Raw genomic sequence first — 230,686 nt, forward strand, 5'->3', positions numbered from 1 at the left:
TGCGCCCGCGCTGGAGACGACGGGGGCTTCGGCGCTCTCGGCCTGCAGGGCTGCGGTGATCTCTGCTTCGGCGGTGCAGTGATAGCCCGGTCCCTGGGCCATGATGGCGACCAGGCAGGCGGTGGCGACGACGTCGGGCCTGGCGTCGGCGAGCTCACTCGCGGCCCGCTCGGTCTGCGCGTTCATCCCCCGCAGTTCCTCGGGGGTGACGTGCTTCATCCGCATCCTGCTGCTGTGGAACACGAAGCGGTCGCCGGGCTCGACCGTCTCCCGGGCGTGGAGCATCCGGGGCAGTTCGGTCTCCATCGTCAGGTTGGAACTGGGCACGATGAGACCGATGTGATGGTCCGTCATGGGTTGTCGTCCTCCGGTTGTGGCGGGGCGTTCACCTCCCCGCCCGGAGCACGGCGGACCGGCTATCGGGAGGGAGTCGGGTTCGGCCCCTCGGCCAGTCCCACCCAGTGATCGGCGAGGGACGTGAGCATGTGCAGATAGGTGGTGCGCTCGGTCTCGCTGAACGGCTCGAGGAGGAGCTTGTCCAGGGCCCGGGCGCGGCGTTCGGCCTCGCGGAGAACGTGTCCGCCGTCCTCAGTGAGGTAGAGCAGCTTGCGCCGCCCGTCGTCAGCTGCGGTCTGACGCGTGATCAGCCCACGGTTGTCGAGGCGCTTGGCGACGTCGGCCATCGTCGAGGTGTCAAGGGCTACCGCCGAGGCGAGGGAGCGCTGATCACGCCCGGGGTGTGCCTGGATCGTCTGGAGCACCGCGAACTGTGGTCCTGTGAGCACCGGGTCCACCTCCCTCAACCACACGGCGAGGTAGGCCTGGTAGAGGCGGCGAACCTGGTAGCCGGGGGCGGCGGTCAGCTCGGCGGGGGGCCTGGGGGTGGTCTCGGCAGCTGTGGTCTCATCAGGCATGTCCACACTTAACCACGGCGTCGGAGCCGGGTTCGCGGCCGGTGAGCATCCCGCGAAGGGCCGTGCGCAGTGCGGCAACTGCAGTCGTCGGCGCGTCCCAGAAGATCATGTGCCCGGCGTCGGGAATCCGGTGTACAGAGGCGGCGGGGTTGGCCTCTGCGGCCTCAGCCGCGCCGGCGGACGTCACAACCGGGCTGTCCGCGCCGTGGAGCAGGGCGAGGGGGGCGGGCACCTGCGGCCACCAGGTGAAGAAGTCCTCGTTCTCGAAGCCGTGGTGAGTGCCCGTGACCGCTTCCCGTGTGCAGCTGGACAGCCAGCGCGCCCGCAGTTCCTGTTCGTGACGAGGCCAGGTGGGCCAATGGCCCGCGACCTCGTCGGCGTCGGTGCCGCGGTGGGCCTCGGCGAGCTGTCGGAGGAACGTGCAGAGGCTCGTCGGGTAGGCGTCTCGGCCGGGGCCGCTCATCGGCGGGTCGGCGAGGACGGCACCGCCCAGGGGAACCTTGGCCCGCACGGCGGTGACGGCCGCGATGCGGGCGCCCATGGAGTGGCCGAACAGCAGCGGGTGTTCGAGACCGAGTCCGGTGATCAGGGCTTCGACGTCCTCGGCGTACGCCTCCAGGGTGTGTCCGGGGGCGTCGTCGGACAGACCGCGACCGCGCACGTCGAGGACCACCGGCCGGACCAGGTCGGTCAGTTCACGGGCGATGAAGTCCATGGTGATCGCGGGGCTGGTGATGCCGGGGAGGACGACGAGCGGGGGCAGGTCTCCCCCGTAGTCCAGCGCGTGCAGGCGTACGGAGCCGGACCAGATCCAGCGGCTGGTGGCGGGCACGTCGGCGAGGTCGGCGAGCGCGGATTGCAGGAGCGAGCGCTGTGTCATGGGGTTCGTCCTCAAGAGCTCAGGGATGGTCGCGCCGGAGAGCAGGCAGTCAGGGCGCAGGCAATCGGGATGTAGGCGGGGAGGCGAGGTAGCCGACTGCATCGTCGAGGCCGATGACGTCTCCGTACTTCGCCTGGATGTCGAAGAGCGCCGCCTGCGCGGGGCCGTCGGCCCGGTCGCCGACGCAGTCGCGCGGCACCAGGACCGGGAAGCCGGACTGGACCGCGTCCACCGCAGTGGCCCGAACACAGCCGCTCGTCGTCGCGCCGCACACGAGGACGGTGTCGCAGCCGAGGCCGGTCAAGGTGGCGGCGAGGCCGGTACCGAAGAAGGCGGAGGCGCCCTTCTTGACGACGAGGTGGTCCTGTCCGGGCTGCCAGGGCAATCGCGGGTCAAGGGCCACGGCATCGCTGCCGTCCACCAGGGAGCGCATCCCCGGTGCCTTGCGAAGCCACGTGACCGAGTCGGCGGCTGCTTCTGCCCGGGTGTAGGAGATGGCGGTGAAGACGACCGGGACGTCGGCGGGGCGGCCGGCCTCGATGAGTCGCGTGGTCGACTTGACCACGTCGGTGAGGTCGCTGCCCGTGGCGTACCCGTCCTCGGTGAAGCCGCGGGTGAGGTCGACGACCAGAATCACGGGACGATTGCCGCGTCGGACCGGTGCCCCGAACCCGGCCTGCTCGTAGGTGTCGTCGGTCGTACGGCCGTAGAGCCCGCTGCTCATGCGGGCCTCCGGAGGTCGCGCAGCTGAGCGGACTGGGCCTTCAGCTTGCCTAGGAGCCAACCCTGGACGAGGCCGGCCGCGAAGGCGGCGGCGACCGGTCCGTACTTGTTCAGCAGCGGTCCGGCGACCAGGGACAGGCCGTCGAGTTCCGCGGGGGCGGGCGCAGAAACCGACGGAGTGACAGCAGGCTGCGCGGCGCTGGAGGATGCTGCCTCGCTTACGGCCGCGGGGGCGACCAGCAGGTTTCCCAGGTTCAGCGCGAACTGCTCCAGGATGCGCCCGGACACGGCGGCGATGGCGCCCTTGCCGAACTGGGCGATCTTCCCGCGGATGACCAGGTCGGTGTCGAGGTTGAGCTGTGCGCCACCGGGTGCTGCTGTCACCTCCAGGGCGACCTCGGCCTCGGCGTCGCCGCTGCCGTGGGTGTCGGCGCCAGTGGCGTGGACTCGCAGCCGTCGCCTGTCGCTGTCGACCTCCAGGAAGCGGACGGTCCCGGCGTAGGCGGCGGTGATCGGTCCCACCTTCACCTTGACCGCGCCACGCCACGCGTCGCCGTCCTGGCCTTCCAGGGCGGCACCGGGCATGCACGAGGCGACCCGCTGAACGTCGCTGATGAGGGCGAACACCTCGTCGGGCGCAGCCTTCACCGCAACGGTGTTGGTCAGTTGCATCCTGTCGTCTCCTTGCGGCCCTGGGCGCACGCGGTGCGGCGGGCGGTCGCGCAGGCGTCGATGGCCTCGACAATGGTCTGGTAGCCGGTGCACCGGCAGAGGTTGGCGGCGACCACGTCTCTGATCTCTTCCTTGGTCGCCTCGGGGCGTTCGGTGAGGAACCCTTCGGCGAGCATCAGGAAGCCGGGGGTGCAGAACCCGCACTGCAGGGCGTGGTGGTCCCGGAATGCCTCTTGCAGGTCTGCGAGTTCGCCGCCACTGCCTCCCAGCGACTCCACGGTCCGGATCTCGGCACCTTCCGCCTGGGCCGCGAACATCAGGCAGGCGCGGGCGGGCCGGCCGTCGACCAGGACGGTGCAGGCCCCGCAGATGCCGTGCTCGCAGCCCACGTGCGTGCCGGTGAGGTGCAGGTCGTGGCGGAGTACGTCGACGAGGGTGCGCCGGGACTCGGTGATCACCTCGTGGCGTTCGCCGTTGATGTCGAGGGTGAGCAGTTGCAGGTCCTGCGTGCTGCTGGGGTTGGTCATGCGGGGAGCTCCTGGTGGTTCAGGGCGCGGTGGACGGTCCGGGGTGTGATGGGGGTGTTGTCGAGCTCCACGCCGGTGGGACGCAGGGCGTCGTTGACCGCGTTGAGTACGGCGGCAGGGGCGCCGATGGTGCCGCCTTCGCCTGCCCCCTTGGCCCCGGTCTCGGTGAAGGCGCAGGGCGTTTCGAGGTGGCGGATCAGGACGTCGGGGATCTCGTGGGCGGTGGGCACCTTGTAGTCCATGAAGCCGGTCGCCGACGGTTCGCCCTGGGTGTCGTACGTGATCTGTTCGAAGAGGGCGCCGGCGATGCCCTGGGCGATGCCGCCGCGGCACTGTCCCTCGACGACTTGGGGGTTGATGGCGACGCCGCAGTCCTCGACACACACGTAGCGCAGGATCTCCACCTGTCCGGTGCCCTGGTGGAGTTCGACGACGACGCCGTGGGTGGCGTTGGAGAAGGTTCCGTCGTTGAGGACGTCAAAGGTGGCTGTCGCGCTCAGGCCGGGTTCGATGTCCTTGGGCAGCAGGTGTGCCTTCAGGTAGGCGATGTCGGCGAGTTCCTCGTAGGACAGGAAGTCCGCCTCCGGGCCGCGGCGCCTGGCTCCCCCGCCGGTCAGCTCGACATCGCCGGGATCGGTGTTCCAGCGGGCGGCCGCGATGTGGCGCAGTTTGTCGCCGAGGCGCCCGGCGGCGATCCGCACCGCGCTGCCGCCGATGGCGATGGAGCGGCTGGCGAAGGTGCCCCAGCCGTAGGTGATGCGGTCGGTGTCGCCCTGGTGGAGTTTGACCTTGGCGAGGTCTAGGCCGAGTTCGTCGGCGACGATCTGAGCCATGGTCGTCTCGTGGCTCTGTCCGTGGCTGAGGGTGCCGGTGGTCACGGTGACGGCTCCGGTGGTGTCCATGCGGACCTCGGAGATGTCGAAGCCGGGCACGATCTGCATCTTGCGCTGGGCGAAGGCGGCGGAGCCGTAGCCGGTACGTTCGCTGAAACAGGAGTAGCCGATGCCGATGTGACGGCCGTGCTGTGCCGTCTCGGCCTGCTTCTCGTACCAGCCTTCGTCCCTGAGCTGTTGCTCGCACAGGTTGAGGGATTCCAGGTAGGAGCCCGGGTCGTAGGTGATGTTGTTGACGCCGGTGTACGGGAATTCGGTGATCACGTTGCGGCGCCTCACCTCGACCGGGTCCAGGCCGAGTTCGCGGGCGGCGCGCTCGAAGAGACGCTCGACGACCATGACGTACTGCGGGCGGCTCACTCCGCGGTACGGGCCGGTGGGCGCCTTGTTCGTGGTGATAGCGCGGCCGCGTACCCGGTAGGCGGGGACCCGGTAGACGCCGGGCATCTCGGCGGAGGCCATGAGCGGCTCGATGCCGGCGGTGAACGGGTAGCAGGAGTATGCGCCCATGTCGCACACCACGTCGGCGTCGAGGGCCAGGATGTGGCCTTCGGCATCGAAGGCCGCGCGTGCCCTGTAGTGCTGTTCTCGGGCGAGGAAGGAAGCGGTCAGCGCGTCCTTGCGGTCCTCGATCCACTTCACGGGGCGGCGCAGGCGCAGTGCGGCGGCCGCTGCCGCGATCTCTTCGCGGCCCACCACGCACTTCTGCCCGAAGCCGCCGCCCATGTCGGGGACGATGACCCGCACCGCCCGCTCGTCCAGGCGCAGACTGCGTGCGGCCACCGTCCTTACCTGGTGCGGTACTTGGGTGCAGGTGTGGACGACGAGCTGTTCCTCGCGCTCGTCCCAGTGCGCGACGACGCCGCGGGTCTCCAGAGGGAGGGCGTTCTGCCGGCCGGTGCGGGTCTCGACATCCACGACGCGGTATGCGCCGGCGAAGATGTCGTCGATGCCCTCCGTGGCGAAGAGCGACACATCGACGAGGGTGTTGTGCGCCGCCTCCTCGTGCAGGCGGGGCGCGTCCGGAGCCAGCGCGTCCTCCTCGCAGGTGACGGGCGCGAGTGTGGAGTAGCTGACCTTGGCGGCCTCCAGGCCGTCCTCGGCCGCGTAGGGGTCGCGCGCCACGACCACGGCGACGGGTTCGCCGACGTAACGGACGCGGTCGCGGGCGAGGATCGGCATCGCGGTCGGCACGTACTCGCTCAGTGGGCGCGCCAACTCGGCAACAATGTCGCCCAGTTGCAGGTCATCGGCGGTGAAGGCGGCCACCACGCCGGGAACTTGTCGTACGGCGGACAGATCCACGGACACGATCTCGCCGTGGGCGACGGTGCTGCGCACGAACTGGGCGTGGAGCATGCCGGGCAGTGCGATGTCGTCCACGAAGCGTCCGCGCCCGGTCAGCAGCCGGGGGTCTTCGCGCCGAGGGACTGAACGCCCCACCAACTGACGGGAGTTCGGTGTCGAGCTCATGCGGTGATGGCCTCCTCGCAGGCGCGCTGTACAAGGGTGCGGACAAGGCTCTTGCGGTAGGCGGTGTCTTCGGGCGGGTCGACGGCTGCGGCCGCTGCCGCGGCACAGTCGGCGAACGAGCCGCCCGCGGCCAGGACTTCCTCGGCCTCCGGTACGCGGACGACGGCGGCTGCGACACCACCGAGCCCGACCCGGCCCCCGCGCACCGTCCCGTCGACCATGTCCAGGTCCACGGCAGCGGCGACCAGGGCGAAGTCTCCTCGTCGTTCGGCGAATTCGGTGAGCGCCGCGTGGGGTGCGGGGCGCGGGAAGACGACTTCTACGAGGAGTTCGTCCGGTGCCAGATCGCTGGTGTAGTAGCCGTGGAAGAAGTCCGAGGCGGGGACGGTGCGCTCGCCACGAGGACCTCGGACCACGAACTGGGCGCGCAGCACCACCGCGAGCAGGCACCACTCGGCGGTGGCGTCGGCGTGCGCGAGGCTTCCGCCGACCGTGCCGCGGGTCCTGATGGGCAGGTGTCCCACCCACTCCATGGCCCGGCTCAGCACGGCGAAGTCCCGCCCGAGCACTCCCTGCGGATCACGCTCCACGGTGTGGTGCGTGGTGAGCGCCCCGATACGCAGGGCGCCGGTGGAGTCACGCTCCATCCGGTCGAGTTCCCGCAGGCGCGCGATGTCGACCAGATGGCGCGGGCGCGCCAGTCGGTAGTTCATCATCGCGACGAGACTCTGTCCGCCGGCGACCACCTTGGCGTCGTCACCGAGGTCGGCGAGCAGACGGAGTGCGCCGTCGACATCTCGCGCCCGGTGGTAGGCGAACGGGGCGGGCTTCATCGGATTCCTCCGGTCTGGGTACGTATCGGGGGCCCTGCGGCAGGTCAGGTTGCGGCGGCTTCCGGCACGGCACGGGTCTCCGGCGCCGGTTCGTCGGAGGCGTCCAGGACCGCTCCCTTGGTCTCGGGTGCGGCGATCGCCATCCAGACCACGGCGGCCAGCACCGCCGCCCCGAGCACCGCGAAGGTGACGGGCAGCCCCAGCAGCGGCCACATGACCGAGCCGAAGAGCAGCGGGGCGAATCCGGTCAGCGTGCGGCTGACCGATGAGGCCCAGCCGAAGCCGCTGGCCCGCAGATGGGTGGGGTAGAGCTCGGCGGCGTAGGCGTACAGGGCGGGGATGGCCAGTTGGGCGAGCAGGCCGAAAACGGCGATGGCGACAACGGACGGCGTCGCCATGTGCCGCACCACCGCGAAGGCGACCAGGGCTGCGGCGGCGAGCGGCGCCGAGACACCGATCAGCCACTTGCGGCCGACGATGTCGACGAGGGCAGTGGAGAGCAGGACACCGGCGATACCTACGGCGCTCATGATCGTGGTGCTCATGAAGGCGGCGGTGTCGCCCTGACCTTCCTCCTTGAGGATGGACGGCATCCAGCTGAGGGCCGCGTAGTACACCAGCATGATCGTCGCGAAGAGCAGCCAGGCCACCGACGTGATGCGCGGATCGAACCGCCAGATACCGACGAGCTGTTGCACGGCGGCGGCGACGCCGCGCGGGCCGGTCTCCTGCTGCGGTGCGGGGATGCTGTAGGGCTCGACTGGTGCTCCCGTGCGGGCCACCAGGTCGTCGATGACCTCTCTGGCCTCCGCCTCGCGGCCCTTCTTGGTGAGGTAGACGGGCGACTCCGGGATGCCGCGACGCACCCAGAACAGCAGGAGCGCGGGCAACACCATCGTGGCGAGCATCCACCGCCAGTCCCCCGCCACCCCGACGAAGCCGGTGGCCACCAGACCGCACAGGGTGACGCCGATCGGCCACCACAGGTCGAGCGCGGTGAGGACCCGGCCCCGGTACTTGCGTGGCGAGAACTCGCCCACCAGCGCGTAGTCGACGGGAATGCAGCCGCCGAGTCCGACGCCCGCGAGGAAGCGCAGGAGCAGGAAGACGGAGTAGACCGGAGCGAGGGCGCCGAGGGCCGAGAACAAGGCGAAGATCAGCAGCGTGACGCTGAATGCTTGCTTGCGTCCGATCCGGTCGGCGACTGCTCCCCAGACGACGGCGCCGACGGCCATGCCGACCAGGTTCGCGGTCGCGACCAGACCGCGCTCGGCGAGGGTGAGATCGAAGTGGTCGCCGAGCAGTGGCATGAGGAAGCCGTTGAGGGCGATGTCGTAGGCATCGAAGAGGTAGCCGAGGCCGCCGATGATGAAGATTCTTCCCTGGACCGACCATCTCCAGGGCAGGTCCTGCACGATCTGATCGCCTGTTTTCACGTTCGCTCCATAGGGGGCGTCGGGGACGGTGAGTGGGCGGTGCGGGTGCGGCTCAGCGGTTGTGGTGGGACGGATTCGGTCGGCCGCCGGCGGTCAGCGCGCGAACGGGTAGGTGATCGCCTCCAGGTCAGGGTCGTTGAGGGGTGTCCCGCCCCAGAGCCACTGGTAGGAGACGTCCGACTCGCCGTCGAAGGAACGCCCCAACTCGGCGTCCCTGGACTGCTGCAGAGGGCCGTCGGGGAAGTGGTAGAAGGTCTTGTTCCGCAGCGACGCGTCCTGGACCATCCCGGCGTGCTTGGCGCGGCGGTCGGTGTAGCGGCGCAGGGCTCCCGCAATGTCGTCGGCGTTGACCCTGCCCAGCTCCTCGGCGAGGACGGCGGCGTCCTCCATCGCCTGCGAGGCACCCTGCGCCTGGTAGGGCAGCATGGCGTGGCAGGCGTCGCCGAGCAGCGACAGGTGACCATCGGTCCAGACCGGGTCGCGACGCCTCCGGTAGAGGGCGAAGCAGGAGACGTCCTCCTTCGCCTTGGACAGCATCGCGGCGACGCGGTCGTCCCAGCCGGGGAAGGCGTCCACGAGCGCGTCGGCGTCGGAGGAGACGGTCCACTTCTCGGCGACCTCGTCGGTGCACGGGACGCAGGCCACGATGTTCAGGTACTCGCCGCCTCGGATCATGTAGTGGACGAGGTGGCGGTCGGGGCCGTACCAGATGGTGCTCTGGAAGCGGTCGACGAGGAAGCGGGTGGCCGGGTCTGCGGCGATGAGGTCGCCGGGGATCAACGCCCGGAATGCCATCTCGCCCGAGAACTCAAGGGTGTCGGGCAGCCCCATGAGGTCACGGACCCGTGAACGTATGCCATCGGCGCCGATCACGACGTCACCCTCGAAGCGCCGGTCGTCTTCGGTGATGGCCGCCGGACGGCGCGGGTTGCTCCGGTCCAAGCCGTCCACGCGGCTGTCGGTGTGCAGTTCGACGACGGGTCCGGGGCCGTTCGGGTCCACGCAGGCGTCCAGGATGACGCGGTGCAGATCGGCACGGTGGTAGTGCCAGTACGGGGCGTTGAATTCCCGCTTGCAGCGCTCGCCGAGCTGGGTGAGCCCGACGACGCTGCCGTCCTTCCACCTGCGCCGCACCTGATCCTGAGGCTCGGTGTGGATGGCTTCGAGCTGCTTGCGCAGGCCGAGGCCGAGCAGGACGCGACTGGCGTTGGGGGCCGTCTGGATGCCCGCCCCGATCTCGCCGAACTGTGCCGCCTGTTCCAGAACGGTGACCCTGATGCCTCGGTGCCGCAAGGCCAGTGCTGCGGTGACCCCGCCGAGTCCGCCACCGGCGATGACGACTTCGAACGATTGGGAAGGTGCCATGAGTTCTCCAGACGAGGGATGCGGCGCGTGGTGGCGGGGCGGACCTGGGCGGGGTGTCAGGCTTCGACGAGCCGTCCGGCGGTGACGACGTCCGTGCTGTCGACGGAGACGGTGCAGCCCCGCATGGCGACGTCGATGTGGGCGTACGACTCACGGCCGAGTACCGGGTGAGGGCCGGTGGACCACAGGAAGTTGCCGGCGAAGGCCCGGGCGTCCATGCCCATCAGCTCTTCCTTGCCGTATAGGGCTGTGGCGAACCAGTCGGCGGTCTTCATGAGGCCCCAGCCCATGTGGGAAAGGCTGCGAGCCCACTGGTCGTCGGCGTCCTCGAAGTAGGTGTTGAGCAGCTGTGCCTCGGCGCCGCCGGACACCTTCTCGATGTTGCCACCGGCGATCTCCAGCGTGACCGGCCGGCGCACGTACTCCTTGAACGGCAGGAGGATGTCGCCCTCCGTCAGCACGATCCGGCCGTCGGAAAGCTGCGGCCAGCACAGCACCATGGTGCTCGGCCAGTGGTCCCAGCGGCCCGGGTCGTCGGCAAAGCCCACCTGGAACTCCGGCTTGGAGCCTGGCAGTTCGACGGTGAGATCGGTGCCTGCCTCGGACGTCACCCGCATCAGCGAGGCGGACTTGAGCAGCTCGACGCCCTTGAGCACGCGGACCTTGTCGTCCTCCTTCGGCAGGTTGCGAATGAGGACGTCCGGGGCGTCACAGACGAAGATGATGCGCGTGCCTGCGCGCAGGATCTCCTGCTGGAGGGGCGCGTGGATGAAGCCCTCACGGGTCAGATCGACGACCAGGTCGGCAGCCTTGAGCATCTCCTGGGCGGTGGTGTCGTTCAGCACCGAGGTCAGCCCCGGACCCGCGCCGGTGCGAGTGCTGTCGGCGGGGGCCGGGTTGCCGCCGGGCACGGTGGCGGAGATGACGTGGGCGTCGCAGGCCTTCGCCGCTCCGAAGGCCGCCGCGATGTAGTCGCCGCGACTCGTCGGCTCGGACAGGACGACCACATGCTCCCCCGGCTGGAGCTTGCACAGCCTGAGTTCACGGGTGAACGCGTCGAGCAGGTCTACGGATGCGAGATCGTGCATGTCTCTGCTCCAAAGAAAGAGGGTGGTGGGAGACGTCCGCCGCCTGGAACGGCGATGAAAGAGGGCGCGCATCGGACCACGGCGCGAGGCCGGCGCGTCAGAACCGATGACGCGGAGCCCTGCCGACGGAATTAATCCGAACACGTACTATCTCTGCCTGGCAAGAGGCCGTCATGAAATTATGAGAGGTTTACTTCAAGGAACCACGGTCGAAATCCACACGACTCCGCACCCGACGGAAGCGCGAGCCTGGCGTCGATCAGAGCCTGGCCAACTGCGCCCGCCGACCCAGGGGTTGCAACCGCTGCATGCAGCGACCGTCGGCTGGACGTCTCGGCGAGTGCGATCGAGACCCGTGCGGATGACAGTGCCGGCGTCGAGGACATGGTGCTGACGCCGCGCCATGTGACACACCCGCGCCGCCGCGCCGACCGGGCACGGCTTCGCCCGCTACGTCGAAGCCATCTGCGCCGTGCAGGCCTCCGACCGCGGCTTCGCCGGCTGCCCATCCCGCGCGTCCGGCCGCTGGGTCGCGCGGGACGACATCATCCAGTACCTGGAGAAGTACGCCGACTTCCACGGCATCGAGGTCACGACGGGTGTCGAGGTCACCCGCGTCGAGCGGGGCCCTACCGAGGGCGGCGGCTGGCTGCTGCGGATCGCGGACGGTCGCGAGCCGGCCCTCGCGCGGTCGTCGCGACCCGGTCGCAACCCCACCGCGCGCCTGCCCGGCCGGGAGGGCTTCACCGGTGAGAGCTGCTGCGCGCTGTCGCGCCGACGGCGCACAGCGCGACCAGGGCGCTGTTGCGGAGCACGGCCCTGCGCAAGTGTCTCAGTGCAGGGGTGACCCCTCCCGAGCAATGTGCGAGCTCCTCGGGCCCGCCCCATGACAGCGGGGACGCGGTGGGACGGGCCCGAGGAGTTTCAGTCGGGCGCCGTAGCCTCGTTCACGCAGCGCAGGACAGGTCGGCTCTTGAGCGCCGATGGATCGTCGAGCCGGGCGCCGGTGACCTCGAAGGTCGCCTGCTCGCCGGGCAGAAGGGTGACCAGCGCCCGGTCGGCCTCGGCTGCCGGGTCGAGCCGGTCGGGGAACAGCGCGAGATCCCGTACGAGGGTGTGCGCGTTGACTGTGACGCGGTAGCCGTCGGCCTCGCCCGGACCGAGCGGGTCGACGTGGGCGGTAAGGTCCGCGAAGGGGAAGGCCACCTCGGTGTCTTCGGCGTAGAACTCGACCACGCGCTGCCCTCCGAGCTCGGCGACCAGCAGCTCGCGGGTCTTGTCGTCCGGCTCGGTCAGCTCGACCGGGAGCTCGACGCGTGTCACCGACCGGGGCGCGCAGTCGACCGGCAGCTCCGTCTCGGCGAGCATGATGCCGGAAAGGGCGCGTCGGGCCACGCGCAGGGGGCCCGCCCAGATCTGTGGACCGTCGTTGACCGCGTACACCGCTCCGTCACGCACGACGAGGATCCGGTCGGCGTATGCCTCGCGCAGCGCGTACCAGAGGGGTTTGCGCCGGCCGTCGACGTCGACGGCCGACCAGGAGACGACCGGCCAGCAGTCGTTGAGCTGCCAGACGACCGTGCCCATGCAGTACGGGGCGTGCGAACGGAAGTGGCGGATACCGAAGGCGACGGCGCGGGCCTGGTTCAGCTGGGTGAGCCAGTGCCAGTCGTCGAAGTCACGAGGCTGCGGAAGGTGGTCACCCAGGCCCCGCAGGAGCTTGCCCTGGCCGTCGTCGGCCTTCTGATGTGCCGACAGGAGTGGGGAGTCCAGGGAGAGTTCACCGCTGATGGCCTTGCGCAGGGTGGCGTAAGGGGGCGGTCCTTGGAAGCCGAACTCGGCGACGAACCGGGGCACGTGCTCCGCGTAGGTGCGGTAGTCGACACGGTTCCACACGTCCCACAGGTGGACCGTTCCGCGAGTCGGGTCCTGCGGGGGCCGGCCGGGGGCGCCGGAGTAGGGCGAGCCGGGCCAGTAGGGGCGGGTGGGATCGAGTTCCGCGACAAGGTCCGGGAGGAGGCGGTGGTAGTAGCCGTGACCCCAGGTGCGGCCCTTGAGACGGTCCTGCCAGCCCCAGTCGGCGTGCCCCTCAAGGTTCTCGTTGTTGCCGCACCACAGCACCAGCGAGGGGTGCGGGGCCAGCCGGACGATGTTCTCGCGGGCCTCGGCCGCGACCTCGTCGTACAGCGGCTGCTCTTCGGGATACGCGGCGCAGGCGAAGGGAAAGTCCTGCCAGACCAACAGGCCTTTCTCGTCGGCGAGTTCGTAGAAGTCGTCACTCTCGTACAGGCCGCCGCCCCAGATCCGTACGAGGTTGACTCCGGCCTCGGCGGCCTGGTCGAGGCGGGCGGCGATGCGCTCGCGGGTGAGGCGGGTGGGGAAGCAGTCGTCGGGGATCCAGTTGACGCCGCGTACGAAGACCGGTTCGCCGTTGACGGCGATACGGAAGGCCTCGCGCTCCAGCTCGATGCCCCGGAATCCGGTCCGGGCGCGCCATTCCTGCTCGCCCAGGCGCACGGTGACCTCGTACAGCGGTTGCTTGCCGTAGCCGCGGGGCCACCACAGTTCGGCGTCCGGGACCGGCAGGCTGACCTGGCCGCACGAGCGGCCCTCGGGAACGTTGAGCCGGGCCCGTTCGCCTGCGACCTCCACCTCGGCCGTCAACTCGCCGGTGCCGCCGAGCCGGTCGACATCGAGCGCCACCGTCAGGCGCGGCACGCCGTCGGTGCCCGCGTCAGCGAGCAGGCGTACCTGGGCGATGCGGTCCCCGCTGTACGACTCCAGGGTGACGGGCCGCCAGATTCCTGAGGTGACGAGCGTGGGCCCCCAGTCCCAGCCGAAGTTGCAGGCCATCTTGCGGATGAAGGGGTACGGCTCGGTGTAGGCGCCCGGGCGTTCGCCGAGCCGGTCGCGCAGGTCCTCGGCATAGGTGTAGGGCGCGGTGAAGCGGACTTCGAGGGTGTTGTCGCCCTCGTGCAGCAGGTGGCGGACCGGGAAGCGGTAGCTGCGGTGCTGGTTGGCGGTCTCGGCGAGGACCGTGCCGTTGAGTCGGACGGTGGCGACGGTGTCCAGGCCGGCGAAGAGCAGATCGGTGCGGTCGTGTCCGTCGCGCCGCCAGGTGAAGGTGGTGCGGTACGTCCAGTCGGTGCGGCCGATCCAGGTCAGTCGCGTCTCGTTGTCGTCGAGGTAGGGGTCCTCGATGAGGTCGGCGGAGAGCAGGTCGGTGTGGACGCAGCCGGGGACGGTCGCCGGCAGGCCCTTGGGGGGCAGCGTCACCGGGATGTCGCCGTGTGCGCTCAGCCTCCAGCCGTCGTGGAGGTGGAGGCGTGTGATCACTTCTGGGTCCTTCCGCAGTCCGGGAGTTGAGCGCAGGCGACGTAGTGATCGGGCTCCAGTTCGTACACGTCCCCGGTTGCTTCCGCCGCGTGATAGAGGCAGATCTCGACGGGTTCCGCGTCACTCCAGTCGACGCCCAGGCGGGGTACGGCAGCCAGCAGGTGGCGGGTGTAGGGGTGCTGGGGGTTGCCGAACACCATCTCCGTGGCGCCGCGCTCGACGACGCGGCCGTGACGCAGGACGACCGTCCGTTCGGCGAGGTAGGTGCCCAGGGACAGGTCGTGGGTGATGTAGAGGACCCCGAGACCGCGCTCGCGCAGGTCGCCGAGGAGGTTGAGGACGTCGATGCGGGTCGAGGCGTCGAGCATGCTGGTGATCTCGTCGGCGACGAGGAACTCCAGGTCGAGCAGGAGGGTGCGGGCGATGAGGAGCCGCTGGAGCTGACCGCCGCTGAGCTGGTGCGGGTACTTGCCGAGCACCTGCGCGGGGTCCAGGCGCACATCGCGTACGACTTTCTCCACGCGTGTACGCCAGTCGGCGGCCGGCACGTGGGGATGGTAGGCGTCCTTGATCATCGCGAAGACGCGGTCCGCCTTGAAGACCGGGTTGAAGCAGCTGAACGGGTCCTGGAACACGCCCTGGACGCGGCGGTGGTATTCCTTGCCGGAGCGCACCGGCTCACCGTCGAGGGTCAGCGATCCCGCACTGACCCGGGTGAGACCGAGGATCATGCGGCCGATGGTGGACTTGCCGCTGCCGCTCTCACCGATCAGGGTGACGACCTCACCAGGATCGATACCGAAGGAGACCCGGTCTACGGCGGTGACGCCCTGTCCGGAGAAGGTCCCGGTGCGAAACGTCTTGGTGACGCGGTCGAGTGTCAGCATCAGGCCTTCCAGCACGCTACGTAGTGACGGGGGGCGACCTCCACGACCGGCGGCTGGGCGGCGCACTGGTCGTCGGCCAGCGGGCAGCGGTCGCGGAACCGGCAGCCGGTGGGCGGATTGAGCAGGGAGGGCGGGCTGCCCTCAATTCCCGTGAGGTGGTCCTCGGAGCGGCGCACACCCACCTTGGGCAGCGCGGCGAGCAGTCGGCGGCTGTAGGGGTGCCGGGGTTCGGTGGTGAGGATCTCGGTGGGCGCCTTCTCGGCGAGCAGTCCCGCGTACATGACCATGATGGTGTCCGAGATGTGCGAGGTGAGCGCGAGGTCGTGGGTGATGAACAGCATGCTGGTGACCAGGCCCTTGTCACGCAATCCGACGAGCGCTCCGGCGACCGCCTTCTGGTTGGAGACGTCGAGTGCGGACGTCACCTCGTCGGCGATGAGGAGGGAGGGGTCGAGCAGCGTGGAGATCACCATGACGGTGCGCTGCTTCATGCCACCGGACAACTCGATCGGATAGCGGTCCAGGACGTCGGGTTCCAGGCCGACGAGGGCGAGGCGGCGGTGGAGTTCGGGGGTGTCGACGTCAGCGCCGCGCGCGGCGAGCAGTTCGCGGATCATCCGGCCGATGCGGCGGGTCGGGTTCATCGCGCTCATCGAGTACTGCGGCACGAGTGAGATGCGGCGGAAGCGGAAGGCGTTCATCGCCCGGTCGTCGGCGATGGGTACGTCGTCGCCGTCGAGGGTCATGGAGCCGCCGACGTGGCGCATCCGGCCGTCGAGGCGGATGAGGGACTTGCCCAGCGTGGTCTTGCCGCAGCCGGACTCGCCGACCAGGCCGAGTATCTCGCCGTCGGCGATGTCGAAGCTCACGCCGTCCAGAGCGCGGACCTCACCGCGCAGCGTGCGGTAGTGGACGCGGAGGTCGTTGACGGTCAGGGTCATGCGGTCTACGACTCCCTCAGCTTCGGGTTGAACACCTCGTCCAGACCCACATTGGCGACATACAGCGCACCGACTACGGCGGTGATGCCGATCCCCGGGGGCACGAACCACCACCACATGCCGAGTTGGAGGGCGCTCCACTGCTGGGCGCTCTGCAGCATCAGGCCGAGCGAGACGCCCTCGGTGGGGCCGAGGCCGATGAAGTCGAGCGAGGAGGCGATGAGGATCGAGCCGCCGAACAGCAGGATGAACGTCATGAACAGGTAGGAGCTCATGTTCGGCGCGATCTCGCGGAAGATGATCCGCCAGGTGCGGCTGCCGCTGAGCCGCGCCAGGTCCACGAACTCGCGCGAGCGCAGGCTGAAGGTCTGCGCCCGGATCGCACGCGCCGCCCACGGCCAGGACGTGAGGCCGATGAACAGCCCCTGCACACCGACGCTGCGCACACCCAGGTAGGCGTTGACGATGAGCAGGACGGCCAGGGACGGGATCACCAGGACGATGTTGGTGAGCATGTTGAGGATCTCGTCGACGATGCCGCCGCGATATCCGGCGAGGAAGCCGACCAGCATCGCGACGATCGCGGCGATACCGCCCCCGATCACGCCGACCAGGAAGGTGGAGCGCAGGCCGTACACGAACTGGGTGTAGATGTCCTGCCCGAACGTGGTCGTGCCCAGCCAGTACTTGCCGTCGGGTGCGGCGGCCTGCGGGCCGACGTAGGCGTTGGGGTCCGAGGAGTCGAGGATCAGTGGTCCCAGCACTCCGGCGAACAGGAGGACCAGCACGATCGCGAGCCCGATGAGGAGTTTCGGATTGCGGACCGCGTAGTGCAGGCTCTCGCGGCCGGGGGTGAGCGGCGGCGCGGCGGCCGCGGAGGGACCCGCGGTCTCGGCCACTGCGTCCGGCGCCGGAGTGCCCGAGGGCTGGGGTGGCAGTGTGCTCACGACTGTCCTCCCGCCATGCCGGTTCGGGTGCGAGGGTCGACGACGACGTATGCGAGGTCGATGAGGAAATTGGCGATCAGGACCCCGAGCACGATGAACAGAAACGCGCCCTGCAGCAGGAAGAAGTCCCGGTTCTGAATGGCCGCCAGGATCAGGTTGCCCAGGCCCGGATAGTTGAAGACGATCTCGGTGACCAGCGCGCCGGCGACGAGGACGCCCAACTGGAGTGCCAGCCCGGTGATCTGAGGCAGGACGGCGTTGCGGAAGGCGTATCGGCGGATGAGGCGGTGGGGTGCGCCGAGCGCGGCCAGGTAGGAGGAGTAGTCCGACTCCAGCTCGTAAATGATCATGTTGCGCATGCCGATCGCCCAGCCTCCCAGGGCCACCAGGAAGAGGGAGAGGAAGGGCAGCACCCAGTGGTGCAGGGCGTCGAGGAAGAAGTCGACGCTCATGCTGGGCTGGATGTCGAGGCTGTAGCCGCCCGAGATGGGGAACCATCCGGCCTTGGCGCTGAACAGCCAGGCGAGGATCACGGCGATCCACATGTACGGCATCGCGGTCAGCACGTAGCCGGCGGGCAGCACGGTGTTGTCGAGGATCTTGCGCCGGGCGGCGAGCGCGCCGAGCCAGTTGCCGACGAACCAGCTGAGCAGGATCGCCGGAATCATCAGGGCCAGGGTGTAGGGAAGTGCGTCGAGGATGACCTCGCTGACGGGCTTGGGGAACACCCAGATGGACAGGCCGAAGTCACCGTGCATCAGTGACGCCCAGAAGTGCAGGTACTGCTGCCACATGGGCTGGTCGAAACCGAACAGGTTGTTGTAGTAGGCGCGCATCGCGTCCACGGCCTCGGGCTGCGAGACCCGGGCGCGGGAGATCATCGCGGACACGGGGTCGCCCGGCATGAAGCGCGGGATCATCCAGTTCACGGTGACGGCGACGACGAACGTCAGCGCGTAGACGAGGAGCTTTCGGGCGAAGTAGCGGAGCAAGGGAGATCTCCCGGATCGGCGCGGCGGCAGGAGGTGGGAGGGGAAGCGGGCGGGGTGCGGGCCCGGCCCGCGACCGCTGTCAGGGAGGCGTCGCGAGCCGGGTGCTGCGCGCCCTTTCGGGGTTCCGCCCCGGGGGCCCGGGGCGGAACCCCGGACTCGTCACCCCCACGCGATGACGGGTCCGGGGCTGCTCGTGAGCCGAAAGGGTCAATGGGCAGGCTTGATCTTGGTCAGCATCTCGAAGCCGCCCATTTCCAGCCAGTTGCGCCACAGGGCGGGCGCGTAGTGTGAATCGCCCTTGTCCGAGGGCCAGTTGGTCCACGCACCGGTGGTGGCCTGCGACCACAGGCCGTTGTACCAGAGCGGGATGACGGGCATCTCCTTGAGCTGGATGTCCTGGATCTTGGAGATGGCCGCCTTCATCCCGGCCTCGTCGTCGGTCCTCACGCCGCCGAGCTGCTGGACGAGATTCCAGGCGTCCTTGTTCTCGTAGCGGCCGAAGTTGACCGTGTTCTGCTGCTTCTGGATCGGCAGCTGGAACATGTACTCGTAGTACGTCCAGGGGGTGTTGGACAGCTGGCGCTCGTTGTTGATGACGAGGTCGAAGTTCCCCTTGCCGCGCAGGTTGTTGAGCGCGTTCTGGTCGGGGAAGTCCGTGGTGACCCGGATGCCCGCGGCCTTCGCGCTGGCGGCGATGACCTTCGCGGCCTCCATCCAGTCGGTCCAGCCGGTCGGCACCTGCAACTTCAGCTTGATCGCCGAGCCGTCCTTGTTCTCGACGTAGCCGTCGCCGTCGGTGTCCTTGTAACCGGCATCCGCCAGTGTCTTCTTGGCCGCGGCCGTGTCGAAGGAGAAACCCTCCTTCGACGTCAGGGACTTGTCGATGTACTTGTCCCATTGCGGCAGCAGTCCGGTCGGGTCCGCGGGCTTGACCAGGTTGCCGTAGACCCCCTTGACGATCTTGCCCACGTCCACGGAGTACGCGAGTGCCTTGCGGAAGGCGGCGTCGTTCATCGGCTTCTTCGTGGTGTTGGGCACCAGCCAGGCTGTGTTGGCCGACTGCATGTACGGCGCCTGGTCGTAGTACGAGACGGCCTTGTGGGCCTTGATCATGGAGGCGGCGCCGGGCAGGAAGTTGTTGCTCAGGTCGAGTTGCCCCTGGTTGAGCTGGCCGATGACGATCTCGTTGCTGGGGTTGGAGATGTCGACGATGTACTTGGGAGCGGGCTTCATGTTGAGCGCCTTCACGCCCCACCAGTCGTCGCGCCGCTGCCAGATCACCCGGTCCTGAGAGTGGCTCTTGAGGGTGTACGCGCCGGAGACCACCGGCTTGTCGTTGACGCCGTTGAGTACCTGCTCGTCGGAGCGCTTGCTCCACACGTGCTCGGGCACGATGGGCTGCCCGTAGAGGGTGTAGTCCCACTCCTGGTAACGCGCCTGCTTGAAGGTGAAGCGGACGGTGTGGTCATCGACCGCCTCCGCCTTGGACAGCCAGCCCCACAGCGTGTGGAAGCTCGACGCCTCGATCTTGCCGATCTCGTACGAGTAGACGACGTCCTTGGCGGTCATCGGCTTGCCGTCCGACCACATGATCCCGGAGCGCAGCTTCAACTCGTACGTCTTGTCGCCGGTCCAGGAGCCGGACTCGGCGAGCCACGGTGTCAACTTCCCCGAGTTCGGGTCGAAGTGGAACAGGGTCTCGTAGGCCAGGCCCTTGGTGCCCGTCGCGTGGTCCCAGTTGTGCAGGGGGTTGTAGTTGGCGGGAGGGCCCCACTGAGTGCCCGTCGTGTACAGGGTTTCGTTGCGGGCCATCGCACCACCGCCGGAGGTGCCGCCGCTCTTGTCGCCGTCGGTCGACGAGCCACCGCTCGTGCATGCCGTGGCGATGAGCCCGCCGACGGCCAACAAGGTGAACCACCGCGCCCGGATGCGCATCGGATTACTCCCTCCCCGCTCGTCCCTGAGCGGAGCAACTGAACCGGGTAAGTGCGGGAAGTCTCGATCCGCATCGGGTTCGTGTCAATACATGCGGGAGCGCTCCCACCCCAGTCAATTCCCTGAATCCTGGGGGCTCTTGATCGACGGACGGGGTATCCCCAGGTGAAGCGGTCCGCGCTAGGATGCTGCTCTCGTCACGAAACGGTTAAGTGAGGATGCATGACCAAGCGGCGCCCCACGATCGCCGACATCGCGCGTCGTGCCGGAGTCTCCAAAGGAGCGGTGTCCTACGCGCTCAACGACCGGCCGGGCGTCTCCCCCGTCACCCGGGCCGAGATCAAGAAGATCGCGCATGAGATCGGCTGGCGGCCCAACAGCGCCGCGCGCGCACTGACCCGCGCGCGTGCCGACGCCGTCGGGCTGGTGCTCCCGCGGCCCGCACAAGTCCTTGGTTCCGAACCGTTCTTCATGGAGCTCATCAGTGGCATGGAGGACGAACTGGCCGCTCGGGACAAGGCGCTGACCCTCCAAGTGGTCGCCGATCCCGCCCAGGAGATCGAGATCTACAGCCGCTGGTGGGGCGAGGGACGGGTGGACGGCGTCTTCCTGACCGATCTTCGCGCGCACGACCCGCGGATCGAGCTGACGAAGGAGCTCGGCCTGCCGGCGGTGGTCGTCGGACACCCCAGCGGCGCCGGCGATCTGCCTGCCGTGTGGTCGGACGACGCCGCCGCTCTCGGCGAGACCCTGCGCTACCTCAGCGCGCTCGGGCACCGCGCTATCGCCCGTGTAGCGGGCCTTCCCGAGCTCGACCACACAGGGCGGCGCGACCGGGCTCATCTGCGCATCTGCGCCGAACTCGGTCTGGAAGAACCGTTGTTGGTGCACACCGACTACTCCGGCGAGGCAGGGTCACAGGCGGTTCGCAGGCTTCTGATCGGCTCGCGACGCCCCACGGCGATCGTCTTCGACAACGACATCATGGCGGTGGCCGGGCTCTCGGTCGCCCACGAGCTGGGCCTCGATGTGCCGGGCGAACTCTCCCTCGTCGCCTGGGACGACTCACAGCTGACGCAGGTGGTACGGCCGGCGCTCACCGCGCTCAACCGGGACATCCCCGCGTACGGAACACACGCTGCACGCACGCTGCTCACGCTGATCGAGGAGGGCTGGGCCGAGGGCGTCGAGGACACCCCTGCCCGGCTCATCCCGCGAGGCAGCACGGCACGGGCCCGCGTATCCTCCGCACCGCCTTTCGGGACGGACGGGCCCTGACACGCGCGCCGCGGGCGCCGAGGACACGGGCCCCGTGGGGGCTACGGACTGCCGGAACCTCAGGGACCACAGAGCTCCGAACTGTCCCGCTCGGAACTACGATTCTGGGTCTGGCCTGCAGCTTCCCCGCGCGCGGAAACGGCCTCCGCGGCGCCTGGAATGATCCTTCGATGCTGTTGTCGATCGTCACCACGCTGGTCCGGATCTGATCACCGTGCCCACTGCCGTGCGCCGCAGCCGCGTGGCCGAGGACGCGGAGGTGTTGGCGTGCGACACGAGAACGCCGTGCTGCACCGCCAGATCGCCCGGGTCCGCCGACCGAGTCTGGCGCGCCGTACTCTCGCGGCCGATCCTCGCAACCGCTGGCTCCAGGTCTTCGCGGTCACCCCCACTACGCTGCTGCGCTGGCACCGTGAACTCATCGCTTGGAAATGGACGTTCGCACCGAGAAGCCGCCCCGGCAGACCATCCACCACGCCCACCATCAAACAGCTCATCCTGCGCCTGGACCGGGAGAACAGCAGCTGGGGCCACCGCCGGATACAGGCGGATCGCCCGCCTCGGCCACCCGATCGCCCGGCCCACAGTCTGGGAGATCCTGCACGCCGCCGGCATCAACCCCGCCCCGCAACGCTCCGGCCCGACCTGGCACCAGTTCCTCATCGCCCAGGGACTCGCGGATCCCTACTCCCCATCTCGATGACGTAGGGAAACCGAGCACCTCGCGGGAGTCACCGTCCGGGCAGTCGCACCTGGACCTCTTGCAGCAACCACCCATTGCCGTCCGGATCACTGAACGAGGCGTATGAGGCGTAGCTGCGACGCTCTGGATCGGGGCCGTCCACCGACTCCTGGACGCCGTTGTCGTAGACATTGTGGAAGACATCGCTCACGTCAACGCCCCTGCCAACCAGGTCGGTGCGAGCTCGGTCGATGTCGAAGACCACGAGGTAGAGCCCCTGCGCGGAGCCCGGTGCCACAGGGGTGACCCCGCGGCCGAAGATGACCGAGCCCACGGACCCCGGTGGCGTCACCTGCACGATCCGGAACTCCGGGCCGGCTTCGTAGTCCGCGTCGAGCCGCCATCCCAGGCTCCTGTAGAAGCGCAGGGCACGATCGACATCAGCCACCGGGATGACGATGACCTCGAGGCTCATATTGATGGTCGGATCTTTTACGACGTCCGTTGCGCCGTCCTGATGTGCTTGCAGGGTGCTCACATCGACCTCCCGTGGCGGATGCCGGTTATGACCCCTGATAAGCCGCCAGCGGCGGGAACCCCAGCGCCGACTCCAGGCCATCCATGGACCGGCTGATACCACAATTGTCGCTTACTGGACAAAGTGCGGCGCTGCGAGCTCATCCTCCCCGGCGTGAAGGTCGGTTCAGTGACGGATGGCCCCCGGCAACTCGCCTCGCGTAAGGCCGCCTGAATGCCCGGCGAAGACCCGGGAGATCAGCGCCGGACCAGGCGCGTCATGTCGAGCACAAAGTGCAGGCCCAAAGCCCAGCGTTCGCTGGTGGAAAAGCCGCCCGAGTTACTTCGGGTCGAATACGTCGTGACGGCAGACTCTGACGGCAACGTCAGCAGACTGGATCGGTTTTGGGCGCCTCCCGGGGCACTCACCATGGCCTGTCGCAGGCTCGGTACCCAGGCAGGAGGTTCAGCTGATCGAACTTGAAAAGCGAAGCTCGCCTGTTCGAATCCGATAGGGGCTCCATGGACTACCAGGCACAGCGCCCCCGCGATCATGGACCGTGGGGGGCGTTGACGGCAAGTACCGGATGAGGGAAGGCTCGTCCTCACTTGCGTGGCCCCGTCGCGCGCAGCGAAGGGCGCCGTCAGGTGCACGACGGCGACCAACGCTGACAACTGAATCGCAGGTCACAGCGTTGAGCGCCAACTAGGCTCCAGGCCAAGCAACCACCGTGCCACTTCCAGAAGAACTGATTGCCCACCATGGCGCCCACGCAGTGCCGCCCCAATAGGAGCGGGGCCGTTTGTGGCGCTGAGGCCTGGCTCAGTGCGCGTCGTGGTCGACGCGGCGGGCGTATTTCGCGATCCGGGACACCGCGCGGTGGGCCGCCGCCTGCCGCGCTCACGAAGCGCGCCCGGCACCGTTTCGGCGCTCCGCTGACATTCCTGTCGGTTGCTCTGCCCAAACGGTCTTTCCGTGGGTTTGATAGCGGGTGCCCCACTGTTCCGCGACGCTCGCGATGATGAACAGTCCTCGGCCTGTCTCGTCGATGGTGCGGGCATGTTTCACCTGCGGAGCGCTGGTCGCGGTGTCGCTGACCTCGCAGGTCAGCATCCGCTCGAAGATCAGGCGTAGCTGCAGCGGCGGAGCGCCGTAGCGGACCGCGTTGCCGACGAGCTCGCTGACGATGAGCTCGGTGGTGAACGCCGTTTCCTCGTCCATTCCCCAAGCTTCCAGTTGGCGGCGGGCCGCTGCGCGGGCGATCGGGGCGGCCTCGGGGTCCGCAGGCAGGGTGCGGGTCAGTACCCGATCTTGCGGCAGCGCCTTCGTCCGGGCGAGCAGCATCTGGGCCTCGCCGGTCGGGTGGCCGCCGATGAGCGCTTGCGCGACGTCGTCACGCAGATCCGGCAGGGGCCTTGTGCTGGCGCCGTCCAGGAGCGGGCGAAGCGGACCGGATGGCGCCAGGACCGCGTCCGCGAGCGCGGCCGTGCCCATCGCCAGAGTGCTTCCTTCGGGGAGGTCGACGGTGGTCGCGGGGAATGGGGCGTTGCCTGTTTCGGCGAGTTGGGGGCCTGGGGGAACGGGCAGGCTGGCCGAGGTGTCGTCGGGAAAAACTGCGACCGGCTCGGGGAGGCCAGCGCGGGCGATGGTGCAGGTGAGTTCGACCGGGTCGTAGATCGCGATAATGCAGCCGGCGGTGAGCGGCTCGCGGTTCAGGGGATCCGTGGGAGGCAGCGTTGCGCGGGCGGCCACGAGACGGGCCACGGTGTCGCTGAGGCGGGCCAGCAGCTCGTCGGGCTGCAGGTCCAGGCCGGCGAGTGTATGGACGGCCGTCCGCAGGAGTCCCATCGTGATGGCGGCGGCGATGCCTTGCCCTGCCACGTCGCCGACGATCAGCGCGGTCCGTGCGCCGGGCAGCGCGATCGTGTCGGACCACGCGCCGCCACCCTCCGGAGCAGGAAGGTCCAGTTGGGAGATCTCCACGGTGGCATGTGTCGCCGGTTGGTGCGGGAGAAGTCTGCGCTGGACGGTTCGCGCGATAACCCACTCGCGCATGAACTGACGGGCGTTGTCGATGCAGAGCGCAGCGTGCGCACACACGGCGGACGCCACCGCGACGTCCTCCTCTTCGAAGGGGTCTTCTTGCCGGTGGCGGTAGAAGCTGACCACGCCCAGAGCATGACCGCGCAACGCCAGCGGTGCCACGATCAAGGAGTGGGCATCGGATCGCCTGATGACGTCGGCTCGGGCCGGGTCGACGGCCAGCCACGAGCTGTCCTCCTCGATCGCCACGAGGCGCGGCCGAAGGTCGGACAGGACGTCCGAGAAGGGGGTGCCGGTTGGCAGGGGTCGCACAACTCCGAGCGGGTGACCCGCGATTCGGCCTTGGAAGGCTGCTCGGCGCAGTGGAACGTCCCGGTGGACGGGTACCGGGGGAGGGTCCTCTCCGCGGACGACGTCTTCGATCACCGAGACGTCGGCGATGCCGGCGAAGGCAGGCACTACTGCCTCCACCAGCTCCCGGCAGACATCCATCACGTTCAGCCGGTGCCCGACTCGTGTGCGGACCGTGTCCAGGACGGCCAGGCGGTTCTGTGCGTTCTCTCGCTCGGTGACGTCGACCGTGGATGCCACCAGTCCGATCACATTGCCGACGGAGTCCTCCAAGCGGAAGTAGGAGACGGAGTGGATACGGTGCGTGGGCTGGCCTGGTGCCTTGATGCGCCGGACGAGCCGGTTCACGACCGGTTCTCCGCTCTCCAGGACCCTTTGCGCCACAGCGGCTTCTTCCTCGGGGTCTTCGAGTTCACACGCCTCGGTGAAATGCCTGCCCAGCAGGTGCCTCACTGGTGTGTCATGGGGCCCGCCGGTGGCGGTGCTCATGCGGACCACGCGAAGCTGATTGTCGAGGACGTGCAGTCCCACTGGGGATTGAGTGAACGCAGCCTTCAAGATTGCCACGTCCCGTCCCGACATGGTGTCCCCCGCTGCGAGCATCTGCCACAACACGGAAGTACCTCGAAGTACCGGCTTGACCAGCACCGCGGCCGCATCCGAGAAGCTCTCCCCCCACCGTTCGCCCTCAGCGGCGACCTCACGCATGAGCGCGGTCACGGACTGGCCGACGGCCTCTTCGGCGGACCAACCGAACAGCTCCTCGGCCGGACGCCCCCACTCGATCACCCGGCCGCTCTCATCGATGAGTACGAGCACGTCACCGCTGGGCATTCGAAAACACCTCCACACCCATCGTTACGCCGATCGGCTCAGCCCGCCTCCCACCAGGACTATCCAGGATCTGCCGTCAAAGATCTGAGCATTCCCCGGGACTCAACCGCCCTCCGGAGCCGTTACTCTGCGCGCCGTCTCTCCGCGCGCAGCTCCCCGCCGGCCACGCTCGCGGGGATCCGGCTCGGCCAGAGCTACACAAAGCGGAGCCGCCTCTGGGCCGTCCGAGGGCGCCTAAGGCCAACCAACCACGGCTCCCTGGCCGGTCATCGGCATGCCTGATTACGGACCCCGAGGCAGCAGCTCGGCACATCAGTTGTACGTTATGTCGTGTGCCCTGTGTGGGAGAGAGCTGTGGACTCACCGAAGAACCGCACCAGCCCAGCTGGAGGCACTGTTCCAGCACTGTGTGTGCCGATAATTACGTCCGAGCAGGTCACCGCAGTCATGGCGTCGATCGCACAGCGCGGCAGGATGGTCACTCGTGCTGTTCCGTCTCACATACCTGACCGCTGCTCACCTCTTCGCCTCCCTGCGCCTGCTGCGCACGAGTGACCACGCCAAGGCCGCCGAAATCCTCGCCCTACACCACCAGCTCGCTGTTCTCGAGCGCCAACTCGGCTCGTCAAAAGTGAAGTTCAGTGCCGCAGACCGGATCGCCTCGCCGCGCTCCTGGCCCCGCTGCCCCATGCGGTGCTGCGCCGGCTGCGGCTGCTCGTCCGTCCCGACACCATCTTGCGACGGCATCGCGACCTGCTCCGGCGGCGCCATGCGAGAGCCTCCTGCAACAAGCAGCCCGGGCGCCCGCGCACCGTCCGCTCCATCCGAGCCGGACCACCGTCACCTAGGCCGCCTTCCTCCGCTCCCAGGCCGACGTGCTCCTCGCCGTGGACTTCATCGAGACCATCACCCTGACCGGCCGGCGGCAGTACATCCTCGCCGCCGTCGAACACACCACGCGCCGGATCTGGATCCTCGGCACCACGGCGCACCCCACAGCCGACTGGGTCACCCAGACGATCAGGAACCTCGTGATGACCGCATACGGCTCCAGCATCGCAAGGCCGCGAGTACCAGCACGTACCTCTTCCGGCTCGGGTCAAGGTCACCATCGAGTGGTACATGGACGAGTACGGCAGCGTCGACGGAAACCTTCACCGCAATCCGCGAGACACCAGCAAGGCGTTCCCGCACTGCTACCTCTCGAACCAGTGGAATCTGGGCTCACCGAACCACCCCCCCCCAGGGCATACAGGCAGGTAAGCCACCCCGGTGGTCTCGCTCAGACAATCGACCTGGTCAACGGCCCGAACCGGAGTTTCCACGCTCGACAGGTTCCTCGGCGCCCAATGGCATCCAGAGAACACCGTAGCCAAGGCACCCGCCACCAGGCTGTTCTGCGCACTGATCACCGCGGTTCGCTGACTCGCAGGAGGCACGACTCGACGATAGAGTTGGATGCGGAATTGTCGGACCCGGCCAGCGAAATAACGCCCTCTATACGGCAGCGAAATTTCCTGAGGTGTGGCACAACCAAGTGGCGCGGGTCTCGGAGCGGGTGTGACACATGCACGACGCCATGTTCCACGGCACCCTCGGCGATCTCCCCGAGCCGGGCGACAAGGGATACGCCACGGTCGATGGGCAGGGTGTGCTGACGGGCTGGAGCCCAGGTGCCCAGCGGCTGCTTGATTACACCGCCGAGGAAGTCCGCGGGCGGCGCGGGGCAGACCTGCTGTATTTCCATGCCGACGCCGCCGGTCTCGTGGAGCGCTGCCGAGGGCGGGAGGCCACCGCCCTCGGGGCGATAGCGCTGCGACACCGGGATGGCAGCCGAGTCGAGGTCGGTATGTGGGCCCATTCCCTCGTGTCCACCACCGGTGAGCCGTATTGGCTGGTCCAGGCGGAGAGCGCCGATGCCGTACGCCGAAAGAATCTCGGCCGCGCACTCCTGAAAGGCTTGTTCACCGAATCGCCTTTCCACATCGACGTATTCGACACCCAGTTCCGCTTTGTCGCCCAAAATGCACGGCGCTTGAAAGGTTTCAGGAACCAGGATTCCCTGGGGCGCACCATGCGGGAGGTGGCCCCGGCCGGAGTGATGGACATGACGGCCTTCGAGAGCCGCCAGCGGCAGGTCCTGGCCACCGGTGAAGCGCTGGTCGCCACTGAGGTGCACGCCCGGGCTCCCGATGACCCGGACCGGTACCAAGCCTTTTCGGAGACAATCGTTCCGCTGCGAAGCGACTCCGACGAGGTGATCGGACTGGCACACGTGGTGTTCGAAGTGACCGAGCGAGTCCGGGCACGGGAGCGGCTGGCCCTGGTCAACGACGCGAGCGCGAAGATCGGCAGCACACTTGACGTCCTGCACACCGCGCAGGAACTGACTGACGTGGCCGTCCCCCTCCTGGCCGATCATTCCTATGTCAACCTACTGGACTCGGTGTTCGGGGGCGATGAGCCAGTTGCCGGTCCCGTCTCCGAGGCCATGCCACTGCGCCGTGCGGCAAGTTCGACTGTCCCTGAGGGTCCGCTGGAACCAGTGGTCGCGACGGGGGACGTCGACCCGTTCACCTCCGGGGCCAGGTCCTTGTTCACCCGTGCTTTGGCCAGTGGCGAACCCCTGCTACTGACGAGCGAAGAGGTGATAGCCGCCATCACCGCGGTTGCCCCTCAACGGGCCGCGTTGGTCCGCGAATACGGCGTCCACTCGTGGCTGCTGGTACCGATGTTCGCGCGAGGAGCCGCGCTCGGTGCGGCGGTCTTCCTACGCCACCGGGGGACGCATGCGTTCGAGGCGGACGACGTGCTGCTGGCCGAGGATTTTGTGGCGCGTGCCGCCGTGTGCATCGACAACGCGAGGCGGTACACCCGCGAGCGGACGACGGCATTGGCGCTGCAACGCAGTCTGCTGCCGCAGCAGATACCGATGCTCGGTGCTGTGGAAGTGGCGTCACGCTATCTGCCGGCCTGCGGTCACGCGGTGCTGGGTGGTGCCTGGTTCGACGTGATTCCGCTGTCGGGCGCGCGGGTGGCCTTGGTGGTGGGAGATGTGGTCGGGCATGGCCTGCAGTCGGCGGTGACCATGGGACGGCTGCGTACCGCGGTGCGCACCCTCGCGGATCTCGACCTGTCGCCTGAGGAGTTGCTCACCCATCTGGATGACCAGGTCAACCGGTTCCAGGAGGAACATCGGGAGGGACTCACAGGCGGGGCGGCCGGAACGACATGCGTGTACGCGGTGTTCGATCCCATCGCACGGCGATGCACGGTGGCGCGGGCGGGACATCCGCCACCTGCGCGGGTGACGGCGGACGGGAAGGTCGAGTTCATCGATCTGCCCGGCGATCCTCCGCTCGGTCGCGGCGGAGCCCCGTTCGAGAGCGGCGAGGTGATTCTGGCTGACGGGGAACTGCTCGTGTTGTACACCGACGGCCCGGCGCACGCACCGGAGCAGAGCGCGGAGACTGCTCTCGCACGGCTCCGCGAGGCACTGTCCGACACCCAGCTCACCCCTCCGCCTGGGCTCGACGGTGTCTGCGACGCGATGATCCGCCACTTGATGCCGGCCTGCCCGCAGGACGATGCGGCCCTGCTCGTAGCGCGGGTACACGGGCTTGCCCCGGACCGGCACGTCACCTGGGATCTGGCGGCCGAGCCCGAGGTCGTTGGCGAGGCACGCGCGCTCGCGAACCGGAAACTGGCCGAATGGGGCCTGGAGGAACTGGAGTTCACCACGGAACTCGTGGTCAGCGAACTGGTCACCAATGCCATCCGCTACGGCAGCCCGCCGATCCAGTTGCGGCTGATCCGCGACGGCAACCTGATCTGCGAGGTCACCGACGGCAGCAGCACCTCCCCCCACATCCGGCGCGCACTGGAGACCGACGAGGGAGGACGCGGGCTGTACATGGTCGCCCAGCTCACCCAGCTATGGGGCACCCGCTACCACCCCCGCGGCAAAACCATCTGGGCCGAGCAACCCCTCCCCAACAGCGCTGATGCCGTTGCCAGGTAGCTCCGGACCTCGGGGCCGCTTGCCCGGTGGACGCTCACGGTGGCCTCGGCTCCGGTGATGCGGGTGCTCGTGCTGACTGAGAACATGATCGCCGATCCGACGCCGGGCTGCCGAGACACCCTGGGCGGTATCCGCCACGCGGAAGCCGTACCAGGCTGGGCGAGGATTCTCAGTCGCTGAACCCCAAGTGGGCGAAGGCGACATCCCGTATCGTGGCCCGTCCCGCGAGGTGAAGACCCCATGCCTGCTGGGCCGTTTCGGCGAGCCACCGCGGGACAGTTCCGCCCTGATCCGCGGTGTCGCGCAGCTCCTCACCACCGATCCGTCCACAAGCAAGAGGGCAAGCGCCGCTTCAGCGCTGCTCAGCCACACCGACGATGCGTAGCGCGATGTCGCCGTACTGGTAGGCGAGTTGGTCGACGCTGAACTCGCCCACCTCGTGGAACCAGCTGGACACACCGATACCCATGTCCAGGATCGAGTACGAGGCGATCCTCGCCGACTGAACATGGAAGACGCCCTCGGCGGCGCCCCGCTCGATGAGTTCGCGGAAGCGGCGTTCGTAGGCGCTGCGGCGGCTGAGGACCCTGTCCTGGTCGGGCTGCTCCAGGCTGCCGATCTCACGGTTGCCGACGAACGCCTCCAGGCGATGGCGCGCGTGGTAGCGGATGTGCGCCTCCACGGAGCGGCGCAACTGCTCGTGGGCGTCGTCCACTCCGGCGACGGCCGCCGTGTTGTCGGCGATGAGCTGCTCCATCGTCCCGATCATGATCTCCACCAGCAGCTCGTGCTTGGACGCCACGTGTTTGTAGAGGCTCGGACCGCGGATGCCGACCGCGGCCCCGATGTCGGTCATGGTGGTGGACCGATAGCCCTGCGCGGCGAACAGTTGCAGCGCGGCCTGCCGGATCGCCGACCGGCGGTCGGACGGGGAGGAGCCCCCGGACTGCGCCGGTCGGTGCGGACGTTCGTAGGACCCGTCTTGGGTCGCACCTTGAGCTGCACGCATCCGAACCCCCCGAAGCTATCCATCATTAGCCGCGCCTCCGGCCTCAAGCATCACACTATAGCCGCCGCTTTCGCCCGTGGCCTTGACACAGGACTCGCTTCAGCCCTCTCATGGCTAATGGTTAGTAGCCAAGATCAGAGGTGAAGCATGACCATCGGGTTCGAGATCGACGACAGGGTCGCCGACATCGCGCGGCGCACCACCGACTTCGTTCGAGATGTGGTGATACCTGAGGAACAGGCATGCGACGGGAACGTCCATACGGGGCCGGAACCACTGCGCCGCCGATTGCAGGAGGCCGCCCGGACGGCCGGGGTGTTCGCCCCGCACGTGGGCACCGACTGGGGCGGGCTCGGGCTCGACCTGTGCGGGCAGGCGGTGGTGTTCGAGGCGGCCGGACACTCGCTGCTGGGACCGCTCGCCCTCAACTGCGCGGCGCCCGACGAGGGCAATATGCATCTGCTCGAAGTCGTCGCCACAGCGGAGCAGAAAGAGCGGTATCTGCGGCGTTTGGCCGCCGGTGAGGTGCGGTCCTGCTTCGCGATGACCGAACCGGCGCCGGGCGCGGGTTCCGACCCGCGCGCGCTCGCCACGACCGCGACGAGGATCGACGGCGGCTGGCGGATCGACGGCCGCAAGTGGTTCATCAGCGGTGCGGACGGCGCAGGCTTCGCCATCTGTATGGCCCGCACCAGCGGCGGCCCCGGCGACGCCGGCGGCGCGACGATGTTCCTCGTCGACGCCGACAACCCCGGCATGAAGATCGTCCGGAACATCGACACCCTCGACCAGGGACTGTTCGGCGGACACAGCGAGGTCGTGTTCGAGAACTGCGAAGTGGGCGACGACGCCGTACTGGGCGAGGTGGACCAGGGATTCAAGTACGCGCAGGTGCGCCTGGGCCCCGCCCGGATGACGCACTGCATGCGCTGGCTCGGAGTGGCGCGCCGGGCACAGGACATCGCCCTGGAGCGCGCCGCCGAGCGCTCGGCCTTCGGTAGGCCGCTGGCCGAACTGGGCATGGTGCAACAGCTGTTGGCCGACTCCGAGATCGACATCGAGACCAGCCGTGCGGTCCTGTGGCGGGCCTGCTGGGAGCTGGACCAGGGCCGCTCGGCCGCACAGCACACCTCCATCGCGAAGACGTACGTCTCCGAGGCCGTGAACCGGGTCGTCGACCGTGCGGTGCAGGTGTGCGGCGCACTCGGTATCTCGGGGGACGCCCCGCTGTCGCGGCTGTACCGCGAGGTGCGTCCGTTCCGGATCTACGACGGCCCGTCCGAGACCCACCGCTGGGCGATCGCCAAGCGCGCGGTGCGGACGGCACGGGAGCGGAGGGCCGCGCGGTGACCACCTCCGAGGAGGCCGTGGTCGGCGTCGACGTGCCCGCCCTGCGGCGCTACTTCGAGCGCCATGTACCGGATTTCACGGGTGAGTTGCGGATCGCGCTGTTGCAGGGCGGGCGCTCCAATCTCACGTACGACGTCACCGATGGGACGCACCGGTGGGTGCTGCGCAGGCCGCCGCTGGGCGTGCTGACGCCGACCGCGCACGACATGGACCGCGAGTACCGCGTCGTCGCCGCGCTCGGCGGCACCGGGGTGCCGGTCGCCAGGGCAGTGCTGTCGTGCACGCACTCGGACGTGATCGGGGCGCCGTTCTGCGTCGTCGACTTCGTGGAGGGGCCGGTGCTGCGCGACGGCGACCGGGCCGCCGAGCTGCCGCCCGCCGACGCGCGAAGCGCCGCCGAGGCGCTCGTCGACGCGCTGGCGGCGCTGCACTCAGTCGATGCCGCCGCTGTCGGGCTCGGCGACTTCGGCCGCCCCGACGGCTATCTGGAGCGTCAGGTGCGCCGGTGGAGAGGCCAATGGGACAAGGTCGCCACCCGGACGCTGCCCGACGTCGACGAACTGCACGGCAGGCTCGCCCGCGCCCTGCCCGCGAGCGGCGCGCCGACGATCGTGCACGGCGACTACCGCCTCGACAACACCATCCTGGCCCCGGGCGACTTCGGCCGGATCGCCGCGATCGTCGACTGGGAGATGGCCACACTCGGCGATCCGCTCGCCGACCTCGGAATGCTCCTCATGTACTGGGACGCGACCTGCGAACCGGTCCTCGGGGCACGCCACGTCCCGACGGCCAACCCCGGTTTCCCTTCCGGGCAGGAGCTGGCCGAGCGCTACGCCGCCAAGTCCGGCCGTGATGTCCGATCCCTGCGCTACTACCAGGCGTTGGCCTGCTTCAAGCTCGCCGTCATCGCGGAGGGCATCCACGCCCGCTACGCGGCGGGGCAGACCGTCGGCACCGGTTTCGAGCGGGTCGGCTCCGCGGTGCCCGCGCTGCTGAACTCAGGACTGGAGCTGCTGTCGTGACCGCGACCACACCGTCGTACGAAGGAGACACCGTGCGAGACCGCCTGTCCGGACAGATCGCCCTCGTCACCGGGGCCACCGGCGGCATCGGAGACGCCGTGTCACGGCGGCTGGCGGCGGAAGGCGCCACCGTCGTGGTCACCGACATCGACGCCGGCCGCTGCGAAGAGCTGGCGAAGGAGCTGACGGCCGGCGGGGCACGGGCGCTCGGCCTCGCCCTGGACGTCAGCGACGAGGACGCGTGGCGCGGCGCGGTCGACCGGGTGGTCGCCGAACTCGGCGGCCTGACGGTGCTCGTCAACAACGCGGGCATCGCCGAGATGCGGACCGTGGAGACGGAGACCCAGGAGTCCTGGGACAAGGTCATCGCGGTGACGCAGGGCGGTGTCTGGCTCGGCATGAAACACGGCGGGCCCGCGATCGAGCGCTCCGGTGGCGGCTCGATCGTCAACATCGCCTCGATCTTCGGTACGGTCGGCGGCTTCGGCAGCCAGTTCTCGTACCACGCGGCCAAGGGCGCGGTCCGGCTGATGACCAAGAACGCGGCCCTGCACTGGGCCACCCGCGGAGTCCGTGTCAACTCCCTCCACCCCGGCTTCATCGAGACGCCCCTGTCCCGCGAACTGTGGCGGGGCACACCCCGGCACACCGCGATGGTCGAGGGCACTCCGATGGCGCGGCTCGGCAGGCCCGACGAGGTCGCGGGGGCGGTCGCGTTCCTGGCCTCCGCGGACGCGAGCTTCGTCACCGGCTCCGAGCTGTACGTGGACGGCGGCTGGACAGCGCGCTGACGGACAACGCGGAAGGGGGCGCGGCGGTTGCCGCGCCCCCTTCCGCCCGTACGTGCACTGTCAACGCACCCGCGTGTACTGGTTCACCCCGTCCCGGAACGCCACCGTGGCCCGGCCCCGGAGCACGAGCACGTCCAGGTGCGCCGCCGTCTCGTTGACCGCGAGCATCTGGTTGAACTCGCTGAGCTCGCCGAAGGGCACCTCGCGGCGCGTCCAGCCCAGTTCGCGCGCCACCGCGTGGGCATCGAGCGTGCCGTCGCCCATCGCCACCAGACTCTTGGCCAGCCGGTCGTCGTGGTGCGTGAGCAGCTCGGCGACGCGGGTGTGGGCGCTGTCGGCGACCGGTCCGTGCGCAGGCAGCAGGCGTGTGTCCGCGTACTGGGTCATCAGACGCAGGGAGTCCAGATAGTCGGCGAGCGGCTTGCCTCCGGGCTCGGCCAGTTCGAAGCCGATGGACGGCGTGATGTGCGGCAGGACGTGGTCCCCGGAGAACAGGAGCCCGCGCTGTTCGTCCAGGAAGACCACATGTCCCTTGGTGTGTCCGGGGGTTGGCACGACCCGCAGTGCGTGGTCACCGAAGCTCAGGGTCTCCGCGCCGAGCCAACGGTCGGGGGCCTCCCACACGGTCGGGTCGTAGCCGCCGTGGTCCATGGCCTGGACGCGGTCGGCCAGGTCGCCGGCGCCCGCCCTGCGCAACGTCTCCAGCGAGCCCGCGGGCTCGTCGCTGCGCAGCCGGTCGAGCATCTCCAGGCCCGGACGCTCGCCCGCGCCCAGGTACACGCGCGAGCCGAGGAGCCGGCGCAGCTCGACGGCGTTCGTGTAGTGGTCGCGATGGATGTGCGTGACCAGGATGTGGCTGATGTCGCCGAGGTCGCGGCCTATGGCGGCCAGGGCCTCCTCGAGTGCCTTGCGCGCCTCGGGGATCGCCCAGCCGCCGTCGATCATGACGATGCCGTCATCGTCCGCCAGGTTCTCCAGCAGATAGACGTTGACGGCGTGCAGCCCGTCGTTCGGCAGCGGCAGGGGAACGCGGTGCACCCCGGGCTGCACGGTCTGGATTCCGGCTGCGGCCCATGGGCCCTGGTCGAACCGCGTGGTCATGATGCTCCCTTGCTGGCTGGTGCTGGTGTGTCTGTGTGGATCGTCCCGGCCTCGTGGATCAGGCCGGGCCGGGAGTGTTCGTGCGCAGCCGGTGGGCCAGTTCGCGGGCCCCGGACCGGTCGAGCTTGCCGACCTTGGTCTGCGGCAGCTCCTCGATCCCGTAGACGAACTCGGGCCACTTGGTCCTGGACAGGCCGACGCTGTCGAGGTGGCCGGTCACCTCCGCCAGGTCGATGCCGCCGCCGTCCTCGGTGACGACGAGCAGCGCGATGCGTTCGCCGAGCACCTCGTCCGGGACGGCCGCGACGCAGGCCCGCGCGACCCGCGGATAGCTGGCGACGGCACGCTCGATCTCGGTGATGTCGATGTTCCGGCCACCGCGGATGATGATGTCCTTCTCGCGGCCCATGATGCTGATGGTGCCGTCGTCATGGGTCATCAGCAGGTCGCCGGTGGGGAAGTAGCCGTCCTCGGTCAGCGTCGGCGCCTCGACCTTGCCGTCGCGTGCGTAGCCGAGGAAGAGGGAAGGCCCGCGCACCTGCGCGCGGCCCGACACCCCGGGTCCCGCCGTGTCGCCTTCGGGGGTGAGTGCGCGCAGGTCCGTGCCGGGAAAGGGGCGGCCGTCCCTGCCGAGCCGGATCTCCTCGGGTTCGTCGGGGCGCGGCGAGGTGTGGCCGAGACACTCGGACATGCCGAAGACGCGCAGGATCCGCGTGCCCAGGGACTGTTCGGCGCGCGCGAGGGCGCCGCGGTCCATCGGACCGCCTCCCACGGTGATCGCGCGGACTCCCCCGAGGATGCCGGAGCCGGCCGCCTCGGCTCCCATCTGCAGGGCCATCGTCGGCACGCACATGGTCCAGCGCACCTGTGCCTCTGCCATCCGCTGCAGAGCGACGGCCCGGTCCCACTTCGTCATCAGGACGAGCGGGCCGCCCAGGAGAAGTGCGAGGTAGACGCCGAAGCAGTACGCGGCCGTCGACGACAGCGGGACGATCGCGGCCACTGCGTCTCCGCGCGTCAGGCCGTTGATCTCGATGGTGCTCGTGCCCGCGTAGCGCAGGGCGTCCTCGGACTGGACGACGCCTTTGGGCCGCCCGGTCGAGCCGGAGGTCAGACCGATGAGGGCGCCGCCCGACCAGCGGCTCACGTCCCGCTGCCCGGGCGCGGCGTGACAGGTCCAGCCGTCGAGCACCGGGTCCGAGGTGAAGGCGGCTCCGGCCCCGCCCGTCATCAGCTCGGACACCCCCCATTCGTCCATCGCCGAGGGCTCGGCGACCACGGCGTCGGGGCGGATGTCCTCGAAGGCGGCCGCGAACTCGGCACGTGTGGTGTGCCGGTTGACCACCGCCAGGACCCCGTCGCCGAGTCCCACGGCCAGCGTGCCCGCGACGGTCCGCCATGAGTTGTCGGCCTGGAGCATGACGGTCCCGCCGGACCCGTCGCCTGCGCCGGCGGACATCGCCGAGGCGAGCCGGCCCGCCTCGGCGAGCAGCTCACGCGCCGTGTGGCTGCCCGAGTCGTCGATGACGGCGACGAAGTCCGCCTGCTCGGCCCGTCGTTGGAACTCCTGCACTACCTGTCGCATCCTGCTTCCTCGCTACGCTGTGCCGAACGCCGTGATGAACCCTGCTCTGTGCATGCCGTGCTGGATGTACTGGATGGTGTGGATGTAGTCATGCTGGATCTGTGGTGGCCTCAGCCGGTGAACATCTCCGCCTCGCGGCCCATCACCGCGATCCGGCGGCCCTTCATGTCACCCACCTGGGCCACCGCGTCCGCCCACTCCGGGCTCGCGAGGGCCTTCTTCAGAGCTTCCGGGGAATCGAAGCTGAGCACGGAGATGCCGTCCCAGCCCTCGGAGCGCGGCTCCAGAGCCTGGTCGATCTCGGTGTGCCGCCAGGCGCGCAGCCCGGGCAACCGGTAGGTCAGCTCCGCGTGGTCGCCGCGCCACCAGTCGATGAACCGCTCGTGGGTCCACTCCGGCGGACGGGCGGCCAACAGGACGAGGTTGTACATGAGTTGCCTCCGAAAATGGTCCCTTGTGTGGTCCCGTACGTAGTCCTGTACAGGTCAGTCGAAGCGGATCTCGGACGACCGCCCGATCAGCAGCCGCTGCAGCCGACCGCCATCGTCCACCCGCCCGGCCGCGACGAAGGTCGCCTCTGGAACGCCCGCGCGCCGCACCTCGCCGAGGAACAGCTCGTCCTGGCCCAGGGTGGTCGCGGACAGCCGGTGGTGGGTGCGGGTGCCGCGCTCGCGCTGTTCGAGATAGCCGACCAGAGCGGCCCGGTCACCTGCGAAGTCGCTCGCTTTCCCGTCACCGGTGGAGAACAGGATGGAGAGCGTGAAGTCGTCGCTGATCAGGTCGAGGATCCGGTTCGGCTCATCGGTGTCGAGGATCTCGAACCAGGCGGTGAGGAAAGGCGCGGAGGCCGTGTCGGTGGACGTGGTGGTGTCGCTCATGACTGCTCCGGAAACTCGATGAGGTCGTAGGTCGTGGTGAAGTACGACTGGTAGCGCGCCATCTGTCCGTCCGGTGTGATCACGGCGGCGGAGAGGAAGGATCCGACGGCCTTGCCGGACTCGGTGACCACTCCGTACACGGTCTCCAGGTCGCCGTCGGAGCTGTGCCGGAGGATCTCGTGCGTCCGCTCGACGGCGTTGCGGCCGGAGATGTAGGCCGCGAAGTCGTCCTTGGACCAGCCGGTCTCCTCACGGCCAGGAAGGGCGATGCGAAAGCGGAAGTCCGGTGCGAGGAGTTCGACAGCCGTCTCGGGACGGTCGCTGTCCATCCGTGCCATATAGGCGCGCAACACACTGGCCATGGGGTGGTCCTCTCACTGTTGGTCACTATGGGTCACTGCCGGGACGGGTGCCGGCGGCGGACGGATGTCAGTCGCGGGTCGGCGGGGTGAAGAAGTCGCCCTGCGACTCCCAGCGTCCGTTCCTGACGAGGACCTTCTGTACGTCGCGGGTGCCGAGGTGGTTGTCCGGGGAGAAGTTCAGGACCGGTCCGACCCCGGTGTCGACCGCTTTGGCTTTCTCGTACGCGGCGGTCAGGGCCTCGGAGGTGACCGGACCGTCGATGGTCTTGGCGATCTCAACGAAGGCCTTGGCGGCTTCCCAGCCCCACAAGGTGATGAAGTCGGCCGGCTGCCCCTTCTCGTACTTCGCCATCGCCGTACGGAACTCCTCGACCGCGGGGTCGTCGTCGTTCGGCGACTTGACCAGCTGCACCGCCCTGACCCCTTCGGCCGCCTTGCCCGCCAGCGTGAGCGTGGACTGGGCGGCCACCGGCGCGTATCCGTACACGGGCGTGGACAGGCCCTGCAGCTTCGCCTCCTTGAGGTACGAGGCGGCCTCGGCGGACGCGAGGATCAACACGACCGCGTCGGGCTTCTCGGCCTTCACCTTGCTGATGACCGGGCTGTAGTCGGAGGTCTGGAACTTGACCTTGAGCCGTTTCACACGGACCGACGGGTCGGCCTTGCGGGCGGCGGGGCCGATCTCCTTCGCGACGTTCACAAAGGCGGCCGGGTCGCTGTGCACGACCAGCACCTTCTTCGCTCCGTCACGCGCCACCCAGTCCCCTAGCGCGGCCGCCTGATCCTCGTAGAGGGTCTGCAGACCGAACAGTCCGTCCCTGGCCGGCCGGTACCACGTCGCGTCCCCGCCCAGCGGGTTCAGCACCGGCACCTTCTTCTGGTCCAGGACGAAGGGGAACGTGGCCTGAGACTGGGCCGTGCCGTTGGCCGCGACGATCGCCACGACTCCGTCCTGGTCCACGAGCCGGCGGGCCACCTGCACGGTCTGCTGCGGATCGAAGGCACTGTCCTTGACGACCCAGTCGATCTTGCGGCCGTTGATCCCGCCGCGGGCGTTGACGGACTTGAAATACGCGTCGGCACCCGCCCGTTCAGGGATGCCGAAGGATGCGAGGGCACCGGTGAGCGGGTACCAGGCACCGATCTTGATGACCTTGTCGTCCCCTGCCGCCGAGGGGTTCTTGGTGCCGCAGGCGCTGGCCACCACGGCGAGCATGGCGGCGAGTGCGGCGATGAGCGCGCGTGTCGTGCGGCGTCGCATGACCCCTCCAGGAATCAACCTGAGTTCAGTTCAATTCACACGTCGGATCTTAATCCTGAGGAAACACGCCTGGCAATGGCTGGTTACGTACGCGATCACCGCGTATGCGCGGCGGGGCACCGCCGGGACAGTACTGCGGCCCCCTGACGGACATCCGTCGGGGGGCCGCACGATCGCGGGAGCGCTCAGTGCGTCAGGCGGCGACCATCCGCACGCAGGCGCCCTCGATCAGCTCGCTGATCTCAGAAAGCGGCGTGGCTCCGGACGGCCGGTACCAGCGCCACACGCTGACGATCAGACCGAGCACGCCCGCGCCCAGCAACTGCGCGTCCCGCAGCGGGAACGCGCCCTGGGACATGCCCTTCACCAGCAGGTTCGTCCAGTCCCGCTCGACGACCTGGACGAGCTGGCGCGCCGCGACGCGCTCGGCCTCCTCGCGCTTGGACCTGCGCGAACCCGAGAGCAGATCCATGTGGTTCTGCAGGATGCGCATCTGCAGGACCTCGTGCGGGGAGACGTCGTACGCCGCCCGGACCGCGGCGCGCAGCGCCTCGACGGGGTCCTCGGTGTCCTTGGTGGCCGCCACGAACCGGTCGTGGGAGCGCTCCAGTTCGAGCCGCATGATGGTGAGCAGGCAGTGCGTCTTCGACTCGAAGTAGTGGTAGAGGGCGGTCTGTCCGATGCCGACCCGCTCCGCCACGGTGGACCACTTGGTGGCCTCGAAGCCGGCTTCGCCGAAGCAGTCCACCGCGGCCGTGAGAATGGCCGCGCGCTTGGACCTCGGTCCGGCCTCCGGTTCAACGATCCTTGTCATGCTCCCTCTCCTGGCCGTCACCCACCGTGTCCGTACCCGAGAGTAAACCCAAGTTGAACTCAGTTGCCAACCGGATCCGGTCAGAGACGTTCGAGCACGGTGGCGTTCGCCATGCCGCCGCCTTCGCACATCGTCTGCAGACCGTAGCGTCCGCCGGTCCTGCGCAGCTGGTGGACGAGTGTGGTCATGAGCCGGGCGCCCGTGGCGCCGAGCGGATGACCGAGCGCTATCGCCCCGCCGAACGCGTTGACCTGCTCGTGAGCGGCGCCGATCTCCTTCTGCCAGGCGAGGACGACGGAGGCGAACGCCTCATTGATCTCGACCAGGTCGATGTCGTCGATCGCCAGCCCCGCCCTGTCGAGGGCCTTTTCCGTGGCGGGGATCGGGCCGGTCAGCATATGGATCGGGTCGGAGCCGACCACGGCCGTGGCGTGTACGCGGGCCAGCGGGATCAGGCCGTGGCGGCGTACCGCCTCCTCGGAGGCGATCAGCAGGGCGGCGGCGCCGTCGGAGATCTGGCTGGAGACGGCGGCGGTCAGCCGGCCGTCCTCCGTCAGGGTCTTCAGGCCTGCCATCTTCTCCAGGGTGGTGTCGACGCGTGGGCCCTCGTCGGCGCTCAGTCCGAATGCCGGGGTGATCTCGTCGTCGAAGTCGCCGGCCGCCTGGGAAGCGAGGGCCCGCTGGTGGCTGGCGAGCGCGAACCGTTCCATGTCCTCGCGGGTGACGCCCCACTTCTCGGCGATCAGCTCGGCACCGCGGAACTGCGAGACCTCCTGGTCCCCGAAGTGCTCGCGCCATCCCTCGCCCGCGAACGGGCTGCCCATACCGGCCTGTTCTCCGACGACCATCGGGCTGGCGATGGGCACCAGGCTCATCACCTCCACCCCCCCGGCGACCACCAGGTCGGCGGCGCCGGACCCGACCGCCTGCGCGGCGAAGTGCACGGCCTGCTGGGAGGAGCCGCACTGCCGGTCGATGGTGGTCCCGGGCACATGCTGGGGCAGGCCCGCCGACAGCCAGGCGGTGCGGGCGATGTTCCCGGTCTGGGCGCCGATCTGGCTGACGCACCCGAAGTACACGTCGTCGACCGCGCCCGGGTCGACGCCTGCGCGCTCGAGGAGCGCACGCAGCACATGCGCGCCGAGGTCCGCGGGGTGCACGCCGCTGAGCGTGCCCTTGCGGCGGCCGACCGGGGTGCGGACGGCTCCGACGATGAATGCTTCCGACACTGTGGGCTCCCTCTGATACGGGTACGGGTACGGGTTCAGCGGTTGGGGGTGATGCCGGTGAAGTCCGGCGCCCGCTTGCCGAGGAATGCGGCGACGCCTTCGCGGCCCGCGTCGGACGTGGCCGCGGCGGCGAGCGCGCGGGACTCGCGGTCGAGGTGTGGGTCGAGGTCCGAGGTCAGACCGGCGGCGACGAGCCGCCGGGTGACGCCGAAGGCTGCGGTGGGGCCGTCGCGCAGGGCCTCGGCAGTCCGCGCGGCCTCGGCTGCCAGCTGGTCCGCAGCCACGACCCGGCTCACGAGTCCGAGCGAGGCGGCTTCCGCCGCGGGGAGCCGCCGGTTCGTCAGCAGCAGGTCCAGGGCGCGCTTGGGCCCGATGAGGCGGGGCAGCGTCCAGCTCACTCCGGCGTCCGGTGCGTAGCCGATGCCGGTGTAGGCAGCGGTGAACGTGGCGTTGTCAGCGGCGAGGGTCACGTCGGCGCCCGCGGCCAGGCCGATGCCCGCGCCCGCGACGGCTCCCTGGACGGCGGCCACCATGGGCGCGTCGAGCACGGCGAACACACGCAGCGCATCGTGGAGTGCGCCGGTGACCGCGCCGAGGTGCTCCTCCAGCACCTCGCCGGAGAGCGGGGCGAATTCCCTGAGGTCGCCGCCGACGCAGAAGGACTTTCCCTCTCCGGTGAGCAGTACGACCCGGACGGCGGCGCGTTCGCAGGCGTGAGCCGCGTCGAGCAGGCCGCGGGCCGTGTCCAGGTCGATGGCGTTGCCGGCCTGGGGGCGGCGCAGGGTGACGCGGGCGAGGCCGTCGTCCTGTATCTCTACGCCGACACTCATCGCGCGGTCCATCCGCCGTCGACGGTCAGGACCTGCCCGGTGCAGTACGAGGACGCGTCCGAGGCCAGGAACAGCAGGGCGCCGTCGAGTTCGTGGCCGTCGCCGCCGCGCCGCAGCAGGGTATTGCGATCGACCCAGCGGCTGGAGCGCTCGTCCCCGAAGAGGTCCTCGGTCATCTCCGTACGGAACCAGCCGGGGGCGAGGGCGTTGACCCGTGTTCCGTCACGACCCCACTGGCCGGCCAACTCCCGTGTCAGGCCGATGAGTCCGGCCTTGGACGCCGAGTAGCTCGCGCCGCCGAGGGGCGCGGCGGAGACCAGGCCGAGGATGGAGGAGACGTTGATGATGCTCCTGCCGCCCGTGCCTTCTCCGGCCGGTGCCTCGGCGGTGAGCCGGGCGAGGTGGAAGGGCGCGGTGAGGTTGACACCGAGGACGTCGGCGAAGGCGTCCGGGGTCTCGTCCTGTGCGCGCGTCTCGCCGGAGGTGGCCGCATTGTTGACCAGGACGTCGATGCGGCCGGTGGTGGTCAGCGCCGTGTCCACCAGCCTCGCACGGTCCGCCTCGACGGAGACGTCGCAGGCCACGGGGTGGATGCGCGCGTCGGAGTCGGCGAGTTCCTTCAGCCGGTCGATGCGGCGGGCGGCGGCGAAGACGGTGGCGCCCGCCTGTGCGAGGACGGTCGCGAACCGTGCGCCGAGTCCCGCGGAGGCGCCGGTGACGACGGCCGTCCGGCCCTCCAGGGAGAACAGTTCGGCTGCGGTCGGTGGCGCGTTCACTCGTCCACCCCGATGGGCAGGGCGGTGGCGCCACCGTCGAGGACCAGGGTCTGGCCGGTCATCCAGGAGGAGGCGTCGGACGCGAGGAAGAGAGCCGCGTTCGCCACGTCCTCCACCGTGCCGAGGCGCCGCATCGGCAGCTTGGCGGTGAGGATGGGTTCGCGAACTTCCCATACGGCACGGGCCAGTTCGGTCTTGATGAGGCCGGGTGCGATGGCGTTGACCCGGGCCCGCGGGCCGAGTTCGTAGGCCAGCTGCCGGGTCATGTGGAGCATGGCGGCCTTGGTGGCGTTGTAGTAGCCGATGTGCGGGTCGACGATCAGGCCGCCCACGGAGGCGATGTTGACGACCGCTCCCCCGTGCTCGGCCATCCAAGCGCGCCAGGCACAGCGGGTCCAGGCGATCATTCCGTACTGGTTGACGCGGACGGTCTTCTCCGCGCGCGGCAGGTCCAGGTCGAGGAGGTCGCCGTGGTACGGGTTGGTCGCCGCGTTGTTGACGAGGATGTCGAGCCGGCCGAAGCGGGCCATGGTCTCCTCGACGCAGGCCTCGGCCTGGTCGGGTTCGCCCGCGTTGGCGACCACCGTGTGCAGGTCGCCGTCGCCCTTGACACGCAGCAACTCCTCGCGCGCCTCGGCGAGTCCGGCGGCCTTGCGGGCGGCGATCACCACGTGGGCGCCGGCCGCCCGGTAGGCGGTGGCGATGCCGAGGCCGATGCCACGGGATCCGCCGGTGATGACGGCCACCTTGCCGTCGAGGGTGTTGGCGCTCACGCTGCCCCTGCCTTTGCATCGGTCTTCTCGTTCTTGGCCTGGTACTTGGCCAGCTCCTGGCGTGCGACGGTCCGCAGGTGCACCTCGTCGGGGCCGTCGGCGATCTTCAGCGCGCGGGTGATGGAGAACAGCCGGGCCAGTACGGTGTCGTCGCTGACCCCTGCCGCGCCGTGTGTCTGGACCGCCCGGTCCACGACCTTGTGGGCGACGTCCAGGGCGGCCACCTTGATCGCGGCGACCTCCATCCGCGCGGCGGCGTTGCCGACGGTGTCCATCAGCCAGGCCGACTTGAGGACGAGCAGCCGCAGTTGCTCGATCTCGATGCGGCTGCGGGCGATCCACTCGCGCACCACGCCCCGCTCGGCCAGGGGCCCGCCGAAGGCGACGCGTTCGGTGGCGCGCTCGCACATCAACTGCAGGGCGCGCTCGGCGAATCCGACGGCGCGCATCGCGTAGTGCATGCGCCCCGGGCCGAGCCGCCCCTGGGCGAGCGCGAAGCCCTCACCCTCGCCACCGAGGAGGTTCCCGACGGGTACACGCACGTCCTCGAAGAGCACTTCGCCGTGCCCGCACCGGTCGGTGTAGCCGAACATCGGCAGATCGCGCACGACCGTGACGCCGGGGGTGTCGCGCGGGATGAGCAGCATGCTCTGCTGCCGGTACGTGGGCGCGTCCGGGTCGGTCTTGCCCATCAGGATGATGAGCTTGCAGTCGGGGTCGAGGATCCCGGACGTGTACCACTTGCGGCCGTTGACGACGTAGCTGTCGCCGTCGCGGGTGATGCGGGTACGGATGTTGCGCGCGTCGGAACTCGCGACCTCGGGCTCGGTCATGGCGAAGCAGGATCGGATGTCCGCCTCCAACAGGGGCCGCAGCCAAAGCTGTTGCTGCGCGGGCGTGCCGTACAGCGCGAGGAGTTCCATGTTGCCGGTGTCGGGCGCCGAGCAGTTGAACACCTCGGGGCCGATGATGGAGCGGCCCGCAAGGTCCATGAGCGGCGCGTACTCGAGGTTGGTGAGGCCCGCGCCCCAGTCGCCGTGCGCCATGAAGAGGTTCCACAGGCCTTCGGCCCGCGCCTTCTCCTTGAGCTCGGTCATGACCGGTGGCAGCGCATGCGGGTCGTCCGCCTCGGCCAGCTGTCGGTCGTAGACGGCCTCCGCGGGAAAGACATGCTGCTCCATGAACGACCGCATGCGGTCCTGGAGTTCACTCGCGCGGGGCGAGAATCCGAAATCCACGATTGCTCCTGTACGGGGGTGGGGCGGCCGGTCCGGGTCAGCCGAGGATGTCGAGCGCGGTGCGGATCATCGCGGCGATGGTGGGCGGCAGCCGTTCCTGGTCCGGGTCGTGGTGCTTGCCCTCGCGGTGCCGGCGCAGGTTGTGGCCCATGATCGCGGCCATCTTCATGCGGCCCAGGGCCCGGAACCAGTCCATGTCGGGAAGCCCGGGGCCCCCGTCGCCGTACGCGTCGAGGAGTTCGGCCTCGGCGGGCAGGCCGGGCACGGCGCGCCCCAGCTGCGGGAAGTTGCGGTGGTCGGCGAAGAGCAGGAACCAGCCGAGGTCGATGCGCGGGTCGCCGACGCTCCAGATCTCCCAGTCGACGACCGCCACCGCCCGCTCGCCGACGCACAGCACGTTGCCGAGCCGGAAGTCGCCGTGCAGGAGGACCGGCGGGAGGCCGTCGGGCACGTCGTCGGCGAGGCGCTTCAACAACTCCTGTCCACCTGGGCGCAGTTCTGCGGGGACGGCGTGCAGGGTGCGGCTCCAGCGCTCCAGCTCACCGACTGCGTCAAGTGGTTGGGGCGCGTCGAGACCGGGCGTGCGGATGTCGGTGGCGTGCAGCCGCCGCAGCACGGAGGCGATCTCCAGCATCCGCGCCCGCGCAAGTTCGGCGGACAGCTCCGGCTCGTCGAGTACGGGCTCGACGGCCTCGCCGGCGGCGAAGTCCATGGCGAACCAGGCGGGTCGGCTCTCGTCGACGGCGGCGACACCCGGTACTGGCACGCCAGATCCGGCGAGTGCACCCAACACCCGTGCCTGGCGCAGGACATCGTTGCGCCCGACGGGCCGCTGTCCGGGTGGCACCGCCTTGACGACGTACTTCGTGTCACCTACGGCGACGGAGTACGTCAGCCCGGAGTGGCCGCCCGGCAGCGTCCTCAACTCGCCGATGGATGCCCCCGGATGCCTGCGCGCCAGCTGGTCAGCGACCCGTACGGCCAGCTCCGCCAACTGCGTCGCCGTGCTCATCGGACCGGCTCCTTGGGCAGGCCGAGCACGCGCTCGGCGAGGATGTTGTGCTGGATCTCGTCGGTGCCGCCCGCGATGCTGTAGCCGGGCGCGCCCAGCAGATGCTCGGTCCAGGCGTACGTGCCCCACTCCCCCGTGTCCGCCACGAGGCTCGGCCCGAGCAGCTCCGTCACCAGATCGCTGGTGCGCCGCATCGTCTCGGTCGCGTACAGCTTGCCGACCGAGGCCTCCGCGCCGGGCTCGCGCCCTGCGACGAGGGCGCCGGTGATGCGCAGGCCGATGAGGCGTTGCACGAGGGCACGGACGTAGAGGTCGGTGGCCTGCTGCTGTTCGGCGCCGGTGAGCGGTCGGGGGAGATTTCGGGCCAGTTCAAGTGCACGGTCGGCGTTGTCCAGGCCGAGGTTGCCGGAGTCCAGGCGCTCGGCGGCCAGCACGCTGAGCGTGACCCGCCAGCCCTCGCCGACCGGTCCGAGCCGGTCGGTGTCGGGCACGACGACGCCGTCGAGATAGACCTCGTTGAAGCTGGCTCCGCCGGTCATCTGCTGGATGGGGCGGACCGTCACGCCGGGCGCGTCCATGCGGACCAGGAAGACGGTGATGCCCGCGTGTTTGCGGACGTCCGGGTCGGTGCGGCAGACCGCGACACCCCACGTCGCCACCCGGGCCCCGGAAGTCCACACCTTGTGGCCGTCGAGGACCCAGTGGTCGTCGTCACGCACCGCCTTCGTGCGCACCGCGGCGAGGTCGGAGCCCGCCTCGGTCTCCGAGAAGAGCTGGCAGGCGAGTTCGTCGGTACGCAGCATGGGCCGCAGCCAGCGCGCCTTCTGCTCCTCGGTGCCCCAGATGCCGATCGCGGAGGCGACGAGCTGCTGGGTCACCGGGAAGATCTCGGTGCGGTGCGGCACGTCGAATGCCGCTTCTTCGGAACGGTAGAGCTGCTCGTAGTACGCCGGCAGGTCGCGCCCCCCGTACGCCGCCTGCCAGTTGAGCGCGCCCCACCCCAGGTCGTAGCGGGTTCGTTCCCACTTCTGGGTGCGGGCGGTGTGCTCGCGCTCCTGCTCCTCGGTCCAGTTCTCGAACACGGCGACCGAGTCGGAGCCGCTGCCCCACGCGCCGTCGGCGGCGCGCGGCCTGGCGACCGTGGCGAGCCAGTGCCGGGCCTCGGCGCGGAACTCCTCGGGTTCCGGGATGCCGCTCATCTCTTCCTCCACCTTGAATGTCAGTGGGGCACTCACCGGGTCAGCACCGTGCATGCGCTCACGCCGGGGGCGCCGTACACATGGGTGAAACCGACCCTGGGTGTGCCAGGGACCTGGCGTTCGCCGGCCCGGCCGCGCAGTTGCTGGACGACCTCGTAGACCTGGCGCAGTCCGGAGGCGCCGATGGGTTCGCCGTTGGCGATGCAGCCGCCGTCGGTGTTGACCGGCAGCGAGCCGCCGATCTCCGTTGCGCCGGAGGCGACCAGCCGCTCCTGCTCGCCGTCCTTGCAGAACCCGCACTCGGCCATGTGCATCACCTCGGCGCCGCTCTCCGTGTCCTGCAGCTGGCAGACGTCGACCTCGCCGGGTCCGATGCCCGCCTCCTCGAAGGCGGCGGCCGCGGCATCCCGGCTGACGCTGGTCAGTTCGCCCCCGGGGATCGACGGGCTGAACACCTCGAACGAGCCGAAGCGCCGGGTCCGCAAGGCCGCCGAGCGCAGGGTGACCGAGGGGCCGTCCAGGGTGCGGGCGACCTCGGGCGAGCAGAGCACCAGCGCGGCGGCGCCCGCTCCCGGAGAGCAGAACATGAAGCGGGTGAGTGGATCGCTGACCATGCCGGAGTCCAGGATCTCCGCGGCGGACACCGGCTTGCGGCGCCAGGCCTCGGGGGTGCGGGCTCCGTTGCGGTACGCCTTCTCGGCGACCAGCGCGAGGGTCTGCGGCGTGATGCCGTGCTCGTACATGTAGCGCTGGATCTTCATGCCGAAGAACTGCGTGGTGACCATCAGCCCGTCGCTGCCGTACTCCGCGCCCAGGCCCCAGTCCTCGGGGCGCGGGTCGAAGGCGCCGCGCGGGTGTTTGTCGAAGCCGACGGCGAGGACGACGTCCGCCATGCCCGAGCGGATCGCGTTGACGGCGGAGATCAGCGCGCTGCCGCCGGTCGCGCAGCCGTTCTTGACGTTCACGAACGGCAGTCCGGTCAGGCCGAGTTGGGACACCAGGGTGTCGGCGAGTCCGGCGCTGTCACTGCCGCCGAACGCGGCCCGCACCCGGGACCACTCGATCCCGGCGTCCGCCAGCGCGGCGCCCACCGCGCTGACGGCCAGTTGCCGGCCGCTCGCCTCGGACCGGCCGAACGGGGTACGCCCGGCTCCGCAGATCAGGACGTCGGTGCTCATGCTGCCTCCTGTGCGGGCCTGGCCCGGGGGACGCCGCCGCCCGCGGTCACGGTGAGCGGCATCCCGATCCGGACGGTGTCGAGGTCGTCGACGTCGAGCACGGCGGCCACCCGGACGCCTTCGGCCAGCTCCACGTAGCCGACCGCGAACGGCGCGAACCCGCCGGGCGGTTCCTGGTACGGGGGCGACTTGGGGGCGTAGCGCTGCACCGTCCACGTCCACAGGGTGCCCGCGCCGGACAGGGCCGCCGACTCGGCCGGCCCCCCGCAGCGCGGGCACGTGTCGTCCGCGGGGTAGACGGCCACCGCGCAGCCGGAGCAGCGTGCGCCCTGGAGCCCGGTGGCCGGACTCCGCGGATCCGTGGTCATGGGATCAGCGCCCCTGCCACTTCGGCTCGCGCTTCTCCAGGAACGCCGAGACACCCTCGGCGGCGTCCTCGGAGTTGAGCGCCACACCCACGGCGAGGTGCTCCATGACCATCAGCGACTGTGTGTCGGCGTCCAGGCTGCGGTCGATGGTCATCTTGGTGAGCCACATGGTGAACGGGCTCTTGTCGGTGAGGTCGCCGATGAAGTCCTCGACCGTCGCGTCCAGTTCGTCCGCCGGTGCCGACTTGTTGATCAGGCCGAACTCTGCGGCCTCCGTGCCCGACAGGAGCTTGCCGGTGAGCATCAGCTCCTTGGTCTTGCGGATGCCGATCATGCGGGGCACCCGGTAGATCGGGCCTGCGCCGCCGAACAGCGAGCGGCGGATGTGGAAGTCGCCGATCTTGGCGTCGTCCGCGGCGATCGCGAAGTCGCAGGAGATCATGATCTCGAAGCCACCTGCGGTGACGTAGCCCTCCAGGACCGCGACCGAGGGGGTCTTCATCGAGTAGAGCCGGTCGCACACCTTCGCCGACTTGACCGCGACGTCGATCGCGTTCGACTTGCCGACGAAGTCCGCCTTCAGGCTGTCCAGGTCGAACCCGGAGCAGAAGGTGCCGCCGCGGCCGCGGAACACCAGGACCCGCAGCTCGGGGTCCTCGTCGACCTCGGTGATGATCTCGTCGAGCCGGTCCAGGATCGGCACCGTCACGCAGTTCTTCTTCCAGGGGCGGTTGAGCCAGACGCGGGCGACGTGGCCGTCACGCTCGAACTGGATCTCGTCTTCCACTGCCATCTCTGATCCTCCGAGTCCAAACTGAACTGAATTCATTCCGAGTTTGCGGAGCCGGTGATCCACTGTCAACCCCCGGATCGAAATTGGTTCAGGAGCTGGTCGACGGGATGTCGACGAGGACCTTGACGCACCGCCCGTCCCGGACGTCATGCAGCCCCGCGACGGCGTCGGCGAGCGGGATGTGGTCGAGCCAGCCGTCCGTCGGGTAGCGCCCGGCGGCCATGTGCTCGATGACCCGCTCGAAGACGCCGTCGGGATAGGCCTCGGCACCGAGCAGGGCCAGTTCGGCCAGGCGCACGACGGAGGCGTCGACGGCGACCGGACCCGAATACAGGGCCACCATCACGACAGGCGCCTGGGCGGCCACCGACCGGATCGCGCCATCCAGCGCCTCCGGCCGCCCCGAGCACTCGACGGCCGCGTCCACGCCGCGGCCCCGGGTGTGCCGCATCACCTCCTCGACCACATCGACCGCGGCGGGATCGAACACGCGGGCGCCGTGCCGTTCGGCCGCGGCGCGCCGGGCCGGCGACGGCTCCACCACGGTCACGTCGTGGACGCCGTGCGCCTTCAGCGCGAACAGCACCCCCATGCCGACCGCACCCGCACCAGTCACCAACGCACTGCCGCCCCACGGGACATGGGCCCGCTCGACCGCGTTCAGGCCCACCGCCATGGGCTCCACCAGAGCGCCCTGCTCCAGCGACAGACCGTCGGGCAGCGGGACCGCCGCGTCGGCCAGCACGACCACGTACTGAGCGAGTCCGCCGCCGGGAGCGGTCACCCCGATCGCCGCCAGCGCCGTGCACAGGTGGGACAGGCCCGCCGTGCAGCGCGGGCAGACACCGCAGGTGCGGATCGGTCGGACGCAGACGCGGTCGCCGGGCGCGACCCGGTCGACCCCCGCACCGCGCTCCACGACCGTCCCGGCGAATTCGTGCCCCAAGGTCTGCGGCAGCGTGGCCCCGGTCAGCGGGTTGGGCTCGTGCGTGGCCCGCGGCGTCTCGAAGTACTCGTGCAGATCCGTGCCGCAGATCCCCGCGTGGGCCACGCGGATCTTCACCTCGCCGGGTCCCGGCTCGGGCTCGGGCGTCTCCTCGATCCGCAGATCCTTGGTTCCGTACAGCCTGGCGGCCAGCATCGTTCCTCCTGGGAATCACTCCGGTACGACCCTCTCGACACTGCCACTGAACTGAATTGACTTCAACAGCTATGCTTGACGCCTGCACCTACTTTGATTCAGGTCCAGGAGAGGCTCAGGGAGCTCCATGCAGCGGCCCTCCGCCCCGACGGGCCCCACCCGTATCCGCCCCCTGTCGACGCGGGCAGAGGGCAGTCAGGAGTGCATATGTCCGCCGGTGACGCGGCGGCGCGGTCGTACCGCGCTCAGCATCCCGTCCGCTTCGTGACCGCTTCGAGCCTCTTCGACGGCCATGACGCGTCGATCAACATCATGCGGCGCATCCTGCAGGCCCAGGGCGCGGAGGTGATCCACCTCGGGCACAACCGCTCGGTGAGCGAGGTCGTGGACGCCGCCCTGGAGGAGGACGTCCAGGGGGTGGCCGTCAGCTCCTATCAGGGCGGCCACATCGAGTATTTCGAGTACCTCGTCGAGTCGTTGCGGGAGCACGGCGCCGGGCAGGTGCGCGTGTTCGGCGGGGGCGGTGGCGTGATCGTGCCGCAGGAGATCGAGCGTCTGTCGCGGGCGGGCGTACGGATCTTCTCGCCCGAGGACGGGCAGCGGCTCGGCCTCGTCGGCATGATCCAGGCGATGATCGAGGAGTGCGACACCGCACCGTGGGAGGAGGCGCCCGCCGAGATCGGCCGGGTGCTGGCCGGTGAGCGCCCGGCGCTCGCCCGGCTGCTGTCCGGGGCCGCGGCCGGGACGCTGCCCGCCGCGGATCTGCGGGCGCTGGAGAAGGCAGCCGGGGCGCGGCCGGTCCCGGTGCTCGGCATCACCGGCACCGGCGGATCCGGCAAGTCCTCGCTCACCGACGAGCTCGTCCGCAGGCTCCGCACCGACCAGGGTGACGCGCTGCGGGTGGCGGTCCTCGCCGTGGATCCCACCCGGCGGCGCGGCGGCGGCGCCCTGCTGGGCGACCGCATCCGTATGAACACCCTCGACGGCGACCGGGTCTTCTTCCGCTCGCTGGCAACCCGGGGCAGCGGCGAACTCCCTGAAGGTCTGGGCGAGTCGATCACCGCCTGCAAGGCGGCCGGCTACGACCTGGTCGTCGTCGAGACGCCCGGCATCGGTCAGGGTGACGCGGCGATCGTTCCCTACGCGGATGTGTCGCTGTACGTCATGACGCCCGAGTTCGGCGCGGCCTCGCAGCTCGAGAAGATCGACATGCTCGACTTCGCGGACGTCGTCGCCATCAACAAGTTCGAGCGGCGGGGCGCGGCGGACGCGATGCGTGACGTCGGGCGTCAGCTCGTCCGCAACCGAGAGGCGTTCGGCTCCCGCCCCGACGAGATGCCGGTCTTCGGCACCAGTGCCGCGACCTTCAACGACGACGGCGTCACCGCGCTCTACCAGCACCTGCGCACCCTCCTCGGCGAGCGGGGCATGCCGGTCCGTCCCGGCGCGCTGCCCGCGGTGCCGGTCCGACATTCCAGTGGCGCGGCGCAGATTGTGCCCCCGTCGCGGGCTCGCTATCTGGCCGACATCGCCGAGACGGTGCGTACGTACCATGCGCGCACCGGCGACCAGGCCGATGTGGCCCGCAGGGTGCAGCAACTGACGGCGGTTCGCGACGAGTTGATCGTGGCGCAGGCATCGTCCTCCGACGTCGACCGGTTGCTGGGCGAGGCGCGGGAGCGGCTGGACAAGGACGCACTGGGCGCGCTGGAGCGGTGGCCGGAAACCGTACAGGCCTACAGCGGAGACGAGTTGGTGGTCACCGTGCGCGGCCGGGAGCTGCGGACCGGCCTGGTGCGCGAGTCACTGTCGGGCAGCCGGATACCCCGGGTGGCGCTGCCGCGGTACACCGACCACGGAGAGCTGCTGCGGTTTCTGCGGGAGGAGAACCTGCCGGGCTCGTTCCCGTTCACGGCCGGGGTGTTCCCCTTCAAGCGGGAGGGCGAGGACCCGGCGCGGATGTTCGCCGGCGAAGGCGATCCGTTCCGCACCAACCGCCGCTTCAAGCTGCTCTCCGAGGGCGGCGAGGCGACCCGCCTGTCCACGGCCTTCGACTCCGTCACGCTGTACGGCCGCGATCCCGATCCGCGCCCCGACGTCTACGGCAAGGTGGGCACCTCGGGCGTCTCGGTGGCGACGCTGGACGACATGAAGGCGCTGTACGACGGGTTCGACCTGGTCGCGCCGGCCACCTCCGTCTCAATGACGATCAACGGCCCGGCGCCGACGATCCTCGCGTTCTTCCTCAACACCGCCATCGACCAACGGCTCGACGCGTACGCCGCGGAACATGGCCACACGCCCACTCCGGAACAGGCGCTGGAGATCCGGGCCGAGGTCCTGCGCAGTGTCCGCGGCACCGTACAGGCCGACATCCTCAAGGAGGACCAGGGCCAGAACACCTGCCTGTTCTCAACGGAGTTCAGCCTGCGCATGATGGGCGACATCCAGGAGTGGTTCATCGCTCAGGACGTGCGCAACTTCTACTCGGTCTCCATCTCCGGCTACCACATCGCCGAGGCCGGGGCGAACCCGATCAGCCAGCTCGCCTTCACGCTCGCCAACGGGTTCACATACGTCGAGTCGTACCTGGCCCGCGGCATGGACATCGACGACTTCGCGCCGAACCTGTCGTTCTTCTTCTCCAACGGCATGGACCCGGAGTACTCGGTGCTCGGCCGGGTGGCCCGCCGCATCTGGGCCGTGGCGATGCGCGACCGGTACGGGGCGAACGAGCGCAGCCAGAAGCTCAAGTACCACGTGCAGACCTCCGGCCGCTCCCTGCACGCCCAAGAGATGGACTTCAACGACATCCGCACCACGCTGCAGGCGCTCATCGCGATCTACGACAACTGCAACAGCCTGCACACCAACGCCTTCGACGAGGCCGTCACCACCCCCACCGAGGACTCGGTGCGCCGGGCACTCGCCATCCAGCTGATCATCAACCGTGAGTGGGGCCTTGCGATGAACGAGAACCCGCTGCAGGGCTCGTACATCATCAACGAGCTCACCGACCTCCTGGAGGAGGCGGTGCTCACGGAGTTCGAGCGGATCAGCGAGCGGGGCGGGGTACTCGGCGCCATGGAGACGGGCTACCAACGAGGCCGGATCCAGGACGAGTCGCTGCTCTACGAGGAGCGCAAGCACGACGGCACCCTGCCGATCATCGGCGTCAACACCTTCCGCAACCCCCGGGCCGAGGACGGGCAGGGCGCGCCCGTCGTCGAGCTGGCCCGCGCCACCGAGCAGGAGAAGCAGTCCCAGCTCGCCCGCGTCCATGACTTCCAGGCCCGCCACGAGGACGCGGCCCGGAACGCGCTGGCCGACCTCAGGCGGGCCGCGGCCGGCGGGGAGAACGTCTTCGCCGTGCTGATGGACGCCGCGCGGGTCTGCTCGCTCCAGCAGATCACGGAGGCCTTCTTCGAGGTGGGAGGGGCGTACCGGCGCAACGTCTGATTACGCCCTTCCACATCATCGGCCCCCTTCAACTCCCCTACCAGGGAAGGACTTTCATGACTCCGATCTCTCGCCTCGGCGTCGTCGGCTGCGGCCTCATGGGCTCCGGCATCGCCGAGGTCGCCGCGCTGCGCGGCCTCGACGTGACCGTCGCCGAATCGACCCCCGAGCTGGCCGCCGCCGGCCGCGCCCGCGTCTCCGCGTCCCTCGACCGCGGGCTGCGACGCGGCAAGCTCACCGAGGCCGATCGCGACCAGGCGCTCGCCGGGCTCTCCTTCACGCACGATCTGGGGGACCTGTCCGACCGGCAGTTCGTGGTCGAAGCCGTCGCCGAGAACCGGGAGGTGAAACTCGAGGTCTTCCGTCAGCTGGACAAGGTGGTGGCCGACCCGCAGGCCGTGCTCGCCACGAACACCTCGTCGCTCCCCGTCGTCGACCTCGCCGTCGCCACCGGCCGCGCCTCCCAGGTGGTGGGCCTGCACTTCTTCAACCCCGTGCCGGTACAGAAGCTCGTCGAGGTGATCCCCGCCCTCACCACCGGCGCCGACACCCTGGCCCGTGCCTGTGACTTCGCCGCCGAAGGGCTCGGCAAGGAGGTCGTGCGGGCGCCCGACCGGTCGGGCTTCGTGGTCAATGCCCTACTGGTGCCGTATCTGCTCGCCGCCGTCCGCATGGTCGAGTCCGGCGCGGCCCGTCCCGAGGACATCGACCGCGGGATGGAGCTGGGCTGCGCCCACCCGATGGGTCCGCTGCGACTGCTCGACCTGATCGGCCTGGACACCGCACAGGCCGTGGCCGAGTCGCTGTACGAGGAGTTCAAGGAGCCCCTGTACGCCGCTCCCCCGCTGCTGCAGCGGATGGTGGCCGCGGGGCATCTGGGCCGCAAGAGCGGCCGTGGGTTCTACGTGTACGACGCCTGACGACAACACATCACCACGTGTGCACGAGCCGGCCGCTGTCCAGCGGCCGGCTCGTGCACAGCGGTACCAGGTCGTCCGGCGGTCAGCCGCCCACGCGCAGGTCGTCGGCGATCCGCTCGGCCAGCATCATGGTCGTCGTGTTGGTCGGCAGCGCCGGGATGTCCGGCATGATCGAGGCATCCACGACGTACAGGCCGTCCGTGCCATGTACCTTGCCGTGCTGGTCCACGACCGCGGTGGGCGTCCCCTCGCCGCCCATCGCACACGTACCGACGGCGTGGCAGCAGGTGTTCTTGCCCTGGAGGACGGCGCGGACCAGATCGGCGTCGGTGGTCACCGCGGGGCCCGGCCAGGTCTCGGCCTTGATGTATTTCCGCAGCGGGGACGACTCCATGATCTGCCGCATGTGGCGGATGCCGGACACCATGCGCCGCAGGTCGTCGGGGTGCTCGAACAGGCCGAGGCCGATCCGCGGTGCGGCGTCCGGGTCGCGGGAGACGATCTCCATGCTGCCCAGGGAGTAGGGGCGGTACAGGACGAGCGGCACCAGGAGTTCCCCGGGCTCCATCGTCAGCAGGACGGCGTGCAGGTCGACGGCGCCGCCACTGTCGGCGCCGCCCGCGGCGAAGGTGAGCACGCTCTGCAGGGGCGGGGTGAGTTCACCGACGGCCTCCTCGTCCGCCTGGTAGGTGAGGTAGACCATCGGGTGGTCGCGCAGGTTCCGGCCGACGCCTTCGAGGGCGCGGACCACCGGTATGGACAGCTCGTCGAGGATCCGCTGCGGGCCTACACCGGAGCGCATCAGGATCGACGGGCTGCCGATCGAGCCCGCGGCGAGCACGACCAGGTCGGCCTCCAGCCGGGTTCCGTCGGTGAGGAGCACGGCACGGGCCGTGGCGCCCTCGGTGAACTCCACGCGGTCCACAGTCCGTTCGCCGAGGACGGTGAGATTCGCGCGGCCCCGGGCCGGGCCGAGGTAGGCGAGGGCCGAGCTCTGGCGGATGCCGTTCGCGCGGTTGAGGGGCAGCGGGCCCGCGCCGAGCTGATCGGCGCCGTTCATGTCCTGGTGCACTCGGTGGCCGGCCTGGGCGCAGGCGTCCAGGAACGCGGCCTGGACCGGGCGCAGCCCGCTGCTTTCGGTGAAGCGCTCGATGTGTACAGGGCCGCCGGTGCCGTGCAGTTCACCGCCGGCCGGGTCGTCCTCCAGTTTCTTCAGGTACGGCAGGACCTGGTCCCAGGACCAGCGGTCGTTGCCGAGGCCGGTCCAGCGGGCGAGGTCGTCGGGGGTGGGGCGCAGGGCGTTGGCGCCGTTGACGGACGAGGAGCCGCCGATGACCTTGCCCCGCAGGACGGGGACGGACTCCTTCTCCACCTTGCCGAACATCGGGATGCTGTCGGCCTCGGCGACCTCGTCGGTCGACGTGTAGCCCCAGTCGTGGGTCGTGAACCCGATCCTGTCGGCGTCGAGGATCTCGGGGGCGGTCTCCTCCGGCGTGCGGTAGTCGGGACCCGCCTCGATCAGCGTGACCGAGTTGCCGGGATCCTCGCTGAGCCGGGCGGCCAGGACTCCTCCTGCGGAGCCGCCTCCGCACACCACGATGCGACGTGCCATTGCTACCTCGCTCTTCTTGGGATGGTCGGGAATCAACACGCGGGCGGGCCGCCGATGAGCGGTGCCCCGCCAGGACGTTCGGCTCAGGACATGGCCGGCAGCGGTCCGGCGGCGACCGCCTCCGCGGCCGCGCGCCCCTCGGCGACGGCGTGCGCGATGCGGCGCGGTACGACGCAGTCGCCGACGGCGCGGACACTCTGGCCGTCGGCCGGAGTGAGGTCCGGTCGGCGCGGACGCCGTTCGCCGACGGTCACCAGCAGGTCGGCGGCGAGGTCCGTCTCCTGGCCGTCCAGGACATGGCGCAGCCGCACACCGTCCGCGGTCGTCGACGTCACGCTGCTCATCGCGACGACACGGAGCGGCGCGCCGGTCAGGCGGTTCATCAGCTGGGTGCGGTTCTCCGGCGACAGGCCCGTGGCGAATCCGTTGCCGGGCGTGATCAGCGTGACCTCACGGGCGCCGGCCGCGAGGGCGCTCTCGACGGCGCTGACGCCCTGCCACCAGCCGAAGCCGTCGTCGAGGACGGCGACCCTGGGCGCCTGCGGCACGACGTCGGCGTACCGGCCGAGGAAGTCGGTGCTGGTGAGTGTCCGCAGCTCGCCCGGCATGGGGACCGTTGCCTCCTCGGCGCCGGTGGCGAGCACGATGTGGGCGTACTCCGCGAGTTCGCCGGCCGTCGGGGACGTGCCCAGACGTACGCGTACGCCGAGGTCGGCGAGCCGGTCGCGCTGGTAGTCGACGAGCTTCTGCCACCCCGGGCGGTGTGCGGCGAGCGCGGCGAGGCGGGCCTGGCCGCCGACTTCTCGCGCGCTGTCGAAGGCGACCACTGTGGCGCCGGTGCGGGCGAGCGCCATGGCGCACTCCATGCCGGCGGGCCCCGCGCCCAGGACGGCCACGGACCCGCTCCGGTGGCCGGGACGCCGGGTCAGGAGCAGGGGGACGGCCGGGCGGGCGGCGGCTCCCGGCGGGCCGAGCTCGGGGTTCACCGAGCAGGACCCGGTGGGCTCGAAGGTCCGGCAGCCCTCGTTGCAGCCTGTGCAGGGGCGTATGGAGCGCTCGTCGCCGACGGTCATCTTGCGGGCGAAGTCGGGGTCGGCGATGAACGGCCGGGCCATGCCGACGAGATCGGCGCCCGCGTCCAGCGCCCGCTCGATGTCGTGCGCCGCCCGGAACCCCTGGCTGACCAGCAGTGGCAGGGCGACCGCGGCACGCAGCCGGGCCACGGCGTCGAGGAGCGGCGGACGGGTGGTCGCCATGCCGGGGACGTAGGTGTTGCGGACGCCGGTCGTCACGTTGGCGTACGTGAAGGGCGAGGCGGCGCTCAGCCGCGGGAGCAGCTCGACGAGGTCGTCCAGGCCGAGCCCGGAGTCCTTGCCGGGCTCCACCGATACCCGTACGCCAATGGGGAGTTGACCGATCTCGGTGCGGATCGCGTCGATCACCTGGGCGAGCAGGGCGATGCGGTCGCCGTAGTCGTCGTCGCGGGTGTTGTTGACGCCGGAGAGGAACTGGGCGAGCAGATAGCCGTGCCCCGCGTGCAGCTCGACGCCGTGGAAGCCGGCCTGCACACTGTTCGCCGCCGAGATGCGGAACGCGTCGACGACGCCGCGTACTTCCTCGGTGCTCAGCGCGTGCGGCGCGGACGCCTCGCGGGGCGAGCGGACGGCGCCGGCGGAGACCGGCGCGTAGTAGGTGCCCGCGCCCAGGGTCTCCCGGCCGAGGTGGACGAGTTGTGCGATGGCCACCGCGCCGCCGTCGGTGATGGCCTCGGCCCGGCGGCGTACCGCGTCCTCGATCTCGGGGCGCCATGCCTCGGTCAGATAGCGCTGCGGCAGGGTCGACTCGGGGGCGACGGCGGTGCCGCCGGTGATCACCATGGCGGCGCCGCCTTGGGCGAGGCGTCGCCAGTAGGCCGCGTCGGCCTCGGTGGGCGCCCCGTCGGCGACCGCCGCGGTGGCATGGGCGGTGGCGACAAGGCGGTTGCGGAGGGTGAGGGCGCCGAGCGTGAACGGCGCGGCGAGGGCGAGGTCGGTGGGGTGTGTCATGGGATGCGGCGTCTCCCTGCCCGCTCAGGCGGCGGATCGGGGGGCGAGCCCGACGAGTCCGGCGAGCCTGGCGCGGTTCTGGCCCGCTGTGCCGAACAGCACTTCGCCGCTGCGGGCCCGGCGCACGTACAGGTGTGCCGGGTGCTCCCAGGTGAAGCCGATCCCGCCGTGCAGCTGGACGTACTCGGCCGTCGCCAGGCGGAAGGCCTCGGAGCAGACCGCGGCGGCGGCGCTCGCGGCCACCGGCAGCTGCGACGAGGCCGTCGCCACGCAGGCGGTCGCGTACGCGGATGCCGAGCGGGCCGCCTCAAGGGCGACCAGCACGTCGGCCAGCCGGTGCTTGACCGCCTGGAACGAGCCGATGGGGCGCCCGAACTGCCGGCGCTGCGCGACGAATCCGACGGTGGCGTCCAGCGCGTGGCCGCTGCCGCCGACCTGCTCGGCGGCGAGCGCGGCCCGCCCGGCGTCGAGGGTCGCCGTCACGTCGCCCGACTCGCCCACGGGCGTGGCGGGTGCACCGCGGAACTCCACCCGTGCCTGGCGGCGCGTCTCGTCCAGGACGCGGTGCGGTGTCCGCACGCAGGTGTCCGCGGTCGGCTCACAGGCGAACAGCCGCGCGCCGTCGGGGGTTTGGGCCCGCACCACGATCAGATCCGCCCCGGCCCCGTCGAGCACGAAGTCGGCAGCACCGCGCAACACCCAGCCCGAAGTGCCGTGTTCGGCTCCGATGCCGGGCTCGGTGTCGTCGAATCCGGCCACGGTCCCGGTGAGCGTGCCGTCCGCGATCCTCGGCAGATGGCGCGCGCACGCCTGCCGGTCCCCGCTGCCCAACAGGGCGTGCGCGGCAAGGACCACGGTGGGCAGCAGAGGCGCGCAGTACAGGGCGCGCCCCGACTCCTCCAGCGCCACGGCGAGTTCGGCGAAGGTGAACCCCGATCCGCCGTACTCCTCCGGGATGGCAAGGCCGTGCACGCCGATCTCGCCCGCGAGCCGCGCCCAGAGCGCCTCGTCGTGTCCGCGTGGGGTGGACAGCTGCTTGCGGACGTCCTCGGGGCCGCTCGTCTCGGTGAAGAAGTCCCTTAGGACCGTGCGCAGTTCCCGCTGTTCGTCGGTCTCGGACAGCGACTGGGGGTCGATTTCGGGGTGACGGCTGTGCATGGGAACTCCATCGTGCTCGGGTGGCGGGGTGCAGTGGCGAGGGGGTGAGGGAGCGGTCAGCGCGCCCCGGGGCCGGTTCCGCGGGGAACGTTCCTGGTGACCGACTCCGGAAGCTGTCGGCTCGGGTCGATCGAGATCGTCTTCGTCACCAGGTAATCCTGTACGGCGTCCGGGCCGTGCTCGCGCCCCAGGCCCGACTTCTTGAACCCGCCGAACGGGGAGCCCAGATCGGCCGCGAACGTGTTGACAGAGAAGGTGCCGGTGCGCACGCGCCGGGCGACCGCGAACCCGTGCGCGGTGTCGGCCGTGAACACGGAGCCTGCCAGCCCCAGTTCACTGTCGTTGGCGATGTGTACGGCGTCGTCCTCGCCACGGTGCGGAATGAGTGAGGCGACGGGTCCGAAGATCTCCTCGCGCGACACCCTCATCCCGTTGTGCGCGTCGGTGACGAGCGTCGGCTCGTAGTACCACCCACGGCTCAGGTGCGCAGGCCGGCGGCCGCCATGGGCGATCGTCGCCCCCTCCTTGCGGGCCACGTCCACGTAGTGCTCGACCCGCTCACGCTGGCGTGAGGTGACCAGCGGGCCGACCGCCGTTTCGGAGTCCATGGGGTCGCCGACCTTGAGCGAGGCGAATGCGTCGGCCAGGGCCTCCGCGTAGGCCTTGTACTGCGACTCGGGCACCAGGAGCCGTGTCTGGGCGACGCAGCTCTGGCCGGCGTTGGTGCCGACGCTGGCCCCCACCAGGACTGGAAGGACATCCTCCAGCTTCGCGTCCTCCAGGACGATGGCCGCGGACTTGCCACCGAGTTCAAGGACGCACGGCCGGATGAGTTCTCCGCAGGCCGCCGCGATCGTGGCGCCGACGTCGACCGAGCCGGTGAAGCTGACCATGTCCACGCCGGGGTGGCGCACCAGGTACTCCGACTCCGGTGCCCGCGCGGCGACGATGTTGAGGACGCCGGGCGGCAGACCGATCTCCTCGCAGATCTCGCCGACGACGAAGAGCGCCAGAGGGTTGGGTTCGGTGACCTTGACGACGACGGTGCAGCCCGCGATCAGCGCCGGTCCGGCCTTCTGCCCGATCGCCGGAAGCGCGAAGTTGTAGGCCGGGAAGGCGGCGACCACTCCGACGGGTTCCTTGACCACCAGGCTGGACCCGGCCATGGGGATGATGCCGCCGCCCGCCGACTCGCCCCCGAGCCGCGTCAGATCGCTGACGCGCACCTCGGCCGTCTGCAGGCTCCGGCCGATCTCGGCGGAGTAGTTGAGGCTCATGACGGGCGACACCGTCTGGTAGATCTGCGAGAGAAACAACGTGCAGCCGAGCTCCTCGGTGATCAGCTCGGCGAGTTCGGTCCGGCGCCGCTCGATCCCGTCCGCGAGGCGGGAGAGGTAGTCGGCTCGCTCCGCCGGGGTGAGCCGGGGCCACTCCCCTTCGTCGAACGCGTGCCGGGCCGCGGCCACGGCGGCGTCGATGTCCGCCTTCGAGGCGGCCGGGACGCTGCCGATGTGCTGCTCCGACCTCGGGGAGATCACGTCGAAGCGGTCCGTGCCGTCGGCCGCTCTCCACGACCCGTTGATGAAGAAGGCCTTGTGGTCGATGGTTGTCATGCTGCCTCCTGCGCGTACACGTCTGCGTCCGGTCACGAGTGGTGGGTCGTCCCGCGGGCGGTGTCCGCGGCTGTCAGTCCGAAGACGAGGGCCGAGGCGATGCCGCCCGCGTAGGCGCGGTGCCAGAGACCTCCGGTGTCCGATCCGGCTGCCAGGAGCCCGCCGATGGGACGGCCGTCCTCGCCCAGGACGCGGGCCCGGTCGTCGATGCGCACGCCGTGGAACGGGAACGTGATGGCCGGGACCGTCTCGATGACGTAGTACGGCGGTTCGTCCAGCGGCAGGTGGTCCAGTTCGCGGCCGGGGGCCGGGTCCTTGCCCGCCGCGGTGTGCTCGTTGAACTGCCGGACGGCGGTGCGGACGGTCTCGGCGTCGTAGCCCCATTCCTCGGGCAGGAAGGACAGTTCGTCGAGGTCCTCGGCGAGTCCGACGCGACCGCCCCGCTTGCTGGCCAGGGCGAACTTGTCGACGGCGACGGCGCCCTCGACGTAGGAGCCGACGATCCAGTCGCGGAACACCCGGGCGTCGGCGATGAGCAGGCCGCGGCCTTCGGGCTGCTCCAGGAGCGCCATCGCGGTGAGGTGATCGCCCAGCGTCTCGTCGACGAACCGTTCGCCCCGCAGATTGAGGAGCAGCGCGTGCTCGCTGTAGTAGAGCGACATATCGACGAAGTCGGCCGGGTCGGCGAAGGGGATGCTGCTCGGGATGAGGTGCCCGTAGAAGCCGGCGTCGTCGTGGCCGGTGGCGGCTCCGGCGTGCGTGGCGAGGCGGTAACCGGCGCCGCGGCTATGGAGGTTGGAGCGCAGCTGCATGCGGTCGGCCGCGGGGTGCACATGGGCGGTGCGCAGGGCGAGGTCGCCCTGGAAGCCGCCGGTCGCGAGGAGGGTGTTGCCGGCCCGTACCCGCCGGCGCGTGCCGTCCGCCGTCCGCAGATCAGCTCCGGTCACGACGCCGTCCTCGACCACCAGCCGTTCGGTGTCGGTCCCCAGCAGGAGTTCGCCACCGCCTTCGACGATCAGGCGCCGGCAGGTGTCGACGTAGTGGTTGGTGTCGAACTGGTGCCCGCGGCCGAAGCTGAGGATGGGCTGGGCGTCCTTCGCCTCCACGCCGAGGGTGCGGATCCATGAGATGCCGTCGTCGAAGCGGTCCACCAGGGCGCGCTTGAGCGCGCTGTCCCCGTGCGGATTGTGCTGCTCCATGACGTCGTGGCTCGGAGCGGTCCACGCGTAGCCCGCGAAGCGTGCGGAGCCGCCGACGTCCGCGCCGATCTCCACGAGCGCGACGGTCAGGCCGTCACGCACGGCGCGGGCACCGGCGGTCAGGCCCGCCATCCCCGCCCCGATGATCAGCAGGTCGACGCTTTCTGTGTGCACTTGGCTCTCCTCCGGCCTAGGGGTGGGCTTGTTGGGCACGGTGAGGTGACCGGTCCCTCAGCTACGGCCCGTGGCAGGTACGACGGCGTCGTCCGGCCCGTCGAAGTAGGCCCGTTCGGCGCGGGTGAGGAACACCGGGTCACCGGGCTCGCCGCAGACGGCGATGGCGCCCTCGTGGAGCACGACCACCTCGTGGCAGGCGGACGCGGCGCGGCCGAGCGACTGCTCGAGGAGGACGACCGTCATGCCCTCGTGGGCGAGGCGGCCGATCCGGGCGTACACCTCGTCGACCATGGCCGGGGACAGGCCGAGCGCCGGCTCGTCGACGATCAGCAGGTCGGGGCGCGCCATCAGGGCTCGCGCGATGGCCAGGACCTGCTGTTCACCGCCGGACAGTCCCCCGGCGGGTACGCCCATCCGCTCGCGCAGCCGCGGCGGCAGCCACTCGGCGGTCTCCGCGAGCCGGGCCCGCAGGTCGGCTCCCTTGATGCCCGCGGCGTACGCGGCGACCTCCAGGTTCTCGCGCAGGGAAAGCGTCTTGAACAGGGCGCGGCCCTCGGGCACCAGCGCGGTCCGCAGGCCCTCTTCGGCGGTGCGCCGGCCGCGGGTGGGCGGGAGCGAGCCGTGCAGAATCCGGCCCAGGGTGCTCTTGCCCGCGCCGTTGGCACCGACGACGCCGACCACGCTGCCCCGGCCGATGGTGAGGTCGACTCCGTGCAGGGCGGTCACACCGCTGTAGGCGTGGTCCACCGCGTCGAGCCGCACAGCGGCGCGCTCGGTGCCGTCCCTGGGCGGCAGCTCGTCGTGGGCGCCGCCCTCGCCCAAGTAGGAGGAGCGCACCCGGGGATCGTCGAGGATCTTGCCGGGCTCGCCCTCGCCGATCGGCCGGCCGAAGTCGAAGGCGACCACCCGGTGGGCGACGGCGAACAGGTCGTCGAGGACATGGTCGATGATCACGACGGCGGTGCCGCGCTCCTGCTGCCGCACGATCTGCCGGGCCAGCACGGTGCGTTCGATGGCGTCGAGGCCGCCGAACGGCTCGTCCAGGATGAGCAGTTCGGGGTCCTCGGCCAGCGCCCTGGCAAGGTCGAGGCGCTTGTGCAGACCGAACGGCAACTCGGCAGGGTAGCGGTCGGCGACATGGGCGAGGCCGACGCGGTCCAGCAGCTCGGCGGCTCTGGCCCGGTACCGGGCGGTGACCCGGCGATGGGTGCAGAGAACGTTCTCCAGGACCGTGAGTTCGGGGAACGTCTCGGCGTGCTGGAAGGTGCGCCCGATGCCGAACCGACGGCGGGCGGTGGCACGGGACTTGAGCAGGGGCTTGCCGCCGTACCGCGCGCTGCCCGCCACCCGCCCACCGCCGACGAGCCCCGACAGGACGTTCAGGAGTGTCGTCTTGCCTGCGCCGTTGGGACCGATGATCGCGAGCGTCTCGCCCGCCCGTACCGACATCGAGGCGCCTTCGAGTGCCTTGAGCCCGCCGAAGGAGACGGCCACCTCGTCCAGGCGCAGCAGTTCGGGAGCGGTGGCCGCGGGGGCGGGCACCGGCTGCGGCGGCTCTTCCGGCAGCTCTACGGTGGTCGAGCCGTGCGAGTCCGACTTGCGTACGAGGCGGCGTGCCGTCCGCCCGAGGAAGAGCACCACGCCGCCCGGCAGGAACAGCAGTGCGGCGATGAGCACGACCCCCTGAAGGATCGGCTGCGGAACCCCGGTGCTCTCCGCGGCCGTCGGCGCCCAGGTCAGATAGGCGCCGCCGACGACCGCCCCCAGCAAGGTGCCCGGGCCGCCCAGCACACACGCGGCGATCAGCGAGATCGCCAGGGCCAGCGAGAAGGGGTCCGGGCTGACGAATCCGACGACCAGGGCCAGCAGGACGCCCGCCACCGCGGCGAACACGGCGCTGACGGCGAAGGCCAGCGCCGACTGGGCCTCCGGCGCGATGCCGATCGAACGGGCGGCCATCGGGTGGGACTTGGCGGCGACGAGCCGCATCCGCAGGGCGCTGGGCCGGGCCAGCGCGGCCACGGCGAGCGCGATCCCGGCCACTCCCACGGCGATGTACTGCGCCTGCGAACCTGCGCTGGCGACCGTGCCGAGACCCAGGGCGCTGTCCAGCTTCTCCATGGGGATGCCCTGGTCACCGCCCGTCACACTGGCCCACTGTCCCATCACCTCCAGCGACACCATGGTGAACGCGAGCGTGAGCAGGGCCACGTACAGCATCGAGAACCGCGCGCCCGCGCCGCCCAGGAACGCCCCGAACACCGCGGCGCATCCGGCGGCCCCGAGAACGACGGCCTCCAGCGACCAGCCGTGCGTGCTGCCGTACGCGGCGAAGTAGGCGCCCAGGGCGAAGAACGCGGGATGGGCGATCGACCAGATGCCGGCCCACCCCGCCAGCAGGCCGACCGAGAGGACGAGGACCGTGTACACGGCGGCGAGTCCTACGGAGTACGCCTGGTAGGGCGGGATGAACCCGGCGTTCAGTACGAGGATGAGTACGGCCGCGGCGAGCGGCCCGAGCGCCGCCTTGGCGAGGTTGGTGCGACTGAAGACAGACATGGACCGCTCCCTCAGACCCGCTGGAACGTGCGTACGCCGAACAGCCCCTGAGGGCGGATCAGCAGCACGAGGATGGTGAACGAGAACACAAACGTGTCGCGGTAGCCGGCCGAGACATAGCCCGCGGCGAGGTTGTCGAGCACGCCGACCGTCAACCCGCCGATCACGGCCCCGTACATGCTGGTCAGCCCGCCGAGGAAGATCCCGGCGAAGGCGCGGAAGAGCGGCGCGCTGAGCACCGTCGGCACCAGTCCCGCCCGGGGCGCGTACAGGAACGCGGCGAGCGCGCCGAGGCCGAGCCCGAGTGCCCAGGCGATCCTCGCGATGCGCTGCGAGCCGAGGCCGAGGATCTGCGCGGTGTCGGCGGACTCGGCGACGGCCCGCATGGCGGAGCCGATGGTCGTCCGCCCGAAGAGATACGCCACCAGCGCCATCGCCACGGCCGCCACGCCGATGGTCAGCAGGCTCTGCCTCGGAATCGCCGAGCCGCCGATCGAGACGGACCCCTCCACCAGGCTCGGGAAGAGCCGTGGCTGGTCGTCCCAGATGGCGCTGATGACGCTCTCCGCGATGAGCGAGACGCCCATGGTCATGACCAGGGCCGAGAGCAGCTCCCCCTGCGCCAGTGGCCGGATCACCGTCTCCCGGGCGACCAGGCCGACCCCGGCGGTGACGACGATCGCGACCAAGGCGGTCACGAGAAGTGGCAGACCCTTCTCGTACAGCGTCAGTGCCGCGTAGAGCCCGACGGTCGCGAGGCTGGCGAGCGCGAAGTTCACCACGTCCGTCGCCCGATAGATGATCACCAGCCCGAGGCCCATCAGGCCGTACACCGCACCGCTGGCGAGACCGCTCACCAGGATGAGCAGGAACTGATCCACGTCGACCGTCTCCTCGTGCCCGAGCACCCGTGCTCCGGGATCTTCAGTGTCGCCCGGGTGATTGACAAACTGAACTCAATTCATGAACTTGCCTCCTGAACGGTAAGCACCGAGTCCCGGGTGGGCAAGACCTGTGCGCGGACGGATTCGGCTCACACCGTGAAACGGCCGCCGTTGGCAAGCAGCACCGCGCCGACCAGATTCGCCGCCGCGTCCCCCGCGAGGAACAGGGCGATGTCGGCGATCTCCTCGGGGGTCGCGTACGGGCGCACCCGCGGATCGGCGAAACCACTGCGCAGCGCCGCCGGAGTGCGCGCCGCCATGCCGGTCTCCGTCGGACCGGGCGCGACCACGTTCACCCTGATCCCGGACGCGACTACCTCCTTGGCCACGGCCTGCGTCAGCGCGTGGACCCCTGCCTTGGAGGCCGCGTAGTGGGGGTAGCCGACGGGGGTGTCGAAGGCCGACGAGGAGCCGATGACGACGATCGCACCCGCCTTCCGCGGCCGCATGACACGCACCGCGGCACGCAGCACATGGAAGGTTCCGTCCAGGTTGATCCGCATGACGCGCCCCCAGGCCGTGTCGGTGAGGCGGTCGGTCACCTCGGCCGGACGCCCGTGCACCAGCGCGTCCGCGATCAGCTCCTTGGCCTCAGGGTCATCGACGCCCGCCGCGTGCACCACGACGTCGAGACGCCCGTGTTCCCGCACGATGTCCGCGACGGCCGCGTCGACCGCCGGAGCGTCCGCCACATCGAGGGCGACCGCCCGGCCGACGGACAGCCCCTTGGCGACGGTGCCGGCGTTCTCGCTGTTCACGTCGGCGAGGACCACGGCCCGGGCCCCCTCGGCGACGAGCTGCCGGGCGACGGCCGCGCCCATACCGGAGCCGGCCCCCGTCACCATCGCGACCTTGCCCGCGAACCGGCCCTGTTGTGCGTCGGGGCCCTGCCGCGGGTCCCGGCTGTGCTGCGCGTCCCGGCCCTGCCGTGCGTCCCGGCTCCGCTGTGCGTCCCGGCCCTGCTGTGCGTCCCGGCTCTGCTGTGTATCGCTGCTCATCCTGATGCTCCCTCTGCCTCTGCGGGCATCTCGATACTGAACTGACTTCGTCTCTGTTACCGTCACCGCTGTCGATCTGACAAGAGCCGGGACGGTGACCATGAAGGCAGTACGGCTGACGGGCTGGGGACGGGAACCGGCGTTCGTGGACGTCGAGCGCCCGGTCCCCCGCGCCACCGAAGTGCTGGTGCGGGTGGAGGCCGCGGGGCTCTGCCAGTCCGATGTGCACGTCGTCGACGCGGCGGCCGGCGCGCTTCCCTACAAGCCGCCGTTCACCCTCGGCCACGAGGTCGCCGGACACGTCGAGGCCCTCGGCCCCGACACCGACGGCCCGACGCCGGGCGAACGCGTCGTGGTCTACGGCCCGTGGGGCTGCGGTCGATGTGCCCGCTGCGCCGCGGGCCGGGACAACTACTGCGACCGGCGCGGCGACCTCGACTGGCACGGGGTCGGGCTCGGCCGGAACGGCGGCATGGCCGAGTACGTACTCGTCCCATCCGCCCACCACTTGGTGCCGATCGGCGACCTGGCTGCCGACCAGGCGGCGCCGCTCTCCGACGCGGGTCTGACCTCGTACCACGCCATCGCCGGAGTGCGGCACGCGCTCGGCGAGGGCTCGACTGCCCTGGTCATCGGCGTCGGCGGGCTCGGCCACCTGGCCATCCAGATCCTGCGCGCCACCACGCCGAGTCGTGTTCTCGCGGTCGACATCCGCGAGGCCGCGCTCGCGCTCGCCCACCGGTCCGGTGCACATGCCTCGACGCTGATGCGGGCGGACACCAGTCGAGCACTTCGGACCGGCACCGGAGGCGTGGGAGCGGACGCCGTGCTCGATTTCGTCGGCAACAAGGCGACTCTTGCCCTCGCCACCGAGATCCTGCGCCCGGGCGGAGAGCTCGTGGCCGTCGGCAGCGGCGGCGGTCAACTGACCGTACGCAAGCCCGGATTCCTCCCCCCTGGCTTCCGGCTCTCCCTACCGTTCTGGGGCACTCGGCCCGAACTGGCCGAGGTGGTCGCACTGGCACGCGCCGGGACGCTCCACGTCGAGACGGAGCAGTTCCCGCTGTCCGCCGCACAGACTGCCTTCCATCGGCTGAGGCAAGGCACGATGCGGGGGCGAGCCGTGTTGGTGCCCGAGCCTTAGCGGACCACGGAGCTATTCGCCGAGCCGTTGGCTAGGGTCCGCAGCCGTCTGGCCACGGACTTCCATCCCCGCAGCACCTACGAGGTCACGGAGGCGTCCGCGACCCTCGCCTCGATTGCCACCGGCCTCGGCAACGCCGCCCCCCTCCCGGACTCCGTCCGCTCCGCGCCACGCGAGAACGTGGTCTGCCAGGAGATCGAGGACGCGTTCCGCCGGCCCTGGCCTGGCGCACGGACGACGACTCGCCGCTGCTGAAAACACCGAGCAGACGTTCTCACAAGAAACTGGACATCCCTGACGTCCGTCGAGCGGAAAGGCAATGAATGCACAGGAGGAGCGCCGTGAAAATCACCGGAGTGGAAGCCATTCTCTTCGAGATCCCCTATCGGAATCCGCTGAAGCGGCACCTGCGCCTCCTCGTCGACGAGTACGCCGGTCACCACAATGAGCACCGGCCTCACCGATCACTCGGACAGCGATGTCCCGATGGTGCCCGCGCGCCGGAACCGCCCGCCGCCGATGGTCCGTCGCATGTCATCCGGCACGACCGCCTCGGCGGCCTCATCTATAAATAGGCGCAGGACGAGTGAATTGGTGGGGCGCTCAAGGCTTCAAGATCATCCCTTTGTCCCTTTGACGCGGCGCATCTCGGTCACACCCCTACCTGGGCGCCCCACAGCAGGGCAGAAAACAGTGCTAGAAAGTGAATATGAAGGGATTTTCTAGCCCAAAACGGCATGAGTCGCACCGTCTCTTCGCCAGCCCCGCGTCTGGTCATGGTGAGTCCGCGGGCTCGGGGCTGCGCTCTCTGCTGAATCTGCGCAGCGTCGCCGGGCAGGTGTTCGTTATGCAGGTCGTGATCGTGGTGCTGCTGGTTGCGGCCGCGGTAACGGCCCTGGTGCTCCAGGCGGGGCGTGACAGTACGCGGGAGGCCGCGCGCCAGTCGCTGACCGCAGCAGAGACGTTCGCGAACGCCCCGGGCACGGTCCAGGCCTTGAACAGCAAGGATCCGACGGCCGTGCTGCAGCCGCGTGCCGAAGCGGCCCGGAAGCGGGCTGGGGTGACCTTCATCGTTGTCATGGACACCAACGGAATTCGCTATACGCACCCCGACCCCCGACAGATCGGGAAGAAGTTCATCGGCACCATCAAACCCTCGCTGGAAGGCGGCACCACCATCGAGAGCGCCCTCGGACTGCCCCTGGCCGAGGGCAGCGGGCCGGTCATCCAGGCGGTGGTGCCGGTGACCGATGACCGCGGCTCGGTCGTCGGCCTGGTTTCCGCCGGGATCAAGGTCCAAAAGGTGACCGCGCTTTCGGCACGGCACATGCCGATCATTTTCGGTGCCGGGGCGGCCGCGCTCGCCTTGTCCACCCTCGGGACGGCATTGGTGGCCAGGAGGTTGCGTGGGCAGACGCACGGTCTGGGCCCGGCGGAGATGACGCGGATGTACGAGCACCATGACGCGGTGCTGCACGCGGTCCGGGAAGGGGTACTGATCATCGGTGCCGACGGGCGGCTGATGCTGGCCAACGACGAGGCGCGGCGGCTGCTGGAACTACCGGCGGATGCTGAACAGCGGCCGGTGGCAGAGCTGAAGTTGGATGCGGATACGGCGCGGCTGCTGACGTCGGGCGAGCCGACCACAGATGAGGTGCACCGCGCGGGGGACCGATTGCTGGCGGTCAACATGCGACCCACTGCCCCCTACGGCGGTCAAGCAGGCTGGGTGGTGACATTGCGGGACACCACGGAGCTGGCGGTGGTCACCGGACGGGCGGAGGTGGCGCGGGAGCGGTTGACCCTCTTGTACGACGCGGGGGTACGGATCGGTACCACGCTGGACGTGGTGCGCACCGCGCAGGAGCTGGCGGATGTGGCGACCCCGCGGTTTGCCGACATCGTCACCGTCGATCTGCTGGAGTCGGTGGAGCGGGGCGAGGAGCCGACCAGGACGGCGGGTATGCGCCGTACCGCAATCAGCGAGGGGTATGAGAAACGGGAGGGGATCTACCCGGTCGGAGAGCTGATCACCTACTCGCCGACGGCTCCGCAGGCGCGGGCCCTGGAGACAGGGCGGGCGGTGCTGGAGGACGACCTGCGACAGGCCCGGGGGTGGCGGGAACAGGACCCTGACGCGGCCAGTAGGGCCCTGGAGCGCGGGGTGCATTCGCTGGTGACCGTGCCGCTCCAGGCGCGTGGCGTGGTGCTGGGGACGACGAACTTCTGGCGCACGGGGGATTCGCCCCCGTTCAAAGAAGAAGACCTCTCCTTCGCAGAGGAGCTGGCGGCGAGGGCGGCGGTGGCCATCGACAACGCCCGCCGCTTCACCCGTGAGCACACGATGGCAGTGACACTGCAGCGAAGTCTGCTGCCGCAAGAGGTACCGGAACAGGACGCATTGGATGTGGCCTGGCGGTATCTGCCGGCCGAAGCCGGCGTGGGCGGGGACTGGTTCGACGTCATCCCGCTGCCGGGCGCCCGGGTGGCACTGGTGGTCGGTGACGTGGTCGGCCACGGACTGCACGCGGCCGCGACGATGGGGCGCCTGCGCACTGCGGTACACAACTTCTCCGCCCTGGACCTGCCGCCGGACGAACTGCTCGGGCACCTGGACGAACTGGTCACCCGCATCGACAGCGACGAGAGCACCGGCGACGGCCCGCAGGGCCGGCAAAGCGAAGCGGTCACCGGGGCGACCTGCCTGTACGCGATCTACGACCCGGTCACGGGAGTGTGCACGACGGCGCGAGCAGGGCACCCGGGCCCGGCGGTGGTGCATCCGGACGGGACCGTCACCTCTCCGGAAGTGCCCGCTTCGCCTCCTCTCGGCCTGGGCGGCCACCCCTTCGAAACCACCGAGCTGCGCCTGCCCGAGGGCTCACGACTTGTGCTGTACACCGACGGGCTGATCGTGAACCGCGACCGGGACGTCGACACCGGACTGGCCCTGCTGCACCAGGCGCTGGAGGGGGCGGGGCGGACTCCGGAGGAGACGTGTCAGGCAGCGATCGACGCGATGCTGCCGGCGCACCCGTCCGATGACATCGCGCTGCTGGTGGCGCGCACTCGGTTGCTCGAGCCGTCGAGGGTGGCGCAGTGGGAGGTGTCGCCGGATCCGGCGGCGGTGGCCCCGGTCCGTGCGGAGTGCGGGGCGCAACTGCAGGCATGGGGGCTGGGAGACATCGGGTTCACCACGGAACTCATCCTCAGCGAGCTGATCACCAACGCCATCCGGTACGGCTCGCCGCCCATCAAAGTGCGGCTGCTGCACTGCCGCAGCCTGATCTGCGAGGTGTCGGACGGCTCCAGCACCTCGCCACATGTGCGGAGGGCAGCGACCACGGATGAGGGCGGCCGAGGGCTGTTCTTGGTGGCGCAGTTCGCCCAGCGGTGGGGCACGCGGTACACGCCGGGCGGCAAGGTCATCTGGGCCGAACAATCGCTGCACGTCGGTGCCGCAGTCCCAATGAGCGACACACTCACCGAAGCACTCCTCGACCAGTTCGACGATCCCAACCTCTGAACGCAGGGGAACGCAGCGACACTTGAGCGGGGCCCGATGCCGGCGCAGAAGCGTGTCGGGGGCGTACCAGCAGCCGGACGCCCCGCGACTTCTCCCCTGGGAGGGGGTGGAGCAGTGCGCCTGCCGGAAACTTCGTCCGTGCAGGTCACCCCGCTCGGGGATCGCCCGGCCCGCGCCGCGGCAAGCGCCTCCTGGGCAGGCGCTGCGAGTCGCCCCAGTTACTCGCCGACCTGCCGACGGAGAGGCGCACCATCCGTGCACCTCACGGTTGGCATGTAAAAGCCGCGTCTCAAGGGATCTTGAGACGCGGCTGTCTACGAGGAGGGCCAGGGATCAGGAGCAGTGCCCCGTCGCCCCCGCACCGCTCACCTCGGCCGACGCGCGTTCCGTGGATACGGTCCGGTCGCCCGTTCCGCGCGCATCACAGCGCCCGAACCACCGCGCCCATGTTGATGCCGTCCGCGCTGTTGTCGAGCTCCAGGTGACGGGCCCCTGTCCACCGGCATTCGGCGCGGGAAGCCTTGTCCCAGAAGGCGTCCCAGTCGGCGAGCTTGGACGTGTCGCGGGCGTAGCCGCGGGCCCGCACCCGTGCGCGGGCGGTCTCCTTGTCCACGGTCACCCGTACCACCACGCACTCGGTGCCTGGCGGCCACCCGTGACGGTCGGCGACCGTCACAAGGTAGTCCGGGTCGTCGAAGTACCGGCCGAACGGAGCGTCGAGGACGACCGGGCGGCCGAGACGCAGGTTGTCCCCGGCCAGGTCCAGAAGCGTCGCGTACTCCAGGTCCATGACGACGGACCGGTAGTACGGGTTGTGGTCGCGCTCGGCCGGGTCCGTGCCGGCCGCCGCCAGGAGTGCCTCGGTCAGCCGCGTGCAGGCGGTGTCCTTGTCGAGGTACGCGGCGCCGGACCGCTCTGCGATCAGCCGGGCCACGCTGGACTTGCCTGATCCGGCGGGGCCGATCACTAGGTGGACGCGGGGGGCGCGGGGGTTGCTCATTGCGCTGGCTCCGGGTGGGGTGGGTCAGGCGGCGACGGCCTGGCGGCGGTCCTTGACGAAGAGCAGGTACGACAGGCCGCCCACGATCAGCAGCGCGCCGCCGATCAGGAAGACCAGGCTGTAGTTGTTCCCGGTGGCGTCGAGGATCGCTCCGGAGACGACGGGCGCGGCCGCGGCGCCGAGGAAGCCGCCGAAGTTCTGGATCGCGCCGAGCGAGGCGACCTGGTGCTTCTCGGCGATGTCACCGGCCAGCGTCCACAGGCAGCCCATCGGCGCCTGTGCGGCGAAGTAGCCGACGGAGAGCAGGGCGATGGCGAGCGGCGTGCTGTCCACGTACGCCACGGGGATGACCGCGAGGGCGGCCAGGGCGGCGCCGCCGACGATGGGCACCTTGCGCGAGGTGACCGCGGAGTGACCCTTGCGGATGAGCCGGCCCGACAGCCAGCCGCCGGCCAGGACGCCCGCGATGCCGCAGAGGTACGGGAGCGAGGACAGCCAGCCGGTGTCGGCGAGGCTGAAGCCGCGGGAGGTCTGCAGGTAGCTGGGCAGCCAGGTCAGGTAGACCCAGACGGTGTAGAAGATGCCGAAGGCGCCGAGCACCATGAACCAGGTGTTCTTCTGGCGGAACATCTGGCCCCAGCTCGCCTGCGGCTGGTCGGACGCCTTGGCGGCGGCGGCCGCCTCGGCAGCCTCGGCGCCCTTGATCAGGGCCTCCTCGCGCAGGGTGGGGTCGCGGTAGATACGCAGCCAGACCAGCACGATCACGAGGCCCAGGGCGCCGACGGCGAGGAACATGCCGCGCCAGCCGAAGGTGATCAGGAGGCCGGTGAGCAGCGGCGGGGCGAGCGCATTGGCGATCTGCGAGCCGGTGTTGACGATCGAGATCGGCAGTGCGCGCTCTTCCTTGTTGAACCAGCGCTCGTTGACCTTGAGCCCCGCGGTGAAGAACGGTGACTCGGCGACGCCGAGCGCGACCCGGGCCGCGTACAGCGTGCCGAAGGAGGTGGCCGCCGCGCCGATCATGGACACCAGCGACCAGAGTCCGGCCGCCCAGGCGTACATCTTCTTCGGGCCGAAGCGGTCGACGAGGTAGCCGGCCGGGAGGTTGGCGATCGCGTACGGCCAGGAGAAGGCGGCGAGCAGCAGACCCATCTCCGTGGAGCTCAGGCCGAACTCGTCCGCGACGGTGGTGTTCGCGATGCTCAGGGTCGCGCGGTCGAGATAGTTGACGACACCGCCGATCACCAGCAGGGCGACGAGGACCCAGCGGATACGGATCGACTTGCGCAGCGCGGACTCATCCCGGTCGAGGGACTCGGGTGTGAGGCTCTCGGGGGTGAGGGTCTGCTCGGCCATGGATGAGCTCCTTTGCTCCATGAACGGCGGGGCGGGGACAGTACAGGAAGTTCTGGTGTGCGGGAGGTGGCGTCTCAGGCCCGGGCTTCGCCGATGGCCGCGAGCATGGTGGCGGCTGCCCGGGTGACCTGGCCGTAGTCGCCGTCGGCGCGGGCGGCCTTGGTGACGGAGGAGCCGACGCCCACGGCGGTGACGCCGGCGTCGAACCACTGCTTCACGTTGTCCGGGGTGACCCCGCCCGCGGGCATGAGGGGCGCCTGGGGAAGAGGGGCCTTCACGGTGCGCACGTAGTCGGGGCCAAGGAACTCGGCAGGGAAGACCTTCACGATGTCGGCGCCTGCCTGCATGGTGTCGACGATCTCGGAGGGCGTGAAGGCGCCGCTGACCGAGACCGCCTGGTAGCGGTTGGCGGTCGCCAGCATCGCCGGGTTGAGGTTGGGGCTGACCAGGAGGTTGGCGCCGGCCGAGATGCAGCGGTGGGCGGCCTGCTCGTCCAGGACCGTGCCGGCGCCGATGACGATGCCGTCCTTGCGGTGGCGGTCGGCGAGACTGGTGATGACGTCCAGGGCACCCGGCACGGAGAGGGTGATCTCGAGGGCTCGGATGCCGCCTTCGATGGCGGCTTCGGAGACAGCGAGTGCCTCTTCGGCGGTGTCGAGGCGGACGATCAGGAGGGCCCCGGAACGGGTGATGGCGTCCAAGGCGTTAAACTTTGTTCCCATAGCGCAACACCGTAGAACATCGATTCACAAAGTGTCACGCGAGTGAGAGTGGAGTCACAGTGAGCGGCAATGGACCGCTGATCCCGGAACAGCGCCACCAGGAGCTCCTGCGCCTGCTGCGAGGCAGCGGCGTGCTGAGCATCCGGGAACTGACCGCCCGCCTGAACGTCTCCCACATGACGGTGCGCCGCGACATCGCGGCCCTGGAGGAGAGCGGCCAGGTCGTCTCGGTGCAGGGCGGCGTCCGCCTGGCCGACTGGACGGGCAACGCGCCGCCCCGGGAGCGGGCCACTCGCGCCGCACTGGAGGTGCCTCGCAAGCAGGTCATCGCGCAGGCCGCCGCCGGGCTGGTCGAGGACGGCACGGTCGTGTATCTGGACGCCGGCACGACCTGCCAGGAGGTCGTCCCGCTCCTCGCCGCCCGGACGAACCTGACGGTGGTCACCAATGACTTCCACGCCGCTCTCGCGCTGATGGCCCTGCCCTCGGTGCACACGATCCACACCGGCGGGGAGGCGGACGCGGACAGTGGCTCGAGCAGCGGCCCGCTCGCGGCCAGGACGATCGAGGACCTCAATATCGACCTGGCCTTCCTCAGCACCGGCACCTGGGACCTGTCCCATGGCGTGACCAGCCACTCCTCGGAGAAGGTGCTGCTGAAGCGGGCGGTCATGGCATCGGCCGCGTCGGTCGCCCTGCTCGCCGACAGTACGAAGTGGGGCGGCGTCGAGCGGTTCACGGTGACCCGCCTCGACGCACTCGACACGGTCGTCACGGACTCCGGCCTGCCGGCCGAGATCATCGACAGCATCGCCGAGCAGGGACCGAAGGTCCTTCGCACGGAGTGAGGGGCCCGGCGCCCTGCGCACGGACGCCTGGCGGAATCCCTCAACTCCCCTTCGCACCGGGCCACTTGGCGCCGTGGGCACCGCACTCCGGAACTCAGCAGGCCAGGTCGGCGACCAGCTTCTCGATCTCCGCGGCCGTCCGCTCGTCCGGATGACCGACCGTCATGCGCGCCGTACCCGCAGGCAGGCCGCGTGCGACCAGGGCGCGCTTGATGCGTCCGACGCTCGGGCCGAGCAGTGCGACGACGCGGTCCACACGCCCCTGGAGACGGGCGAGTTCACCGGCGCCGGCACCCGCGCGATGCGCCGCGGCGAGCTCCAGGAAGGGCTCCGGCAGCGCGCCGGAGCAGCCGGAGATCACGCCCGCGCCTCCCTCGTCGAGGACGGTGGTCAGCAGTGCGTCGTTCCCGGAGTAGACGGTGGAGTCGGCAGGCAGGGCGGCACGGTACGCGGCGACTTGGGTGGACGGCGATCCGCTGAGCTTGACGCCGGCGAACCCGCAGTCGGCCGCGAGCCGCCCGAACGGCTCGGGCCCGACCGTGATGCCGCTGCGCTCGGGGAACAGGTACGCATACAGATCCGTGTCGCCCGCGGCCTCGCGTACCCGGCGGAAGTGGTCCAGCAACTCGCCTTCATCGGCGGTGAAGTAGTACGGGGTGAGCGCGGCGATCCGGGTGGCACCGGCGGCGACGGCATCCCGCGTCAGGGCAACCGCGGTGTGCGTGTCGGCGGCGCCGGTGTGCGCCATCACCCCTTGGGACCCGGCCGTCTCGAGGGCCAGCTCGAGGAGCCGCCGCCGTTCGACGCGATCCAGGGCGGGGAACTCCCCGGTGGTGCCCGCGATCATCAGCCGGCCCGTGGTGGCGGCGGTGAAGCGGAACAACTCGCGGGCAGCGGGCATGTCCACCGCGCCGGTGGCGGTGAACGGGGTGGTGAGAGGGGTGATGACCGTGGACTGTACGGATGCAGAAGTGGACATACGAGGTGAATTCCTCCGGCACGACGCGGAAATTCTCAGGAAAGTCGTCAACGGTTAACCGTTGACGGTTGCCGATCGTACGCCCGAGGATGACCGGAGTCACGAGCCGCAGGGGTCACTGCCGACCCCGCTTCGCACCGGAGCGCACCATGCCCGTTCAGCCCGAACACCTCGTCAGCCTCTATCACTTGAACGACCTCGGCCCCGCGGAACTGCGCCGGCTCCTTCCCGGCCACCCGGATCTCCGCATCTCCGAGATCGGCCCCGACGAGGACCCGCTCGACCACCTCGAGACGCTCTCCACGGCCACGATCGTGCTCGCCCCGCTGGAGAAGGAACGTCGCGTCACCGCGGAGCTGATGGACGCGATGCCGCACTGCCGACTGATCCAGTCGGTGGCGGTGGGCTTCGACGGGGTCGACCACGTGGCGGCCGCCGAGCGCGGCATCCCGGTCGCCAACCTGCCCGGTTTCAACACCGACGCCGTCGCCGACTGGACCGTCGGTGCTCTCCTCTACCTGCTGCGCCCGTACGCCTTCGGCCACGCCAAGGTCGAGCGCGGCGAATGGGGCCCTGAGGGCGTCCGCGGCCACGACCTGTCCGCGCGCACGGTCGGCATCGCGGGTTTCGGCAACATCGGCCGCGCCGTCGCCCGTCGGCTCGACGCCTTCGGCGCCGAAGTCCTGGTCCACGACCCGTACCCGAGCGAACCGCACCGCGAGTACGTCGGCCTCGAAGAGCTGGCCGAGCGCTGCGACGTCCTCACCCTCCACATGCCCCTGAACGCAGCGACCCGCGGTGTCGTCGGGACCGACCTGCTGCGGCGCATGCCGCGCGGCTCGTACGTCCTTAACGCCGGCCGCGGTGGTGTGCTCGACGAGGCGGCCGTGGCCCGTGCCCTGGATTCAGGGCAGTTGGCGGGCGCGGCACTCGATGTGTTCGCCGAAGAGCCGCTGCCCGCCGACTCCCCGCTGCGCGGCCGCACGGACGTCCTGCTCAACCCGCACGCCGCAGGCGTGACCTACGAGGCGTACCGCAACCTGCGCGCCGGCGTGATCGAGAGCCTCGACCTGGTGCTCTCGGGCAAGGCCCCGCGTGCCGTCGTCAACGGCGTCGGTCCGGACGAGTCCCGCGGCTGAGTCCCTCGGCCGACCGCTCCGTTCCTGTACCCGCCCGTCCCCACAACCGCTAGGTGTCCAATGACGTCCACCCACCCCGGAACCCGGCACGCCGCCACCGGTCCTGACGCCCCCCAGGAAACCGCTCCCCGGCCCCGCGTCGGCCGCGTCCGCTTCGCCGTCCTCGGTCTGCTCTTCGTCGGCATCACCATCAACTACGTCGACCGGGCCACACTCAGCGTGGCGCTGCCGCACATCAGCGAGGACTTCCACATCTCCTCGACCATGTCCGGCCTGATCATGTCGGCCTTCTTCTGGACCTACGCGTTCGGCCAGATGCCGGGCGGCTGGCTCGCCGACCGCGTCGGGCCCCGCGTCTCCCTCTTCTTCGCGAGCCTGTGGTGGGGTGTGGCGACGGCGCTGATGGGAATCGCCCGCGGCACCGGCTCGCTCGTTGCTCTGCGCATGGTCCTCGGCCTCGGCGAGGCTCCTTCGTTCCCGTCCAGCGCCAAGGTCGTCGCGAAGTGGTTCCCGAAGGGCGAACGCAGCTTCGCCTCGGCAACGTTCAACAACGGCAACGCCGTCGGAGGCGCCCTCTCCATCCCTCTCGTCGCCCTGATCGTCGCCGGTATCGGCTGGCGGGCCGCGTTCTTCGTGGCCGGCGCGCTCGGTGTCCTGTGGGCGCTCGGCTGGTGGCTGTACTACCGCGACCCGGAGCGCCACGGACGGCTGAAGAAGCCGGAGTTCGACTACATCAAGGCCGGCCAGGACGCGGCCGACGCCCCCGAGCAGACCACGATCCGCTGGCGCGACCTGTTCCGCTTCCGCGTGATGTGGGCGATGATGCTCGGCTTCTTCTGCGTCAACTTCGTCGCCTACTTCTTCATCACCTGGTTCCCGTCGTACCTCGTGGAGACGTACCACCTGTCGACGCTCAAGTTCGGTTTCCTCGGCATGGTTCCAGGCCTGTCCTCGATGGTCGGTGGCTGGTGCGGCGGCCTTGTCTCCGACTGGCTGGTGCGGCGCGGCACCCCGGTCACCAAGGCCCGCAAGATCTGCCTCGTGGGCGGTCTGCTCGGCACCTCGGTCATCGCGCTCGCGGTCATCTCGCCGAGCGTCGGCATGGCATTGACCGCACTGTCCGTCTCGTACTTCTGCTCCACCTTCGCCGCGGCCAGCGTGTGGTCACTGCCCGGCGACGTGGCCCCGACCCCCGGCCACGTCGGCTCGATCGCGGGCATCCAGAACACGGCGGGCAACATCGCCGGCATCGTCTCCCCGCTGCTGCTCGGCGTGCTGATGGGTACCAACGGCTCCTTCACCGTGCCCCTCATGACGGCCGGCTGCGTGGCGCTGATCGGCGCGGCGACGTACGCGTTCCTGCTGCCGAAGGTGCAGCCACTGCGGCTGGACACGTCCCGGTCGGACTCGATGGCATAGTGGGTTTCCGTCAACCGTTGACGGTGTGACGGCACATGGGTGGACACCGTGCGCAGGCGCGGGGCAAGGAGGATCAGGCGTGGACCGGCTGGCAGTGGATCAGGTACGGCAGCTGCCGCTGGGCGAACGCGTGGCCGGCCAGTTGCGGGAACGGATCGTCAAAGGCGAACTCGAACCGGGCACACACCTGGTGGAGGGCGCTCTGGCCGACAGCTTCGACGTCAGCCGCGGCCCCATCCGTGACGCGTTGCGCATCCTCGAGTCCGAGGGTCTGGTGGAGTCCCGTCGACGTGGGGTGTTCGTGACCGGGCTCGACGAGGACGACATCGACGAGCTGTTCACGCTCCGCGAGTCCATGGAGCGGCTCGCGCTGACCCGTGCGATGGAGCGTGCCGACGGGCCCAGGGCGGCCGACCTCCTCGAAGCGCAGGTCGCGGTCATGGTGGAGGCGGCGGACAAGAAAGACCCCGCCGCCTTCGCGGAGGCCGACCTGCGGTTCCACACCTTGTTCTACGAACTCGCCCAGCACCGGCGCCTTTCGGCGGCGTGGGAGCAGCACCGGCCGGTGTTCACGGTCCTCCTGGACGTCACCAACACCCAGGACCGCGACCTGCGCCCGTCCGTCGAGTCCCATGCCGACCTGGTCCGCGCGTTCCGCTCAGGCGACGTGGAGCAGGCGGTCTCGCTGCTGAGCGAGCACATCCTGAGCGCCGGCAACCGGCTGAGGAACGCTGCGGGCCGCTCCGTGAGGTGATCGGCAGGACCGCCCCGATTGCCGCGCCCATCAGCAACCGCGCCAGAGCTGCGGGTGCCGACAAATCACCCTGTCGGTGCCCGAAACTCGGCCACCGCTGCTGACCTGGGCCCTGTGGTCGAGACCAGGCAGGGCGAGATCCTGAGGTATGGCTCTGCTACTGCTGTACCTGATCTTCCTAAAGGTCCTGGGGTGGATTGCGTTGCGGCGCGCGATCGGAGGCGTCGACGAACGCGGAGATTCTCGTACTGCGGCACCAACTCGCCGTCCTCCGCCGTCAAATCGCCCGACCACGGCTCTCATGGACGGACCGGGCGCTGAACGCCGGACTGGCGCGACTGCTGCCCAAGGCCCTGCGAGGGCACGTGTGCGTCACCCGGGCACGCGGCTGCGCTAGCACGCCGACCTGGTCAAGCGCCGCCGGACCTACAAGCACCACGGCCCCGGCCGTCCGCCGACCCGGCCCATCGTGCGGGAGCTGGTATTGAGAATGGCCGCAGAGAACCCACCTGGGGCTACCGCAGGATCGCGGGCGAACTGGTCGGCCTGGGCCGCCCGGCCGGAGCCTCCACGGTATGGGCGACCCTGAACAAGGCCGGGATCGACCCGGCACCCCGCCGCTCCAGCCCGACCTGGGCGGAGTTCCTGCGCAACAGGTGCCGCTGCAAGTCAGGCCCGGTGAAACCGTTCTGGAGCGCTTCGGGCGTCCCCGAATCGGGTCCGGGACGGAGACCCGCTGTCGGCCCCACGGGGGCTAACAACTGCTGCGGGATGCATAGTCGGATCTCAACGAACGTCTTCTTTCTCTGACGCTTGGGGTGCTCGTCCCGCCAGGCATCCAGGGCTTTTGCCTCCCATAGTAGGGAACGTCCGATCTTCTTAGGCTTGGGAAAGTCCGGGCTTTGGCGGTGGAGGTTGTAGAGGGTGCGCCAGGCGATTTCCAGCCGCTCGCAGGCTTCACCGCTGGTGGTAGTGCATAGTCAATGACTGGCTGGTGAGGGGGTGTTCAGGGTGAAGAAGTTCCAGCCGCAGCCGGGGTTTGTGGTGCAGGCGTTCCGTTTCGCCCTGGACCCGAATGCGACTCAGGAATCCGCGCTGCGGTCGCACTGCGGGGCTGCTCGGGTCGCGTACAACTGGGCTGTCGGCTGGGTGATGGCCTCGTGGTGGCAGCGGAAGGCGGAAGCCTCGTACTCGGTCGCCGAGGAGGAGCTGACGCCGTGGCGGCCGTGGTCGCTGCCCGCGCTGCGTAAGGAGTTCAACCAGGTCAAGCGCACCGATCCGCGCTATGTCGACTGGTGGCACGAGAACTCCAAGGAGGCGTACAGCACTGGCCTGGCCAACGCGGCTGCCGCGTTCGACAACTATACGAAGTCGAAGAACGGCCGCCGTAAGGGCGCCCGCATGGGTACGCCACGTTTCAAGTCCAAGCGCAAGGCCCGTCTTGCGTGCCGGTTCACCACCGGTAGCATCCGCGTGGCCGACGACCGTCATGTGACGCTGCCGGTGCTGGGAACCATCCGCACCCATGAGTCCACCGTCAAGCTTCTGGCCCGCGTGCAGGCCGGTATGGCACGCATCCTGTCCGCGACGGTGCGGCATGAGCGGGGCCGCTGGTTCGTGTCCTTCCAGATGGAGGTCAAGCGGGAGATCACCCGCGTGGCCCGTCCTGGTGTCGCCGTCGGTATCGACCTCGGGGTGAAGGTGCTCGCGGTGATGGCCGACAGTGCCGGGGAGATCGGTTACGTCGACAACCCCAAGCACTACGAGGGCGAACAAAAGCGGCTGCGGCGTCTGTCCCGTCGTGTGGCGCGCCGCCAGGGGCCGGCCGTGCACGACCCCGCGACCGGCAAGACCATCCGCCGGGAACCGTCGAAACGATGGGTCAAGGCGAACGCCGAACGCAACCGCGTGCACCACCGCGTGGCGAACCTCCGCGAAGACGCCCTGCACAAGCTCACCACCGCCGTGCGTGCCGAGTACGGCACCGTCGTGGTCGAAGACCTCAACGTCGCCGGGATGCTCCGCAACCGCCGTCTGGCACGGAAGATCGCCGATGCCGGATTCGGAGAGATCCGCCGTCAGCTCACCTACAAAGGCCGGCGCAACGCCTGCCCCACGGTCGTCGCCTCGCGCTGGTACCCGTCCTCGAAAACCTGCTCGTCGTGCAAGACAGTGAAAGCCAAACTGCCCCTGCACGTGCGAGTGTTCTCCTGCGACGCGTGCGGCCTGGTCATCGACCGGGACGAGAACGCCGCCCGCAACCTCGCCGACCTCGCATCGGCCGGCACAACCGGTACCGGAGTGGCCGGAGACCGGGGCACGCCCAGCGTGCCGAAACCGCGTGGAGCCGACCAGAAGACCCGCGTCAGCCGGGCCGGCCGCAAAGCTGACCCGGTGCGGGCAGGTGGCGCAAAACCGCCCCACAGGCGGAAGGAACCGCGAGACCTTCAACAGGACACCACCGCCCAGCTCGGGCTGTGGTGACACCGTTAAGGACCATCTGTGCGTAAACGCATGGATTGCTGAGATCTCACTATGACCTCAGCAACGGTCACACGGGCTCAGACCTGCGGCAGGGAGAAGGGGACGTGCCCGGTGGCGCGGCCGGTGACGTCGAGGAGCCGGCCCATGCGTTTACGTGAATGGAGGAACACGGTGCGGTCGCTGACCTTCAAGTTCGGGAAGCGTTCCGCCAGTTGTGCTTCGAAGGGGTCGATGGCGTGCAGGCCGCGGAGCCAGACCATCACGAGCAGGTTGTCGGAGCCGCTGACGGACACGGCCAGGCGGACTTCCTCCATCCGGGCCAGCGCGTTCCCCGTGCCTTCGATGTGGGTGTGAGGGACCGATGTGCGGTAGAGCACGACAGTGGATAGCCCGGCGAGGGGGTGGGCCAGGTCGCAGCGAAAGTTGATGTCTCTGTCGCGGATCATGCGCTGAAGCCGACGCCGGGCGGTGTGTTCGCTGATGCCTGCCGCGGCTCCGAGGTCGGTGTAGCCGAGGCGTCCGTCGCGGCCGAGGGCTTCCAGTATGGCGCGGTTGCCGGGCTGCGGCCGGTGGTGCATGTGGGCGCTGTACACGGTCCGGCGAGAGGTGCGCGGAGTGGAGAGTTCCGCGTGGCCGGCGGGCTCCATGGCCCGCATCCGCCAGTCGCCGCCCTCGCTGTACAGCGTGATCCCGAGGCGGGTTCGGGTGGACCGTACGCCGTCCAGACCACCGATCAGGCCGTGGACCGAGCGGCCGAGGGCGGGCAGGTCGGCGGCGGCTACGGACGCCAGGAGATCGAAGTCGCCCGTAGCCTCGTCGACGCTGAAGACCCAGGGCATGCCGGCCAGGGCGATGCTGACCGTTTCGAGCGCCCGCGGCCGGCACCGCACCTCGACGTAGGCGACGGTGGCCGACTTTGCCGCGTCGTACGCGGTGACCCAGGCCATGCCGTTCGCGCGCAGTCGCTCCCAGCGGCGAGCCGCTGTGGTCGCGTCGACGCCTAGTGCTCGGCCTATCCGGGACCACGGCGCCCTGGGAGCGGCCTGCAAAGCGTCGACGAGAGCCAGGTCCAGTTCGGAGAAGCGCACGTCCGCGCCCGCGTCGCGGAAATCGGGTGCTGCCGCTCTTCTCAGGATGCTTTCCTGCAATTCTCCAGGGACTTCGGTCACAGACCGGATCGTAGGGGCACTTCCGGCCGATGCCCAGCGTCGGCCTCGGCGATGAGGAGTGCCGCGTGTCTGCTGCGTCCCCGCAGTCCGCCCGGAGAACCGTCCGGATCACGATCGTCCTGCTGTTCACGGCCTGGCTGGTCGACTACGCCGACCGGCTCGTCATCAACCTGATCCTGCCTTCCGTCGGTGCCGAGTTCGACCTGAGCCGCGGGCAACAGGGCCTGATCGTCTCCGTGTTCTTCCTCGCCTATGCCCTGTGCCAGATACCCGGCGGGATGCTCACCGACCGCTACGGCGCGCAGCGGATCACGCTCTGGGCCCTGCTGGCGTGGTCCGTGTTCACCGCGCTGACCGGCTTCGCCTGGTCGTTCGCTGTTCTGCTCGTCATGCGGTTCGCGTTCGGCGCCGCCGAAGGCATCTTCCCGCCGGCCTCGATGAAGGTCCTCGTCGAGCGGACCACGCCGGAGGAACGGATGGGCGCCAACGGCCTGATCATGAGCTCCAACGCCCTGGCCGGTGTGCTCGTCCCGATCGTCGTCGCTCCCCTGGTCGCGGCCTTCGGCTGGCGCTCGGCGTTCTTCTCGACGGCGGCGCTCGGTGTCTTCGTTCTGGTCGCGATACGGATGTGGCTCCCTGCCCCGTTGGCGCGTACCGAGCCGGAGGCCAGCACCGCGGGGCGGCGCGCGGGCGGCGTTCTGCGGATGGGCGTGATCTGGCGCTTCAGCGCCATGATGTTCGGCTATAGCGTGATCGTCTGGGGCCTCAACACCTGGGTCCCGTCGTATGTCAGTGAGGAGTACGGGGTCCCGCTGGCCTCGGTCGGAGCCCTCGTGGCGATTCCGGCCCTCGCCGCGGCCGGCGCGATCGTCGTCGGCGGCCGGCTCTCGGACCGGTTCGGTGGCCATCACCGGAAGGTGATCGTGCCCGGCATGACGGTGACGGCCGCCGCGTTGCTCCTCATGACCCTCGCGACCTCGCTCACCGGCTTCGTCGTCTTCGCCACGCTCGCCTCGGTCGCCGCCTCCCTCTGCTACATGCCGATCTTCGCCGTCCCGCTGGGCGGACTGGCGGCCGAGGACGTCGGCGTGGGCAGCGCGGTGATCATCCTCGGCGGCCAGGTCGCCGGCATGGCCGCCCCGCCCGTCATCGGCGCGCTCGCCGACGCCTTCTCGTTCCGGGTCGCCTTCGCCTTCCTGATACTCGGCGCCGCCATCGCCACCGTGATGGCTCTCCTGACCCCGCAGGACGCCGCCTCCTTCCGGACCGCCGCCGGCGCGTCCGAACTGCCCGCGCCCGCAAAGGAGCACTCATGACCGCCACCTCTGTCGCAAGCCTGCTGTCCGGCTTCCCGGACGAGCTGCCGGGCCTGCTGGCCCTCTACGAGGACCTGCATGCCCACCCTGAGTTGTCCTTCCAGGAGTTCCGTACGGCCGGCGTCGTCGCCGACCGGCTGCGAGAGCAGGGCTGGAAGGTCACCGAGAGCGTCGGCGGCACGGGCGTCGTCGGGGTGCTGGTCAACGGCGAGGGACCGGTGGTCCTGCTGCGCGCAGACATGGACGGGCTCCCGGTCAAGGAGCGGACGGGACTGCCGTACGCCTCCCATGAGACCGCCGTCGACGGCGAGGGCAACGAAGTGCCCGTGATGCACGCCTGCGGCCACGACATGCACGTCACCTGTCTCCTCGGTGCGACCGGCCAACTCGCCGCCGCCCGTGCGCAGTGGCGCGGCACGGTCGTCGCCGTGTTCCAGCCCGCCGAGGAGATCGGCGGGGCACCGGCCATGATCGAGGACGGTTTCCTGGAACGCTTTCCCCGCGCCGACGTCTGCCTCGGCCAGCATGTCTCCCCGGCCCCCGTCGGCTTCGTCGGCACCCGCCCCGGGCCGGTGATGGCCGCCTCCGACAGCCTGCGTGTCCGCCTCTTCGGGCGCGGAGGACACGGGTCCGCGCCCGAGACCACCATCGACCCGATCGTCATGGCTGCCGCGGTCGTCATGCGGTTGCAGACGGTCGTCTCCCGGGAGGTGGGCGCGGCGCAGACCGCTGTCGTGACCGTCGGCTCGCTCCATGCGGGCACCAAGGAGAACATCATCCCGGACACTGCCGACCTGCGGATCAACGTGCGCTCCACGACTCCCTTGGTACGCAACCGGGTTCTGGCGGCCGTCGAACGGATCGTCCGCGCCGAGGCCGCAGCGTCCGGCGCCCCCAAGGACCCCGAGATCACCGGACTCAACTCCTTCCCCGTCACCGTCAACGACGACCGGGCCACCGGCACCGTGCTCGGCGCGATCGCCGAAGTCCTCGGCGGGGAACGGGTCCTCACCCTGCCCCAACCCCTCACGGGCAGCGAGGACTTCGGTGTCTTCGGTACGGCCCTCGGTGTCCCCTCGGTCTTCTGGCACTTCGGCGGCGCCGACCCCGCCCTCTTCCAGGACATCGACCCCGAAGCCCTGCTGACGGACGGTCTGCCGGACGCGATTCCCGCCAACCACTCCCCGCACTTCGCCCCTGTACCCGAGCCCACGATCCGGACCGGCGTGACGACCCTGCTCGCTGCGGCCGCCCCGTGGCTGGGCACCGAGGCCGACCACGCCGGGGACCACCAGGAGATGTGACGTGCCCCTTGGCCCGGACATCGCCGCTTTCCTGCGAAGTCCCGCCGCCGAGGCGACGGTCTGGATCAACACAGCCCTCAAACGGCTGATCGGCTGACGCCTCGCGGCACCGCCACGAGAGCGCCCCCTCCTCACTTCTCCTCATCCGAAAAGGACTTCCGAATGAACTCGGACACCCCCAGCACCGATCTCGCCTATCTCAGTGCCACCGAGGCGCGACGACTCTTCGACGCCCGAGACCTGTCCCCCGTGGAGCTGATGCGCGCGGTCATCCACCGCGCGGAGCAGACCGAGCCGGTCATCAACGCCTTCACCGAGCAGCTCTTCGACGAGGCACTGGAAGGGGCCCGGCACGCCGAGGGCCGCTTCCTCGGCAAGGGCGGACTGACGCCGCGCCCGCTGGAAGGCATCCCGGTCGCCACCAAGGAGAAGCACGCCATCGCCGGGCGTTCCCTCACGGAGGGCTCGCTCGTCAATGTCGGTAACACCGCGACCGAGAACGCCCCGGTGATCGACCGCATCCTGGACGCCGGCGGCATCATCCACGCCCGTACCGCCACTCCCGAGTTCTCCATCGCCACCTTCACCCACAGCCGCCTGTGGGGCGTCACGCGCAACCCGTGGAACCCCGAGCTGACCCCCGGCGGCTCGTCCGGCGGCGCGGGCGCCTCCCTCGCTGCCGGCACCGCGCTGCTCGCCTCCGCCTCCGACATCGGCGGCTCCACCCGCATCCCCGCCGCCTTCACGGGCACCGTCGGCTACAAGGCTCCCTACGGCCGGATTCCCGGCGTCGCACCGCTGTCCGCCGACCACTACCGCGGCGACGGCCCCATGGCTCGGACCGTGGACGACTGCGTCACCTTCACCAACGTCCTGACCGGCCCCGACCCGCGCGACCACGTGTCACTGCGCCCGAAGCTCGTTCTGCCGACCCAGTACGACGCGGTTGCGGGGATGCGCATCGCGCTGTGCGTCCGCCTGGGAGCGTACGACGTCCACCCGGAGGTCGAGGCCAACACCCGGGCGGTCGCCCGGGCCCTCACCGACGCGGGCGCAGTCGTCGAGGAGATCGAACTCCCGTGGACCAAGGACGACATCCTCATCAGCCTCGGGGCACACTTCTCCACCATCTTCGGCGCCCTCGTCTGCGAGATCGAAGCGAAGCACCGCGACCGGATGTCCGCGTACGCGGCAGCCTTCGCGGACACCATGGCCGTCGCCCGTGAGCGCGTCACCTACCTCGACGGCCTGCGCGTCGAGACCCGGCTGCAGCGCGAGCTGGGCGAGGCGATGGCCCCCTTCGACGCCCTGATCTGCCCGACCACCGCCGTCCCGGGCCTGCCCGCCGGAGACGACCTCCTGGGGCGCCTGGTGGTGGACGGCGAGGACCACGGTGAGCCCATGTGGGCACCGATGACCGTCCCCTTCAACATAAACAACCGCTGCCCCGTCCTCAACGTCCCCAGCGGCCACTCCAGTTGGGGCCTTCCCACGGGCCTCCAGATCGTCGGCCACACCTACGACGACCCGACCGTCTTCCGCATCGGCAAGGCCCTGGAACAGCTCCGCCCCTGGTCCTACACCCCGGACCACCGGCCGACCGCTCAGCCGGCAGCCTTCACACGCTGAGGAGCCGGTCCCGGAGAAGCTACGGTCGGCCACTCCGGGACCTGGGCCTTCGCCGTCGATGTCCCCGCCCTGGGTGCCCCGTACAGAACTGCCGTAGTGGCCGCTCAAAGCGGACAGCTTCTGACCTAGATGAGTAAAGCCGCGTCTCAAGGGATCTTGAGACGCGGCTGTCTACGAGGGGGGCCAGGGATCAGGAGCAGTGCCCCCGTCGCCCCCGCACCGCTCCTAGCACGGACTGGACGCCGTCATCGCATCCACCCTGCGAGGGTGCACGCCGGAGTAACACCCGGCATCGGGCCGAGCGGACCGCCCCGGGCAACGGCGAGCGCCACCGCCGGCCCGACCCCGAACGACAGCCCCCTGCACACGCACTCCCTCGCGGGAGGGAGTGCCGACCAAAGGGCGACGGGCCGCAGCACTACACAACAGGACGGGCGACAACGGGTGACGGAGGTCACCGACACGTTCCGGTAGATCTTGGAATGCGCGGGTCCCCCGCACTGCTGAGCCTTGTGGGCTTACCCCTGTCCAACATGCTCCAAGGTGGCGCCGGGCCAGGGCGCTCAGCGCGACAGACCACCTGGTCGGAGACCTTCCCGGTCCCATCCACACCCATCCGCTCATAGACCACTGTCTTCGAAAGGTCTCCTGCACCATGCCGCTGGCCCTGCTGGCCCTTGCTGTTGTCGCATTCGGCATCGGCACGACCGAATTCGCCACGATGGGGCTGCTGCCCCAGATCGCTGACGGCATCGACGTATCCGTGCCGCATGCCGGCAACCTCGTCTCGGCCTACGCGCTCGGTGTCGTCGTCGGCGCCCCCGTGCTGACGGGCATCGGCGCACGCGTTCCCCACAAGCGGCTGCTGCTGCTCCTGTCCGGACTGTTCGTGATCGGCAACATCGCGTCCGCGCTCGCTCCCAGCTTCGGACTGCTCTTCGCCGCGCGGTTTCTGGCAGGTCTGCCGCACGGAGCGCTGTTCGGTGTGGGCGCCGTCGTCGCTTCCCGGCTGGTCGCCCCCGAACGGGCCGCACGTGCCGTGTCGAAGATGTTCCTCGGGCTCACCATTGCGAACATCGTCGGAGTGCCGGCGAGTACGGCCCTCGGGCAGCACCTGGGCTGGCGGTCCGCCTACTGGGCAGTCGCCGTCATCGGCATCGTCGCCCTCGCCTCCCTGGCCCTCTTCGTTCCCCACCAGCCACGTGGCCGGCAGTCCGGTATCCGGCACGAGCTGCGGGCGATGGGCAACAGGCAGGTCGCGATCGGCCTGGCCACGGCTGTCGTCGGGTTCGGCGGGTTCTTCGCCGTCTACAGCTACCTGGTGCCCATGCTCACGAACGTGACGGGCATCTCCGACTCCTCCACCACGCTGGTCCTCGCGCTCTACGGCGTCGGCATGACGCTCGGCACGGTGCTCGCAGGCCCGCTCACGGACCGTGCCCTGAGGCCGACGCTGTACGCGGGGCTCGCTCTGCTGGCCGCGGCGCTGGTGACGTTCTATTTCACCGTCAACAGCACCGTGCCCGCGCTGGTGACGATCGCCTTCATCGGTGCCATGGGTTCTCTCATCACCACGCCCGTCCAGATGCTGCTCATGGCCAAGGCGCAGAACGCTCCGACGATGGCGGCCGCCTCCAACCACTCCGCATTCAACCTCGCCAACGCGGGCGGTGCCTGGCTCGGCGGCCTGGCCATCTCGGCGGGCTGGGGCTGGGCCTCGCCCAACTTGGTCGGGGCGGCTCTCGCCCTGGCCGGCCTGGGCCTCGCCTTCACGGGAGGCCTGATGGACCGGGGTACCCGACGCTCGGAGGTGGTCACCTCGTCCCGCGCGGAACACTCGACGGAAGCCGACGAGGTCACCGCGGCCCCGTGAAGGCATGCAGGCCGGCTGCCGTCGCCTTGGCGGCCGGCCCGAGCTGCGGAGCGGTGACGATTCATATGCTCAGCGCGGGAGGAGTGCACCGATCGGATCCTGCTGTTCGGCCGCGGCCACGCGGAGAAGATCCTCCACGACTACGCCGACCACTTCAACAGCCACCGACCCCACCGAGCCAGCTGAGTATCAGACGAAATACCAGGTCGTAGCCGGTGAAGCCAATGTGAAGCGCTACGGGCTGACGGTCACCGCGGGCGCGGGCCGGGGATGTTCAGGCCGAGACCGGTAGCCGCGTCCCGTCCCGCAGGAACAGCGGTATCCGCTCCAGCGGCGCGTCCACCGTCACCCGGGCCCCGCCCTCGAAGTCGGCGCCGGTCCATGCGCACGTCCAGCGTGCGCCCGCCGGTAGGTACACCTCGCGCGTCGTTGCGCCCGCGGTGGTGACCGGGGCGACCAGCAGGTCGGGCCCGAGCAGGTACGAGTCGGCGACCGTCCAGCAGGCGTCGTCGTCGGGGAATTCCAGGAACAGAGCTCGCATCGGCGGCAGGCCCTCGCGCGACGCGGTGCGCATCTGCTCGTCGATGTAGGGGCGGATGCGTTCGCGTAGGGCGAGGTAGTTACCGAGGATGCGGTAGGCCTGATCGCCGTACGACCAGACCTCGTTGGGGCCGCCGGTCATCTCGCCCCCCAGCGGCAGCCAGGGCAGGCGGAAGCCGTGGAGGCGGAAGATCGGGCAGAGCGCCCCGAACTGGAACCAGCGGATCAGCACTTCGCGGAAGGCCAGGTCGTCGGGGTCGCCGCCATGGAAGCCGCCGATGTCGGTGGTCCACCAGGGGATGCCGGAGATGCCGATGTTGAGGCCGGCGGCGATTTGGTGCCGCAGCGCGGTGAAGTCGGTGCCGATGTCGCCGGACCAGACGGCAGTGCCGTAGCGCTGGCTGCCCGCCCACGCGGAGCGGGAGAATGACATGCCGTCGGTGTTGCCGGAGGCCGCCATGCCCTCGTGGAAGATGCGAGCGTTCTCTCGCGGGTACAGGTTGGCGACCTCGGCGCCGTGGCCCGCATGCAGGCGCAGGTTGGCCGGGTGGCCGGGCTTCATCTCGGGTTCGCAGGCATCCAGCCACCACAGGTTGATGCCGAGGGACTGGTAGTTCTCGCGGACCTTGTCCCAGACGAAGGCGCGGGTGTCGGGGTTGGTCGGGTCGTAGAAGGACACCATCACGCGGTGGTCGGAGCCCTTGTCGACCCAGGTGGCGTGGGCCGCGGTGCCGTACTCGTTGGCGGCGAGCATGCCGCCGCGCTCGAGGGCGTCGTAGTGCTCGGAGGAGCGGTTGACGGAGGGCCAGACGGAGACCATCAGCTTGACGCCCATCTCGTCCAGCTCCTCGACCATGGCGGCCGGGTCGGGCCACTCGGCCGGGTCGAAGCGCCAGTCGCCGAGCCGGGTCCAGTGGAAGAAGTCCGCGACGATCACGGAGAGCGGCAGGCCGCGCCGCCGGTGTTCGCGGGCGACGTTGAGGAGTTCCTCCTGGGTGCGGTAGCGCAGCTTGCACTGCCAGAACCCGCTGGCCCAGGAGGGGAGTTCGGGGGCGTGTCCGGTGGCGTCGGCGTAGGAGCGCAGGATGTCGGCGGGGCGGTCGCCCGCGGTGATCCAGTAGTCGATCTGGCGGGCGCTGTCGGCGACCCAGCGGGTGCCGGTGACGGCCAGTTCGACGCGGCCGACGGCGGGGCTGTTCCACAGCAGGCCGTAGCCGCGGTTGGATAGCGCGAACGGGATGGTGACCTCGGTGTTGCGCTGGACGAGGTCGGTCACCGTGCCCTTCTGGTCAAGGAGGCCGTGCTGGCGCTGGCCGAGGCCGTAGAGGCGTTCGCCTTCGTACGCCTGGAAATTCTGCTCCAGACGCTGGTAGCCATGACCCACTGGGGTGTGCACCCGGCTGCCGGGCCACCAGAAGTGGGCCGGGCGTTCGGCGAGGAGTTCGGTGCCGTCGGCGGTGCGCACGAAGCGGATCAGGCCGTCGAGGGTGAGTTCGGCGGTGATGTTGCCCTGGGTGATGCGGGCCGGGGGCACGGGGTCGGTGGGCGAGCCGAGGCCGTTCTTGAAGACCCGGAGGCCGGTGAGGTCCGGGACCGTGATCGTGGCGGCCGGCCCGGTGGTGTCGTCGCGGTCGAGGAGGGCGCCGGGGATGTCGTCGCGCAGCCGGCCGAGGGCCGCGCGGACGCGTAGAGAGTCGGCTCCCCAGGGTTCGATGCGCAGCACTTCGTGCTCGCCGCGCCATTCGAGGCCGCCGTCGTGTTCCCGGAAGGTGGTCACGTTCATTGCTCCAGTACGGGATGGAAAGGGGGAGACGGGTGGTAAGGCTCAGTCCTTGACCGAGCCGCCCGTGATGCCGACGGCGATATAGCGCTGGGCGACGATCAGGAGGATCGCGGCGGGTACCGACGCGAGGACGGCGGAGGCCATCAGGGCGTTCCAGTCGGTGGCGTTGGCGCCGATGAAGCGGTAGATGCCGACGGTGACGGGCGTGACGGCGTCGCGGGAGGTGAGGCTGATGGCGAAGAGGAAGTCGGCCCAGGAGAACAGGAACGCGAACAGGCCCGCGGTGATGAGCCCGTTGCGGGACAGCGGGACGACGATGCGCAGGAAGGTGCGCCATGTTCCGGCGCCGTCGAGCGCGGCCGCCTCGATGATCTCGGGCGGGATGTCGCACAGTTGGGAGCGGAGCAGTACCGCGGCGAACGGCACGGCGAGGGTGGACTGGGCGAACATGAGGCCGATGGTGTTGTTCAGTAGCCCGAGGTGGCTGTAGAGGGTGAACAGCGAGTTGGCCTTCACGATGCCAGGCAGCATCTGCACGATCAGGAGCACGAACATCAGCGTGGCGGCGTACCGCAGGCGGAACCTGGCGAGCGCCCAGGCCAGGGGCGTCGCCAGGAGCAGCGTCAGCACGACGACGCCGCAGGCGACGAACAGGCTGATCAGCAGGTGCCGGCCCTGGGTGTCGAAGGCGGCGCGGTAGCCGTCGAGGGTGGGGTCGGTCGGGATCCACTTCGGCGGGATGGACAGCAGGGCCTGCGCGGGCTGGACCGAGGCGTTGAGCATCCAGTACAGCGGGAAGAGGAAGACCGCGACGATGACCAGCGCGAGCACGGTGGTGGCCCATCTGCGCACGGCGGGGGCGCCCGAGGAAGGGGCGGGAGCGGACATGGTGGTCGTCTACCTCTCGTTCTCGGACTGCTCGGCGCGCACGGCCCGCAGGTACACGAGGGCGCAGAGGGTGGCGATGACGATGAGGACGTTGCCGACGGCGGCGCCCTGACCGAAGTGCAGCTCGGTGAACGACAGTTGGTACGACCATGTCGACAGCAGTTGCGTGGCGCCCGCGGGCCCACCCTGGGTGAGCACCATGACGACGTCGAACGCCTTGATGGTGTAGATGAGGCCCAGCATCAGCACCACCGAGGTGGTGGGGCGCAGCAGCGGCCAGGTGACGTGCCGGAACTTGTGCCAGGCACCGGCGCCGTCGAGGGACGCGGCCTCGTACAGCTGGGGCGGGATGGACTGCAGTCCGCCGTACAGGATCACCATGTTGAAGGGGATGCCGATCCAGACGTTGGCGAGGACGACGGCCGTCATCGCGTAGTCGGGGCTGACCAGCCAGGGCACCGGGTCGGAGATCAGGTGCAGATTCATCAGGACCTGGTTGACGACGCCGTAGTCCTGGTCGAGCAGCCAGCGGAAGACGGTGCCGGAGACCAGCAGCGGCAGCAGCCACGGCAGCAGGAGCAGGGCGCGCAGGACACCGCTCAGCGGGAAGTGCCTGCGGAAGAACACCGCCAGGCCCAGGCCGATGGCGAACTGGAAGACGAGCGAGGCGACGGTGAAGACGACCGTGTTCCACAGCGTGCCGGAGAACAGGTCGTCGCCGAGGACGTGCGCATAGTTCGCTACGCCGTTGAAGGGCGCCCCGCCCCGGTAGAAGGACGTGACCGTGTAGTCCTGGAAGGACATGACGACGTTGGCGGCGATCGGGTAGCCGAAGAAGACGGCCAGGTAGAGCACGGCGGGGACCCAGAAGCTGAGCCGGACGAGCCGTGCGCGGCGGGCCGCCGGGCGCTGCGCGGGTGGCCGGGACGCGGCCGCGGTGGCGGGCCGGTCGAGGAGTGTGGTCATGGTCGGCGCCCCATCAGTTGTCGTCAGAGGTGGCGGCGGCCCGCTGCGCGGCAGCAAGGGCGTCGGCGGGGGTGCGGCGGCCGGTCGCCGCCTCCTGCAGGGCCGTGTACAGGGCCTGCGAGACCGTGGGGTAGCCGGTGCCGAGCTCGGCGGTGCGTGAGCGGGCGCCGGGCACACTCGCGAGGAACGGAGCGAGGTCGGGCTGCCGCTTCACCAGTTTCGCGGCGACCGCCGGGTCGGCGGGCACGTCGGCACGCAGGCTCGCCCAGCGCAGCATGTTGTCGCGGCCGAGCACGCAGTCGAGCAGCTCAACGGCCTTGTCCTGCTTGTCGCCCTTGGGGACGGCCCAGGTCTCGCCGCCGAGCGGGGTGACGGGAGCCGTGCCGCTCACCTTCCCCGGCAGCGGTACGACGCCGTAGTCCAGGCCCTTGACGGCGTCGAGGGCGGCAAGCTGCCAGGAGCCGTTGACCATCATCGCGGCGTGGTGGCCGATGAACTGCTCGGCGACGTCGGACTGCTGCCAGCTGAGCGCCGACTTGGACACCGACCCGTCGGCGAACAGGGACGTCCAGTAGGACAGCGCCGACACGGACCGCGGCGAGTCCAGGTCGTCGAGGTCGGCGCCCGCGCCCCACAGGAACGGCTCGTACTGCCAGGACCCTTCCTCGGTTCCGACGGCGGAGAGCGCGAGTCCGTAGCGGTGACCCTGCGTCAGTTTCCGTGCGGCTGCCCGAAGTTGCTTCCAGTCGGTGGGCGGCTCGAGTCCGGCCTTACGGAAGGCGTCCTTGTCGTAGAAGAGGGCGAGCCCGTTGACGCCGGGCGCGACGCCGTACAACGTCCCCTTGTAGGTGCCCGCCGCGAGAACGCTGTCGTAGAAGCCGTCGGTGTCGAGCCGCCCGTCGAGCGGCAACAGGGCGCCGGTGGAGGCGAGTTTGGGCAGGTCGGGATTGTCACTGAGGATCAGGTCGGGCAGGGTCCTGGCGGCTCCGTCGCGGAGGAGCTTCGGTACGAGCTGGGCGCGCGGCATGACCTCGCGCACGACGTCGACGCCGGTGTCGGCGCCACACGTGTCCAGGATGCTGGTGAGGGCGGTGTTGCCGGGTTCGGCGGTGTAGTAGTCGGCGACGGTGAGGGTGTTCGCCGGGGTGTCGGCGGTGATCAGTCCGCAGCCGCCGAGCACCGCGCTCAGAGCGAGGGCGGCGCAGGCGGCGACGGCTGCGCGGGGGCGGGGATGCATGGGGTCCTTCGGGGAGACGGGGTGGGGGCGGCTCTTGCGTGCGGGCAGGGGGTACTGCCGATGGGACGGGGGTGGGCAGGGGGCTGCGGGGAAGTTCAGGCGGGGCCCGGTGGCGCGGTGGTCGACGCCCGGACGGACAACCGGGGCTCCAGCAGAACCGGTCGGCGGCCCGGCGCCGTGGCACCGTCGAGCCGGGCGACGAGCAGGTCCACGGCGCGTTCGGTGAGCGCGGCGGCGGGCACGGCGACCGAGGTCAGTGCGGGGGTGCCCGCGGTGGCGACGACGTCCGAACCGAGCGCGACCACGGACAGATCCTCGGGTACGGCGCGGCCCATGCCGCGCAGCAGCGGGGCGAGATGGGGCGTCGCGGCCTCGTTCTGGACGATGAGGGCGGTGGTACACGGCCGTTCGGCCAGGACCCGGGCGAGGGTGCCCGCCACGCTGTCCCAGTCCCCCGCGACGGTCCTGTGGGTGAGCCGCACTCCGCGCGCGGCAGCCCGTTCCGCGGCGCCCGCCACGGTGCGCACCGCGAAACCGGCGTGTCTGGCGTACGCCGCCTCGGGCGCGCCGAGCAGCACCACTTCGCGGTGCCCGAGGTCGGCGAGGTGATCGACGCACAGCGCTCCGGCGGCCCGGAAGTCGAGGTCGACACAGGCCAGGCCCGCGGGTTCGCGGGGCAGCCCGATCAGGACGGTCGGCACGGGCAGTGCGCGGATCACGTCGAGGCGGGGGTCGACGATGCCGATGTCCATGAGGATCAGCCCGTCGAGGAGGGCCGCGTCCAGGACGCCGTGCTCCTCGTGGTCGGTCAGGAGCAGCACGTTGCAGGCGTGCCGGCGGGCGGCCACGCTCGCCGTGAGCATGAACTCGGCGAGCAGCGGCCGGTGCGCCCCGTCGTCAACGCGCACCGCGAGCCCGATGGTGCGCGAGCGCGCGGAGGACGGCGGCCGGTAGCCGAGCCGGTTCATCGCGTCGAGGACCTTGCGGCGGGTGGGCGCCGAGATGGGGCGCTTGCCGCTGATCACGTACGAGACCGTGCTGACGGCGACGCCCGCCTGCCGGGCCACATCCGTGATCGCAACCATGAGGTACTGCCTGACTCTTCGCCGGGGTCCGCCGCTGTCGTGTGGCCGCTCGGGTCGGCTCGTCGAAATCGTTCGACACGGTGCGCGGGGCCGCTCGTCCGTGGGCGGCCTCGGTGAGGTTAGGTTCGGCTCCGGCCGGGTGTCTACGGATTCCTCGGCTCTTCGATGAATTTCGATGACGGGGCGTTTCACGGACGGGGAGCAGCGAGATCACGTCGGCGACCGGTCCGTGCAATTTGAGCCGAACGACCGCGTCGATCCAGCGCGCCTGTCCCGCTCGGAAATGCGATTCTGGTTCTGGTCTGCAGCTTCTCCGCGCAGGGCTCGACCTGCACAGCGCCTGGGACGATCTGACGCCACTGTCGATCGTCACCGCGTTGGCCCGAAACCTGATCAAGGCGCCCGCTGCCGTGCTGGCAGCCACGTGGTCAAGGATGCAGAAGGCTTGGCGTTACGGCGCGAGAACGCGGTGTCAGACCGCCCGCGTCCGCCACGAGCCCACGGGCCGGATCCGGCTCGCCATGCTCGCGGTTCGTCCCGTGCGAGCGCCGGTGCCAGGCCTTCACGGTCACCCCCACCACACTCCTGGCCTGGTGGTACCGCCAACTCATCGCCAGGAAATGGACGTTCACCCGGCACCGCCGCCCCGGCAAACCCTCCACCGCGCCTCCGTGAAACAGCTCAACCTGCGCCAGGTCCGAGAGAACAGCAACTGGGGGCGCCCGATGGCTCGCACCGGCCACCACGACGTCCTCGTCGGCTCAACCAGCGACGGATGGACACTTCGCCGGACGGAACGCCCTGCGCGAGCGTCAGGCAGACCTCTCGAAGATCAATGCCCTTGCATCGATGATCTACGCGACCTCGGTGTCCGTAGGCTGTTCCCGGACGCCGAAAACCGCTTCTGGCCACCACCTTCCGTTGGACTGGACTCTCGTTCCTCACGCAGGTGGGCTGATCAGCTTGCGGTTCACCAGGGCCGGGGCTCGGCTGTGTCAGTCGGGGGACCTCGCCGGCAGCCATGGTTCGTGCCACCGCGGATATCCGGCGACGAGCTTGCTCGCTCCCTCCGGTCCCCAGGTCCCCGGCCGGTAGCGTTCCGGATCGCCGGGCGCTTCCAGCAGTGGCTGGACGATTCGCCACGTCTCCTCCACCGAGTCCTCCCGGGTGAACAGGCTCGCGTTGCCCTGCATCGCATCACTGAGCAGGCGCTCGTACGGTTCGGGTGCCTCACCCAGCTCGGCCGCGAAGAGGAGGTCAAGGTCCACCAGCTGCGTGTCCTGCTTGCCCGGCTGCTTGGCCTGGATGCGGAAGTTCACGCCAGGGCTCGGATCGATCCGCAGGATCCACTGGTCGGGCTCGGGCGCGAACCGCTCCGCGAACGCAAGCCGCGGCGGGCGCTTGAACACGATCCGGATCTCGGTCACACGCTCGGGGAGCGACTTGCCGGCGCGGATGAAGAACGGCACCCCGGACCAGCGCCAGTTCTCGACCTCCAGCCGCAACCCGACGAAGGTCTCGGTGCGCGAACGCGGCCGCACGCCGGGGACCTGCAGGTACCCCTCGTACTGCCCGCGGACGTAGTGGGCCGGGTCGGCGTCGGGGATCGCCCGGAACACGTCAACCCGGCGGTCGCGGAGCGCGTCCGCATCGGCGGCTGATGGCGGCTCGGACGCCATCAGGGCGAGCAGCTGCAGCAGATGGTTCTGCACGACGTCGCGGAGCGCGCCGACCGGGTCGTAGAAGTGGCCGCGGTCCTCGACCCCGAAGTCCTCGGCCATGGTGATCTGCACGCAGGAGACGTGGTCTCGGTTCCACACCGGCTCGAACACGGAGTTGGCGAACCGCAGGAACTGGATGTCCATCGCCGGCTCCTTGCCGAGGAAGTGATCGATCCTCAGCAGCTGATCCTCGTCGAGGAGCTGACGCAGCTCGGCGTTGAGGGCACGCGCCGACGCGAGGTCATGCCCGAATGGTTTCTCCACGACGACCCGGGCGCCCTTGGTCAGCCCGACGCCTGCCAGGCCCTCGACCACCCGGGCAAACAGCGACGGCGGGGTCTCCAGATAGAAGACCGGGTGCCGCTTGCCGTTGACCGCCCGGGCGAGGCGATGGAACGTCTCCGGGTCGGCGTAATCGCCCTGCACATAGCTGAGCCGGGCGGCGAACCGGGCAAAGACGCTGTCGTCCAGCGGCTCGCCCGTTGCCTTGATCGCCGCGCGGGCGTGGTCACGCAGCGCGTCGTCGGACCAGCCGTCGCGCGCCACTCCGACGATGGGGCAGGTCAGCAGCTTGCGCCGCTCAAGCCGATAGAGCGAGCGGAACGTCATTTTCCGCGCGAGGTCTCCACTGATCCCGAAAATGACCAGCACGTCTGCGGGAACGTTCGACGGGTTCGAAGCCACCTCATCCTCCTTACGGAGCCGGCACGGCAATGGGGTCGGGCAGCATGGCCCTGCTGGCGACTGGGCGCCGACGCGAGCAGGACCCCGGCCGGCCGCCGCGTCCGCGAGGACGAGCGACGCCGCCGCCTCGACCCGGCCTGCGGGAATCGACCGGTCTCCCGCAACGAGCCTCGAGAACGGTTCGCGCTTGTCCGCTCCGGCGATGAGCCAGAGCACCTGCTGGGCGCGAGCGCGCAGGATAGGTGAGCGTCATGCGCTGGTGGCCCATGTAGGGCTCCGTCAGAGCCACCGGCCGGTCCGAGACTTCGAGCACCGGGTCCCGTGGCACCATCGAGGCGGTGTGCCCGTCCGGGCCGAGGCCCAGGTGAACGAGGTCGAATCGCTCGGGCAGCGACCGCCCGTAGGCGGCGGCCGCCTCGTCAGGGTCGGCGTCGTTGACGGGCATCGCGATGACCTCGGCGGGGGCCGCACCGAGGCCCTCCCGCGGGTGGGTGAGGTTTCGGTCCGGGTCACCGTCGGGCGCGACCCGCTCGCCGACCTGGAACACCGCCACGCGCTCCCAGGGGACGTCCTCATGTGCGAGCCGCGCGAACATCGCCCATGGCGTGTGCCCCCCGCTGACGGCGAACGTGAACCGGCCGTGCGCTTGCACGCAGGCCCGGGCCGGCCGCACCACGGACGCCGCCGCTGTGCCGGCGACCGCGTCGGGATCGGCGACGCCCTCGAGTTCGTGATGCACAGCCCTCAGCCCTTCTTTTCGGCGTGCCCGCCGAACTCCGAGCGCATCGCCGAGAGGATCTTGTCGGTGAACTCCCCGGCCTCCCTGGACTCGAAGCGCTCGTAGAGCGCGGTGGTGATGACCGGTACCGGGACGCCTTCGTCCACCGCGGCGAGGACGGTCCAGCGGCCTTCCCCGGAGTCGGAGACCCGCCCGGCGAAGCCGTCGAGGGAGGGCGAGCCGGCGAAGGCGTCGGCGATCAGGTCGACCAGCCACGAGCCGACGACCGAGCCGCGCCGCCAGACCTCGGCCACTTCGCCGACGTCGATGTCGTACTGGTAGGCCCACGGATCGCGCAGCGGAGTCGTCTCCGCGTCGACCTCTTGCTGTCTCTTGCCGGCGTCCGCACGCTTGATGATGCTGAGGCCCTCGGCGATCGCGGCCATCATCCCGTACTCGACCCCGTTGTGGACCATCTTCACGAAGTGCCCGGCGCCGTTCGGCCCGCAGTGCAGGTACCCGAGCGGTGCGGTGCCGTCGGTTCGGGTCCGGCTAGGCGTCGGCTCGGCGCAGCCCTCGCCGGGAGCGATCGTCTTGAAGATCGGGTCGAGATGGGCCACGGCCTCATCCTCGCCGCCGATCATCAGGCAGTAGCCGCGCTCCAGCCCCCAGACCCCACCACTGGTCCCGCAGTCGACATAGTGCAGCGACTTGTCGGCAAGACGCTTGGCGCGCGTGATGTCGTCGCGGTAGTAGGAATTGCCGCCGTCGATGAGGATGTCGCCGGGCTCCAGCAACGGCTCGAGCTGGTCGAGGATGGAGTCGACGATCGCAGCCGGAAGCATGAGCCATACGGCCCGTGGCTTGTCCAGTTTCGCGACGAAGTCCTGGAGTGAGTCTGCGCCCGTCGCGCCTTCGCCGGCCAGTTCGGCGACGGCGGCCGCGTTGACGTCGGACACGACGCAATGGTGGCCGTCTCGCATCAGCCGACGCACCAGGTTCGCCCCCATCCGGCCGAGCCCGATCATCCCCAGCTGCATGGGCTTGTCTGTCGCCATGTGGTGCCTCCCAGTCCTTGAGCGTGCGGTGGTGCCGGATCAGCGCGTTCGTGGACGAGTTGTGGCCGAACTCAGGCTCGGTCGCGCTCTCGAGTTCCGAGATGATCGCGACAGCGAGCACCTTGCCGAGCTCGACGCCCCACTGGTCGAAGGAGCCGATCCCCAGATCGTCCCCTGGCTCGGGCGCCCGGCTTCGCGGTACGGCGTGGCCACCCTGGCCAGCAGCACGTTCGTCGGGCCGGTGCCCTCCGTCACCCGGTGCGGCGTCACGTCCTCCGCCGTCCCCCTCGGCGCGCACCTCGTCCGGTGCGGATCGTGTTGACGGAAAGTGTTGCCAGGTCGTTGTTGCTCAACGCCAGCCTCCCTGAAGGTGCTGCCCGGGCCGTCATATCGACTGCGGAGGGCTAGGGTTGCCCTTCCCCGGCCGGGGCGAAGAGCGCCGCGCCGACAATGCCCGCATCGTTGAACAGCTGGGCCGGCACGATCTCGGTCCTGAGCTCGATGTGCGGCAGGAACTTGTCGGCCTTCTTGCTGACGCCGCCGCCGATGATGATCAGGTCGGGCCACAGCAGCCGTTGGACAAGCTCGAGATACCTCTCCAGACGGTGCGCCCATTTCTTCCAGGACAGGTCGTCGTGCTCTCGCACCGACTCCGCGGCCCAGTCCTCGGCATCCCCGTGGTGCAGCGGCAAGTGCCCCAGCTCGCTGTTGGGCACCAGGAACCCGTCGGTGAAGACGGCGCTGCCGATACCGGTGCCGAGCGTCACCATCACGACGACGCCCTTGCGCCCCTTGCCGGCGCCGAAGCGCATCTCGGCGATCCCGGCCGCGTCGGCGTCGTTCACCACCCTCACGTCGCGGCCGGTCACTCGTGCGAAGAGCTGGGCCGCGTCCGTCTCCATCCAGGCCGGGTCGATATTGGACGTCGTCTGGACTCTGCCGCCCCGGATGACGGCTGGGAGTGTCAGCCCGACCGGTCCTGGGACGCCGATCTGGGAGAGCACCGTCACGACCACGTCCGCGACTGCCCCCGGTGTCGCCGGATGCGGGGTCGGGATCCGAACCCGCTCACCGATGAGGCTGCCGAGCTCGAGGTCGACCGCCGCTCCCTTGATACCGGTGCCGCCGATGTCGACTCCCAGCACGTGGGCCGCCTTGTCGTGAATTTCCTGCGCCACTGCCCGCTCCCCTCAGGGGCTGGCCCAAAATGTGTTGTGTGAATCTTGGACGTTAGGCCCCGCACGGGCTTCGCCACGTAATTCCCAATTTTCACACATGCCCCTAATGTTCGCCACATCACCTTTATCAGGTCATATCGGATATTAGGGTGTGTATCCAATGCCTGCGTACTCGCAAGGGCATTAGCTTTCCCCTTCGTTCGAGAGGAACGCGACTGCGACTCACGCCAGCCGCGGCGGTACCCTCCAGCAACTTTCGGAACTCAAGTCGGCCGGGAACCCGTCCCGCAGGTCCCCCGCATCCAGGAGCCGTCGCCTCTCCCCACCCTGTGGGGTTCCAGAACAGGGTCGTCGTGCTGACCTGCAGATCTGGGCTGCCCTTTCGTACTCGTTGATGAGTCCGCCGAGGACTGGACGGCGCTTGATCCTCTCGTGGGTGAGGTCGGCGGTGGGTGGTCGGCCCGCGGCGGGTGCAGCTGTTGTCCGCGGTGCGGTCTTCGCCCGTTGTAGCGCTGGGCGTACTCGTCCAGCACGGTGCGCAGGTGGCGCTGACCGAAGATGAGCATCCGGTCGGTGACCTCCGAGCGGACGGTGTGCACGAACCGCTCCGCGTACGCATTCGCTTGCGGACAACACGGAGGGATCTTCACGACTTGGATGCCCTGGCCGGCGAGGACCGCGTCGAACGACCTGCTGAACTGGCTTCATTGAGGCCGGCGCCGCCCGACATCCGGCCGACGACGTCAACCGGCGGTGAGCGCCACCCGCATCGGTCAGGCGCGGGCCGGCGCCGCGGCGACGATCCAGTTCCTGAACTCGACGGCGTAGTGCCGCAGGTGGTGATCCAGGACGTCCTTCGGGCAGGACGTGGGGAAGTAGACCGTCAGGTTCGCGGTGAACCCGTCGGCGGTGTCGCCGAACTGGATCAGCGCCCGCCCGACGACGGTGCAGTCCTCCTACGCGGCCTTGAGCGCGGCCGACATGGACTTCCACCAGGCTCTCGTCGAGGAGTCCGGCAGTCCGCGCCTGCAGCGGATCGCGCAAACCCTCTTCGTGGAGACCCGGATGTGTCTGTCGGCCCTCACCGAGGACCACCCGGACCCCGACGCCCTGGTCGAAGAGCATGCGGGCCTCATCGAGGCACTCCGCGACCAGGAGGAGTCCCGGCTCCTCGCACTGCTCGACGACCACATGCAGGACGCGGTCCACCGCCTGACGGGCCCGGACCGGGCGCCGGAATCCGCCACCGCGGACGCGGCGGCAGGCTGACACACGAGGATCCCCCGGCACAGCGGTGCCGGGGGATCCTCGTGCCCTGCTCGCTACGGCAGGTTGCGCGCCATGGCCGGCGGCGCAGGTCGCGGCGTGGTCAGGCTCAGGCAGTCATGTCCAGGACGACACGGAAGCGTGCCTTGCCCGAGAGCATCCGCTCGTAGGCGTCCATGGCGTGGGTGAAGGGCATGGTCTCGGTGGAGGGGCGGATGCCGTGGGCGAGGGTGAAGGCGAGGTTGTCCTCGTTCTGGATCGATGATCCGGTCAGGCTGCCGACGATGCGGCGGGTACCGAAGATCAGGTCGGCCGTGGCGACCGTCAGCGGGTCGGGGGCGGCGCCGACCACGACCAGGCTGCCGCCCGGGGCCAGTCCGCGGACCAGTGGGTTCATGGACGTACCGCTGGATGCGGTGGCGACGATGAGCGATGCGCCGCCCAGGTCGGCCAGCGCCGTGCCGGGGTCGGTGCCGGTGCTGTCGATGTACTCGTGGGCGCCCAATTCCCTGGCGAGGGTCTCCTTTTCCTGGCCGCGGGCGATGGCGGCCACCCGGTATCCGAGGCCGCGTGCGTACTGCAGGGCGAGGTGACCCAGCCCGCCGATTCCCTGCACGGCGACCAGGGCGCCCGCGCGGGTGGGGGCCTGCTGGAGCGCGGTGAGGGTGGTCAGTCCGGCACACAGCAGCGGGGCCGCCTCGACGGCCGGCATGCCGTCGGGGATGCGCACCAGGCCGCTCGCGCGGGCGTAGGTCACCTCCGCGTATCCGCCGTCGACGGTCGTGCCGGTCTGTTCCTGCTTCAGGCAGTTGACGAAGTCGCCCCGGCGGCACGGTTCGCACTGCCAGCAGTGCCCGTTCAGGAAGCCGACGCCGACGCGGTCGCCTGGCCGCCAGGCGGTTACACCCACGCCCACGGCATCGATCACACCGACGATCTCGTGGCCGGGAACGACAGGGAGTGACGGGTCGGGGCGCAGCCCCTCCACGGCCAGCACGTCGGAGTGGCAGACACCGCACGTCTCCACCCTGAGCCGGACGTGCCCGGGCTCTGGATCGACCAGCTCGCGCTCGACGAGCCGGAGCTGGTGGACGCCTGTGGCCTCGAATGCTCGGTACGTGGACATGTCGCTTCTCCTCGGATCCGCCTCTGCCGACACGGGGAGGGCCGAGGGCTTGGGTTGGACTTCAATATGACCGGTCACTTTAAACTTAGTCAAGCAGGCCCGAGGGGCGAACCGTGGACGACGCGCCGTTGCAGGCGGGCGCCGCTTCCCCGCTGGCCTGGGGTTTGACCCGAGGCAAGGTGACCGGACATATTGACCCCCGAGGTGGTGGTGAGAATGGCACGCGCGTCCAAGCGCGAGGAGATCGCGCAGGCAGCCCTGGAGCAGTTCCGCACGCGGGGCTTCAATGCCACGGGCATCAGCGACATCACCTCGGCGGCGGGGGCTCCCAAGGGCTCCTTCTACAACCATTTCGCCAGCAAGGAGGAGAGCGCCCTCGAGGCACTGAGCCGCTACGCCGCCGGATTGCGGTTCGACATGCTCGACACCCCGGGAAGCCCTGCGCTGGAACGGCTTCGGGCGCACTTCGAGTTCTTGGGCGCAGACACGGTCGACAGCGGCTTCGCCCGCGGATGTCTGGTGGGCAACCTCGGCGCCGAGGTGGCGGACCACTCCGAGGGGATCCGCTCCGCCGTCCAGGGCGGCTTCCAGCTGTGGGCCACGCACATCCGGCAGGTCCTCACCGAAGCCAAGGAAGCAGGAGAGCTGAATGCCGCTCTCGACGTCGAAGAGGCCGCGCTGTTCATCCTCAGCGCCTGGGAGGGCACGCTGATCGCGGCCCGAGCCGACAAGTCCTCCACCCCCTTGGACGCCTTTTTCCGCATGGTCTTCGACGTCCTCCTGCGCTGATCGCCGCTAGGGCATGCTGAGGACTCGTAGGCGCCTCTACCCACGGCCGACCCGCCGAGGCAGGTGCCCGCAAGCCTGAGGAGGCCAGGGGCTCCGCAGCCGCGACCGGCACCCGGCTGCGGCTCTGCACGAAGCGCCGTACGAGGGAGTCCCGACGACCTCGACCAGCGGACCGTGCCGAACCCCGCGCGTCGACGCCGATGACACAGGGTGAGCGACGGATACTCGCTGTCCACGCCGGTACCACTGGGCTTACCGCGTCCCCAGGATCAGTGCCCCGGTGCGTGACGCCAGCGAACCAGTGAAGAATGAGAGGGGCGCCCGGATGATGAGGGCACCGCGTATCGCCTGGCCGCGGCAGCGTCGTGGATCGGACCGCCGTCACGGACCCTCCCGTGGCGATGGCCCCCGGAGCTGGAGGGCCTCGACTTCACCGCGACGGAGGTGAACACAAAATGCACCCGCGGCATCACCTATCTGCTCGTGGACAGCGATCAGTTCGCCTTCTGGCCATTGCGCTCGCGCGCGCATCGCTTCCCGACCAGGTGGGCGCTCGCCAGACACATGCGGTCGGAGCGCGCCGTCGCCCCGCTTGCCACTGCTGAGCGCACTCGCGTCGGCCCCGCCAGGGCAATCACGCCCACCGATACCGATTACGGAGCGCAATCAGCCTCGCGGGCATTCACCGATCCCGTCGGCGGGCCGTGCCACCCCAGCGACGCCCTTTTGGCCACGTCACCATGTACGACGAGCAGGAGACCAGCATGAACACGTTGCTCACCGAGGTTCTCGACGCCCATGGTGGCCTCGACCGCTGGAACGCACTCACTACGGTCCGCGCCACCGTCGTCAGCGGTGGCGACATGTTCGTCATCAAGGGGATGCCGCAGGACCCCACCCCCCGGGAGATGACCGTCTGGCTGCACGAGCAGCACGCCTCCGTGATGCCGTTCGGCGCCCCCGACCAGAAGACCGACTTCACGGCCGACAGAGTCAGCATCGAAAAAGTCGACGGCCGCGTCGTGGCCGAACGCAACGAACCGCGGAAGTCGTTCACCGGGCACGGCCTCAACACCCCGTGGGACCCGCTGGATCGCGCCTACTTCAACGGATACGCGCTGTGGACCTACCTCACCACGCCCTTCCTGCTGTCGATGCCCGGCTTCACCGTCACCGACATCGAACCGTGGCGGGAAGGAGACGAACTCTGGCGCGGCCTGCGCGCGACCTTCCCGCCCCACATCGCCAGCCACAGCACCCAACAGGACTTCTACTTCGGCCCCGACCATCTCCTGCGCCGGCATGACTATCACGTCGACATCGCGGGCGGGTTCGCCGCGGCACAGTACGTCTACGACACCGTTGAAGCGGACGGGATCCGCCTGCCCAGCAGGCGCCGGGCCTACCGAAGCGATGCGGACAACCGCCCAATCCTGGACCAGACCATGGTATCCATCGACGTCAGCAACGCCCGGTTCACCTGATAATCGTTCGGGCGTCATGGTCTGCCAGCCAGCGCAACGCGCTGAGGCTCGGCAGGAAGAAGTATTCGCCGCCGCGCGTGGTGACGAAGCGTTCGACGCCGTGCAGGCGACGCCGGACGGGGTGATGCGGGATCGTGAAGATGCCCGTGCCGTCGTTGTCGCCCGTGATTGAAGTGCTCTCCTCCCTTCGCAGGCTCAGGAAGGAGATTCCTGCTTACCTTGCGGCAGCGGGCTTGGCGCCACGGGTGCGCCTGACGACTGCCCTCCCGGCAGCCGGGATCGTCACGAGGCCGATCCGGTACAGGTGCAAGACGTTCCGGGCCGCGTTCCAGTCGGCATTCGCCGACCATCCGCAGTCCGGGTTCTTGCATACGAACGTGGCCTGGTCTTCGCGGCTGCCGGGCGTGATGAATCCGCACGCGGAGCAGCGCAGGGAGGTGTTCGGGGCGGGTACCTTGACCAGGGTTCCGCCGTTTCGGGCGGTTTTGTACGTCAGCAGTGTCACGGTGCGGCCCCACGCCTCTTGGCTGATGGAACGGTTCAGGCCGGACTTCTGCGCGACGTTCTTCCCCGGGTTCTCGATGGTTCCCTTGGCGGACTTGACCATGTTCGTGATCTGCAACTGCTCCACCACGACCGTGCCGTACTGCTTGGCGATGGCGGTGGTGGTCTTGTGCTGCCAGTCGATTGCTCGGCGCGTGGCTCTTGCGCGGAGCTGCTTGATCTGGTCGTAGGTGGCGTGCAGCCGGTTGGAGCTGCGCTCTTTCGGCTTGCGGAAGCTCTTGCGGTGCGCGGCGCGCTGTTCCAGGCGAAGCAGTCTGGCTTTCTCGTCCGGGTTCAGCCACTTGTCCCGGTCGGCGGTGCCGTCCGGGAGCCGGGGCGGCCGTCCGTGGTCCTGGTGGCTGCCGTCGGACAGCGCGAGGGGCAGGTTCACCCCGGCGTCGATACCGACCTCCAGTCCGGTGTGCGGTTCGGGCTTGACCTCAAGAGTCTGGACGCGGAAGGCGATGTGCCGGCCGAGCCCGTCTTTGACCAGCCGTGCCCCGGTGATCCGGTTCTCCTTGTTGGCGTGCTTGCCGACCGGGAGGTCCTTGGTCCAGCGGAACCGGACACGGCCCACCTTGGGGATGTTGACCATGCCCCACCGTCGGTGTACTCGCTTGATCTGCAAGTCCCGGCCCTGCGGGATGTCCACCGACAATGCCGTGCGGAAGCGGGCCTTGAAGTTCGGCTCGTCCGCACGCCCGTCCCAGCAGTTCCGCCACGCCTGGAAGTACGTCTTGAGGACCGCCTGCGCGGCCTGCGCGGGCAGCACCGCGTACCAGTCGATCTCCTTGCGGGCCTGCCGCAACGCCTGATCCATGCGCGTCAGAGCGCGCTGACACTTCGGCGTCATCTGCCACAGGTCGTGGAGCTGATTCCACATCGCGCGTGCCGCGTGCGCCTGGTCATCCATGAGCCGGACCTGTGCAGGCGTCAGCGCCAGCCGGGCGCGATGCCCCAACTGCCGCTTCTCCCACACGAGTTCGCCCATGACAATCACCCTACTACAGTTGGCTTATGTCACCACGATGGAACCCGAATCCTGACGTACGCACCGGCCGTCACGTCGTCTATAACCTTCACGTCCACTTGGTATTCGTCACCAAGTATCGGCGTAAGGCACTCACCGACGCCATGCTGACGCGCACCGAGGAGATCATGCGCGACGTCTGCACCGACTTCGAGGCCGAACTCAAGCAGTTCAACGGCGAGCAGGACCATGTGCATCTGCTCGTGCACTATCCGCCCAAGGTCCAGCTCTCCAAACTGGTCAACTCCCTCAAGGGCGTCAGCTCCCGCAGGCTCCGCCAGGAATACGACAGCCACGTCCGCCGCTACCTGTGGGGCGGACACTTCTGGTCCGGCTCCTACTTCGCCGGATCCTGCGGCGGCGCACCGCTGACCGTCGTCAAGCAGTACATCGAAAACCAGCAACGCCCCATCGGCTGAGAACAACACCGCAGACCCGTGCGAACCGCGCGGGTCAGAGCAGCCCTGAGATGGCCTTCACCCCCGCCCTAAACGGCGCAGCACTGGCCAAGATCAAAGCCCGCCTTGATGGCTGGCCCGCGACTTCGCCGAGACCCTGGCTGAGATCCGGGCCCTGGACGGGTTCACCTCCTTCTCCCTCCCACTCACCACACGGGAACTCCTCAGTGAGGCAGAACAAGGCCCCGTCGCCCTGTCCAACATCAGCGACTTCCGCAGCGATGCCCTGCTGCTCACCAGGGAGGGCGTCACCTATCTGGAGCTCCCTCAGCTCACCACCATCGCACTGCTCGACAAGGGTCTCTGTCTCCAGCAGGCGCTGCACACCGCCACCGTGGTCCGGGACAAAACTCACCGGCGCTATGGGCAGGACGTTATGACCGAGGTCCTGCAATGGCTGTGTGCCACCGCGGCCGGCCCGTCCTGGACGCGCTGGGCCTGTGAGTGCCGATTATTACGTCCGGGCAGATCAGGCCGCGTGTGTGTACTCGTAAAGGATGCCGCCGAGTCGGTCACGCCAATAGGCGTACACGGTCGCGGAGTGACGTAAGCGGAATTCCAGTCCTCACTTCTAACCTGATCGCGACTGGACCTCGGTCCACTATGTACTCAGTACATATACCGAGTACATACTGAGTCCATGAGCACCCGCCACGTCCTTCTCGGGCTGCTGGCTGGGGGTCCGAGCCATGGCTACGACCTCAAGCGGCGCTACGACGAACGCTTCCCACAGGCCCGCCCGCTGGCCTACGGGCAGGTCTACACGACCTTGCAACGCCTGGTGCGCGACGGCCTCGTCGAGGTCGAGGGCACCGACTCCGACGGTGGGCCCGAGCGCACGCTGTACCGGTCCACGACCGAAGGAGCGCGTGAACTCGCCCGATGGGCCGGGGAGATCACCCCGCCGGCGCCCTTCGTGACCAACGAGATCTTCGCCAAGGTCGTCGTGTCGATCCTGGTCGACGACACCGTGGACCCGGCCACCGTCCTGCGGGAGCAGCGGGCAGCCCACATGGCCCGGATGCGCGAACTCACGGCGCTCAAGTCCGACCCCGGAGCCGACCTCACCACGGTTCTCTCCGCCGACTACGCACTCGCCCACCTCGACGCCGACCTGCGGTGGATGACCACCACCGCCACCCGGCTCACCACCCTGACCGCGGAGGTCAACGCAGCATGAGCGCGCAAGCCGAGCAGGCGACGCACGGGACACCGATCCTCGCCGCCCGCGGCCTGATCAAGTCGTACGGGAAGAGCGAGGCCCTGCGTGGCGCCTCCATCGACCTGCGTGCCGGCGAGATCCTCGCCGTCACGGGCACCAGCGGCAGCGGTAAGTCGACACTCCTGCACTGCCTCGCCGGAATCGTCCGGCCCGACAAGGGCTCGGTGTCGTACGGCGACGAACAGCTCGACCGGCTCCACGAGGAGCGGCTCAGCGAGCTGCGGCGCACGGACTTCGGCGTCGTCTTCCAGTTCGGGCAGCTCATCCCGGAACTGACGGCGCTCGACAACGTGGCGCTGCCGCTGCTGCTCGCCGGTACGTCGCGCTCCGCCGCGCACGCGCGAGCCGATGAGTGGCTCGAGCGGTTCGGCGTGCGCGGCCAGGCGGCGCTGCGTCCCGGCGAGATGAGCGGCGGCCAGTCCCAACGGGTCGCGCTGGCACGTGCGTTGGTGACGGGGCCGCGCATCGTCTTCGCCGACGAGCCCACCGGCGCACTCGACTCCCTCGCCGGTGAACAGGTCATGACGGCCCTGGCCCGCACGGCCCGCGAGACCGGCGCCACGGTCGTCCTGATCACGCACGACGCCCAGGTCGCGGCCTACGCGGACCGTGAGGTGCAACTGCACGACGGGACGGTCCAGGAGCAGGCCACGGTGTCCGGGGCGGTGCGCCATGACGTCTGAGACGACGACCGCGAGCGCGGCGCCCGGAGGGAAGAAGCGGGTCGACAAGGGCACGTTCCGTGGTGCCCTGCGCCTTGCCATGCTGCTCACCCGGGGTTCGGACCGCCGCGAGTGGTGGCGGATCTCGCTCACGGCGCTCGGCGCGTTCGCGGCGACGGGGTTCGCCCTGCTCGCGGTCGCGCTCGGTTCCCTTCGCGGCTGGGTCCACTTCCCGTACTGGCATGGCCTCCTGAACGGGGAGGGGGAGCGCCGCGGTCTCGTCACGGCGCTCCTCCTGCTGCTCATTCCGGTGCTCGGATTCCTCGGGCAGTGCGCCCGTATTGGCGCCGTGCACCGCGACCGGCGCCTTGCCGCGCTGCGGCTCGCGGGGGCCGGGCCGCGGCAGGTGCGGCGGATCGCGACGCTCGAGTCGGGACTCGCCTGCCTCGCCGGTTCGCTGCTCGCCCTCGCCGCCTTCTGTGTGGCCGTGCTGCTGCTCGGCCGTGTCCCCGACCCGATCGCCTGGGCCGGTTTCGCCGCCGTCGTCGTACTGATCCCCGTTCTGGCCGCCGCGGTCAGCCGGTTCGCGCTGCGCCACGTCGTGGCATCGCCGCTCGGTCATGTGCGTCGGGTACGGCCGCGGCGGGGTCCCGGTGCGCTGCTCGGGCTGTTCGCCCCGGCCGCGCTGGTCGTCGCGGGCGCCGCACTCCTGTCCCTGCGTGGCCTGCAGTCGGGGGTCACCGCGTTCCCGCTGTTCGTGTTCGCCGCGGTGGTCCTCACCGGTGCCGGATCCGTGTGGGTCGCGGGCGCCGCCGCCAAGGTGATCGGCCGCAGGCTCGCGGACCGTACCGGGAACCCGACCGTCCTCATCGCGGCCGAGCGGCTGCGGGACGACCCGTGGGCCGCCGCCCGTACGCACGCGGCGCTGCTCCTGGTCACGGTGGTCGGCGTCGGTTTCGTCGGCGTACGGGAGATCCTCGTCGCCGGCCTGGACCGGCAGCAGCGCGAGGGCACCCTCGGGGACCGGGGGTTCTACACCGCCGGCATCAACCTCGCCGGAGGCGCCGTCCTGATCGCGCTCGTGATCAGCCTCGCCGGGCTCGCGGTGGGCACGGCCGAGTCGCTCTCCACCCGGCGCAGGACTCTCGCCGCGCAGGCCGCCGCGGGCGTGCCGCACCGGGTCCTGGCCCGCACGCTGCTCCTGGAGACGGCGCTGCCGCTGGCCCCTGCGCTCGTCCTTGCGGGCATCGGCGGGACGGCCGTGTACGTGGCGTACGGGAGTTTCGTCGGCGAGGGCATTCCGCTGGTGCTGCCGCTGCTCGTGCCCTTCGCCGTGTACGGCGCGTGCCTGGCGGCCGCCGCCACCTCCCTGCCGCTGCTGCGGCGCTCGCTCCACCCGTCGGAGCTGCGGGTCGCCTGACGCGCAGCCGGTCGGGACGGGGGCGGGGACACAGGAGAGGGGCCCGGAACGTCTGTCGGAACGACTCCACGACTGGACTGCGGAAGTCGCCGGAGGCCGTGACCGCGAGGAACTGCTGCAAAGTCTGGATCCTGCGATGGCCCCAGCGCGGGTTCTCCCCGGTCAGGCGCAGCACCAGCTTCTTGAGCGCGGCCGCGGTCGGCGGGCATCCGGTGCGGCCGCGGCGGGCGGAGCAGTCCCGCTTCCTCGCGATCAGCCGTCGGTGCCAGGAATCACGATTCGGGGCCTGCCCTGGCAATTCCCAGTCCAGAAGACCGGCCCGCACAGCGCTGTCGTCGTGGGCGAGTGTCCGCCTGGGCCAGGGTCAGGTCCCCGGCCCAACCTCCGCCCGGCAGCGCCTGATCCGGCGTACCCCGGAAGGGGAACGCCCGCACCGCCAGGCCGGCGTCATCCTTGAACGGCTGGAAGAGCAGCCCGCCGAACGGATCGGCCGGGAGACGGTCGACGCCCTGCGGACGGCGCTGGAGGCGCAGTGGGGCCAGCCGCCCTCCCCCAGATCAGATTGAGGCCGCTGCCGCGCGGCCGTTCGCGGTCAACGGCGCATTGAGGTCGCCCTCGGACAATGGGCCGGTTGCGCCGACTGGCGGCGTTGCTGATCACTGAAACCGTTCCGGGTTCGATAGGCGAGCCCCACAGGACAAGTGGAAGAGCTGGCCAGACCAGCTCACCCCATGCCTGAATCCGCGACTCGCGCCCGACACGGCCCGCACAACCTCGAAACACACCCGAGATCAGCCGGTGGATCCGGGCTCAGGCGCGGACGAAATCGAGCGGCACGGAACGGGTACCCCACTCGGCCCATATGGCCATTTCGGGAGATCCGGTGAGTTGGAAGCCGGCGCTGCGAGTGAGGGCCTCTTCCAGCGTCGTGATCATCATCATCCGGGCGAGGGGCGCGCCGGGGCAGCTGTGCGTGCCTCGGCCGAAGGAGATGTGCCTGGCGATATTGGGCCGGTGCAGGACAAAGGCGTCTCCGTCGGGGAACACCCGGTGGTCCCGGTTCGCCGAGGTGTAGACGAGGGCCACGGGGTCGTCCTTGCGAATGAGCTGCCCGCCCAGCCTCACGTCCTCACGCGCAGTGCGGGCCATGCCCCGGTAAGGCGAGTAGAGCCGGAGGAACTCCTCCACCGCGGCGGGAATGTCCTCCGGCCGGTCGCGCAGGTGATCCTGTAGTTCCTGGTCTTTGCTCAGGTGCACGAACATGTTGCCGATGAAGACACTGGGCGCCACCATCCCGGTGACGATGAGCTGCCGGACGCAGCCGAGCACCATGTCGGCGGGCAGTGGTGCGCCCTGGTATTCGGCGTCGAGGAGCGCGGCGGTGAGATCCTCCTCGGGATCGTGCAGATGGGCCCGTCGCTCGTCGATGACCGACTGGGCGATCTCGTAGAGCCGCCGGCTGAGCTTCTTCACCGTCTCGTGGTCGAGGACCTGGATGGCGTCGACGTAGGTGCCGCTGACTTGCTTGATCAGGGTCGAGGTCTCGACGGACAGGTTGAAGAAGTGGGCGAAGACGTGGGCGGGGAACTGGTGCGCGTAGTCCTTGCACACGTCCGTCCAGCCCCGGTCGATGAGCGGGGCGAGGAGTTCGACTGCTGCGGAGCGGACCTTGGGGGCAAGGTCACGCATCTTCGGCGGGGTGAAGAACTTGTTGATGACGCGCCGGTACGCCATGTGGTCCGGCGGGTCAAGATGCAGCGGTGGCCGCACCCCGGTGAACGCGAACTTCGGTATTGCGTTCTGTTGTGACGTCGTGAAGTGCTCGATGTCCGTGATCACCGAGAGCACGTCGTCGTAGCCCAGCAGCGCCCAGAATCCGCCGTACTCCTGGCTGCGGGCGATCGGGCAGCGGGCCCGCAGCCCGGCGAACTCCTCGTGGGCGCTGGTGAAGGTCTCCCCTGGCCGCACGGGATCGAAGTCGTGGGCGTCGCGGCGGCTCTCGTCGGCGCTTGAATGGTTGTTGCGGGGGCTGTGGTTCACGGTCCTCCTTGAGGACAGGTTGGTGCGGAATCAGACGGGTCGGGGCAGGGCTCCGACCCGACACGCCGCACGGCAGTCCCGGCTGAGGGGCCGAGCCGTCGGGTGTCCCGGAGTGCGCGGCGCTGACGGACGCACGGCGGTGGATCAGGCCGTACTCCATCGAACGGAATCCGTGGAGCCCGTTCGGGGACTCGCGGGCCAGCAGCGGCTCAGGTCGCCGGTGGTACGGGAAGGGAGACGGGGCGGGTCATTCGGACGCCGCGCGACGACGGAGCAGTGCCGGCACCTCGCCGGCGGCGGATAGCCGTGCCATACCTGCACGTCACGGTGCCAGCAGGCGGAGCAGGTGCTCCCGAGCCTCCTCAGCGGCGGGTTCCTCGGCCACCAGGCGGCCGAGCTTCATGACCGCGACCCGGTCGCACACTCCCAGGGTCGCGTCGATGTTCTGCTCGACGAGCAGGATGCCGGTGCCGCGTTCCTGGCGTTCCCAGCGCAGGGCGCTGACCACGGTGTCCACCATCGACGGCTGCAGGCCCGCGGTGATCTCGTCCAGGACGATGAGCGTGGGGTCGGCAAGCAGGGCGCGGGCAAGAACGAGCATCTTCTGCTCGCCCCCGGACAGGGTGCCGGCGCGCTGACGGAGACGTGTGCCCAGGACGGGGAAGAGTTCGAGGACGGTCGATCGCCGCTTGGGGTCGATGCGCCCGGCCTTGGCGGCGACGATGTTCTCCTCGACGCTCAGCGCCGCGAACACCGGCTCGTCCTGCGGGCCATAGGCCACGCCTCGGCCCACGGTCCGTTCCGGCAGCCGGCCGGTGATGTCCTCCCCGCCGAGATGCACGGTGCCCGCGGTCGGCCGGATGAAGCCGAGGAGCGTCTCGAGCAGCGTTGTCTTGCCCATGCCGTTGCGGCCGACGACTCCGACGGCCTCGCCGTCGCCCACGGTCAGATCCACCCCCCTGAGGACGGTGGCGGATCCGTAACCGGATTCGATGCCCTGTGCCGTCAGCTTCATCACGCCACCGTCCCGAGGTAGGCCTCACGGACCACATCGGAGTTGCTGACCTCGGCGGGAGTGCCGTCCTCGATGATCCGGCCCTCGTGCAGGACGACAACACGGTCGGCGATCCGGTTGACGAAGTCCAGGTCGTGCTCGATGAGGATGATCGTCATGCCTCCCCTTGCAAGGCGTTGCAACACCGTTCCCACGACCGCCCGTTCGTTGTGGGTGAGCCCGGCAGTGGGTTCGTCGAGCAGCAGCACCTGGGGGCGGGAGGCAACCGAGGCGGCGATCTCCAGTCCCTGTTTGAGCCCGTGTGCCAGCGACGTGCTCTTCTCATGGTCCCGCCCCTGTAGGCCCATGGCCTCAAGAACGTCGAGCACCGCTGGAGAGGTGGGGATGCGTCGGCTCCGTCGCCAGAAGGAGGGCAGTCTGCCTGCCTTGCGGGCGAGCAGGACCGTCTCGGCCGCCGAAAGGCTTTCGAACAGCTGCGGCGACTGGAACTTGCGGCTCACTCCCCGGCGCGCGAGGCGGTGCGCCGGGGGACGGCGGTCCACAGTGTGTGCGCCGAGGTCGTAGTGCACGGTGCCCCGGGCGGACAGGTTGCCATCGGCGAGCACGGACACCAGCGTCGACTTGCCGGCTCCGTTCGGGCCGACGACGCAGAGCAGTTCGCCCCGCTGCACTTTCAGGTCCACACCACGCAGCACCTGAAGGCTCCCGTATCCGAACTCGAGGCCGGAAACCGATATGACGGGAGACTTGTCCGGGAGCGGTGCGGGCGCGGTGGTCTCGGGGACGATCTCGCGCTCGTCGGCCCGGGCATCTCGTCTCAGCAGCCGACCGAACGCGCGGGTGAGCGGCGGCAGGATGCCGCTGGGCGTGAACACCACGACGAGCACGAACAGCAGGCCCTGGATCAGCGACCACTGCGTGGGGAAACTCCCCGACAGGCGCGCCCCGAGCAGTTGCAGGCCGATGGCACCGATCACCGGGCCGATGATGGTGGCGCGTCCGCCGACCGCCACCCACACCATCATCTGCGTGGCGAACAGGAAGGTGAACAGGTCGGCGGCCACCAGTCCGGTGGCGAGCGCCATCAGCCCACCCGCGAAGGCGGCCAGGCCCGCGCCGCCCATGAACGTCACGGTCTTGACGTTCTCCACGCTGTAGCCGAGGTAGCGGGTGCGAACCTCGTTGTCCCTGACTGCCCGCAACAGCAGGCCGACATCGCTGCGGACCAGGATGAGCGCACCCGCGGTGACCAGCACGAGCGCCGCCAGGGTGAGGTAGTACCAGGCGCGGGTGGTGATCGTGAGGGGATTGAAGCCGAACAGTCCGTTCTCGCCACCGGTGACGGTGGGAAATTGTGAGTAGAGCGTGGTGGCAGCGGTGGTCAGGGCCAGGGTGACGACCGCGATGTAGAACGGGGATCCCTTGGCCGAGAAGGCGAAGCGCCCCACCACGCCGGCGACCGCGGCGGCGATGGCGATGCCGAGGAGCAGGGAAACGGCGTAGCGCCAGGGCTCGTCCTGTACCGAGATGACTAGACCGGTGCTGTCGGTCGTCGTGGTCATGGCACCCACCGTGAGGGCGCCGATGCCGAACCACAGGCCGTGTCCCAGGTCGGGCGCGCCGACGTAACCCCAGACGAGGTCGAGGCTGACGGCGGATATGCCGTAGATGAAGGCGACGGTGAGCAGGCTGACGTCGTATTCACCGACGACCTGGCCGAGCACCACGAACACGAGCACGGCGACAAGTGCGCCGGCGGCCGAGAGTCGGCCGTTGAAGGTCAGGCGTGACGCCATGTCAACCCCTCGGGTCGGATACGCAGGAGAACGACGGCGACCGCGATGACCGCCGTGGAGCTGTAGACGGGGCTGGCCCAGTGCGCAAAGAGAATCTGCACCACCCCGAGGACGAGGCAGCTGGTCACGACCCCGGACAGCCTTCCGCCGGCAAGCAGCACCGCAAGGAACCCGGTGGCCACCAGGGAGAGCGCGTAGTTGGGGGTGACTGCCTGGGTGGGGCCCAGGGCGGCGCCGGCGAAGCCGGAGAGCGCGCAGCCGACGACGAACGTAACGGCTCGGATGAGCGCGACCCGGATACCGAGCGCACGGGCGAGGTGCTGGTTGGACTGCACCATGCGAATGGTCAGGCCGACCCTGGTGAAACGCATCAGCAGTGCCAGCGCCACGACCAGCGCGGCTGCCAGCAGGATCAGCAGGAGCCGGTAGGTCGGGTACGGCGTTCCGGCGACGGACGTCGCCGTGGCCATTGGCTGGCCGACCGCCTGGTTGTCATGTCCGAATCCCAGCGTCAGGGCCTGAATGACGATCAGGGAGATGCCCCAGGTGGCGAGAATCGTCTCCAGGGGGCGGTCATAGAGGCGCCGGATGACCAGGCCCTCGACGACGAGCCCGGTGACCGCCGCGGCGGCGGCACCGGTCAGGATGCCCGTCCAGAACGGCCAGCCCGCCCGGTGCGTGATCACTGAGGCATAGACGCCGACCGCCATGAAGCCGGTGTGCGCGAGGTTGATGACATCCAGTACGCCCAGCACGATGGCCAGGCCCAGGACGACGATGGTGAGGATCCCGACTGCTGTCAGGACGTCGAGCAAGAGCGTCACTTGACTCTCCTTGAGGTCGTTGCCGAGTCGTCCGTCAGCCCTGGCAGGCAAGCTTCGGGGGGATCGGGTCGGACTTCTTGCGGATGGTGAAGGTGCCGTCGGACCGCGCCTGCGCCAGGTACACCGGCTGGTAGCTGAAGGAGTTCATGGACTTGAGGGCGCCGACCGGGCCGTCAATGTCTGTGTGCCGGAGCGCCTTGATGACGTCCCGCCCATCGGCCCCGGACTGCTTGACCGCGGCGGCGAGTGCCTGCACCTGCATGTACGACACATATGCGTTGACGTCCGGCGCGCCCTTGAGACCGCTTCGCTCGGCCAGTTCCTTGAAGGCGTCGTTGCCGTTTCCCTTGATGGCGGCGAAGTAGATGCTGGACGACCAGATTCCCTCGGCAGCGGCGCCCAAGGCCTTGGCCGTGCCCTCGCCGAGTAGCACGTCCACCCGCGTGATGCCCTTGGTGCGAGGGTCGGCCGCCCACTGCTTCTGAAGGGCGACGTCGTCGTCACCGATCACGTTGAGGAAGGCGACGTCGGGGCGGGCCTTGACGATGTTGGCGATGTCCTGGGAGAAGTCGGCGGTGCCGCTGGGCTCGTAAGCGGTACCGACGACGGTGCCGCCCAGCTTGGTCAGATGCTCCTTGGCCGTCCCGATGGAGGCCTTCGGCGTGGAGTAGTTGGCGCCGAGGAAGTACCACCTCTTCTTGCCCTCGGCGACGAGTTCGTCGATGGCGGGCAGCGTCTGCTGGTTGGGCACCAGCCCGAGGCTCGTGAGGTTCCAGGCGCAGATGTTGCCTGCACCGGACGACAGGCTCAGCAGCGGGATGTCGAGCCGCTTCGCGAGGGCGTTGCAGGCCAGCAGTTGTGGGCCCGGTATGAAGGCGACGATTGCCTGTGCCTTCTGCTGCTGGATGAGCCGGCTGCAGGCGGTGTTGGCGCTGCGTGCGTCCGCACCTGCGTCGGCCACCATGGAGGTGAACCGGACGCCGGCCTTGTTGTGCTTGTTGACATCTTCGAAGCCGGCCTTGCTGCCGGCTTGGGCGTGGTCCGCGTAGACGGAACCCGCTCCGGACAGTTGCAGGATGAAGCCAACCTTGTACGAGTCGGCGGAGCCGCTCGGCGAACCGGCCGACGGGTGCGTTCCGCAGGCGGACAGGGCGAGCGCCATGGCGCTCGACATGGCAAGCACGGCGATCGGTCGCCGTCCGTGTCGGATGAGTCGGGCCATCGGCTGTCTCCTCGGGGGATTGCTGGATGCCGTTGCCATGTCGGCCTCGGCGGACAGGTCGTGCGGTGTGCACGGGAGGCGACCGCGGCAAACAACGGAAGCCCGGGCAGGTAGGGGTGTCCTGGGCCTGACCACAGGAGATGGCGCACTCCGTCGTAGCGCTGGAACGTGACGTGAAACATAGAAAGTACGTTGCCAAGTGTCAATGAATGTGTCTCATATTGCTGCACAACTCTTCGGTCACCGACACGGCGCAGGGGCGTGCATCCAACCTCAAAACGCCCATACATGCGCGGTGTTGGGCGGGATCTGACCTCGACACAAGATACTTGCCTTCCGGATCGTCGCTGCATATGTTGCTGATCGCGGCCGGTCAAATTCTCCGGAAGCAGTACATGAGAGGTGGCGGACGTTGAGATCACTGCAGCATCTCCTCACGGTCTACGAGTCCCGGAACGACCCCTTGCCCGCCGAGGTGCAAAGCCGCCCCGTGGTCGCCTGCGTCGGTGTGGACGTGCCCGCCGAGGTGCTCACCGCCGCGGGATTCGTCCCGTTCCGGCTGGCCGGCCGCCCGGATCGGCACGAGGCAGCCGAGCCGTACTGCGGGCCCGGAATCGACCGGCTTGCGGTGTCGCAACTCGCCCGTCTCCTCGAGGGCGACGCCGCAAGGACCGCCGGTCTGGTGATGTCCGCCGACACCGAAGGGTCTGTGCGGCTCTTTCTGTACCTGCGCGAGATCCAACGTCTTCAGCCCCGCGCCACGGTGCCCCGGTTCACGTTCTTCGACCTCGTCCACCTCCCGCAGCGAACCTCGGCCGCCTACAACCGGACGCGCCTCGACCAGCTGGTCGAGGAGATCAGCAGCTGGGCCGGCCGGCCCGTCACCGACGACCGGCTGCGGACCGCCGCCGAACTCCACGACCGGGTGCGGGAGCTGATCCGGACGGTCGGCACCCGGCTGCGCAGCGGCCCCGGTGGCCCGCGCCTGACCGGAGCCCAGGCCCTGGCGGTGATCGGAGCGGCTTTCCTCACGACGCCCGAGCACTGGTGCGAGGCCGTGGAGCGGCTGCTCGACGACGTCGGCCGACTGCCGGCGCTGCCGGGCACTCGCGTATTCCTGACCGGCTGCGATCACGACCACCCGGATGCCTACGAGGCCATCGAGTCGCTGGGCTGCGTGATCGTCGGCGAGGACCACAGTTGGGGAGCCCTCGCCGGCGAGGCAAGCGTCGGACCCGCGTACGACATCCGCAGTGCTCTCGTCCGGGCCGGGGCCCTGCAAGCGCCCGCCGCCGCGGGTCACAGCGCCGCCGTACGCGCCGCGCAGACGGCGCGCATGGCCGCCGCGTGCGGCGCGGACCTGGTGGTGGCTTGGGCCCGCTGCCATGACGACGCGCCGCCGTGGGACGTCCCGGCCCAGCGCGAGGCCCTGCAAGCCGTCGGGATCCCGATGTTCGCCGTCCCTGCTCAGAGGTACGGCGAAGAAAGGAACGAGAACGTGCGCTCACTGCTGGAACCGGCGCTGCGCCGACCGGCCCGCGCCGCTGGGGTGACCCGGTGACGGCCGATGCCACCGGCCGGCGCAACCGGATGGTGCTGCCCTCCGCAAGCGCGGCCACGGCCTATCAACGGCAGTGGTTCGCCGACCTGAAACAGCGTGCCGCGGACGGCGACCCGGTCGCACTCGTCAACGCCGACGCCCCGCAGGAGATCCTGCGCGCGCTCGACATTCCGTACGTGGTCAACCAGTGGTGGGCGTCGGTCTGCGCGGCCAAGCAGAAATCCGGCCGCTACTTGCGTCTGCTTGCGGACCGCGGATACCCCGCCGACCAGGAGGCGTACAACACCCTGGCGCTGGCGAGCACCTTCGACGACGACCCCCCGTGGGGTGGTCTGCCCCCCATCTCTCTGGTGCTCGCCGAGACGACGGGTGACGCCCTGCGCAAGGTCTTCGAGGTCTGGGAACGCGAACACGGCGCCGTCTTCCTGCCCTTCGAGCGCACCGTCGCGAACCACCAGGACCCCCGTTGGTGGGAGCGGATCGAGGACGACTGGGAGGCGTTGATCGGCACTGCGCGCATCGACCTGATGACCGCAGAACTGACCGGTGCGGTCAAGCATCTGGAGATGGTCACCGGTCGTGTCTTCGACGAGGAGCGCTTCCGTGAGGTGATGGCCCTGGTCAACGAGCAGCAACTGTGGAACCGGGCAGCTCGCGACCTCATCGCCCGCACCAGCCCGGCCCCCATCACGATCAGTGACAGCATCCCCAGCGTCATGATCCCCCAGTGGCACCGCGGGACGGTGTGGGCACGTGACGCGGCCCGTACCTTCTACCACGAGGTACGCGACCGGGTGGATACGGGAGCGGCCCCCTGCCCCGACGAGCGCATCCGACTCATGTGGGTGGGGACCGGCCTCTGGTTCGACATGGGCTTCTACACCTGGTTCCAGGAGGTGTACGGCGCGGTCTTCGTGTGGTCGATGTACCTCGCGATCGCGGCCGACGGCTACATCCGCCACGGCGACGATCCGCTGCGCACCCTGGCCGGCAGGTTCGCAGCGTTCCCCGACATGATCAACGCACCTCCGTGGGCGGCGGAGTGGTACGCCAAGGAGGCGGTACACAACCGCATCGACGGCGCGGTCCACATGGCGGGCACCGATCGCCGGGGGACCTACTTCGTCAACCGCGCCCTGGAAGCGGCCGGCGTGCCGGTGCTGCAGATCGGCGGCGACAGTGGCGACGCCCGGGGCTGGGATGCCCAGGCCGTGCAGGCAGAGGTCTCGGAGTTCATCCAAACCCGGGTGGAACCGGTCGCCGCTCGCCGTCGCGCCCAGGAGAAGGGCACCGGCTGAACGTGCCCAGCCGCACCTCGCCGCAACGGCCTCCCAACGGTGCTCCCGCCCCTGCAGCGACACGCTCCCGCTCTGCGGGCGAACTGCCGCCGCGTGCTCGGCCCGGAGGGCGGCGAGCACGCGCATCGCCACGGCCGGATGTCGGTGCCGCGTGCCGGTCCCGGCGTTCCCTGGCACGGCCCCGCCCGTGATTGCGCAGTCGAACCATCAGTCCGACCATCTGCTGTCCCCGCATACCGTCGAGGTACTCATGTCCGCACAGACCGCCGAACTTCCCCGACCGCTCGAAGGCATCACCGTCATCGACCTGACCATCGCGCTGGCCGGCCCCTATGCAACCCTCCTGCTGTCCGGGCTCGGGGCACGGGTCATCAAGGTCGAGAACCCGCGAGGCGGTGACCGGGTCCGCAACAACGCGCCCTACTTCGGCCGCGACGGGCTCACGATGCAGCGCCGCCACGACGACGACATTTCCCTGGGAACCCTCGAACGCACCCGGGGCAAGGAGAGCGTGACGCTCGATCTGAAGCACCCGGCCGGCCGCGAGGTCTTCGCGGACCTGGTACGGCAGGCGGACGTCGTCGTCGAGAACTACAGCCGCGGCACTGCCGACCGGCTCGGCGTCGGCTACGCGGCCGCCGCCAAGATCAACCCCCGCATCGTGTACTGCTCGATCAGCGGCTTCGGGCAGGCCGGCGAGCCGGGGACCGGCAAGGCGATGGACGCGATCGTGCAGGCGCTGTCCGGAACGATGATGACGTCCGGCAGCCCGGGTGACCCGCCGGTCCGCGTGGGGTTTCCCATCGGCGACCTGTCCGCACCGCTCTACGCGGTCATCGGCGTCCTGGGCGCTCTGCGGCAGGCGGAGGCAACCGGGATCGGCCAGCATGTCGACGTCTCCATGCTCGGCTCGCTCACCGCGCTGGTAGCCGGCGAGCAGTCGCACCTGCTGACCCGGCTCGGCCTGTCCGGCCGCAACGGCAGGTTCATGCCGCGGCTGGCGCCGTTCGGGGTGTTCGAGACCGCCGACGGCTGGGTGGCCATCTGCGCACCGGAGGACAAGTTCGCGCGGGGAGTGCTGACGGCGCTGGGGCGTCCCGAGCTCCTGGCCGACACGCGCTTCACCACCCGTGACGCGAGGGTGGCTCATGCCGACGAGTTCCATGCCCTGATCGAGGAGTGGTCACGTAAGCACCCACAGGACCGGGTGATCGCCGCTCTGGAGGCCCACGGTGTCCCATGCGCCCCGGTCAGGGAACCCGCCGAGGCCGTCAGCGACGCGTCGCTGCTCAGCCGCGGCGACACCGTTGCGCTCCACCATCCCGCCTACGGCACTGCGGACGGACTGATCGGCAGCGGCATGCCCGTTCACATGTCCCGCTCCCGTACCGACTTCGCCGACGGTGTTCCCCACCTCGGTGAGGACAGCCGGCTCGTCTACCGCAAGCTGCTGGGCTACTCCGCGGAGCAGATCGACGGGCTCGTCGCTGATGGAGCCATCTGATGACGTCTGCTGCCCCTGGACCCACCGGCACGGCACAGTCGGGCGACGTGGTTCCGACCGCCGGGGCCCCTGGCCCACATCTGCCCCGTCCCCAGGCGGGCTCGTCGTCTCAGCACCTGTTGACGACCCTGCTGGGCGACTACTGGGCGGGGCGCACTGAGCACCTGCCGTCGGCGGCGCTCGTGGCTCTGCTCGGCGAGTTCGACATCGGTCCCGCCGCCGCCCGCGCGGCGCTGAACCGGCTGGCCCGGCGCGGCGTGCTCGCCTCGACCAGAGTGGGGCGCCACACCTATTACGGCTTCGCGCCGGGCGCCGCGGAAGTACTCATGGCCGGCGCATACGAATTCGTGTCCTTCGGACAGGGCGACCGATCGTGGGACGGGCAGTGGACCCTCGCCCTCTTCTCGCTCAACGAGAGGGAACGGGATCTGCGCCACGCGGTGCGCTCGAAACTGCGCTGGCTGGGTTTCGCCCCGCTCTACGACGGCACGTGGGTGTCGTCCCGCCCGGTGGCCGCCCAGGCCCGGCACGAGCTGGACCGCCTCGGGATCCGGGACGTCACCGTCTTCCGCGCGGCGGAGCAGCCGGGGTCGCCCCGTCGACCGGTCGACGCCTGGGATCTCGACGAGGTCGAGGCGACCTACGCACGTTTCGTGACGGCCTACGGCCCGCTGCGCGACCAGGTCCGTGAGGGAGAAGTGAGCGCTGCCCAGGCGCTGCTCGCCCGCACAAGGATCATGGACAGCTGGCGCACGTTCCCCGGTATCGACCCGGATCTCCCCGCGAACCAGCTGCCACGCGAATGGCCCCGGAAAGACGCCCGCACCATCTATGTCGAGGTCTACGACGCCCTCGGCCCCCTGGCTGCGCTCCGGGTCCGACAGATCGTGGGCCGGTACACGCCGGAACTCGCCGAGTACATCGAGTACCGCTCCACAGATCAGCTGCTCGGGTTGGGCAGCCAGGCGATGCAGCGTCGCCGCTCCCCCCGACTCCTTCCCGGCCGGCCAACCAGCGATCGGACCCACCCATGACTGCCGTGGACCCCCGCCCCGACAGGCCGGACGACTTCGACCCGACGGCCGACAACGCACCGGACCGCGTGCACGCCATGTACCGCCGGCTGAGGGCCGAATGCCCCGTCGCGCACAGCAGTTCCTACGGTGGTTTCTGGGCCTTGACGCGGTACCGGGAGGTTCGTGCGGCGGCGCTCGACGACCGTACCTTCATCTCGTCGGTCAAAGCCGTCGTCCCCAGTGATCCTCGCGGGCTGCGCAGACCTCCGCTGAACTTCGATGCACCCGCGCACACTCCATACCGCCGGGCGCTGGAGAGGACGCTGCAGCGTGACCGGCTGCAGCGGTTGATGCCGCGGCTGCGCCGGCATGCCGGCAAGGAACTCCAGCCGCTGCTCGACCGTGGCCACGGTGACATTGCGCAGGAGTTCGGCACCCGATTTCCTGCGTGGACCACGACCGAGTGGCTCAACCTCACGCCGGACGTGGCTCCGCTGCTCGCCGAGACATCGGCCCGGTGGGTGCAGGCCTGGCGCAGCCAGAACAAGGACGTCGTCAACTCGACGAGTCAGAAGCTGTACGACATGGCGCGCGAGCTGGTTGCCGATCGGCGGTGCAATCCCCGTCCTGTCGACGAGGATCCCGCGAGTTCTCTTCTCTCGGAACGCATTGACGGCGTGCCGCTGGACCCGGAGCACGTGGTCGGGGCGCTCCGTCAGTCACTCGTGGTCGGGATGGTGGCACCACCGATCATCCTCGGGTCGATCGCCGTCCATCTTGCGGACGACCCGGAATTGCAGCAACGGCTGCGTTCACGTCCGGAGCTGATTCCGGACGCCCTGGAGGAGTTTCTGCGGCTCTATGCACCTTACCGGGGGTTCGCACGCACCCCGTCCAAGCCCGTGGAGATTCTGGGTCGCACCATCCGCCCGGAGGAGCCCGTCACGCTCGCGTACGCGTCAGCGAACCGGGACGCCGTGGTCTTCGACGATCCCGACACGTTCCGGATCGAACGGGCGAACATCGCCGAGCATCTCGCTTTCGGCCGGGGACGGCACCGCTGCCCCGGGGCACCCATGGCGCGGACGATGCTGAGGGTCGCGCTTGAGGAACTCCTGTCCCGTACAACGTCGTTCACCGCCGTCGGTGAGCGCGAGGGCGCCAGAATGCCTGAACTGGGCATTGTCTCGGCCGAGTTGCAGCTCACTCCTGCCTAGCAGTGGGTTCTGACCGCCTCCCCGCGTGCCGCTCCGTTCTTATCCGGCTGCCCAGTCGGCGGTAGTGCGGTGGCCGGCTTGTTCGGCCACCGCACCGTCGTGGACGGCGACGAGCTGCCGGAACCGCAGCTCTGCGAGAGGCGCGAGCCCGTCGTATAGGGACACAAACAGCGACCGCGCCGTTGTCCGGGGCCAGTCGGGGGAAAGCAGTTCGTCCGGTAGGTCCGGGTCGATTCCCGGAAAAGTACGCCAGACGTCCAAGACCTGGAGCCGGCCGGCCAGGGCGGCGCTCGGGCTCACTTCTCCCGCCGTCAGCCGTACCGCCAGTTCCTGGTGGTCGGCGACGAAGGTCCGGTAAGCCGCGGCGACGTCGCCCAGGTTCCACGCCGCCAGCGGCAGGGTCTCTCCTGCCTCCTCGGCCCTGAAGATCGTCAGGTTGTCCACTCCTGCGGCCCGGAAGATCGGCTCGAGGGCCGCCGGATCGGCGTGCGCCGAAACCCACAGCCCGTCGAACAGCGGCGCGAACCCGAGCCACCTCAGATAGCTGCGTACCCGGTGACGGACGTGGCGCTGCTGTTCCGGAATGCTGAAGGCAGCCAGCGTCCACAGGCCGTCCCAGTCCGGCTGCAACGAGCCGAAACGCACGATGCTCGCGGTCTTGTGCCGGGTGTCCTCGCTGCCGATCGCGCTCAGCCGCAAGTAGGACTGGCGCCCCGACCGCTCGGTCTCCAGCACTCCTCGCTTGACGAGCCGGTTCGCGGTCGCGCGTGCGCTCGTCTCGCTGATACCGAACTCCGCCAGCAGGGTGATGACCGTACTCATCGACAGAGCCGCCGGGGCGTCCAGCCAGTGCTCGCCCAGCAACGTGGTCAGCAGCCGTTGCGGAGACGCCCCGGCCTGCTGGCGTGGGAGGACGGACCCCTCCTGTGCGCGGCGCAGCACAAGCGCCTCGATCGACGGGTTCTTCTCCGGCATCACTCCAGCTTAGTACCCCGCTCCTCGCGGCCTGGCGACGGTGGAGACAGGCCTGATGGCGGGCCAGCAGACCGGAGGGAGGAGCCCCGGGCTGGTCGTCGTCCCGCCCGCGGCGGGCCCCGCTCGCACTGACCAACGCGGAGATCGACGCCGACCAGGCGTGGCGGATGATCTCCGCGAGACGATCACCGCGGCCGCCGGCCTGAGCGCACCCTCACCAGCTCACGCGAGCCCCGTGACCTGCAACTTCAGGATGGAAACTTCCCATCGAGCCTCAGGGAACCGCGAGTAGGCCTTCGCCGTCGGTGGAGATGTCGCGCAGGAGCCGGTCCAGGTGCACGCGCACAACGCTGACGAGGTCGAACGCCCTCCCGCTCGCCAGCTACTGAAGCCGGATGCCCGCGTCGACCGCGGAACACTCGCGGGCCACAATGGGCGCGTGGGGCCGCCCCCGAAGCGCACTCACTGTGCGCAGGCTGACGTGTGAGGGTGCCTTCACGGATGCGCATGTTCGGCCGAGATTTGGGCGAGCTCCACCCCAAGCAGGTCACCGAGGTGGGTGACGTGGGACGTTCTTGATCGGTCCAACGAGTTGTGGCAGCTGACGTTGCCGCTGCGGACGGAGGAGCAGTACCGCTGCAGCGCGCCCGCGTCCGAACGATCGTTCTGCTCGCCGAGCTCTGCGCCTGTGGATTGCTCGACCTGTCTGCTGCGATGGGGACTCGCCCGGCCCCGGCTGCTACGTCAGCGCCTCGGCCAGGCGGTCGATGCCGAATCCACTGATCAGTAGGCGTTCTTTACGGTTACTGGTGAGCAGTTGGCTCCATTGAACGAAGCCGCCGTCGCCGACTTCCAAATGCCGGCCTCCGACGATGGTGTAGATCTTGAAGCAGATGCCGGTGTAGTAGCCGCGTCCGGAGGTCCGGTCGGGGTCCTCACATACCTCGACTCCTGGCAGCCCTGCGAGTTCGTGGCGCACCCGCTCGAGGGTCGGACCAGTCGCGTCCTCCAGAAAGGTCAGTCTGATCTGTGTGTCCTGTGCCCCGACGTCGGCCATGACCCGGGCGGCGAACCGTAGGTGCTCGGCCAAGTGCCGGTGCTCAAAGAGTCGGTTGCCGGTGTCTCGGCCGGCGGTCACCAGACCGAAGATCTGGAAGTGGGCGAGCATCCCTGGACCGTTGAAGCTCTGGGCGCGAGCCACTCGCTGGCTGGCCGCCAGCCGGACCGGCGCGTTCGAACGCGGATCGGCGGCCAGGGCCAAGGAGCGCCGGTGCGATGCCTCTAGCGCCAGTGCGTTCGTCGGATCGGCAGCCACCTCGCTGCCCCGAACAGTCGCGATCACCTTGCGCGGATCGACGGTCGCCACGGCCGAATGCGCGGCCAGCGGCACGACCGGGGCGAGCACGAGGACCTCGAAGCCGTCGGGCAACGCCGACAGCAACGCGTCCTCGGTGCGGCGCAGTGCGGTGAAGTCGCCTGGCGCTGGAGCCACGAACCGATCGCTGCGATAGCGCCGCATCACCTCGGCCGGCGAGAGCCGGTCTGCCCGGCGCCGGAACACCTCCAGCAGCAGCGTGGTCAGATCCGCACCCGACAAGCTGCTGGCCAGCAGTTCCAACAGTTCCGGGTTGCCGGCCCGTGCCAGAACCCGACGCAAGGCCGGGTTGACCGGGATGTCTCCGGTGAGGTCATCGCGCGTCATGAACATCGAGTATCACGGTTCAAATATCAGCTGGACCAGCGAGTTTCTGACACTGCGACCATCATTCCCGCCGCGGGCTCAGGGCGCTCGACCAGGATGCCTTCGAAGCGCGCCTGCGCAGGCCGGTGGTACGAGGTGGGCGAGCTTGCGACTGACACGCAGATCGCAGACCTGCCTCTCAAGCTCCGATGGGGTTCGCCGGGGTGTGGTGTAGGGGCTGCTGGGCCGGTCGTAGAGGCCGCTTTCGCCCTCGGCTTGCCAGCGGCGGAACCATTTGTAGGCGGTGGGACGGGAGATGCCCATCTCCGCTGCGACGTGCGCGACCGGTCGGCCGGAACAGACGCGTTCGACCAGGATCCGCCTGCCGTGCAGGGTCAGTCGGGCGTTACGGTGGGACGTCAAGGCCTCCGTGTGGTGCGGTCCTAGACAGCTCCACCACATCGGAGGGCTTCGTCATGTTCAAGTCCCACCCGCGGTAACAACGCCCATGCTCAATACATCTGGTGCCGTATCAGGCAACGTTCGCCCTCTAGTGAGGTCCTGCCTGTCGAGTAGTGAGGTCCTGCCTGTCGAGGGCTTCGGACGCTGGCGATAATCGACCGATGAGCGCCCTCGATCGCCCCATGCCGCCCCTGAACGCCGACGAGCGCACGACGCTTGAAAGCTGGCTCGACTTTCATCGCATCACGCTCGCCATGAAGTGCGAGGATCTGGACGATGAGCAGGCCGCCGTCGCGTCCGTGCCGCCGTCTGGCTTCACTCTGATCGGCCTCGTTCAGCATATGGCGGAAGTGGAGCGGAACTGGTTCCGTCGCGTGTTCGCCGGAGAACAGGCCCCGCCCATCTACGACCTGCAGGCCGACCCGGATGGCCCCGACGGCGGCTTCGACGTGGCTGCGGGCGCCGCCCTGAGTGACGCCCTCGCCACCTGGCACACGGAGATCGCCCGCGCCCGCGAGCACTGCGCCGACCGCGCTCTGACCGATACGGGCCGCTTCATGGAGCAGGACGTCAACCTCCGCTGGATCTACGTCCACATGATCGAGGAGTACGCCCGCCACAACGGCCACGCCGACCTGGTCCGGGAACGCATCGACGGCACCACCGGCGCATAGCGCCGGATCAGGCAGCGTTGGCCCTGTCGACGACGGCGCGTAGGCGCTGGTCGTCGGCGTGGCGGTTTCGCCAGATGATGTAGCGGCGGATCATGCTGCCCTGCTCTTTGTGGTCGGCGTGGTCGGTCCGTCGAGGGTGAAGTAGCGCAGGGCGGTGAACTGGGCTTCGATGCGGTTGAGCCAGGAGCTGTTGGTGGGGGTGTACGCGATCTCGACCTTGTTCGCCGCGGCCCAAATGCCGACCCGCTGGCACTTTTTCGTGGTCAGGTGCGGGGAGAAGTTATCGCATCAGCGGACTCCGGTCTGTCTTGTTGTTCCACACCGCCCGCGTTCGATCTGCTCAGGTGACAGCCCTGTCCCGGGACAGGTCCTCTGCGCTGCTCATCGACTCGGGCTGGCTCCGTTCAACAGCGCCGCGATGCGCTCGGCTGTCTTCTGGCCTGCATGCTGCTTGATCAGACCCTCCTTAGCGATCGCCCGCACGTGCAGGGCAGTGGTCCGCTCGCCACTGCGAGTCGCATCGACCGTGACTACCACCGGGTTCATGTTGAGGGCTCCACCTCCGGTGAGCACGCGGAAGGTCACTCGATCCGTTCCTGCTTCTTCCAGCTCCGGGCTCGCACCAGGGGACAGCTCAACAAGCACCGTGCGGACGCGTTCAAGAGCAAGATCAAAACCCAGCTGCAGTTCGCGGTCGAACTCACTGATGTCATTCTTGAGGAGCCGGGAGGCGATCTTCCCGCCGCGGTTGATGCGGCCGAGGGCTTCCGCCAAGAGCTTGTCCTCTGGCTGCTGCATCCGGTATCCCCTTCTGAACTGCACATTCGAAACGGTTCCGCCAAGACTGCGCTACCACACCGGTGTTTTCAACGGCCACGGTCAGTTACCGCGCCTGTCCAACGCTTGCGAAGCGCCGTCGGGTTTCCCCGCACACGAGTTCAAAATCACCTACTTAGAGCCATGAACACGTGCTCGGCGTGTCCATGCAGTGCCGCAACGAGCACCTCGCCCTGGGCTGATGTGCATTCCATGACCAAGAAGCGGCGATTGAGACGTGTGCTCTCCCTTAGCCCCGGTTCCCGTACACGTGCCACTTCCAGATCGGGAGGCAACATCAACGGGTTCTTATGACGCGGACGAGGCTCCCAGGACCAGACCCCGGACTCGATCACGAAGTGCCCGTATGTCCATCTGGGGGCTTGAGGGTCTTTCAGGACACAGACGACCTTGATGCGCCGTCCATCGATGAGGTGACTGGTGATCTTGCGTTGCTGCTTGTTGAGGTGCCAGGCAGCAAGCCCTGCACCACCGGCGAACATTCCGACGATCACCGGAATCTGATCCATGTGCGCATTGAAGCAGGGCCGAGGGCACTGAAGGATCCATTTTGCGCATCCCGTATGCCACCGCCGACCAGCTCGCCGCGTGGACCGGAAACCCCGCACCGGCGGACGCCGACCGGCTGCTCGCTCGCGCGTCCGAGGACATCGACGACGCTCTGTTGACAGCCCTCTACTGCGTCGATGAAGCGGGCATGCCGACTGACCCCGACGTCGTCCAGGCCCTCGCCGACGCCACGTGCGCGCAGGCCGAGTACCACCCCACCGTCACCAAAGCCTGGGCCGACAACGGCCCGGGCCATCTGGGCGTTCATCCCCAGTGCCGCGATTGCCGTCACCCTCGCCCTGGCGCCCGCTTTCAGCACCATCGCCGGGTTCTCCTGGTTCGTCGGCGCGATCACCGGCGCAGTGCTGTACTCGCTGATCAGGGACCGCAATGTCCAGGGCCACGACGTGGACGGCGAGACCATCGCTGTCCGGGCCTCGTGAAGGGCTGAGGTACGTCGACGGACCGGCCGGACGCCCGCACGTGGACGCATCCCCAGCGTCCGAGCGATCTGCGTTGGCCCGCCCGTGGGCGGCGGGGAGCCGCCCACCGCCCGGCGCGTAGGGCTGGTCGGGGTGGGTGTTCGGTGGAGTAGCCGGCGGCTCAGGGACCGGTCTCGAACTTGGGCGGTTCGAGGCTCTTCAGACATGCGGTCTTCGGTGCGGCCGGGGTGTCGAAGAAGGAGACGGTGATCTCCTGGGCGCACTTCGAGGTGGCGAACACCACGTGCGGCTCGTACGGGACCGTGACGACCTTGGCCTTCAACGTACGGGCGACGTACGGTCCGTTGTCCGCCCCGGTCTGGGAGTCGAAGCTGCCCGACAGGGCGAGGGTGGGGATGTCGCCGCGGGTCACGTCCCGGATCGAGTGTGGTGCCGCGGGGACGTTCCAGACGTCGCAGTCCGGGCGGAGGAACGTGAGCTGAGGGGCTTGGGCCTGGACCGAGCGGGGGAAGGACGGGAACGCGTCCTGTCCGGCTCGGAGCGCCTCTTCCTTGCTCTCGTACGGCGTCCACTCGCTGCAGAAGACGCCGTAGACGAGACCGTGCGCAACCCTGTCCATGGCCTGGGGGCTCAGCTTGCCGCCGGCCCACTGCTGAGCGATCCGCTGGGGCTTGCCGTGCGCCAGCTCATCGAGGGCGATGGGTACTTGGGGCGCCACGTGGGTGGCGGAGGTCATCCAGTTCACCAGTGCCCCGCCGTCCAGTACGACCTTCACCGGCTTGTCGCTGCCGGGGAGCTTGACCGTGGTGGTGACCGGCTTGGCTTCGAGGTCGCGGACGAGCTTGTCGAAGGTGGCCGACAGGTGCGGGTAGCGCTTGTTGCACGCGGGCTGGTCCGCGCAGGCCTTGAACAGACCGTCGAAGCCCTGCCGGGCACTGCTCCAGGTCAGGGCCGACCCGCCCTTGGACGGCGGCAGTATGCCGTCGAGGCCCACCGAGCGGAGCCCGTCGGGGTGCAGGCGCATGTAGACGAGTGCCAGGTGGGTCCCGTAGGAGATGGCGTACAGGTTCCAGTGCTTGATGCCGAGCGCGGTGCGCAGGTCGTCGTAGTCGGCGGCGCTCTCGGGGTCGTTGTAGGCACTGAGGTCGATGCCACGGGCCGCCAGTTGGTCGTGGCAGGCCTTCGTGGCCTCGACGTGCAGGCGCTCGGTGGACGGCGCGTCGTAGACGAGGCCGACCGCTTGCGCGTTGAACCTGTCGATGTTGGGGCACAGGAGGTTCGGCTCGGCCGAGTACGTACCGCGCTGGGACATGAGGATCACGTCACGGTCGCGGTTCAGGCCGCCGTCGATCGCCATCTTCGCCTCCCCGACCGCGTCGTCCCCGGGTCCGCCCGCGAGCCACACGATGGGGTCGGGTTTCGGTGTGGCGGACTTGGCGGGCACGATCGCGACACCGAGTTTGATCGTTTTACCGGTCGACTTGGCGCGGTTCTCGGGCACGGTGAGGGATCCGCAGCGGGCCTCCTTGAGCGCCTCGACCGGTTCCGGCGTCTTGGGGCAGGGGCCCGGTTCGTAGCCGGCGTCGCCCACCGCGCGTGCGGCCGTGCCGACAGGCGCCTCGGGGCCGGCGCTGGCGCCGGTGCTGGACTGTGCCTGAGCAGGCGCTGCGAGCAGGCCGGTGACGAGGAGACCGGTTGCTATGCCGACCGACGTGGCCTGAAGTCGTCGTACGGGGCGTCGACGACGCAGCGCGTGGTGGAACGTCATCTGCCCTCCCAGTCATTTCGGGGTGATCGTGAACGGTTCGGGCTCGAGAGCGTCCACGCACGAGGTGTCGGGGGCGGTCGGGCGGGCGAAGAACGACGCCAGCACGCGCTGCGCGCAAGGCGACTGCGGGACCACCCAGTGCCCGATTCCGGGGACTTGTATGGCGGTCGAGCGGGACAGGTTGCGGGCCACGCCCTTCGCCCAACTCGCCCCGGTCTTCACGTCGAACGTGCCGGAGACGACGAGCGCCGGCACCGAGCTGACCGTGGCCACCCGCTGTACCTTCGCGCGGTCCGGAACGTTCCAGATCCCGCACGCCGGGTACTGGAAGGGCAGTTGCGGCACCTGGGCCAGTACCGTGTCCGGCCACCCGGGGAAGGCCTTGCGCCCCGCTTTCAGCACGTCGGATTCCGAGTAGCCCGGAGCCCACTCGCCGCACGCTATCGAGTTCGTCAGGCCGTGCGCGAAGGCGCCGGCCTTCTGGACCGAGCCGGCCGCGCGGGCCTGCGCGAAGCGCTTCGGATTTCCGCGGCTGAGTTCGTCGAGCGCCGCCGGGATGTCCTTGGGCCGGGGGGTTAAGGCGACGATCAGGTTCAGCAGAGCGCCCCCGTCGAGGACGACCTTGACCGGCTTTCCTCCGCTCGGCGGCGTGACGTTCAGAGTCAGGGGGTGAGCCTCCAGTTTGCGCACCTGCTCCGTCAGCAGGCGGGGGAGGTGCGGGTAGCGGTCCTTGCAGGCGGGCTGCGCCGCGCACGCCTTGAAGATGTTGTGGATTCCCTCAGCGGCGCTGCCCCATCCCCACGGCAGGGTCGTGACCTGGGGAGGTGTGATCGAGTCGATCGCCACCGCGCGGATTCCCTCGGGGTGCAGGCGCAGGTAGGTGAGGGCCAGATTGCTGCCGTAGGAGTACCCGTAGACGTTCCATCGGGGGATGTCCAGCGCCTTGCGCAGGTCGGCGAAGTCCGCGGCGTTCTCGGTGGTGTTGTAGGCGTTCAGGTCGACGCCGGCGGCCGTCAGGCGGCCCCGGCAGTCCTTCACCGCCTTCAGCATGAGTTGTTCCGCCCGCTGTGAGTCATATCCCAGGCCTACGGCCTGCGCGTTGAACCGGTCGACCTCAGGGCAGGCGAGGTTCGGCTTGTCGTAGAGGTTGCCGCGCTGGGCCATGACGATCAGCTCGCGGTCCTTGTTCAGGCCAGAGTCCATGAGGAAGGGAATGTCGTCGAACGTGTCGGCGCCGGGGCCGCCCGCCATGAACACGACCGGGTCCTCGGAGGGCTTCTCCGCAGCGGCCGGGATGACCGCCACGGCCAGCTTGATGGTCCGGCCGTCGGAGCGGGAGCGGTTCTCGGGGACCTCCAGGAAACCGCACTGTGCCTTGCTCAGCGCTTCGATGGGCTCGGGCGGCTTCGGACAGGCACCGGGCACGAACCTGGGGGCTGCCGGGCTGGGTTCTGCGGTCTGGGCAGCTGCTTTTGAGGCGCTGATCGGTGTGGTGCCGAATGCTGCCAAGCAGGCCAGAGCGGCCGCGGCAGTCACCGCGTGGATGCTGCGCTTTGGCATGTGATCCCGTTCCTCTGCCGACATCGGCGACGGCCACTGACGGGACCAGGCCGTAACGGTTTGGGCGGAACGCGCGTTTTCGACGGTACCGGGTGGCGCGTTCGGGTGCACGCGGAGCGCTCATAACCCGTAACGCCCGGCTCGTCCGACACGATGGGCCGCGCGCCGCATCACCCGGCCCGACCCGCACGAATCGCCGGACCGGCCCGCGTCGGCGCGAGGTCCGCTCCCGGTATCGGTCGACCGAGTCCGCTCGCCTTCCACCTCGTCACAGTCACCATGGCCCCACCGTCGGATCCTCAGCCGGCGGCCGGGTGGACGTGGAGGCCGTCGTGCGACGCGTCGACGCCACGGCCAACGAGCTGGTACCGCGCGTCTGGGGCACCCCGCGCGGGGCCCCTGGGCGAGGCGGAGGGTCGTGATGTGGGCGCCGGCGGCGTCCGTGCTCCTCGGGGCCTGGTACCTGACCACCCGCACCAAGGGCCTGGTCTGGCCCTCCCCCGCCCCCGGTCGGGCGCATCTTCCCCGATGGAAGCCGCCGCCGGGCCTGACTCGTCGGAGACCTAGGGAAGAGCCTCGCGTCGGCCCCTTCGCTACCGGCGCATCAGGCTGCCACATGCGCCGGGTCGTGCATCCGAGACCCCGTACCGGACACCGCTCCGGGCCGTCTACACTCACTTGGTAGCTACAAGCAATAAAATGTGAGTTGAACAGGGGGCGGGTAATGGACAAGGGGACGGTCCGTGACCGCGCAGCGGGGGAACATAGGACAACCGGGGACACCGGGGTCGCGAGTGCCGAGGAGGCCGGGGCAGGACTAGGGAGCCAGATCGTGCGCTTCACCCGGCTGGTCGCGGCGCGCAGGCACCAGACCAAGCTGGAGCAGGGCGCCGGTGAGCGCGTCCTGCTGGCCCGGCTCGTACGGGACGGGGAGCAGCGGGCCACCGATCTGGCCGCCGAGACCTTCCTCGACCTGTCGACGGTCAGCCGTCAGGTCCGCTCCATGGTGGAGCGCGGCCTGATCGAGCGGCGGCCCGACCCGGAAGACCGGCGCGGCACGCTGCTGCACGCGACCGAGTCCGGCAGGGCGGTGTACGAGAAGAACCGCCGGCAGCGCGACGCGCAGCTGGCAGAGCTCCTCGCCCCCTGGCCCCCCGAGGACCGGTATCAGCTGATCCGGCTGATGACACGCCTCAACGACGACCTGGTAGTGCATCAACAGAAACGCCACGGCGACGGGACTCAGCCCGAAGCCGGGGCGCAGCAGGGAGCAAGCAAGCATGAGTGAGGCCGTGTCGGCGCCGCGCCGAGACACCGCTAAGCACACGGAGGCGACACCCGCTTCCTCCGGCGGTGGCCTGAGCCACCGCCAGATCCTGACCATTCTGAGCGGTCTGATGCTGGGCATGTTCCTGGCCGCGCTCGACCAGACCATCGTCTCCACCTCGATCCGCACCATCGCGGACGACCTGCACGGCCTCAGCCAGCAGGCGTGGGCGACGACGGCGTACCTGATCACCTCGACGATCGCGACGCCGCTCTACGGCAAGCTGTCCGACCTGCACGGCCGCAAGCCCTACTTCCTCGGCGCGATCAGCGTCTTCATCCTCGGCTCGGCGGCGTGCACGTTCTCGACGTCGATGACCGAACTCGCCGCGTTCCGCGCCCTGCAGGGCATCGGTGCCGGCGGCCTGATGTCCCTCGCCCTCGCGATCATCGGCGACATCGTGCCGCCCCGCGAACGGGCCCGCTACCAGGGCTACATGCTCGCCACCTTCGCCACCTCCAGCGTCGCTGGGCCGCTCATCGGCGGCTTCCTCGCCGGTCAGGACAGCATCCTGGGCGTCGTCGGCTGGCGCTGGGTGTTCCTGGTGAACGTGCCGATCGGCATCATCGCGCTCTTCGTCGTCGCCAAGGTCCTCAACATCCCGCACACCCGCCGCGCCCGGCGGATCGACTGGTGGGGCGCATTCACCATCGCGCTCGGCGTCGTGCCGCTGCTCCTGGTGGCCGAGCAGGGCCGCGAGTGGGGCTGGGACTCGTCCAGGTCCCTTTCCTGCTACGGCATCGGCGTCGTCGGCATCATCTCCTGGATCCTCGTCGAGCGCCGGATGGGCGACGACGCGCTGATCCCGATGCGCCTGTTCCGCAACGCGATCTTCAGCAAGACCAGCCTGCTGTCCGTCCTCATCGGCGCGGGCATGTTCGGCGGAATGCTGATGATCCCGCAGTACCTGCAGATCGTGAAGGGCGCGAGCCCCACCAAGTCCGGTCTCGAGATGCTGCCGCTGATGCTCGGCATGATCATCGCGTCCATCGTCTCCGGCCAGATCACCGCGAAGACCGGCCGCTACAAGATCTTCCCGACCATCGGCACCGTCCTCATGGTCACGGCCCTGCTGCTCTTCCACTTCAAGGTCCAGTGGGACACTCCGCTGTGGCAGAGCATGATCTACATGCTCGTCTTCGGCCTCGGCCTCGGCGGCTGCATGCAGACCCTGGTGCTCGCCGTGCAGAACGCCGTGCCGCCACAGGACATGGGCGTGGCGACCGCATCGTCCACGTTCTTCCGACAGATGGGCGCCACCGCCGGTACGGCCATCTTCCTGTCGGTGCTGTTCTCCAACGTCGGCGACAAGATCTCCTCGGCGTTCAAGTCGGCCGCCGGGACGCACCAGTTCCAGTCCGCGCTGCACGACCCGGCGGTCCTGTCCGACCCGGCCAACAAGCCGGTCCTCGACATGCTGCAGCACCCCGGCGCGGGCGGCGGCAGCTCCGACGTACTGAGCGACTCGTCGTTCATCCAGCACCTGGACCCGCGCCTGGCCGAGCCCTTCAAGCAGGGCTTCGCCGACTCCATGCACGTGGTGTTCCTTATCGCGGCGGGCGTGATCGCGGTCGCGTTCCTCATGGTCCTGTGGACCAAGGAGGTCCCGCTGCGCAAGATGTCGGGCCTCGAGGCGAGGGCAGCGGAGGAGGGCGGCACCGCCTCGGATGCCGCCGCCGAGACGCCCGTGACGGCGATGGCTGACACCGCAGAGGCGGTGGAAGCGGCCCCGGTCGCCTCGCTCGCCACCGCCCTCGCGGACGAACCCGCCTCAGGTGTCCGCGGCCACATCCGCGACATCGCCGGATCGCCCGTCGCGGGCGCCGTGGTCACGCTGATCGACCTGCGCGGCAGCCAGCTCGGCCGTACGACGACGCAGGCGGACGGCCGTTACGCGATCGCCGCGCCCGCCGAGGGAACGTACGTCCTGATCGCCTCCGGCGGTGCCCGGCAGCCGCAGGCCACCACCATCACGGTGGCCGACGGCCTGGTCGACTTCGACCTGGTGCTCTCCGGCACGGCCGGCCTGACCGGCACGGTCCTGGCCAGCCCCGACGACCGGCCGCTGCCCGGCGCCCTGGTCACCGCGACCGACGTGCGCGGCGAGGTCGTCGCCTCCGCAGCGGCCGACCACACCGGCGAATTCGGCATCGCCGACCTGTCCCCCGGCAACTACACCCTCGTCGTCAGCGCCCCCGGACACCGTCCGGCGGCCCTGCCGGCCGAGGTCGCGGGCGGCGCCGCCAACCGCTACGAGATCCGCCTCGCCCCTGGCGCCCACGTCCATGGCACCGTCCGCAACCGCGCGGGCCACCCGGTCGACGACGCCCGGGTCACGCTCCTCGACGCGGCGGGCAACACGGTCGCCACGACGGTCACCGACGCGCACGGCGCCTACGCATTCAACGACCTGGACACCGGCCACTACACCGTGATCGCCAGCGGATACGCGCCCCAGGCCGTGCCGCTGCGGGTGAGCGGCGAGGGCGAGAAGGACGCGGACGTGAATCTGGGGCACTGACCGACACAGGTGCCCCTCAAGGCCTTGAAGAGCGTTTTGTCCTGGCAGGGGTGTTTGGTAAGTCCCGGCAGGCCAGAGGGATAGAGGCCGTGCGCGTGAGCGTGTCAGGATCCGCCAGACCCACCGGCTCCAGCGACAACGCCTCCTCGGCGGCCTGATCAACCAGTACCGGAGAACCGCCTGTCCTGAGGCCTCGCCGCAGCTCGCAGCACCGAATCGTATTTTCGAGCGGCACAGGGCATTTTCCGTTTGCCATCAGGGCGTCCCGGGAGGACGCCCTGATGGTTTTGCGTCCGGTGCTACCGCCGGCACCGGATTTGTGGCCATCAAACCTGGTCAGCCTGGGGAGGTCTGCTCAGCCTGCGATAGGCACGGACAACGACCATGTGATGCCCGTGGCGTCAACCTCCGCCGACCGGCTGGGCGGCCCAGAGCATCCGCACAACCGATCACGAAGCGTTGTCGACGGACTGTGCCTCGCCGGCGCTGCGTCAGTTCGGTGAACGGCGGCGCAGCGCGGAGTCGGTGAGCGAGGGCGGGGTGTAACCGCCGTCGCGGGCCGAGAGGTTGGAGCCGGGTGGGACGATCTCGTCGATCCGGTCGAGTACCTCCTGGCTCAGCCGGATCTTGTCCGCGCCCAGCTGGCTCTCCAGCTGTTCGAAGGTTCGCGGCCCGATGATCGCCGAGGTGATCGCGGGGTGTTCCAGGACGAAGGCCAGGGCCAGCTGTACGAGGGTGACGCCGGCTTCCTCGGCAAGCAGGGCGAGGGCCTCGGTGGCCTCCAGCTTGGCGGCGTTCTCCGGTGAGGTGATGTCGAAGCGGGCCACCTGGCGTTCGGCACGGCTGGACGTGGGCTGCCCGGCGCCCTTGCGGTAGCGCCCCGAGAGCCAGCCGCCCGCGAGGGGGCTCCAGGACAGCACGGCGAGACCGTAGCGCTGCGCAACGGGCAGGACCTCGCGTTCGATACCGCGCGCCAGTAGGGAGTACGGGGGCTGCTCGGCCACGACGCGTTCCCGGCCCCGACGCTCAGCGAGCCACTGGCCCTCGACGATGGAGGAGGGTTCGAAGGTGGAGGTGCCGATGTAGCGGACCTTGCCCTGCTGCACCAGGTGGGAGAGCGCGCCCAGCGTCTCGTCGAAGTCGGTGTCGGGCTCGGGGCGGTGCACCTGGTATAGGTCGATCCAGTCGGTGCCCAGCCGCCGCAGGCTGTTCTCCACCTCCTGGATGATCCAACGGCGGCTGTTTCCCTGTTCGTTGGGGTCGCTGCCGAGGCTTCCATGGAACTTGGTGGCGAGCACGACGTTGTCACGCCGCCCGCCGGACAGGGCCTTGCCGACGATGGTCTCGGACTCGCCCGCGGAGTACACGTCTGCGGTGTCGACGAAGTTGATGCCCGAGTCCAGGGCGTGGTGGATGATCCGGACGCTGTCGACATGGTCCGTGTTACCCCGTGCTCCGAACATCATTGTGCCCAGGCACAGCGGGCTCACCTTGACGCCGGTGCGTCCGAGATTGCGGTACTCCGTCATCGTGCGTTCTCCTTGACGAGTTCATTGATCTTCAGGCCTTCCACCGAGGCGGGGTGCCCGCCCTGCTGGAAGGCCTGCCACAGTTGGTGGTACGGGCCCCGCGCGGCGAGGAGTCCGGCATGGGTGCCGTCTTCCACGACGGCTCCCGCGTCGAGGACCACCACCCGGTCGGCGCGGGCGGCGGTGGTCAGGCGGTGGGCGACCACGATGGTCGTACGCCGACGGGCCAGGGCCTCGGTGGCCGCGGCGACCCTGCGTTCCGTGGCCAGGTCGAGCGAGGCGGTGGCCTCGTCGAGCAACAGAACGTCCGGGTCGACGAGTTCGGCCCGGGCGAGCGCCAGGAGCTGGCGTTGCCCGGCGGACAGATTGCGGCCCCGCTCCCCCACGGGCTGCAGGTAGCCCAGCGGCAGCTCCGCGACCATCTCGTGGGCACCGACGGCGCGGGCCGCGGCCTCCACCTCGGCGCGGGTCGCTTCCGGTCGCCCGTAGGCGATGGCGTCCCGGACGGTACCGCTGAACAGGTGCGGCTCCTGCGGCACCACCCCCAGCCTTCGGCGCAGACCGGTCAGGTCGAGGTCGCGCAGATCGTGGCCGTCCACCCGGACCGTGCCCGCTGTCGGGTCGTAGAACCGGGCGAGCAGCTTGACGACGGTCGACTTGCCCGCGCCGGTGGCACCGACCAGGGCAACGGTCTCGCCCGGTGTGATGCGCAGGCAGAGTCCGTGCAGTACTTCCCGGCCACGACCGCCCGGGTAGCCGAAGGACACTCCGTCGAACTCGATCTCCCCGCGCAACTTCTTCACCGGCAGGGGGTGTTCAGCGGGTGGGGTGCCTGCCGGGGTCTGCATCAGCGCCCGTAGCCTGCCGAGGCCGACGACGGCCTGCTGGTAGCCGTCGAACACCTGGGAGAGCTGCTGGATCGGCGAGAAGAACAGCTCGACGTAGAGCAGGAAGGCGATCAGGGTGCCCCCGCTCAGCTCTCCCGAGCGGACGTGACCGGCTCCGACGACCAGCACGGCCGCGGTCGACAGGGTGCCCAGGAACTCCACGAACGGGAAGAACGTGCCCATGTAGCGCTGGGCGCGCAGCCGTGAGTCCCTGAAGGCCCAGGCCAGTCGGGCGAAGTCGCGGGCGTTGCGCTGCTCGCGGCGGAAGGCCTGGGTGACGCGGATGGCGGTGACGTTCTCCTGGAGGCAGGCGTTGACGGCGCTGATTCGTTCCCTGGCCTCCCGGTAGGCGGGCACCGAGTAGTGCTGGAAGAGGGCGGTGGCGCCGGCCAGGAGGGGCAGGACGGCGAGCAGGACCGCGGCGAGGCCCGCGTCGATGATCAGCAGGGTGAGAAGGACACCGAGGATGGTCAGCAGGCTGACGACGGCGGTGATCAGTCCGGTCTGCAGGAAGTTCGACAGGGCGTCCACATCGGTGGTCATCCGGGTCATGATGCGGCCGCCGAGCTCGCGCTCGTAGTAGTCGAGGCCGAGGCGCTGGAGTTGCGCGAAGGTCTTCACGCGCAGGGTGTACAGCAGCCGTTCACCGGTGCGTCCCGTCGTGCGGACTTGGGCCACTCCGGTCAGCCAGTTCCCGGCGACGACGAGACCGGCTGCCGCGGCTGCGGCCAACAGAGTGTCTCCGGCGTGCCGGGCGACGCCGTGGTCCACTCCGTGGCGTACGAGGACGGGCACCGCGATCTGCGCGACCGCGTCCAGGGCGACCAGGAGCAGGCCGAGGAGAAGCGGGAGACGGAACGGCCGTAGCAGGGTGCCGAGGTGGAAGGCCGGGTCGGCGGCCACGGCCTGCTCGGTGGGCACCCTCGGGTCGGCCGCGGGCAGCGGGAGCCGGGCGAGAGCGGCGATCAGCTCGGGGCTGGGTGGCGCGGAGCTGAGCACTCCGCCACCGGGTCCACCTCGTCCGGGGCCCGAGGTGGCCGCCGCCTCGGCCAGGGCCTGGGCGGCCCGGACCGCTGCGCCTTCGTCGGTGTCGCGGCCGAAGTGAGCGGGCCGCTGCCACAGGTGGGAGGTGACTTCGCCGGGCGGTGGTGCGGCGCGTGCCGCTTCCGCCGCCTCGGCCGCATCCGTCGCCGCACCGGTCGAGAGCAGGTTGCGGAACAGGGCCGACCGGTCAAGGAGTTCGTCCAGCGTGCCGGTGTCCGTGATCCTTCCGCCGTCCAGGACGGCGATCCGGTCGGCGAGCTCCAGGGTCGATCTGCGGTGCGCGACGATGAGGGTGGTGCGGCGGCGGGTCGCCTCTCGCAGCCTGGTGTGGATCTCGGCTTCCACTCGGGCGTCGATGGCCGATGTGGCGTCGTCGAGGACGAGCACGGCGGGGTCGCCGATCAGGGCTCGGGCGAGTGCCAGCCGCTGCCGCTGACCGCCGGAGAGCGTGAGGCCCTGTTCGCCGACGACGGTGTCGTACCCGTCGGGCATTTGTTCGATGAACTCGTCGGCCCTGGCGATCGCGGCGGCGGCCCGTATCTGCTCTTCGGTGGCGTTGGGGACGCCGTAGGCGATGTTCGCCCGCACCGTGTCCGAGAGCAGCAGGCTCTCTTCGAAGACGAGGCCGATTCGGGAACGCAGCGAGTCCAGAGTGAGGTCGCGTACGTCGACGCCTCCCACCCGTACCGAACCGGATGGCACGTCGTAGAAGCGGGGCAGCAGAGCCGCGGCGGTCGACTTCCCGGAGCCGGCCGGACCGATCAGGGCGACCGTCTCGCCGGGGCGCACATCGAGGGTGAAGCTGTGCAGAAGCGGTTCGCCATCCCCGTATCCGAAGGTGACGTTCTGCCAGGACAGTGCCGCAGGGCGGTCGGGCAGTTCCTGCGCGCCTGGCGCGTCGGTGATCAGCGGGGCCTCGTCGACGACCTCCAGGACTCGTTCGGCCCCGGCCCGGGCCTGTTGCCAGACGGTGAGCAGGGTCGCCACCTGGCGTACGGGCGTGACGAAGGAGCCGAGATAGGTGGTGAAGGCAAGGAAGGTGCCCAGCGAGATCCGGCCGTGCAGGGCCATCCAGCCGCCGAGGGCCAGTACGGCGACCTGGCCGAGGGCGGGGACCGCTTGGAGGGCCGGGTTGTAGCGGCTGGTGAAGCGGACGACCCGCAGCCGGGAGGTGAACAGCCGGCGGGCGCGTTCCTCAAGGCCGGTCAGTTCCCGCGCCTCCTGGCCGAATCCCTTCACCACGCGGACGCCGGTCACGGTCGCCTCGACCCTCGAGGCGACCTCGGCGGCCTCCATCTGGGCGTGCCAGTTGGCGGGGAAGAGGTCGCGGCGGCTGCGCAGGGCGATCAGCCAGAGCACCGGGCCGACGATCAGCGCCACCACGGTCAGCGGTGGGGACAGCAACGCCATGAAGGCCAGAGAGAAGAGGAACATCAGGGCGTTGCCTGTGAGGTTGGGCAGGAACTGCAGCAGGGTCTGGATCAGTGTGATGTCGGAGATGGACCGGCTCACCACCTGCCCGGTGCGCAGATCGTCCTGCTGTGCGCCGCCGAGGCGCAGCAGAGCCGCGAAGGCGTCGTTGCGGAGGTCGTACTGCACACCGAGGGAGAGCCTGCCGGAGCGGTAGCGGCGGGTGGAAGCCGCCGCGAAGCGGACTGCGCCGAGTCCGGCGAGCAGGATGGTCCAGGGGGCGAGTGAAGCGGTGGTGCCCGCCGCCACCCCGTCCACCACATGGCGCAGGACGAGGGGCAGTGTGGCGGTGGCGACGGCAGCCACGGCGGCGGCGCCGAAGGCGAGCAGGAGGTCGGCGCGGTGGCGCAGGCAGTACCCCAGCAGCCGCCGGGCCCACCGGGCCGACGGCTGCTGGGGCGTACTGGTTTCCTGGGATGGACAGTCCGTCACCGGGCCGCCGCCAGGGCGATGCCGGTGTGCCCCTCGCCGGCGTCGACGGTGTCGAACAGCCGGTTGGCGGGGCGTGGGAGTCCGTAGTGCTCACGCAGTGTGGAGCCGGTGTATTCGGTACGGAACAGGCCCCGTTCCTGGAGGATCGGCACCACCCGGTCCACGAAGACCTCCAGGCCGGACGGGAGCACGGCGGGCATGATGTTGAAGCCGTCCGCCGCACCGCTGTCGTACCAGTGCTCGATGGTGTCCGCGACCTGCTCCGCCGTACCGGCGAAGGTGCGGTGGCCGCGGCCGCCGCCGAGCCGCCCGATGAGCTGACGCACGGTCAGACGCTCGCGCCTTGCGAGCTCCACGATGAGTGTGTAGCGGCTCTTGGCGCCCTCGATCTCCTCCTCGGTGGGAATGTTGTCGGGGAGTTCCGCATCGAGGTCCAGATCGTCGGGGGCGATCTTCAACCGCTGGGCGAGCTGGCGCTTTGCGTACTCGGGGACGATCAGCCGGTCGAGCTCGGCGTCCAGCTCCAGCGCCTGCGCCTCGGTGTCGCCGATGACGGGGACAATGCCGGGGAGGATCTTGATGCTGTCCGGGTTGCGGCCGAGTGTCTGTGCGCGCTGCTTGACGTCCTTGTAGAAGGTGATGCCCTCCTCCAGGGTCTGCTGCGCGGTGAACACTGCTTCGGCGTACCGGGCGGCGAAGTCCTTGCCGTCCTCACTGGAACCTGCCTGGACGAGCAACGGGTAGCCCTGTGGCGGACGTTGTACGTTCAGGGGTCCGTCGACCCGGAAGAACTCGCCGGTGTGGTCGATGCGACGGACCCGCTCGGCCAGGGCATGTACGCCGCTTTCCTTGTCGGCGATCACCGCGTCGTCCGCCCAGCTGTCCCAGAGCTTGGTGGAGACCTCGACGAACTCCCCGGCCCGCCGGTAGCGGTCCGCGTGCAGGGGCGTGTCGTCGAGGCCGAAGTTTCGGGCCGCGTCGGCGCCCGCGGTGGTGACGATGTTCCAGCCGGCCCGGCCGCCCGAGACATGGTCCAGCGAGGCGAACCGGCGGGCCAGGTTGTACGGCTCGTTGTAGCTGGTGGAGGCGGTGGCGATGAGGCCGATGTGCCGGGTGGCCCCCGCCAGCGCGGTGAGCAGGACGGTGGGCTCCAGCTTGGCCGCCGGCCGTCGGCCGGGGTCCCCCATCAGGACGGGGCTGTCGGCCAGGAACAGCGAGTCCAGCTTGCCGCGTTCGGCGATCCGGGCCAGGTTTTTGTAGTGCTCGATGTCCGAGTTCGCCTCTGCCGGACTCTCGGGGAGCCGCCAGGAGGCCTCGTGGTGACCGGTGGACATCAGGAACGCGTTCAGGTGCAGCGGCTTGCGGCCGGACTCGCGTCCGGTGTGCGGCCTGCTCTCGGCTTCCGCCTGCGCTTCCGTCCGGTCTTCTGTTATGCGTGCCATGGGGCGTCGTCTCCTCAAGAGGTGGTGGGCTCGTGCTGTGCCACACCGAGGGCGGCGAGCAGCGTGTCGCGGTATTCCTGGAAGCGGGGTTCGCGCGGGGACCGCGGGGTGGGCAGGTCGACGGCGAGGTCCACGGAGATGCGGCCGTCGTCCAGGACCAGCACCCGGTCGGCGAGTTCCACGGCCTCGTCGACGTCATGGGTGACCAGCAGCACGGCGGGGCGGTGTCGCTCGTACAGCTCGCGCAGCAGTCCGTGCATCTTGATCCGTGTGAGGGCGTCCAGGGCGCCGAACGGCTCGTCGGCCAGGAGCAGTTCGGGATCGCGGACCAGGGCGCGGGCGAGCGCGGCGCGCTGCTGTTCACCACCGGACAGTTCATGCGGCCAGGAGCGCTCGCGGCCCTCAAGGCCGACTTCGGCCAGGGCTGTCAGACCGCGCTCTTGGGACCCGGGACCGCGCAGGCCCAGGACGACGTTGTCCAGGACCCGGAGCCAGGGCAGCAGCCTGGAGTCCTGGAAGGAGAGCGAGACCCGCTCGGGGACGATGAGTTCGCCGGAGCCTTCCACCGTATGGTCGAGGCGGGCGACGGCCCGCAGCAGCGTGGACTTGCCCGAGCCGCTGCGGCCGAGGAGTGCCGTGAACTCGCCCGGTGCCAGGGTGAGATCGAGTTCCTTCAGTACGATCCGGTCTCCGAACTTCCGTACCAGGCCGGTCGTCCGTACCGCGGGCCGGTCTCCGCCGTGGTCCTCGCTCCCCGATCCGGTCGCGGGCCGGATCTCGGTCAGCCCGCCAGAGTGCGTCGCCATGACAGGACCCTCCTCTCGATCGCGCGTACCGCCGCGTCCGAGGCGAAGCCGAAGATCCCGTAGGCCACCAGCCCCACGATGATCACGTCGGACTGGGCGTACTGCTGGGCCTGGAACATCATGTAGCCGATGCCCTGGGTGGCGTTGATCTGCTCGACCACGATCAGGCCGAGCCAGGACGCTGTGACGCCGAGGCGCAGGCCGACGAAGAAGCCCGGCAGCGAGCCCGGGACGACGACCTTGCGGATGAACTGCCATCGGCTCAGGTCGAGTCCCTCGGCAAGTTCCACATACCTGCTGTCGATGCCGGTCAGCGAAGCGTAGGTGTTGATGTACATGTTCACCGCGACGCCGAGCGCGATCACGGTGACCTTCATCTGCTCGCCGATGCCCAGCCAGAGGATGAGCAGCGGGAGCATCGCCAGGGACGGAATGGCCCGCTTGACCTGGAGCGTGCCGTCGAGGAGGTACTCCCCCGTGCGGTTCAGCCCGGCCGCCACGGCCAGGATCACCCCTGCTGCCACACCGAAGAACAGGCCGAGCCCGGCGCGCTGCAGCGAGACGAGCACGTTGTCCTGGAGCCGGCCGGTGGAGACCAGGTCCGCCGCGGTGGACAGCACGGTCCCGGGTCCGGACAGGATGCGGGGGTCGAGATAGCCGAAGGCCGAGGCCGCCCACCACACGGCGATCAGCAGTGCCGGGCCGATCAGCCGGCCGAAGGGCACGGACCGGCCTGGGCCCAGTCGTCTGCGGGTACCACGGGCGGCTTTCGGGACCGTGCCTTTTGCCGGCTTGAGACGACTCGTCGCTTCGGCGGTCGTTGCCACCGGGCTCTCCAGCCGTGCGTTCGACAGCATCTCCGTCATGACGCCACCCGGTACGTGGCCGGTACGGCCTTCGGCGCCAGCCCCTCGAAGCGGCGGTCGAACAGCTCGGAGGCGTCCTGCTTGGGCACGAAACCGCCATCGGCCAGCAGGTCGGCGGTCTCCTGCTCCCACTCGATCGCCTTGTCCCAGCTCACCGGGAACTGCGGCTTGCGGAGGGAGGCGACGATGCGCTTGCCGTCCTCCTTGGAGACGCCCTGGTCCTTCACGTAGTACGTGTCGATCCATTCGTCGGTGTTCTCCCACGCCCACACCAGTCCGCGGGACCACAGCGGGATGAAGTTGCGGACGGCCGCGACCTTCGCCGGGTCGTCGAGCACCTCGGTCGGCGCCCACAGCACGGTCAGCAGGTCCACGACATCGGCCTTCACACCGCGGGCGCCGTCCTTGCCGTACTGGCCGAGGTACTTGGTGAGAGTCGGCTCGCCGAGTGGGGCCACATCGACCTGCTTGGACTGCAGAGCGGTCAGGAACTGGGTGCTGGGCAGTGCGACCAGCTCGACCTCGCTGTTGCGCAGCCCTGCCTTCTTCAGGGCCCGCAGTACGACGACACCCTGCGCCTGGCCCTGGGAGAAGCCGATCTTCTTGCCGCGAAAGTCCTCGACCGTCCTGATGTCGGAACCCGCGGCGGTGGCAAAGACGTAGGAGGGGTTTTTCCGCACCTGTACCGCGACGATCTTCGCATCGACACCGATGGCGTGGGCCTGGATCGGCGGAATTCCGGCGTTGGTCGCCAGATCGATGGAATGCGCACGGAATCCCTGGATGACGTCGGGGCCGGCGCTCAGATTGGGCCACTGCGAGACAGTGAACTTCAATTCCTTGTTCAGCCCGGCAGGTCCCAGCTGAAGTTGTGTGGAATGGACCGCGATCGACAGCTTGGTACCGGGCGGCGGTGACCCCGTAGGCAACCTTCCGGCAGGTTTCGCCTCGGCGGCAGTTCTGGCCTGCGGAGCGCAGGCGGCGAGGCTGAGTATCGTCCCGCCGGCGAGGGCCATGAATGACCTGCGCCCGACGGATGTGTGCGCGAAATTACGTGACATGGCAGATTCCTGATCGATGGGCGGCTGAAGGGAATGCTCAGACGGCGAGGTAGGAACCGTCGTGGAACAGGAGTGGGCTGCGCCCCTCGTCGAGCCAGGAGTCCACGACCCGGGCGATGACGATCCGGTGGTCGCCCGCCGGGACGAGCTGCTCGATGTCAAGCCGCATCCAGCCGGCAACACCGTCGAGGACCGGCTCACCCTGCGGCAGTCGCCGCCAGTTGGTCGGCGCCGCGAACCGGTCGATGCCGCTGGTGGCGAACGTGGTGGCCAGTGCCTGCTGGTCGGCGCCGAGGAAATTGACCACGGCGGTGGCGGACCGCTCGACATGAGGCCAGGAGGAAGTGGTGGTCCCGATGGCGAAGGAGACCAGCGGCGGATCGAGCGACAAAGAGGTGAGTGAGGTGGCGGTGAAGCCGACCGGCCCCAGGCCGGCGTCCGCGGTGACGACGACGACACCGGCGGGATACCTGCGAAATGCCTGTTTGAACCGCCCCGGCGCAATGCCCGTAGCGGTGGATGTCGCGGAATGCGAAGACACGGCGACAGTCAACTTCTCTCCCGAGATGGAATGTCGAAAAAAAGGAATCGGCACGCGAACGGAAAAGCCAGAGCGGGCAGGCCGAGGAGACGAGACGTGCAGGCGCAGAGAGGTACGTAGAGAGGTACGCACTACGATGCGGAGCACCCGTGTAAATCAGTCGCTGTTTATCGGCGGCCCGGACAGAGGCGGCAACAGGAACGCCGGGCGAAGAGGCCGACCGGCACAGCCGCCCAGCAGCGGCATGCCACTGAGGGCAGGCGCTGGGGAATCCGCTGTCGGCCGGTCATGAATCCATCTTCCCGTTCGGTTCAGGAGTCGGTCAATAATGCAACATTCTGAATTAAGTCGAGACCAGAAAATACTGCTCAGGAGACGGCGGGCAGCGCGGGCCACGAGCCCAGCGGGTCCCCGTACAGCGCCCCCAGCGCCACCGCGCCACCGGCGGTGGCCAACACCGATCCGGTGAAACTGCTGGGCACCACGGCTCGTTCGGGGTCGTCGCAGACCCAGGAGCGCTCGGCCACTTCCGCCCGCAGATCGGCGAGACACTGTGGCAGTCGGCCCGCACCAGGCTCGACGACCACCAGGACCTCGGGGTCGAACATGTCCAGGAGCAGTGCCGCTGCTCTGCCGACGAGCCGCGCCCGACGACGGAAGAGCGCCACCGCCCGCGCCTCACCGGCCAGCGCCTGATCCAGCAGCTGCGTGAACGATCCGGCCGGCAGACCCTGTTCGGCCGCACGCCGCACCATGGCGTGCTCCGACACCTCGGACTGCAAGCACCCGGTCTGCCCGCACGGGCAGGGCTCCGCGCCGCCGGAGCCGGCCGACCCGAGCGGCAGGTGAGCCACACTGCCCGCCCCCGAGCGCGGTCCGAGGTGTATGGCCCCTGCAGTGGCGAAAGCCGCGTCCACGACCGCACCGACGAACAGGAGCACCGCGCTGGCCCGGGTGGTGACCTCGCCCAGCATCTGCTCGGCGCGCGCCAACGCCCGTGCATGACTGTCCACTTGGACCTGCAGTCCGGTCGCCGCAGCGAGAACATCACGTACTGGCACATTGCGCCAGCCGAGTTGCGGATGCTCGATGACCAGTCCGGCCTCCGGGTCCACCCGGTGTCCGGTGGCCACCCCCAAACCGAACACCGTCCGTCCAGCCGCATGGGCCGCCAGCAGCCGGGGAAGACGAGCTGCCAGGTCACCGAGAATCCGCTGCGGTTCGGTGCCTCGGTGCGACTGGCGGTCCACAGCCAGGATCCGGCCACGCAGGTCCATGAGGGAGACGGTCGAGTGGGCGACCGCGATATGTGCGCCGGCCACCAGATAGCGGCTGGTGTCGATCTCCAACGGTATGTGAGGCCGCCCCAATCCCTTCGGCCCGGTGACCTGCGCACTCTCGCGGATGAGACCACGGGCCACAAGCCGGCCGGTGTGTCCGGTCACGGATGCGGGCGAAAGACCGGTGAGCCGGGCGACGGTGGAACGGGCGACCGGGCCGTGGTCGAGAACGGCGCTCAGAACGGACCCAGCGCCGGAGACACGACGGGCCGGTGCAACGGCGGGGATGTCCGAGCGACGCAGCGACATGGGACCACGACGGGCAGGCGCAGAGAGACTCTTCACGGATGTCTTCCAGGCTCGGTGGCAGCGGGCGATGCGGGTGCGTGCTCCTCTACGGAGCCTTGAGGACAGAACCTGCCGGACTCACGGTCGGCAGAATGTCGCTTCTCCCGGTGGAAGGGCGCCCCGCGAAGAGCCGAGCAGGAGAGGTCCCTGGTGGCAGGCCCGCGCGGGCACGGCGTTCAGGCCCGGTGACACGCCGCGGAGCACACACGCTTCAGGTCGACATGACCTCGAGTCGTCAGGTGTGCGGATCGCTGCATGGCCCGGAACGTAGCCGGAACGCTATTACCCGGTCAAACCACTGACCGCATCATGGACAGGGATGGAACGGAGATGCCGACTCCGCCCAACTCCGCCTGATCTCATGCTCCGAAGGCGAGGACTCGAACCGCCAACCGCGGCGACGGCCGAGAACTCGCCGGTGACGCCAGTGAGGAAGTAGGTGTTCGTCAAGCGGCGCACGAACGACCTCGAAGACCGGCAGCCATCACGCCGCATGCTCTGGACAGCCGACCGGATTCACAGGACTGCCGTACGCCCGTAACGGAGCGCCGTTGACCGCCAGGGGCGAAATTGCGAGCATCGGCGCATGGCCTCTCCGTTCCCGCTCCCGTGCTGTACGGACTCCCACCGCCGCTGAGCGTGCCTCGCTCCGCGGCTCTCTGCCGTCCTACCGTTGAGCGAGGGAGCCATGACCGCCATCTCCGATCATGCCCGGCCGCCGCTACTCGTTGCTCTGCCCGCGCGACCGGAACCGCTGTCCGTCGAGGGCGGCGGCCCGGGCGCCCTGCTGCGTACGCTGCTGCGCGACGGACCCGCCGCGCGCACGGAACTCGTGACCAGAACCCGGCTCAGCCCGGCCGCGGTGTCGCGCCACACGGCGGAGCTGATCGGGCTCGGGCTGCTGCGCGAACTGCCGCCGCGTGTAAGCCCGCCGCGCGCCGGGCGGCCGCAGGTGCCGGTGGCGATCGACCCCGGCCACCACGTCGCCTGCGGGGTACACATCGCCCTGGAACACATGACCTTCGCCGTGGTGGATCTGCTGGGCCGGGTCACGGCGCAGCGGCGGCTGGCACATCCGGGCGGGCCGCGGCAGGTGCTGGAGCAGATCGGCAGGGTCCTGCCCGGCTTCCTCGGCCGGCACGCGGCGGGGCGCTCGGTGCTCGGCCTCGGCGTCGTGACCGGTGGTTGGGTCGACGCCGAGCAGGGAACGGTGATCGAGCATGCGCCCCTCGGTTGGCGGGATGTGCCGGTTCGGCGCGTGCTTGGCGCCACGACCAGGTTGCCGGTGCATGTGGACGGGCACGCGCGGGCGCTGGCACACGCCGAGTTGCTCTTCGGCGCGGGGGCAGGGCGCTCGGACCTGGTACAGCTCTTCGTCGGCAATGTGGTGGACGCCGCGATCGCGGCCGGTGGCAGCGTGCTGCGCGGGCGCCGGTCCGGGGCGGGCGATGTGGCCCATCTGCCGCTGGGCCACATCGGTCAGGCCTGCGGGTGTGGTCGTACCGGCTGTCTGCAGACCGCCGTGTCGGAACTTGCCGTGGCCGAGCGTGCCTTCGAAACCGGGGCCATCCCCGCGCCGGACTTCGCTCTGCTCCTCGACCGGGCCCGCCAAGGCCACCACGAGGCGCTGCGGGTGCTGCGCGAGAGGCTGCGCACCGTCGGGCGTGCGGCAGCGCTGCTGCTCGATGTCCTCAATCCGGAACTGCTGGTGGTCGTCGAGCGCACGGCGCTGACCTTCCCCGAGCTGCTGCCGGACCTGTACGAGGAGATTGCCGCACACTCGCATCTGTGCGGCGATCCCGAACGGGCCGTCGTCCCCAGCAGTTTCGGGCCTCACGTGCTGGCGGTCGCGGCCGGATCGGTCGTGCTCGACGCGGTGTACCGGAGGCCGATGGAGCTGCGCACAGCGCGCTCCGCGTAGCGCCGGCGAGCTGTGCCGGCGCCCGGTCGCCGCATGCCGCTCGCCCGCGACGGCCCGTGCTTTCACAGTGGCGGGCAGATCCCCGGACCGGCACGGCCCGCCCCACCCGCAGTCCGTTTCTTCCACGGCGTCGCAAATTATTGTCGCCCCGTCAGCCAGCGCGGAGAATCGCCCTATGGATGCGACAGGGAGGGCCACGGCGCGTGACGCCGCCGGACGGGAGACGGTCAACGCCTTCCGCGCCCACCACTTCGCCGGACTGGGCTGTAGTCGGCCCGCCGGCCACGCGCGCTGAGCCGAGCGCCACCGACGCGTCGTCCGTCTCCTGGTTGCTGCTTCCCTTCCCCGCCCCGTAGAGGGCTGCCTTCCTCGTACACCTCGGTACACCTTCACCAGTCAACGCATCTGCGCATGCGCACATTGGAGCTGCCCTGCCATGTCTGCACCCACCCAGACCGTCCTCGACATCGTCAAGGTCGCCGGAAACATCGGCGCCGAGATACACGGCGTCGACCTCGCCTCCGACCTGCCGGACGACACCGTCGCGGCAATTCGCGCCGCCCTCCTGGAGCACAAGGTCGTCTTCTTCCGCGGTCAGGACCTCGACGAGGCGAGCCATGAGCGCTTCGCCCGCGGCTTCGGCACCCCCACCACCGCGCACCCGACCGTCCCCGCCCTGGAGGGTGCCCCGGCCGTTCTCGACCTGGACTACGGAAAGACCACATCCCGGGCCAACCACTGGCACACGGACGTCACATTCGTGCAGCGTCCGCCGCTGGGATCCATCCTGCGCGCGGTGACCATCCCGCCCTATGGCGGCGACACCGTGTGGGCCAACACGGCCACGGCGTACGCAAATCTGCCGGAGGAGCTGCGTGCGCTCGCCGACCAGCTGTGGGTGGTGCACTCAAACCAGTACGACTACGCGGCCTACAAGCCGGCGGACGACACGGAGGCGGCCAAGCGCCACCGTGCCGTCTTCACGTCGGTCGCGTACGAGACCGAGCACCCGGTGGTACGTGTGCACCCCGAGAGCGGTGAACGGGTGCTGGTGCTCGGCGGTTTCGCGCGCCGGTTCGTGGGCTGGTCCGCGGAGGACTCGCGCGAGTTGCTGCGGTTGTTCCAGTCGTACGTGACAGAGCTGGAGAACACCGTACGGTGGCGCTGGGCCCCTGGCGATGTCGCCTTCTGGGACAACCGCGCCACGCAGCACTACGCGGTGGCCGACTACGGCACTCTCCCCCGCCGCGTACAGCGGATCACGCTCGCCGGTGATGTCCCGGTGTCGGTGAACGGCACCCACAGCAGGGCCGTCACCGGTGACGACACCACGTACAACACCGCCCTCGCCCTGCCCGATGACGGAGGCGGTAATGCATAGGCCTAGGAGAGAGCTCGTCGCCCCCTGGCGCTCGGGCTGCACCTGCCGGTCGCCACGGCCGGTGGAGGGGACACCACCGCGGCTACGTCGTCGGACGGCGGCGGCAGTCGGGGCAAGGTGACGCTCCGGTCGGCGACCAAGGGAAGAGTCCGCTGACCGCTCTCGAGGTGTCCGGCGGCGAGCGCGGCAGGTGAAGAACCTGCCGTACAAGGTGCTGTTCCACATCGACAGTGGGCCGGCAACGTTCTCGAGTCCGGGACGGTCGACGCCGCCACGACCTCCGAGGAGACCCGCGCCAAGTACCTGCAGGACATCCCGACGCCGTCCAGGTCATCAACGGCTGTGCGGTGTCGCCGGGTTACAGCTTCCGGCTGGCCACCGACAAGGCGGTGGCCGACCCGGCCAAGCGCGAGGCGCTGCTGGACTTCACCGCACCTCTGGTGAAGGCCAACGCGTAGGTCCTCTCCCAGCCGGACGCGTGGGACGACGCCTCCTACGTCTCGCAAGCAGACGCCCCTGGGCAAGCAGGTCTTCCAGACCACGGGCACGACCGCCTACGTCCCCATCGACGACGGCGTCGTCGCGCCCCAGAAGAAGCACGCCGACCTCTACACCGAGATCGGCCGGATTCCGCAGAAGGCCGACCTCTCCAAGCAGTTCGACCCCTCCGTCACCAACGACTTCAACGCAGAGCTCGCCGCAGCACAGAAGGGCTGACCACCATGACCTCGACCATCTCGTCGAAGCCGACGACCTCCACCGCGACCGCACGCCCCGCCTCCGGCCACACCGGCGCCGACATCTCCGGCGTCGACATCTCCAAGCCCCTCACCGACGGCGACCTGGCCGTCATCAAGGAGGCGCTACACCGCTGGAAGGTCGTCTTCTTCCGCGGCCAGGACCTCGACCACGCCTCGCAGATCGCCTTCGCCCGGCAGTTCGGCGACCTGACCTATGCCCACCCGCACGACGACACCCCGCCGGAGGACCACCCCGAGATCTTCACCATCGACCCGCGCCGCTACGAGGAGCGCTACGGCAAGGGGTTCCGCGAGGCCACGAAGAAGCGCCGCTACAGCTACTTCTCCGGCTGGCACACCGATGTCACCGCTTCCGTCAACCCGCCCGCCGGATCGATCCTGCGCGCCGAAACCGTCCCCGAGTTCGGCGGCGACACCCAGTGGACCAACCTGGTCGCCGCGTACGAAGGCCTGTCCGCCCCGGTACGTGCATTCGTCGACACGCTGCGCGCCGAGCACCGCTACGGCGGCGCCGAGAAGCCCACCGACGACAGCGCCTACGCCCGCCGCGTGAACGACAACCTGCTCGTCGCCGTCCACCCGGTGGTCCGCGTCCACCCCGAGACCGGGGAGCGCGCGCTCTTCGTCAACCCCGGCTTCACCAGCCACATCGTGGACGTGACCCCGAGCGAGAGCCGCACCATCCTCAACCTGCTCTACGAGGAGATCACTCGCCCCGAGTACACCGTCCGCTTCCGCTGGGAGCCGGGCAGTGTCGCCTTCTGGGACAACCGGGCCACCGCCCACCTCGCCCCGCGCGACATCGAGCACCTGAACGTCGAGCGCCGTCTGCACCGCGTCACGTTGATCGGTGAACTCCCGGTCGGCCCCGACGGGCAGGAGTCCGAACTGGTTGCGGGCAAGCCGTTCACCGCCGAACACCGGGTGGTCGTCGCTACCTGAGGCGCTGCCGACCGAGGTCGCCGCGCCGTCCTCCGCAGAGGGCGGCTCGGCACCGCAGCCGCATCCGTCGGAACTGGTCGACGTGGCCGAACTGCAGCCTGCCGAACCGGTTGTTGATGCGGCAGGCCATGTTGTGCCCGGGAGCGGCCTGCCAAGGTAGCGACAGGGCCTCTGTACCTGTCCCACCAACCACTGCCCGATTAGGTTGGAGCATTTCAGCCGCCACGAGAAGCCGCAAAGGCCCCTCAGAGCCCGCGCCATGTACCTCATCCGCGATCGGGCCGCGAGATCCCCTGTTCTCTTCGACCAGATCCTGTGCGACGCCGGCATCCAGACCGTGCTCACCGGCGTCCGGACACCACGTATGAACGCCATCATCGAGCGCTGGGTCCAGACCTGCCGCCACGAACTCCTGGACCGCACCTTGATCTGGAACGAGCACCACCTGCGGCACGCCCTTCGCCAGTTCGAACTGCATCACAACGCTCACCGGCCCCATCAAGCGAGGAACCAGGCGGCGCCACTGCGCACGGTCCCCGAACCGATCACCGATCCCGAACAAATCACCCGTCTCGACATACGCCGACAAGACCAGCTCGGCGGCGTGATCCACGAGTACCGGAACGCCGCCTGACCTGGACGGATGAAATATTCGGCAGCCGCAGCGCTCCGGGGACGACCAGCATTCTCGATAGCGTGACCATCCGCTGCATGGGCTGTTCATGTGTCCGGCTGGTCCGTGCGACGGCTTCCGACGGAGAGTGATGAGGCGGCAATGAGTGAACTGACGAAGCCCGAGGTCGACGTTCCGGAGGGTGACGCTCCTACCGAGCTGACCATCCGGGACCTGGTCGTCGGGGACGGGACTGAGGTGAAGCCGGGCATGGTGGTCAGGGTCCACTATGTCGGGGTGACCTTCGAGTCCGGGAAGGAGTTCGATGCCTCCTGGGACCGGGGCCAGCCGTTCAAGTTCGCCCTGGGCAGTGGCAAGGTCATCAAGGGCTGGGACCGGGGGGTGAGGGGGATGAAGGTCGGCGGTCGGCGCGAGATCATCGTTCCCCCGCGTCTCGGCTACGGCAATCAGTCGCCCTCACCGTTGATCCCGCCGGGCTCGACCCTGGTCTTCGTGGTGGACCTGCTGGACTCGTATTCCAGCACAACCGGGTGGAGCAACGCCTGGTGACCCTGGCCGCTCCTCCCCTACGACGTGCCTCAGTTTGAGGTGTGGTGAAGGACGACGACGGCCTTCACGATGTCGGTGATCCGGTTGGTGCTGCAGCGGAGCTTCCGCAGGAGACGCCAGCCCTTCAGGGTGGCCGTGGCCTGTTCACCGAGGCAGCTGATCTCGGCATGCGCACTGTTATGCCGCCGCTCCGACCGCTTGAGGTGACGGCGTCGAAACGGTACTCGGAACGGTCTGCCAGCGCCCTGGTAGGCCGTGATGCTTCTACCTTTGATCTTGGCCAGTGCTCCGCCGTTTACGGCGGAGCACTGGCCAAGATCAAAGGTAGACATGGCCGAGGCGGGGCTGGCATAACGTCAGCCCCACACCTTGGGTGAACGGACCGCTGGCTACTTCGGGCCGGGCATGAGCTTCTCCGCCTGCTCATGCGACAGAAAGAGGACGGCGCAGGCCCTGGGTCGACCTGAAGGGTGTCTTTATTCCACGCGTGTGTTGACCTGGAGTTTTGGCTGACGCTGTGGGCTGGGCGTGATCGTCGGTTGTGGCTCCGCGACTGCTCTGCATGATCTTCTGTCGGATGCTCGGCTGGCTTGTCCTCTACGGCCGGTCCAACCGGTCAAAGGAGATAGAGATACTCGTCCTCCGGCACGAGGTCACGGTGCTGCGCCGCCACACCCCGCGCGCCCGCCTGTCGTGGGCCGACCGCGCGATCTTGTCCGCCCTGGCCCGAAGCCTGCCTGCCCTGCTCCGCCGCCATCGACTGGTCACCCCCGGCACGATTCTGGCCTGGCACCGCCGCCTGGTACGCCGCAAGTGGCGACAGCAACCGGCCAAGTCGGGCCGACTGCCGCTGGCCGAGGAACTCACCGCACTCATCCTCCGTCTGGCCCACGACAACCCAACCTGGGGTTACGTCCGGGTCCAGGGAGAACTGCGCAGCCTGGGCCACCGCGTCGCCGCCGCGAGCATCCGCCGAGTGCTACGCCGCAACAAGATCCCACCCGCGCGACCGAGCCACCTGGCGTGCGTTCCTGCACACGCAGGCCGACACCTTGCTGACGACCGACTTCTTCCACGTCGACTGCGCGATCACCCTGAAGCGCCTGTACGTCTTCTTCGTGATGGAGGTCGGCACCAGGACCGTCCACGTCCTTGCCGTTACCACGCATCCCACCGGCGACTGGGTCACCCAGGCCCGCAACCTTCTCCTCCAACTCGGGTACCGCGCCCACCCGTTTCGCTTCCTGATCAGGGACCACGACGCCAAGTTCACCCAGGCCTTCGACGCGGTGTTCGCCGACAACGGTGGTCTGCTGGGCAGCGAGAGCACTCGCATGCCATCGACCACCACGCCCACGGCGAGCAGAACGCCGCCATCGGTGCCTACATCCGTTGGCGCGACTCCCGTGCCGAGCCCAAGACCAACTTCGCGCCGGCGCCCCGATCCGCCATGTCCCGATTACCCGGCCAAGGCTGTACGAGAGGCCATTAGCAGGCCGCGAACGAGCTCCGCCGTCGGCGTATTGATCGCTCCCATCTCCTACGGCCCGCGGCCGAAGAAGCCGGACTTCAGGTCACCGATGACGGCGTCGAGTGGATGCCCACTCACGATGAACGGTCCGCTCCAGGGCGCGCTGAGTGCGAAGAGCAGTGCCAGGCTCAGCCCGACCACACTCGCAACGCCCACGACGAGCAGTGACGTTCGCAGGCTGCTGCGGAAGATCAGTGCGCCGGCGTTCACGATCAAGGCCAGTCCGCTGACCACAAGCGTGACGACGTAGAGCGCGGGAACGTCGCGCGAGGCGGCCGCAATCCGGGCGCGACGACTACTGGTGACGCTGTCCAGGGACACCAGCAGCTCCGTGCTAGCCGGGGTTCCCAGCTCTGGCCGGGCCGCCTCGGCGCGCACGCTCCGCTCCAGTCGTGCGATCGCGCGAGCGGTGGCCGGGTCGTCACCGGACGCCGCTGCCGCACCCTCCCATTCTCTGACACGCGCGGTCTGCAGGTAATCCAGCAGTGCCGCATGGATCGGCTCCGACTGGACTCGCGGACTTGTCGCCGCCCACCCCAGGCGGGAGGCTGCGGCCGCCTCGTCGCTCACCAACCCCTCTGCTGCGCGCAGGTAACTGGCCTCGCTGGCCAGTGTGAGTGCCGCAAAGATCGCGAAGGCAGCGCCGAGTGTAGGCATCAGGGGTGTAGCGATCTGCGGCACCCTGGCCTGTTCCCCGACCGGTACGAGCGCCCGGACGCCGACCCGTGCGACGGCCGCGACCAGTAGGGCAAGGAAGAGCCAGCCCACAACCAGCACTGCCGCCGGCAGCGAGGTAAACCAGTTCACCACATCACCTAAGCGTTCCCACGAGCGTCACACGGCGGCGAAACATCGGCCCCGCGACCTGGAGCTCCTCGTCGATCACCTTCAACGAACGCTCCATCATCACAGGTCGAAGGCCTCCCATGCTCGCGACGCCCGGTACAGCACCTCGCTTCGTTGGCCATCAGCCGAATACGGCCCGGTACCAGGACCACCAGGCTATGCGGCCGCCATGCGATGCACCGCACCGCACCGGACGCCGCTCGTTGTCCGCCAAAGGTTGCGAGACGCGCCAGTGGGAGGGGAGCGTCCTGCTGAGGCGATCAGGCCTAGATTCTGGGGAAATCCGTGGCCCAGGCACCCGGAGGGGGCTGCAGTCGTATTGCGGCGCCGACACCTGCTCGCGCCGCCGCGTGCGTCACAGAAGCGCTGACTGCTCCAACGTGGCGTAGTAGTTGGCCACTTCGGTGAGGTAGGCGGGCTCGGTGGTCTGGCTGTCGAGGGTGAAGCGGGGCGCGGCCTTGATCTCGTCCCTGGTGTGAGTGACCGTCACGGTCTGGGCACCCGTGTCGATGGCGACAACGATGTGCTCCTCCACGCACTTCGGGAATGGCTCGAAGCGAACCCGACCAGAACGCCCGCCGCCCCCACGGGCCCTACCGTCGCCTCGGACTGATGGAGGATCTGGCCACGGTGCAGGGGGACCAGCGAGGCCACCGCGAGAAGGGGCGGCGGCCGTAACCGCCCGCGAACGAGTCCCTGCCCGGATGGTCGGGGACTCGTTCGCGCACGACTCGACGTCGTCACCTGGCCCAGGGCCGCCCTGTCGGTTTCACCGGATCCGCAGGCGCCCAGGAAAGAGCTTGTGCGTGCTCGGTGACGCCGGCGCGACGGGGCATGCAGGTCGGTCTGGAACTCTAGGCCTGACGCTGTATGTACAGGCGGTTGCCCTTCGGTCCGGTCCACTCCAGGCGGACGACGCCGGCGACCGCGGCATCGCCGACACGGGACGGGTCGGCCCAGTAGCCGCTGGCCGGGTTACGGAAGAAGGTCGCCCACAGGCCACCGTCGCTGTCCTTGAAGAAATTGTTGTGCCCGGCGCCCACACCCGCGGTCCAACGCTCGGAATACGGACCTTCGAAACGGTCCGCGACGGCGACGACCGCGTCGTACTGGTACTGCGTCCGGCCGGTGCCCGGCGGATCGTAGGCAGCGCGGGTGCTGCCGTCGGCATTGACCGACGTACGGTCCCACGCGGCGTGCACCAGGTAGTACTTGCCGCCGTGCTTGAAGACGTAGGCGCCCTCGAGGTACGGCTCGGGCGTGTACGGCGTCTGTCGGAACGCCGGCAGGTTCGTCGTCGGGACGATGTCCTCCATGTCCTTGCGGAACTTGGCGTAGACGTGGTTGTGCAGCACCAGCCACGCGTCGGCCCCTTCCGTGTAGAGGCTGCCGTCGATGTGGTGGTACGCGCCGGGTTTGATGAACGACGGCCCGCCGATGAACGAGTCACCGAAGGGCTTGTCGAGATTGCCCTCGACGAGGCGGTACGGGCCCGCGACCCCGCCCTCGCTCACCAGCAGGAACGAGCCGACCTTCCGGGAGTGGTCGCCCATGCACGCGACGAGGTACCACTTGCCGTGGAAGTAGTGCAGCTCGGGCGCCCACGCCTCGCCGCGCTTGCCGAACGCGTCGTCGTACCAGTACTCCTGCCACGGGGCGACGACCGTGCGGCCGGGGCGGTTCTCCTCGACGAACTCGGGCGACCACACCTTTCCGCGCTCGGCGCCGGGCCGAATGCCGGTGGTGTCGGCCAGCCGCCACGGCCCGCGCAAGGACGGTGCCGTCCATACGAAGAGGCCGTCGTTCCAGGGAGCGGCGGCCGTGAGGCCGGGCACGCGGGTGGTGCCGGTGGCGACGTAGAGCGGACGGCCGTCGACGACGAAGCAGTTGACGTAGGTGTCGCGCATCCAGACCCGACCCAGCTCCTTGTCGCGGGGACGGAGCTCGAGGGGCAGGACGAAGGAGTTGTCCTCGCGCGGCCACAAGTCCTTGCGGGTGTCGGCGAGTCCGTACGGTTCGAGGGCGGGCCAGTTCGACGGGTGACGCTTCGTCGACGCGGCCTTCGCAGGCAGCGCCTGGGCAGTTGCGGTGCCCATGGGGAGTGCGGCCACACCTAGGGAACCGGCGATCCCGGCCAGCATGGACCGTCGGCCCACGTGCGTTCCGTCCTCGGATCTGGTCATCAGTAGCGTCTCCTTCTTGGTCGAGGGCAACGGTGCTGTCGGGGGATCACTTTTGGCGTTCTGCGCTGTTCACCGTCGGGCATCGCTTCCGGCCTCGGTGTGCGCTGCGAACTCGTCGGTTTCGAATGCGGAGAGAGTGGTGTCGTAGTCCGTCTCCACGTCGTACATCGGCGTCATCCAGTGGTAGAAGTTGTCGCCTCGCTCGCGGAGCAGGTCGTACAGCCGCCGGGTCAGTGCCGTGCGTATGTCCCGCATCTCGGGATGGTCATGGCGGTTGTGCAGTTCGTCGGGGTCGGCGTCGAGGTCGTACAGCTCGTTGCGGGACTCGGGGTTGATCACCAGCTTGTGGCTTCTGGTGCGCAGCATCCGCTGCGGGTACGGGAAGTGGTGGCCGTGGAACTCAGCGAGGTGATGCTCGTCCCACTGAGGGTGTTCGCCGCGTACGAGGGGCAGCAGGCTGCGGCTGTCCACGGCCGGCTCGGTCTTGCTGTTTGCCAGGTCGAGGATGGTGGCGGTGCAGTCGGTGAGAGAGACGAACTCCTCGCGCACCTGGCCGTGTGGGGCGCCGGGTATCTTCATCAGCCCGGGGATGCGGTAGATGTCCTCGTACATCGCCGGCCCCTTGTCGTGCAGGCGGTGGGCGCCGGTGAACTCGCCGTGGTCTGCGGTGAAGAAGACCGCTGTCCTCTCATCCAGGCCCAACTCCCCCATAGCGTCGAGGATGCGGCCGATCTGCTCGTCGATGAGCGTGACGTAGCCCCAGTAGACGGCGATCAGCTTCCTCGACTCCTGCGGCGTCATGGTGTCGAAGGCCCACAGCTTGCTGTAATTGTGTTGGACAGTCGGTTTCGCCTCGAAGGTCTCGCACACCGAGGCGGGTAGTTCGACCAGGCTGGGGTCGTACATGTCGTAGTAGGCGTCCGGGAGGATGTACGGCAGGTGCGGGCCGAAGAAGTGGGTGGCCAGGAAGAACGGCGCGCCGTCACCGTGGCTCTCCTGCGCGGCGAAGCGGTGGAGCATCTCGATGGTGCGCGTGGCCAGGTAGTACTCGAAGGTGGCTTCGACCGGCTGGTGGAGGCGGGCGGCAAGGAGGTTTCCGGGGCTGCCGTTGGGCGTGGTGCCCCGCACCGGGTCCGTGATGCGGTACGGGGGCAGGTCGTTCTCCGCCAGGTAGGCGAGGTAGTCAGGGTGGTCCACTGGGTTGTGCCAGCCGGCCAGGTCGGGGCCCTCGAAGCCGTAGTCGGCGGCGGTGCGCCGCACACCGCCGTGCCACTTGCCGACTAGGCCCAGGTTGTAGCCCTCGGCGCGCAGTTGCTCGGGGAAGGTGAACTGGCCGTCGGAGAGGTCCTCGAGATAGCCGACGTTCCGCTCGTAGTTGGCAAGCAGCTTGTGCCGGAACGGCGCCGCCCCGGTGAGCAGGCTGGCGCGCGCCGGGGTGCAGATCGCGGTGGGGGTGTAGAAGCTGTCGAAGCGGGTGCCCTCAGCCGCGAGCCGGTCGAGGTTCGGGGTGTACGTGTGCGGGTTGCCATACGCGCCCAGGGTGTCCACCCGGTGCTGGTCGGTCATCAGGAAGAGCATGTTGTGGCGCACGGTGGGCCTTTCGATTCGGTCCGGCTCGCGCGACGGCCTGGGCGGGCGGACGCATCGGACGTCGGGGTTTCCGGCACGCGGTCATGACGCCTCGGCGGAAGCCTCTTCGGGATGGCCGGTGCGGCTCACGGTGCGTGCCCGAAGGTGCCGTGTGACGCATGCTCAGGCCCGGCGATGATTTAAGTCAAGGGTGCGGACATAAATCGCGCGGAGACACCCCTGCCGAGGCGCATGACCCCTGCCTGCGCTGCCCGAACGTCGTGCGGCGGGATGCCGGGCGCGCCTGCTCGCGCGTGCCGGCCGCCAAGCGGTGAGCGTGGATCACCTTTGGACGATGGCGACGGCGACGACGTCGGTGCTGTCGGTGATGACGGTGGCGATATCGATGGCGTGAACATTTTGTTTCGACTCATTGACGAAAATACTCGGCGCTCCCATGCTGTCCTGCATGCACGAACACGACGGTCCGCTGACACGGCTCCGACGCGGCCATGAGCAAGCAGTTCTCGAGCTGCTTCGCAAGCACGGTCCGCTGAGCCGCGCCGAGTTGGGCACCCGCAGCGGGCTGTCCCGCACCACGCTCCACGACATCGTCGCCGAGGTGGTGGGCAATGGCTCCGTGGTCGCCAGCACACCGCACGTCGAGGTGCGCAAGCGCGGCCGTCCGGTGGAGAAACTCAGCCTCAACCCAGCCGCCGGCGAGGCAGTCGGCATCGACTTCGCGCGCCGTGCCGTGCACGTCGCGGCGGTCAACTTCGCCCACGAGGTGATTGGTTCGGCGAGCGAGGCGCACGCCGCGGACCTGTCCTGGCCCGAGCGGATCGACATCGCGGGACGTCTTCTCACCTCGTTGGCCACCGGATCGGGATCACCCGTGAGTTCTGGTGCTGGTTCCGGCTCTGGTGCTGCTGGTTCCGGCTCTGGTTCCGCGGACGACGGCCGACGTGGCCGGTCGGGCACCGTCCACCTCGACGCACTCAGCGCGATCGGCGTCGGCGTGGTCGGACCGATCAGCGACCCCGGCAGCGAGAACGCTCGTGCGCAGGGCATCGACGGCCTGCCGGACCTGCTGCGCAAACAGTTCGGCGTGCCGGTCCTCCTGGACAACAACACCCGACTCGCAGCGCTCGCCGAAGCCGTATGGGGTGCGGCGGCGGACGCCAGCGATGTGCTCTATCTGCGGTTGTCGCACGGCGTCGGCGGAGGCCTGGTCGTGGGCGGCGCGCTGCACCGCGGCAGATACGGCCTGTCCGGCGAGTTCGGGCACATCACCGTGGACCCCGTCGGCAGACCCTGCGAGTGCGGCGGGACCGGCTGTCTGGAGACGCGTGCCTCACTCGACGCGGTCCTGTGCCGCTACCGCGAAGCGGGGGGCCGGGCCGACGACCTCGCGGGGTTCCTCGACGACGTCGCTGCCGGCGAACCGTCCGCCCTGGACGTGCTGGAACGCGTCGGCAACGACGTCGGCGGGGTGCTGGCCGCGGTCTGTCATGCCGTCGGCCCGGGCGTCATCGTCGTCGGCGGCGAGCTGGCAGGGGCCGGCCCCGCTCTGCTCGAGCCGGTCGAACGGGCCTTGCGGCAGCAGCTGATGCCGCTGGCCCGCCATCACGTGGACGTACGGCGCGCGACGCTCGGCGAGGCGGGCAGCGCGCTGGGCGGCATCGCCCTCGTTCTCCATGAATCCCCCTTGCTCTCCCACTACCCGCAGCCCGTCTCCGAGGAGAACGCGTGAAGCCACCAGCGAGGAACCCATGGCCGTGATCGCTCCTGTCGAGAAGACCGTCGCCGATGCGCGGCAGCAGCAACCGCGCCGTTCCCGGCACCGGCCCCTGCTCCTCAACGCCGTCGCGGTGGCGGCAGGTATCGCCGTGTGGGGCGTCGTGGCCGCCCTGGGCCTGGTCGACAACCTGCCCACGCCGACGGCGGTCGCGCAGAAGGCCGGCACCATGATCTCCGACGGCACCCTGGCGTCCGATACGTTCGCCAGCCTGCGCCGGGTCTTCCTCGGCTACGCCCTCGGGGTGGCCGTGGCCGTGCCGGTCGGATTCCTCATGGGCTGGTACCCCACCGTGCGCGCCCTGATCGAGCCGTACATCCAGTTCTTCCGCACCATCCCGCCGCTCGCACTGATTCCGCTGGCGGTCGTACTGCTGGGGATCGGCGAGGTGCCGAAGATCGCCGTGATCTTCCTGGCCTCGTTCATGTCCTGCGTCCTCTCCTCCTTCCAGGGCGTCATCGACGTCGACAAGACCCTGATCAACGCGGCCCGGGTGCTCGGCGCCTCGGACCGCACCATCTTCGCCAAGGTCGTCGTCCCGGCCTCCACTCCGTTCATCCTCGTCGGCATGCGGATCGGGCTCGGCGCGTCCTGGGCCACGGTGGTCGCCGCCGAACTTATCGGCGCGCAGGAGGGGTTGGGCTACCGGATGCAGAAGGCGTCCACCTGGTTCGAAATGGACGCGATCTTCGTGTCCCTGATCACGATCGGCCTGCTCGGGCTCGTCATGGACCGGCTACTGCTGCTGGCCGAGCGACGCCTCACCGGCTGGCAGGAGCGGCGATGAACAGCAAGATCGCTTTCCGCGACGTGGTGAAGACCTTCCCGCTGAAGGGCGCGGCCTTCACCGCGCTGGGCGGGGTGAGCCTGGACATCGCGGACCAGGAGTTCGTCACCGTCGTGGGCCCCTCCGGCTGCGGCAAGTCCACCCTGATGAGCATGGCCGCAGGGCTGCAGGAGCCCGACTCGGGCAGCGTCCTGGTCGACGGGACGCCGGTGTCCGGGCCCGGCCCCGACCGCGGGGTGATCTTCCAGCAGTACGCCCTGTTCCCCTGGCTGACCGTGCGGCAGAACGTGGAGTTCGGACTGAAGCTCGCCTCCGTGCCCCCTGCGGAGCGACGCAGGCGCACCGACCAGGCCATCGACCTCGTCGGCCTGAGCGACTTCGCCGACGCCCTGCCCAAGACGCTGTCCGGCGGCATGAAACAGCGCTGCGCCATCGCCCGTGCGTACGCGGTCGACCCACAAGTGCTGCTGATGGACGAGCCGTTCGGCGCGCTCGATGCCCTGACCCGGGTGCAGCTGCAGGACCAGCTGCTTGCGACCTGGAGCCAGGAAAAGCGCACCGTGCTGTTCATCACCCACGACGTGGACGAGGCCGTCTACCTCGCCAGCCGGGTCGTCGTCATGGCCGCCAGGCCCGGTCGCATCCACCGTGTCATCGACGTGGACCTGCCCTACCCCCGCACCGAGGAGATCCGACTCTCGCCCGAGTTCCGGCGTATCCGCAACGAGGTGTGGACCTCCGTGTACCACCAGGAAGTCCCGCCGCAGGCCGCCTGACCCGTCGTCTCCCGCCGCCTCCCCCTGGGCACTTCGCAAAATCACCCGCGCACCACCCCGAGAGGACTTCCCGCATGCCCAGAAGCACGATCAGGCACGCCGCCGTGGCGCTGCCCGTCGCGTTCATGCTCTCGCTCACCGTCAGCGCCTGCTCCGGCAACGCTTCCGAGGACAACAGCACGGTCCGATTCGGTTACATCGGTGACTACAACGGTGCCAGTCTGCTGGCGATCGCCGAGAAGCAGGGGCTGTGGAAGAAGGCGGGCCTGACCGCCCAGGTGAAGTCGTTCAACAACGGTCCGGTACAGATCCAGGCACTCAGCGCCGGCGACCTCGACTACGGCTACATCGGTCCCGGCGCGATGTGGCTGCCCGCCTCCGGCAAGGCCAAGGTCATCGCCATCGACACCCTCACGTACGCCGACCGGGTCATCGGCCAGCCCGGCATGACGTCCATGAAGGACCTCAAAGGCAAGCGAGTCGGTGTACCAGAGGGCACCTCCGGCGACATGGTCCTCAACATCGCCTTGGAGAAGGCCGGGATGACCGCGAAGGACATCGACAAGGTCAACATGGACCCGTCCACCATCGTCTCCGCCTTCTCCTCCGGAAAGATCGACGGTGCCGGCTTCTTCTACCCCGCCATCGACACCATCAAGAAGAAGGTCCCGGGCACCGAGGAGATAGCCAGCACCAAGGACACCGGGGACGCCTTCCCCACCGCGTTCGTCGCCGGCAACAAGGTGCCCGAGGCGAAGAACAGCAAGGTGATCAAGGTGCTGCAGCAAGCCAACGACTGGCGCAAGCAACACCCCGAAGAGACCCTCACGCTCACCGCCAAGATGCTCCAGGTCACCGAGGCCCAGGCCAAGGCCGACGCCTCTCACGTCGAGACCCTCTCCACCAAGGACCTGGCCGCAAAGACCAAGAGCGGCGAGGTGAACCAGTGGCTGAAGAAGCTGGGCGACTTCTTCGTCCGCAACAAGCAGCTCGACGACAACCCCGACCCCGCTGAGTACTACACCGGGGATCTCTACAGGCAGACATACAGCAAGTAGCCCTCGAACACGGGTCGGACCGGCCATGCCCCTCCCGTTCCCGACGCGGGCAGAACCGGCTGCTCGGCCGCGTCTGCCCGGTCGACCCGCTGACACGATGGAGGGGGGCCAGGGACGGCCGGGCCGCTCTCAGGGCCTGAAGGTGACGGCCCGCTTCCGGCGTACGTCGCCGGGATGCGCACGGAGCTCAGCCCTTCGACCTCACGTGCGGTCCGATCGTCCACTGGGTGGTCCGGCCTCGGGCGCGGGATCGTTCGAGGCTGCCACCGGAGGGCGTTTCCTCTCCCCGGCGGCGGTCCTCAGCTCAGCGTGGGCCCGACATGCCGTGCATTGGCGTAATGAGCCGCTCCGGCGGCTTGCCAGGTCATTTTGTGCGGAGGCGTGGCCGGCATGGACGGGCAGGAGTGAGGGGGCGAACCGGGTCATGGACGAGGAGAGCGTGGACCGGTCGGAGGGTTTCGGCGAGCGGCTGCTCGGTCTGCTGCTGGACCGGGCGCGGCTGTTGCCCCCGCAGCTGATCGCCCCACTGATCGCGGAGGAGGTGGCCGGGATCGGCGGCCGTGACGTCTCCATCCTGCTCCAGGACTATGCGCAGGAGCTCCTGGTGCCTCTTCCGGGGAGGAAGCTGCACGTAGGCCAGCCCGAGCCGATGGCAGACTCCCCCGCCGGCCGGGCCTTCCTGAGCGCGGACGTTGTCGAAGTGCCGCGAGTCCATGGCGTCCGGATGTACCTGCCGCTGCTGGACGGCAGCGACCAGGTGGGTGTGATGGCCCTGACCCTGGACGCCGTCGGCGACGACGACCGGCGCCTGCTGCGCCGGCTCGCCGGCCTGGTGGCCGACATGCTGGTGACCAAGAACGCCTACACCGACCAGTTCTTCCTGGCCCGGCGCCGGGAGCCGATGAGCCTGTCCGCGGAGATCCAGTGGGGCCTGCTGCCGCCGCTGACGATGTCCGTGCCGCAGGTCGCGGTCGCCGGCATCCTGGAGCCCGCCTACCGCGTCGCCGGTGACAGCTTCGACTACGCCCTCAACGACAACATCCTGCACGCGGCCGTGATCGACGCGATGGGCCACGGCCTGGACGCGGCCGCGATGGCGACCATCGCCATCGGTGCCTACCGACATGCCCGGCGCGTGTTCATCAGTCTGGCCGAGAAGTACGCGTTCATGGACGACGCCGTTACTCGGCAGTTCGGTCCCGACCACTTCGTCACGGCGCAGCTGATGCACGTGAACATCGCCACCGGTGAGATGGAACTGGTCAACGCGGGCCACCCCGCGCCCCTGCTGATCCGCGACGGCAGGGTCGTGCGGCAACTGGAGAGCGCCACGACGCTGCCCATCGGCTTCGGCGGCGAGGAGCCCCGGATCAGAGAGCACACGCTCCAGCCAGGCGACCGGGTCCTGTGCTACACCGACGGCATCATCGAAGAACACGTCGCCGGCGGGGAGCTGTTCGGAGAGCAACGCCTCATCCGTTGCGTCAACCGCCTGGGCGAAGAACTCTCGCAGGGCATGCGGGCGGACCTGCTCCGGCTCTCCCACACACTGAAGAGAGAACGAGGCGGCCGCACCAGCGACGACGCCACCCTCTTCATGATCGAATGGCACGGAGGCGCCGCCGACCACCTCGCGGTCCTTGACTGAGCGCCTCGACGTCAACCGAGTCCGAACTGGACAGCACCGCCCACTCAGACGGTCGACGGTGGTGCCATCCCAGGCGCGCAGCCGTACGGCCAGCGGGCCTGCGAGAACGTCCTCCAAGAGTGTGGCGAGCCTCTGGGCCGGCGAGATCATTCGGCTGCTCCGTTCTCTGCCGTCCCGGCGGCAGTTTCATGTGCGTGTTCAGAGGTGCGACGAAGCCGACGGAGAATCATCCGGCCGATTTCCCCTGGCAGGCCTGGTCACATATGGGGACAATGCGGTCACGAGGCTTGCGATGAGGAGTTGCATCGGTGTGAGGATCCGCGGTAGCCGTGCCACGTCCGACGCGCCGCTCGCACTCGATTCGGGCGCGGGAAGGAAAGGGCTCAAGGCCGGTGCCCTGGGGATGGTCTCCTCCGTAGCCATCGGCTTGGCCTCCACCGCCCCGGCCTACAGCCTCGCGGCCACGCTCGGCCTCATCGTGGCCGCCGTCGGCCTTCAGGCCCCGGTAGTCACGGTGCTGGCCTTCATCCCCATGCTGCTGATCGCGTACGCCTACAAGGAACTCAACGCGAGCAACGCCGACTGCGGGACGACCTTCACCTGGGCGACCCGCGCCTTCGGCCCGCGCACCGGCTGGATGGGCGGCTGGGGCATCATCGTCGCCGACATCCTCGTCATGACGAACCTCGCCGAGATCGCCGGCATCTACGGCTTCCGGCTCCTGGGTTACCACTCACTCGCGAACAACAGGCTGTGGACCACCGTGGCGGGCATCGTCTGGATCATCGTGATGACCGCGATCTGCTTCGTCGGCATCGAGATCTCGGCCGCCGTCCAGCGCTGGCTGCTGTTCATCGAGATGGCCGTACTGGTCCTGTTCGCCGTCACCGCTCTGGTGAAGGTCTACACGGGCAACCCCAGGACGGCGATCCACGTCTCACCCTCCTGGTTCAACCCACTGCACGTGCCCTCGACCGAAGCACTGACCGCGGGCCTCCTCGCCGCCGTCTTCATCTATTGGGGCTGGGACACCGCCGTCACGGTCAACGAGGAGACCGCCGACAGCACGCGCATCCCCGGGCGAGCCGCGGTCATCTCCACCGTGCTGCTGCTGATCACCTACGCCCTCGTCGCCACCTCGGCGCAGGCATTCGCCGGAGTCGGCAGCGCGGGAATCGGGCTGGGCAACAGGGACAACGCGGGCGATGTGCTCTCCGGACTGGGCAGCGCCGTCTTTGGCAGCCACGGCCCGGGGCTCTTCCTCTCCAAGCTGCTGATCCTCATGGTGCTGACCTCCGCGGCCGCATCCGCCCAGACCACCATCCTGCCCATGGCCCGGACCGTCTTCTCCATGGCCGCGCACAAGGCCCTCCCCTCACGATTCGCCCGCGTGCACCGCCGATTCCTCACCCCGACCTGGTCGACCGTCGGCATGGGCTTGGCTTCCATTGCGCTATTCGTCCTGCTCGCGGCGATCAGTCGCGACGTCCTGGCCGACTCCATCGAGTCAGTCGGCCTCGCGATCGCGTTCTACTACGGCCTCACCGGCTTCGCGTGCGTCTGGTACTACCGCAAGGTGCTCACCCGCAGCTCCGGGGACTTCCTGTTCAAGGGCCTGCTGCCGGGGCTGGGCGGGCTGCTGATGCTCTTCCTCTTCTGCTACGCCGCGTTCGACGTCTACGCAGACCCCCACTACGGCGCGACCTCCATCGACCTGCCGCTCATCGGACGGACGGGCGGGGTGACCGTCGTGGGCCTGGGAGCCCTGATGCTCGGCGTCGTGCTGATGCTGGTCGTCACACGCGAGCACACAGCGGCCCTCAGACTCCAGCGAAGCCTGCTGCCCCACAGGCTGGCGCCGCAGACCGCCGTCGAGCCGGCGAGCCGTTACGTACCAGCGGACAGCCGGTCCGGGGTGGGCGGCGACTGGTTCGACGTCATCCCGCTGTCGGGCACGCGCGTCGGCCTGGTGGTCGGGGAGGTGATCGGCCACGGACTGCTCGCCGCCGCCACCATGGGACGCCTGCGCACCGGCGTACGCGTCCTCGCCCGGCTGGACCTCGCTCCGGACGAGCTCCTCGCACGCCTGGACGACCTGGTCGGACAGACCGCCAAAGAGCGCGCGGCCGCTCACGGCCCGGGCGGCGCGAGGCCCCAAGGGGACGAAGCCCTGGGGGTGGCCTGCCTGTACGCGGTGTACGACCCGGTGTCCGGACAGTGCAGCATGGCGCGCGCCGGCCACTCGCTGGCCGCGGTCCTCGAGCCGGACAGCGGCGTCGCCGACTACCCGGAGCTCCCACCGGGCCCGCCCCTGGGAGTGGGCGGTCTGCCGTACCAGAGCATGGATCTCCAGCTGGCCCCGGACAGCCTCATCGCCCTCTTCACCGACGGCCTCGTCCAGGCCACCGGAGACCTCGACGCCGGGCTCCGTCTGCTGGCCGAAACCCTCGCCCAGTACCGGCGGCGCCCCCTGGAAGAGCTCTGCGACCGCGCCGTCGCGACGCTGCTGCCGGGGCCGGCAAACGACGACGCGGCCCTGCTACTCGTACGCACCCGGATGCTCGGCGAGCACCAGGTGGCCGTGTGGGAGTGGGCCGCGGACCCGGCGCAGGTCGGCGACGCCCGCACCGCGGCCACGGGGCAACTCGGCGCATGGGGACTGGACGACCTGGCGTTCACCACCGAACTCGTCGTCAGTGAACTCGTCACCAACGCCATCCGCCATGCCGGCGGGCCGGTCAAGGTGCGGCTCATCCGCGAGCAAACCCTCATCTGCGAGGTCTCCGACACCGGACACACCTCGCCCCATCTGCGGCACGCCGCCCTCGACGAGGAGGGCGGTCGCGGTCTCTTCATCATCGCTCAGTTGGCCCAGCAGTGGGGAACGCGCTACACGCCCACCGGCAAGACCATCTGGGTCGAGCAGGCCCTGCCGACCGGGGAGGTCTGACGAAGCGTCCGTGGAGACCTTGCGCTTGCCGAGAACCTCATCCGCACAGATCAGAGTGGTTATGAGGTGAATGAGTACCCGGTGACGGAACAAAAGTGATGCCCCTCCGGATCACCACGGCATGATGGTTGATCGTGCTGCTGAGACTGACGTACCTGGGTGTGAAGAACGCGTTCGCGTTGCTACGCCTGATGCCGATGAGCGACCGGGACATGGATGTAGAGATCCTGACCTTGCGTCACCAGATCGGCGTGCTCGAGCGGCCACTGAACGGGCAGCGGGTGCGATTCGACGCAGGCGACCGCGCCCTCCTCGCCGCACTGCTCCAGGGCCTTCCGCGCGAGACGCTCCGGCGGATCCGGCTGCTGGTCCGCCCAGACACGGTACTGCGCCGGCACCGCGATCTGATCGCCCGCCACCGCGCCGCCGCTTCCTGGGCCGAGCGAGGCGGCCGGCCCCGCACCGTGCACTCCATCCGGGCACTGGTGCTTCGCCTGGCCAGGGAGAACCCGAACTGGGGGTACCGCCGGATCCACGGCGAACTACTCGTCCTCGGGGTGAAGGTGGCGGCGTCCACCGTCTGGGAGATCCTCAAGGACGCCGGCATCGACCCTGCACCGGAGCAATCCTCGACCACCTGGGCAGACTTCCTGCGCCCCCAGGCCGACGCGCTGCTGCCGTGCGACTTCTTCGAAACCGTCACCCTTACCGGAACCCGGCTGTACGTGCTCGCGGTCATCGAGCACGCAAGCCGGAGGATACGGATCCTCGGCGCCACCACACACCCGACCGCCACCTGGGTGGCTCAGACAGCGAAAGATCCCGTCATGGACCTCAAGGACGCCAGCTGCCAGGCCCGCTATCTGATCCGAGACCGAGACGGAAAGTTCCCGCAGCTCTTCGATGCCGTCCTCCCAGACGCAGGCATCAGGGTCGTCTCAGCGGCATCCGGATGCCCCGCATGAACGCAATCATGGAGCGGTGGGTACAGACTTGCCGACGAGAACTACTGGACCGGACCCTGATCTGGGACCAGCGCCATCTCCTCAACTCCCTGCGCGCGTTCGAGACCTTCTACAACGAGCACGGACCACATCAAGGCCTCACCAACGCCAGCCCACTTCACCCGCTGCCCGATCCGATCGAGGATCCACAACGGATTGCGCACCTCCACGTCCGACGGCGCGTGCGGTTCGGCGGCACACTGCACGAGTACACACATGCAGCCTGACCGGCCCGGATGAGGTATTCGGCTAGCGCAGTGCCGCCGTCGGTGGAGAACGGCTGACGTCGACGAAGGTGGAGGAGAAGGCCAGGGCCAGCGGTGTCCCTCCGTGCGTCGGAACGCCGGGCCCACCAGACCATGAACACCGCCGCCACGGCGTAACTCTGAGGACACGGCCGAGAAGAACGCCATGGCCTTCTCCCGTGAGGGCGCCGCCTGGCTGTGGGAGTCGGTCAGCATGTGGGACACGTCCGAGCACGACGCTCTGTACGAGCAGTGGGCGACGGCGATGCGCCCTCACTCACTGACGAACCGCTACACCAACCTCACCGACGACCAGGGCTCGCAGTGGCGCCGGACCGTTCACGGCAGTGAGGCCAAGCACCGGCGGTTGGGCGCCGTCAAGGCCGCCTGGGACCCCGAGAACCTGCTCCGCTTCAACAAGAACATCACTCCCGAGTCCGCCGCGCCGGTGCACTGACTCCGCGTTCAGTCCGGCAGTCCCCAGGGGCGCCGCGCCGACAGTGCGGGCACGTCCCGCGGTGCTGGACCGGTGATCCTCTTGTCGGCAGGGGTCACCAACACCACGGCGCCCTTCGGGAGTTGGATCACAGCGCGCCCGACACCCGTCGTGCGGTACGGCAAACGTCGCCCCTGCTCGTCCCGTACGTCGATGTCCCCGCTGATCCCGTGCTCCAGGTCGAGCGGCGCGCCGGCCTCGCTGTGCACCCGTACCCATCGGGTGGCGCCGTCGGCCCGGTCGGCGTCGATGAGGAAGGCGCCCTGGGCGCGCAGGCCCTGGACACTGGCGTCGGGCCAGCTCGCCGACACACCGGGGAAGACCCGCACCGGCCCGGAGTGGCTCTGGATCATCATGTCGAGCACGGACTGGCCTGCGGTGAGCGGGGATTCGACGGCGAGGTTGCCGCCCTCGACGTACATGGTGTTCTCGGTCATCCGGGAGTTGTGGAACACGTTGCCGTCGGTGAAGTACGTCAGCAGGTCGAGGGCCTGCTCGGGACGGCCGATCCGGGCGGCCATCGAGGACGCGGCGGCGAAGCTGTAACCCGCCCACTGCGTACGGTCCTTGACCCAGTGGTCGTAGGTGGTGTCAATCAGGGCACGGTCGGCGGGGCGCGCGTGGTCGTACTCGGCGAGCGGAAAGAGCCAGAGCATGTGCGAGAAGTGCCGGTGCGACTCGGTGAGCGGCTTGTTCGCGCCGACCATCACCCCGGTCGCGTCCTGCGGGTAGGGAGTGAGCCGGTCCAGGATCTCCTGCCAGCGGGCCGCCTTGGGGTGCGTCGTGCGCAGCAGCTTCAGGCACTGCAGGAGGGTGGTGCAGCCCCAGCGCACCAGGGACAGGTCGTAGGTGCAGTCCTCTGCGTCGGCCCACTCCGGTGAGCGGGTCAGCGGCAGATGCAGGGCGCCGTCTGAACCCTCGTACAGGAAGTGGTCGTAGAAGTTCACCGCGCGGGTGAGGATCGGGTAGAGCACGTCGCGGACGACCGCCAGGTCCATGGAGTGGCGGTAGCTGAGCCAGATGTTGTGCAGCGCCCACAGCAGGTTGCCGGTGTTGTCGGTCTTGGAGGCGGTGCCGGGGACGCCGACCGTCTTGCCACCGGTGCGCAGCATCCAGTCCGAGGGGTGCGCGAGGGCGTAGGTATCGCCGTCACGGTACTCCGCGGGGACGGAGGTGGGGAGTTCTGCCTCGAAAACCTTGAACGTCGAGGTGACGGAGTCGAGTTCGGGGTGGTTGGAGCCTTGCAGCAGCCAGCTGGCGATCTGCACGTTCAGGTTCCACCAGACGGCGGTCCAGCTGCCGCCGGTCTCCGGATACCACGGCCCCCACTCGGACAGGGACGGCCCGTTCGCGCGGGTGGCGCTGGCGAGCTTGTACAGCTGAATCCAGTAGAAGTCCTGGATTCGCTTGTCGGGTACGGAGACGAAGCTGCGGCGGTAGTAGCGGTGCCACCAGGATCGGTGTTCGCTCAGCAGGCCCGTGGTGGAGGCGGCGAGGGTGCGGTCGACCGCGGCGAGGGCGAGGCGCGTGGTGCCGCTCAGCTCCTCCGGGTGCCGGTAGACGACATGGGCGGCCAGCACCCGGCGGGTGCCGTCGCGGCGCTCGCGCCAGGCCGTGGTCCAGCCGCCGCCCGTTATCAGCGGCTGCTCGACATAGGAGGTGCCCTCGGCAGTGCCGGTCGCGGGGTCCGGGTTGCCCACGTAGTCGGCGGGCTTGTCCTTTGTGCGCGACGTGGTGGCGGGCATCCAGGTGAAGGACCAGGCCGCGTCCTCTTCCCCCGGGCTCGGCTCGGTGAACGCCACCAGCGCGTCACGGGAGTTGTGCACCAGGATGCTGAATGCGACGCTGCCCCGGGCCGTGGTGATGGTGCCGCGCAGTTCGGCGTCGTACAGGTCGAGGGTCCAGTCGACGGCGGTGATCTCGCCGGAGAGGCTGAGGGTGAGACAGCCGATCGGCAGCCGGGAGTATCCGATGGCCGCACGCCACTGCCCGCGCTGGTCCTGCACCTTGGTGTGGCTGAGCATCACCTGGAGGGTGTTCGCGGCGGCGCCCTTGGAGACGACGGCGCCCAGCAGCCCGTTGCCGAGCAGTGCGCCGTCCTTCCAGTCGGCGGGCAGCGTGCGCCAACGCAACGAGGCGTCGCGCGCGACTCGTTCATGGGGCGAGACATCGGTGGAATGCGCGCTCGTCCCCACGGTGGCGGCAGAAGCGGCCCAGGCGGAGGCGGTCTGCGGGAGAAGCGTGGCTGCGCCCACTCCGGTGGCCAGAGTGAGAGCGGTCCGCCGGGAGGGGCGGGAGGGTGCGGCCGAGATGCGTCTCTCGTTCATATAAGTGACTCCCATACTCGGAGGTGAACCCGCGTCCCGGGAATGATGCAGCCAACACCCCTTAGCCACAAGGGGCCTTGAAGCAAGAGATCCGATCTTTTCGCGCGGCCGCGGACGGGAGGCCGCCGTCCTTGCAGTCCGGCGCGGTCCGATTGACCAGACGTAGCAGCGCCGCCCACTCGAGGGCGCAGGCGTCATGGTTCTCACAGTCGGAGGCCGCGTCCCGCGCGCACGAGGCGGCGGCCTCGGCCTACCGTGAGGTGCCGTCGGCGTTGCGTCGGCACCCGGAACACGTGGGTGCGAGCCCCAGCCACGAGGTCCTGCCGGACACACCGCAGGCCCTGCGTCTCGCACGTCTGGCACTGGCGGGGCTTCGGGCCGTGGCCCGTTTCAGGCTGCCCGCCCCGACCCTCCAGCCAGGCAGGAACCGGCAGCGCGTTGCACACCACCACCCACTCCGCGTCCGTCATGTCCGACGGACACCTGCGCACCCCGTTCGGACAGTCGGCCGCATTCCCGAACCGGTGCGCGAGGCAATCACACGACGGAACAGTCGAGTTGAACTCCAGTACGGCAAAAGCGGGAAGCGCCCGCCCACAGTCGACGATCTCTACGACCCCAGTCTGCTGCCGGAGACGTCATGAACAGTGGCGCTGTCAGCACGGGAGTTGAGACGACGGCGATGAACCCAGCCCCCACTCAACCAGTCATCAAGGTCCAGGACGTCAGCTTCGGCTACGGCGAGAAGACCATCATCAACCGCGTCAGCTTCGAGGCACAGGAAGGAGAATTCCTCTCCCTCATCGGCCCGTTCGGCTGCGTAAAGAGCCCACTGCCGGCGATGATGGACGGCGTTCTCACCCCGGACTCGGGCTCCGTTCTCGTCGAGGGCAACATCCCCCGCACCGGGGCGGTTCCCGCGCCACGGTGTCCAGTGCTTCGCGCTCATGCCGTGGGAGTCCGATCTGCACAACGTGACGCTGGGGCTGCGCTACAAGCGGCCCATCTGAACCGAAAGCAGCGTACGGAAATCGGTCTGGAGTACCTGGAGACGGTCGGGCTCTGCGGGTGCCGATAAATCATCCGCGCAGGTCACGGCCTTGATTACCTATCGGCGAGCCGCGCACACCGACCTTTGATTGTCTTCCCGCGGACCAATGCGGACGGCATCATGATCTCTCGTGCTGCTGCACCTGGCCTGCCTCGCCGCCACCAACGCCTTCGCGTTGCTACGTCTGCTGCCAATGAGCGACCGGGACCAGGACATCGAGATCCTCGCCCTGCGGCACCAGCTGATGGTCCTGCAACGCCAGGTATCCAAGCCGACGTTCACCGACACCGACCGGGTGATCCTGGCCGGTCTGCTCCGCCGCCCAAGAGAGAAGCTGCGGCATCCCCTGCTGCTGGTCCACCCAGAGACGATCTTGCGCTGGCACCGCGACCTGCTCACGCGGAGCCATGCCGCGACCTGCGCGCCGAAGCGTCGCGGGCGCCCGCCGACCGTCCGCTCGATTCGCGCCCTGGTGCTGCGCCTGGCACGGGACAACAGCTCATAGGGGTACCGCCGGATCCACGGTGAACTTGCGGCGCTGGGCATCAAGGTCGCCGCCTCCACCGTCTGGGAGATCCTCAAGGAGCACGGCATCCCGCCCGCGCCCGAACGGCAGAGCGCGACCTGGGCGAACTTCTGCGCAGCCAGGCCGACGCACTGCTCGCCTGCGATCTCTTCGAGGTCCGCACCCTGGCTGGGGCGCGGCTGTACGTCTTCGCCGTCATCGAGCGCCCGACAAGACGCATCCGGGTCCTGGGCGCCACCGCGCACCCGACCGCGCAGTGGATCGTGCAGCTCGGGCGCAACCTCCTCATGGCCCTCGATGACGCCAGCAGCAAGGCCAGATTCCTGATCCGCGACTGCGACTCGAAGTTCACGACCCCCTTCGACGCCCTTATGGCCGACGCCGGCCAGAAGGTGATCACCACAGACATCCAGATACCCCGGATGAACTCGCTCATGGAGCGCTGGATACAGACCTGCCAACGCGAGTTCCTGGACCGCACCTTGATCTGGAACCAGAACCACCTTATGGATGCGCTGCGCGAGTTCGAATCCTTCTACAACTGGCATCGACCGCACCGAACGCTGAAGCAAGTCGCGTCCCTTCGCCCACTACCCGAACCGATCAACGCACCAGCGCAGATCACGCACCTGGAGGTCCGCCGAGGAGACCGACTCGGCGGAACCCTCCACGAGTACCAACATGCCGCCTGAGCAGGCCGGATGATCAATCGGCATCCGCAGTGTCCGCACGCAGCACCAGCGCGGCAAGCACGGCCTGCCGCCGAACCGGCCCCAGATCCACCGGAGTTCCACCACGCCAGGCGCGCAGCGGTCCGAGCAACGCGATCCGAAGCCCCTGAGGATCTCGCTCGTCCACCGCAAAGCCTCCACTCCCGCTCGCGTACATCATCCACATCATCGGAATTTCATCAGCATTGCAGCACCCCCGCCCATGCTGATGGACACGACATCGCACAACTCGCACAACTGAAGGGGGTCCCGGTGACCGAAGTGGACTTGGTGGCCGTCGCGTTGGCCACGGGAGCGGCGGCCGGCCTCACGGAGACGGGACGCGGGGCCTTACATGACCTCTACGCCAGATTGAGCGAGGCGGTCCGGCGACGGTTGACCAGAAGTGGCGGCTACGGCGTACGGGTACTGGACGCCTACGAGGCTGACCCCGACGTGTGGCAGACCCGGCTGCTTCAGGTGCTGCGGGGTCCCGGCGTGGAGACGGACGAGGAGATCCTCGCGGCGGCCCGTGCTGTGATCCGCGCGGAGCGCTGGACGGGGGACCTCGGGCGCCACCGACGAGGCACCGGCGAGGGAACTCGGCATGCCCCTGCGGACGTAGCGTCCCAGGATCCACCGCAGAGGCATCACCCGGTCGCCAGCGGCTGCTGAGGTTGCGGACCTCCGCTCCGTAAGACGGCTTGTCCCGCCCGGAGGGCAAGGCGGTGTGGTTAGACCTGCCGCATCGTCCCGAAGGCGTGCGGTCTCCGGAGGCAGGTGCCGCTACGATCTGCAGCTTCCGAGTAATGGAGGAGAGTCATGAGCGACCGCCCCGTCCACACGGTGGAAGTTCCTCTGGGTGACGGCAGTGACGAGTCCGTGCGCGTACAGATCCGGGAGGTGGACGAGACGCTCGTCCGGGTGGGTCGGGGAGGCCGCTCCATAGCGCGGGCCGAGCGGTCGTTCGGACAGATGCTGGACACGGTACGCCCCGTGGCGGAGAGCTTTGTGGGGCGGTTCAAGGGGCTTGCGAACGCGCCGGACGAGATCACGCTGGAGTTCGGGGTGTCACTGTCGGCCGAAGCGGACGTGGTGATCGCCAGTACGGCGACAGCGGCCAATTTCTCCGTGAGCTTGACCTGGAACAGGAGTGAAGCGAGAGACGTCAACGGAGATACTTAACAAGGGAGTTGAGCCAGCCAGGGCGCAACGGGGGCACGGAGGTCGTGGTGACGGTGGTTCAGGAGCGGGGGGCCGAGGAGGCGGAGTCGGCACTGGCCTCGGCCGTCGTCCGTGTCAAGGGGGCGGACGGTGCGATTGGCGGTGCGGGCTTCCTCATCGCTCCGGATCTGGTGCTGACCTGTGCCCATGTGGTGTCGGATGCGCTGGACCGGCCCCGGGAGGACGAGGTGGGGGCCGGGACCGAGGTCTCGGTCGACTTGCCGCTGGCCGGGAACGTCGACGGTGTCGACGGGGGCGAGCAGAGTGCCGAGGTCCAGCGCTGGATTCCGATCAGGGCCGATCAGAGCGGGGACATCGCGGTCCTGCGATTGCGCAACAGGATCCCCGGAGCCCGCCCGCTTCCCATGGTCGACCCGGTGCGCGACCTGTGGGACCACGATTCGCGTGCCGTGGGCTTCACCGATGACACTCCGGGTGAGATCTGGCAGAGCGGCAGGTTCCGTGGGCCCACTCGCCAGGGCTGGATCCAGCTCTCGCGAACTGACGGCGAGGCCGTGTACGTCAAGCAGGGCTTCAGCGGTACCCCCGTCTGGGACAACGAACTGGGCGCTGCCGTTGGGATGATGGTGGCGGCGCAGCCGGTGCGCGAGGCTCAGCAGGCGTTCGTCCTACGGACGCGAACCCTGCTGAAGGAAGTGCCTGAACTCGCCCCCTTCGTTGGCCCGGCAACGCCCTTCCGTGGCCTGTCCACCTTTCAGGAGGACGACGCGGATGTCTTCTTCGGCCGGGACGACGACATCGACCGAGTGGTCACCGCCCTGCGGGGCGATCAGCCCACCGTCACGGTGTACGGGCCGTCGGGATGCGGCAAGTCGTCACTCGCGCTGGCTGGTGCGGTGCCGAGGATGCGGCGGGACGGCTACCGAATTCTGCGGGTGAACGCCGTGCACTCCGATTCCCCGCGGGTTGCGCTCGCCAACGAACTCTTCGAGATGGTGCGGTCGGGGCAGTACGGCCCTCCGCGTGCGGAGAGCGCTGACCAAGTGGAGTCGTGGCTGGTCAGGTTGGGGCTGACGGACACCGTCCACCGTGCCCTGGGTTCGGCGGCCGACCGGCTTCTCGTCGTACTCGATCAAGCCGAAGCGCTCCTGGACCATCGTCGTAAGGCGAGGGCCAAGGAGGTCGCCGATCTGCTGTTCCCCGAACGACAGCACGACGGATTGCGGGTGCTGGTCACTCTGCGGGCCGACTTCATGGACGCCGCGCTCAACCACGCGTGCCTCGGCCCCGCACTGAAGAAGGGCGTGACCGTCCCGCTCACGCCGATGTCCCGGGACCAGCTTGCGCAGGTGATCAGCGAACCGGTCAAGCGCATCTCGACTGTGGACTATGAACCGGGCCTTGAGCGGCGCATCCTCGACGACGCGGGCGGCGAACCGGGAATCCTGCCCCTGCTGGGATTCGTCCTGTCCCAGCTCTGGAAGCACAAGGCCGCCGGACGGCTGCGAACCGCAACGTACGAAGAGAACGAGGGCGTGTCCGGCGCCCTGAAACTCCACGCCGAGCAAGCATGGCAGGAATGCGTCGAGAAACAGCACAAGGGCAAGGGCGGAGAAGAGGACAAGGACGAGGACGAGCGGAAGAGAGAAGCGCTGCGGCTGCTCACCGGCCTGGTCCGGGTACTGCCGGGCAGTGAGGCTCCGCTGCGCCGCATGCTCACCCAGGAGGAGGCCAATCGAACGCAGTGGCGGATCGCGAAGTCACTCGCCGCGCGACGACTGCTTGTACTGCATGGGGACGAGGGGCAAGCACAGAGTGTCGAGCTCGCCCACGAGGCGCTGATCAGTGCCTGGCCGACGCTCGCGCAGCAGGTGAAGGCCGACGCAGAGTTCCTGGCCGGCCGGGCCGAACTCGGGCACGACCTCGACCGTTGGCAAAAGGCGAACAGGTCTCCCGATCTGCTGCCCAGCTCGCTGCAACTCCTGTCGCTGCACAACCGGTTGCACAGCCGTGAAAAGCAACTCACCCCGGAGGAACGAGACTTCCTCGACCGCGCGCAGCGGCGTCAGCGTGCGAGGCGCAACCGCGTACGTGTCGCGTGGACTGCGATCGCCGTGGTGTTCGCACTGATCGTCGGACTCGGTACCTTCCTCGCCTACCAGTCGCGCGTCAGCACACAACGGGAGGCGGAGGGGCGGTCACGTCTGTTGGCCAACTTCTCGGAAGAGGTGGCTAAGCAGGATCCGGGGCAAGCCGCACTGATTGCCATGGCGGCGTACGAGGTCGCGCCGACGGATGAGGCCCGCAATGCCATGCTGCGCAGGTACGACGAGTTCAAGGGCGCCGCGTGGCTGCTGAGTGGGACCGAGGGGAAGATTCAGGACGCGGTGACGAGTGTGGACGGCACGGTGACACTCGTGACGTCCGACAACGCGCGTGCCACGCTATTCGTACGGCAGGCCGGGGGAAGGATTCTTCGACACCAACTCGGCCTCACCGAGATGGCCCTCCATCCGTTGGTCAGCCGAGATAGGCGGCGGATCGCTTATCTGTCGGCGGCCGGGACACTGGTCTGGCGCGACGTCAATCCCGAGGCCGGCAAGGCGGAGGACATGCTGGGGGCGGCGCACACGGTTCGGGACGCGGAGTTCAAGGACAAGGCCGACTTGGAAGTGCAGAGCGACGAGGACAGCGTCATGGCTTTCTCGCCGGATGCCCGGCACCTGGCCAGCGTGGGGGATGGACGGCTGCGGGTGTGGGACTTGGAGGCGGCACGCTACCGGGAAGTGCCCGGGAGGGTGCCCGCGACCGGAGTGTCTGTGTGGTTCGGGCCGGACGAGGACACGCTCGTGGTCCGTCGGCCCAGCTCGGGCAAACGTGGCTCCTCACTGGCGGCTGTGGATGTCAGTACAGGGAAGGTGCGCGAGCTGGCGGATGGCGTCGACACGAGCGCGTTGTTCGGCCCGGCAACCACCCTGTCGGGAGACGGAAGCGTACTGGTCGTCTGCAGCGCGCAAAAGCAGGGCAGCACGACCGACGCCGTCTACCGGGCCCTGCGCGTAACGGACGGGCGGATGCTGAACAGCTATACCAACAAGGATGACAGCTGCGAAAGCATCGCCGTGGACGAGAAGGGCGAGCGCTTCGCGGTGAACCACCTTGACACGTGGACACTCGTCGGCACCAGGCGCGGCAGCCAAGTGCAGCAGGCCACGGGGCCGTCGCTGGAGAACCACACCGGCCGTCTCCTCGGAGACGCACACGCCCCGGTGGTGCTCGCTCTCGAACAGGACGAGAACGCGCTGACCGCCTTGCCGCTGAACACGGGCGACATCGAAGCCGACGACATCGTCGTCAACGATCCGAAACTGATCGATGGTGGGAAGGCGATGGTGGCCCGCGTCCGGCAGTGGGACGAACCTGACGATGACGAGACCCTGGCGCTCATCGACGTGCCCTCCGAACGAATCATGTCCGAGGTGAAACAGCCGGAAATTCCTGGGACACCAGCCTCTCCGGACCGGGTGAACTCGCTGACAGTCAACGACGCCGGGACGCTCGTGGCGGACGTCGTCGGCCGGAACAAGATCCTGGTCCGGCAGATCCCGTCTCTGCGCAAGGTGGCGGAGATCGCCACGCTCACGCCTCCCGACGACACTGCGTACGCGGAACCGCTGTTGCTCGACTTTGACCGGGGCGACGAACTGCTGACGGTCTCCGGCAGCCGGATCGAGCACTGGAACGCCAGGGAGGGTCGCCTCCTGTCCAAGACCATCGACGTCCGTGCGCTCAAGCTCGGCAAGAAAGTCCCGCCTGTATCCAGCTCGGGGCTGGGAGACGTTGATTCCGGCTTCGCGGTCAACAGCCATTCCGAGGCGGGATATGTGCAGATCATGGTCAAGGGCGATCCGACCCTACACGCCGTCAATCTACGAACGGGCAAGGAGAACAAGACACTACGCGTCAGCCTCAGCCCGGATGTCGAGCGGGCCTTCCTCGACAGCAGCGGACGGTACGCGGCAGCGAAGACACCGGGCGGCATGCTGGAATTGTGGTCGGTAGGGTCCCGACATTCGCCGAAGAGAGGCGTCGGTCCGCTCGGGCCTCTGGGAGCGAACGACGCGTTCACCGGCAAGGGGTTCACCTTCAACTTCACAGGAAGTGAAGGCGAGTTCTACGTAGCCAACGGAAGCTCTGTGCGCTTCCAGCAGGCATCGGACCCCAGCCACTTCGAGTCCTACGACTTCTCGAGGAACCAGCACTTCATGGCGGCCACCAGAGACGGGAAGACCTTGGTGCGGGCCGTATCCGAAAGCGGCCTGGGGGGAAACGACGGCAGAGGACGGCTGGACCTGATGCGCCTCGACCCCGAACTCTGGAGACGCCATCTGTGCGACGCCGTCGGTCGTGACCTCACCCAGGACGAGCGCCGTGGGATGCCCGCCGGACTTCCGGACCGGATCTGCCCGGCCTGACCGCCGCTGAGTACGCCTGCCGGAGGCGGCCTTGTACAGCGGCATGTGGGACTCTCTGCGCGACTTGGGAAACGATCACTTCCTGGCTGGGAAGCGATCTTCCACGGCTCACGTTGTGGCTGCTCCGAGGTACCCGTGAACACCCCGGAAGGTTGTCCTGAGACGACACGGCCAGCCTAGACCTGTGAGGCTCGTAAAGTCATCGCTGCAGGTCGCGACCATCGCGCGGTCTGTACTGGAATCATGCCGGCGTGATCGTCTCATTGCTGTACAAAGTCGCCCGCAAGCTGCCGTCCGTCCCCGGGGTGCTGCTGAGTCGCGACAGCACCAAGGCCGCCGAGTTGCTTGTCCTCCGCCATGAGAATGCGGTGCTACGCCGTCAGATCACCGGACCGGTCTGCTACGAGCCTACGGACCGGTTCTGGCCGGCCGCCCTCTCCCACCTGATACCCCGTCACCGCTGGCGCGAGATCTTCCCGGTCACGCCTGGCACGCCGCTGGCCTGGCATCGCAGGTTCATCGCGGCGAAGTGGGACTACAGCACCCGGCGCACCCTCACAGGACGCCCGCCGACCAGGGCGGCACTCAAGAAGCTGATCCTGCAGCTCGCTCGAGAGAACGCACAATGGGGGCACAGGGCACAGGCGGATCCAGGGCGAGCTGACCTGACTCGGGCACCCGATCACCGCGTCCACGGTCTGGGAGATCCTGCACGCGGCGGGCATCGGCCCGGCCCCGCGCCGTACCGGCCCGACCTGGAGGGAGTTCCTCACCAACCAGACCCAGGACATCACCGCCGCCGACTTCTTCCATCTCGACACTGCCTTCGGACGCAGGCTGTACGCGCTGGCGTCCCTCGAACACCGCACCAGACGCCTGCACATCACCGGCGTCACCACACACCCCAACCGCGAATGGGCAGTGCAGCAGGCCCGGAACCCAGCCGCCGACCTGGGCACACGCATGGAGTTCCTGCGCTTCCTGCTGCGTGACCGCGACAGCAAGTACGCGCAGTCCTTCGACGCCGTCTTCGAGGCCGAGGAGATGGAGATCCTTATGAGCGGGCCCCTCGGATGAACGCCCACTGCGAGCGGGTGATCGGCAGCATCCGGCACGAGGCCCTCGACTATGTCCTCATCATGAACGAGGCCCACGCCCGACAGGTCCTGGCCGCCTACGAACGGCGAAGACCTGCCGCCCCAAGCGCACCGGACGCCCACGCACGTGCGCTGCGTCCGCGTCCTGCCAGGGCCTGGGACGAGGGGTTTTACGACGACCTCGTCATCCGTGCCGATCGAGAAACTGGCAGGTCTCAAGCCCTCTTTCCGGCCGGACGGGACGATCACCGCTGGCAATTCCTCGCCGCTGAGCGACGGGCGCCTGCTGCCTTCCTCAACCGATGGTGACGACGCGCGCCCAGGACGGCGGGATGTCCGGTACGTAGTCGGGGTCGTCCTCGTCCGTGGCGCGGGCGGGGCGCGGGAACAGGCCGACGACGGTGCGGCAGGGCGGCTGTCCGGAGGGCCACGGCGTCTGCCCGTCGGTCAGGGCGACGATCACGTCGGGGCGGGGCTGGGAACGGAGCGCCCGGGCGAAACCGGAGCGCAGATCGGTTCCGCCGCCGCCGAGCAGCTCGAGGCTCTCGGCACGGCAGAGCGGGACGGCGACGCCGGCCGCCGCGTCGCAGGAGATCACCGAGACCAGGTCGCGCCGCCCGCCGACGGCCCGCGAGATCGCCGCGACCTCGAGGAGCGCGCTGCCGAGCTCGGCGTCGCTCACCGAGCCGGAGGTGTCGATGACGACGCAGACGCGGGGCGGCGTACGGCGAAGGCTCGGCAGAACCACTCCAGGGACGCTCGCCGAGCGGCGGGACGGACGCCGGTAGGTATGGTTCTCCCCCACTCCGGGCGCACTCGCCGCCGAGCGGACTGCCGCGCCCAACAACTGCCGCCACGGCTGCGGCGGTTGGAACGCTTCGTCGGCCCACCGCCGCCACCCTTCCGGAGCGTCGCCGGGCCGGCCTTTGATGCCCTCCGCGACCCGGAAGCGAACCGCGTCTCGCTGCTGCCGGGTGAGTCCGTTCGCCCCGCTTGGCCCCAGCTCCCACGACCGGTCGTGCCCGTCGGCACCACTGCCGCAGTCCAGCCAGGCCAGTTCCGCGCCGAGCCCGGACATCGAGGCCGTCCGCAGGTACTCCTCCATCAGCAGACCGTCGGGTAGTCGCAACAGCGACGGCACGACCGCCCCGAAGGGCCGGGGCAGTCCGTCACCGTAGATGTCGTCGTTGATCTCGAAGTCGGCGGCGATGTTCCGACGCAGCCGCTCGCCCGGCCCGGACTCCTCATGCTCCCGCGCATACCGCTCGCCGCGCCCGTGGTGGTCGCGGAGCAGATGGGAGACCTCGTGCACCCAGACACCCGCCAGTTCCTCCAGCGGTGTGCGGGCCACGAATCCGGGCGACACGTAGCAGCGCCAGTGCGCGTCGACCGCCATCGTCGGCATCGCACGGTCCTCCACCACATGCAGCGCGAAGAGCGCGTCGGCCAGGTACGGGCGGACCTTCACCGCGTGCAGCCGTGCGGCGAGCAACTTCTGCCGGTCCAGCGGGAGTCCGGGCCGGTCGGCGGGCCCTCCAAAGCGGTCCGGTCGCTCCGGCGGTGTCGCCCGCACCGGGCGCGGGGGCGCGGGCGGGGACATGGGGCGCGGCAGCGGGCGTGGTCCCGGGCGCTGCGCGGCAGCTGTTGCCGATCGCGGGAGCGGGCGCGGTCCGGGGTGGTTCGCGGCTGCCGTCATCGGCGCGCCCCCGTCATGCGACGGGCGTCGGCTGCTGCCGCGACCCGTTCCACCGACCGGTCCGCAGTCCGGGCGAGTCCGACAACGCCGGCCAGCCGTTCCACCTCCACCGGCACCTCCCAGTCGTCTCGTCGCAGCCCGGCCAGCGCCGTTGCCGGGGCGACCAGGAGGTCCGGGGCTCCGGTCTCCAGGGCCCTGACCAGCACGGCCCAGCCCGCCTCCCACCGGTGCCGCTCTGGCCGTGCCCCGACGGCGGCCACCACCGCCTCCAGCGCTGCCTGCCGCAGATCGCCCCGCTCCGGCAGCTCGGCGGCGGTCGGGTCGGCGAGCAGCGACTCCGGGTCCGGTAGGTCCATTCGGTCGAGGTGGGCGAGGAGTTCGAGCCCCGGCCCGTCCCCCACCGCGCCCCGCACCAGCAGCGCGAGGACGTCCCGGGAGACGGAGGCCGCGGTACCGAAGGCGAGCAGGGTCAGCGCGGCCTCCCAGCTCCGGGGCGACGGCCACGCACCCCCGCGCCGCGCCTCGGAGGTCGGCAACCGGTGGATCAGCGTCGGCCGGGCCTTGAGGAATCCGCAGACCGCGTGCCGGGCGAACGTCACCGCCTCTGCTAGCCGTTCCGGAGCGAGCCGGGGCAGCTCCGCCCGGGGCCAGACCCCGCCGAGGCCGCGTACCACCACGTCCCGGTCGTGCACCCAGTTCAGGTGCACGAAACGGTTGGCGAGGGGCGGGCTCAGCTCCCACCCGTCTGCTGCCGAGGCGCGCGGGTTGGCGGCGGCCACGATCCTTACGTCTGGCGGGAGCTGGAGCGCTCCGACCTGCCGTTCCAGGACGACGCGCAGCAGTGCGGCCTGGACGGCTGGGGTGGCGGTGGAGAGTTCGTCGAGGAAGAGCAGCCCCCGTCCGGCGCGTACGAGTTCGACGGCCCACTGCGGCGGCGCCATCGGCACGCCCTGCACGGTCGGGTTGTCGCCGACGATGGGCAGCCCGGAGAAGTCGGACGGCTCGTGGACGCTGGCGATCACCGTCGTGAGCGGCAGGTCGAGCGAGGTGGCGAGCTGCGTCAGGGCAGCGGTCTTGCCGATGCCCGGCTCACCCCAGAGCAGCACGGGCAGGTCGGCGGCGACGGCCAGGGTGAGCGCTTCGAGCTGTTCATCGGGGCGCGGCTCGGTGGTGGTCGTCCGCAGGAGGGAGAGGAGATGGGCGGCGAGAGCCAGGTCCGTATCGGTCTCGGGGGTCGCGGTGGCGGTGGCGAGGGCAGGGACGGGCAGGACGGTGCTGGAAGTCATGGGGCATCACCTGGAGTGGGAGAGGAGAACGGGGCGTGCCGTTCCTGAGGGCGTGAGGGCCTGCGGCGCGCAACGCGCCGTGCGTGAGGGGGACTTCGGCGAGTCAGCCGATGAGTGAGTGAGGGCGGATCAGATCTGACCGGTACGAGGTCGGCCCCGGCTGCCGCGCTTGCGGCGCGCTGCAAGGGACGTGGCGCGGCCGAGCCGGGGTCGGTGGCCCGCTTCCGTGTGCCGCGCGCCCGAAGCGTGCCCGCCCCGTGGTTCGCCGGGGCCGGCGGGTACGTCGGCCAGCCCCGCGCGGAAGAGCCCGTGATCGATGCGGCGGATCGCGGCCGACTCCAGTTCCTCCCTGAGCGGCCCGTCGCGCAGCACCGCAGCGGGACCGAGCAGCCCCTCGACCACGGAGAGCGCACCGGTGACGTCACCGTGGCGGAGGCGTTCCCGTACGGCGGGAAGCGCCTCAGGGTTGCGGTGCACCGCGTCGATCGCCCGCAGGCAGGGCAGCGCCGGACCCCCGAGCGCCACCAGCAGGTCCTCTCGGCGGAGTTGGTCCGGGTCGTGATCGACCGCGCTCAGCACCCCGTCGCGCAGCGCGATGCGATGGACCTCGCCCCGGCACTCCACCCGGTGCGGGTCGCCGGGCTCGGGGGCGCGGCCGGCCACGGACTTCGGGCCGTCTTCCTGCACCGCCTGGGCCACGAGCGGATGCAGCCGCCCGACCGCGATCAGCCCGGCCCGTAGCAGTTCCAGATCGGGAAGAATTCGGGCCGCCGCCTCAGGTAGCACGGGCAGCACCGCGACTTCCTGCGGGGGCAGTGTCTCTCGCCGCGGCCGGAACGTCGGCGCGTGGTTGTCGTCGGGGGCGACGAGTTCGAGTACGGCACGACTGCGCGCTCCGAGCCGTACGGTGAAGGCCCCACGAGAGCGCCCCTCGGCCTGCAACAGCAACTCCGCCTCGGCGGCCCAGCTGGCCACTGCCCAGGGCGAGTCGTGAAGGGCGGGCCGGCCGGGGGGCGCCACGGACGGCGCACCTCCGCGCCGCGCCAGTTCGCCGCTCCGTCCCGAATCCCAGAGATGCCGGTGCAGATCGAGCCGGAAACGCCGGTCGGGATGCGGATGCGGATGGAGGTACGGACGGTTCGCGGGACGGTCGTTCGCCGACCCCTCCCACACGCCCAGCGACATCCGCTGTCCGGCGTCCGCGTAGGCGGGCGGTGTCCGCACCACGAGGTGCGGCGGTGTTCCGCCGCACCTCCCGTAACGGGCCAAGGAGATGGTGAGGCCGGGCCTCAGGCGCCCGTCGGGGGCGATCCTGGGCATGTGCCAGCGGAGCAGATCGGGCGCGAGCCTGCGCAGATCTGCACGGATACGGGTGGCGATATCGGTGCCGTGGCGGTCGCGCACATAGCGCAGATCGAGGTCTACGTCGATCCGGGCGGCGGCACAGGCCCCCGCCCAGTCACCGGCCGCACGGCGCGCGGTCGCGGTCTCGATCATGGACGGTGGCACGGCGTACTCGCGTACGCGCTGCCACATCAACAGGTGGGCCGGAATCTCCTGCGTGAAGTGATGTGCCATCAGCACTCACCTTGCGCGGACGATTCCTCCGATCCCAATGAGAGGAAGGTGTTCATCGCGGGCATCGTAACCACACCGAAGACCATCTGTCAGTCCCTTTCGAACCGCCCGTCCGCGGTCCGGCCGTCTACACACGTACCGACCGCGCCACACAGGGCGAGGCCCGCGAAGCTGTCAACTCCAGCGATCGCACCCTCACCAGCGCCGAGAAGGATCGTCCCTGGTCGCCTCTATGCGACACCGTTGGTCACTTGTGGATATGCGACCAGGGAGCGCCCGGCCTTCTCGCCGCCGGACGGGGCCTTGGTGGTGCAGCCGTCCACGGAGATCTCGCTCAGCCCGGGGCGGCGCTATTCTGCCCGGTTGCAGGGCATCCTGGGCAGAGTAGCCTCGAATTAACAAGCGCTGACCGATCCTGGAGGTAGGCGATGTTTCTCCGACTGCTGCGGCGTCGTACGCCGCGTGGGCTTGTCCTTTTCGGCAACGGCCGTCTGATCCAGGGCTTCAGCGGCGGCCACTACGACGGTCACGGATACCTTTTTTGATACACCGTCGACAAGTCGAACCGGGCCCGCCGCAGGGTTGCCGCTGCAGGCCGACCTTGGAGGATGTGTGGTGGCAGAGGACCCCGATGCCCTGGCAGCCATGACGCGGGTCCTGTCACCGCATTGCCGCGTCACCAGGATGTCCAGTGGAGCGCTGATTGCGGACTGGAGTCGGACGCGTTTTCTTGGAATGGCGACGGCGGACATCCAGAAGTTCGTGGACGAAAGCTCCACGGAACGCACCGAACTCGTCACCGGTCTCATCCGTGCCGGGTGTGCGACGGCCCGCCGAAAGAAGCATTCGGACGTCGAGATCGGGCTCTGGCTGCGCGGAGTGCACGTGCTGATCCGGACCATCGGATTCGGGCGCGTCCTTCGGCTCCTGTCCTTAGCAGCCCCGGATTATGCACGAGCAGACCCCGCCTCTGCCGAGGACGTCGCACGGCTGAAACGAGCAGTGCAATCACACAGCCGCAGAAGCTGGTTCGTCAACGATGACTGCAAGGCCGAGGCCGTCACGGCTTTTGTCCTGCTGCGGCGGCGCGGCCTGAAGGCCGCGCTTCACGTTGGTGTACGCGAGCACCCTTTCGCTTTGCACGCCTGGACGTCTTCGGCCGGCGTGTGCATCCCTGACGCCGATCCGCGCGGGCACGCGTTCACTCCGGTTCTCACGATCAACGGCGGAGGCCAGTGACGTGGAAGCACTCCGCCTCGACTGGGCCGGGAGCACACCGAAGCTCTCGGCAGCCGGGGCCATGGCCGAGCAGGGGCTCGTGACGACGGTCTCCTCCCAGGCCGGAACCGCGGTGGTCGCCGGCTGGGTCGGCTCGGTCCGGGACCGCATGGCGGGTGCGCGCCGCCTCCTCGACGACTTCGGCCGTCCGGGAGCCGTGTCGCGTCTGCCGACCGGCGACTACGCGGCTGTCCTGGTGTACCGCGACCGCATCCTGCTGATGCGGGACGAGCAGGCACGTATCCCCCTGTTCTTCAGGGAGTCCGGCGGCCGTGTGAGCGCGGTGAGTACCTCGGCGCGCCACCTGGGCGCCGGAGCGGAGCTAGAACGTCGCTACTTCTGCCGGTACCTGACCGGGAACACGGCGCAACCCCACTCGGAACTCACCCCTTTCGCCGGGGTGCACCGGATGCTGGGCGGCGAGGTGGTGGAACTTTCGCTCACAGGGCAGATACGCGGTCGGGTGCCGCGACACGTCCGTCAGGCGGACGACCTGTCAGTACCCGCGGCAGACGCCCCGTCGGTCCCGGCAGCAGACGGGGCCCACCTCAACGGCGCCGCGAAGGACCTGCGCCTCGCCCTGGAGAACGCTGTCGGGCGCCGTATGGGCAGGACGACGGCTTGCCATGTCTCCGGCGGCACCGACTCCACCAGCGTCGCGTTGCTCGCGGCACGTCTGCTGGCCGCGGGACAGGACCGCCCTGGGGACCTGGTCCTGCTTGCCGGACGCTTCGGCAGAGGAGAACTGGCCGAGGAACAGCCGTACCTCGACGAGGCGATGGAAGCGATCCGCCGCCATGTGCCCGCGGCCCACCCGATGATGATCGATGTCGATGACGTGGCCGACTTCGACGACTTTAGGCACCACGCAGGGGACACGGACGAGCCTCATGCGCACGCCTTCCGCGCTCCGTTCTGGAGCAGCCTCCATGCCGCCGCGGCGGAACTGGGCTGTGACACCCTCATGACCGGCTGCGGGGCCGATCCGATTGCCGACGCCAACCCGCTTCACCTGCACAGGCTGGCCCGCACAGGACAGCTCCGGCAGATGACGAAGCAGGCACGTGCCTGGGCCACGGGCGGCGAGCGGGGCTTGCGGGACGTCGTCTCCGCATACGTAGTGCAGCCGACTCTGCCGCTGGCCGCCGAACGGCTCACAGCGCTCGTCCGCCGCCGCGGAACGGTGCTCGGCGGCCTCGGCAACTTCGCCCGCCCCCGATGGCTGCGATCCGGATTCGCGCGGGCTCACGGCTACCGTGAGGCCAGCGTCGCGGAGAGCCGCTTCGTGTTCGGACGCCGGCCGGAACAGTCGCTCTACGACGCGGCCAACTACATCGCCGCTCCGGACCCGCTCTCCTGGCGCCGCGCAGGGCAGGACGGATTCTTCCTCTCGCACCCCTTTCTCGACCTGGAGGTCATCGCCACGATGCGCCGCCTCCCCGCCGAAGCCACGTTCCATCCGGGCCGCCCGAAGGCGGTCCTGCGCGAGGCCATGGCAGATCTGCTCCCGCCCCGGATCCTCGGCCGAACGGTCAAGATCCCCTTCGACGAGCTCTACGCCCGCGGCTTGCGGACACACGGCGACGAACTCATCGACCTCTGCCGCTCCGCGCAGCATCCGCTGATCGCGGAGATGTTCGACGTCGAGACGCTGTGCCGGGCAGTGCGGGAGGCGCAGCTCGGCATCGGGGACTCATACTCCTGGGATCGTATGAACAGCTCTCTCGCCCTGGTGGTGTGGCTGGAGCGATCGGACCAGCGCTCCCGCGCGCTCATGCCGGTCACCGCCGGCCCCTGACATCCCACAGGGTCCGTTCGATCGGGCCCTGCATGGAGTCGACGATGCCGTACCGGCTCTCCAACTCGCGGTCTTCCGATTCCCTGTTGACGCGGTCTTCCTCGCCGTTTCGCCTGATGGCTTGCAGCAGGCCTGCACCATGCACACCGAACTGCCAATAGACGGTGACGTAACGGGTGTCCCTGGTATGCGCGGCGATCGCGTTGTTCTCGTACACCCGGCCGCGGTAGACGACGTTGTCGAAGTCCTTCGCCGCCTTCACCCAGTTGGGCACCTGGCCGTCGCTCCAGGAGTACCCGGTCAGTTGCATCCGCGACAGGCCGAGTCTGTCCTTGCGTGCGAAGCTCCCGTTAGCGTAGAACGCCAACTGGTCGTACGGCGTGTCCATGGGCAGTTGCACGACCGTCCGGGTGACGATCGTGTCACCCGGCTCGATCCAGTTTCCGGCGGGCGCCCATGGCTGCGCCGCCACCAGCTCGCCGGGCTGCTGGATCTCCCGGCGGGAGAGCGGGTGGTTCTCCTGGAATGTCCGCCACTTCTCGGCATCGTCGCGCCACTGCTCGCGCTTCCGGTCCGTCGCGCTGATCTGCACTCGTTCCCCCATGGCGTGGAACTCGGTGCCGAGCACGTAGAAGCCCACATCGCTGCGGTTCTCGGCCCTGATGTCGACCGGCAACGCGAACGCCTTGCGGTCCTGCCTCAGCACAGGCTTTCCCACGGTCATCGTGATGAGGGGTCTGGCGCCGTGCTGGGACGGCTGGTAGAGACGCTCGTAGCCGAAGTTCGCCAGTGCGATGAGCCCGGTGGCGATCACCGCCGCGGCCACCCGCTTCGGAGCGGGGATCTCGACCGATGTCCGCCACACCGCGAAGACAGCCCAGGCGCAACCCACCGTGATCAGGCACCACAGCACCCCGTAGGCCGTGGAATCGACGTCCTTGAGCGTCATGAGCAGAAGCGCGGCGTTGGTCAAGAATGCCGCGACCGTGCCGATCAGCGCGACCGTTCCCGAGTAGGGAATACGGTTTCGGGACCAGTGGTCCCAGACCGCGACGGCACCCACCAGTGTGGTGACCGAGACCAGGATGAGGATGGCACCGGTGATGCGACCCGCGTAGGTCAGGGCGCCGACGAGGTCTTCGAAGCCGAGCCAGCCCAGCGGCAGCCCCGTCAGAAGCAGAACCACCAGGATAAATGCCATGGTCGCCGGTGACCGCCTGTTGCTCGTCGGGACCAGCAACTCCCGCAGACGGGATCCGACGCCGGACCAGAGGGGAACCTTCACGTGGTCAGCTCCCGACGCCACAGGCCGATGCGGGAGTGCCGTCCACTTTGATGGTGACCGCGACCGGAAACACACCCGAGCCGGCTGGTGCACGGTCCCGCCGGTCGGTTCCGGCCTACGCCAACTGAAGCCAAGAGGTGTCTCCTTCGAACGTCACTGCGGCACCGCACGGGTGGAGCGCTGTCCGGCGAGCCCCTGACGGCTTACTTCCTGCGGCACGTACCTCGCGGTGGCGTCTCGGAGCATCCGATCCCCGCAGCGGACCAGGAGACCTGCTGCTGCGCCGGGACTCGAGCACCATCGTCCGTGATGATCATTCGGATCACCATCCGGATGCCGCCGGACGGCCTACACGAATGAGTCCCCTTCGGGCTCCGGACCGGAGGTTCGCTGTCGTCGATCCTGCGGCGAACGAGGAACTCATGCGGATCCTCGTCGGCGGGGATGAGCGCCCAGCCCTGGGTGCAGAAGCCCTTCATGCCGATCACGCAGGCGCTCAGCGCTACTGGGACACTGGCCGACTCAGGCCGTGGGTATGCCGACCGCATCCCACGACTGGAGTACCGCATCGCGCTCCTGCGGCCCGTAGGCTTCGGCGGCGTCCACGGTCCGCCGTGCGAAGGACGTGAAGTCGGCGTCGCTGGCAAGCGTGCCACTGGCGAGCACGTCGTACCAGATACGGCCAGCGCCATCCCAGGCGTGGGCGCCAAGCTGGGTGGCGGCCAGGTAGAAAGCGTGGTTAGGGATGCCCGAGTTGATGTGCACGCCGCCATTGTCGGCGAAGGTCTGCACAAAGTCGTTCATGTGGGCAGGCTGCGGATCCTTGCCGAGCTCATCGTCGTCGTACGCGGTGCCGGGCGCCTTCATCGAGCGCAGCGCGACTCCCTGCACTCCGGGGCGCAGCAGTTCCTCTCCGATCAGCCAGTTTGCTTCCTCGGTTGTCTCGCCCTTGGCGTACTGCTCGACCAGGGACCCGAATACGTCGGACAGGTGCTCGTTCAGAGCTCCGGACTGGCCCACGTATGCCAAGTTGGCGGTGTATTGGGTGACGCCGTGGGTGAGCTCGTGGCCAATGACGTCGGGGGACTGAGTGAAGTCGCCGAAGATGTGCCCATCCCCGTCGCCGAAGACCATCTGCTCGCCGTCCCAGAAGGCATTGTCGTAGTCCCGGCGGTAGTGAACGCTGGCGTCCAGCGGGAGGCCGGCCCCGTCGATGGACGAGCGGGACAGGGTCTGCAGATAGAAGTCGAAGGTGGCTCCAAGGCCGTCGTAGGCTTGATTGACCGAGGTGTCCGGTACGTCGGTCTCGCCCTCTCCGCGTATGCGTCTGCCGGGCAACTCCTGCCGGTGCTCGGCGTCGCGGACGGTGCGATCGGAGTGGCCGGGCCCGCGCGTCGGCAAGGCGGCGGTCGGGCCGATCTCGGCCGTTAGCCTGCGTTGGACGCGTTGTGCCGCGTCGAGCGCAAGGGTGCGGCGGGCAGGCTCGTTCACGGCCGGGTCCTCAGCTCGGGCCAGCCGGTTGAGCAAATGCGGCGGCACGATTGCACAGGGTGTCTTGGCCACGGGCCTGAGCAAGGAGCCTCGGATGTCGTCGGTCATGGGAGGTGCTCCGATCGGTGCGGTAGCGCATCTCATCCGCCTGACGCTCGCGCTTTTCGCGGGTGGTGGTACGCGTGCCGACATTGGACTGAAGTGGTTGACGAACAGCGTCACCGTCTTCTGATCCGAGGCCCTTATGTCCACCCTCGAGGCAGTCCCGTGAACAGTGCTGCCGGTCCGTCAGATGCTGGTACGAGCCGTCGACGCCTGCGACACGCGTAAGGCGCCGCCCCCGCGATACTGGGTGCCGACATACTCAAGGAGGTCGACGGGATTAACAACCTGAAGAGCACGCACGTCCGCCTTGAGATGCCGCGGCGCGAGGACGTCTTCATGTCGAAGGTGGCCGATTGCTGTGCCGAGCATGGAGTTCTCTCCCTGGAGGAGAAGACGCTTCCGGTTTCAACGGGCGATCCATGCGCGCGCGTGCTATGTCATCAGTTTCCGCCCGTTACCAGAGGTCTGCAACTCAGCGTCCAGCAGCTTCGACCGTGGCCCGTCACTACAGCCAGGTCTCACCGAGGGGGCGGCATTGGCCTCGGCGCCGGCACCGAGGCCAATGCCCCGAAACCAAGGCGGGTTGGCGCAACTCGGCGTGTGTTTCAGGCCTAGGCTCGACAGCATGAGACCGCTTCCGGTCGCGTGATCAGGCCATATCTCGGGCATTTTGCTGACATACCCGAGATATGGATGTCGCAGGCCATCAAGAAGGACCTCGGCAATCGCGTGCCGTGTGACCAGGTGTTTCTGCCGAAGGAGATCGCACATATCACGGCGGACCTCAATGCCACCGCGGAAGCCCAGCTGGATCTCGTGCCCTTCGCTCATCTCAAGATCTTCTTCACCAACGATGGACAAGGCCTGGCACCGCATCCGCCGTGTTCCGCTCGGGCCGGGCAAAGGGTCGCCGAAGTGGGCTCGACCGGGAACGCCACCGGACCCCACCTGGACTTCGAAAAGCGCCCGGCTGGTGGTCGTTTCGGGTCCGACGTGACTCCCAGCTGGTCGTGACTTCCAGCAGGACGTCCGGCGTTGTCAGCCGTCCTGCTGGGCGGGCTTGGTCCAGTCGGGGTCGGCCCAGCGGCGTGGCTCGGTCGGATCGGGCAGATCCGTACGGTACTTGGGGTCTCGCTCCAGGCGGAGCCGGACGCTTGTGTGCAGCACGGCGTGCTCGGGTACGCGGCGCGAGCGCCGGCCGGCCAGCATCCAGAACGGGCCGTTGTGGTGGATGGCCGCGTCGGCGAACTCCTCGGTCACCACACACGCCTCGGCGTATGCGCCGGAGCGGAAGACCAGGTCCTGGCAGACTTCATCGGTTATCCACTTGAGGGTGATCGTCGAGAGCAGGGGATCGCCCTTCTTGGACGGGCTGGCGATGTTCGAAGGGGACATCGTGCTCGGTACCGTGGAAGATGGCCGAACAGGCCGACGCGGGGCCCGTGCTCGCGGCTGTCGGGATCGTGCCGTCCGAGCAGGGGCAGCAGCGTCGCTGGCCGAACGCGACTGTGCCGTTCGAGATCGATCCCAGCCTGTCCGACCCGCAGCGCGTCACGGACCCCATCGCCCACTGGGAATCCCGTACCCGCATCCGGTTCCTCGAACGAACCCCTGCCAATGCGGCTCAGTTCCGGGACTTCGTGCGCTTCCTGCCAGGCAGCGGATGTTCTTCGAACGTGGGCCGACGCGGCGGTCTGCAGACAGTCACGCTGGGCCCTAACTGCTCCACCGGCAACGCCATCCACGAGATCGGTCACACGGTGGGCCTGTGGCACGAGCAGAGCCGCGAGGACCGTGATCAGCACGTCACGATCGTGTTCGCGAATTGGGCATGTTGGAGCGGATCACGGCTCCGTCATCCGGGTGAGGAGCCCGCGGCACCTGCCCGTTGACGCTGACGACCCGCGGCCGTACCGTGCGGCGGGCAGATACGTGACCGTCGTTCATAAACGAGGACATGGGGTGGGGTCGTGGGGCAGCGCAGGGTCGTGGTGTCGGGTGGCGGTACCGGGATCGGGCGGGCGGTGGCCGAGGTCTTTGCGGCGGACGGCGACCACGTCGTCCTCATCGGGCGGCGCGAGGGGCCTCTGGAGAAGGCCGCCGGAGAGCTCGACGCCGCGCACGGTGCGGGAACGGCCTCCTGGGTCGCCGCCGATCTGAGCGATCCCGGCCAGGCCCGCAGAGCCGTGGAGTTCTGCACCGCGGGCGGCGCGCAGGTCGACGTGGTCGTCGCCAACGCCGGCGGCAACGTCGCACCGGCCCACGACGGCACCCTCGAAGGCATCGCGGACAGCTTCCGCTGCAACTTCGAGGCCAACGTGCTCACCGCCGTGCTGCTCACCGAAGGGCTGCTGCCGCACCTCACCCAGCCCGGCGGCCGGATCATCCAGATGTCGTCCATCGCCGCGCTGCGCGGCCCCGGTTCGTACGGCGGCTCCAAGGCCACCGTCAACACCTACACCGTCGACCTGGCGCAGAAGCTCGGCCCGCAGGGCATCACCGTGAACGCGGTCGCTCCAGGCTTCGTCGCCGACACCGAGTTCTTCGGCGACCGGGCCACGCCCGAGTTCGTCGCCGCCCGGACCAAGCAGTCGCTGACCGGCCAGGCGGGCCGGCCCTCGGACATCGCCGCCGCGGTGCACTATGTGGCGTCACCTGAAGCGGCGTACATGACGGCGCAGATCGTGCATGTGAACGGGGGAGCAGCGCTGGGACATTGACGGTCCGTTACCGGTTCGCAGCCGCCCGGCGCGCGACCAACCCGACTCCACGCTCGTTGCACCGGCATGGGGATCTCGCCATTGAAGGTCGTTAATCTTGAAGTTGCTGGTCAGGGGGCTGGAATGGGTGGGTGATTGGGTACTCGAGCTGGTCGTGGGCGGGTGTCGATGGTGGATCGTCTGTCAGCGGGCGACTTCGTGGTTCGTGGGTACGAGCAGCGCCCGCAGCAGCGTGGTGGCGTGGCGGGTGTCGAGGCGGAGCTTGGTGAGGATTCGCCAGCTTTTCAGGTGGGAGAAGGCGTGCTCGCAGGCGGCCCTTTCCCGCGCGATCAGCTTGTTGGCTTCCTTCTTCGCGCTGATCACCGGCTTGGTGCGGGCGGCCTTGTAGCCGGTGATGAGCACCGGGTTGTCTGGGTCGTCGTCCAGGCCGATGAAGCCGAGGTCGCCGAGCGCGCCCAGGCGCCCGTGGACGCGCGTTGTCCGACACGACGTCGATGATCTCGGCGAAGGGTTCCGGGGACGTGGACGTCGTCCGCTGCGTCATGGAGTTTGCACTCACAGGCCTCGGCCGTCGCGGGCGAGCGGCCCGTGCCAGCGTTCCTCGGTCTCGTGCAGGAGCCGTGCTACGGGCGGGTCCGGGGCGGCGGAGCAGGACAGCCACAGCACCTCCTCGATGGTGCCGTGCAGGCGACGCGTGGTGGCCAGCGCCGCCTCCAGGACGCCCCGCACGCGGCCCTCGTCCGCCTGCTACGGTGCGCCGATGTCAGCGATCAAGAAGTTCCAAGTCACCTTTGACTGCGCAGAACCAGAGCGTCTCGCTCGATTCTGGTGCCAGGTGTTGGGGTACGTAATACCGCCGCCACCAGAGGGGTTTGTCACTTGGGACGATTTCAAGCGTTCGCAGCCATCTGAGCAGCGGGATTCATGGTTCGCCTGCATAGATCCCACAGGCGTGGGCCCGCGACTGTACTTCCAGCGCGTTCCCGAGGGGAAGGCCGTCAAGAACCGGGTTCATCTTGATGTGCGGGTCGGCACCGGACTCGTGGGTAAGGAGCGCCTCGCCGCACTTGAGGCCGAATGCACGCGACTGGTCCCACTCGGTGCGGTACACGTGCAAACGCTGTATGACGGCAACGACGCGTGCATCCCGATGCTGGACATCGAGGGCAACGAGTTCTGTATCGACTGAGCATTCTCTGAGCCCGGGCGGCGGGGGGCCGCCTCCCTTGGGTCTCTCCGGCCTCGTATGGGGCGGGAGTTACCCCGTGAGGGCGAGGTTCTGCAGATGGGCAATGCCCAGCATGGCGGCGCCGACGTCTCTACGCCTGGCGTGACAGGTCGGCCACCAAGAGGTCGAGGGTGGCTTCCTCGTGGAGCGCGACGCCGAGGGCGGTCATGGCAGGAGCGAGGTCCGGGTCCCAGTCTGCGCTGACCGGCGGGCCATCGAGTGCCAGTTGAGGGATGCCCTCAGTCTGACTGCGCGCGGCCAGGTGCTCGTAGTCCGCGGCGCCCATGCGCCAGGACAGGGCTTCGCAGCGGCGGATGACTCGGTTGGCCAGGGCGATCCCTGGCCAGTCGAAGTCGCCGTGGTACGCGAAGCGGCAGCCTGTGGTGGCAAGGGCGTCGAGAAGCGTGAAGACCACCGTGGCCGCGCTGCCGGACGTGCAGACCACGGGCTGTGCGCAGGCCGCGTCAGCGGCGGCTTCCACCACGCGCGGGTTCTCACAGATGTGGATGAGCGTGCCAGTGGGGAGTTGCAGCCGCAGAGTGTGCAGGTCGCGCGGTGTGAGGTGGGCTTCGGCGTTATGCTCGGCCCGTTCTCGTAGGCCGCGCTCCTGCCAGCCCTCGCCTTCTGGGCGTAGCCCATAGGTCAGCACCGTGCTGGAGACCTCGTCCGGCGTGACGGATACCAGTCGCCACAGGGCGCGTCGGCCGGCCGCGTCGTCGGGGAACTCGGTGTCATGGGCGAGGGCGACGCCGCGTTGGACGAGGCGTGCGAGCCAGGTGCCGTCGTCCAGGCCGTGCGCGGAGCCGGTCGCCATGGCGGCGAGTTCTCCTCGGCCGAGTGCGCCGTTGCGCTCGGGTCCAAGGACAGTGGTGAGGACGTGGACGGCCTGTTGGAGTGTCTGTATCGCCGCTTCGGGCGGCACTCCTTTCGGAACGCCGGCACGGCGCAAGAGGTCGTACCACTGCCGGGGCCATTCCTGGTTGGCGAGCGGGGAGGCGTCCAGCGACGAAGTGAGGGACGTCCACACTTGCTCTCGCCGTGCCGCCAGGTCCGCGCGGGCGGCACGGCGGTCGTTGAGTGGCGGGCCGAGTTCCTCCAGGGTCTGTCTGAGGCCGAGTGCGGCGGCCGAGGCGCGTAGCCGTGCGTCGAGGATGTCGAGCCGCACGGTCACAGTGGTACCGGTGAGGGGTTTGCCCAGTAGGAGAGACAGGTCGTTGCGTTCTTGGGTGTTCACTTCGGTCAGCCGGAGGGAACCGGTGGCCTGTACACCGTTGCTCTCCAGGCGCTTACGTGCCCCCTGCCAGAGCCGGGTGAGTCCAGGTCCCGTCAGCCAGTCGCGTGTTGCGGCGGGTAGCGTGCTCATACGGACACCAGACGCCGGTGCCGGCCGTTCCAGGTGTAGTGCAAGGTGGCCACGCCGCGCACATGGGGATCACGCAGGCACTCGTAGATGTGCAGGGATGGAACTTCGGGCCAGTTGCCCATGAGTCGCTCGCTGGTGAGGACGAAGTCGAGATCGAGGTCGACGAGGATACGGCCCAGTCGTCCATGGGTGGGTTCGTCGACCTTCGCGAAGGCGTCGTCCAGGAGGATCAGTCGCGGGGCGTGCGGGGCTGACTCGGCGAGGCTGCTGAAGTGGGCGGCGGCCGCGGCGAAGAGCACGAGGTAGGAGAGGACCCGTTGTTCGCCTTGGCTGAGACCGGTCCGGCCGGTCAGTTTCCGTCGACGGCCTGGGGCCGCGTCCTCGACCACGAAGGTGTGGAAGCGGAACCAGTCGCAGTAATCCAGCGCGGTCCGCAGATGGGCGGCGTAACCGGCTGACGGGTCGGCACGACGGGCGTCTTCGATCCGGCGTTGCAGTACCTCGCGCAGTTGCTCAGTCTGCTCGCGCGTCCTGAGGCTTGAGGGACTGCGCAGCAGCTCGACGGCCGCGCGCACGTCCGCGTCTACGTCTTCGTCCAGCTTCCACATCAGCTCGACGCCGAGACCGTGGGATGTGCGTACGGTTCGCAGGGTGTCGTTGAGAGCCGCGACCAGGTTGGCCGCGGTGATGACCTGTGCCGAGAGGTGGTCGCCGAGTTCGCCGGTCAGGAACCTCTGGAACACCTCACGTTCGCGCTCGGTGAGCCGTCCCCGGGCCTCTGCAGCCTGGACCGCGATCCGCTCGCCCACGGCCGCGACGTCATGGGACCCGTGGTCGTCGACCAGGCGGCACACCTTGATTGCGTCGCGCTCCTCCAGCTGAGCGTCGAACCCGCCGGCCAGTTGGTCGCGTAGTTCGGTGTGGCGGTTGAGCAGGGTGCTGTCCGATACCTCGCCCTTCGGGCGGCCGAGGGCGTGTTCCACAGCGTCGGCCAGTGCCCGCAGTGCTCGCAGACGGGTGCGGACGTCTGCGCCGGGATCGTCCGACACGAATGGGGGCAGCGAGGATCTGTCGAGCCCGGAGCCGCTCACCACCTCCGGTCGCCCGAGGGCACTGCGAAGAGCGCTGCCGGTGTCGATGACTGACTTCTCCTGGTCCGCCAGGTTCTCGCGCAGACGCTTCTCGTCTTCTTCCGCGCGGACGCGTAGGTCGTGGAGTTGGTCGCGGTCTCGTTGTGCCGCGGGCAGGGCGTGGACGGCGTTCGCGATGTGCTGCTTGGCCTCCTGCTCGCGGGTAAGGATCTCCTCCTCGGACGACCCGATGGCCTCCTCGCGGGTGCGCAGGTCCTGCTCAGCGGTGCGCAGTCCGGTGAAGCGGAGCCGGTAGCTCTCGTCCGCGGCCAGGCGATCCTCTCGGGCGCGTCGATACCGGTCGGCATCGGCCTGGTGAGCGCCGAGCCGCTCGCCGGTGCTACCGACGGCCCTGCGCAGATGCCCGATACCGCTGAGCAGGGCAGCAAGTGCGGTGCGTACGCGGTCCAGGGCGGTTCGGTCGCCGGGCAGGTCGTGGGCGGTTGCGGTGGCATCCGCCTCGGCACGCGCCGATACCGCGAGAGCGCGGGCCTCCTCGGCCAGCCGTGCCGCCCGGGTCGCCTTGGCGGTCAGATCATGCAGCGTCCGCTCTGCTGATTCGGTCCTGCTCCAGGCGTCTGCGAGATTTCGTGCCCTGGGGAAGTCCCGTTCCGTGCGCGTGAGCGCCCGGCGCATGGCATCAGCTACGACGAGCTCCTCGCGGACGGCGGCCAGTTGCTGCTCCGTCTGCGCGATCCGCTCCTCCAGCTCGGCGAGGATGCGCCGCCGGGTCTGTGCGCGTACTGCGGCCCCCACGTACTCGGTGTCGCGTTTGTCGTGACGGCCGCTCAGCACGCCCAGACGCCAACTGCCGTCGTGAAAGACCGCGTTGTGAGCGGAGGTCTGCTGTGCGGGTGCGAGTGAGATGGTGGTCAGTAGACGCTCCACCTGCTCGGCGGTGACCCGCAACCCGGTTCAGGGGCCGGGCGCAGGGCCGAGGCGAGAGTCGGCCCGTGCGACAGCACGGGGCCGGGCCCAAGGACGGTGTCCCAGGTGAGGGGATCGAGAAGGACACCGTCCGCGCCCACCCACGCGTCCAAGATTCCACTGGCCTCCAAGGCTCCTTCCAGGCCGGCCCGGTCGGCCGGAGCCAGGTCGTCCGCGAAGTCCACCAGCCGGTAGAAGGGCGCTCCGCTGCCCGGCGTCCTCGCGGCGACACGATGGTGCGGGGCTGGCGGCTCGGGGTCGGTCCGTTGCTCCCAGCCTCGTTTCTGTTCCGCCAGGCGGTCGAGTTCCTCGCTGAGCTGGCTGACGGCGAGCGCCAGGGCGTCCCGGCGTCCGGTGAGTTCTTCGCCGTACGACTCCAATGCGGCCTGAGCGGTCCGTCGCGCCTGGCTGTCGATGTCGGGCGGCAGAGAGCGGTCCGCGAACGGCGCGTCGACGGAGGTCTCGCAGCCGACCGAGGCGTGGACGGCCTCCAAGGGTGGGCAGTCGGGGCCCAGCGCAGTCTGCGTGTGCGTCGTCCACTCGGCGACTTGGCGGGCGTAGGCGCCGCTCTCCTCAGCGACCTTTTGACGGCTGGCGTCGAGATGAGCGGCGGCCTCTTCCGCCTCGCCCTCCAGCCGTTCCCGTTCGGTATCGGCCTGAGCCGCCCTGGCCCGGACTTCGTCCGCCCGTGCGATGAGGCGGGTCACCTCCTGGACCATCCGGGCCCGGTTTCTCGTGACCGCCTCGCCGTCCTCCAACTGGTTCTGCCAGGAACGCAGCCCTTCCTGCGTCGTGACTGTGTCCACACGGGCCACCGATCGGTGCCCTACCGTGCGCGTCTCCCCGTCCGCAGTCGTCAACTCAGTCTCGGTGGACTGGGCAACAACCGTGCGCGGCAGGGCCACCGCCTCGCCGAGATGGCCGGTGGGAAGCCCGGCCTTCTCCGCCTGCGTGAGCAGCTCTCGGTGTTCGGATCCCAACTCGGCCAGCCGGCTTCCGAGGTGTGCGACCCCTTCGGCCAGCCGCTCTGCCGAGCTCTCCTCCGCCTCGTGTGCGTTGTGCAGGGGTCAGATCAGTAACTCAGATTCCGATTGCACGGCTTGGCCGACCAGTCCCGTTGCCAGGAGAACCCCTTCGGTGTGCCATGCCGCTTTGCGCTCGGCTTCCGACGAAGCGGAGGTGTCCGCTGCCGCTGTCGCCACTTCCCCATACCGTCCAGCACATCGGTGAGTGGCTATGTACGCGAGTTGCGGCTCTGGTCCGCTTCTGAAGTTGAGCCAGAACCCAAACTGGCGAACAAACGCTGCTGCCGATAGTGAACTTTAGCGGACATTAATGCTTCGAGCAGGGTGCTGCCTTTCGCTATAACCGCTGTGGCCCGTATGACACTTCACCCATTCGGGTCAGGTCGCCAGAAGGAGCAGCAGCTGCCTGCTGATCTCAGCCCGGTTCAGCTGGCAACGCAAGGCGTGCCCGTGCTTCACGATCCGCGGCCTCATCCCTTGAGCGGAAGGCCCAACCGTGAAGCACACACACCTGCAGTTTGACCACAGGGCCGTTCCAATTCGCCAGCGGTATGGGAGGATCCGTCGCCATGACCACACAGGCGTCGCACGATGCCCAGGCAGACAGTACGCCGCTCCCGCATCAACGACGTCCCGACCAACCGCCCCACTTGCGGACAGGTTTGATTGACCTCAGCGAAGGACACCTGTGGCACGAGCGGCTCGGAACCGACCTACGCGCCCTTGGTATCCAAGACCCAGTCCCGCTACGCGTACGCGTGGCGCTGCGCCGCCGAGCTCACCTGACCACCTGGACACGCAGGCTCCTCACGGGCGCCTGCTGGGCGATCAGCGCAGTTCTGGTCAGCACCTTCAACAACACTCTGGTCTGGTTTGTTGGAACACGAGACGACGAGCCAGTTGGCGATGACCAAAACCCCCTGCTACATCACCAGCTTCTCCCGCTCGGGCTCCTAAAGCCACCCCAGGTGGTCTTCTTTCGCGAGCTCTCCCCGGCATTTCAATCTCTTTCGCTGACCCTCATCGGCGCCCTGGCCTTCGGCCTCGTCTGGGCGGCAGCCATGTACTTGGTTTCGTTCCTCGCCAAGCACGGTCGGCCATCGGTCCTCACTTGGTTTCTTTGCGCTCGCCGGTACGCCCTCGTTATGCAGTGCGCGGACGCTGTGCACGCCTGCGCCGAGGCCCACGGCGCTGGCGGCGAGCGACAGGCCTCCGCCCTGCGAAGAGTCTCGAGACAGTTGCGCGTCGTACTACGCAACCTTCCTGACGCCCCCTCGGCACGTCGCTCTGTGCCGCGCTTTTCCTCCCGTAAGCGTGCGCTCAAGGCACATGCCCGGCACGTCGTTGGCGCACTCCGAACCATCGAGTTCAAGATTGACAGCGAGCCTGACGTAGCCCTCAGGGAACTGTCGTGCGCCCTGGTGCAGGTCTCAAACCGCTACTGCCACGCCCGACTGGGCGTTCTCCTGGACGAGCACTACCTGAAGGATGTCGAACAGCCGCCCAACCGGGAGCTGCTGCGGTGGGTCCTGGCCCTGCTTGTCGCCGGCGGCTCTGTCACGGGCCTCGCCGTCAGCGGGGTCCTTCCTGAATCCGCCGAACCCATCGTCTACGCCATTGCCATCCTGCTCTCCTTGACTATCGCGTTCGGTCGGAAGATTCAGCGCAGCGTCGAAATCCTCGCTGCGATCACCGGTGGGCCCTGAAACGGGCCTACCCACAGGTCTGCCTGTTCGACAGCCGTGGCGAATGCCTCGGTCTGCGGCTGCCTGGCTTGTGGCAGCGGTCAGCGGTGGCAGGTGCCGCCCGGTTGGCCGGGGTGTTGGAGACCGCGGAGATGTCGTGCCACTCCGGCGCCGACGCCGTACCGCCGGAATTCAGCGCGCTCAGGATCCGCTGGCAGTCCGACTCCAGCACCGTCACCGTCAGGCCGTCGGCATCGTCACCGTGCCGGAAGTGTGCTCCCAGCACCCGCGAGGATGATCCCAAGCGCGCTTCCACCTCCATGCCAAGAAGAGGTGTGCGGCTGTGGCTTGCCTGAGCCGAACAGCAGTCGGCCGCAGACCTCGAAGACACCTGGCTCGTTCGCCTTCGCCACTGCTACATGCCGGGGGCGCAGTGGCCCATGCAGGTCCCCGTCACGAGCCGAGCCGGCGGGGAGGTGCGGCGGGTGCTCCCGGCCGGGCAACCGACCGTGAGCCGGCGGTGCTGCCGCTCGACGGGGACGAGCCCAGGGGCTTCTTCTGGTTCGACCCCAGCGGAGGAAGCCGGCTCTCGTCGGTCGACATCGACGTGGCCGGATGTACGGACCACTTTCCCAGATCACGGCCGGACCGACGGCGGACAGCAACCCCTCACCCGTCCCCCTTCCCGACGGCAAGACCATGTTGCCTTACCGCAGCGACCGCAATGTCCCGTTCGGCCGACTCGATAGCGATCGATTCCGGACGGCGAACGGCGGCGACGAGCTCGCTGCCCCGGAGCGGGTGACCGTACGCAGATGCGCGGGGTCCGTCAGTGCAGTGCCCACCGACGCGGAGCGCAGCCAAGGCCGCGGCCTGTTCGGCGAACTCTGCGACTACACGCCCCCAACGCGCAGATGACGGTGGGCTGTTGCCCGATGAGCGGGACGCCCCGAACGCCATCGGCCTCCACCTCGGCCGAACCGTCGCCAGGAGGTCGCTGACGCATGACGACGCCGACCGGATGCGGCAGCTCCTCGATCGCTTCCTGCCCGTCAATCTACGTGCCACGGTCGTGCCGCTGTCGGGCGAATTCGCGGAGGAGGACTCATGATGTCGCATGGCGGCCCGCAAGAGGCGATCGCAGGAAGGGCGGTCTCCGTCGATGAGGAAGGGCCACCTTCTGCAAGGGAGAAGGGACATCGTGGCTGTGATCTCGACCGACACGTTCGATCCACTCAAGCGCTATGTACGGGTCAGGCTGCAGCAGGGTGTGCCCATCGTGGACGCGGACGTCAACGAGCGGGAGGACATCCAGAAGTTCGAACTGCGGGCCTTCCTCAAATGGTTCGTCGGTGATGGCGTCCCGGAGGGAAACGAAGGGTTCCGGATCAAGGGCGAATCACTGGAGAACGACTTCTGGATCCTCTCCGGGGTGTCGGTGGCGGACGACGTCGACCCGCTGTCTCGTGTCGGGAGGTGCCTGGTCGACGGCCTGGACGTGATGATTGAGCTTCCTGTGAGGTACGCCGCTCAAAAGCTGCACGAGTGCCATGGGGCGGCGGCCGCGGAGCTCGCCGCCAGATGGGGCGTTCCGGTGGTCCCAGCGCTCGATTTCCCCGCCGCGGACACAGTGCTGGTCTACCTTGACGTGTGGGAGCGGATGGTGATGCCGGCCGACGAGGCGGAACTGATCCACAGCGGCCTGGGGATCGAGACCTGCGCCCGGCTCAAGCGGGAGTGGGTGGTCCGCACCCGGGCTGGCGACGCGTTGCCAGCTCCCTCCAACGGTCACGTGTACACCGCGCTGGCCACCATCAGACGCCGCGAGAGCGACAAGTCCGTGCAACCGGACGACATCACGGACCGCCGCCAGCGCCGGTTGCTCGTCCCACCCGCCAGCTTGATCGAGGACGTCCTTGGTGTCGATCCCATGGACTACCGGCGAGGGCTGAAGAGGCCGCCGATCAGTCTGCGAGATGCGATCAACGCCCTGCTGCGCGGGGAACTCCCGACCACCCCCGACGCTCCGGTCGAGGGATCCGGGTCCTCTCAGGCGATCAATCGGGCGTTTGCCGTCGACGGCGACGGACTGGTGGCCGTCTGGTCTGCGCCAGCGGGAGGCTCGGACCAGGTGTTCGCCGCACGGATGGATCTGGCCGACGTCCGGAGCGGTTTCATCGCCCCACCCCACCAGCTCACGTCGGTCGGACGTCACATGCTTCCCCATGCGGTGCCGCTGCCCGGCGGTGACCTCCTCGTCGCGTACCAGTCGGGAACCGGGCCCAACTCCGACGTCTTGATGAAGCGCGGCCCGTTGCCCGCTCTGGCAAGCAAACTGGAGATTCCTGTCGCGGATACACCCAATGTCGCAGAGAGCGCGCCCTTCCTCACGGTGACAGAGGGTCTGGTCACCGTGTTCTTCAGCCTGACGGCGGCGGCGACGAGCTCGTGGCACTACCGTCGCCAACGGCACACGTCCGGTACCTGGGAGGACACGGAGCCGCGCCAGCTGTCCGCGCTCAAGCAGATTAGCAACGACTTCCATGCCGCTGTGGATTCCGAGCACATGGTCTGGGCGGCCTTCCGGGCCGAAGGAACTGGCTCCAACGACATCCGGGTGTTGCGATTTGATCCGACCACGGCTGCCGTCCGCCACGAGGAGAGCTTCGACTCCGGCGCCGCTGACGAACAACCGTTCGTGCTGTGCACCCGTGGGGACACGTGGGTCTTCTGGACGTCCCGCACAACGCTGAACAGCTCGCTGCGAGCACGGCGATTCCACAACAACGCCTGGCAGCCGATCGAGACCATCCCCACGCCCGGAGACACGAACGCGACCAAGCCGTGCGCGGTGGAGGACGCGGACGGTGCGGTATGGCTGATGTGGAGGGCGAGCGACGCAGAGACCGCCGAACTGATGGTGATGCGTCGTGACCCGGAATCCGGCGAATGGCATGGCGCACGGCAGCTGACCAGGTCACTGGGGAACGAGGGGAACGACAACGACTCTCCCTTCGCTCTGGTCGCCCCCGACAAAGCGATCTGGATCTTCTGGGCCAGGGCCCAGAAAAGGAAAATGGATCAGGAATTCGTCACGTACATCTACCACAAGCGACTTGTCACGGTCGTTTAGGAGGAAGGCAGCAATGGCCGTGCCGAGCATCAGCCCGGGTACCACCGGATCACCGGTCTACACCGTCCACCACTCCAAAGGCCTCGTCGCGGACCTCAGTCTCGACGTCGGGATCTCGCCGCCCTTCCCCGCCTTCGAGTTGAGGTTCCCCGACACCGGCGACGTGGTGGTGAGCCTGGTCAGGGCCTTCAAGGCGCTTCCTCTGCTGCCCGGCCCTGTCGATGACACCACCACCTTCGCCAAGCGACGGATTGTGTCCGAAGCTTCACCGGCCGGAACGGACATCGTGCTGACCGTCGAGATCCAGGCCACCTCGGCGGCAACCCCGGGAGAGAAGTGGTCCCTGCGCGTTCAGTCCGGAACGGAGCAACCTCTCTGGCAGTTCAGCCAGGCCGAAAACACGCCCTCGACTCCGACCATCACTCGCATCATGTGCGACCCGGCGGCGGGCTTCACAATCAGCGCTCCTGCGCTTGCCGACGGGACGGTGCGCGAGGGTATTCCCGTCACACTGACCGCCGTGCCGCCCTTCGGAACGGCGGCCGACCCCACGGTCGTCGGAGCGCCCAAGCCCTCTGTGGCGCACAAGTGGAGCACGACCGGTGGCCTAGCAATTCCGGCCTTTCCCGCGTGCTCGCCCAGCCCCCTGCTGGTGTTCACCTCGCCACCCGTGTACGCCGCCAGGAGCGTCGACATCACCGAGGACGTATGGTTCGAGACGGGCTGCCCGGGTCCCGCCGGGATACTGAACAACACGTCCCCCTCCCAACAGTTGACCATCGAGAACAGACCGCAGCACCTCGCCGTCGTACTCGACCGTTCGGGCAGCATGAGCGGTGACCGCTGGACGCAGGCGAAGACCGCCACTCAGGTCCTCGGCAACCTCTTCACGGCGATGCGCGCAGGGGTCAATTCCGCCGACCGGATCGAACTGCTCGTGTTCGAGGACGGGTCCTGCACCTGGCACACGGTCGCCGACCCACTCATCCAGCCCGTGCTGGCGGCCACCGATCTCGGCTCGGCCGACGTCGCGATCTGCTCGGTGAACTTCGGGGACGCTGGCTCCTGCACACCGATCGGAGACGGCCTCATCCGGGCGATCGACGATCTCGGTGCACTGCCCACGCAGGGCGATCCGAAGTACACCATCGTCCTGCTGACGGACGGCTACGAGAACAGCGGATCGGTACGGGTGTCTCCCAACAGTCCTCTGCCCGCGGGCGCTTCCGGTATTCCCCTGTTCGGGGTGGCGCGGCAGTCCGGGGCTGTTCGGCAACGGGTGCACCAGCACCTGTCACTCTTCACCATCGGCTTGGGGGCGACTGTCCAGGAGGACGTGCTGGACACGTTGGCCACCCAGTCACAAGGCGTGTACCGGCATGTCGACGACCCGGCCGACATCGCAGACGCCCTGACTCAGGTCGTGAAGTACGCCCTGGGGGTTGAGCGCGTCAAGCTGGAGCCGCCGGAACAGCTCCCTCCACCGGAACAACTGTGGCGTGAGGTCTGTCTTGAACCCGGCGTCAACCGACTCGCGGTCGCCGTCATGTGGGAGGACCCCAACGACACCCTGGAGTTGTCCTGGCAGCAGGAGCAGGACAGTGGATGGACTACCGTCGCCGCCGCCGTCAAGCAATGTGAAACACATGGCTTCGTCTCCGTCGATGTCGCATCGCTGTTCGGCGGAGACGAGGACTCGGTGCCGGCCACCCGGTGGCGCGTAGCACATTTGGACAGCGCAGGCGTCCCACTCCCCCTGGTGACGAACGAGCCTCTGTTCTTCATCGATCTCTTCGTCCGTGTCGATGTCGTCTTCGACCGCGAGGTGTACAGCACGGGGGATGCGATGACCATGACCGCCCGCATCAGAGCCGGCGACGAACCGGTGACACGGGCGACCGTGAGAGTCGAGCTGGCGCGGCCGGGAATGTCGCTGGGTACATTTCTGTCGACCCATGGTGCCGAGTACCGGCCCCCTCAGCAGGATACGACCGATCCGCATGCGCCTAAGGCCCTCATGCTGGCGTACCTGTTGGGACAGGCCGAGATGCCGGACGGCCTGCCTGTCACCGGGCCGCAGTCGATCTTCGAGGACGGTTCCGACGAATTGTTCGACGACGGCGAGCACGGTGACGGCGAGGCGGGCAACGGCAACTTCACCAACCGGTATACGGATCTGGACAAGGAAGGCACGTACACCTGGCGCTTCGTCATCGAGGGCGAGACACCGGACGGCGCCCCCTTCTCACGGGTGGTGACACTCTCCAAGTGGGTGGGTGTCGCACCCGACCCGGAAAGCTCGTCCGTGACAGTGGAGGAAGGGGACTTCACGCGCATCGTGGTCTGGCCCAGGGATCATAGAGGAGAGTTCCTTGGCCCCTTCCGGCCTCAGGACGTGATCTTTACGTCCAGTCACTGTCCCTTCCTACCGGGCAGCGACGAAGGAGATCCCAACGGAGTCCGCTATCCCTGCAATGACGGCGGAACCATCCTCAGCCGGTACGACGGCGGGTACAGCCGTGACATCGATCGCACCCCTGGGACCCCCAACACGGTGACCATCACGGTTAAGGGCTTCACCTTCCCACCCGTCGTCATGGGAGAGCGGAACGAAGGGACCGAGCCCTGACCCGGCGATCAAGGCTCTCCCTCTTCTGTCCCGGTACGGGCCGTTCGGCGAAGGCGTGGGCGAGCTCACGGTCCAGCCGGCCCGGGTCCGCACCATCCACTCGCCATTGTGGCGGGCGCAGGTCTCGGTGCCGAGCCCGCTGTGGACGAGTGCAGGCTCGTCGGTCGGGGTCACCAGCCGCTCCCACACGTCGAGATCGACGAGGACGGTGTCCTCGCCGGGGAAGTCGAGCGGCGGGACCAACGGTACGTCCCAATGGGCGGCGAGGTCGGCTGCCGGCGCCCCACGGCTCTCGTGCAGTAGATGGTCGGTGTATCTGACGGGCTCGTCGATCATCACGTCCAGGCCCTCGACCAGGCACCGCCCGATGCAGGAGAGCGCGTCGACGGGCTCAGTCCCGGGGAAGCCCGTCAGCACCCAGAAGTCCTTGTCCAGCGACCTTCCCTCGACCCGGAAACCGTTGTTCCCTTCCGAAACGCCGTCGCCGACAAACCACTTGAGGAAGGCGCGCAGTTCGAACTTCTCGATGTCCTCCCGCTCGCTGACGTCGGCGTCGACGATGGGTACCCCCTGCTGCAGCCTGACCCGCACCTAGCGCCGCAGCGGATCGAAGGTGTCGACAGCCACGATGACGCTACTCCCCCATCTCTTTCTCCGGCACGGGGCCACCGTGCAACTCATCATTGTTCGTTCTCGTGAAACTCGCCCGACAGCGGCACGGCCACGACACGCACATTGACGGGCAGAAAGCCCTCCAACAACCGCCGGACCCACTCGGCATCCGCGCGCGTCAGCGCACCGTCCGCGCTACTCCGGTCGAGATGGACCGTGATCGTGTTGGGGGCGTACCGCTCGTGCGGCAGCAGGCGGTCGCCGGCGGGCCTTTGGGGTGTGTAGTCGAGCAGATCCCCGAACTGGCCCCGGTTCTCGTTGCGCGTCCGGTCGCCGAGCGTCGCGCTGACAGACCCGGCGAACCTGCGTACGGTCGCTTGCTCGGAGGCACGACGGGTGCCCGGGCCGCTCTCCGACGGGGAATCAGCGTGGCCAAGTTCGCCGAGCGGGACATTGCGGTCGCTGCGAAACAGCAGCAGCGTCGTCCCGTCGGAGAGCGTGACGGCTGCCGGATGTCCGTCCGCGGCCGGTCCCGTGGTGATCTGGACCGGTAGTCCTGCCGCTCCCACCGACGTGACATCCACCCACCAGAGCTGGCTCCCGCCCGCGCGATCGGAGCGGAAGAACAGCCTGGCCGCGCCGCCACCGAGCGGAAGTACCGACGGCCCCCGGTCGGTAACCCGTCCCGACGGCTCCGCGCCGCTCACAGGCCGGGTCGTAACCGACACCGGTTCACTCCATGCGGCCGTCGGTTGGTCGCAGTGGCGCAGCCGGAGGAGCCAGGTGTCCTCGGGGTCGGCCGTTGCCTGGCGCTCGGCCCAGGCCAGCCACAGCCGTGTCCCCTCCCGTACGACATGGGGGTCGCGGTCGCCCGCGCCTGCGGAAGGGAACCAGAGGGGTGCCGCCCACGGCCCGTGCAGGCCGTGGATCAGGCCGGTGAACGGCGTGGCTGGGTCGGTGACGTGCTGCCAGCGGCCGTCCGGGCCGCGACGGGCCAGGCCACCCGCGGTGCCCACCCAGATTGCGCCGTCCGGGCCGGCGGCCACCGTTCGGCAGTCGTCGCTAGGCAGCCCGTGGGCCACGGTGTGGAGCCGTACGTCCCGAGGCGACCGTACTTCCACCAGGCCGCCCACGGTCGCGAGCCAGAGCGGCCCCGCCGTGGCCGGTTCAGGCACCGCCGTGCTGAGGGCCGGCTCGCCGAGGGCGCACCGGACGTCGGCCACGGCCAGGCCGAGCCCGGCCGCGGCCAAGTCGAGGGGGTGCGCCGTGCCATCGGGAGCGATGCGGCAGGCGCCGCCGCCCGTCGCGATCCAGACCGAGCCGTCGGGCACGGGCGCGATGTGGCGGACGTCCGTGTCCTTCAGTCCGTCGGCGGTCCGCCACGTCCGCCATGTGCCGTCAGTGCCGTGCCGAGTGACGCCGTCAGCGGTGCCGAACCAGACCGCTCCCGTGCCGTCGGCGACGACGTGTCGTACGTCGTTGGAGGGAAGCATGCCGCCGGATTGGTCCACCGTCACCCAGGAGCCGTTCGGGCGGCGCGCGCTGGCTCCGGCGCCGTGGGGGAACCAGACCGTGCCGTCGAGCGCCACGGCCACCGCGCGCAGGTCGTCGTCGGCCGGTCCCCCACCAGGGGCGGCCGCGGTCATCACCGTGACGGTGCCGTTCGGTAGCCGTACGGCGGCCCCGGCGGCGGTGGCGAACCACTCGCGTCCGTCGGCGTCCACGGCGACGCCCCGGACGTCGTCGTCGGGCAGTCCGTCGTCCGTCGACAGCGCCGTCCAGGTGCCGTTCTCGGCCTGCACGGCGACGCCGGCCGTGGTGGACACGAGCAGTCGACCGTCCCAGCGCGTTCTGGCGAGGCGCCACGTGCTGCCCGTCCAGGTGCTCCAGAACAGCCGCACGGCATCGTCGGACTCTGCCACGGCCGTACAGTCCGCATGGCGGCCCACCGGGACGCCGTTGACGCACGAGGCGGGCTCCCAGTCAATCGCCGGGTCCCAACCGCCGCGCCCTGTGCGGTGCCGGTCGCCGAAGCCGAGGGACCGAGCCGCGGTCGAGGCGGCCAGGTCGACCCGGAGCTCGACGTCCGGTCCCGCGTTCTTCGTACTTAGGGTCAGGGATCCGTCCGGGGAGACGGCGGCGACGACGCCGGTGAGCATGGTTTCGACGGCCGCCGCGACCTCTGTCGCCGTGGCGGCTCCTGGATCGGCGTAGTCGGAGGCGTCCACCGTGAACGTCTCGGTTGCCCCGTATCCGGTCACCACCATCCGGGCCCCGACGACCAATGGGAAGGGTCCGCTCGCGGCTCCGCGCAACTGCGCCGGCGTGAGCGGACGGTACGCACCTCGGCGCCAGCGCAGCCGGGCCGCAGCTGTCCCCGGATGTTCGACCCAGGCTAGCCAGGTCCAACCGTCGGCCAGGGCGACGGCCGCCGGATCGGCCTCTGGGGCGACGGGGCGCTCCTCCACGGGCCGACTGTCGTACCAGCGCCTTCCGAGGAGGGGTTTGACGGTCAGGCGGGGCGGGCCGTCAGCGGTGTCGGCGTGCACGACCGAGACCCGGCCCCGCGCGTCCACGACCGTGGCGAGCCTGCCCTGGGGCGCGCCCCGCAGTGAGACCAGGCCCGCCGAGGTGGGGGCTCCGGGGGCTCCGGTCCTCGTCCCGCCGGCCGGCTCGGGGCCGTGGGAGACGAAGCCGGGCACCGGGGCGTCGACGTCGACACCCCACCAGGAGTCGTCCCGCAGTACCGCCGCGAAGAGGTTGCGCTGGGGGGCCGCATTGCTCCGCGCCACGTGCTGGACAGACTCTGATACCAGCGCGGACCGGCCGGTGTGGTGGCCGACGACGGCACACAGCGCCGGGACAGTACCGACGGCTCCGTACAGACGGGTCGCCGACGCGATCTCGTCGCGCTGCCCGGCGATGTTCCCGTGGGCAGTGAGCTCCCAACCGATCCACTGGGCCAGCAGGGGGAGGAACCGGTGGTCAACCGAGGTCACGTCCCTGAGGGCGAGCAGGCCGTGGGCCGAACTCCGCAGGGCGTCGAGTCCCGCACCGAAGAGGTCCGTGAACCGGCGCAACTGCCCGCCGGCCGTGGATGCTTCGGGAAGCAACCCGGTCGCAGCATCGGGTTCGCGGGCCACGGTGTCGTGCCGCCGGTACACCTCGGGGACGAGGTCGTAGAGGTTGCGGTGGAGCCCGTGGAGGTCACCGGGTGTCGCGGTGGCCTGGAGCTCCTGCCGTGTCGCGGCGTCCGCCTCGGGGGCTTCCAGCCGGTAGTAATAAGTGACCCCCGGTACGAGGGCCTTGCCGGTACCGCCCACGTCCAGGAGCTCGACCTCCTGCCGCAGCAGGGAGTGGTCGGGGGCGAGTACCGTGCGCAGGACGCGACGCAGCCTCTCGTCCGGGGCGCCTTTCACCACCTCCAGGTACGTGGTCGTCTCCTCCCTGATCCGCAAGTCGCCTTCGGTGCGCTCGCGGGCGGGAAGTTCGGTGGCCACGAGCGACGGGTGCGTGGAGAGGAACGCGTCGGAGGTGTCGTACACGGTGTACGGATCCTGGGGCTCCAGCGGCGGGAAAGCGAAGTCCCGGCGCTTGCGTCGTACGACGAGGCGGGGCGCGGCCGCCCGGCCGGCCTGGACTTGCGGCAGCAGTGTCCAGTGGAGCCAGACGCGGCGCCCCATCAGATCCGCTCGCGCGGTGAAGGTCTCGATTCTCATGGGGCGCTCGCGCCGACCGTCACGTCCAGGGTGCCGAGGACGGGAATCTCGAACGTGTGGATGGTGAGGCGTTCCTCGGTCTCCCGGTCTGCCGTGACGGCCTCGCGCAGGAACGAGGGGAGTTGGGCGAGTGGAGGTAGGTCGTGCCGGGCGAGTTCAGCGTCGAGATCGAGGACCGGTGAGTCCTGGCGACGCAGCCGTGAGATTGTCGCGGACACGACGCCCGGAACCGATTCGACGGCGGCAAAGAAGTCGCTCTGGTAAAGCGTCTGCCCGAAGTCGACCCGGTCGAAGGCGAGAAGCCGGCCGATCACCGCCTCGACCTCGCCGACCACGCTGTCCGGGGCGAAGCGGCGATCGACGAGGAGCTGGATCGAGATGTCGACAGGGACGGGCTGCGCGTCTTGGACGTGCACCATGGTGCCGGCCAGCCGCTTGGTCTCGAAATAGCCAGTCAGGCGCTGCCGGAGGGCTTCCGAGACGGGGCGCCACTCGTCACCGGCCGGTGCAACGTAGAGGTCGACACGGTTCCATGCGGTGCTGTGCGCACGCGCCTTGGCGACCCAGCCGGTGCCGTGGGCGACGGCGGCGAAGTCCTCGACCGTGACCGCTCGGCCAACCGACCGGAAGGCGAGCGGGGCGTTTTTGATGGCATGGTCCGCCCGCTCGGCGTCACTGCCGCCGGCCGCGGGCCGCGGGTTCGTGACTCGGTGCAGCTCCGCGATCTCGGTCGCGGCTTGCGAGATCGTTCCGGCGACGACGTTTCCCGCCGAGCCCTGGCAGACGCGGTAGGTGGCGCGGACGTTGTCGGTGCCGGTCCTCGGCGGCCGCGCGGAGCCGAAGACGACGTGCACGGTGCCGGAGCCGTCCGTGAGCAGCCGGTAGTGCCGGGCTTCGGGGTCGGAGGGCACGACGGGGACACCTTCCGTCGTGTCGAAGAGCAGGGCGTCCTTGCGCTCCCATGCGACCCAGTTGGCCCCTTCGTTGATCTCGACGACGACCGAGGAGGTCACCACGCGCTCGTGCGGCAACGCGAAGCTCTGGCCGGGCTCGCCTGTGGAGGATCCGATGACGACCGCCGGGTCCGTCAGGCGGCTCTGTTCGACCGGCAGGCCGTCGTAGTGGACGAGCGGGCCGGCGTCAGGGTCGGTCGAAGATCGCATCTGATCGGAGAGGAGGGCCAGTTCCAGTTCGGGACCGAGGTAGGTGAACTCCACGGGGGCGCCGTCCTGGGGCCTGGTGGTGAACCGGTCACCGTAGTGCAGGGTGACGGTGCGCGGAGCCTCGGGGCACCGGAAGGTCAGGGTCAGGTCGGCCATCGCCGGTGCCGCCGGGTACAGCTCGTACCCGATCAGCCGCAGGAGGTCCACGATGCCGTTGCGTTCGGAGGCTGTGCGCGGGAACAGCTCGCTGGCGATCCGGTCCTGGTAGTAGAGGACCACGTCGCCCATGTAGGCGAACAGGTCGACCATCAGCATCCCGAGGTCCGCGGGAGACCGGTCGGTCCACTCCGGCAGGCGCTGCTCCGCGAGGCGGAGCAGCGCGGCCCGGAGGGACCCGAAGTCCTTGTCGGTGTAGTCGATGGCCGGCGGTGCGGTGGAGGTCTGGTTCACGGCGGTGGCTCCCTCAGCTCAGCGGCACGGTGATCCGGCCACCGACCGAGTCTTCGGCGCGGACGTAGTCGAGTTCCAGGTGGAGCTGGCCGTCGGCGCGGGAGACCCTGGCGCGGGTGACCACGATCCGCCGGTCCCAGCGGACAACCGCCTCGTGGGCCTGTTTGCGCAGCAAGTCGGCGGTCACGTCGTCGTCGGGTTCGTGGACCAGCCCGTGCACGCGGGTACCAAAGTCGCGCAGCATCGGCCGCTCACCCAATCTCGTGAGCAGGAGAGCCTTGAGGTCCTCACGGATCTTGACGTCACCGGCCGACCAGGCGACCCCTCCGGTCCGCGGGTCAATACGGAACGGGAACGCCGCTCCTCGTACCTCGGGCATGACGGTCCCTTCTGATCAGTCGAGTGGGCAAGGCGGCGGGGCGGGCAGGGCGGGCAGCGGGGGCAGCGTCGGAGGGGCCGGTAGGCCGGGCAGTGCGGGCTTGGGCACCGGGATCGCCGGGACCGGCGGCGCCGGCAGGCCGGGCAGCTCGGGCACCGACAACCGGGGCAGAGCCGGCGGCACGGGCACGGCCGGCACCCCCGGCAGTGCGGGCTTCGGCACCGGGATCGCCGGGACCGGCGGCGCCGGCAGGCCGGGCAGCTCGGGCACCGACAACCGGGGCAGAGCCGGCGGCACGGGCACGGCCGGCACCCCCGGCAGCGCCGGCTTCGGCACCGGGATCGCCGGGACCGGCGGGAAATGGCAGCGGCTCGTCACTTCACCACCACCGAGCTGGTCAGGTGCACGGCGTCGTCCAGCGGCAGCAGCTTCAGCTCGGCAGATGCGGTGGTAGCCCCGCCCGGAGCGGGGTGGGTGTGGTTGAGCATCTTGTTCCAGAGCGCGGTGAACGCCGTCCCCAGGATCGTCGGCTGCCCGGCACCGGTGCCTACCGCGACATGGGTGGCGTCCAGGACGACGGTGTCCGCGCTGAGGTGCACGGTGTCCCCGGCCAGGTTGAGCGTTGTGCCCTTGGGGTTGACGAACGCGGTTCCGCTCTCTCCCATCACCAGATGGTTGCCGTGCTCCTCGACCAGCGTGGTCGTCCGTTCGGCAGCGTCGAGATGCAGATGCGAGCCCTGCCGGTTGGCGAGCAGCACACTGCCGTCGTGGTCGATCGAGACGAAGGCGTCGGTGGCGTGCCGGATCAGGATGCGCTCCTCGCCCTCGGTGTCGACGATCTCGATCGTGTGGCCGGCTTCGGTCTGGATCACCCGGTGGCGGGGAGGTGAGACTCGGGCCTCCTCGGGCGCGGTGCCGTCCGGGTACCAGACGCCGGCCCACACGGCGCGCGTCGTGTCTCCTGCCTCGAACTCGACCCACACGTCCGTGCCGACGGGCGGGACGAAGAACTGCCCGTACGGCAGGCACGGGACGGCGGGCACGTCGGCCGTGGGCCCGAACACGTCGGGGACGGTCACCTGGAGCGTGCCGCGGTGCAGGTCGTCCCTGTTGTCGACCACCTTGCCGCGGTATTTGCCGTAGTAGCGGCCAACATGACGGCTCAACTCGTCGGACTGCATGGACTCACCTCGTCGCCGTGAACTGTGTGTAGTAGCCGGGCCGCGGGTCGCCAGGCGCGCAATCGCGGCTGAAGACGTGGTTGACCTTGGTGACATACCAGTTGCCCTCCGCCCAGGGGGCCACTCCGCTGATGGTGACGAGCGACTTGGCCCGGAGCAGCACCGTGCCCGTGGCGACGCCACGTCCGTGCAGTCCGAACCTGCGGGTGGGATCGGGAGCGACCCGCAGCGCGCTGTCGGAGGGGGCCGCGGCTGCGCCGCCTGACAGGCGTTCGACGGGACGCCGGAGCCGGCCTGTGGCGGCCGCGGCCACGTCGGCGAGTGCCTCGACCGCTTTGCGCTGGGCGGTCGTGGCGTCGCGGGCCCGTCCGATGGCGGGCGCCGGCAGGGCGGGCCTGGGCGGGTCGGGGGGTGCGGAACGGTTCACCACGGCGCCCGAGGCGGGGTCGACGGTGCTGAGCTCCAGCAGGGGCCGGGCGGCGGCACTGATCCGCTCGTAGTCGAACTGGATGAGGTCGCCGGTCCCCCGGTTGTAGCGCAGCTCGCCCACGGGCTGCGCTTCGGCGAGCGTCGTGAGGGGCAGAAAGTAGAACTTCGAGCGCTCTTTGCCGTCGAACTCGACGAAGGCCAGACAGGCCTGGTGTTCGGCCTGGCCGAGCACGAACTCCCACTCGTTGAGTCCGGCCCGGCGCGTCGGCCGGACGGTGTCCATGGGCGCGTCGTCGGTGGGCTGGATGCGGCCGGTGGCAATGCCGTATTCGGGGCGCCCGACGATGCGTTCCAGCACCTCGCTCAGGCGCTCCCCCGGCCGCCACTCGGCTGGGTCGAGGGCACGGCGGGACATACGGAAGCTGAAGTCGAGCACCGTCAACTCGACCCACTGTCCTCGTGCCCCGGCGACCACGCGGGCGCTCATGATCTCCCCTTCGAACAGCGTCGCGTACTGGGAGCGCCAGCCGAGGGTCAGCCGTACCTGCAGCCCTTCGAAGGCCGCGTCAGCGAGGAGTCCGGTGGCATCGTCCAGGACGACCACCGCCTTGTCGGTGAGCCGGTCGTGATCCTCCACGGCGATGGACCGCACAGGCGCGGAGACGTCCCGCCAGTCCTTGCCGTCAGCGCTGACCAGGAAGACGGCCACCGTCGATTCGTCGCTCGCGTCACCCATCTACAGGACTCGCTCCCGGTCGACCCGGCCGATGCCGGGGGTCGCCGGCACGGCCACGGCGTCGCCGGGCCGCAGATCGAGCGGGAAGGCCAGCGGGTTGGCGTCGGCGATGCACCACCAGGCGTCGCTGTGACCATAGAACCGCCAGGCGAGGTCCTCGATCTGTTCCGTTCCGGTGACGTGGTGCCGGAAGTCGGGCGAGTCCGCGGGCGGCGCCGTGTGACGACGGATCTCCACCGTGGGGTGGACCGTCCCGCAGGCGTCGACGGCGTCGTACACCGCAAGACCGCGGTACCGGGAGGTGATCGACACGGCCATGGCTGCCCTCCTGTCAGTCGAAGAAGCTCTGTACAGCGCCGAGGACCGGCGCGGCCTGGACGAGGTCCTCGCCGTCGATGTGCTTGTACGACTTGACGACCTCGATGACCCGGCCGATGACGTCCATGCTGGTCGAGAACGAGTGGGTCTGCTCGGTCAGCGTGAGGCTCACCTCCGCGCGTTCCGGTGTGAGGTCCGGCTTGAACATCGTGACTTTGATGTTCAGGTCCGTCATCACACAGTCGAGATCGATGCCGCCGAGTTTGAGTGTGCACAACGGCGGTCGGGTCGGCGCGCCGAACTTTTTGGGGTCGGAGATCCAGGACGGCAGATCGCTGACGGGGTCCCAGGAGGGGTTCATGAAGGAACGCAGCACCGCCAGGCTCGGTTCGATGCGTCCGCCGAAGCGCTTGTCCCCGGCGACGACCGGTTCGCGCGCCTGGGCGGCGGGGATGTCCGGCTGCTGCCTGGCGTCCAGGGCGAAGTCCAGCGCGAAGGTGCGGGGCTTGCCGATCACCGCTTGCTGGCCCCTGGTGTTCACCAGCAGGCTGCCGATCTCTTTGACGTCGTCCAGGAAGCCACCGAGCGTGCCGCCGAATGCCTTTCCCTTCTCGGTCCGGTCGAAGTTCCACGCACCGAAGTCGGGGGATTCCCGGTACTCGAAGGTCTTCTTCTCCGAAAGTAGCTCCGGGCTGTACTGGAAGCGGAAGATCAACGGGGGAGCATGCAGGATGTTCGCCAGGTAGCCGGTCCGCCGGTCCATCGGGACTCCTAGGTGGGAAGAGGCAAACGGCCGCTGCCGCCGCGCAGGTCGTAGTCGAACCTCATGCGGGCATAGCGCTCCATGTCGTCACGGTCGGGGGGCGGCGGGAAGTCGCCGGGGTCGAGCCGTCCGGGGGCGGGCTCGTCGGGTGAGGGCGGTCCGGCCGGGCCAGGCGCGCCGCCCACCTCGATGACGACCTCGTCGATGACGATCGTCGCCCGCGCCCGGTCCCCTGGCGGGCCCTCGTCCTTGGGCCGGAAGGCTCCCGGTTCTCCCCGCTCGCTCCCAAGGTGCCGGGTGATCGTCGTCAAGATGGTGGCCAGGCCGCCGCCCGTCAGCCACTTCTCGTACGCGTCGGCGACGGTCTCCAGGCCCGTGCTCGGTTTCCGGGCCGCCTCGACGACCAGGTTCCCGGCCAGGTCGGTGGAGTGCTCGCGCAACGTGGCGAGTTGGCGGCCGAGGGCCTGGTCGGACAGGGTCGACTCCCGCTCGGCCACGGTGTCGAGCTCGTCACCGAGGGCGCGCATGCCGCCCTGTACGGAGTCGTTCAGGAACCGCAGTCCATCTCCGGTCGCTTGCTGCAACCGCTCAAGGGCTCCCATGGCGCGCCCGGCCACCGCAGCGTCGCGCAGGGCCGCGCCGAGGTCCGGAGGCTCGGGCGGCTTCGCGGGCGTGCCCGCGGCGCCGGGGGCCAGCGCCTCGAGGAACTTCAGCTGGGCGGCCTCGTGCAAGTCCTTCACCAGCTGTGCATCCTCGATCGGCTTCCCCGTCTTTAGCTGAACCAGCGCGGGGAGGACGGCCGGAAGGATGCGGATGAGGTGGGTCAGAACCCGGAAGACCCGCAGCTCGGCGAAGTTGCGCAGGATGGTGTCCACCGTAGGAACCAGCCAGTTCAGCAGCTGGTTCACCGCTGTTCCGATCGCCGCGCCGAGGGCGGACCCCAGGTCGAAGACCGCGAGCAGGGCTTCGCGGACCGTGGCGAACACGGCCGACAGGATGCCCTGCAGCGTGCTCGCCAGGACGGCCGCGACTCCGGCCGCCATGCGCGCCACCATCGCCAGGGTGTCGAAGACGGTGAGGGTGACGGCACCGCGCAACAGGAAGGCGATCCGCAGGGCGAAGCGCAGAGTCTCGGCGATGGCGAGGCGCATGTCGGGGAGGTGTGCGAGCAGCCATGAGAGTGAACCGATGGTCATCGGCAGGGCGATGACCAGGCCGTCCACCAGTCGACCGATGCGTTCGAGCGAGATCGAGGCGTCGTCCAGCATCCTCAGCCAGCGGGCACCCTGCGGCGTGGGCTCGGGGCCGGGCGGGCCCCCGGGCCGGCCCGGCGTGGTGGCGGCGAGGAAGAGGCCGGTGAGGGTCTCGACGGCGGCACGGATCTCACCCCATTGGCCGAGGGCGGTCGCGGCCCCGGGTGGACCCGGTGGAGCAGCGGCCGTACCGGGGGCCGCGGCCAATGTCGGCACGGTAACGCCACCGGCGGCGGGTGGGTGGGCGACGGCGGTGCCCACCTTGGGCGCCCCCACACCGATCATCATGAGGATGCGTTCGACGCTGTTCGCGATGTTCAGGATCGTGGGAAGGTGCCAGGCCACGAGCAAGGAGCCGGCCGTGCCCCCCAGGAGACCACCGCCCACATTGCCGATCAGGGCCCCCACTCCGCCGAGCAGGCCTTGGAGGAAGTCGCCGAAGCCACGGCCCGGTTCCAGGTCCGACAGGTTGACCACGTGCACCATCAGGGCGCCGGACTGCAGGGGCGCCGTGCCGAACCGGGGGCCGGCGGTGATCACCGAGGTGAAGGCGAATGTGCCGTACGAAGCGGTGGAGCGCTCGATGTCTTCCAGGGCCCGGCGGGCGAAGCGGGTCTGGGTGAGCAGCAGGCCGAGTTGGTGGACCAGTTCCTCATCGTCCATGGTCAGCCGCTCCCTTCGCCGCCGCGTCCGGCCAGGCGGCCGAGGCCTTCCCGGTACGCCCCGTGCACCGCGTCGGCGAAGTGCCCGGACAGGACGTCGGCCAGGTCGCCGTCGAGCGCCCGGCCCGGCGGCACGCGCAGCGTGAGCCGAGGCACACGGACACGGCTGAGCCGGGCCCGGCGGTGCAGGATGTGGGGCGAGGTGGGCGGTGCGGGCGGGCGCCCGGCCGTGGCGTTCTCGTCCGCCCTCGTCCGCCAGAAGGCGGTCAGTTCCCGGACGTAGAGGGAGAGGGCCTCCCCCATGAGTACGAACCCACCCGTGGCCAACCAGGTGTTGAAGGCCTTGCCGAGGGTGTCCTCGGGCACGCGGTCGACGGCCTCGCGCTGTCGTGCGACCTCGTCGCCGGCCACCACGTCGGACAGGCGTCCGGCTTGTCGTGCGGCCTGGGCCAACCGATCACCCACTGCGATCCGGGACGCCCGTTCGCCCTCCGCCGTGAACGAGGCGGCCAGGCGGTCCAGGCCGTGGCCGGTGTCCCCCGGGGCGCGTGACAGTCCGTCGCGCAGGGCACCTTCGGCGCGGTCGACGGCCTCGGTCAGCCGTCTGCCACGGCCGTCTCCGAAGAGGGCCTCGCCGAGGTTCGGGAACCGCGACTCAAACCGGAGAGCAGGCGCCTCGGCGTAGTGCGACAGCGGATCGCCGACCGGCAGCGGCAGAGTGCGAGCGTCGGGCGTGATCGCCTCGATCAGCTCGGTGACCACGCGCAGCAGGTGGACCCAGGCCGCCAGGCACGCAGTGAGTCGGGCGAGGAAGTCCTTGACAGACGAGGCCACTCCGCTGCCGAGCACGGTCGCGAGCCGGAGGTGGAAGGAGACGTGCACACCGATGATTCCGTACACGGCCGAAGCGAGCGCCGAGGCCTTCCGGGCCATGACGCCGATGCTTGCGAAGACGGTCTCCAGTGCGGTGCGGCGCACGCTCAGCACCATGTGTTCGATGGCCTCGGCGTAGCCGAGCACGGTGAACGCGGCGAACCGGGTCGCCGCCTCACCGAGGACGGTCACCACACGGGGGACCGCCGCCAGGATGACCACACCGGCGAGCACGGCGGTCTCCGCCGCGTCCGACGTTCCCGGGCCGATGCCCGCCGCGGGCTGCGCGGAGCCCGGTGGCATCGCCGCGCCGTGCCCTGTCGTGGACGGTGCGACGTTCGCCGTGGGCGTGCCCGGCCCGCTGGGCACCCCCAGGACGGCGAGGGCGGTGCGGACACGTGCGGCCAGGACGTCGATCTCCCCGTCCTTCCGGGAAGCCTGAGCCAGCGACCGGAAGGCCAGACCCGCCAGCCCGAAGAGATCCACCGCCCGGCGGTGGGCCGGGTCGAAGGCGCCGGGCACCGGGTGCGCGTAGCCGCGTACGGACGCCTCGATATCGGCGAGCACCCCCTCCACGGTGACCAGGGTCCGCGGGATCACGAGGGCCGACGACGTCTCCGCGCTCAGCGGCGCCACGGCGCGTTCGATGTTGTCGATGAGGTCGAGCCCGCCCCGCGCCGACCCCAGGGGCAAGGAGACGACCGGGGCGTGGGCGAGCATCCTCCGCTGGTCAGAGGCCAGTCGTACGCTCACGGCCCCATTGTGGAAGCGGAGGATCGGGAACTGCCTCGATGCCTGCTCCACCATCCGTACGGCGCGGCGGCGCCTATCGAGCACGGGCGCGATCTTCCTGTCCGCCGTCTGGACACCGGTGCACTGGAGCGTCAGGGAGGCCGTGAAGACGGCGGCCACCGCAGCCAGATCGATGGGCATGTCAGCGGCTTCCCGTCCCGGCGGGCTCTGCCTCGTCGGCGCGGTAGGTCCGGTACCGGAGCCGTTCGGTCAGCGCGTCCTGGAAGCGGCGGGCATCGGCCGGGTCGGCTCCCGGCAGCCGCAGCCGCAGCCTCCTCACCACCGGGCGCACCCGGTCCGCCTGGGGCAGGTCCCGTACGGGAAGCCGCGCCCCCTTGGCGGCAGGGGCGGCTGCCGCGCCTGCCCCGCTCTGGGCGTCGAGGGCGTCCAGCAGTGGCGCCAAGGTAGACAGCACGCCGCCACGCATGGCCGGCGGCAGGAGCCGCTCCAGGAGTGGCACAAGCGGCTCGCGGAGCTCGGCGAGGCTCTCTGCCGTGAAGGCCATGAGCCTCTCGGGCTTTCCGAAGCGGGCTTCCAGAGACGAGCGTTCGTCGGCGAGGGCGCTCCGGGGGTGCTCCGCCCGCGTCAGGGCGGCGCGGGCTTTGGGACCGAGTTCAATGGTGGTGACGTCGTGGCAGGTGCGCTCGATCTCCTCTGCGGCGCGGACGATCGCGTCCGCGTCCAGGGCGGGCAGTGAGCCGGAGCCGAGGGCCCGGCGCAGCTGCTTGGGATCGGGCGCCGCCGGCAGGGCCGGGAAGTCCGGCACCGGGGGCAGCAGCACCTTCCACAAGCTCGGGCCGCTCGGCTTCTCAGACGGTCCGTCACCGCCTTTGGCCAGCTCCTTGACGGCGACGTCCATCTGCCGCTTGAGCACGACGAACGTCCGGACGACCGGATGCTCGGTGAAAAGCCGCGTCACGAACTCCCCGACCTCACCCGCATACTTCTCCGACTTGTCGGCGACCGCGGTCCCCGCGAGGCGCGCCGCCTCGACCAGGATGCCCAGTTGGCCGGCGGCGACGTTCCCGACGGTTGTCAGGACCTTTCGGGCGAACGTCAGGAATGCCTGGAGTGCCTCCGTGAAGGACAGGGGGCCGGTCCGCACCTCGTCGAGCCGGTCCAACAAGCCGGTTCCCACGGTCGTCAGGACAGTCACCGTGTCGCGCGCGAGCGTGCCGAGTCCGGCCAGAGTGCGGGCCGACGGCACCAGGGTCGGCCCGACGCGCAGGACGAGGAAGGCGACCGTGCCGAGGAGTTGCGCGAAGAGCGCCGCCAGCCGGTCACCCAAAGCGAGCAGCCTGGCCAACAGGGGGTTGTCCTCGGACGTCCTGGGGCCGGTCAGCCGCTCGAGGAACCGGACGGCCGCGTCGAGGCAGCGAGCAGCCGCGCCAAGCAGGTCGTACGCCTCCCGCACTTCCCGGCGGTCGCTGAGCGTCGCGACCAAGGCGAGCCCCACTCCCCCGCCGACCAGACCACCACCGGCGAGGGCAACCGTAGCCGCCGGGGCCTCCCGGAGTCCGAGCCCGAGCAGGAAGGGCACAGCGACCCACACCAGGGCGGCCACCAGGGTCGCCCAACTGAGACCACCGAACCGGAGCAACATCCCGGCACCCAGGACCGCCCAGAGCGGGCTCATCACCATTCCGGCCACCATGCCGGCCAGTCCGGACAGCGGCTCGGCCAACTGGAGTCCGCCAGGACCGGTCGGTGCGGGACTCCGCGCGGCTGCGAACCGTGCGTCGAGTTCGTCCGTGTTCATGACACGGGCGAGAAGAGCGAGGCCATCGATGGGTGGCGGGGCACCGAACCAGTGGGCCAGGAAGATGCTGCGCACCCGCTCGACGACAGCGGACTCCAGGGTGACGATCTCCGTCCACGGAGCGAGCGACCTGGCGGTGGCGACGAGCGCACCGGTGAATTTTTGCAGCAGCAGCGCCAGAGGCATCGCGGTGAGCACCTCCTCCCTCCGGCCCGGGGTCGACGGGCGTTCTCATGAGGTCCGGGCAGCCTCGATCCGGGCGTTCTCCCGTTCGATCTGCTCCACGAGCAGGGCGACGTAGGCACGCCGCTCGGCGGACTCCATGTCCATCAGCTCCGACCACGGCCAGTGCAGGTGGTATCCAAGGAAGAACACCTCCTGTCGGAGCTGGTCGAGACTTACCGCGGTGTCAAAAAATTTGTCATGTCCAGACTCGAACGCATCTCGTGGCCGCACGACGGACAGTCAAGTTCGCGCATCAGGTCGATCCCGGGCGCGTCGTCGTCGAACGCCCGGTCGATGAGGCGCCGGTCGGTGAGGGTGAGGTCGGCGAGGATCTTGGGCCCGATGGCTTCGAGCCGGTGCGTGGGAAGGTCGCCCAGCGACTTCATGCACCGCGCGAGCAGCGCATTCTTGCCCAGCGAAGCGTTCTTGCGCATCTGAGGCGCCGCCGCCGTCTCGTCCGAGCCCCGAGCCAGACGCAGCGTCAGCGACGTGTGCACGGCCCCGTCCCGGTCGAGATAGCCGTCCTGGAGCTCCACGCTGATGTCCTCCGGTGGCTCGCCGTCAGCCAGCATCCTCGTCGGAAGTGCGTCGAGGTCCTCCAGCTGTTCGAAGCGCTCGCCGCAGGAGGAGCAGCCGTAGACAGCGGCCAGCTCCGGGCCGAAGGTGAGGCTCCGCAGCTTAATCAGGAGGTAGTTGCGGTCGACCGAGTACAGCGCCTCGACGTCGGCGCGCCGTACTGACGTCAAGTCACCGAGCCCGGTCATGCAACTGTGGAGCAATGCAGTGACCAGCCGCCCTCCGTTGCGCTGATTAGCCGGATCCGCGAGCAGCGCCTCCTCTCGGCCGGTCATCTTGCGCAGAGTGACCCGGCGCTGCGCTTCGCCCGCATCGTCGACGTAACCCACTGGAAGGATTACCTCGGTCTCGCGCCCGCTGCGGGCGCCGGGGCTCAGGGCCGCCGTCGGGTCCTGGTCCGCGGGGACACCGCCCGGACGACGTGCGTCGAGTTCTTCCGTTGTCGCGGTCACGGTCATGGGAATCCTCCTGGGGGTCGTGCGGTGGGGGGCGGTGAATCATTCGACGCGTTCGAGGCCCTCGTGCTCGAGCACGATCGTCTGCAGGAACAGGCCCGTGGATCCGGCTTCGAGGTCGGTGAACTTCGAGGACTTCACCCAGGCGTGGTAGAAGGCGAACTTCAGGACCTCATCACCGAAGTGCCGCTTGATGATCATTCCGTTCTTCCGCACGGCGGAGCCCCCCTGCCGGGGCGCGTTGAGTTTGAACGTCTGCCAGAACCAGTCGCGGAACCGCTTGTCCTCCGGGCTGCCGTCCACCCTTCGCTCGATGGTGAGGGGCTCGAACTTCACCTTGGCCGCAGCCAGTTTGTAGACGTGCCCGGTAACACCATCGGGCTGCTCGATGGTCTCCAGTTCACCCTCGCTGAGCCCCGACACCTTGCTGATGCCCGGGCTTTCCGTTCCATCGATGAACAGGACGAACTCGTTGGCGCGGAGACCTTCGTGGAAATCGCCCACCTTGGGCATGGCTACTCCTTGGACTCTGGTGCCGACTCAGGGTTGCGGCGGTTCGGGCTTCCGTGCCAGCGGGTGCCCTCACGCCTCGGTGACGGTGCCACCGCTGGGCTGCTGGCCGATACTGATCACGATCGTCTCGGCGGGGCGCGACGGGTAGAAGAGGACGTCGATGGCGAGCCGGCCCTGCTCGACCTGGTCAGGCGGGTTGTTCGTTGCGTCGACGACCACAGTGAACGTCTCCTCGGGGCCACCAGTGCCGAACGCGCCCTGGCGCCAAAGCCCAGTCAGAAACGGGTTGACGGTGCCGAACTTGACCGCGCTCCACAGCGCATCCCTATTGGGCTCCTGGCGCACCCAACGCAAGCCGTCACGCAGGCTGCTCTTGACGTAGTTGAAGAGGAGCCGGACGTTCACATACAGCCAGCGAGGGTCGCTGCTCAGCGTGCGCGACGCATCGATCACGATGCCGGCGCGCGGTACCGGGCGCACGCCGTTGACAGCGGCGTCCTTCACCAGCGCTGTGTGATCGGCGTCAGACAGGCGGGTCTCGACGTCGAGCACGCCCCGCAGGTTCGCCTCATCGCCCGCGGGTGCCTTCCAGATGCCCCGGGTGGCCTCGACGCGGGCGTACACCCCCAGCACATGGCCGACGGGCGGGATACTCCTGCGCGGCGCGTCACCGACACCGAGGGGGTCCGGCACGGTGATCCAGGGACCGTACAGGGCGCCGTACACCTTCAATCCCCTGAGCAAGGCCGTGTACTCAGCCGCCTTGCCGCCGGCAATCACCCCCTTGGGCACCGCCCCGACATACATGGCGTCGCCCCGTCTCGCGCAGTAGCCAAGGGCCTCGAGCGCCACGTTTTGGCTCGTGCTCTCGCAGCACAGCAGTTGGATGTCGAAGGGATCGAAGACCGGGAACCCGGATGCCCCGTCAGAACCTCCGATGAAGTGCGCGGCCTTCACCGTGCCGTCGGCGCCATTCTCCAGCGGGAGGTATCCCGTCTTGTCGCTCGGCCGGTCCGCGGCGCCCGGAGCGTGCTTGTCCGTGAGCCGGATGACGTTCGAACCGGACAACGGGTCGTTCACCACGACGGGCGCGTAATTCGTACGGCTCTCCACCATCGTCAGGCCTGTGTGCCGTTCGAGGACGTGGTCCTCGAACGGTTCCCCTCGAGACACGATCAGGTCGAACTCCGATGCGCTCCTACGGACCGTGACCGTGGTGACGTCGAAGAGGTCCGGACCCACGAGGTCGGGGCTCCAGGCCACGGCGCCGGTGGCCTCGTTCACGGTCTTCAGCGTGACCTGTTCACTCCTGGTGCTGTCCGTGATCAGGACCGAGTCACCGACGCCGAAGTCGAGGACCCGGGCCAGCCGGGTTCCGCCGGCTTCCAGCTCGTGGGGCGTGCCCCACACCACGGCCGCGGGCTGAGGGAAGCCGAGCTTCGGGTTGGCCGCCGTCACACTCAGAGCGGTCCGGCCACCGGTCGCCGCCGGACGGTTGCTAGTGGACGTCAGCACCAGTTTGTCGCCGTCGAGCGACGCGATCAGGTCCGTGGTCCTCTTGTTGATCGCAGTCGTGATCTCCCCCCGCGTGGCAGCTGCCGGATTCGCGAAGTCCAGCGCATCGAACCTGAGGGTCAACTCGTTGTCGTCGACCTTAACGGCGAGCGGGGGGAGCGCCGACATGTCCACCGTGGCCGGGAGGGCGTCGGTGGCGGTAACCGTCGCCTTGGCCTTCTCCTTGAGCTGGCTCTCCGCGGTGACCTTGTGCTCCACCTTCACCGCGAGTTCGCGGCCCCACAGGCCCGGATCGGCCTGCCCCCGGTAGCCCGCCTCAACAAGGAGAACCTCGCCGCCCGCCTGATCCTTCAGCACCCGACAGGCCGATGACTCGGCGGCGCTGAGAGCGGTGTCGACCACCCGGTTGACGTACGCGACCCGGCCTCCGTTGTCGAAGAAGCCCCGTACCAGATAGGCGCCCAGGCCACCGGCGAAGTGCGGGCCGAAACGCTCGGTGAACTGCTGGAAACTGGTCACGCGAACGGGCTGGTCGGGGACGCCGCGTTGCGTCACCACATGGAAGCCAGCGACCGACGCGGCCGCCCCCGTGATCGACGGCGAAGCGGTGCCGTCGCTTTCAACGACGTTGACACCGATGTTGAACGTCATGACTGGTCTCCTTGGCCCTCGTCCCTGCCACTGCCACTGCCACTGCCACCCTCCGGCTGATCACAGCTCACCCACGGGTCACTCGTCCGCCCGGTCGACCCCCACGCGCACCTCCGAGACAGTGGCGTGTACTGGCCCGCCCACCACGGAGGAGGCGGACGCACGGACCTCGACGCGATAGAGCAGCACGGGAAGACTGCCTTCGACCGCTGGCCAGTAGCGCTCCGCACGGCCGAGGGGGAGCAGCGTGACGGGCAGCCGCTCCCCGTCGGCGCACAGCTCGTCGAGCGCAGGAAGCCGGTCGAGCACGGCCTCGATCAGCGCGGCCTGGTCGGCGCGCGATCCCGCGACTGGGGTAATCGCGTAGTCGAAGCTGTACGGATCGCCGAACGGGATCATGCGCGCGCCGTCCGCCGTGAAATCGGCGGCCTGCTGTCCCTCCCGAACCCTGTCCGGTTCGAAGTTCACGTTGATGTGCATGATGTCCAGCGCCGGGGCGGCGGGGCGCGGCTCACTCGGTGTCCGGACCTTCACGGTGGTCACCGTCACCGCCGGTTCGCCGATCGCCATGCCGGAGAACCTCGCCTCGAGGGCTCGGTCGGCATCGGCAAGCAACTCCGGGCGCACGGCGATCAGATCGTCGACATACAGAGTCGTCGGCCCGGTGGAGTCGACGCAGCGCAACTGGAGCTGAGTCACGGCGGCCGCGACGGCCGTGTCCAGGTCCGCGATACCAAGTCGAACCGTCTCCCAACGGTCCTGGCCACGCACGGGGAGCAGCCGGTGCCAGGTGTTTCCGGGCGAGGTCACCGGACTCTCGGCGGACCCGAGTCGGAGTTCGAACGTGAACGGAAGCCCCCCGACTCCGGCCCGCCGATCGGACCGTACGGAGAGCCGCAGTTCGGAAAAGCGCGAGAGGTCGACGCCGGGCAGCTGTCGCCGGAGCGCGTGGCCTTCCGCGGCGGTCGTCGCGGTCACCCGCGCACTCACGCCGTCCTTGCCGTAGCCAACGATGGTCCGCTCGTCGTACATCGCGAGCGCGGAGGACGGGGTGAGCTCATCCTCGGCGACCGCGACCCACTCGGTCGCGGAACTCATCGCGTCGACGACGACCGAGGTCACCGCTAGCGCCTCCTGTCGCGCACGCAACGGCCCGCCGCGCACGGCGGGGCCCCGATCGCGCTGCCGGCCTCTGGCACCACGCCGACGCGCGAGGAACGGGTGCCCGGCGCGGTTCCCGTCAACGCACCCCCATCGAGACCGATAGGCACGAGACCACCCACCCTCTCCTCTTTGTCGTCAGGACGCCCGGTCAGCTCGTCCAGGATTGAAGAGCTCGCCGGGGCCCGCACCCGGGAGGGAGCCATTCGGTGC

General features: G+C 69.2%; 184 protein-coding genes and 6 pseudogenes (1 of these 190 only partly in view). 69 read left to right on the forward strand and 121 right to left on the reverse strand.

Annotation, left to right across the window (positions count from 1 at the left end):
- From OG574_RS09715 to OG574_RS09765, 11 genes are all read right to left on the reverse strand, one after another.
- On the reverse strand, positions 1–354 hold the start of the coding sequence (locus OG574_RS09715; RefSeq protein WP_326772810.1) for a maleate cis-trans isomerase family protein. Its footprint begins 417 nt before the window's first position; only the first 354 of its 771 coding nucleotides appear in the window; its start codon is at positions 352–354; its stop codon lies off the left edge, out of view.
- A 62-nt stretch (positions 355–416) separates the two neighbouring features.
- Positions 417–914 carry a MarR family winged helix-turn-helix transcriptional regulator gene (locus tag OG574_RS09720; RefSeq protein ID WP_326772811.1) on the reverse strand — a complete coding sequence of 166 codons (498 nt, stop codon included), beginning with the start codon at positions 912–914 and terminating at the stop codon, positions 417–419.
- Complete coding sequence (locus OG574_RS09725; RefSeq protein WP_100595403.1) at positions 907–1,794, reverse strand: alpha/beta fold hydrolase; 888 nt, start codon at positions 1,792–1,794, stop codon at positions 907–909. Before OG574_RS09725 ends, OG574_RS09720 begins: the two co-directional genes overlap by 8 nt.
- Before the next feature lie 49 nt (positions 1,795–1,843).
- The gene (locus tag OG574_RS09730) at positions 1,844–2,518 is read right to left on the reverse strand and encodes an isochorismatase family protein (RefSeq protein ID WP_326772812.1); all 675 of its coding nucleotides are present in this window, start codon (positions 2,516–2,518) and stop codon (positions 1,844–1,846) included.
- Positions 2,515–3,189 (reverse strand): SRPBCC family protein, encoded by a 675-nt coding sequence (locus tag OG574_RS09735; protein WP_326772813.1) that lies wholly within the window; start codon positions 3,187–3,189, stop codon positions 2,515–2,517. Before OG574_RS09735 ends, OG574_RS09730 begins: the two co-directional genes overlap by 4 nt.
- The gene (locus OG574_RS09740) at positions 3,180–3,716 is read right to left on the reverse strand and encodes a (2Fe-2S)-binding protein (protein ID WP_326772814.1); all 537 of its coding nucleotides are present in this window, start codon (positions 3,714–3,716) and stop codon (positions 3,180–3,182) included. Before OG574_RS09740 ends, OG574_RS09735 begins: the two co-directional genes overlap by 10 nt.
- Complete coding sequence (locus tag OG574_RS09745; protein ID WP_326772815.1) at positions 3,713–6,082, reverse strand: xanthine dehydrogenase family protein molybdopterin-binding subunit; 2,370 nt, start codon at positions 6,080–6,082, stop codon at positions 3,713–3,715. The genes OG574_RS09740 and OG574_RS09745 overlap by 4 nt, the downstream gene beginning before the upstream one ends.
- Entirely contained in the window at positions 6,079–6,915 is an 837-nt protein-coding gene (locus OG574_RS09750; protein WP_326772816.1) for an FAD binding domain-containing protein, read from the reverse strand. The genes OG574_RS09745 and OG574_RS09750 overlap by 4 nt, the downstream gene beginning before the upstream one ends.
- A gap of 44 nt (positions 6,916–6,959) precedes the next feature.
- Entirely contained in the window at positions 6,960–8,351 is a 1,392-nt protein-coding gene (locus OG574_RS09755; protein WP_326772817.1) for an MFS transporter, read from the reverse strand.
- A gap of 93 nt (positions 8,352–8,444) precedes the next feature.
- Complete coding sequence (locus OG574_RS09760; RefSeq protein ID WP_326772818.1) at positions 8,445–9,716, reverse strand: FAD-dependent monooxygenase; 1,272 nt, start codon at positions 9,714–9,716, stop codon at positions 8,445–8,447.
- Between the two features lie 56 nt (positions 9,717–9,772).
- Positions 9,773–10,804: a hypothetical protein gene (locus tag OG574_RS09765; RefSeq protein WP_326772819.1), complete on the reverse strand. Its 1,032-nt coding sequence runs from the start codon at positions 10,802–10,804 to the stop codon at positions 9,773–9,775.
- A gap of 472 nt (positions 10,805–11,276) precedes the next feature.
- Between OG574_RS09765 and OG574_RS52720 the strand changes: the two genes are divergently transcribed.
- Positions 11,277–11,651 (forward strand): hypothetical protein, encoded by a 375-nt coding sequence (locus tag OG574_RS52720; protein ID WP_442816801.1) that lies wholly within the window; start codon positions 11,277–11,279, stop codon positions 11,649–11,651.
- 77 nt (positions 11,652–11,728) lie between these two features.
- Here the strand turns inward: OG574_RS52720 and OG574_RS09775 are convergent, their stop codons facing one another.
- From OG574_RS09775 to OG574_RS09800, 6 genes are all read right to left on the reverse strand, one after another.
- Complete coding sequence (locus OG574_RS09775; protein WP_326772820.1) at positions 11,729–14,140, reverse strand: glycoside hydrolase family 2 protein; 2,412 nt, start codon at positions 14,138–14,140, stop codon at positions 11,729–11,731.
- On the reverse strand, positions 14,137–15,027 hold the full coding sequence (locus OG574_RS09780) for an ABC transporter ATP-binding protein (RefSeq protein ID WP_326772821.1): 891 nt from the start codon (positions 15,025–15,027) through the stop codon (positions 14,137–14,139). Before OG574_RS09780 ends, OG574_RS09775 begins: the two co-directional genes overlap by 4 nt.
- The gene (locus tag OG574_RS09785; RefSeq protein WP_326772822.1) at positions 15,027–15,968 is read right to left on the reverse strand and encodes an ABC transporter ATP-binding protein; all 942 of its coding nucleotides are present in this window, start codon (positions 15,966–15,968) and stop codon (positions 15,027–15,029) included. Before OG574_RS09785 ends, OG574_RS09780 begins: the two co-directional genes overlap by 1 nt.
- A gap of 5 nt (positions 15,969–15,973) precedes the next feature.
- A complete protein-coding gene (locus OG574_RS09790) occupies positions 15,974–16,915 on the reverse strand; it encodes an ABC transporter permease (RefSeq protein WP_326772823.1) in 942 nt (313 codons plus the stop codon).
- A complete protein-coding gene (locus OG574_RS09795; protein WP_326772824.1) occupies positions 16,912–17,907 on the reverse strand; it encodes an ABC transporter permease in 996 nt (331 codons plus the stop codon). Before OG574_RS09795 ends, OG574_RS09790 begins: the two co-directional genes overlap by 4 nt.
- Before the next feature lie 207 nt (positions 17,908–18,114).
- Positions 18,115–19,842 (reverse strand): ABC transporter substrate-binding protein, encoded by a 1,728-nt coding sequence (locus OG574_RS09800; RefSeq protein ID WP_326772825.1) that lies wholly within the window; start codon positions 19,840–19,842, stop codon positions 18,115–18,117.
- A 222-nt stretch (positions 19,843–20,064) separates the two neighbouring features.
- On the opposite strand from OG574_RS09800, the gene OG574_RS09805 reads away from it, so the two are divergent.
- On the forward strand, positions 20,065–21,120 hold the full coding sequence (locus tag OG574_RS09805) for a LacI family DNA-binding transcriptional regulator (RefSeq protein ID WP_326772826.1): 1,056 nt from the start codon (positions 20,065–20,067) through the stop codon (positions 21,118–21,120).
- A 731-nt stretch (positions 21,121–21,851) separates the two neighbouring features.
- Here OG574_RS09805 and OG574_RS09810 read toward each other — a convergent pair.
- Together OG574_RS09810 and OG574_RS09815 are read right to left on the reverse strand one after the other, a co-directional pair.
- Positions 21,852–22,340 carry a VOC family protein gene (locus tag OG574_RS09810; RefSeq protein ID WP_326772827.1) on the reverse strand — a complete coding sequence of 163 codons (489 nt, stop codon included), beginning with the start codon at positions 22,338–22,340 and terminating at the stop codon, positions 21,852–21,854.
- A gap of 879 nt (positions 22,341–23,219) precedes the next feature.
- Complete coding sequence (locus tag OG574_RS09815; RefSeq protein WP_326772828.1) at positions 23,220–25,547, reverse strand: ATP-binding SpoIIE family protein phosphatase; 2,328 nt, start codon at positions 25,545–25,547, stop codon at positions 23,220–23,222.
- A gap of 1,567 nt (positions 25,548–27,114) precedes the next feature.
- Here OG574_RS09815 and OG574_RS09820 point away from each other — a divergent pair.
- On the forward strand, positions 27,115–29,568 hold the full coding sequence (locus OG574_RS09820; RefSeq protein ID WP_326772829.1) for a SpoIIE family protein phosphatase: 2,454 nt from the start codon (positions 27,115–27,117) through the stop codon (positions 29,566–29,568).
- 352 nt (positions 29,569–29,920) lie between these two features.
- Here OG574_RS09820 and OG574_RS09825 read toward each other — a convergent pair whose 3' ends face one another.
- On the reverse strand, positions 29,921–30,577 hold the full coding sequence (locus OG574_RS09825; protein ID WP_326772830.1) for a TetR/AcrR family transcriptional regulator: 657 nt from the start codon (positions 30,575–30,577) through the stop codon (positions 29,921–29,923).
- A gap of 147 nt (positions 30,578–30,724) precedes the next feature.
- Between OG574_RS09825 and OG574_RS09830 the strand changes: the two genes are divergently transcribed.
- Genes OG574_RS09830 through OG574_RS09840 form a run of 3 tightly spaced genes read left to right on the forward strand, consistent with a single transcriptional unit; the run spans position 30,725 to position 33,743 of the window.
- Positions 30,725–31,927 (forward strand): acyl-CoA dehydrogenase family protein, encoded by a 1,203-nt coding sequence (locus OG574_RS09830; protein WP_326772831.1) that lies wholly within the window; start codon positions 30,725–30,727, stop codon positions 31,925–31,927.
- A complete protein-coding gene (locus tag OG574_RS09835) occupies positions 31,924–32,952 on the forward strand; it encodes a phosphotransferase family protein (protein ID WP_326772832.1) in 1,029 nt (342 codons plus the stop codon). The genes OG574_RS09830 and OG574_RS09835 overlap by 4 nt, the downstream gene beginning before the upstream one ends.
- Positions 32,953–32,984: 32 nt before the next feature.
- Complete coding sequence (locus OG574_RS09840) at positions 32,985–33,743, forward strand: SDR family NAD(P)-dependent oxidoreductase (protein WP_326778420.1); 759 nt, start codon at positions 32,985–32,987, stop codon at positions 33,741–33,743.
- Between the two features lie 60 nt (positions 33,744–33,803).
- Here the strand turns inward: OG574_RS09840 and OG574_RS09845 are convergent, their stop codons facing one another.
- The 18 genes from OG574_RS09845 to OG574_RS09930 form a co-directional block, all read right to left on the reverse strand.
- Positions 33,804–34,844: an MBL fold metallo-hydrolase gene (locus OG574_RS09845; RefSeq protein WP_326772833.1), complete on the reverse strand. Its 1,041-nt coding sequence runs from the start codon at positions 34,842–34,844 to the stop codon at positions 33,804–33,806.
- A 58-nt stretch (positions 34,845–34,902) separates the two neighbouring features.
- Complete coding sequence (locus tag OG574_RS09850; protein ID WP_326772834.1) at positions 34,903–36,429, reverse strand: class I adenylate-forming enzyme family protein; 1,527 nt, start codon at positions 36,427–36,429, stop codon at positions 34,903–34,905.
- Between the two features lie 110 nt (positions 36,430–36,539).
- Positions 36,540–36,860 (reverse strand): EthD domain-containing protein, encoded by a 321-nt coding sequence (locus OG574_RS09855; protein ID WP_100595421.1) that lies wholly within the window; start codon positions 36,858–36,860, stop codon positions 36,540–36,542.
- A gap of 54 nt (positions 36,861–36,914) precedes the next feature.
- Positions 36,915–37,307, reverse strand: a complete 393-nt coding sequence (locus tag OG574_RS09860; RefSeq protein WP_326772835.1) for a hypothetical protein — start codon at positions 37,305–37,307, stop codon at positions 36,915–36,917.
- Positions 37,304–37,669, reverse strand: a complete 366-nt coding sequence (locus OG574_RS09865; protein ID WP_100595423.1) for a nuclear transport factor 2 family protein — start codon at positions 37,667–37,669, stop codon at positions 37,304–37,306. The genes OG574_RS09860 and OG574_RS09865 overlap by 4 nt, the downstream gene beginning before the upstream one ends.
- 67 nt (positions 37,670–37,736) lie before the next feature.
- Positions 37,737–38,930, reverse strand: coding sequence for an ABC transporter substrate-binding protein (locus OG574_RS09870; RefSeq protein ID WP_326772836.1), 1,194 nt, complete (start codon positions 38,928–38,930; stop codon positions 37,737–37,739).
- Between the two features lie 193 nt (positions 38,931–39,123).
- Positions 39,124–39,744, reverse strand: a complete 621-nt coding sequence (locus OG574_RS09875; protein WP_116500884.1) for a TetR/AcrR family transcriptional regulator — start codon at positions 39,742–39,744, stop codon at positions 39,124–39,126.
- Between the two features lie 80 nt (positions 39,745–39,824).
- Positions 39,825–40,973 carry an acetyl-CoA C-acetyltransferase gene (locus OG574_RS09880; RefSeq protein WP_326772837.1) on the reverse strand — a complete coding sequence of 383 codons (1,149 nt, stop codon included), beginning with the start codon at positions 40,971–40,973 and terminating at the stop codon, positions 39,825–39,827.
- 35 nt (positions 40,974–41,008) lie between these two features.
- Positions 41,009–41,803: an enoyl-CoA hydratase-related protein gene (locus OG574_RS09885; RefSeq protein WP_326772838.1), complete on the reverse strand. Its 795-nt coding sequence runs from the start codon at positions 41,801–41,803 to the stop codon at positions 41,009–41,011.
- A complete protein-coding gene (locus OG574_RS09890) occupies positions 41,800–42,579 on the reverse strand; it encodes an SDR family NAD(P)-dependent oxidoreductase (protein WP_326772839.1) in 780 nt (259 codons plus the stop codon). The genes OG574_RS09885 and OG574_RS09890 overlap by 4 nt, the downstream gene beginning before the upstream one ends.
- The gene (locus tag OG574_RS09895) at positions 42,576–43,352 is read right to left on the reverse strand and encodes an SDR family oxidoreductase (protein ID WP_100595429.1); all 777 of its coding nucleotides are present in this window, start codon (positions 43,350–43,352) and stop codon (positions 42,576–42,578) included. The genes OG574_RS09890 and OG574_RS09895 overlap by 4 nt, the downstream gene beginning before the upstream one ends.
- Complete coding sequence (locus OG574_RS09900; protein ID WP_326772840.1) at positions 43,349–44,590, reverse strand: acyl-CoA dehydrogenase family protein; 1,242 nt, start codon at positions 44,588–44,590, stop codon at positions 43,349–43,351. The genes OG574_RS09895 and OG574_RS09900 overlap by 4 nt, the downstream gene beginning before the upstream one ends.
- Before the next feature lie 37 nt (positions 44,591–44,627).
- Entirely contained in the window at positions 44,628–45,602 is a 975-nt protein-coding gene (locus tag OG574_RS09905; RefSeq protein ID WP_326772841.1) for a phosphotransferase family protein, read from the reverse strand.
- A complete protein-coding gene (locus OG574_RS09910) occupies positions 45,599–46,801 on the reverse strand; it encodes an acyl-CoA dehydrogenase family protein (RefSeq protein WP_326772842.1) in 1,203 nt (400 codons plus the stop codon). Before OG574_RS09910 ends, OG574_RS09905 begins: the two co-directional genes overlap by 4 nt.
- Positions 46,802–46,833: 32 nt before the next feature.
- Positions 46,834–47,979, reverse strand: coding sequence for a thiolase family protein (locus tag OG574_RS09915; RefSeq protein ID WP_326772843.1), 1,146 nt, complete (start codon positions 47,977–47,979; stop codon positions 46,834–46,836).
- Complete coding sequence (locus tag OG574_RS09920) at positions 47,976–48,347, reverse strand: Zn-ribbon domain-containing OB-fold protein (RefSeq protein WP_326772844.1); 372 nt, start codon at positions 48,345–48,347, stop codon at positions 47,976–47,978. The genes OG574_RS09915 and OG574_RS09920 overlap by 4 nt, the downstream gene beginning before the upstream one ends.
- A gap of 4 nt (positions 48,348–48,351) precedes the next feature.
- Positions 48,352–49,140 (reverse strand): enoyl-CoA hydratase/isomerase family protein, encoded by a 789-nt coding sequence (locus OG574_RS09925; RefSeq protein WP_100595435.1) that lies wholly within the window; start codon positions 49,138–49,140, stop codon positions 48,352–48,354.
- A gap of 88 nt (positions 49,141–49,228) precedes the next feature.
- Positions 49,229–50,281 (reverse strand): alcohol dehydrogenase catalytic domain-containing protein, encoded by a 1,053-nt coding sequence (locus tag OG574_RS09930; protein ID WP_326772845.1) that lies wholly within the window; start codon positions 50,279–50,281, stop codon positions 49,229–49,231.
- A 207-nt stretch (positions 50,282–50,488) separates the two neighbouring features.
- Here OG574_RS09930 and icmF point away from each other — a divergent pair, with 207 nt between their 5' ends.
- On the forward strand, positions 50,489–53,740 hold the full coding sequence (gene icmF / locus OG574_RS09935) for a fused isobutyryl-CoA mutase/GTPase IcmF (protein ID WP_326772846.1): 3,252 nt from the start codon (positions 50,489–50,491) through the stop codon (positions 53,738–53,740).
- Positions 53,741–53,796: 56 nt separating this feature from the next.
- The gene (locus OG574_RS09940) at positions 53,797–54,660 is read left to right on the forward strand and encodes a 3-hydroxybutyryl-CoA dehydrogenase (protein WP_326772847.1); all 864 of its coding nucleotides are present in this window, start codon (positions 53,797–53,799) and stop codon (positions 54,658–54,660) included.
- Positions 54,661–54,742: 82 nt separating this feature from the next.
- Here OG574_RS09940 and OG574_RS09945 read toward each other — a convergent pair whose 3' ends face one another.
- From OG574_RS09945 to OG574_RS09980, 8 genes are all read right to left on the reverse strand, one after another.
- Positions 54,743–56,272 (reverse strand): GMC family oxidoreductase, encoded by a 1,530-nt coding sequence (locus tag OG574_RS09945; protein WP_326772848.1) that lies wholly within the window; start codon positions 56,270–56,272, stop codon positions 54,743–54,745.
- A gap of 83 nt (positions 56,273–56,355) precedes the next feature.
- A complete protein-coding gene (locus tag OG574_RS09950; protein ID WP_326772849.1) occupies positions 56,356–58,317 on the reverse strand; it encodes an oxidoreductase in 1,962 nt (653 codons plus the stop codon).
- A 24-nt stretch (positions 58,318–58,341) separates the two neighbouring features.
- Positions 58,342–59,475 (reverse strand): acyl-CoA dehydrogenase family protein, encoded by a 1,134-nt coding sequence (locus tag OG574_RS09955; RefSeq protein ID WP_326772850.1) that lies wholly within the window; start codon positions 59,473–59,475, stop codon positions 58,342–58,344.
- Between the two features lie 56 nt (positions 59,476–59,531).
- Positions 59,532–61,088 carry an aldehyde dehydrogenase gene (locus OG574_RS09960; protein ID WP_326772851.1) on the reverse strand — a complete coding sequence of 519 codons (1,557 nt, stop codon included), beginning with the start codon at positions 61,086–61,088 and terminating at the stop codon, positions 59,532–59,534.
- A gap of 32 nt (positions 61,089–61,120) precedes the next feature.
- Positions 61,121–62,461: an FAD-dependent oxidoreductase gene (locus tag OG574_RS09965; RefSeq protein WP_326772852.1), complete on the reverse strand. Its 1,341-nt coding sequence runs from the start codon at positions 62,459–62,461 to the stop codon at positions 61,121–61,123.
- A gap of 57 nt (positions 62,462–62,518) precedes the next feature.
- A complete protein-coding gene (locus OG574_RS09970) occupies positions 62,519–65,023 on the reverse strand; it encodes an ATP-binding cassette domain-containing protein (RefSeq protein WP_326772853.1) in 2,505 nt (834 codons plus the stop codon).
- Between the two features lie 11 nt (positions 65,024–65,034).
- Entirely contained in the window at positions 65,035–65,904 is an 870-nt protein-coding gene (locus tag OG574_RS09975; protein ID WP_326772854.1) for a branched-chain amino acid ABC transporter permease, read from the reverse strand.
- Positions 65,905–66,056: 152 nt separating this feature from the next.
- Positions 66,057–66,965 (reverse strand): SDR family NAD(P)-dependent oxidoreductase, encoded by a 909-nt coding sequence (locus OG574_RS09980; RefSeq protein WP_326772855.1) that lies wholly within the window; start codon positions 66,963–66,965, stop codon positions 66,057–66,059.
- 100 nt (positions 66,966–67,065) lie between these two features.
- On the opposite strand from OG574_RS09980, the gene OG574_RS09985 reads away from it, so the two are divergent.
- The 4 genes from OG574_RS09985 (at position 67,066) to OG574_RS10000 (ending at position 71,635) form a co-directional block, all read left to right on the forward strand.
- Positions 67,066–68,109, forward strand: coding sequence for an NAD(P)-dependent alcohol dehydrogenase (locus OG574_RS09985; RefSeq protein ID WP_326778421.1), 1,044 nt, complete (start codon positions 67,066–67,068; stop codon positions 68,107–68,109).
- Between the two features lie 27 nt (positions 68,110–68,136).
- Entirely contained in the window at positions 68,137–68,364 is a 228-nt protein-coding gene (locus tag OG574_RS09990; RefSeq protein WP_326772856.1) for a hypothetical protein, read from the forward strand.
- An 86-nt stretch (positions 68,365–68,450) separates the two neighbouring features.
- A complete protein-coding gene (locus tag OG574_RS09995) occupies positions 68,451–68,684 on the forward strand; it encodes a hypothetical protein (RefSeq protein WP_326772857.1) in 234 nt (77 codons plus the stop codon).
- Positions 68,685–68,956: 272 nt separating this feature from the next.
- A complete protein-coding gene (locus OG574_RS10000; RefSeq protein ID WP_326772858.1) occupies positions 68,957–71,635 on the forward strand; it encodes a SpoIIE family protein phosphatase in 2,679 nt (892 codons plus the stop codon).
- A gap of 421 nt (positions 71,636–72,056) precedes the next feature.
- On the opposite strand, the gene OG574_RS10005 is transcribed toward OG574_RS10000, so the two are convergent.
- The 3 genes from OG574_RS10005 to OG574_RS10015 form a co-directional block, all read right to left on the reverse strand.
- The gene (locus OG574_RS10005) at positions 72,057–72,635 is read right to left on the reverse strand and encodes an AAA family ATPase (protein WP_326772859.1); all 579 of its coding nucleotides are present in this window, start codon (positions 72,633–72,635) and stop codon (positions 72,057–72,059) included.
- 24 nt (positions 72,636–72,659) lie between these two features.
- On the reverse strand, positions 72,660–73,991 hold the full coding sequence (locus tag OG574_RS10010) for an MFS transporter (protein ID WP_326772860.1): 1,332 nt from the start codon (positions 73,989–73,991) through the stop codon (positions 72,660–72,662).
- Positions 73,992–74,065: 74 nt separating this feature from the next.
- Positions 74,066–74,713 (reverse strand): bifunctional 4-hydroxy-2-oxoglutarate aldolase/2-dehydro-3-deoxy-phosphogluconate aldolase, encoded by a 648-nt coding sequence (locus OG574_RS10015; RefSeq protein ID WP_326772861.1) that lies wholly within the window; start codon positions 74,711–74,713, stop codon positions 74,066–74,068.
- A 59-nt stretch (positions 74,714–74,772) separates the two neighbouring features.
- Between OG574_RS10015 and OG574_RS10020 the strand changes: the two genes are divergently transcribed.
- A complete protein-coding gene (locus OG574_RS10020; protein WP_326772862.1) occupies positions 74,773–75,561 on the forward strand; it encodes a DeoR/GlpR family DNA-binding transcription regulator in 789 nt (262 codons plus the stop codon).
- A gap of 94 nt (positions 75,562–75,655) precedes the next feature.
- Here the strand turns inward: OG574_RS10020 and OG574_RS10025 are convergent, their stop codons facing one another.
- Positions 75,656–76,540, reverse strand: a complete 885-nt coding sequence (locus OG574_RS10025; protein ID WP_326772863.1) for a dihydrodipicolinate synthase family protein — start codon at positions 76,538–76,540, stop codon at positions 75,656–75,658.
- Between the two features lie 149 nt (positions 76,541–76,689).
- Between OG574_RS10025 and OG574_RS10030 the strand changes: the two genes are divergently transcribed.
- The 4 genes from OG574_RS10030 to tnpB all read left to right on the forward strand — a co-directional run bounded on the left by OG574_RS10030 (position 76,690) and on the right by tnpB (position 82,336).
- Positions 76,690–77,679, forward strand: a complete 990-nt coding sequence (locus OG574_RS10030; RefSeq protein WP_326772864.1) for a 2-hydroxyacid dehydrogenase — start codon at positions 76,690–76,692, stop codon at positions 77,677–77,679.
- A 60-nt stretch (positions 77,680–77,739) separates the two neighbouring features.
- Positions 77,740–79,098, forward strand: coding sequence for an MFS transporter (locus tag OG574_RS10035; RefSeq protein WP_326772865.1), 1,359 nt, complete (start codon positions 77,740–77,742; stop codon positions 79,096–79,098).
- 79 nt (positions 79,099–79,177) lie between these two features.
- The gene (locus tag OG574_RS10040) at positions 79,178–79,852 is read left to right on the forward strand and encodes a GntR family transcriptional regulator (protein WP_326772866.1); all 675 of its coding nucleotides are present in this window, start codon (positions 79,178–79,180) and stop codon (positions 79,850–79,852) included.
- A 1,011-nt stretch (positions 79,853–80,863) separates the two neighbouring features.
- Positions 80,864–82,336: an IS607 family element RNA-guided endonuclease TnpB gene (tnpB, locus tag OG574_RS10045; RefSeq protein WP_326772867.1), complete on the forward strand. Its 1,473-nt coding sequence runs from the start codon at positions 80,864–80,866 to the stop codon at positions 82,334–82,336.
- Between the two features lie 77 nt (positions 82,337–82,413).
- On the opposite strand, the gene OG574_RS10050 is transcribed toward tnpB, so the two are convergent.
- Positions 82,414–83,505, reverse strand: a complete 1,092-nt coding sequence (locus tag OG574_RS10050) for an Lrp/AsnC family transcriptional regulator (RefSeq protein ID WP_326772868.1) — start codon at positions 83,503–83,505, stop codon at positions 82,414–82,416.
- Positions 83,506–83,570: 65 nt separating this feature from the next.
- Here OG574_RS10050 and OG574_RS10055 point away from each other — a divergent pair, with 65 nt between their 5' ends.
- The 5 genes from OG574_RS10055 (at position 83,571) to OG574_RS10075 (ending at position 89,813) form a co-directional block, all read left to right on the forward strand.
- Positions 83,571–84,821, forward strand: a complete 1,251-nt coding sequence (locus OG574_RS10055; RefSeq protein ID WP_326772869.1) for an MFS transporter — start codon at positions 83,571–83,573, stop codon at positions 84,819–84,821.
- The gene (locus OG574_RS10060) at positions 84,818–86,125 is read left to right on the forward strand and encodes an amidohydrolase (protein WP_326772870.1); all 1,308 of its coding nucleotides are present in this window, start codon (positions 84,818–84,820) and stop codon (positions 86,123–86,125) included. Before OG574_RS10055 ends, OG574_RS10060 begins: the two co-directional genes overlap by 4 nt.
- Positions 86,126–86,287: 162 nt before the next feature.
- Positions 86,288–87,754, forward strand: coding sequence for an amidase (locus OG574_RS10065; protein ID WP_326772871.1), 1,467 nt, complete (start codon positions 86,288–86,290; stop codon positions 87,752–87,754).
- A 655-nt stretch (positions 87,755–88,409) separates the two neighbouring features.
- Positions 88,410–89,627 carry an MFS transporter gene (locus OG574_RS10070; protein WP_326772872.1) on the forward strand — a complete coding sequence of 406 codons (1,218 nt, stop codon included), beginning with the start codon at positions 88,410–88,412 and terminating at the stop codon, positions 89,625–89,627.
- A gap of 63 nt (positions 89,628–89,690) precedes the next feature.
- Positions 89,691–89,813 (forward strand): hypothetical protein, encoded by a 123-nt coding sequence (locus OG574_RS10075; RefSeq protein WP_326778422.1) that lies wholly within the window; start codon positions 89,691–89,693, stop codon positions 89,811–89,813.
- Between the two features lie 88 nt (positions 89,814–89,901).
- Here OG574_RS10075 and OG574_RS10080 read toward each other — a convergent pair whose 3' ends face one another.
- The 11 genes and pseudogenes from OG574_RS10080 to OG574_RS10130 all read right to left on the reverse strand — a co-directional run bounded on the left by OG574_RS10080 (position 89,902) and on the right by OG574_RS10130 (position 102,135).
- Positions 89,902–91,950 (reverse strand): glycoside hydrolase family 31 protein, encoded by a 2,049-nt coding sequence (locus OG574_RS10080; protein WP_442816802.1) that lies wholly within the window; start codon positions 91,948–91,950, stop codon positions 89,902–89,904.
- 42 nt (positions 91,951–91,992) lie between these two features.
- Positions 91,993–92,838, reverse strand: coding sequence for a carbohydrate ABC transporter permease (locus OG574_RS10085; RefSeq protein ID WP_326772874.1), 846 nt, complete (start codon positions 92,836–92,838; stop codon positions 91,993–91,995).
- 9 nt (positions 92,839–92,847) lie between these two features.
- Complete coding sequence (locus tag OG574_RS10090) at positions 92,848–93,804, reverse strand: carbohydrate ABC transporter permease (RefSeq protein WP_326772875.1); 957 nt, start codon at positions 93,802–93,804, stop codon at positions 92,848–92,850.
- 13 nt (positions 93,805–93,817) lie between these two features.
- Positions 93,818–95,041 carry a sugar ABC transporter substrate-binding protein gene (locus tag OG574_RS10095; protein ID WP_326772876.1) on the reverse strand — a complete coding sequence of 408 codons (1,224 nt, stop codon included), beginning with the start codon at positions 95,039–95,041 and terminating at the stop codon, positions 93,818–93,820.
- A 95-nt stretch (positions 95,042–95,136) separates the two neighbouring features.
- Positions 95,137–96,126 carry a LacI family DNA-binding transcriptional regulator gene (locus tag OG574_RS10100; RefSeq protein WP_326772877.1) on the reverse strand — a complete coding sequence of 330 codons (990 nt, stop codon included), beginning with the start codon at positions 96,124–96,126 and terminating at the stop codon, positions 95,137–95,139.
- 995 nt (positions 96,127–97,121) lie between these two features.
- A complete protein-coding gene (gene zwf / locus OG574_RS10105) occupies positions 97,122–98,531 on the reverse strand; it encodes a glucose-6-phosphate dehydrogenase (protein ID WP_326772878.1) in 1,410 nt (469 codons plus the stop codon).
- A gap of 10 nt (positions 98,532–98,541) precedes the next feature.
- Positions 98,542–99,270 carry a 6-phosphogluconolactonase gene (locus OG574_RS10110; protein WP_326772879.1) on the reverse strand — a complete coding sequence of 243 codons (729 nt, stop codon included), beginning with the start codon at positions 99,268–99,270 and terminating at the stop codon, positions 98,542–98,544.
- Between the two features lie 5 nt (positions 99,271–99,275).
- Complete coding sequence (gene gnd / locus OG574_RS10115; protein WP_442816803.1) at positions 99,276–100,307, reverse strand: phosphogluconate dehydrogenase (NAD(+)-dependent, decarboxylating); 1,032 nt, start codon at positions 100,305–100,307, stop codon at positions 99,276–99,278.
- A 97-nt stretch (positions 100,308–100,404) separates the two neighbouring features.
- Positions 100,405–100,605 (reverse strand): annotated as a pseudogene (locus tag OG574_RS10120) (hypothetical protein); the annotation flags it as partial.
- 106 nt (positions 100,606–100,711) lie between these two features.
- Positions 100,712–101,485: a polyphosphate--glucose phosphotransferase gene (gene ppgK / locus OG574_RS10125; RefSeq protein WP_326772880.1), complete on the reverse strand. Its 774-nt coding sequence runs from the start codon at positions 101,483–101,485 to the stop codon at positions 100,712–100,714.
- Positions 101,486–101,748: 263 nt separating this feature from the next.
- Positions 101,749–102,135 carry an integrase core domain-containing protein gene (locus tag OG574_RS10130; RefSeq protein ID WP_326772881.1) on the reverse strand — a complete coding sequence of 129 codons (387 nt, stop codon included), beginning with the start codon at positions 102,133–102,135 and terminating at the stop codon, positions 101,749–101,751.
- Positions 102,136–102,394: 259 nt separating this feature from the next.
- On the opposite strand from OG574_RS10130, the gene OG574_RS10135 reads away from it, so the two are divergent.
- Positions 102,395–102,754, forward strand: coding sequence for an FCD domain-containing protein (locus tag OG574_RS10135; RefSeq protein WP_326772882.1), 360 nt, complete (start codon positions 102,395–102,397; stop codon positions 102,752–102,754).
- Between the two features lie 106 nt (positions 102,755–102,860).
- On the opposite strand, the gene OG574_RS10140 is transcribed toward OG574_RS10135, so the two are convergent.
- Complete coding sequence (locus OG574_RS10140) at positions 102,861–103,877, reverse strand: alcohol dehydrogenase catalytic domain-containing protein (protein ID WP_326772883.1); 1,017 nt, start codon at positions 103,875–103,877, stop codon at positions 102,861–102,863.
- Positions 103,878–104,093: 216 nt separating this feature from the next.
- Here OG574_RS10140 and OG574_RS10145 point away from each other — a divergent pair, with 216 nt between their 5' ends.
- Positions 104,094–104,666: a TetR family transcriptional regulator C-terminal domain-containing protein gene (locus OG574_RS10145; protein ID WP_326772884.1), complete on the forward strand. Its 573-nt coding sequence runs from the start codon at positions 104,094–104,096 to the stop codon at positions 104,664–104,666.
- Positions 104,667–105,430: 764 nt separating this feature from the next.
- Positions 105,431–106,150 (forward strand): hypothetical protein, encoded by a 720-nt coding sequence (locus OG574_RS10150; RefSeq protein ID WP_326772885.1) that lies wholly within the window; start codon positions 105,431–105,433, stop codon positions 106,148–106,150.
- Between the two features lie 214 nt (positions 106,151–106,364).
- Here the strand turns inward: OG574_RS10150 and OG574_RS10155 are convergent, their stop codons facing one another.
- On the reverse strand, positions 106,365–107,684 hold the full coding sequence (locus OG574_RS10155; protein ID WP_326772886.1) for an RNA-guided endonuclease InsQ/TnpB family protein: 1,320 nt from the start codon (positions 107,682–107,684) through the stop codon (positions 106,365–106,367).
- 26 nt (positions 107,685–107,710) lie between these two features.
- Here OG574_RS10155 and tnpA point away from each other — a divergent pair, with 26 nt between their 5' ends.
- On the forward strand, positions 107,711–108,142 hold the full coding sequence (gene tnpA, locus OG574_RS10160; protein ID WP_326772887.1) for an IS200/IS605 family transposase: 432 nt from the start codon (positions 107,711–107,713) through the stop codon (positions 108,140–108,142).
- 34 nt (positions 108,143–108,176) lie between these two features.
- Here tnpA and OG574_RS10165 read toward each other — a convergent pair whose 3' ends face one another.
- Complete coding sequence (locus tag OG574_RS10165) at positions 108,177–108,506, reverse strand: hypothetical protein (protein ID WP_326772888.1); 330 nt, start codon at positions 108,504–108,506, stop codon at positions 108,177–108,179.
- Positions 108,507–108,821: 315 nt separating this feature from the next.
- Here OG574_RS10165 and OG574_RS10170 point away from each other — a divergent pair, with 315 nt between their 5' ends.
- From OG574_RS10170 to OG574_RS10180, 3 genes are all read left to right on the forward strand, one after another.
- Positions 108,822–109,361: a PadR family transcriptional regulator gene (locus OG574_RS10170; RefSeq protein WP_326772889.1), complete on the forward strand. Its 540-nt coding sequence runs from the start codon at positions 108,822–108,824 to the stop codon at positions 109,359–109,361.
- A complete protein-coding gene (locus OG574_RS10175) occupies positions 109,358–110,086 on the forward strand; it encodes an ABC transporter ATP-binding protein (protein ID WP_326772890.1) in 729 nt (242 codons plus the stop codon). Before OG574_RS10170 ends, OG574_RS10175 begins: the two co-directional genes overlap by 4 nt.
- Before the next feature lie 79 nt (positions 110,087–110,165).
- Positions 110,166–111,485, forward strand: a complete 1,320-nt coding sequence (locus tag OG574_RS10180) for an FtsX-like permease family protein (protein ID WP_326778424.1) — start codon at positions 110,166–110,168, stop codon at positions 111,483–111,485.
- 810 nt (positions 111,486–112,295) lie between these two features.
- On the opposite strand, the gene OG574_RS10190 is transcribed toward OG574_RS10180, so the two are convergent.
- The 5 genes from OG574_RS10190 to OG574_RS10210 form a co-directional block, all read right to left on the reverse strand.
- Positions 112,296–113,525 carry a cytochrome P450 gene (locus OG574_RS10190; RefSeq protein WP_326772891.1) on the reverse strand — a complete coding sequence of 410 codons (1,230 nt, stop codon included), beginning with the start codon at positions 113,523–113,525 and terminating at the stop codon, positions 112,296–112,298.
- Positions 113,526–113,847: 322 nt separating this feature from the next.
- A complete protein-coding gene (locus tag OG574_RS10195; protein WP_326772892.1) occupies positions 113,848–114,540 on the reverse strand; it encodes an ABC transporter ATP-binding protein in 693 nt (230 codons plus the stop codon).
- A complete protein-coding gene (locus tag OG574_RS10200; protein WP_326772893.1) occupies positions 114,540–116,336 on the reverse strand; it encodes a branched-chain amino acid ABC transporter ATP-binding protein/permease in 1,797 nt (598 codons plus the stop codon). The genes OG574_RS10195 and OG574_RS10200 overlap by 1 nt, the downstream gene beginning before the upstream one ends.
- A complete protein-coding gene (locus tag OG574_RS10205) occupies positions 116,321–117,160 on the reverse strand; it encodes a branched-chain amino acid ABC transporter permease (protein ID WP_227298517.1) in 840 nt (279 codons plus the stop codon). Before OG574_RS10205 ends, OG574_RS10200 begins: the two co-directional genes overlap by 16 nt.
- Before the next feature lie 34 nt (positions 117,161–117,194).
- A complete protein-coding gene (locus OG574_RS10210; protein WP_326772894.1) occupies positions 117,195–118,382 on the reverse strand; it encodes an ABC transporter substrate-binding protein in 1,188 nt (395 codons plus the stop codon).
- A gap of 412 nt (positions 118,383–118,794) precedes the next feature.
- On the opposite strand from OG574_RS10210, the gene OG574_RS10215 reads away from it, so the two are divergent.
- The 5 genes from OG574_RS10215 to OG574_RS10235 all read left to right on the forward strand — a co-directional run bounded on the left by OG574_RS10215 (position 118,795) and on the right by OG574_RS10235 (position 124,978).
- Positions 118,795–119,943 (forward strand): 2-hydroxyacyl-CoA dehydratase family protein, encoded by a 1,149-nt coding sequence (locus OG574_RS10215; RefSeq protein WP_326772895.1) that lies wholly within the window; start codon positions 118,795–118,797, stop codon positions 119,941–119,943.
- Entirely contained in the window at positions 119,940–121,241 is a 1,302-nt protein-coding gene (locus tag OG574_RS10220) for a 2-hydroxyacyl-CoA dehydratase family protein (protein ID WP_326772896.1), read from the forward strand. Before OG574_RS10215 ends, OG574_RS10220 begins: the two co-directional genes overlap by 4 nt.
- Before the next feature lie 250 nt (positions 121,242–121,491).
- Positions 121,492–122,745 (forward strand): CaiB/BaiF CoA transferase family protein, encoded by a 1,254-nt coding sequence (locus tag OG574_RS10225; RefSeq protein ID WP_326772897.1) that lies wholly within the window; start codon positions 121,492–121,494, stop codon positions 122,743–122,745.
- 119 nt (positions 122,746–122,864) lie between these two features.
- Complete coding sequence (locus tag OG574_RS10230; protein ID WP_326772898.1) at positions 122,865–123,779, forward strand: PaaX family transcriptional regulator; 915 nt, start codon at positions 122,865–122,867, stop codon at positions 123,777–123,779.
- Positions 123,780–123,784: 5 nt separating this feature from the next.
- Positions 123,785–124,978 carry a cytochrome P450 gene (locus tag OG574_RS10235; RefSeq protein WP_326772899.1) on the forward strand — a complete coding sequence of 398 codons (1,194 nt, stop codon included), beginning with the start codon at positions 123,785–123,787 and terminating at the stop codon, positions 124,976–124,978.
- Positions 124,979–125,017: 39 nt separating this feature from the next.
- Here the strand turns inward: OG574_RS10235 and OG574_RS10240 are convergent, their stop codons facing one another.
- From OG574_RS10240 to OG574_RS10250, 3 genes are all read right to left on the reverse strand, one after another.
- Positions 125,018–125,953: a PaaX family transcriptional regulator gene (locus tag OG574_RS10240; protein ID WP_326772900.1), complete on the reverse strand. Its 936-nt coding sequence runs from the start codon at positions 125,951–125,953 to the stop codon at positions 125,018–125,020.
- A gap of 739 nt (positions 125,954–126,692) precedes the next feature.
- Positions 126,693–127,655 (reverse strand): hypothetical protein, encoded by a 963-nt coding sequence (locus OG574_RS10245; RefSeq protein ID WP_326772901.1) that lies wholly within the window; start codon positions 127,653–127,655, stop codon positions 126,693–126,695.
- Positions 127,656–127,733: 78 nt separating this feature from the next.
- Entirely contained in the window at positions 127,734–128,096 is a 363-nt protein-coding gene (locus OG574_RS10250; RefSeq protein ID WP_326772902.1) for a helix-turn-helix domain-containing protein, read from the reverse strand.
- A 161-nt stretch (positions 128,097–128,257) separates the two neighbouring features.
- Here OG574_RS10250 and OG574_RS10255 point away from each other — a divergent pair, with 161 nt between their 5' ends.
- Positions 128,258–128,770, forward strand: a complete 513-nt coding sequence (locus OG574_RS10255; protein WP_326772903.1) for a DinB family protein — start codon at positions 128,258–128,260, stop codon at positions 128,768–128,770.
- A gap of 7 nt (positions 128,771–128,777) precedes the next feature.
- Here the strand turns inward: OG574_RS10255 and OG574_RS10260 are convergent.
- The 3 genes and pseudogenes from OG574_RS10260 to OG574_RS10270 all read right to left on the reverse strand — a co-directional run.
- Positions 128,778–129,058, reverse strand: a pseudogene (locus OG574_RS10260) (IS630 family transposase); the annotation flags it as partial.
- Positions 129,059–129,151: 93 nt separating this feature from the next.
- A complete protein-coding gene (locus tag OG574_RS10265) occupies positions 129,152–129,568 on the reverse strand; it encodes a hypothetical protein (protein ID WP_326772904.1) in 417 nt (138 codons plus the stop codon).
- A 146-nt stretch (positions 129,569–129,714) separates the two neighbouring features.
- Positions 129,715–130,116, reverse strand: a complete 402-nt coding sequence (locus tag OG574_RS10270) for a hypothetical protein (protein ID WP_326772905.1) — start codon at positions 130,114–130,116, stop codon at positions 129,715–129,717.
- Between the two features lie 177 nt (positions 130,117–130,293).
- Here OG574_RS10270 and OG574_RS10275 point away from each other — a divergent pair, with 177 nt between their 5' ends.
- Complete coding sequence (locus OG574_RS10275; RefSeq protein WP_326772906.1) at positions 130,294–130,599, forward strand: hypothetical protein; 306 nt, start codon at positions 130,294–130,296, stop codon at positions 130,597–130,599.
- Between the two features lie 160 nt (positions 130,600–130,759).
- On the opposite strand, the gene OG574_RS10280 is transcribed toward OG574_RS10275, so the two are convergent.
- Positions 130,760–132,367, reverse strand: a complete 1,608-nt coding sequence (locus OG574_RS10280; RefSeq protein WP_326772907.1) for an alpha/beta fold hydrolase — start codon at positions 132,365–132,367, stop codon at positions 130,760–130,762.
- Positions 132,368–132,379: 12 nt separating this feature from the next.
- Positions 132,380–133,927 (reverse strand): alpha/beta fold hydrolase, encoded by a 1,548-nt coding sequence (locus tag OG574_RS10285; RefSeq protein WP_326772908.1) that lies wholly within the window; start codon positions 133,925–133,927, stop codon positions 132,380–132,382.
- An 832-nt stretch (positions 133,928–134,759) separates the two neighbouring features.
- On the opposite strand from OG574_RS10285, the gene OG574_RS10290 reads away from it, so the two are divergent.
- A complete protein-coding gene (locus tag OG574_RS10290; RefSeq protein ID WP_326772909.1) occupies positions 134,760–135,215 on the forward strand; it encodes a MarR family winged helix-turn-helix transcriptional regulator in 456 nt (151 codons plus the stop codon).
- On the forward strand, positions 135,208–137,775 hold the full coding sequence (locus OG574_RS10295; RefSeq protein ID WP_326772910.1) for an MFS transporter: 2,568 nt from the start codon (positions 135,208–135,210) through the stop codon (positions 137,773–137,775). Before OG574_RS10290 ends, OG574_RS10295 begins: the two co-directional genes overlap by 8 nt.
- Before the next feature lie 491 nt (positions 137,776–138,266).
- Here the strand turns inward: OG574_RS10295 and OG574_RS10300 are convergent, their stop codons facing one another.
- From OG574_RS10300 to OG574_RS10335, 8 genes are all read right to left on the reverse strand, one after another.
- Positions 138,267–139,304, reverse strand: coding sequence for an aldo/keto reductase (locus tag OG574_RS10300; protein ID WP_326772911.1), 1,038 nt, complete (start codon positions 139,302–139,304; stop codon positions 138,267–138,269).
- Positions 139,301–143,137 (reverse strand): ABC transporter ATP-binding protein, encoded by a 3,837-nt coding sequence (locus tag OG574_RS10305; protein ID WP_326772912.1) that lies wholly within the window; start codon positions 143,135–143,137, stop codon positions 139,301–139,303. The genes OG574_RS10300 and OG574_RS10305 overlap by 4 nt, the downstream gene beginning before the upstream one ends.
- Positions 143,134–144,579, reverse strand: coding sequence for an LLM class flavin-dependent oxidoreductase (locus OG574_RS10310; protein WP_326772913.1), 1,446 nt, complete (start codon positions 144,577–144,579; stop codon positions 143,134–143,136). Before OG574_RS10310 ends, OG574_RS10305 begins: the two co-directional genes overlap by 4 nt.
- A gap of 14 nt (positions 144,580–144,593) precedes the next feature.
- A complete protein-coding gene (locus tag OG574_RS10315) occupies positions 144,594–145,385 on the reverse strand; it encodes an ABC transporter ATP-binding protein (RefSeq protein WP_326772914.1) in 792 nt (263 codons plus the stop codon).
- A complete protein-coding gene (locus OG574_RS10320; RefSeq protein WP_326772915.1) occupies positions 145,361–146,251 on the reverse strand; it encodes an ABC transporter permease in 891 nt (296 codons plus the stop codon). The genes OG574_RS10315 and OG574_RS10320 overlap by 25 nt, the downstream gene beginning before the upstream one ends.
- Complete coding sequence (locus tag OG574_RS10325) at positions 146,248–147,312, reverse strand: ABC transporter substrate-binding protein (protein WP_326772916.1); 1,065 nt, start codon at positions 147,310–147,312, stop codon at positions 146,248–146,250. Before OG574_RS10325 ends, OG574_RS10320 begins: the two co-directional genes overlap by 4 nt.
- A gap of 37 nt (positions 147,313–147,349) precedes the next feature.
- Complete coding sequence (locus tag OG574_RS10330) at positions 147,350–147,865, reverse strand: flavin reductase family protein (RefSeq protein WP_442816804.1); 516 nt, start codon at positions 147,863–147,865, stop codon at positions 147,350–147,352.
- A 356-nt stretch (positions 147,866–148,221) separates the two neighbouring features.
- Positions 148,222–149,478: an ROK family transcriptional regulator gene (locus OG574_RS10335; RefSeq protein WP_326772918.1), complete on the reverse strand. Its 1,257-nt coding sequence runs from the start codon at positions 149,476–149,478 to the stop codon at positions 148,222–148,224.
- Between the two features lie 691 nt (positions 149,479–150,169).
- On the opposite strand from OG574_RS10335, the gene OG574_RS10340 reads away from it, so the two are divergent.
- The 5 genes from OG574_RS10340 (at position 150,170) to OG574_RS10360 (ending at position 155,669) form a co-directional block, all read left to right on the forward strand.
- The gene (locus OG574_RS10340) at positions 150,170–151,402 is read left to right on the forward strand and encodes an ROK family transcriptional regulator (RefSeq protein ID WP_326772919.1); all 1,233 of its coding nucleotides are present in this window, start codon (positions 150,170–150,172) and stop codon (positions 151,400–151,402) included.
- A 436-nt stretch (positions 151,403–151,838) separates the two neighbouring features.
- Positions 151,839–152,783 carry a TauD/TfdA dioxygenase family protein gene (locus OG574_RS10345; RefSeq protein ID WP_326772920.1) on the forward strand — a complete coding sequence of 315 codons (945 nt, stop codon included), beginning with the start codon at positions 151,839–151,841 and terminating at the stop codon, positions 152,781–152,783.
- 722 nt (positions 152,784–153,505) lie between these two features.
- Positions 153,506–154,486, forward strand: a complete 981-nt coding sequence (locus tag OG574_RS10350; RefSeq protein WP_326772921.1) for a TauD/TfdA dioxygenase family protein — start codon at positions 153,506–153,508, stop codon at positions 154,484–154,486.
- Between the two features lie 259 nt (positions 154,487–154,745).
- Positions 154,746–155,120, forward strand: coding sequence for an integrase core domain-containing protein (locus tag OG574_RS10355; RefSeq protein ID WP_326772922.1), 375 nt, complete (start codon positions 154,746–154,748; stop codon positions 155,118–155,120).
- 141 nt (positions 155,121–155,261) lie between these two features.
- Positions 155,262–155,669, forward strand: a complete 408-nt coding sequence (locus tag OG574_RS10360; RefSeq protein WP_326772923.1) for an FKBP-type peptidyl-prolyl cis-trans isomerase — start codon at positions 155,262–155,264, stop codon at positions 155,667–155,669.
- 29 nt (positions 155,670–155,698) lie between these two features.
- Here the strand turns inward: OG574_RS10360 and OG574_RS10365 are convergent, their stop codons facing one another.
- The 6 genes from OG574_RS10365 to OG574_RS10390 all read right to left on the reverse strand — a co-directional run bounded on the left by OG574_RS10365 (position 155,699) and on the right by OG574_RS10390 (position 162,269).
- The gene (locus OG574_RS10365; RefSeq protein WP_442816805.1) at positions 155,699–156,001 is read right to left on the reverse strand and encodes a transposase family protein; all 303 of its coding nucleotides are present in this window, start codon (positions 155,999–156,001) and stop codon (positions 155,699–155,701) included.
- 1,208 nt (positions 156,002–157,209) lie between these two features.
- Positions 157,210–158,007, reverse strand: coding sequence for a bestrophin-like domain (locus tag OG574_RS10370; protein WP_326772924.1), 798 nt, complete (start codon positions 158,005–158,007; stop codon positions 157,210–157,212).
- A gap of 394 nt (positions 158,008–158,401) precedes the next feature.
- Positions 158,402–158,581, reverse strand: coding sequence for a hypothetical protein (locus OG574_RS10375; protein WP_326772925.1), 180 nt, complete (start codon positions 158,579–158,581; stop codon positions 158,402–158,404).
- 319 nt (positions 158,582–158,900) lie between these two features.
- Entirely contained in the window at positions 158,901–160,229 is a 1,329-nt protein-coding gene (locus OG574_RS10380) for a family 43 glycosylhydrolase (RefSeq protein ID WP_326772926.1), read from the reverse strand.
- A 69-nt stretch (positions 160,230–160,298) separates the two neighbouring features.
- Positions 160,299–161,807, reverse strand: a complete 1,509-nt coding sequence (locus OG574_RS10385; RefSeq protein WP_326778425.1) for a sulfatase-like hydrolase/transferase — start codon at positions 161,805–161,807, stop codon at positions 160,299–160,301.
- A 333-nt stretch (positions 161,808–162,140) separates the two neighbouring features.
- Positions 162,141–162,269, reverse strand: coding sequence for a hypothetical protein (locus OG574_RS10390; RefSeq protein ID WP_326772927.1), 129 nt, complete (start codon positions 162,267–162,269; stop codon positions 162,141–162,143).
- Here OG574_RS10390 and OG574_RS10395 point away from each other — a divergent pair.
- From OG574_RS10395 to OG574_RS10430, 8 genes and pseudogenes are all read left to right on the forward strand, one after another.
- Positions 162,256–163,551, forward strand: coding sequence for an ROK family transcriptional regulator (locus OG574_RS10395; protein WP_326772928.1), 1,296 nt, complete (start codon positions 162,256–162,258; stop codon positions 163,549–163,551). The two genes, OG574_RS10390 and OG574_RS10395, sit on opposite strands and share 14 nt — an antisense overlap.
- A 19-nt stretch (positions 163,552–163,570) precedes the next feature.
- Positions 163,571–164,383 carry an ABC transporter permease gene (locus OG574_RS10400; RefSeq protein ID WP_326772929.1) on the forward strand — a complete coding sequence of 271 codons (813 nt, stop codon included), beginning with the start codon at positions 163,571–163,573 and terminating at the stop codon, positions 164,381–164,383.
- Positions 164,380–165,159 (forward strand): ABC transporter ATP-binding protein, encoded by a 780-nt coding sequence (locus tag OG574_RS10405; protein ID WP_326772930.1) that lies wholly within the window; start codon positions 164,380–164,382, stop codon positions 165,157–165,159. The genes OG574_RS10400 and OG574_RS10405 overlap by 4 nt, the downstream gene beginning before the upstream one ends.
- Positions 165,160–165,233: 74 nt before the next feature.
- A complete protein-coding gene (locus OG574_RS10410) occupies positions 165,234–166,217 on the forward strand; it encodes an aliphatic sulfonate ABC transporter substrate-binding protein (protein ID WP_326772931.1) in 984 nt (327 codons plus the stop codon).
- Between the two features lie 424 nt (positions 166,218–166,641).
- Positions 166,642–167,865, forward strand: a complete 1,224-nt coding sequence (locus OG574_RS10415) for a PP2C family protein-serine/threonine phosphatase (protein ID WP_326772932.1) — start codon at positions 166,642–166,644, stop codon at positions 167,863–167,865.
- Positions 167,866–168,175: 310 nt separating this feature from the next.
- Positions 168,176–170,815, forward strand: a complete 2,640-nt coding sequence (locus OG574_RS10420) for a SpoIIE family protein phosphatase (protein WP_442816806.1) — start codon at positions 168,176–168,178, stop codon at positions 170,813–170,815.
- A gap of 134 nt (positions 170,816–170,949) precedes the next feature.
- Positions 170,950–172,046: pseudogene (locus OG574_RS10425) on the forward strand (integrase core domain-containing protein).
- A 184-nt stretch (positions 172,047–172,230) separates the two neighbouring features.
- Complete coding sequence (locus OG574_RS10430) at positions 172,231–172,521, forward strand: BBE domain-containing protein (protein ID WP_326772933.1); 291 nt, start codon at positions 172,231–172,233, stop codon at positions 172,519–172,521.
- A gap of 8 nt (positions 172,522–172,529) precedes the next feature.
- Here OG574_RS10430 and OG574_RS10435 read toward each other — a convergent pair whose 3' ends face one another.
- Positions 172,530–174,887 carry a glycosyl hydrolase family 95 catalytic domain-containing protein gene (locus OG574_RS10435; RefSeq protein WP_326778427.1) on the reverse strand — a complete coding sequence of 786 codons (2,358 nt, stop codon included), beginning with the start codon at positions 174,885–174,887 and terminating at the stop codon, positions 172,530–172,532.
- A 640-nt stretch (positions 174,888–175,527) separates the two neighbouring features.
- On the opposite strand from OG574_RS10435, the gene OG574_RS10445 reads away from it, so the two are divergent.
- The 7 genes and pseudogenes from OG574_RS10445 to OG574_RS52725 all read left to right on the forward strand — a co-directional run.
- Positions 175,528–175,965 (forward strand): ATP-binding cassette domain-containing protein, encoded by a 438-nt coding sequence (locus tag OG574_RS10445; RefSeq protein ID WP_326772934.1) that lies wholly within the window; start codon positions 175,528–175,530, stop codon positions 175,963–175,965.
- Between the two features lie 103 nt (positions 175,966–176,068).
- Positions 176,069–177,156 (forward strand): annotated as a pseudogene (locus OG574_RS10450) (integrase core domain-containing protein).
- 291 nt (positions 177,157–177,447) lie between these two features.
- Positions 177,448–177,849, forward strand: coding sequence for a hypothetical protein (locus OG574_RS10455; protein WP_326772935.1), 402 nt, complete (start codon positions 177,448–177,450; stop codon positions 177,847–177,849).
- Between the two features lie 147 nt (positions 177,850–177,996).
- Positions 177,997–178,359, forward strand: a complete 363-nt coding sequence (locus tag OG574_RS10460) for a CU044_2847 family protein (RefSeq protein ID WP_326772936.1) — start codon at positions 177,997–177,999, stop codon at positions 178,357–178,359.
- Between the two features lie 47 nt (positions 178,360–178,406).
- Positions 178,407–182,834 carry an nSTAND1 domain-containing NTPase gene (locus tag OG574_RS10465; RefSeq protein ID WP_326772937.1) on the forward strand — a complete coding sequence of 1,476 codons (4,428 nt, stop codon included), beginning with the start codon at positions 178,407–178,409 and terminating at the stop codon, positions 182,832–182,834.
- A gap of 251 nt (positions 182,835–183,085) precedes the next feature.
- Positions 183,086–184,015: pseudogene (locus OG574_RS10470) on the forward strand (integrase core domain-containing protein); the annotation flags it as partial.
- Between the two features lie 106 nt (positions 184,016–184,121).
- Positions 184,122–184,166, forward strand: a pseudogene (locus tag OG574_RS52725) (hypothetical protein); the annotation flags it as partial.
- Between the two features lie 60 nt (positions 184,167–184,226).
- On the opposite strand, the gene OG574_RS10480 reads toward OG574_RS52725, so the two are convergent.
- From OG574_RS10480 to OG574_RS10490, 3 genes are all read right to left on the reverse strand, one after another.
- Positions 184,227–185,531: a vWA domain-containing protein gene (locus OG574_RS10480; protein WP_326772938.1), complete on the reverse strand. Its 1,305-nt coding sequence runs from the start codon at positions 185,529–185,531 to the stop codon at positions 184,227–184,229.
- 92 nt (positions 185,532–185,623) lie between these two features.
- The gene (locus OG574_RS10485; RefSeq protein ID WP_326772939.1) at positions 185,624–186,913 is read right to left on the reverse strand and encodes an AAA family ATPase; all 1,290 of its coding nucleotides are present in this window, start codon (positions 186,911–186,913) and stop codon (positions 185,624–185,626) included.
- 129 nt (positions 186,914–187,042) lie between these two features.
- Positions 187,043–188,491 carry a hypothetical protein gene (locus OG574_RS10490; protein WP_326772940.1) on the reverse strand — a complete coding sequence of 483 codons (1,449 nt, stop codon included), beginning with the start codon at positions 188,489–188,491 and terminating at the stop codon, positions 187,043–187,045.
- 615 nt (positions 188,492–189,106) lie between these two features.
- Between OG574_RS10490 and OG574_RS10495 the strand changes: the two genes are divergently transcribed.
- Both OG574_RS10495 and OG574_RS10500 read left to right on the forward strand, forming a co-directional pair.
- Positions 189,107–189,730 (forward strand): lasso peptide biosynthesis B2 protein, encoded by a 624-nt coding sequence (locus OG574_RS10495; RefSeq protein WP_326772941.1) that lies wholly within the window; start codon positions 189,107–189,109, stop codon positions 189,728–189,730.
- Position 189,731: 1 nt separating this feature from the next.
- Positions 189,732–191,567: an asparagine synthase-related protein gene (locus OG574_RS10500; RefSeq protein ID WP_326772942.1), complete on the forward strand. Its 1,836-nt coding sequence runs from the start codon at positions 189,732–189,734 to the stop codon at positions 191,565–191,567.
- Here the strand turns inward: OG574_RS10500 and OG574_RS10505 are convergent.
- The 3 genes from OG574_RS10505 to OG574_RS10515 all read right to left on the reverse strand — a co-directional run bounded on the left by OG574_RS10505 (position 191,551) and on the right by OG574_RS10515 (position 194,817).
- A complete protein-coding gene (locus tag OG574_RS10505) occupies positions 191,551–192,807 on the reverse strand; it encodes a hypothetical protein (RefSeq protein ID WP_326772943.1) in 1,257 nt (418 codons plus the stop codon). The two genes, OG574_RS10500 and OG574_RS10505, sit on opposite strands and share 17 nt — an antisense overlap.
- Positions 192,808–193,374: 567 nt before the next feature.
- Positions 193,375–194,451, reverse strand: coding sequence for a M4 family metallopeptidase (locus OG574_RS10510; protein ID WP_326772944.1), 1,077 nt, complete (start codon positions 194,449–194,451; stop codon positions 193,375–193,377).
- Between the two features lie 180 nt (positions 194,452–194,631).
- Positions 194,632–194,817: a hypothetical protein gene (locus OG574_RS10515; RefSeq protein ID WP_326772945.1), complete on the reverse strand. Its 186-nt coding sequence runs from the start codon at positions 194,815–194,817 to the stop codon at positions 194,632–194,634.
- Positions 194,818–195,141: 324 nt separating this feature from the next.
- On the opposite strand from OG574_RS10515, the gene OG574_RS10520 reads away from it, so the two are divergent.
- A complete protein-coding gene (locus OG574_RS10520; RefSeq protein ID WP_326772946.1) occupies positions 195,142–195,462 on the forward strand; it encodes a M23 family metallopeptidase in 321 nt (106 codons plus the stop codon).
- A gap of 24 nt (positions 195,463–195,486) precedes the next feature.
- Here the strand turns inward: OG574_RS10520 and OG574_RS10525 are convergent, their stop codons facing one another.
- Positions 195,487–195,843 (reverse strand): hypothetical protein, encoded by a 357-nt coding sequence (locus OG574_RS10525; RefSeq protein WP_326772947.1) that lies wholly within the window; start codon positions 195,841–195,843, stop codon positions 195,487–195,489.
- A gap of 20 nt (positions 195,844–195,863) precedes the next feature.
- Between OG574_RS10525 and OG574_RS10530 the strand changes: the two genes are divergently transcribed.
- Together OG574_RS10530 and OG574_RS10535 are read left to right on the forward strand one after the other, a co-directional pair.
- A complete protein-coding gene (locus OG574_RS10530; RefSeq protein WP_326772948.1) occupies positions 195,864–196,340 on the forward strand; it encodes a M12 family metallopeptidase in 477 nt (158 codons plus the stop codon).
- Between the two features lie 78 nt (positions 196,341–196,418).
- Positions 196,419–197,168 carry an SDR family NAD(P)-dependent oxidoreductase gene (locus OG574_RS10535; RefSeq protein ID WP_326772949.1) on the forward strand — a complete coding sequence of 250 codons (750 nt, stop codon included), beginning with the start codon at positions 196,419–196,421 and terminating at the stop codon, positions 197,166–197,168.
- A gap of 183 nt (positions 197,169–197,351) precedes the next feature.
- Here OG574_RS10535 and OG574_RS10540 read toward each other — a convergent pair whose 3' ends face one another.
- A complete protein-coding gene (locus tag OG574_RS10540) occupies positions 197,352–197,570 on the reverse strand; it encodes a hypothetical protein (RefSeq protein WP_442816807.1) in 219 nt (72 codons plus the stop codon).
- Positions 197,571–197,723: 153 nt separating this feature from the next.
- Complete coding sequence (locus tag OG574_RS10545; RefSeq protein WP_326772950.1) at positions 197,724–197,897, reverse strand: hypothetical protein; 174 nt, start codon at positions 197,895–197,897, stop codon at positions 197,724–197,726.
- Between the two features lie 31 nt (positions 197,898–197,928).
- On the opposite strand from OG574_RS10545, the gene OG574_RS10550 reads away from it, so the two are divergent.
- Positions 197,929–198,357 carry a VOC family protein gene (locus OG574_RS10550; protein ID WP_326772951.1) on the forward strand — a complete coding sequence of 143 codons (429 nt, stop codon included), beginning with the start codon at positions 197,929–197,931 and terminating at the stop codon, positions 198,355–198,357.
- Positions 198,358–198,487: 130 nt separating this feature from the next.
- On the opposite strand, the gene OG574_RS10555 is transcribed toward OG574_RS10550, so the two are convergent.
- The 3 genes from OG574_RS10555 to OG574_RS10565 are packed head-to-tail and all read right to left on the reverse strand — an operon-like array spanning position 198,488 to position 202,622.
- The gene (locus OG574_RS10555; RefSeq protein ID WP_326772952.1) at positions 198,488–199,759 is read right to left on the reverse strand and encodes a TIGR02679 family protein; all 1,272 of its coding nucleotides are present in this window, start codon (positions 199,757–199,759) and stop codon (positions 198,488–198,490) included.
- Positions 199,756–201,777 carry a TIGR02680 family protein gene (locus tag OG574_RS10560; RefSeq protein WP_326772953.1) on the reverse strand — a complete coding sequence of 674 codons (2,022 nt, stop codon included), beginning with the start codon at positions 201,775–201,777 and terminating at the stop codon, positions 199,756–199,758. The genes OG574_RS10555 and OG574_RS10560 overlap by 4 nt, the downstream gene beginning before the upstream one ends.
- Positions 201,762–202,622, reverse strand: coding sequence for a hypothetical protein (locus tag OG574_RS10565; protein WP_326772954.1), 861 nt, complete (start codon positions 202,620–202,622; stop codon positions 201,762–201,764). The genes OG574_RS10560 and OG574_RS10565 overlap by 16 nt, the downstream gene beginning before the upstream one ends.
- A 788-nt stretch (positions 202,623–203,410) precedes the next feature.
- Between OG574_RS10565 and OG574_RS10570 the strand changes: the two genes are divergently transcribed.
- From OG574_RS10570 to OG574_RS10590, 5 genes are all read left to right on the forward strand, one after another.
- Positions 203,411–204,547: a hypothetical protein gene (locus tag OG574_RS10570; protein ID WP_326772955.1), complete on the forward strand. Its 1,137-nt coding sequence runs from the start codon at positions 203,411–203,413 to the stop codon at positions 204,545–204,547.
- Between the two features lie 907 nt (positions 204,548–205,454).
- The gene (locus OG574_RS10575; RefSeq protein ID WP_326772956.1) at positions 205,455–205,637 is read left to right on the forward strand and encodes a hypothetical protein; all 183 of its coding nucleotides are present in this window, start codon (positions 205,455–205,457) and stop codon (positions 205,635–205,637) included.
- Between the two features lie 90 nt (positions 205,638–205,727).
- Positions 205,728–207,659, forward strand: a complete 1,932-nt coding sequence (locus tag OG574_RS10580; protein WP_326772957.1) for a DUF6519 domain-containing protein — start codon at positions 205,728–205,730, stop codon at positions 207,657–207,659.
- A 13-nt stretch (positions 207,660–207,672) separates the two neighbouring features.
- The gene (locus tag OG574_RS10585) at positions 207,673–210,288 is read left to right on the forward strand and encodes a vWA domain-containing protein (protein ID WP_326772958.1); all 2,616 of its coding nucleotides are present in this window, start codon (positions 207,673–207,675) and stop codon (positions 210,286–210,288) included.
- Between the two features lie 303 nt (positions 210,289–210,591).
- Positions 210,592–210,987: a hypothetical protein gene (locus tag OG574_RS10590; RefSeq protein ID WP_326772959.1), complete on the forward strand. Its 396-nt coding sequence runs from the start codon at positions 210,592–210,594 to the stop codon at positions 210,985–210,987.
- Here OG574_RS10590 and OG574_RS10595 read toward each other — a convergent pair.
- The 16 genes from OG574_RS10595 to OG574_RS10670 all read right to left on the reverse strand — a co-directional run bounded on the left by OG574_RS10595 (position 210,969) and on the right by OG574_RS10670 (position 230,434).
- Positions 210,969–214,619: a hypothetical protein gene (locus OG574_RS10595; protein WP_326772960.1), complete on the reverse strand. Its 3,651-nt coding sequence runs from the start codon at positions 214,617–214,619 to the stop codon at positions 210,969–210,971. The genes OG574_RS10590 and OG574_RS10595 overlap by 19 nt on opposite strands.
- Entirely contained in the window at positions 214,616–216,232 is a 1,617-nt protein-coding gene (locus OG574_RS10600) for a baseplate J/gp47 family protein (RefSeq protein ID WP_326772961.1), read from the reverse strand. Before OG574_RS10600 ends, OG574_RS10595 begins: the two co-directional genes overlap by 4 nt.
- Positions 216,233–216,245: 13 nt before the next feature.
- Complete coding sequence (locus OG574_RS10605) at positions 216,246–216,611, reverse strand: GPW/gp25 family protein (RefSeq protein WP_326772962.1); 366 nt, start codon at positions 216,609–216,611, stop codon at positions 216,246–216,248.
- A gap of 15 nt (positions 216,612–216,626) precedes the next feature.
- Positions 216,627–216,989: a hypothetical protein gene (locus OG574_RS10610; RefSeq protein ID WP_326772963.1), complete on the reverse strand. Its 363-nt coding sequence runs from the start codon at positions 216,987–216,989 to the stop codon at positions 216,627–216,629.
- On the reverse strand, positions 216,986–217,792 hold the full coding sequence (locus tag OG574_RS10615; RefSeq protein ID WP_326772964.1) for a phage baseplate assembly protein V: 807 nt from the start codon (positions 217,790–217,792) through the stop codon (positions 216,986–216,988). Before OG574_RS10615 ends, OG574_RS10610 begins: the two co-directional genes overlap by 4 nt.
- Before the next feature lie 4 nt (positions 217,793–217,796).
- Positions 217,797–218,957, reverse strand: a complete 1,161-nt coding sequence (locus tag OG574_RS10620; RefSeq protein WP_326772965.1) for a hypothetical protein — start codon at positions 218,955–218,957, stop codon at positions 217,797–217,799.
- On the reverse strand, positions 218,958–219,275 hold the full coding sequence (locus tag OG574_RS10625; protein ID WP_326772966.1) for a hypothetical protein: 318 nt from the start codon (positions 219,273–219,275) through the stop codon (positions 218,958–218,960).
- A gap of 13 nt (positions 219,276–219,288) precedes the next feature.
- Positions 219,289–220,038 carry a CIS tube protein gene (locus OG574_RS10630; RefSeq protein WP_326772967.1) on the reverse strand — a complete coding sequence of 250 codons (750 nt, stop codon included), beginning with the start codon at positions 220,036–220,038 and terminating at the stop codon, positions 219,289–219,291.
- 8 nt (positions 220,039–220,046) lie between these two features.
- Positions 220,047–221,954: a hypothetical protein gene (locus OG574_RS10635; protein WP_326772968.1), complete on the reverse strand. Its 1,908-nt coding sequence runs from the start codon at positions 221,952–221,954 to the stop codon at positions 220,047–220,049.
- 2 nt (positions 221,955–221,956) lie between these two features.
- Positions 221,957–223,759: a hypothetical protein gene (locus OG574_RS10640; RefSeq protein WP_326772969.1), complete on the reverse strand. Its 1,803-nt coding sequence runs from the start codon at positions 223,757–223,759 to the stop codon at positions 221,957–221,959.
- Between the two features lies 1 nt (position 223,760).
- Positions 223,761–225,563: a hypothetical protein gene (locus OG574_RS10645; RefSeq protein ID WP_326772970.1), complete on the reverse strand. Its 1,803-nt coding sequence runs from the start codon at positions 225,561–225,563 to the stop codon at positions 223,761–223,763.
- A gap of 45 nt (positions 225,564–225,608) precedes the next feature.
- Positions 225,609–225,752 carry a hypothetical protein gene (locus OG574_RS10650; RefSeq protein WP_326772971.1) on the reverse strand — a complete coding sequence of 48 codons (144 nt, stop codon included), beginning with the start codon at positions 225,750–225,752 and terminating at the stop codon, positions 225,609–225,611.
- 23 nt (positions 225,753–225,775) lie between these two features.
- Positions 225,776–226,636 carry a T4 family baseplate hub assembly chaperone gene (locus tag OG574_RS10655; RefSeq protein ID WP_326772972.1) on the reverse strand — a complete coding sequence of 287 codons (861 nt, stop codon included), beginning with the start codon at positions 226,634–226,636 and terminating at the stop codon, positions 225,776–225,778.
- A gap of 39 nt (positions 226,637–226,675) precedes the next feature.
- The gene (locus tag OG574_RS10660; RefSeq protein ID WP_326772973.1) at positions 226,676–227,146 is read right to left on the reverse strand and encodes a phage tail protein; all 471 of its coding nucleotides are present in this window, start codon (positions 227,144–227,146) and stop codon (positions 226,676–226,678) included.
- A gap of 69 nt (positions 227,147–227,215) precedes the next feature.
- Positions 227,216–229,312: a phage tail sheath family protein gene (locus tag OG574_RS10665; protein WP_326772974.1), complete on the reverse strand. Its 2,097-nt coding sequence runs from the start codon at positions 229,310–229,312 to the stop codon at positions 227,216–227,218.
- A 78-nt stretch (positions 229,313–229,390) separates the two neighbouring features.
- Positions 229,391–230,434: a hypothetical protein gene (locus OG574_RS10670; protein ID WP_326772975.1), complete on the reverse strand. Its 1,044-nt coding sequence runs from the start codon at positions 230,432–230,434 to the stop codon at positions 229,391–229,393.
- Between the last annotated feature and the right edge of the window lie 252 nt (positions 230,435–230,686).

This window comes from Streptomyces sp. NBC_01445 (genome assembly GCF_035918235.1).
Lineage (GTDB): Bacteria > Actinomycetota > Actinomycetes > Streptomycetales > Streptomycetaceae > Streptomyces.

Excerpts from the sequence above, each read along its gene's own strand:
- OG574_RS09720 (WP_326772811.1), bottom strand. The coding sequence starts at position 914 with ATGCCTGATGAGACCACAGCTGCCGAGACCACCCCCAGGCCCCCCGCC.
- OG574_RS09725 (WP_100595403.1), bottom strand. The coding sequence starts at position 1,794 with ATGACACAGCGCTCGCTCCTGCAATCCGCGCTCGCCGACCTCGCCGAC.
- OG574_RS09730 (WP_326772812.1), bottom strand. The coding sequence starts at position 2,518 with ATGAGCAGCGGGCTCTACGGCCGTACGACCGACGACACCTACGAGCAG.
- OG574_RS09735 (WP_326772813.1), bottom strand. The coding sequence starts at position 3,189 with ATGCAACTGACCAACACCGTTGCGGTGAAGGCTGCGCCCGACGAGGTG.
- OG574_RS09740 (WP_326772814.1), bottom strand. The coding sequence starts at position 3,716 with ATGACCAACCCCAGCAGCACGCAGGACCTGCAACTGCTCACCCTCGAC.
- OG574_RS09745 (WP_326772815.1), bottom strand. The coding sequence starts at position 6,082 with ATGAGCTCGACACCGAACTCCCGTCAGTTGGTGGGGCGTTCAGTCCCT.
- OG574_RS09750 (WP_326772816.1), bottom strand. The coding sequence starts at position 6,915 with ATGAAGCCCGCCCCGTTCGCCTACCACCGGGCGCGAGATGTCGACGGC.
- OG574_RS09760 (WP_326772818.1), bottom strand. The coding sequence starts at position 9,716 with ATGGCACCTTCCCAATCGTTCGAAGTCGTCATCGCCGGTGGCGGACTC.
- OG574_RS09765 (WP_326772819.1), bottom strand. The coding sequence starts at position 10,804 with ATGCACGATCTCGCATCCGTAGACCTGCTCGACGCGTTCACCCGTGAA.
- OG574_RS09780 (WP_326772821.1), bottom strand. The coding sequence starts at position 15,027 with ATGCTGACACTCGACCGCGTCACCAAGACGTTTCGCACCGGGACCTTC.
- OG574_RS09785 (WP_326772822.1), bottom strand. The coding sequence starts at position 15,968 with ATGACCCTGACCGTCAACGACCTCCGCGTCCACTACCGCACGCTGCGC.
- OG574_RS09800 (WP_326772825.1), bottom strand. The coding sequence starts at position 19,842 with ATGCGCATCCGGGCGCGGTGGTTCACCTTGTTGGCCGTCGGCGGGCTC.
- OG574_RS09805 (WP_326772826.1), top strand. The coding sequence starts at position 20,065 with ATGACCAAGCGGCGCCCCACGATCGCCGACATCGCGCGTCGTGCCGGA.
- OG574_RS09815 (WP_326772828.1), bottom strand. The coding sequence starts at position 25,547 with ATGCCCAGCGGTGACGTGCTCGTACTCATCGATGAGAGCGGCCGGGTG.
- OG574_RS09820 (WP_326772829.1), top strand. The coding sequence starts at position 27,115 with ATGCACGACGCCATGTTCCACGGCACCCTCGGCGATCTCCCCGAGCCG.
- OG574_RS09825 (WP_326772830.1), bottom strand. The coding sequence starts at position 30,577 with ATGCGTGCAGCTCAAGGTGCGACCCAAGACGGGTCCTACGAACGTCCG.
- OG574_RS09830 (WP_326772831.1), top strand. The coding sequence starts at position 30,725 with ATGACCATCGGGTTCGAGATCGACGACAGGGTCGCCGACATCGCGCGG.
- OG574_RS09845 (WP_326772833.1), bottom strand. The coding sequence starts at position 34,844 with ATGACCACGCGGTTCGACCAGGGCCCATGGGCCGCAGCCGGAATCCAG.
- OG574_RS09850 (WP_326772834.1), bottom strand. The coding sequence starts at position 36,429 with ATGCGACAGGTAGTGCAGGAGTTCCAACGACGGGCCGAGCAGGCGGAC.
- OG574_RS09855 (WP_100595421.1), bottom strand. The coding sequence starts at position 36,860 with ATGTACAACCTCGTCCTGTTGGCCGCCCGTCCGCCGGAGTGGACCCAC.
- OG574_RS09860 (WP_326772835.1), bottom strand. The coding sequence starts at position 37,307 with ATGAGCGACACCACCACGTCCACCGACACGGCCTCCGCGCCTTTCCTC.
- OG574_RS09865 (WP_100595423.1), bottom strand. The coding sequence starts at position 37,669 with ATGGCCAGTGTGTTGCGCGCCTATATGGCACGGATGGACAGCGACCGT.
- OG574_RS09870 (WP_326772836.1), bottom strand. The coding sequence starts at position 38,930 with ATGCGACGCCGCACGACACGCGCGCTCATCGCCGCACTCGCCGCCATG.
- OG574_RS09875 (WP_116500884.1), bottom strand. The coding sequence starts at position 39,744 with ATGACAAGGATCGTTGAACCGGAGGCCGGACCGAGGTCCAAGCGCGCG.
- OG574_RS09885 (WP_326772838.1), bottom strand. The coding sequence starts at position 41,803 with ATGAGTGTCGGCGTAGAGATACAGGACGACGGCCTCGCCCGCGTCACC.
- OG574_RS09905 (WP_326772841.1), bottom strand. The coding sequence starts at position 45,602 with ATGAGCACGGCGACGCAGTTGGCGGAGCTGGCCGTACGGGTCGCTGAC.
- OG574_RS09910 (WP_326772842.1), bottom strand. The coding sequence starts at position 46,801 with ATGAGCGGCATCCCGGAACCCGAGGAGTTCCGCGCCGAGGCCCGGCAC.
- OG574_RS09915 (WP_326772843.1), bottom strand. The coding sequence starts at position 47,979 with ATGAGCACCGACGTCCTGATCTGCGGAGCCGGGCGTACCCCGTTCGGC.
- OG574_RS09920 (WP_326772844.1), bottom strand. The coding sequence starts at position 48,347 with ATGACCACGGATCCGCGGAGTCCGGCCACCGGGCTCCAGGGCGCACGC.
- OG574_RS09925 (WP_100595435.1), bottom strand. The coding sequence starts at position 49,140 with ATGGCAGTGGAAGACGAGATCCAGTTCGAGCGTGACGGCCACGTCGCC.
- OG574_RS09930 (WP_326772845.1), bottom strand. The coding sequence starts at position 50,281 with ATGCTGGCCGCCAGGCTGTACGGAACCAAGGATCTGCGGATCGAGGAG.
- icmF (WP_326772846.1), top strand. The coding sequence starts at position 50,489 with ATGTCCGCCGGTGACGCGGCGGCGCGGTCGTACCGCGCTCAGCATCCC.
- OG574_RS09940 (WP_326772847.1), top strand. The coding sequence starts at position 53,797 with ATGACTCCGATCTCTCGCCTCGGCGTCGTCGGCTGCGGCCTCATGGGC.
- OG574_RS09945 (WP_326772848.1), bottom strand. The coding sequence starts at position 56,272 with ATGGCACGTCGCATCGTGGTGTGCGGAGGCGGCTCCGCAGGAGGAGTC.
- OG574_RS09950 (WP_326772849.1), bottom strand. The coding sequence starts at position 58,317 with ATGACACACCCCACCGACCTCGCCCTCGCCGCGCCGTTCACGCTCGGC.
- OG574_RS09955 (WP_326772850.1), bottom strand. The coding sequence starts at position 59,475 with ATGCACAGCCGTCACCCCGAAATCGACCCCCAGTCGCTGTCCGAGACC.
- OG574_RS09960 (WP_326772851.1), bottom strand. The coding sequence starts at position 61,088 with ATGACAACCATCGACCACAAGGCCTTCTTCATCAACGGGTCGTGGAGA.
- OG574_RS09970 (WP_326772853.1), bottom strand. The coding sequence starts at position 65,023 with ATGTCTGTCTTCAGTCGCACCAACCTCGCCAAGGCGGCGCTCGGGCCG.
- OG574_RS09980 (WP_326772855.1), bottom strand. The coding sequence starts at position 66,965 with ATGAGCAGCGATACACAGCAGAGCCGGGACGCACAGCAGGGCCGGGAC.
- OG574_RS09985 (WP_326778421.1), top strand. The coding sequence starts at position 67,066 with ATGAAGGCAGTACGGCTGACGGGCTGGGGACGGGAACCGGCGTTCGTG.
- OG574_RS10000 (WP_326772858.1), top strand. The coding sequence starts at position 68,957 with ATGCAGGTCGTGATCGTGGTGCTGCTGGTTGCGGCCGCGGTAACGGCC.
- OG574_RS10005 (WP_326772859.1), bottom strand. The coding sequence starts at position 72,635 with ATGAGCAACCCCCGCGCCCCCCGCGTCCACCTAGTGATCGGCCCCGCC.
- OG574_RS10010 (WP_326772860.1), bottom strand. The coding sequence starts at position 73,991 with ATGGCCGAGCAGACCCTCACCCCCGAGAGCCTCACACCCGAGTCCCTC.
- OG574_RS10015 (WP_326772861.1), bottom strand. The coding sequence starts at position 74,713 with ATGGGAACAAAGTTTAACGCCTTGGACGCCATCACCCGTTCCGGGGCC.
- OG574_RS10025 (WP_326772863.1), bottom strand. The coding sequence starts at position 76,540 with ATGTCCACTTCTGCATCCGTACAGTCCACGGTCATCACCCCTCTCACC.
- OG574_RS10030 (WP_326772864.1), top strand. The coding sequence starts at position 76,690 with ATGCCCGTTCAGCCCGAACACCTCGTCAGCCTCTATCACTTGAACGAC.
- OG574_RS10035 (WP_326772865.1), top strand. The coding sequence starts at position 77,740 with ATGACGTCCACCCACCCCGGAACCCGGCACGCCGCCACCGGTCCTGAC.
- OG574_RS10060 (WP_326772870.1), top strand. The coding sequence starts at position 84,818 with ATGACCGCCACCTCTGTCGCAAGCCTGCTGTCCGGCTTCCCGGACGAG.
- OG574_RS10065 (WP_326772871.1), top strand. The coding sequence starts at position 86,288 with ATGAACTCGGACACCCCCAGCACCGATCTCGCCTATCTCAGTGCCACC.
- OG574_RS10070 (WP_326772872.1), top strand. The coding sequence starts at position 88,410 with ATGCCGCTGGCCCTGCTGGCCCTTGCTGTTGTCGCATTCGGCATCGGC.
- OG574_RS10080 (WP_442816802.1), bottom strand. The coding sequence starts at position 91,950 with ATGAACGTGACCACCTTCCGGGAACACGACGGCGGCCTCGAATGGCGC.
- OG574_RS10085 (WP_326772874.1), bottom strand. The coding sequence starts at position 92,838 with ATGTCCGCTCCCGCCCCTTCCTCGGGCGCCCCCGCCGTGCGCAGATGG.
- OG574_RS10090 (WP_326772875.1), bottom strand. The coding sequence starts at position 93,804 with ATGACCACACTCCTCGACCGGCCCGCCACCGCGGCCGCGTCCCGGCCA.
- OG574_RS10095 (WP_326772876.1), bottom strand. The coding sequence starts at position 95,041 with ATGCATCCCCGCCCCCGCGCAGCCGTCGCCGCCTGCGCCGCCCTCGCT.
- OG574_RS10100 (WP_326772877.1), bottom strand. The coding sequence starts at position 96,126 with ATGGTTGCGATCACGGATGTGGCCCGGCAGGCGGGCGTCGCCGTCAGC.
- gnd (WP_442816803.1), bottom strand. The coding sequence starts at position 100,307 with ATGGCGACAGACAAGCCCATGCAGCTGGGGATGATCGGGCTCGGCCGG.
- OG574_RS10140 (WP_326772883.1), bottom strand. The coding sequence starts at position 103,877 with ATGTCCACGTACCGAGCATTCGAGGCCACAGGCGTCCACCAGCTCCGG.
- OG574_RS10145 (WP_326772884.1), top strand. The coding sequence starts at position 104,094 with ATGGCACGCGCGTCCAAGCGCGAGGAGATCGCGCAGGCAGCCCTGGAG.
- OG574_RS10150 (WP_326772885.1), top strand. The coding sequence starts at position 105,431 with ATGAACACGTTGCTCACCGAGGTTCTCGACGCCCATGGTGGCCTCGAC.
- OG574_RS10155 (WP_326772886.1), bottom strand. The coding sequence starts at position 107,684 with ATGGGCGAACTCGTGTGGGAGAAGCGGCAGTTGGGGCATCGCGCCCGG.
- tnpA (WP_326772887.1), top strand. The coding sequence starts at position 107,711 with ATGTCACCACGATGGAACCCGAATCCTGACGTACGCACCGGCCGTCAC.
- OG574_RS10170 (WP_326772889.1), top strand. The coding sequence starts at position 108,822 with ATGAGCACCCGCCACGTCCTTCTCGGGCTGCTGGCTGGGGGTCCGAGC.
- OG574_RS10175 (WP_326772890.1), top strand. The coding sequence starts at position 109,358 with ATGAGCGCGCAAGCCGAGCAGGCGACGCACGGGACACCGATCCTCGCC.
- OG574_RS10180 (WP_326778424.1), top strand. The coding sequence starts at position 110,166 with ATGCTGCTCACCCGGGGTTCGGACCGCCGCGAGTGGTGGCGGATCTCG.
- OG574_RS10195 (WP_326772892.1), bottom strand. The coding sequence starts at position 114,540 with ATGAAGCTGACGGCACAGGGCATCGAATCCGGTTACGGATCCGCCACC.
- OG574_RS10200 (WP_326772893.1), bottom strand. The coding sequence starts at position 116,336 with ATGGCGTCACGCCTGACCTTCAACGGCCGACTCTCGGCCGCCGGCGCA.
- OG574_RS10210 (WP_326772894.1), bottom strand. The coding sequence starts at position 118,382 with ATGGCCCGACTCATCCGACACGGACGGCGACCGATCGCCGTGCTTGCC.
- OG574_RS10225 (WP_326772897.1), top strand. The coding sequence starts at position 121,492 with ATGTCCGCACAGACCGCCGAACTTCCCCGACCGCTCGAAGGCATCACC.
- OG574_RS10240 (WP_326772900.1), bottom strand. The coding sequence starts at position 125,953 with ATGCCGGAGAAGAACCCGTCGATCGAGGCGCTTGTGCTGCGCCGCGCA.
- OG574_RS10245 (WP_326772901.1), bottom strand. The coding sequence starts at position 127,655 with ATGACGCGCGATGACCTCACCGGAGACATCCCGGTCAACCCGGCCTTG.
- OG574_RS10250 (WP_326772902.1), bottom strand. The coding sequence starts at position 128,096 with ATGTGGTGGAGCTGTCTAGGACCGCACCACACGGAGGCCTTGACGTCC.
- OG574_RS10255 (WP_326772903.1), top strand. The coding sequence starts at position 128,258 with ATGAGCGCCCTCGATCGCCCCATGCCGCCCCTGAACGCCGACGAGCGC.
- OG574_RS10265 (WP_326772904.1), bottom strand. The coding sequence starts at position 129,568 with ATGCAGCAGCCAGAGGACAAGCTCTTGGCGGAAGCCCTCGGCCGCATC.
- OG574_RS10270 (WP_326772905.1), bottom strand. The coding sequence starts at position 130,116 with ATGGATCAGATTCCGGTGATCGTCGGAATGTTCGCCGGTGGTGCAGGG.
- OG574_RS10275 (WP_326772906.1), top strand. The coding sequence starts at position 130,294 with ATGAAGCGGGCATGCCGACTGACCCCGACGTCGTCCAGGCCCTCGCCG.
- OG574_RS10280 (WP_326772907.1), bottom strand. The coding sequence starts at position 132,367 with ATGACGTTCCACCACGCGCTGCGTCGTCGACGCCCCGTACGACGACTT.
- OG574_RS10285 (WP_326772908.1), bottom strand. The coding sequence starts at position 133,927 with ATGCCAAAGCGCAGCATCCACGCGGTGACTGCCGCGGCCGCTCTGGCC.
- OG574_RS10295 (WP_326772910.1), top strand. The coding sequence starts at position 135,208 with ATGAGTGAGGCCGTGTCGGCGCCGCGCCGAGACACCGCTAAGCACACG.
- OG574_RS10300 (WP_326772911.1), bottom strand. The coding sequence starts at position 139,304 with ATGACGGAGTACCGCAATCTCGGACGCACCGGCGTCAAGGTGAGCCCG.
- OG574_RS10310 (WP_326772913.1), bottom strand. The coding sequence starts at position 144,579 with ATGGCACGCATAACAGAAGACCGGACGGAAGCGCAGGCGGAAGCCGAG.
- OG574_RS10315 (WP_326772914.1), bottom strand. The coding sequence starts at position 145,385 with ATGGCGACGCACTCTGGCGGGCTGACCGAGATCCGGCCCGCGACCGGA.
- OG574_RS10320 (WP_326772915.1), bottom strand. The coding sequence starts at position 146,251 with ATGACGGAGATGCTGTCGAACGCACGGCTGGAGAGCCCGGTGGCAACG.
- OG574_RS10325 (WP_326772916.1), bottom strand. The coding sequence starts at position 147,312 with ATGTCACGTAATTTCGCGCACACATCCGTCGGGCGCAGGTCATTCATG.
- OG574_RS10340 (WP_326772919.1), top strand. The coding sequence starts at position 150,170 with ATGACCGCCATCTCCGATCATGCCCGGCCGCCGCTACTCGTTGCTCTG.
- OG574_RS10345 (WP_326772920.1), top strand. The coding sequence starts at position 151,839 with ATGTCTGCACCCACCCAGACCGTCCTCGACATCGTCAAGGTCGCCGGA.
- OG574_RS10350 (WP_326772921.1), top strand. The coding sequence starts at position 153,506 with ATGACCTCGACCATCTCGTCGAAGCCGACGACCTCCACCGCGACCGCA.
- OG574_RS10355 (WP_326772922.1), top strand. The coding sequence starts at position 154,746 with ATGTACCTCATCCGCGATCGGGCCGCGAGATCCCCTGTTCTCTTCGAC.
- OG574_RS10360 (WP_326772923.1), top strand. The coding sequence starts at position 155,262 with ATGAGTGAACTGACGAAGCCCGAGGTCGACGTTCCGGAGGGTGACGCT.
- OG574_RS10365 (WP_442816805.1), bottom strand. The coding sequence starts at position 156,001 with ATGTCTACCTTTGATCTTGGCCAGTGCTCCGCCGTAAACGGCGGAGCA.
- OG574_RS10380 (WP_326772926.1), bottom strand. The coding sequence starts at position 160,229 with ATGACCAGATCCGAGGACGGAACGCACGTGGGCCGACGGTCCATGCTG.
- OG574_RS10385 (WP_326778425.1), bottom strand. The coding sequence starts at position 161,807 with ATGCTCTTCCTGATGACCGACCAGCACCGGGTGGACACCCTGGGCGCG.
- OG574_RS10395 (WP_326772928.1), top strand. The coding sequence starts at position 162,256 with ATGCTGTCCTGCATGCACGAACACGACGGTCCGCTGACACGGCTCCGA.
- OG574_RS10390 (WP_326772927.1), bottom strand. The coding sequence starts at position 162,269 with ATGCAGGACAGCATGGGAGCGCCGAGTATTTTCGTCAATGAGTCGAAA.
- OG574_RS10400 (WP_326772929.1), top strand. The coding sequence starts at position 163,571 with ATGGCCGTGATCGCTCCTGTCGAGAAGACCGTCGCCGATGCGCGGCAG.
- OG574_RS10405 (WP_326772930.1), top strand. The coding sequence starts at position 164,380 with ATGAACAGCAAGATCGCTTTCCGCGACGTGGTGAAGACCTTCCCGCTG.
- OG574_RS10410 (WP_326772931.1), top strand. The coding sequence starts at position 165,234 with ATGCCCAGAAGCACGATCAGGCACGCCGCCGTGGCGCTGCCCGTCGCG.
- OG574_RS10415 (WP_326772932.1), top strand. The coding sequence starts at position 166,642 with ATGGACGAGGAGAGCGTGGACCGGTCGGAGGGTTTCGGCGAGCGGCTG.
- OG574_RS10430 (WP_326772933.1), top strand. The coding sequence starts at position 172,231 with ATGGCCTTCTCCCGTGAGGGCGCCGCCTGGCTGTGGGAGTCGGTCAGC.
- OG574_RS10435 (WP_326778427.1), bottom strand. The coding sequence starts at position 174,887 with ATGAACGAGAGACGCATCTCGGCCGCACCCTCCCGCCCCTCCCGGCGG.
- OG574_RS10445 (WP_326772934.1), top strand. The coding sequence starts at position 175,528 with ATGAACAGTGGCGCTGTCAGCACGGGAGTTGAGACGACGGCGATGAAC.
- OG574_RS10460 (WP_326772936.1), top strand. The coding sequence starts at position 177,997 with ATGAGCGACCGCCCCGTCCACACGGTGGAAGTTCCTCTGGGTGACGGC.
- OG574_RS10480 (WP_326772938.1), bottom strand. The coding sequence starts at position 185,531 with ATGTCCCCGCCCGCGCCCCCGCGCCCGGTGCGGGCGACACCGCCGGAG.
- OG574_RS10485 (WP_326772939.1), bottom strand. The coding sequence starts at position 186,913 with ATGACTTCCAGCACCGTCCTGCCCGTCCCTGCCCTCGCCACCGCCACC.
- OG574_RS10490 (WP_326772940.1), bottom strand. The coding sequence starts at position 188,491 with ATGGCACATCACTTCACGCAGGAGATTCCGGCCCACCTGTTGATGTGG.
- OG574_RS10510 (WP_326772944.1), bottom strand. The coding sequence starts at position 194,451 with ATGACCGACGACATCCGAGGCTCCTTGCTCAGGCCCGTGGCCAAGACA.
- OG574_RS10515 (WP_326772945.1), bottom strand. The coding sequence starts at position 194,817 with ATGCTCGGCACAGCAATCGGCCACCTTCGACATGAAGACGTCCTCGCG.
- OG574_RS10520 (WP_326772946.1), top strand. The coding sequence starts at position 195,142 with ATGTCGCAGGCCATCAAGAAGGACCTCGGCAATCGCGTGCCGTGTGAC.
- OG574_RS10525 (WP_326772947.1), bottom strand. The coding sequence starts at position 195,843 with ATGTCCCCTTCGAACATCGCCAGCCCGTCCAAGAAGGGCGATCCCCTG.
- OG574_RS10530 (WP_326772948.1), top strand. The coding sequence starts at position 195,864 with ATGGCCGAACAGGCCGACGCGGGGCCCGTGCTCGCGGCTGTCGGGATC.
- OG574_RS10550 (WP_326772951.1), top strand. The coding sequence starts at position 197,929 with ATGTCAGCGATCAAGAAGTTCCAAGTCACCTTTGACTGCGCAGAACCA.
- OG574_RS10555 (WP_326772952.1), bottom strand. The coding sequence starts at position 199,759 with ATGAGCACGCTACCCGCCGCAACACGCGACTGGCTGACGGGACCTGGA.
- OG574_RS10570 (WP_326772955.1), top strand. The coding sequence starts at position 203,411 with ATGACCACACAGGCGTCGCACGATGCCCAGGCAGACAGTACGCCGCTC.
- OG574_RS10585 (WP_326772958.1), top strand. The coding sequence starts at position 207,673 with ATGGCCGTGCCGAGCATCAGCCCGGGTACCACCGGATCACCGGTCTAC.
- OG574_RS10590 (WP_326772959.1), top strand. The coding sequence starts at position 210,592 with ATGGTCGGTGTATCTGACGGGCTCGTCGATCATCACGTCCAGGCCCTC.
- OG574_RS10595 (WP_326772960.1), bottom strand. The coding sequence starts at position 214,619 with ATGAGAATCGAGACCTTCACCGCGCGAGCGGATCTGATGGGGCGCCGC.
- OG574_RS10605 (WP_326772962.1), bottom strand. The coding sequence starts at position 216,611 with ATGCCCGAGGTACGAGGAGCGGCGTTCCCGTTCCGTATTGACCCGCGG.
- OG574_RS10615 (WP_326772964.1), bottom strand. The coding sequence starts at position 217,792 with ATGCAGTCCGACGAGTTGAGCCGTCATGTTGGCCGCTACTACGGCAAA.
- OG574_RS10620 (WP_326772965.1), bottom strand. The coding sequence starts at position 218,957 with ATGGGTGACGCGAGCGACGAATCGACGGTGGCCGTCTTCCTGGTCAGC.
- OG574_RS10625 (WP_326772966.1), bottom strand. The coding sequence starts at position 219,275 with ATGGCCGTGTCGATCACCTCCCGGTACCGCGGTCTTGCGGTGTACGAC.
- OG574_RS10630 (WP_326772967.1), bottom strand. The coding sequence starts at position 220,038 with ATGGACCGGCGGACCGGCTACCTGGCGAACATCCTGCATGCTCCCCCG.
- OG574_RS10635 (WP_326772968.1), bottom strand. The coding sequence starts at position 221,954 with ATGGACGATGAGGAACTGGTCCACCAACTCGGCCTGCTGCTCACCCAG.
- OG574_RS10640 (WP_326772969.1), bottom strand. The coding sequence starts at position 223,759 with ATGCCCATCGATCTGGCTGCGGTGGCCGCCGTCTTCACGGCCTCCCTG.
- OG574_RS10645 (WP_326772970.1), bottom strand. The coding sequence starts at position 225,563 with ATGCCTCTGGCGCTGCTGCTGCAAAAATTCACCGGTGCGCTCGTCGCC.
- OG574_RS10655 (WP_326772972.1), bottom strand. The coding sequence starts at position 226,636 with ATGACCGTGACCGCGACAACGGAAGAACTCGACGCACGTCGTCCGGGC.
- OG574_RS10660 (WP_326772973.1), bottom strand. The coding sequence starts at position 227,146 with ATGCCCAAGGTGGGCGATTTCCACGAAGGTCTCCGCGCCAACGAGTTC.
- OG574_RS10665 (WP_326772974.1), bottom strand. The coding sequence starts at position 229,312 with ATGACGTTCAACATCGGTGTCAACGTCGTTGAAAGCGACGGCACCGCT.